At 68.9% G+C, this 222,910-nt stretch carries 212 protein-coding genes, 7 tRNA genes, 1 rRNA gene, 1 other RNA gene and 1 riboswitch; of the genes, 86 read left to right on the top strand and 135 right to left on the bottom strand.

All coding sequences use genetic code 11. The annotated features are described in order from the left end of the window. Window positions 1-58 precede the first annotated feature (58 nt). From ABE957_RS02840 to rsmI, 14 genes are all read right to left on the bottom strand, one after another. A complete protein-coding gene (locus ABE957_RS02840; RefSeq protein WP_349757158.1) occupies window positions 59-784 on the bottom strand; it encodes a cell division protein FtsQ/DivIB in 726 nt (241 codons plus the stop codon). 3 nt (window positions 785-787) lie between these two features. Then, on the bottom strand, window positions 788-1,705 hold the full coding sequence (locus ABE957_RS02835; RefSeq protein ID WP_349757157.1) for a D-alanine--D-alanine ligase: 918 nt from the start codon (window positions 1,703-1,705) through the stop codon (window positions 788-790). After that, window positions 1,702-3,114 (bottom strand): UDP-N-acetylmuramate--L-alanine ligase, encoded by a 1,413-nt coding sequence (gene murC / locus ABE957_RS02830; RefSeq protein ID WP_349757289.1) that lies wholly within the window; start codon window positions 3,112-3,114, stop codon window positions 1,702-1,704. The genes ABE957_RS02835 and murC overlap by 4 nt, the downstream gene beginning before the upstream one ends. A 58-nt stretch (window positions 3,115-3,172) precedes the next feature. After that, complete coding sequence (murG, locus tag ABE957_RS02825) at window positions 3,173-4,261, bottom strand: undecaprenyldiphospho-muramoylpentapeptide beta-N-acetylglucosaminyltransferase (RefSeq protein WP_349757156.1); 1,089 nt, start codon at window positions 4,259-4,261, stop codon at window positions 3,173-3,175. Continuing rightward, the gene (gene ftsW / locus ABE957_RS02820; protein ID WP_349757155.1) at window positions 4,258-5,481 is read right to left on the bottom strand and encodes a putative lipid II flippase FtsW; all 1,224 of its coding nucleotides are present in this window, start codon (window positions 5,479-5,481) and stop codon (window positions 4,258-4,260) included. Before ftsW ends, murG begins: the two co-directional genes overlap by 4 nt. After that, window positions 5,478-6,854, bottom strand: a complete 1,377-nt coding sequence (murD, locus tag ABE957_RS02815; RefSeq protein WP_349757154.1) for a UDP-N-acetylmuramoyl-L-alanine--D-glutamate ligase — start codon at window positions 6,852-6,854, stop codon at window positions 5,478-5,480. The genes ftsW and murD overlap by 4 nt, the downstream gene beginning before the upstream one ends. Window positions 6,855-6,894: 40 nt before the next feature. After that, window positions 6,895-7,977, bottom strand: coding sequence for a phospho-N-acetylmuramoyl-pentapeptide-transferase (mraY, locus tag ABE957_RS02810; protein WP_349757153.1), 1,083 nt, complete (start codon window positions 7,975-7,977; stop codon window positions 6,895-6,897). Between the two features lie 9 nt (window positions 7,978-7,986). Further along, window positions 7,987-9,354 (bottom strand): UDP-N-acetylmuramoyl-tripeptide--D-alanyl-D-alanine ligase, encoded by a 1,368-nt coding sequence (locus ABE957_RS02805; protein ID WP_349757152.1) that lies wholly within the window; start codon window positions 9,352-9,354, stop codon window positions 7,987-7,989. After that, window positions 9,351-10,859, bottom strand: a complete 1,509-nt coding sequence (locus ABE957_RS02800) for a UDP-N-acetylmuramoyl-L-alanyl-D-glutamate--2,6-diaminopimelate ligase (RefSeq protein ID WP_349757151.1) — start codon at window positions 10,857-10,859, stop codon at window positions 9,351-9,353. The genes ABE957_RS02805 and ABE957_RS02800 overlap by 4 nt, the downstream gene beginning before the upstream one ends. Window positions 10,860-10,894: 35 nt before the next feature. Further along, window positions 10,895-12,610, bottom strand: coding sequence for a peptidoglycan D,D-transpeptidase FtsI family protein (locus tag ABE957_RS02795; RefSeq protein ID WP_349757150.1), 1,716 nt, complete (start codon window positions 12,608-12,610; stop codon window positions 10,895-10,897). Beyond that, entirely contained in the window at window positions 12,607-12,933 is a 327-nt protein-coding gene (gene ftsL, locus ABE957_RS02790) for a cell division protein FtsL (RefSeq protein WP_349757149.1), read from the bottom strand. The genes ABE957_RS02795 and ftsL overlap by 4 nt, the downstream gene beginning before the upstream one ends. A gap of 8 nt (window positions 12,934-12,941) precedes the next feature. Beyond that, window positions 12,942-13,898, bottom strand: a complete 957-nt coding sequence (rsmH, locus tag ABE957_RS02785; RefSeq protein ID WP_349757148.1) for a 16S rRNA (cytosine(1402)-N(4))-methyltransferase RsmH — start codon at window positions 13,896-13,898, stop codon at window positions 12,942-12,944. 52 nt (window positions 13,899-13,950) lie between these two features. Beyond that, an RNA gene (gene rnpB, locus ABE957_RS02780) (RNase P RNA component class A) lies at window positions 13,951-14,316 on the bottom strand. Between the two features lie 32 nt (window positions 14,317-14,348). Then, window positions 14,349-15,206 carry a 16S rRNA (cytidine(1402)-2'-O)-methyltransferase gene (gene rsmI / locus ABE957_RS02775; RefSeq protein ID WP_349757147.1) on the bottom strand — a complete coding sequence of 286 codons (858 nt, stop codon included), beginning with the start codon at window positions 15,204-15,206 and terminating at the stop codon, window positions 14,349-14,351. A 58-nt stretch (window positions 15,207-15,264) separates the two neighbouring features. Here rsmI and ABE957_RS02770 point away from each other — a divergent pair, with 58 nt between their 5' ends. Genes ABE957_RS02770 through ABE957_RS02755 form a run of 4 tightly spaced genes read left to right on the top strand, consistent with a single transcriptional unit; the run spans window position 15,265 to window position 18,582 of the window. After that, window positions 15,265-17,016, top strand: coding sequence for a penicillin-binding protein activator (locus ABE957_RS02770; protein WP_349757146.1), 1,752 nt, complete (start codon window positions 15,265-15,267; stop codon window positions 17,014-17,016). Beyond that, complete coding sequence (locus ABE957_RS02765) at window positions 17,000-17,368, top strand: YraN family protein (protein ID WP_349757145.1); 369 nt, start codon at window positions 17,000-17,002, stop codon at window positions 17,366-17,368. The genes ABE957_RS02770 and ABE957_RS02765 overlap by 17 nt, the downstream gene beginning before the upstream one ends. A 37-nt stretch (window positions 17,369-17,405) precedes the next feature. Continuing rightward, the gene (locus ABE957_RS02760) at window positions 17,406-17,999 is read left to right on the top strand and encodes a phosphoheptose isomerase (protein WP_071941788.1); all 594 of its coding nucleotides are present in this window, start codon (window positions 17,406-17,408) and stop codon (window positions 17,997-17,999) included. A 4-nt stretch (window positions 18,000-18,003) separates the two neighbouring features. Beyond that, window positions 18,004-18,582 (top strand): BON domain-containing protein, encoded by a 579-nt coding sequence (locus tag ABE957_RS02755; RefSeq protein WP_349757144.1) that lies wholly within the window; start codon window positions 18,004-18,006, stop codon window positions 18,580-18,582. A 127-nt stretch (window positions 18,583-18,709) separates the two neighbouring features. On the opposite strand, the gene ABE957_RS02750 is transcribed toward ABE957_RS02755, so the two are convergent. The 8 genes from ABE957_RS02750 to zapE form a co-directional block, all read right to left on the bottom strand. Next, on the bottom strand, window positions 18,710-19,177 hold the full coding sequence (locus ABE957_RS02750; RefSeq protein WP_349757143.1) for a ClpXP protease specificity-enhancing factor: 468 nt from the start codon (window positions 19,175-19,177) through the stop codon (window positions 18,710-18,712). Between the two features lie 52 nt (window positions 19,178-19,229). Beyond that, on the bottom strand, window positions 19,230-19,856 hold the full coding sequence (gene sspA, locus ABE957_RS02745; protein WP_349757142.1) for a stringent starvation protein SspA: 627 nt from the start codon (window positions 19,854-19,856) through the stop codon (window positions 19,230-19,232). Window positions 19,857-20,001: 145 nt separating this feature from the next. Next, entirely contained in the window at window positions 20,002-20,772 is a 771-nt protein-coding gene (locus tag ABE957_RS02740; RefSeq protein ID WP_349757141.1) for a cytochrome c1, read from the bottom strand. Then, the gene (locus ABE957_RS02735; RefSeq protein WP_089846089.1) at window positions 20,772-22,031 is read right to left on the bottom strand and encodes a cytochrome b; all 1,260 of its coding nucleotides are present in this window, start codon (window positions 22,029-22,031) and stop codon (window positions 20,772-20,774) included. The genes ABE957_RS02740 and ABE957_RS02735 overlap by 1 nt, the downstream gene beginning before the upstream one ends. Then, window positions 22,031-22,624 carry a ubiquinol-cytochrome c reductase iron-sulfur subunit gene (gene petA / locus ABE957_RS02730; protein WP_349757140.1) on the bottom strand — a complete coding sequence of 198 codons (594 nt, stop codon included), beginning with the start codon at window positions 22,622-22,624 and terminating at the stop codon, window positions 22,031-22,033. Before petA ends, ABE957_RS02735 begins: the two co-directional genes overlap by 1 nt. 217 nt (window positions 22,625-22,841) lie before the next feature. After that, complete coding sequence (rpsI, locus tag ABE957_RS02725; RefSeq protein WP_349757139.1) at window positions 22,842-23,231, bottom strand: 30S ribosomal protein S9; 390 nt, start codon at window positions 23,229-23,231, stop codon at window positions 22,842-22,844. Window positions 23,232-23,244: 13 nt separating this feature from the next. Next, window positions 23,245-23,673, bottom strand: coding sequence for a 50S ribosomal protein L13 (rplM, locus tag ABE957_RS02720; RefSeq protein WP_071941796.1), 429 nt, complete (start codon window positions 23,671-23,673; stop codon window positions 23,245-23,247). Between the two features lie 152 nt (window positions 23,674-23,825). Further along, window positions 23,826-25,016 (bottom strand): cell division protein ZapE, encoded by a 1,191-nt coding sequence (gene zapE / locus ABE957_RS02715; RefSeq protein ID WP_349757138.1) that lies wholly within the window; start codon window positions 25,014-25,016, stop codon window positions 23,826-23,828. A gap of 197 nt (window positions 25,017-25,213) precedes the next feature. On the opposite strand from zapE, the gene ABE957_RS02710 reads away from it, so the two are divergent. Beyond that, on the top strand, window positions 25,214-25,657 hold the full coding sequence (locus ABE957_RS02710) for a Z-ring associated ZapG family protein (RefSeq protein ID WP_349757137.1): 444 nt from the start codon (window positions 25,214-25,216) through the stop codon (window positions 25,655-25,657). A 100-nt stretch (window positions 25,658-25,757) separates the two neighbouring features. On the opposite strand, the gene ABE957_RS02705 is transcribed toward ABE957_RS02710, so the two are convergent. Next, window positions 25,758-26,519 carry a Nif3-like dinuclear metal center hexameric protein gene (locus tag ABE957_RS02705; RefSeq protein ID WP_349757136.1) on the bottom strand — a complete coding sequence of 254 codons (762 nt, stop codon included), beginning with the start codon at window positions 26,517-26,519 and terminating at the stop codon, window positions 25,758-25,760. 103 nt (window positions 26,520-26,622) lie between these two features. Here ABE957_RS02705 and ABE957_RS02700 point away from each other — a divergent pair, with 103 nt between their 5' ends. Then, complete coding sequence (locus tag ABE957_RS02700) at window positions 26,623-27,846, top strand: S1C family serine protease (RefSeq protein WP_349757135.1); 1,224 nt, start codon at window positions 26,623-26,625, stop codon at window positions 27,844-27,846. Between the two features lie 187 nt (window positions 27,847-28,033). Here ABE957_RS02700 and hisD read toward each other — a convergent pair whose 3' ends face one another. The 9 genes from hisD to ABE957_RS02655 form a co-directional block, all read right to left on the bottom strand. After that, window positions 28,034-29,356 (bottom strand): histidinol dehydrogenase, encoded by a 1,323-nt coding sequence (gene hisD, locus ABE957_RS02695; protein ID WP_349757134.1) that lies wholly within the window; start codon window positions 29,354-29,356, stop codon window positions 28,034-28,036. Between the two features lie 73 nt (window positions 29,357-29,429). Continuing rightward, complete coding sequence (hisG, locus tag ABE957_RS02690; RefSeq protein ID WP_349757133.1) at window positions 29,430-30,092, bottom strand: ATP phosphoribosyltransferase; 663 nt, start codon at window positions 30,090-30,092, stop codon at window positions 29,430-29,432. 20 nt (window positions 30,093-30,112) lie between these two features. Then, window positions 30,113-31,375, bottom strand: a complete 1,263-nt coding sequence (gene murA / locus ABE957_RS02685; protein WP_349757132.1) for a UDP-N-acetylglucosamine 1-carboxyvinyltransferase — start codon at window positions 31,373-31,375, stop codon at window positions 30,113-30,115. Window positions 31,376-31,387: 12 nt separating this feature from the next. Further along, a complete protein-coding gene (locus tag ABE957_RS02680; protein ID WP_138181527.1) occupies window positions 31,388-31,642 on the bottom strand; it encodes a BolA family protein in 255 nt (84 codons plus the stop codon). A 161-nt stretch (window positions 31,643-31,803) separates the two neighbouring features. Continuing rightward, entirely contained in the window at window positions 31,804-32,142 is a 339-nt protein-coding gene (locus ABE957_RS02675) for an STAS domain-containing protein (protein WP_349757131.1), read from the bottom strand. Continuing rightward, complete coding sequence (locus ABE957_RS02670; RefSeq protein ID WP_432765386.1) at window positions 32,139-32,780, bottom strand: MlaC/ttg2D family ABC transporter substrate-binding protein; 642 nt, start codon at window positions 32,778-32,780, stop codon at window positions 32,139-32,141. The genes ABE957_RS02675 and ABE957_RS02670 overlap by 4 nt, the downstream gene beginning before the upstream one ends. 4 nt (window positions 32,781-32,784) lie before the next feature. Then, window positions 32,785-33,249: an outer membrane lipid asymmetry maintenance protein MlaD gene (mlaD, locus tag ABE957_RS02665; protein WP_349757130.1), complete on the bottom strand. Its 465-nt coding sequence runs from the start codon at window positions 33,247-33,249 to the stop codon at window positions 32,785-32,787. A 16-nt stretch (window positions 33,250-33,265) separates the two neighbouring features. Next, window positions 33,266-34,048, bottom strand: a complete 783-nt coding sequence (gene mlaE, locus ABE957_RS02660; RefSeq protein WP_349757129.1) for a lipid asymmetry maintenance ABC transporter permease subunit MlaE — start codon at window positions 34,046-34,048, stop codon at window positions 33,266-33,268. Next, on the bottom strand, window positions 34,045-34,857 hold the full coding sequence (locus ABE957_RS02655) for an ABC transporter ATP-binding protein (protein WP_315586866.1): 813 nt from the start codon (window positions 34,855-34,857) through the stop codon (window positions 34,045-34,047). Before ABE957_RS02655 ends, mlaE begins: the two co-directional genes overlap by 4 nt. Window positions 34,858-35,014: 157 nt before the next feature. Between ABE957_RS02655 and ABE957_RS02650 the strand changes: the two genes are divergently transcribed. From ABE957_RS02650 to ABE957_RS02595, 12 genes are all read left to right on the top strand, one after another. Then, a complete protein-coding gene (locus ABE957_RS02650; RefSeq protein WP_349757128.1) occupies window positions 35,015-35,965 on the top strand; it encodes a calcium/sodium antiporter in 951 nt (316 codons plus the stop codon). 40 nt (window positions 35,966-36,005) lie between these two features. Then, window positions 36,006-37,001, top strand: a complete 996-nt coding sequence (locus ABE957_RS02645) for a KpsF/GutQ family sugar-phosphate isomerase (RefSeq protein WP_349757127.1) — start codon at window positions 36,006-36,008, stop codon at window positions 36,999-37,001. Between the two features lie 47 nt (window positions 37,002-37,048). Further along, window positions 37,049-37,621 carry a KdsC family phosphatase gene (locus ABE957_RS02640; RefSeq protein ID WP_349757126.1) on the top strand — a complete coding sequence of 191 codons (573 nt, stop codon included), beginning with the start codon at window positions 37,049-37,051 and terminating at the stop codon, window positions 37,619-37,621. Window positions 37,622-37,624: 3 nt separating this feature from the next. Then, window positions 37,625-38,209 carry an LPS export ABC transporter periplasmic protein LptC gene (lptC, locus tag ABE957_RS02635; RefSeq protein ID WP_349757125.1) on the top strand — a complete coding sequence of 195 codons (585 nt, stop codon included), beginning with the start codon at window positions 37,625-37,627 and terminating at the stop codon, window positions 38,207-38,209. Next, window positions 38,209-38,736, top strand: a complete 528-nt coding sequence (gene lptA / locus ABE957_RS02630; protein WP_432765391.1) for a lipopolysaccharide transport periplasmic protein LptA — start codon at window positions 38,209-38,211, stop codon at window positions 38,734-38,736. Before lptC ends, lptA begins: the two co-directional genes overlap by 1 nt. After that, entirely contained in the window at window positions 38,736-39,461 is a 726-nt protein-coding gene (lptB, locus tag ABE957_RS02625) for an LPS export ABC transporter ATP-binding protein (protein WP_349757123.1), read from the top strand. Before lptA ends, lptB begins: the two co-directional genes overlap by 1 nt. Before the next feature lie 154 nt (window positions 39,462-39,615). Beyond that, window positions 39,616-41,034 (top strand): RNA polymerase factor sigma-54, encoded by a 1,419-nt coding sequence (locus tag ABE957_RS02620; protein WP_349757122.1) that lies wholly within the window; start codon window positions 39,616-39,618, stop codon window positions 41,032-41,034. Between the two features lie 170 nt (window positions 41,035-41,204). Continuing rightward, the gene (gene hpf / locus ABE957_RS02615; RefSeq protein ID WP_089846043.1) at window positions 41,205-41,513 is read left to right on the top strand and encodes a ribosome hibernation-promoting factor, HPF/YfiA family; all 309 of its coding nucleotides are present in this window, start codon (window positions 41,205-41,207) and stop codon (window positions 41,511-41,513) included. Window positions 41,514-41,520: 7 nt separating this feature from the next. Continuing rightward, window positions 41,521-42,006, top strand: coding sequence for a PTS sugar transporter subunit IIA (locus tag ABE957_RS02610; RefSeq protein WP_349757121.1), 486 nt, complete (start codon window positions 41,521-41,523; stop codon window positions 42,004-42,006). 46 nt (window positions 42,007-42,052) lie between these two features. Next, on the top strand, window positions 42,053-42,973 hold the full coding sequence (gene rapZ, locus ABE957_RS02605; protein ID WP_349757120.1) for an RNase adapter RapZ: 921 nt from the start codon (window positions 42,053-42,055) through the stop codon (window positions 42,971-42,973). A gap of 3 nt (window positions 42,974-42,976) precedes the next feature. Beyond that, a complete protein-coding gene (locus ABE957_RS02600) occupies window positions 42,977-43,246 on the top strand; it encodes an HPr family phosphocarrier protein (protein WP_349757119.1) in 270 nt (89 codons plus the stop codon). 46 nt (window positions 43,247-43,292) lie between these two features. Then, window positions 43,293-43,832: a BUD32 family EKC/KEOPS complex subunit gene (locus ABE957_RS02595; RefSeq protein ID WP_349757117.1), complete on the top strand. Its 540-nt coding sequence runs from the start codon at window positions 43,293-43,295 to the stop codon at window positions 43,830-43,832. Between the two features lie 22 nt (window positions 43,833-43,854). On the opposite strand, the gene pmbA is transcribed toward ABE957_RS02595, so the two are convergent. Further along, on the bottom strand, window positions 43,855-45,195 hold the full coding sequence (gene pmbA / locus ABE957_RS02590) for a metalloprotease PmbA (protein ID WP_349757116.1): 1,341 nt from the start codon (window positions 45,193-45,195) through the stop codon (window positions 43,855-43,857). 116 nt (window positions 45,196-45,311) lie between these two features. On the opposite strand from pmbA, the gene yjgA reads away from it, so the two are divergent. Then, window positions 45,312-45,818, top strand: coding sequence for a ribosome biogenesis factor YjgA (gene yjgA, locus ABE957_RS02585; RefSeq protein WP_349757115.1), 507 nt, complete (start codon window positions 45,312-45,314; stop codon window positions 45,816-45,818). A 251-nt stretch (window positions 45,819-46,069) separates the two neighbouring features. On the opposite strand, the gene tldD is transcribed toward yjgA, so the two are convergent. The 7 genes from tldD to ABE957_RS02550 all read right to left on the bottom strand — a co-directional run bounded on the left by tldD (window position 46,070) and on the right by ABE957_RS02550 (window position 55,997). Continuing rightward, window positions 46,070-47,521, bottom strand: a complete 1,452-nt coding sequence (tldD, locus tag ABE957_RS02580; RefSeq protein WP_349757114.1) for a metalloprotease TldD — start codon at window positions 47,519-47,521, stop codon at window positions 46,070-46,072. After that, complete coding sequence (locus ABE957_RS02575) at window positions 47,518-51,360, bottom strand: YhdP family phospholipid transporter (RefSeq protein WP_349757113.1); 3,843 nt, start codon at window positions 51,358-51,360, stop codon at window positions 47,518-47,520. Before ABE957_RS02575 ends, tldD begins: the two co-directional genes overlap by 4 nt. 4 nt (window positions 51,361-51,364) lie before the next feature. Beyond that, window positions 51,365-52,828 (bottom strand): ribonuclease G, encoded by a 1,464-nt coding sequence (gene rng, locus ABE957_RS02570; RefSeq protein ID WP_349757112.1) that lies wholly within the window; start codon window positions 52,826-52,828, stop codon window positions 51,365-51,367. A gap of 83 nt (window positions 52,829-52,911) precedes the next feature. Then, a complete protein-coding gene (locus tag ABE957_RS02565) occupies window positions 52,912-53,496 on the bottom strand; it encodes a Maf family protein (RefSeq protein ID WP_349757111.1) in 585 nt (194 codons plus the stop codon). A gap of 28 nt (window positions 53,497-53,524) precedes the next feature. Continuing rightward, the gene (gene mreD / locus ABE957_RS02560) at window positions 53,525-54,013 is read right to left on the bottom strand and encodes a rod shape-determining protein MreD (RefSeq protein ID WP_349757109.1); all 489 of its coding nucleotides are present in this window, start codon (window positions 54,011-54,013) and stop codon (window positions 53,525-53,527) included. Next, complete coding sequence (gene mreC, locus ABE957_RS02555; protein WP_432765385.1) at window positions 54,013-54,885, bottom strand: rod shape-determining protein MreC; 873 nt, start codon at window positions 54,883-54,885, stop codon at window positions 54,013-54,015. Before mreC ends, mreD begins: the two co-directional genes overlap by 1 nt. A 74-nt stretch (window positions 54,886-54,959) precedes the next feature. Beyond that, a complete protein-coding gene (locus ABE957_RS02550; protein WP_089846023.1) occupies window positions 54,960-55,997 on the bottom strand; it encodes a rod shape-determining protein in 1,038 nt (345 codons plus the stop codon). Between the two features lie 182 nt (window positions 55,998-56,179). Here ABE957_RS02550 and gatC point away from each other — a divergent pair, with 182 nt between their 5' ends. The 4 genes from gatC to ABE957_RS02530 are packed head-to-tail and all read left to right on the top strand — an operon-like array spanning window position 56,180 to window position 60,034. Next, window positions 56,180-56,467, top strand: a complete 288-nt coding sequence (gene gatC / locus ABE957_RS02545; protein ID WP_349757108.1) for an Asp-tRNA(Asn)/Glu-tRNA(Gln) amidotransferase subunit GatC — start codon at window positions 56,180-56,182, stop codon at window positions 56,465-56,467. Window positions 56,468-56,518: 51 nt separating this feature from the next. Next, a complete protein-coding gene (gene gatA / locus ABE957_RS02540; RefSeq protein ID WP_349757107.1) occupies window positions 56,519-57,979 on the top strand; it encodes an Asp-tRNA(Asn)/Glu-tRNA(Gln) amidotransferase subunit GatA in 1,461 nt (486 codons plus the stop codon). Continuing rightward, window positions 57,979-59,433, top strand: a complete 1,455-nt coding sequence (gatB, locus tag ABE957_RS02535) for an Asp-tRNA(Asn)/Glu-tRNA(Gln) amidotransferase subunit GatB (protein ID WP_349757106.1) — start codon at window positions 57,979-57,981, stop codon at window positions 59,431-59,433. Before gatA ends, gatB begins: the two co-directional genes overlap by 1 nt. A 49-nt stretch (window positions 59,434-59,482) precedes the next feature. Beyond that, entirely contained in the window at window positions 59,483-60,034 is a 552-nt protein-coding gene (locus tag ABE957_RS02530) for a cupin domain-containing protein (protein ID WP_349757105.1), read from the top strand. Between the two features lie 9 nt (window positions 60,035-60,043). Here the strand turns inward: ABE957_RS02530 and ABE957_RS02525 are convergent, their stop codons facing one another. Then, window positions 60,044-60,214 (bottom strand): DUF6435 family protein, encoded by a 171-nt coding sequence (locus ABE957_RS02525; protein ID WP_349757104.1) that lies wholly within the window; start codon window positions 60,212-60,214, stop codon window positions 60,044-60,046. Between the two features lie 250 nt (window positions 60,215-60,464). Here ABE957_RS02525 and ABE957_RS02520 point away from each other — a divergent pair, with 250 nt between their 5' ends. Both ABE957_RS02520 and ABE957_RS02515 read left to right on the top strand, forming a co-directional pair. Further along, window positions 60,465-60,887 carry a hypothetical protein gene (locus tag ABE957_RS02520; protein WP_349757103.1) on the top strand — a complete coding sequence of 141 codons (423 nt, stop codon included), beginning with the start codon at window positions 60,465-60,467 and terminating at the stop codon, window positions 60,885-60,887. 208 nt (window positions 60,888-61,095) lie between these two features. Next, entirely contained in the window at window positions 61,096-62,535 is a 1,440-nt protein-coding gene (locus ABE957_RS02515; RefSeq protein ID WP_349757102.1) for an FAD-binding oxidoreductase, read from the top strand. A gap of 101 nt (window positions 62,536-62,636) precedes the next feature. Here the strand turns inward: ABE957_RS02515 and ABE957_RS02510 are convergent, their stop codons facing one another. The 3 genes from ABE957_RS02510 to ABE957_RS02500 are packed head-to-tail and all read right to left on the bottom strand — an operon-like array spanning window position 62,637 to window position 66,344. Next, window positions 62,637-64,151 carry an aldehyde dehydrogenase gene (locus tag ABE957_RS02510; protein WP_349757101.1) on the bottom strand — a complete coding sequence of 505 codons (1,515 nt, stop codon included), beginning with the start codon at window positions 64,149-64,151 and terminating at the stop codon, window positions 62,637-62,639. Beyond that, the gene (locus ABE957_RS02505) at window positions 64,148-65,551 is read right to left on the bottom strand and encodes an aspartate aminotransferase family protein (RefSeq protein WP_349757100.1); all 1,404 of its coding nucleotides are present in this window, start codon (window positions 65,549-65,551) and stop codon (window positions 64,148-64,150) included. Before ABE957_RS02505 ends, ABE957_RS02510 begins: the two co-directional genes overlap by 4 nt. A 25-nt stretch (window positions 65,552-65,576) precedes the next feature. Continuing rightward, window positions 65,577-66,344 (bottom strand): gamma-glutamyl-gamma-aminobutyrate hydrolase family protein, encoded by a 768-nt coding sequence (locus ABE957_RS02500; RefSeq protein ID WP_349757099.1) that lies wholly within the window; start codon window positions 66,342-66,344, stop codon window positions 65,577-65,579. 256 nt (window positions 66,345-66,600) lie between these two features. Between ABE957_RS02500 and ABE957_RS02495 the strand changes: the two genes are divergently transcribed. Beyond that, complete coding sequence (locus tag ABE957_RS02495) at window positions 66,601-67,977, top strand: glutamine synthetase family protein (RefSeq protein WP_349757098.1); 1,377 nt, start codon at window positions 66,601-66,603, stop codon at window positions 67,975-67,977. A gap of 255 nt (window positions 67,978-68,232) precedes the next feature. Then, complete coding sequence (locus ABE957_RS02490; RefSeq protein ID WP_349757097.1) at window positions 68,233-69,717, top strand: Na+/H+ antiporter NhaC family protein; 1,485 nt, start codon at window positions 68,233-68,235, stop codon at window positions 69,715-69,717. Window positions 69,718-69,838: 121 nt separating this feature from the next. Here the strand turns inward: ABE957_RS02490 and ABE957_RS02485 are convergent, their stop codons facing one another. Both ABE957_RS02485 and ABE957_RS02480 read right to left on the bottom strand, forming a co-directional pair. Next, complete coding sequence (locus ABE957_RS02485) at window positions 69,839-70,405, bottom strand: glycine zipper 2TM domain-containing protein (protein WP_349757096.1); 567 nt, start codon at window positions 70,403-70,405, stop codon at window positions 69,839-69,841. A 344-nt stretch (window positions 70,406-70,749) separates the two neighbouring features. After that, on the bottom strand, window positions 70,750-71,946 hold the full coding sequence (locus tag ABE957_RS02480) for a glycine cleavage T C-terminal barrel domain-containing protein (RefSeq protein WP_349757095.1): 1,197 nt from the start codon (window positions 71,944-71,946) through the stop codon (window positions 70,750-70,752). Between the two features lie 291 nt (window positions 71,947-72,237). Here ABE957_RS02480 and ABE957_RS02475 point away from each other — a divergent pair, with 291 nt between their 5' ends. Beyond that, a complete protein-coding gene (locus ABE957_RS02475) occupies window positions 72,238-74,805 on the top strand; it encodes a GcvT family protein (protein ID WP_349757094.1) in 2,568 nt (855 codons plus the stop codon). A gap of 83 nt (window positions 74,806-74,888) precedes the next feature. Here the strand turns inward: ABE957_RS02475 and ABE957_RS02470 are convergent, their stop codons facing one another. Then, window positions 74,889-75,944 (bottom strand): GlxA family transcriptional regulator, encoded by a 1,056-nt coding sequence (locus tag ABE957_RS02470; protein ID WP_349757093.1) that lies wholly within the window; start codon window positions 75,942-75,944, stop codon window positions 74,889-74,891. Window positions 75,945-76,238: 294 nt separating this feature from the next. On the opposite strand from ABE957_RS02470, the gene ABE957_RS02465 reads away from it, so the two are divergent. Then, window positions 76,239-77,972, top strand: coding sequence for a formate--tetrahydrofolate ligase (locus ABE957_RS02465; RefSeq protein WP_349757092.1), 1,734 nt, complete (start codon window positions 76,239-76,241; stop codon window positions 77,970-77,972). Between the two features lie 55 nt (window positions 77,973-78,027). On the opposite strand, the gene ABE957_RS02460 is transcribed toward ABE957_RS02465, so the two are convergent. The 7 genes from ABE957_RS02460 to ABE957_RS02430 all read right to left on the bottom strand — a co-directional run bounded on the left by ABE957_RS02460 (window position 78,028) and on the right by ABE957_RS02430 (window position 85,995). Next, complete coding sequence (locus ABE957_RS02460; protein WP_349757091.1) at window positions 78,028-79,173, bottom strand: iron-containing alcohol dehydrogenase; 1,146 nt, start codon at window positions 79,171-79,173, stop codon at window positions 78,028-78,030. Between the two features lie 33 nt (window positions 79,174-79,206). Then, the gene (locus tag ABE957_RS02455; protein ID WP_349757090.1) at window positions 79,207-80,589 is read right to left on the bottom strand and encodes an aldehyde dehydrogenase family protein; all 1,383 of its coding nucleotides are present in this window, start codon (window positions 80,587-80,589) and stop codon (window positions 79,207-79,209) included. A 35-nt stretch (window positions 80,590-80,624) separates the two neighbouring features. Next, window positions 80,625-81,995 (bottom strand): glutamine synthetase family protein, encoded by a 1,371-nt coding sequence (locus ABE957_RS02450; RefSeq protein ID WP_349757089.1) that lies wholly within the window; start codon window positions 81,993-81,995, stop codon window positions 80,625-80,627. Between the two features lie 100 nt (window positions 81,996-82,095). Then, window positions 82,096-83,148: a TRAP transporter substrate-binding protein gene (locus ABE957_RS02445; protein WP_349757088.1), complete on the bottom strand. Its 1,053-nt coding sequence runs from the start codon at window positions 83,146-83,148 to the stop codon at window positions 82,096-82,098. Window positions 83,149-83,286: 138 nt separating this feature from the next. Then, entirely contained in the window at window positions 83,287-84,609 is a 1,323-nt protein-coding gene (locus ABE957_RS02440) for a TRAP transporter large permease (protein ID WP_349757087.1), read from the bottom strand. Beyond that, window positions 84,609-85,205, bottom strand: coding sequence for a TRAP transporter small permease subunit (locus ABE957_RS02435; RefSeq protein WP_349757085.1), 597 nt, complete (start codon window positions 85,203-85,205; stop codon window positions 84,609-84,611). The genes ABE957_RS02440 and ABE957_RS02435 overlap by 1 nt, the downstream gene beginning before the upstream one ends. Then, window positions 85,198-85,995, bottom strand: coding sequence for an N-formylglutamate amidohydrolase (locus ABE957_RS02430; protein WP_349757084.1), 798 nt, complete (start codon window positions 85,993-85,995; stop codon window positions 85,198-85,200). Before ABE957_RS02430 ends, ABE957_RS02435 begins: the two co-directional genes overlap by 8 nt. 148 nt (window positions 85,996-86,143) lie before the next feature. On the opposite strand from ABE957_RS02430, the gene ABE957_RS02425 reads away from it, so the two are divergent. Then, complete coding sequence (locus ABE957_RS02425) at window positions 86,144-87,022, top strand: MurR/RpiR family transcriptional regulator (RefSeq protein ID WP_349757083.1); 879 nt, start codon at window positions 86,144-86,146, stop codon at window positions 87,020-87,022. Between the two features lie 85 nt (window positions 87,023-87,107). Here the strand turns inward: ABE957_RS02425 and ABE957_RS02420 are convergent, their stop codons facing one another. The 12 genes from ABE957_RS02420 to hemA form a co-directional block, all read right to left on the bottom strand. After that, the gene (locus ABE957_RS02420) at window positions 87,108-88,400 is read right to left on the bottom strand and encodes an NAD(P)/FAD-dependent oxidoreductase (protein WP_349757082.1); all 1,293 of its coding nucleotides are present in this window, start codon (window positions 88,398-88,400) and stop codon (window positions 87,108-87,110) included. A gap of 156 nt (window positions 88,401-88,556) precedes the next feature. Further along, window positions 88,557-89,924, bottom strand: a complete 1,368-nt coding sequence (locus ABE957_RS02415) for a glutamine synthetase family protein (protein ID WP_349757081.1) — start codon at window positions 89,922-89,924, stop codon at window positions 88,557-88,559. Window positions 89,925-89,980: 56 nt separating this feature from the next. Beyond that, the gene (locus tag ABE957_RS02410; RefSeq protein WP_349757080.1) at window positions 89,981-91,045 is read right to left on the bottom strand and encodes an ABC transporter substrate-binding protein; all 1,065 of its coding nucleotides are present in this window, start codon (window positions 91,043-91,045) and stop codon (window positions 89,981-89,983) included. 38 nt (window positions 91,046-91,083) lie between these two features. Beyond that, window positions 91,084-91,881, bottom strand: coding sequence for an ABC transporter permease (locus tag ABE957_RS02405; RefSeq protein WP_349757079.1), 798 nt, complete (start codon window positions 91,879-91,881; stop codon window positions 91,084-91,086). Then, window positions 91,878-92,801: an ABC transporter permease gene (locus tag ABE957_RS02400; protein WP_349757078.1), complete on the bottom strand. Its 924-nt coding sequence runs from the start codon at window positions 92,799-92,801 to the stop codon at window positions 91,878-91,880. Before ABE957_RS02400 ends, ABE957_RS02405 begins: the two co-directional genes overlap by 4 nt. A 10-nt stretch (window positions 92,802-92,811) precedes the next feature. Further along, the gene (locus tag ABE957_RS02395; RefSeq protein ID WP_349757077.1) at window positions 92,812-93,939 is read right to left on the bottom strand and encodes an ABC transporter ATP-binding protein; all 1,128 of its coding nucleotides are present in this window, start codon (window positions 93,937-93,939) and stop codon (window positions 92,812-92,814) included. 30 nt (window positions 93,940-93,969) lie between these two features. Beyond that, on the bottom strand, window positions 93,970-95,262 hold the full coding sequence (locus ABE957_RS02390) for an NAD(P)/FAD-dependent oxidoreductase (protein ID WP_349757076.1): 1,293 nt from the start codon (window positions 95,260-95,262) through the stop codon (window positions 93,970-93,972). 459 nt (window positions 95,263-95,721) lie between these two features. Beyond that, entirely contained in the window at window positions 95,722-96,471 is a 750-nt protein-coding gene (locus ABE957_RS02385; protein WP_349757075.1) for a HesA/MoeB/ThiF family protein, read from the bottom strand. A gap of 8 nt (window positions 96,472-96,479) precedes the next feature. After that, on the bottom strand, window positions 96,480-96,980 hold the full coding sequence (locus ABE957_RS02380) for an Lrp/AsnC ligand binding domain-containing protein (RefSeq protein WP_089845959.1): 501 nt from the start codon (window positions 96,978-96,980) through the stop codon (window positions 96,480-96,482). Between the two features lie 150 nt (window positions 96,981-97,130). Next, the gene (gene prmC / locus ABE957_RS02375; RefSeq protein WP_349757074.1) at window positions 97,131-97,997 is read right to left on the bottom strand and encodes a peptide chain release factor N(5)-glutamine methyltransferase; all 867 of its coding nucleotides are present in this window, start codon (window positions 97,995-97,997) and stop codon (window positions 97,131-97,133) included. After that, window positions 97,994-99,088, bottom strand: coding sequence for a peptide chain release factor 1 (gene prfA / locus ABE957_RS02370; protein ID WP_349757073.1), 1,095 nt, complete (start codon window positions 99,086-99,088; stop codon window positions 97,994-97,996). The genes prmC and prfA overlap by 4 nt, the downstream gene beginning before the upstream one ends. 9 nt (window positions 99,089-99,097) lie before the next feature. After that, complete coding sequence (hemA, locus tag ABE957_RS02365) at window positions 99,098-100,366, bottom strand: glutamyl-tRNA reductase (RefSeq protein ID WP_349757072.1); 1,269 nt, start codon at window positions 100,364-100,366, stop codon at window positions 99,098-99,100. 202 nt (window positions 100,367-100,568) lie between these two features. Here hemA and ABE957_RS02360 point away from each other — a divergent pair, with 202 nt between their 5' ends. From ABE957_RS02360 to ABE957_RS02320, 9 genes are all read left to right on the top strand, one after another. After that, a complete protein-coding gene (locus tag ABE957_RS02360; protein ID WP_349757071.1) occupies window positions 100,569-102,374 on the top strand; it encodes a tetratricopeptide repeat protein in 1,806 nt (601 codons plus the stop codon). Between the two features lie 90 nt (window positions 102,375-102,464). Beyond that, on the top strand, window positions 102,465-103,076 hold the full coding sequence (gene lolB, locus ABE957_RS02355; protein ID WP_349757070.1) for a lipoprotein insertase outer membrane protein LolB: 612 nt from the start codon (window positions 102,465-102,467) through the stop codon (window positions 103,074-103,076). A gap of 73 nt (window positions 103,077-103,149) precedes the next feature. Further along, entirely contained in the window at window positions 103,150-103,986 is an 837-nt protein-coding gene (gene ispE, locus ABE957_RS02350; RefSeq protein WP_349757069.1) for a 4-(cytidine 5'-diphospho)-2-C-methyl-D-erythritol kinase, read from the top strand. Between the two features lie 56 nt (window positions 103,987-104,042). Then, a tRNA-Gln gene (locus ABE957_RS02345) sits at window positions 104,043-104,117 on the top strand. A 62-nt stretch (window positions 104,118-104,179) separates the two neighbouring features. Further along, complete coding sequence (locus tag ABE957_RS02340) at window positions 104,180-105,121, top strand: ribose-phosphate pyrophosphokinase (RefSeq protein ID WP_432765384.1); 942 nt, start codon at window positions 104,180-104,182, stop codon at window positions 105,119-105,121. A gap of 138 nt (window positions 105,122-105,259) precedes the next feature. Then, the gene (locus ABE957_RS02335; protein WP_349757068.1) at window positions 105,260-105,916 is read left to right on the top strand and encodes a 50S ribosomal protein L25/general stress protein Ctc; all 657 of its coding nucleotides are present in this window, start codon (window positions 105,260-105,262) and stop codon (window positions 105,914-105,916) included. A 114-nt stretch (window positions 105,917-106,030) separates the two neighbouring features. Beyond that, window positions 106,031-106,615, top strand: coding sequence for an aminoacyl-tRNA hydrolase (gene pth, locus ABE957_RS02330; RefSeq protein WP_349757067.1), 585 nt, complete (start codon window positions 106,031-106,033; stop codon window positions 106,613-106,615). 116 nt (window positions 106,616-106,731) lie between these two features. After that, entirely contained in the window at window positions 106,732-107,823 is a 1,092-nt protein-coding gene (gene ychF, locus ABE957_RS02325) for a redox-regulated ATPase YchF (RefSeq protein WP_349757066.1), read from the top strand. An 86-nt stretch (window positions 107,824-107,909) separates the two neighbouring features. Beyond that, a tRNA-Met gene (locus tag ABE957_RS02320) sits at window positions 107,910-107,986 on the top strand. A gap of 110 nt (window positions 107,987-108,096) precedes the next feature. Here ABE957_RS02320 and ABE957_RS02315 read toward each other — a convergent pair. Then, window positions 108,097-109,395, bottom strand: coding sequence for a M18 family aminopeptidase (locus tag ABE957_RS02315; RefSeq protein ID WP_349757065.1), 1,299 nt, complete (start codon window positions 109,393-109,395; stop codon window positions 108,097-108,099). A 143-nt stretch (window positions 109,396-109,538) separates the two neighbouring features. Here ABE957_RS02315 and ABE957_RS02310 point away from each other — a divergent pair, with 143 nt between their 5' ends. Then, window positions 109,539-111,605, top strand: coding sequence for a carboxy terminal-processing peptidase (locus ABE957_RS02310; protein ID WP_349757064.1), 2,067 nt, complete (start codon window positions 109,539-109,541; stop codon window positions 111,603-111,605). 300 nt (window positions 111,606-111,905) lie between these two features. Here the strand turns inward: ABE957_RS02310 and ABE957_RS02305 are convergent. From ABE957_RS02305 to ABE957_RS02285, 5 genes are all read right to left on the bottom strand, one after another. Then, window positions 111,906-111,981 (bottom strand) — tRNA-Asn (locus ABE957_RS02305). A gap of 47 nt (window positions 111,982-112,028) precedes the next feature. Continuing rightward, window positions 112,029-112,104, bottom strand: a tRNA-Asn gene (locus ABE957_RS02300). A 58-nt stretch (window positions 112,105-112,162) separates the two neighbouring features. Next, window positions 112,163-112,238: transfer RNA gene (locus ABE957_RS02295), tRNA-Asn, on the bottom strand. Window positions 112,239-112,393: 155 nt separating this feature from the next. Continuing rightward, a tRNA-Met gene (locus ABE957_RS02290) sits at window positions 112,394-112,470 on the bottom strand. Window positions 112,471-112,554: 84 nt separating this feature from the next. After that, a complete protein-coding gene (locus ABE957_RS02285) occupies window positions 112,555-113,520 on the bottom strand; it encodes a choline ABC transporter substrate-binding protein (RefSeq protein WP_349757063.1) in 966 nt (321 codons plus the stop codon). Window positions 113,521-113,699: 179 nt separating this feature from the next. Here ABE957_RS02285 and betI point away from each other — a divergent pair, with 179 nt between their 5' ends. From betI to ABE957_RS02265, 4 genes are all read left to right on the top strand, one after another. Next, the gene (gene betI, locus ABE957_RS02280) at window positions 113,700-114,305 is read left to right on the top strand and encodes a transcriptional regulator BetI (RefSeq protein WP_349757062.1); all 606 of its coding nucleotides are present in this window, start codon (window positions 113,700-113,702) and stop codon (window positions 114,303-114,305) included. Window positions 114,306-114,317: 12 nt separating this feature from the next. Then, window positions 114,318-115,787, top strand: a complete 1,470-nt coding sequence (betB, locus tag ABE957_RS02275) for a betaine-aldehyde dehydrogenase (RefSeq protein WP_349757061.1) — start codon at window positions 114,318-114,320, stop codon at window positions 115,785-115,787. A gap of 276 nt (window positions 115,788-116,063) precedes the next feature. Then, window positions 116,064-117,755, top strand: a complete 1,692-nt coding sequence (gene betA, locus ABE957_RS02270) for a choline dehydrogenase (RefSeq protein WP_349757060.1) — start codon at window positions 116,064-116,066, stop codon at window positions 117,753-117,755. Window positions 117,756-117,940: 185 nt separating this feature from the next. Then, a complete protein-coding gene (locus ABE957_RS02265; protein WP_349757059.1) occupies window positions 117,941-120,388 on the top strand; it encodes an acyl-CoA dehydrogenase in 2,448 nt (815 codons plus the stop codon). A gap of 341 nt (window positions 120,389-120,729) precedes the next feature. Here the strand turns inward: ABE957_RS02265 and ABE957_RS02260 are convergent, their stop codons facing one another. The 4 genes from ABE957_RS02260 to ABE957_RS02245 form a co-directional block, all read right to left on the bottom strand. Then, the gene (locus tag ABE957_RS02260) at window positions 120,730-122,637 is read right to left on the bottom strand and encodes an SLC13 family permease (protein WP_349757058.1); all 1,908 of its coding nucleotides are present in this window, start codon (window positions 122,635-122,637) and stop codon (window positions 120,730-120,732) included. Between the two features lie 183 nt (window positions 122,638-122,820). After that, window positions 122,821-123,627: an enoyl-CoA hydratase-related protein gene (locus ABE957_RS02255; RefSeq protein WP_349757057.1), complete on the bottom strand. Its 807-nt coding sequence runs from the start codon at window positions 123,625-123,627 to the stop codon at window positions 122,821-122,823. Between the two features lie 100 nt (window positions 123,628-123,727). Next, on the bottom strand, window positions 123,728-124,288 hold the full coding sequence (locus ABE957_RS02250) for a carboxymuconolactone decarboxylase family protein (protein WP_349757056.1): 561 nt from the start codon (window positions 124,286-124,288) through the stop codon (window positions 123,728-123,730). Between the two features lie 14 nt (window positions 124,289-124,302). Beyond that, window positions 124,303-125,631 (bottom strand): aspartate aminotransferase family protein, encoded by a 1,329-nt coding sequence (locus ABE957_RS02245; RefSeq protein WP_349757055.1) that lies wholly within the window; start codon window positions 125,629-125,631, stop codon window positions 124,303-124,305. 147 nt (window positions 125,632-125,778) lie between these two features. On the opposite strand from ABE957_RS02245, the gene ABE957_RS02240 reads away from it, so the two are divergent. Then, window positions 125,779-126,684 (top strand): MurR/RpiR family transcriptional regulator, encoded by a 906-nt coding sequence (locus ABE957_RS02240; RefSeq protein ID WP_349757054.1) that lies wholly within the window; start codon window positions 125,779-125,781, stop codon window positions 126,682-126,684. 30 nt (window positions 126,685-126,714) lie between these two features. Here ABE957_RS02240 and ABE957_RS02235 read toward each other — a convergent pair whose 3' ends face one another. Together ABE957_RS02235 and ABE957_RS02230 are read right to left on the bottom strand one after the other, a co-directional pair. Next, on the bottom strand, window positions 126,715-127,692 hold the full coding sequence (locus ABE957_RS02235) for an NADPH:quinone reductase (RefSeq protein WP_349757053.1): 978 nt from the start codon (window positions 127,690-127,692) through the stop codon (window positions 126,715-126,717). Between the two features lie 102 nt (window positions 127,693-127,794). Next, a complete protein-coding gene (locus ABE957_RS02230) occupies window positions 127,795-128,367 on the bottom strand; it encodes a hypothetical protein (RefSeq protein WP_349757052.1) in 573 nt (190 codons plus the stop codon). 175 nt (window positions 128,368-128,542) lie between these two features. Between ABE957_RS02230 and ABE957_RS02225 the strand changes: the two genes are divergently transcribed. Beyond that, the gene (locus ABE957_RS02225) at window positions 128,543-129,283 is read left to right on the top strand and encodes a glycerophosphodiester phosphodiesterase family protein (protein ID WP_349757051.1); all 741 of its coding nucleotides are present in this window, start codon (window positions 128,543-128,545) and stop codon (window positions 129,281-129,283) included. A gap of 35 nt (window positions 129,284-129,318) precedes the next feature. On the opposite strand, the gene ABE957_RS02220 is transcribed toward ABE957_RS02225, so the two are convergent. The 16 genes from ABE957_RS02220 to cobT form a co-directional block, all read right to left on the bottom strand. Next, window positions 129,319-130,548, bottom strand: a complete 1,230-nt coding sequence (locus ABE957_RS02220) for a CynX/NimT family MFS transporter (RefSeq protein ID WP_349757050.1) — start codon at window positions 130,546-130,548, stop codon at window positions 129,319-129,321. Between the two features lie 46 nt (window positions 130,549-130,594). Then, on the bottom strand, window positions 130,595-132,091 hold the full coding sequence (locus ABE957_RS02215; protein ID WP_349757049.1) for a cobyric acid synthase: 1,497 nt from the start codon (window positions 132,089-132,091) through the stop codon (window positions 130,595-130,597). Between the two features lie 10 nt (window positions 132,092-132,101). Then, complete coding sequence (gene bluB, locus ABE957_RS02210) at window positions 132,102-132,827, bottom strand: 5,6-dimethylbenzimidazole synthase (protein ID WP_349757048.1); 726 nt, start codon at window positions 132,825-132,827, stop codon at window positions 132,102-132,104. Window positions 132,828-133,008: 181 nt separating this feature from the next. Continuing rightward, window positions 133,009-133,620, bottom strand: coding sequence for a cob(I)yrinic acid a,c-diamide adenosyltransferase (gene cobO, locus ABE957_RS02205; RefSeq protein ID WP_349757047.1), 612 nt, complete (start codon window positions 133,618-133,620; stop codon window positions 133,009-133,011). 55 nt (window positions 133,621-133,675) lie between these two features. Continuing rightward, on the bottom strand, window positions 133,676-134,455 hold the full coding sequence (locus ABE957_RS02200; RefSeq protein ID WP_349757046.1) for an ABC transporter ATP-binding protein: 780 nt from the start codon (window positions 134,453-134,455) through the stop codon (window positions 133,676-133,678). Then, window positions 134,455-135,423, bottom strand: coding sequence for a FecCD family ABC transporter permease (locus tag ABE957_RS02195; protein WP_349757285.1), 969 nt, complete (start codon window positions 135,421-135,423; stop codon window positions 134,455-134,457). Before ABE957_RS02195 ends, ABE957_RS02200 begins: the two co-directional genes overlap by 1 nt. Window positions 135,424-135,427: 4 nt before the next feature. Further along, on the bottom strand, window positions 135,428-136,270 hold the full coding sequence (locus tag ABE957_RS02190; RefSeq protein ID WP_432765390.1) for a cobalamin-binding protein: 843 nt from the start codon (window positions 136,268-136,270) through the stop codon (window positions 135,428-135,430). Between the two features lie 47 nt (window positions 136,271-136,317). After that, window positions 136,318-138,129, bottom strand: coding sequence for a TonB-dependent receptor domain-containing protein (locus ABE957_RS02185; protein WP_349757044.1), 1,812 nt, complete (start codon window positions 138,127-138,129; stop codon window positions 136,318-136,320). 132 nt (window positions 138,130-138,261) lie between these two features. Beyond that, a riboswitch (cobalamin riboswitch) is annotated at window positions 138,262-138,506 on the bottom strand. 94 nt (window positions 138,507-138,600) lie between these two features. Next, on the bottom strand, window positions 138,601-139,044 hold the full coding sequence (locus ABE957_RS02180) for a bifunctional adenosylcobinamide kinase/adenosylcobinamide-phosphate guanylyltransferase (RefSeq protein ID WP_349757043.1): 444 nt from the start codon (window positions 139,042-139,044) through the stop codon (window positions 138,601-138,603). Then, a complete protein-coding gene (locus ABE957_RS02175; protein WP_349757042.1) occupies window positions 138,996-139,661 on the bottom strand; it encodes a histidine phosphatase family protein in 666 nt (221 codons plus the stop codon). Before ABE957_RS02175 ends, ABE957_RS02180 begins: the two co-directional genes overlap by 49 nt. Before the next feature lie 31 nt (window positions 139,662-139,692). Next, complete coding sequence (gene cobS, locus ABE957_RS02170; RefSeq protein ID WP_349757041.1) at window positions 139,693-140,451, bottom strand: adenosylcobinamide-GDP ribazoletransferase; 759 nt, start codon at window positions 140,449-140,451, stop codon at window positions 139,693-139,695. Further along, entirely contained in the window at window positions 140,448-141,047 is a 600-nt protein-coding gene (locus tag ABE957_RS02165; protein WP_349757040.1) for a bifunctional adenosylcobinamide kinase/adenosylcobinamide-phosphate guanylyltransferase, read from the bottom strand. The genes cobS and ABE957_RS02165 overlap by 4 nt, the downstream gene beginning before the upstream one ends. Continuing rightward, window positions 141,044-142,132, bottom strand: coding sequence for a threonine-phosphate decarboxylase CobD (gene cobD / locus ABE957_RS02160; protein WP_349757039.1), 1,089 nt, complete (start codon window positions 142,130-142,132; stop codon window positions 141,044-141,046). Before cobD ends, ABE957_RS02165 begins: the two co-directional genes overlap by 4 nt. Continuing rightward, the gene (gene cbiB / locus ABE957_RS02155; RefSeq protein ID WP_349757038.1) at window positions 142,129-143,115 is read right to left on the bottom strand and encodes an adenosylcobinamide-phosphate synthase CbiB; all 987 of its coding nucleotides are present in this window, start codon (window positions 143,113-143,115) and stop codon (window positions 142,129-142,131) included. Before cbiB ends, cobD begins: the two co-directional genes overlap by 4 nt. Beyond that, complete coding sequence (locus ABE957_RS02150) at window positions 143,112-143,837, bottom strand: adenosylcobinamide amidohydrolase (protein ID WP_349757037.1); 726 nt, start codon at window positions 143,835-143,837, stop codon at window positions 143,112-143,114. Before ABE957_RS02150 ends, cbiB begins: the two co-directional genes overlap by 4 nt. Before the next feature lie 3 nt (window positions 143,838-143,840). Beyond that, entirely contained in the window at window positions 143,841-144,890 is a 1,050-nt protein-coding gene (gene cobT, locus ABE957_RS02145) for a nicotinate-nucleotide--dimethylbenzimidazole phosphoribosyltransferase (RefSeq protein ID WP_349757036.1), read from the bottom strand. Between the two features lie 170 nt (window positions 144,891-145,060). On the opposite strand from cobT, the gene ABE957_RS02140 reads away from it, so the two are divergent. Together ABE957_RS02140 and ABE957_RS02135 are read left to right on the top strand one after the other, a co-directional pair. After that, window positions 145,061-146,392: a sulfite oxidase gene (locus ABE957_RS02140; protein ID WP_349757035.1), complete on the top strand. Its 1,332-nt coding sequence runs from the start codon at window positions 145,061-145,063 to the stop codon at window positions 146,390-146,392. 9 nt (window positions 146,393-146,401) lie between these two features. Next, complete coding sequence (locus tag ABE957_RS02135) at window positions 146,402-146,809, top strand: hypothetical protein (RefSeq protein WP_349757033.1); 408 nt, start codon at window positions 146,402-146,404, stop codon at window positions 146,807-146,809. A 185-nt stretch (window positions 146,810-146,994) separates the two neighbouring features. On the opposite strand, the gene ABE957_RS02130 is transcribed toward ABE957_RS02135, so the two are convergent. The 8 genes from ABE957_RS02130 to ABE957_RS02095 all read right to left on the bottom strand — a co-directional run bounded on the left by ABE957_RS02130 (window position 146,995) and on the right by ABE957_RS02095 (window position 153,802). Next, complete coding sequence (locus tag ABE957_RS02130) at window positions 146,995-147,990, bottom strand: zinc-dependent alcohol dehydrogenase family protein (protein ID WP_349757032.1); 996 nt, start codon at window positions 147,988-147,990, stop codon at window positions 146,995-146,997. 64 nt (window positions 147,991-148,054) lie between these two features. Beyond that, a complete protein-coding gene (locus ABE957_RS02125) occupies window positions 148,055-148,846 on the bottom strand; it encodes a DUF2797 domain-containing protein (RefSeq protein ID WP_349757284.1) in 792 nt (263 codons plus the stop codon). A gap of 49 nt (window positions 148,847-148,895) precedes the next feature. Next, window positions 148,896-149,180: a YeaC family protein gene (locus tag ABE957_RS02120; protein ID WP_349757031.1), complete on the bottom strand. Its 285-nt coding sequence runs from the start codon at window positions 149,178-149,180 to the stop codon at window positions 148,896-148,898. Window positions 149,181-149,204: 24 nt separating this feature from the next. Further along, a complete protein-coding gene (locus tag ABE957_RS02115) occupies window positions 149,205-150,056 on the bottom strand; it encodes a rhomboid family intramembrane serine protease (protein ID WP_349757030.1) in 852 nt (283 codons plus the stop codon). A gap of 223 nt (window positions 150,057-150,279) precedes the next feature. Further along, window positions 150,280-151,266, bottom strand: coding sequence for a metallophosphoesterase (locus ABE957_RS02110; RefSeq protein ID WP_349757283.1), 987 nt, complete (start codon window positions 151,264-151,266; stop codon window positions 150,280-150,282). A gap of 82 nt (window positions 151,267-151,348) precedes the next feature. Next, on the bottom strand, window positions 151,349-152,230 hold the full coding sequence (locus ABE957_RS02105) for an NAD(+) kinase (RefSeq protein WP_152484276.1): 882 nt from the start codon (window positions 152,228-152,230) through the stop codon (window positions 151,349-151,351). A gap of 63 nt (window positions 152,231-152,293) precedes the next feature. Next, complete coding sequence (locus tag ABE957_RS02100) at window positions 152,294-153,163, bottom strand: EamA/DMT transporter family protein (RefSeq protein ID WP_349757029.1); 870 nt, start codon at window positions 153,161-153,163, stop codon at window positions 152,294-152,296. A gap of 75 nt (window positions 153,164-153,238) precedes the next feature. Beyond that, window positions 153,239-153,802, bottom strand: coding sequence for a YqaE/Pmp3 family membrane protein (locus tag ABE957_RS02095; RefSeq protein WP_349757028.1), 564 nt, complete (start codon window positions 153,800-153,802; stop codon window positions 153,239-153,241). A gap of 272 nt (window positions 153,803-154,074) precedes the next feature. Here ABE957_RS02095 and ABE957_RS02090 point away from each other — a divergent pair, with 272 nt between their 5' ends. The 6 genes from ABE957_RS02090 (at window position 154,075) to putP (ending at window position 161,404) form a co-directional block, all read left to right on the top strand. Beyond that, complete coding sequence (locus ABE957_RS02090) at window positions 154,075-154,482, top strand: CBS domain-containing protein (protein ID WP_089849633.1); 408 nt, start codon at window positions 154,075-154,077, stop codon at window positions 154,480-154,482. A 435-nt stretch (window positions 154,483-154,917) separates the two neighbouring features. Beyond that, window positions 154,918-154,991, top strand: a tRNA-Gly gene (locus tag ABE957_RS02085). Between the two features lie 104 nt (window positions 154,992-155,095). Beyond that, the gene (locus ABE957_RS02080) at window positions 155,096-155,461 is read left to right on the top strand and encodes a hypothetical protein (RefSeq protein WP_349757027.1); all 366 of its coding nucleotides are present in this window, start codon (window positions 155,096-155,098) and stop codon (window positions 155,459-155,461) included. 71 nt (window positions 155,462-155,532) lie between these two features. Beyond that, window positions 155,533-156,369, top strand: a complete 837-nt coding sequence (locus ABE957_RS02075) for an AraC family transcriptional regulator (protein ID WP_349757026.1) — start codon at window positions 155,533-155,535, stop codon at window positions 156,367-156,369. 174 nt (window positions 156,370-156,543) lie between these two features. After that, window positions 156,544-159,735 carry a bifunctional proline dehydrogenase/L-glutamate gamma-semialdehyde dehydrogenase PutA gene (gene putA / locus ABE957_RS02070; protein WP_349757025.1) on the top strand — a complete coding sequence of 1,064 codons (3,192 nt, stop codon included), beginning with the start codon at window positions 156,544-156,546 and terminating at the stop codon, window positions 159,733-159,735. 178 nt (window positions 159,736-159,913) lie between these two features. Beyond that, window positions 159,914-161,404, top strand: a complete 1,491-nt coding sequence (gene putP, locus ABE957_RS02065; RefSeq protein WP_349757024.1) for a sodium/proline symporter PutP — start codon at window positions 159,914-159,916, stop codon at window positions 161,402-161,404. A 126-nt stretch (window positions 161,405-161,530) separates the two neighbouring features. On the opposite strand, the gene ABE957_RS02060 is transcribed toward putP, so the two are convergent. Further along, window positions 161,531-161,851, bottom strand: a complete 321-nt coding sequence (locus tag ABE957_RS02060) for a hypothetical protein (RefSeq protein WP_349757023.1) — start codon at window positions 161,849-161,851, stop codon at window positions 161,531-161,533. A gap of 264 nt (window positions 161,852-162,115) precedes the next feature. Between ABE957_RS02060 and ABE957_RS02055 the strand changes: the two genes are divergently transcribed. Beyond that, a complete protein-coding gene (locus ABE957_RS02055) occupies window positions 162,116-162,721 on the top strand; it encodes an OmpW/AlkL family protein (RefSeq protein ID WP_349757022.1) in 606 nt (201 codons plus the stop codon). A gap of 199 nt (window positions 162,722-162,920) precedes the next feature. Continuing rightward, the gene (locus ABE957_RS02050; protein WP_349757021.1) at window positions 162,921-163,565 is read left to right on the top strand and encodes an OmpW/AlkL family protein; all 645 of its coding nucleotides are present in this window, start codon (window positions 162,921-162,923) and stop codon (window positions 163,563-163,565) included. A gap of 81 nt (window positions 163,566-163,646) precedes the next feature. On the opposite strand, the gene ABE957_RS02045 is transcribed toward ABE957_RS02050, so the two are convergent. Both ABE957_RS02045 and ABE957_RS02040 read right to left on the bottom strand, forming a co-directional pair. Continuing rightward, window positions 163,647-164,147 (bottom strand): gamma-glutamylcyclotransferase family protein, encoded by a 501-nt coding sequence (locus ABE957_RS02045; RefSeq protein ID WP_349757020.1) that lies wholly within the window; start codon window positions 164,145-164,147, stop codon window positions 163,647-163,649. 9 nt (window positions 164,148-164,156) lie between these two features. Next, window positions 164,157-164,489: a YqcC family protein gene (locus ABE957_RS02040; protein ID WP_349757019.1), complete on the bottom strand. Its 333-nt coding sequence runs from the start codon at window positions 164,487-164,489 to the stop codon at window positions 164,157-164,159. A gap of 297 nt (window positions 164,490-164,786) precedes the next feature. Between ABE957_RS02040 and ABE957_RS02035 the strand changes: the two genes are divergently transcribed. The 4 genes from ABE957_RS02035 to ABE957_RS02020 all read left to right on the top strand — a co-directional run bounded on the left by ABE957_RS02035 (window position 164,787) and on the right by ABE957_RS02020 (window position 167,813). Continuing rightward, window positions 164,787-165,812 carry a DUF3549 family protein gene (locus ABE957_RS02035; RefSeq protein ID WP_349757017.1) on the top strand — a complete coding sequence of 342 codons (1,026 nt, stop codon included), beginning with the start codon at window positions 164,787-164,789 and terminating at the stop codon, window positions 165,810-165,812. A 24-nt stretch (window positions 165,813-165,836) separates the two neighbouring features. Beyond that, entirely contained in the window at window positions 165,837-166,274 is a 438-nt protein-coding gene (locus ABE957_RS02030) for an ATP-dependent zinc protease family protein (protein ID WP_349757015.1), read from the top strand. Between the two features lie 62 nt (window positions 166,275-166,336). Further along, complete coding sequence (gene rimK, locus ABE957_RS02025) at window positions 166,337-167,245, top strand: 30S ribosomal protein S6--L-glutamate ligase (protein ID WP_349757014.1); 909 nt, start codon at window positions 166,337-166,339, stop codon at window positions 167,243-167,245. A 121-nt stretch (window positions 167,246-167,366) separates the two neighbouring features. Beyond that, window positions 167,367-167,813 (top strand): hypothetical protein, encoded by a 447-nt coding sequence (locus tag ABE957_RS02020; protein ID WP_349757012.1) that lies wholly within the window; start codon window positions 167,367-167,369, stop codon window positions 167,811-167,813. On the opposite strand, the gene ABE957_RS02015 is transcribed toward ABE957_RS02020, so the two are convergent. The 7 genes from ABE957_RS02015 to ABE957_RS01985 form a co-directional block, all read right to left on the bottom strand. Beyond that, the gene (locus ABE957_RS02015) at window positions 167,734-168,516 is read right to left on the bottom strand and encodes a SanA/YdcF family protein (RefSeq protein ID WP_349757010.1); all 783 of its coding nucleotides are present in this window, start codon (window positions 168,514-168,516) and stop codon (window positions 167,734-167,736) included. The genes ABE957_RS02020 and ABE957_RS02015 overlap by 80 nt on opposite strands. Before the next feature lie 20 nt (window positions 168,517-168,536). Then, window positions 168,537-169,109, bottom strand: a complete 573-nt coding sequence (gene sufT, locus ABE957_RS02010) for a putative Fe-S cluster assembly protein SufT (RefSeq protein WP_349757008.1) — start codon at window positions 169,107-169,109, stop codon at window positions 168,537-168,539. Between the two features lie 18 nt (window positions 169,110-169,127). Next, on the bottom strand, window positions 169,128-170,369 hold the full coding sequence (locus ABE957_RS02005) for an aminotransferase class V-fold PLP-dependent enzyme (RefSeq protein ID WP_349757006.1): 1,242 nt from the start codon (window positions 170,367-170,369) through the stop codon (window positions 169,128-169,130). A gap of 3 nt (window positions 170,370-170,372) precedes the next feature. Continuing rightward, window positions 170,373-171,722 carry a Fe-S cluster assembly protein SufD gene (gene sufD / locus ABE957_RS02000; protein ID WP_349757005.1) on the bottom strand — a complete coding sequence of 450 codons (1,350 nt, stop codon included), beginning with the start codon at window positions 171,720-171,722 and terminating at the stop codon, window positions 170,373-170,375. Next, complete coding sequence (gene sufC, locus ABE957_RS01995) at window positions 171,719-172,471, bottom strand: Fe-S cluster assembly ATPase SufC (RefSeq protein WP_349757003.1); 753 nt, start codon at window positions 172,469-172,471, stop codon at window positions 171,719-171,721. Before sufC ends, sufD begins: the two co-directional genes overlap by 4 nt. A gap of 238 nt (window positions 172,472-172,709) precedes the next feature. Beyond that, window positions 172,710-174,152, bottom strand: coding sequence for a Fe-S cluster assembly protein SufB (gene sufB, locus ABE957_RS01990; RefSeq protein ID WP_349757002.1), 1,443 nt, complete (start codon window positions 174,150-174,152; stop codon window positions 172,710-172,712). A gap of 71 nt (window positions 174,153-174,223) precedes the next feature. Further along, window positions 174,224-174,685, bottom strand: coding sequence for an SUF system Fe-S cluster assembly regulator (locus ABE957_RS01985; RefSeq protein WP_349757000.1), 462 nt, complete (start codon window positions 174,683-174,685; stop codon window positions 174,224-174,226). 244 nt (window positions 174,686-174,929) lie between these two features. Here ABE957_RS01985 and ABE957_RS01980 point away from each other — a divergent pair, with 244 nt between their 5' ends. Both ABE957_RS01980 and ABE957_RS01975 read left to right on the top strand, forming a co-directional pair. Beyond that, on the top strand, window positions 174,930-175,070 hold the full coding sequence (locus tag ABE957_RS01980; protein WP_349756998.1) for a hypothetical protein: 141 nt from the start codon (window positions 174,930-174,932) through the stop codon (window positions 175,068-175,070). Window positions 175,071-175,115: 45 nt separating this feature from the next. Then, window positions 175,116-176,033, top strand: a complete 918-nt coding sequence (locus tag ABE957_RS01975) for a complex I NDUFA9 subunit family protein (RefSeq protein ID WP_349756997.1) — start codon at window positions 175,116-175,118, stop codon at window positions 176,031-176,033. Between the two features lie 2 nt (window positions 176,034-176,035). Here ABE957_RS01975 and ABE957_RS01970 read toward each other — a convergent pair whose 3' ends face one another. From ABE957_RS01970 to ABE957_RS01955, 4 genes are all read right to left on the bottom strand, one after another. Next, entirely contained in the window at window positions 176,036-176,374 is a 339-nt protein-coding gene (locus tag ABE957_RS01970) for a zinc ribbon domain-containing protein YjdM (protein WP_349756996.1), read from the bottom strand. A gap of 367 nt (window positions 176,375-176,741) precedes the next feature. Further along, window positions 176,742-177,287 (bottom strand): lactoylglutathione lyase, encoded by a 546-nt coding sequence (gloA, locus tag ABE957_RS01965; protein ID WP_349756995.1) that lies wholly within the window; start codon window positions 177,285-177,287, stop codon window positions 176,742-176,744. Between the two features lie 75 nt (window positions 177,288-177,362). Then, complete coding sequence (locus ABE957_RS01960) at window positions 177,363-178,946, bottom strand: GMC family oxidoreductase (RefSeq protein ID WP_349756993.1); 1,584 nt, start codon at window positions 178,944-178,946, stop codon at window positions 177,363-177,365. Window positions 178,947-178,999: 53 nt separating this feature from the next. Next, window positions 179,000-179,590, bottom strand: coding sequence for a twin-arginine translocation signal domain-containing protein (locus tag ABE957_RS01955; protein WP_349756992.1), 591 nt, complete (start codon window positions 179,588-179,590; stop codon window positions 179,000-179,002). Between the two features lie 233 nt (window positions 179,591-179,823). On the opposite strand from ABE957_RS01955, the gene ABE957_RS01950 reads away from it, so the two are divergent. Beyond that, the gene (locus ABE957_RS01950) at window positions 179,824-180,108 is read left to right on the top strand and encodes a ribbon-helix-helix domain-containing protein (protein ID WP_349756991.1); all 285 of its coding nucleotides are present in this window, start codon (window positions 179,824-179,826) and stop codon (window positions 180,106-180,108) included. Between the two features lie 99 nt (window positions 180,109-180,207). Then, window positions 180,208-180,840: a DsbA family oxidoreductase gene (locus ABE957_RS01945; RefSeq protein ID WP_349756990.1), complete on the top strand. Its 633-nt coding sequence runs from the start codon at window positions 180,208-180,210 to the stop codon at window positions 180,838-180,840. A 31-nt stretch (window positions 180,841-180,871) separates the two neighbouring features. On the opposite strand, the gene ABE957_RS01940 is transcribed toward ABE957_RS01945, so the two are convergent. The 3 genes from ABE957_RS01940 to ABE957_RS01930 all read right to left on the bottom strand — a co-directional run bounded on the left by ABE957_RS01940 (window position 180,872) and on the right by ABE957_RS01930 (window position 183,170). Then, on the bottom strand, window positions 180,872-181,375 hold the full coding sequence (locus ABE957_RS01940) for an Hsp20/alpha crystallin family protein (RefSeq protein ID WP_349756989.1): 504 nt from the start codon (window positions 181,373-181,375) through the stop codon (window positions 180,872-180,874). 164 nt (window positions 181,376-181,539) lie between these two features. Beyond that, window positions 181,540-182,445: an EamA family transporter gene (locus ABE957_RS01935; protein WP_349756988.1), complete on the bottom strand. Its 906-nt coding sequence runs from the start codon at window positions 182,443-182,445 to the stop codon at window positions 181,540-181,542. A 287-nt stretch (window positions 182,446-182,732) separates the two neighbouring features. Beyond that, entirely contained in the window at window positions 182,733-183,170 is a 438-nt protein-coding gene (locus ABE957_RS01930; protein ID WP_349756987.1) for a nucleoside deaminase, read from the bottom strand. A 178-nt stretch (window positions 183,171-183,348) separates the two neighbouring features. Between ABE957_RS01930 and ABE957_RS01925 the strand changes: the two genes are divergently transcribed. Then, on the top strand, window positions 183,349-184,467 hold the full coding sequence (locus ABE957_RS01925) for a histone deacetylase family protein (RefSeq protein WP_349756986.1): 1,119 nt from the start codon (window positions 183,349-183,351) through the stop codon (window positions 184,465-184,467). Between the two features lie 21 nt (window positions 184,468-184,488). On the opposite strand, the gene ABE957_RS01920 is transcribed toward ABE957_RS01925, so the two are convergent. Beyond that, window positions 184,489-185,247 carry a VIT1/CCC1 transporter family protein gene (locus ABE957_RS01920; protein WP_349756984.1) on the bottom strand — a complete coding sequence of 253 codons (759 nt, stop codon included), beginning with the start codon at window positions 185,245-185,247 and terminating at the stop codon, window positions 184,489-184,491. Window positions 185,248-185,382: 135 nt separating this feature from the next. On the opposite strand from ABE957_RS01920, the gene ABE957_RS01915 reads away from it, so the two are divergent. The 6 genes from ABE957_RS01915 (at window position 185,383) to ABE957_RS01890 (ending at window position 191,662) form a co-directional block, all read left to right on the top strand. Then, window positions 185,383-187,113 carry a M14 family metallopeptidase gene (locus tag ABE957_RS01915; protein WP_349756983.1) on the top strand — a complete coding sequence of 577 codons (1,731 nt, stop codon included), beginning with the start codon at window positions 185,383-185,385 and terminating at the stop codon, window positions 187,111-187,113. Window positions 187,114-187,170: 57 nt separating this feature from the next. After that, entirely contained in the window at window positions 187,171-187,617 is a 447-nt protein-coding gene (locus ABE957_RS01910; protein WP_349756982.1) for a GNAT family N-acetyltransferase, read from the top strand. A 171-nt stretch (window positions 187,618-187,788) separates the two neighbouring features. Continuing rightward, entirely contained in the window at window positions 187,789-188,379 is a 591-nt protein-coding gene (locus ABE957_RS01905; RefSeq protein WP_349756981.1) for an NADPH-dependent FMN reductase, read from the top strand. 488 nt (window positions 188,380-188,867) lie between these two features. Further along, window positions 188,868-189,080, top strand: coding sequence for a hypothetical protein (locus tag ABE957_RS01900; RefSeq protein WP_349756980.1), 213 nt, complete (start codon window positions 188,868-188,870; stop codon window positions 189,078-189,080). Between the two features lie 255 nt (window positions 189,081-189,335). Continuing rightward, the gene (locus ABE957_RS01895; RefSeq protein ID WP_349756979.1) at window positions 189,336-190,289 is read left to right on the top strand and encodes a zinc metalloprotease HtpX; all 954 of its coding nucleotides are present in this window, start codon (window positions 189,336-189,338) and stop codon (window positions 190,287-190,289) included. Between the two features lie 116 nt (window positions 190,290-190,405). Next, entirely contained in the window at window positions 190,406-191,662 is a 1,257-nt protein-coding gene (locus tag ABE957_RS01890; protein WP_349756978.1) for a M20/M25/M40 family metallo-hydrolase, read from the top strand. Between the two features lie 18 nt (window positions 191,663-191,680). Here the strand turns inward: ABE957_RS01890 and ABE957_RS01885 are convergent, their stop codons facing one another. The 3 genes from ABE957_RS01885 to ABE957_RS01875 are packed head-to-tail and all read right to left on the bottom strand — an operon-like array spanning window position 191,681 to window position 194,541. Then, the gene (locus tag ABE957_RS01885; protein ID WP_349756977.1) at window positions 191,681-192,052 is read right to left on the bottom strand and encodes a thiol-disulfide oxidoreductase DCC family protein; all 372 of its coding nucleotides are present in this window, start codon (window positions 192,050-192,052) and stop codon (window positions 191,681-191,683) included. Then, window positions 192,053-192,958, bottom strand: a complete 906-nt coding sequence (locus ABE957_RS01880; RefSeq protein WP_349756976.1) for a ribose-phosphate diphosphokinase — start codon at window positions 192,956-192,958, stop codon at window positions 192,053-192,055. After that, a complete protein-coding gene (locus ABE957_RS01875) occupies window positions 192,958-194,541 on the bottom strand; it encodes a thymidine phosphorylase family protein (RefSeq protein ID WP_349756975.1) in 1,584 nt (527 codons plus the stop codon). The genes ABE957_RS01880 and ABE957_RS01875 overlap by 1 nt, the downstream gene beginning before the upstream one ends. Before the next feature lie 284 nt (window positions 194,542-194,825). Here ABE957_RS01875 and ABE957_RS01870 point away from each other — a divergent pair, with 284 nt between their 5' ends. The 5 genes from ABE957_RS01870 (at window position 194,826) to ABE957_RS01850 (ending at window position 201,260) form a co-directional block, all read left to right on the top strand. Then, a complete protein-coding gene (locus tag ABE957_RS01870) occupies window positions 194,826-196,457 on the top strand; it encodes an arylsulfatase (protein WP_349756974.1) in 1,632 nt (543 codons plus the stop codon). Window positions 196,458-196,562: 105 nt separating this feature from the next. Beyond that, window positions 196,563-198,926 carry a tetratricopeptide repeat protein gene (locus tag ABE957_RS01865; RefSeq protein WP_349756973.1) on the top strand — a complete coding sequence of 788 codons (2,364 nt, stop codon included), beginning with the start codon at window positions 196,563-196,565 and terminating at the stop codon, window positions 198,924-198,926. Between the two features lie 109 nt (window positions 198,927-199,035). After that, complete coding sequence (locus tag ABE957_RS01860; protein ID WP_349756972.1) at window positions 199,036-199,497, top strand: potassium channel family protein; 462 nt, start codon at window positions 199,036-199,038, stop codon at window positions 199,495-199,497. 87 nt (window positions 199,498-199,584) lie between these two features. Next, complete coding sequence (locus ABE957_RS01855) at window positions 199,585-200,046, top strand: flavodoxin family protein (protein ID WP_349756971.1); 462 nt, start codon at window positions 199,585-199,587, stop codon at window positions 200,044-200,046. 236 nt (window positions 200,047-200,282) lie between these two features. After that, window positions 200,283-201,260, top strand: coding sequence for a TAXI family TRAP transporter solute-binding subunit (locus ABE957_RS01850; RefSeq protein ID WP_349756970.1), 978 nt, complete (start codon window positions 200,283-200,285; stop codon window positions 201,258-201,260). A 140-nt stretch (window positions 201,261-201,400) separates the two neighbouring features. On the opposite strand, the gene fadA is transcribed toward ABE957_RS01850, so the two are convergent. Continuing rightward, the gene (fadA, locus tag ABE957_RS01845) at window positions 201,401-202,579 is read right to left on the bottom strand and encodes an acetyl-CoA C-acyltransferase FadA (RefSeq protein WP_349756969.1); all 1,179 of its coding nucleotides are present in this window, start codon (window positions 202,577-202,579) and stop codon (window positions 201,401-201,403) included. Window positions 202,580-202,630: 51 nt separating this feature from the next. Next, window positions 202,631-204,820, bottom strand: a complete 2,190-nt coding sequence (gene fadB, locus ABE957_RS01840; RefSeq protein WP_349756968.1) for a fatty acid oxidation complex subunit alpha FadB — start codon at window positions 204,818-204,820, stop codon at window positions 202,631-202,633. 145 nt (window positions 204,821-204,965) lie between these two features. On the opposite strand from fadB, the gene ABE957_RS01835 reads away from it, so the two are divergent. Then, complete coding sequence (locus ABE957_RS01835) at window positions 204,966-206,231, top strand: DUF5924 family protein (RefSeq protein WP_349756967.1); 1,266 nt, start codon at window positions 204,966-204,968, stop codon at window positions 206,229-206,231. Between the two features lie 226 nt (window positions 206,232-206,457). After that, window positions 206,458-206,901 (top strand): transcriptional regulator SlyA, encoded by a 444-nt coding sequence (slyA, locus tag ABE957_RS01830; RefSeq protein WP_349756966.1) that lies wholly within the window; start codon window positions 206,458-206,460, stop codon window positions 206,899-206,901. Window positions 206,902-206,907: 6 nt separating this feature from the next. On the opposite strand, the gene ABE957_RS01825 is transcribed toward slyA, so the two are convergent. Beyond that, window positions 206,908-207,438 (bottom strand): preprotein translocase subunit YajC, encoded by a 531-nt coding sequence (locus ABE957_RS01825; protein WP_349756965.1) that lies wholly within the window; start codon window positions 207,436-207,438, stop codon window positions 206,908-206,910. 107 nt (window positions 207,439-207,545) lie between these two features. Here ABE957_RS01825 and ABE957_RS01820 point away from each other — a divergent pair, with 107 nt between their 5' ends. Further along, the gene (locus ABE957_RS01820) at window positions 207,546-207,992 is read left to right on the top strand and encodes a universal stress protein (RefSeq protein WP_349756964.1); all 447 of its coding nucleotides are present in this window, start codon (window positions 207,546-207,548) and stop codon (window positions 207,990-207,992) included. 106 nt (window positions 207,993-208,098) lie between these two features. Here ABE957_RS01820 and ABE957_RS01815 read toward each other — a convergent pair whose 3' ends face one another. Then, window positions 208,099-210,033, bottom strand: a complete 1,935-nt coding sequence (locus ABE957_RS01815; protein ID WP_349756963.1) for an ATP-binding cassette domain-containing protein — start codon at window positions 210,031-210,033, stop codon at window positions 208,099-208,101. 115 nt (window positions 210,034-210,148) lie between these two features. Here ABE957_RS01815 and ABE957_RS01810 point away from each other — a divergent pair, with 115 nt between their 5' ends. Then, complete coding sequence (locus ABE957_RS01810; protein WP_349756962.1) at window positions 210,149-211,036, top strand: TatD family hydrolase; 888 nt, start codon at window positions 210,149-210,151, stop codon at window positions 211,034-211,036. Between the two features lies 1 nt (window position 211,037). Continuing rightward, window positions 211,038-211,592 carry a hypothetical protein gene (locus tag ABE957_RS01805; RefSeq protein ID WP_349756961.1) on the top strand — a complete coding sequence of 185 codons (555 nt, stop codon included), beginning with the start codon at window positions 211,038-211,040 and terminating at the stop codon, window positions 211,590-211,592. A 32-nt stretch (window positions 211,593-211,624) separates the two neighbouring features. Here the strand turns inward: ABE957_RS01805 and ABE957_RS01800 are convergent, their stop codons facing one another. From ABE957_RS01800 to ABE957_RS01790, 3 genes are all read right to left on the bottom strand, one after another. Then, entirely contained in the window at window positions 211,625-213,796 is a 2,172-nt protein-coding gene (locus ABE957_RS01800) for a thiamine pyrophosphate-dependent enzyme (protein ID WP_349756960.1), read from the bottom strand. Between the two features lie 27 nt (window positions 213,797-213,823). Further along, the gene (locus ABE957_RS01795) at window positions 213,824-214,012 is read right to left on the bottom strand and encodes a hypothetical protein (protein WP_349756959.1); all 189 of its coding nucleotides are present in this window, start codon (window positions 214,010-214,012) and stop codon (window positions 213,824-213,826) included. An 81-nt stretch (window positions 214,013-214,093) separates the two neighbouring features. Further along, window positions 214,094-215,521: an FAD-binding oxidoreductase gene (locus ABE957_RS01790; protein ID WP_349756958.1), complete on the bottom strand. Its 1,428-nt coding sequence runs from the start codon at window positions 215,519-215,521 to the stop codon at window positions 214,094-214,096. 168 nt (window positions 215,522-215,689) lie between these two features. Here ABE957_RS01790 and ABE957_RS01785 point away from each other — a divergent pair, with 168 nt between their 5' ends. After that, on the top strand, window positions 215,690-216,388 hold the full coding sequence (locus tag ABE957_RS01785) for a winged helix-turn-helix transcriptional regulator (protein ID WP_349756956.1): 699 nt from the start codon (window positions 215,690-215,692) through the stop codon (window positions 216,386-216,388). A gap of 167 nt (window positions 216,389-216,555) precedes the next feature. Here the strand turns inward: ABE957_RS01785 and ABE957_RS01780 are convergent, their stop codons facing one another. Further along, window positions 216,556-217,140: an elongation factor P hydroxylase gene (locus ABE957_RS01780; protein ID WP_349756955.1), complete on the bottom strand. Its 585-nt coding sequence runs from the start codon at window positions 217,138-217,140 to the stop codon at window positions 216,556-216,558. A gap of 202 nt (window positions 217,141-217,342) precedes the next feature. Here ABE957_RS01780 and ABE957_RS01775 point away from each other — a divergent pair, with 202 nt between their 5' ends. The 3 genes from ABE957_RS01775 to ABE957_RS01765 all read left to right on the top strand — a co-directional run bounded on the left by ABE957_RS01775 (window position 217,343) and on the right by ABE957_RS01765 (window position 220,602). Further along, entirely contained in the window at window positions 217,343-218,734 is a 1,392-nt protein-coding gene (locus ABE957_RS01775; protein WP_349757282.1) for an MATE family efflux transporter, read from the top strand. Continuing rightward, a complete protein-coding gene (locus ABE957_RS01770; RefSeq protein WP_349756953.1) occupies window positions 218,706-219,788 on the top strand; it encodes a DUF3080 family protein in 1,083 nt (360 codons plus the stop codon). The genes ABE957_RS01775 and ABE957_RS01770 overlap by 29 nt, the downstream gene beginning before the upstream one ends. Window positions 219,789-219,885: 97 nt before the next feature. Next, window positions 219,886-220,602 carry a hypothetical protein gene (locus ABE957_RS01765; RefSeq protein ID WP_349756952.1) on the top strand — a complete coding sequence of 239 codons (717 nt, stop codon included), beginning with the start codon at window positions 219,886-219,888 and terminating at the stop codon, window positions 220,600-220,602. A gap of 15 nt (window positions 220,603-220,617) precedes the next feature. Here the strand turns inward: ABE957_RS01765 and tusA are convergent, their stop codons facing one another. Beyond that, window positions 220,618-220,869 carry a sulfurtransferase TusA gene (tusA, locus tag ABE957_RS01760; RefSeq protein WP_349756951.1) on the bottom strand — a complete coding sequence of 84 codons (252 nt, stop codon included), beginning with the start codon at window positions 220,867-220,869 and terminating at the stop codon, window positions 220,618-220,620. A 42-nt stretch (window positions 220,870-220,911) separates the two neighbouring features. Between tusA and ABE957_RS01755 the strand changes: the two genes are divergently transcribed. Then, window positions 220,912-221,202 (top strand): antibiotic biosynthesis monooxygenase family protein, encoded by a 291-nt coding sequence (locus ABE957_RS01755; protein ID WP_349756950.1) that lies wholly within the window; start codon window positions 220,912-220,914, stop codon window positions 221,200-221,202. 8 nt (window positions 221,203-221,210) lie between these two features. On the opposite strand, the gene rlmM is transcribed toward ABE957_RS01755, so the two are convergent. From rlmM to rrf, 3 genes are all read right to left on the bottom strand, one after another. After that, the gene (gene rlmM, locus ABE957_RS01750) at window positions 221,211-222,278 is read right to left on the bottom strand and encodes a 23S rRNA (cytidine(2498)-2'-O)-methyltransferase RlmM (protein WP_349756949.1); all 1,068 of its coding nucleotides are present in this window, start codon (window positions 222,276-222,278) and stop codon (window positions 221,211-221,213) included. Beyond that, window positions 222,262-222,705 carry a DUF2721 domain-containing protein gene (locus tag ABE957_RS01745; protein ID WP_349756948.1) on the bottom strand — a complete coding sequence of 148 codons (444 nt, stop codon included), beginning with the start codon at window positions 222,703-222,705 and terminating at the stop codon, window positions 222,262-222,264. Before ABE957_RS01745 ends, rlmM begins: the two co-directional genes overlap by 17 nt. Before the next feature lie 109 nt (window positions 222,706-222,814). Further along, window positions 222,815-222,910: ribosomal RNA gene (gene rrf, locus ABE957_RS01740) — 5S ribosomal RNA — on the bottom strand; the annotation flags it as partial.

Raw genomic sequence — 222,910 nt, 5'->3', positions numbered from 1 at the left:
TGCCGCGAAAGAAACACCCGAAATACCCCCCTCATGGGCGAGTTATTCCATCGATTGATCACCCTTCCGTTGCTGACTCACTCTCGAGCGGTTCGGTTTCACCGTGCCATGCCACGGCGACGCCATTGGGATAGCGCAGATCGATATAGCGAATATGCGTTGCCAGCGGACCCAGTTCGCGTTGCCAGGCGGCGACAAGACGTCCCAGGCGAGAGGCCCGATCGTTGCGCCCCAGCATCACCCAGACGCCGCTATCGAGCTGGAAGCGCCAGGCCCCGCGCGGCTCGAGGCGCAGCTGGCGCACCTCGAGCCCCAGGGGAGCGAACTGCGTGGCCAGTCGGGCCCGGTAGTCCAGGACCTCGGCACCGCTGTCGGGCGGCCCGGCCAGATCCGGCAGGTCGTCGGGCGGCGTCACCGGGCCGAAGGCGAACGGCTCGCCCGCGGGATTGAGCAGGCGCCCGTCGCTCCAGCGCGCCACCGGAACCTGCTCGACCAGCTCGAAGGTCAGGGCGTCGGGCCACTCGCGGCTGACGCGCACCTCCTTCAGCCAGCCGATCTCCCGGGCCTCTCGGCGCAGCGCCGACAGGTCGACGGAGAGCCAGGTCTGGCCCTGGATCAGCGGCGCCAGCCGGCTGCGCAGGTAGTCGGCACTGACATACTGAAGCTCACCGCGCACCGAGACCCGCTCGATGGGGCGATCCAGCCAGACCCACAGGGCCCGGCCCCCGGCGCCCAGCAAGAGCGCCAGCAGCAGCACCCCAACGAGGCTTCCACGTGCCGCCATGGGCTAGCGTCGCTCCCCGGCCGTGGCGAGGATGCGCAGCACCAGGGCATCGAAATCGATGCCGGCATGGGCCGCCGACTGGGGCACCAGGCTGTGATCGGTCATGCCCGGCACGGTATTGACCTCGATCAGCCAGAACCGGCCCTGGCCGTCGCGCATCACGTCGACGCGCCCCCAGCCCTCGGCGCCGATGGCCGTAAAGGCGTCGCGACAGAGCGCGGCGAGGTCGGCCTCCTCGTCGGCGCTGAGGCCGCACGGCAGGTGGTAGCGCGTATCGTCGGAGACATACTTGGCCTCGTAGTCGTAGAAGCCGCCGGGCACCTCGACGCGAATGGCCGGCAGCACCTCGTCGCCGAGCAGCGACACCGTGTACTCCGCCCCCGTGATGAAGCGCTCGGCCATCACCCGGGCATCGAAACGCGCCGCGTCGCGATAGGCCGCCTCCAGGGCGTCGCGGCTGTCGACGATGCTGATCCCCAGGGTCGAGCCCTCGTGAACCGGCTTGACGATCAGTGGCAGGCCGAGCCGCTCGACCACCGCCTGCCAGTCGGCGTCGGGGCCGAGCATCACGCTCTCCGGGGTCGGCAGCCCCAGAGCCTGCCAGACCAGCTTGGTACGCTGCTTGTCCATGCCCAGCGCCGAGGCCAGCACGCCGCTGCCGGTGTAGGGAATGTCCAGCAGCTGAAGCGCCCCCTGCAGAGTGCCGTCCTCACCGCCGCGGCCGTGCAGGGCGATGAAGACACGATCCGGCGCCAGTGCCTCGAGGCCCACCAGCCCGCCGTCGGCGGGATCGAAGCCGATGGCGTCCACACCCTGGCGCTGGAGTGCCGCCAGCACGGCGGCCCCGCTCTTCAGCGACACCTCACGCTCGGCGGACGCCCCGCCGAAGAGCACCGCCACGCGGCCCATGTCGCGACTCATAGCGTCACCTCGTCGAGATTCAGGGCGGCATCGCTCAGGCGCTGGGCGATACCGCCCACGTCACCGGCCCCCTGGGTGATCAGGATATCGTCAGGGCGCAGCACCCGCGCCAGCAGTCCCGGCAGCTCGCTCTTGTCCTGCACGAAGATCGGGTCGACCGCGCCACGCTGGCGGATCGAGCCGGCCAGGGAGCGACCATCGGCGCCGGCCAGCGGCGTCTCCCCGGCGCTGTAGACATCGAGCAGTAGCAGGGTGTCGACTCCGGCCAGCACGCGTACGAAGTCCTCATAGAGGTCACGGGTGCGCGAATAGCGGTGCGGCTGGTAGACCATCACCAGGCGCCGGTCGGGCCAGCCCGCCCGGACCGCGTCGATCACCATCTCCACCTCGCGGGGGTGGTGGCCGTAGTCGTCCACCAGCATCACCTGCCCCTCGCCCTCGGGGGCGAGATAGTGGCCATGCACCTGGAAGCGACGCCCCACGCCCTCGAAATGCCGCAGCCCGCTCAGGATGGCCTCGTCGGAGACGCCGGCATCGCTCGCCACGACGATCGCCGCCAGGGCGTTGAGCGCGTTGTGGCGGCCCGGCATGGCCAGGCGCACCTCGAGGGGCGCCAGCCCCTCGGGGCGCACCGCGGTGAAGTGCACCTCGCCGGCCCGCTGATCGAAGTCCTCGATGCGGTAGTCGGCGTCCTCGCTGAAGCCGTAGGTCACGAACCGACGGCTGACCTGATCGAGCAGGCCGCGTACGTGGGGATCGTCGATGCACAGGATCGCCAGGCCGTAGAACGGCAGGTTGTGCAGGAACTCGATGAAGGTGCCCTTGAGCCGCTCGAAGTCGCCGCCGTAGGTGGCCATGTGATCGGCGTCGATGTTGGTGACGATGGAGACCATGGGCTGCAGGTGCAAGAAGGAGGCATCCGACTCATCGGCCTCCGCCACCAGGTAGTCGCCCTCGCCCAGCCGCGCGTTGGTGCCGGCGCTGGTCAGCCGCCCACCGATCACGAAGGTGGGATCGAGCCCGCCCTCGCCGAGCAGCGTCGCCGTGAGGCTGGTGGTGGTGGTCTTGCCGTGGGTGCCGGCCACGGCGATGCCGTGGCGAAAGCGCATCAGTTCGGCGAGCATCTCGGCTCGGCGCACCACCGGCACGCGGTGCTCATGGGCCCAGCGGATCTCGGGATTGGTCTCGTCCACCGCGGTGGAGACAACCACCACGTCGGCGCCCGCGGCGTTGTCGGCGGCGTGGCCGAGGGCCACGCGGATGCCGCACTCTCGCAGGCGGGCCACCACCGGCGAGGCCTTCAGGTCGCTACCGCTGACCGCATAGCCCTGGTTGGCCAGCACCTCGGCGATGCCGCACATGCCGGCCCCGCCGATACCGACGAAGTGGATGCGCCGAATCCGACGCATGCCCAGCCCGCGGCCGGGGTGCGGGGGTGTCGCCTGGCCGGGAACCGGCCCGAGGGTCTCATCGCTCAAAACCTGTCTCCATGCAACCGGCCACCAGGCGCTCGACGGCGTCGAGATGGGCACCGGCTCGCGCCCGTGCCGCCATGGTGGCGAGAATGTCGGGGTCCAGCAGCGTCGCCAGGCACTCGGCCAGCGCCGCTGCGCTCATGTCCTGCTGGGGCATCAGTCGGGCCGCCTGCTGATCGACCAGGGCCCGAGCGTTGGCCGTCTGATGATCGTCCACCGCGTGGGGGAAGGGCACGAAGAGCGCCGGCTTGGCCGCGGCGGCGAGCTCCGCCACGGTCAGGGCACCGGCCCGGCAGACCACCAGATCGGCCCAGTCATAGGCGCCGGCCATGTCGTCGATGAAGGCCGTGACCTCGGCCTCGACGCCCTGCGCTTCAAAGGCCTCGCGGGTCGCCTGATCCTTGTCGCGCCCGGCCTGGTGGCGCACCTCGGGGCGGCGTTCCCCGGGCAGGGCGGCCAGCGCCTCGGGCAGGCGCTCATTGAGGGCCTTGGCGCCCAGCGAACCGCCCACCACCAGCAGGCGAAGGCGTCGCCCTGTCATCTCGGCGGCGCTCCTGGGCACCCGGCCCAGCGCGGCGATCTCGGCCCGCACCGGGTTGCCGATCAGCTCGGCCCGGCCGGGAAAGGCCTGGGGAAAGGCGGCGTAGACGCGGCGCGCCAGGCGCGAGAGGGCGCGATTGGTCAGGCCCGCCACGGCGTTCTGCTCGTGGATCACCAGCGGACGGCGCATCAGCCAGGCCGCTAGCCCGCCGGGGCCGCTGGCGAAGCCGCCCAGGCCGACCACCAGCTGGGGGTCGACCTCGCGGATCACCCGCCGCGCCTGCCAGACCGCGCGCGCGAGATTCAGCGGCGCCAGCAGCCAGCCGGCCAGGCCGTTGCCGCGCAGGCCGCTCACCGCGATCCGCGACAACGGAATGCCGGCCTCGGGCACCAGGCGGTTCTCGATGCCGCGCGGGCTGCCGAGCCAGGCGACCTCGACGCCCTCCTCGGCCAGCCCCCGGGCCAGCGAGAGCGCGGGAATGACGTGGCCGCCGGTACCGCCGGCCATGATCAGGACACGACGTCCTGGCTGTCGACTCATGAGGTACTTCCTTGTGTCTTGCCGGCGCGGGGCGTCTTGCCTGACGAGGCCCGCCGGGCCGTGGGACGTGCCCGCCGGCGGACCTCGCGGGTCTCGATGTCGGCGCGCAGCAGCAGGGCGACCATCGCGCTGCTCACCACCAGGCTCGAGCCCCCGTAGCTGAGCAGCGGCAGGGTCAAGCCCTTGGTGGGCAGCATGCCGGTGCTCACGGCGATATTGATGAAGGCCTGGGCGCCGATCACCAGGGCGAAGCCGTAGCTCACGTAGGCGGCGAAGGCCAGGCCGGCGAGCTCAGCGCGGCGCCCCACCGCCATGGCGCGCCAGATCAGCAGGGCGAAGAGCCCCACCACGGCGATCGCGCCAACCAGGCCGAGCTCCTCGGCGAGCACCGCGAAGACGAAGTCGGTGTGGGCCTCAGGCAGGTAGAAGAGCTTCTGCACGCTGTTGCCGAGCCCCATGCCCAGCCAGTGTCCGCGCCCGAAGGCGATCAGCGCCTGGGTCAGCTGGTAGCCGCTGGCGAACTGGTCGGCCCAGGGGTCGGCGAAGCTGGTCAGGCGCGCCATCCGGTAGGGCTCGGCGACGGCGGCCAGGGCACCCAGCGCTCCCACCAGCAGCAGCAGCACCAGGAAGCGCCCCCAGGGCGCGCCGGCCATCAGCAGCATGCCCATCACCGCCCCGGTCATCACCACCACGGCACCGTAGTCGGGCTCGAAGATCAGCAGGCCCGCCACCACGGCCATCACCGCCAGGGGGCGCAGGAACGCCCCCCACTCGCGGCGCACCTGGGGCAGGAAACGCTCCAGGTAGCCGGCCATGTAGATGATCAGGCAGAACTTGGCGACCTCCGAGGCCTGCAGGTTGAAGGGCACGCCGGGCAGCGAGAGCCAGCGACGGCTGCCGTTGACCTCCCGGCCCACCAGCAGCACCAGCGCCAGCAGCGAGAGCCCCACCAGCAGCAGCAGCGGGCCGTTGGCCTTCCACCAGGCCAGCGGCACGCGCAGGGCCAGCACCCCGACGAACAGCGCCATCAACACGAAGGAGCCGTGACGCAGGCTGAAGTACCAGGCGTTGCCGGTCAGGCTCGAGGCGACCTCGCTGGAGGCCGAGGTCACCATCACCCAGCCGATCAGCAGCAGCGAGAGCGCGGCCAGCACCAGCCAGCCATCGAAGGGCTGATCGGCGGTGCTCAGGCGCTTTCGAAGACGCGCGAGCCGGCTCATGGCGTCGCCTCCGCCCGCTCAAGCACCGCGCGGCGGAAGGCCTCGCCGCGGGCCTGATAGTCGCGGAACTGATCGAGACTCGCGCAGGCTGGCGAGAGCAGCACGCAGTCGCCCGGCTCGGCGATCTCGGCGGCACGGGCCATCGCCGCCTCCAGGTCGTCGACCCGCGTCAACGGCAGGCCACCCGCCAGCGCGGCCTCGAGGCGCGAGGCATCCTCACCGAAGAGGATCGCCTCGCGGCCATGCCGGGCCAGGGGGGCCGCCAGGGGCCGGAAATCGGCGCCCTTGCCCACCCCGCCGGCCAGCAGGATCAGCCGCCCCTCGAGGGTCGGCCCCAGGCCCGCGATGGCGGCCAGGGTCGCCCCGACGTTGGTGCCCTTGGAGTCGTTGATCCAGCGCACGCCGTCGATCTCGGCCACCAGCTCGCCACGGTGGGGCAGTCCGGGAAAGCGCCGCAGCACCGCGATCATCGCGGCAGGCGGCAGCCCGAGACGGGTGCCCATCGCCATGGCGGCGAGCGCATTGGCCTGGTTATGGCGACCGGGCAGGCGCATCTCGGCGGCGGGCATCAGCGGCGTGTCGCCGTGCATCAGCCAGTCGGCCTCTTGAGAGCGGCCGATCCCCCACTCCCCCGGCTCGGGGGCGCGGGTGGTGAAGCGCTCCTCGGCGGGCAGCGGCGTCGCTGGCCAGGTCATGGGGTCCTCGGCGTTGATCACGCCGTGTCGGGCGCCGCGGAAGATGCCTAGCTTGGCATCGCGGTAGCCGGCCATGTCGCCGTGGCGGTCGAGATGATCCTCGGAGAGATTGAGGAAGGCCGCCGTCTCGGCGCCGAGCCGCGGCGTGGTCTCGAGCTGGAAGCTCGAAAGCTCCAGCACGAAGAGCTCGGCATCGGGCGCCTCAGCCAGCAGATCCAGAGCCGGGGTGCCGAGGTTGCCGCCCACGGCGACCCGGCGTCCGGCCTCGCGGGCCATCTCGCCGACCAGGGTGGTGACCGTGGACTTGGCGTTTGAACCGGTGATGGCGGCGATGGGCGCCCGAGCCGCGCGCACGAAGAGCGCGATCTCGCCGACCAGCAGCGGCTCACCGGTGGCCTCTCGAGTCCGCCCGGCGAGCGTGCCAAGCCCCGGTGTGGCCGGATCAACCCCCGGGCTCAGCACCACCTCCTCGACCTGTGAGAGGTCGAGGTCGCTGAGCGGCCCGCCGTGGAACTCGACGTCCGGGTGGGCGGCGCGGAAGTCCTCGATCCCGGGCGGCACGGCGCGGGTGTCGGCGACCATGAAGGGCACGCCGAGCCGGCTCAGGTGGCGACAGATGGCGCGCCCGGAGAGCCCGAGCCCGACCACCAGCGTCACTCCCTTCGGCACTTTGTGCATCTTGCGCTCCTTGCGGAAGGCGGTTCGGCCCCGAGGGCGATCAGCGGACCTTGAGGGTGGCCAGGCCGATCAGCACCAGCACCACGGTGATGATCCAGAAGCGCACGATGACGCGCGGCTCCGGCCAGCCCTTGAGCTCGTAGTGGTGGTGCAGCGGCGCCATGCGGAAGATGCGCCGCCCGGTCAGCTTGTAGGAACCCACCTGCAGGATCACCGAGACGGTCTCCATGACGAAGATCCCGCCCATGATGAACAGCACCACCTCCTGGCGCACGATCACCGCCACCACGCCTAGGGCCGCGCCCAGCGCCAGCGCCCCCACGTCGCCCATGAAGACCTGGGCCGGGTAGGTGTTGAACCACAAAAAGCCGAGCCCGGCCCCGGCGATGGTGGCGCAGAACACCGCCAGCTCGCCGGCGCCGGGGATGAAGGGGATCTGCAGGTAGTCGGAGAAGACCGTGTTGCCGCTGGCATAGGCGAACACCGCGAGTCCCATGGCCACCAGCACGGTGGGCATGATCGCCAGGCCGTCGAGGCCGTCGGTGAGGTTGACCGCGTTGGAGCTGCCGACGATGACCAGGTAGGTCAGCACCACGTAGAAGACGCCCAGCGGCAGCACGAACTCCTTGAACACCGGCACGATCAGGCTGGTCTCCACCGGCGAGGCCGCCGTGACGTAGAGCAGCACCGCCGCCGACAGGCCGATCAGAGACTGCCAGAAGTACTTCCAGCGGGCCGGCAGTCCGCGGGGGTTCTTCTCCACCACCTTGCGGAAGTCGTCGACCCAGCCGATGGCGCCGAAGCCCAGCGTCACCGCCAGCACCAGCCACACGTAGTGGTTGCTCAGATCGCCCCACAGCAGGGTGCTCACGGCGATGGCCATCAGGATCATCGCGCCGCCCATGGTCGGGGTGCCGGCCTTGGAGAGGTGCGACTGGGGACCGTCGTCGCGCACCGCTTGGCCGATCTGGCGCTCCACCAGGCGGCGGATCATCACCGGACCGAGCCACAGGCAGAGCACCAGGGCGGTCAGGGTCCCCAGGATCATGCGCAGGGTCAGGTAGTCGAAAACGTTGAAGGCGCTCTGGAATTGCGCCAGGAAGTCAGCCAGAAAGAGCAGCATGTAGTGCGTTCACCTTGAAGCATCCGCGCGCAGGGCGGCCACGACGTGTTCCATGCCGGCACTGCGCGAGCCCTTGACCAGCACGCTGGCCCCGGGCGGTAGATGGTGGAGGACGTGGCGCGTCAGCGCCTCCCGATCGTCGAAGTGGGTCCCGCCTTCACCGAAGGCCTGGCTGGCCGGCCGTGCCGGCTCGCCCAGGGTACCCAGGAAGTCGATTCCCCGTTCCCGCGCGTAGTGTCCGAGCTCGGCATGCAGCCGGTCGGACTCGCCCCCCAGTTCTCCCATGGCACCCAGCAGGCACCAGTGCGGCCCGGGCAGCGTCACGAGAACATCGAGCGCCGCCTTCACCGCGCCGGGGTTGGCATTGTAAGTATCGTCCAAGAGTCGCGTGGACTTGAGGCCCTCCACGGCGCTCAGTCGGCCCGGCATCGGCGCCGCCGCCTCGAGCCCGGCCAGCACGTCGGCCTCCGCCAGGCCCATGGCCAGGGCCGCCGCTGAGGCCGCGAGGGCATTGGCCACGTTGTGGCGCCCCATCAGGGCCAGCCGCAGCCGGCCGATCTCGCGGCCGTCCCGGACAAGCGTGAAAGCATAGCGGCCAAGGGCGTCGCAGGCCAGCGCCTCGGCGCGCACGCGCGCCCGAGAATCCAGCCCGAAGTCGAGCACCTCCCGAGGCGCGGCGAGGCGCGCCCAGGTGGCGTAGAAGGCGTCGTCACGATTGAGCACCGCCACGCCGTCGTCGGGCAGGCCGGTGAGGATCTCGGCCTTGGCCTGGGCGATGCGCCCCGTGCCGCCGAACTCGCCGACGTGGGCGTCGGTGACGTTGGTGATGATCGCCACCTGGGGCGCGGCCAGGGCCGTCGTCCAGGCGATCTCGCCCAGGTGGTTGGCGCCGAGCTCCACCACCGCCTGGCGGTGGGTCGATTCGAGGGCCAGCAGCGTCAGCGGTGCGCCGATGTCGTTATTGAGGTTGCCTTGGGTGGCGAGCGTCGCGCCGCGACGACTCAGCAGGGTCGCCAGCATCTGCTTGACCGTGGTCTTGCCGCTGTTGCCGGTGACGGCGACCAGGTTCCCGCCCCAGGCCCGGCGGCGCGCCCGGGCGAGCAGCCCCAGGGCGAGTCGGGTGTCGGCCACCACCAGCTGGGGCAGCGGATCGTCCACCGGCCGCTCGACCAGCGCCGCCACGGCGCCGGCCTCGCGCGCCTGGGCCACGAAGTCGTGGGCGTCGAAGCGCTCGCCGACCAGCGCCACGAACAGCGCGCCGGAAGCGAGGCGCCGGGTGTCGGTGACGATGGCGCCGATGTCGGCATCCTCGGCGGGCGCGGGCAGCCCCAGGGCGTCCACGACCTCGCCAAGCGTGCCCAGGCCGACGCCGCTCATCGCGCGCCCTCCTCGACTCGGCGCGCTAGGCCGCGCTCGGCCTCGGCGAGATCCGAGAAGGCGTGGCGAACGCCCGCCACCTCCTGATAGTCCTCGTGGCCCTTGCCGGCGATCAGCACCACGTCGTCGGGAGCGGCCTCGGCCAGCACCCGGGCGATGGCCGCGCCGCGACCGTCGACCTCGAAGATCTCGCTGCCGGCGTTATCGTCCAGGCCCGCGAGTATCTGGGCGCGAATCGCCTCGGGTGCCTCGCCGCGGGGGTTGTCGTCGGTCACCACCAGCACGTCGGCATGGCGCGCCGCGGCCTCGGCCATCAGCGGACGCTTGCCGCTGTCGCGATCGCCGCCGCAGCCGAACAGGCACCACAGCCGCCCCTCGCCCGGCAGATGCGCGCGCAGCGCCGCCAGGGCATTGTCCAGCGCGGCCGGGGTATGGGCATAGTCGATGACCACCGTGGGGGCGCCCGGGCGCGACAGCGGCTCCATGCGTCCCGGCACCGGGGCAAGCTCGGCCGCCGCGGCGAAGAGCGCCTCGAGGGAGTGCCCCAGGCCATGCAGGGTGGCGATGGCCAGCAGCACGTTGTCCAGGGTGAAGCGGCCCATCAGCGACAGCTCGAGCTCACGCTCGCCGTCGGGGGTGGCGATCAACGCGCGCTGGCCACCGCCGTGGGCGAGCCACTCGACGACGCGCAGGGTCACCGCCTCGTCCTTGCCCACCGCGAGCACGCGCACGCCGCGGTGCACGCCGGCGAGCATCAGTCGCGCCAGGGGATCGTCGCCGTTGACCACGGCGAGCTCGAGCTCATGGCGACGGAACAGCCGCGCCTTGGCGGCGGCATAGGCCGCCATGCTGCCGTGATAGTCCAGGTGATCGCGGCTCAGGTTGGTGAATACCGCCGCCTGGACGCTTGCGCCGTCGAGACGCCCCTGCTCCAGGGCATGGGAAGAGGCCTCCATGGCGACACGCGTCACGCCCTCGGCGGCCAGCTCGCCCAGCGCCGCCTGCAGCGCCAGGGGACCGGGGGTGGTCAGGCTGCCCCCCGTCAGGGCGCCGGGGCGGCCATGGCCCAGGGTGCCGATCAGCCCGGACTCCACGCCGAGGGCCTGGCTCAGCGCGGCCAGGTAGTGCGTCACCGAGCTCTTGCCGTTGGTGCCGGTCACCCCGACCAGCGCCATCTCCTTGGGGACGCCGAAGAGCACCCGGCCCAGCTCGCCCTGCGCCTCGCGCAGCCCCGCCAGCCACAGCACGCGTTCCTGCTGCGGCCCGGGCCGGCCATCGTCGTGAGCCAGCACCAGCGCCGCCCCGGCGGCCAGCGCCTGGTCGATGAAGTCGCGACCGTCGACCGCCACCCCGGGCACCGCGACGAAGACATCGCCGGCGCCGACGCGACGACTGTCGAGCACCAGGTTAACCCTGTCGGGCAGGCGGAGGCCTGCCAGGGCGTGGCGGCAGTCGGGCCAGAGTCCGACCAGGCCCGCCTCGAGTCGCTCGGCATTCAGCTGCATCTCGTCTCTCCTAAACTTGCGACCTGAACTGGCGATCATGAATCCGGGGCCCGGGCATCCGGGGGCACGTCGAGCAGGCGCAGGGCGTTGCCGGCCACCCGCGAGAAGACCGGGGCCGCCACCGCCCCGCCGTAGTAGCTGTCGCCCCGTGGGTGGTCGATCATCACCACGGTGACGATCCGCGGATCCGAGACCGGGGCGATACCGACGAACAGGCTGCGATAGGCCTTCTCCTGATACCCGCCCGGGGCGTTCTTGCGCACGGTGCCGGTCTTGCCGGCGACCCGGTAGCCCGGCACCAGGGCCCGACGGGCGCCGGTGCCGGGCGCGACGACCCGATCCATCATCCCCAGTATCCGCCGGGCCACCTCGGGCTCGATGACCGGCTCGCCCGCCGGCGGCGCGGCGAGCTTGAGGAGCGAGGGCGGCAGACGGCTCCCCTCGTTGGCGATGGCGGTGAAGGCGCTGGCCAGCTGCAGCGCCGAGACCGACAGGCCATAGCCGTAGGAGAGGGCCGCCCACTGGCTGCTCGACCAGCGCACCGGGGCCGGGATACTGCCGGTGGCCTCGCCGGGGAAGCCGGTACCCGGGCTCTGCCCCAGGCCCAGGGCGCGATAGGTGGCGGGGATCACCGGCTCCTCCAGGCGCAGGGCCAGCTTGGACATGCCGACGTTCGAGGATTTCCGGAGGATGCCGGCCAGGTCCAGCTCACCGTAGTTGCGGATGTCCTTGATGGTGAAGCGGTCGATGACCATCCAGCCGGGCGAGGTGTCGACCACCGTGCCCGGCGAGACCGCGCCATGCTCGATCATCGACGCCATGGCCAGGGGCTTCACCACCGACCCCGGCTCGTAGGTGTCGACGATGGCTCGGTTGCGCAGCCCCTGGGGGTCGAGTCCGGCCCGGTCGTTGGGGTTGTAGGAGGGCTGGTTGGCCATGGCCAGCACCTCGCCGCTGCGGGCATCGAGCATCACCACGCTGCCGCCGTCGGCATCGTGCTCAGTGACCGCGGCCTTGAGCTCGCGATAGGCCATGTACTGCAGACGCTGATCCAGCGCCAGGGTCAGGTCGCCGCCGGGCTGCGCTTCCTGCAGAAGTTCCAGGTCGCGCACCAGGCGACCGCGACGGTCCTTGAGCACCCGGCGCTTGCCGGGAACGCCGGCGAGGTAGGGCTGGTAGGCGAGCTCGAGGCCCTCCTGGCCCAGGTCATCGATATTGGTCACGCCCAGCAGCTGGGCGCTCACCTCACCCGCCGGGTAGTAACGCTTGTACTCCTCGCGGGCGTGCACGCCGGGCACCCGCAGGGCGAGCACCCGCTGGGCCGCCTCGGGGGTCATGCGGCGCCGCAGGTACATGAACTCGCGCGTCGAGTAGCGTGCGATGCGCTCGTTGAGGGTGTCGAGCTCCAGCCCGAGGGCGTTGGCCAGCATCAGGCGCTGGATGTCGTCGTCCGGCAGGTCCTGCGGGTTGACCCAGAGGGTCACCACCGGCGTGGAGATGGCCAGCGGCTCGCCGTGGCGGTCGGTGATCATGCCACGATGGGCGGGGATGGTATCGGTGCGCAGGGTGCGGGCATCGCCCTGCCCCTGCAGGAAGGGGCGGTCGAAGACGTGCAGGTCGACGATGCGCCCGGCCAGCAGGGCCAGCCCCAGCACCACCAGGGTCATCATCACCCGATAGCGCGCCTTGCCCATGGGGGCCGTGGGCGGGGGACGACGCGGCGTCACGCCGCTGCGCGCGTCGGCGCTCATGGCTGGATGACCTCGACCTCGTCGATATCGGGCAGGCGCATCTCCAGGCGTTCCTGGGCCAGGCGCTCGATGCGCGCCGGCGAGGACCAGGCGCTCTCCTCGAGCAGCAGCTGGCCCCACTCGGTCTGCAGCTGCTGCTGCTCGCGCTCGAGCTCCTGCAGGCGGGCGTACTGATCGCGGGTCAGGTGGCTGGTGGTGATGACCGCCAGGGCCGAGACCAGGCAGACCGCCATCAGCAACGTGACCAGCAGCAGCGCCGGCGACGCGCCGAGGCGCAGGGGCCACCCGAAGGAAGAGGTTACCGCGGAGCGTCCCTGTGCCATGGCGAGCCTCAGTATCGCTTGCGCGCTACACGCATCACCGCGCTGCGCGCCCGGGGATTCTCCTGCACCTCCTCGGCGGAGGGGCGGCGCGCCTTGCCGAGCGACTCGAGGCGCCGCTTCAACTGATCGTCGCGGACCGGGATGCCCCGCGGCAGGTCAGTGTCGCCGCGCACGTGGTCGCGGATGAAACGCTTGACGCGGCGATCCTCCAGCGAATGGAAGCTGATCACCACTAGGTGCCCGCCCGGGGCGAGGGCCTCGAGGGCCGCGTCGAGGGCGGCGTCGAGTTGTTCCAGCTCGCCGTTGACCTGGATGCGCAGCGCCTGGAAGACGCGGGTCGCGGGGTGCTTGCCCTTCTCCCAGGCGGGATGGGCGGCCTTGACCACCTCGGCGAGATCCGCGGTGCGCTCGAAGGGGCGCTCGGCGCGCCGCGCCACGATGGCGCGGGCCAGGCGGCGGGCGAAGCGCTCCTCGCCGTAGCTCTTGAAGACGCGCACGATCTCGCCCTCGCCGGCGCGCGCCAGGAAGTCGGCGGCACTCTCGCCATGCTCGGGATCCATGCGCATGTCCAGCGGGCCGTCGCGCAGGAAGCTGAAGCCGCGCTCGGGGTCGTCGAGCTGGGGCGAGGAGACGCCGACGTCGAGCAGCACCCCGGAGAGCCGGCCGTGCAGGCCACGACGTTCGGCGATCTCGTCGAGGCGGGCGAACTCGCCGCGCTCGATGGCGAAGCGGGGATCGGTGATACCGCCGGCCTCGGCGATCGCCTGGGGATCGCGGTCGATGGCCAGCAGCTGCCCCGCGGGACCGAGCCGCTCGAGGATGGCGCGGGAATGGCCGCCGCGACCGAAGGTACCGTCGAGGTAGACCCCGTCGGCATCGTGGATCAGCGCCTCCACGGCGCCATCGAGCAGCACGCTGGCATGACGAAAGCCGCGGACGGGCTGTTCAGGGGCGGATGGCGGCATGCGCGTCTCGATGGTGGGGAGATGAAGGGCCGTTCGCGACGGCAATGTTCGAAGTGGGAGTCGGCCGGTAAGCCGGGTTCTGTCGTGGACAGTCATTCCTCTAGGAGCCGCGTCACCACGGCCCTCCAGCAACCTACCCGAACCCAGCGCGGGCCACGCCATGGGGTTCCTATTTGGTCTTGCTCCGAGTGGGGTTTACCGTGCCACGCACTGTTGCCAGGCGCGCGGTGCGCTCTTACCGCACCCTTTCACCCTTACCGGCCTCCCGAAGGAGACGTAGGCGGTCTGCTCTCTGCTGCACTTTCCGTCGGCTCGCGCCGCCCAGGCGTTACCTGGCACTCTGCCCTATGGAGCCCGGACTTTCCTCCCCCAGCGTCGATGCGAGATCGACGTCGGCGGCGACTGTCTGGCCAACTCCCGCGGCAAGGATACCAGCGCCCGGGCGTCGCCTCAATGACCGTCCTTGAGCGCCTGGGCCCTGGCGTACCACTCCTTCTTCACGCCGCCCAGCACCCGCGAGGCCACCGCGGCGACCTGCTTGACCCCCACCCCCTCGGCGAGCAGGGCCCTGAGCAGGACATCGGCCTCCACCGCCGACTGCTCGACATCCTCGCGGCGGGCGGCACCGGCCACCATCACCACGAATTCGCCGCGGGCCTGATCCGGGTCTGCCTCCATGCGGGCGATAAGCTCCTGGGCACTGCCGTCGAGGAAGGTCTCGAAGGTCTTGGTCAGCTCCCGAGCCAGCACCACCCGGCGCTCGCCCAGCACACTGTCCAGATCGGCCAGGGTGTCGCGGACCCGATGGGGCGACTCATAGAACACCAGGGTCTCCTCGCGGGCGGCGAGGGCCTCCAGCCTGGCGCGGCGGGTCCCGCCCTTGGCGGGGAGGAAGCCCTGGAACAGGAAACGATCGGTGGGCAGCCCCGCCGCGCTGAGCGCCGCGACCAGGGCACAGGGACCCGGGAGGGGCACGATGCGGCGCCCCCGGGCCCGGAGCTCGCGCACCAGCACGAACCCCGGATCGCTGATCAGCGGCGTGCCGGCATCCGAGACCAGCGCGATGTCCTCGCCGGCGGCGAGCCGGGCGTCCAGGGTATCGACCCGCGCGGCCTCGTTGTGCTCGTGCAGCGAGAGCATCGGGCGCGACAGGCCCAGGTGGCGCAGCAGTCGGCCGCTGTGGCGGGTGTCCTCGGCGGCGATCAGCGCCACCTCACCGAGCACCCGAGCGGCCCTCGGGCTCAGGTCGTCCAGATTCCCAATCGGAGTGGCGACCACGTACAATGAACCGGCAGGCGTATCGGACATCTCGACTCCTGGATGCTCTGGTGGGACGTTCTGGGTCATGGAAACAAGGGAAGGAATCATGAAGATCTCGTTACGCGGCCCGCTGGCCGTTGCGCTGACCGCGCTGCTCCTCGCGGGCTGCAGTTTCCAGCCGGGCATCATCGAGCGACAGCCCGACGTCGATCCCGAGCGCCTGCTCGAGCAGGCCGAACAGCAGACGCCCGAACAGGCCGCCGCGTCCCGCCTGGAAGCGGCCGATATCCTAGCACGCCGGGGCGATCGCACCCAGGCGCTGGAGGTCGCCAAGCAGGTCGACGACAGCCGCCTGGAACGCCAGGCCCGCGTGCGCTGGGCCCTGCTGCTCTCCGAGCTTGGCGAGGCCGAGGGCGATCCCTGGGCGGTCATCCAGGCCGGACAGCTGCTCGATGAGATCGAGCTGCCCCGCGAGGCCTCGCTGACCGTGCGCGAACGCCTCGGCCGGGCGCTTGCCGAGGTCGACGAACCCCTCGCCGCCGCCCGGGCGCTGATCCGGGTCCAGGCCGAGACCGAGCGCGAGGACCTCAACGATCCGATCTGGGCACAGCTCTCCCGGCTGGACCGTCGCGAACTCGGCACGCTGCGCGACGACGGCGACGACCTGACCGAAGGCTGGGTCGCCCTGACCGAGCTGGTGCGCTCCACCGGCAGCGACATCCAGCGCCTGTTCGCGCGCCTTGATGACTGGCGCGAGCGCTACCGCGGCCACCCGGCGGCCCGGCGCCTGCCCGCCGAGATCACCGCGCTGGGCGAGCTGCGCGGACAGCGCGTCGATCATATCGCCGTGCTGCTGCCCGAGTCCGGCCCCCTCGCGGGCATCGCCGAGGCGACCCGCCAGGGCATCCGCACCCACCATCTGGCGGGGGTCGACGGCGGCGCCCAGCTGAGCTTCATCGACAGCAGCAGCGGCAACATGGAGGCCCTCTATCGGGAGGCCGCCGCCCTCGGCGCCCAGGTGGTGATCGGCCCGCTGGATAAGGATGTCGTCAGCCGACTCGAGCAGGGCGACCGGGTGCCGATGCCGACCCTCGCGCTCAATTATGGCCGCGGCGAGCGCAACCGGGCCAAGGGACTCTTCCAGTACGGCCTGTCCGCCGAGGACGAGGCGCGCCAGGCCGCCCAGCGCGCCTTCAGCGACGGCCATCGCCTGGCCTCCCTGCTGGTCCCGGACAATGGCTGGGGACGCCGGGTGGGCGAGGCCTTCTGGAACACCTGGCGTGACCTGGGCGGCGAGGTCGCCAATGCGGTTCGCTACAACCCCGGGGCACCCGCCACCGAGAGCGCCAAGCGGGCGGCCACCAACCCCAAGCCCGACATGCTGTTCCTGCTGGCCCTGCCCGACTACGCTCGCCAGGTACCGCCCAACCTGGACTACGCCTACAGCGGCGACCTGCCGATCTACGCCACCTCGCACCTGTACGAGGGCCGACGCCAGCCGCGCCTGGACGCCGACCTGAACGACGTGATGTTCGCCGATATCCCCTGGCAGATTCCCGATGCGGCGGTGGGCGGCGTGGAGGCCCTGCCCTTCCTCGCCAGCTACCGTGAGCTGCGCGACGAGTCCAACTCGGCGATGTTTCGCCTGATGGCCATGGGCGTGGATGCCTATGAGCTGGCCCTGCGCATGCCGCAGCTGCGGGCGATCGGCGGTACCGAGCTGTTCGGCGCCACCGGCACGCTGAGCGCGGAAGACGACGGCCGCATCCAGCGCCGCCTGCCCTGGGCCCGCTTCGTCGACGGCGTGCCCCAGCCCGTGCTGAGCCCCGGCGTGTTCGGCGATGACCGGACCCCGTGACGCCCGCGCCCGCGGCGGCGCCATCGAGCGGCTCGCCGCCCGCTGGCTCGTCGACCGCGGGCTGACCCTCGAGGCGAGCAACCAGCATGCCAAGGGCGGCGAGATCGACCTGGTGATGCGCGATGGCGAGGTCCTGGTGTTCGTCGAGGTGCGCCACCGCGCCGACAGCCGCCACGGGCACCCGCTCGAGACCATCACCCCCACCAAGCAGCGCCGCCTGATCCAGGCGGCGCGTTTTTATCTCCAGCGCAACCGGCTATCATGTGCCTGCCGCTTCGACGTGCTGGCCGTGATCGGCACGCCACCCGACCTCGAGATCGACTGGGTCGCGAACGCCTTCGAAGCGCCCTGACCGGTCAAGCCACTCTGCCAAAGGACCCGGAACCCGCATGGATTTCCAGCAGCGCATACTCGGCCACTTCAACGCCAGCATCGACACCAAGACCTACGCCAGCGAAGTGCTCCCCCCCTTCATCGAGGTCGCCAGCCAGATGATGGTCCAGTGCCTGGTCAACGAGGGCAAGATCCTGGCCTGCGGCAACGGCGGCAGCGCCGGCGACAGCCAGCACTTCTCCTCGGAGCTGCTCAACCGCTTCGAACGCGAGCGCCCCAGCCTGCCGGCCCTGGCCCTGACCACCGACACCTCGACGCTGACCTCCATCGCCAACGACTACAGCTACAACGAGGTCTTCTCGAAGCAGATTCGCGCCCTGGGCCAGCCCGGCGACATCCTGCTGGCGATCTCCACCAGCGGCAACTCCGCCAACGTCATCCAGGCCATCCAGGCCGCCCATGACCGCGACATGACGGTGATCGCCCTGACCGGCCGTGATGGCGGCGACATGGCCTCGCTGCTGGGCCAGGACGACTGCGAGATCCGCGTGCCGGCGACCTCCACGGCGCGCATCCAGGAGGTCCACCTGCTGGCCATTCACTGCCTCTGCGATCTGATCGACGAGCAACTCTTCGGCACAAGCGAGTAACCCCATGACCAAGACGTCCCTGCTGACGCCCCTGCTGCTCAGCGTGGCCCTCGGCCTCGCCGGCTGCACCACCGTGACCGGCGTGACCAACCCCGGCACCATCGACGAGAACTACGGGGAGCGCACCTTCGGCACGCAGGTCGAGGACCAGAGCATCGAGACCAAGGTCGCCCACAACCTCGGCCGCACCGATGCCCGGCTGGCCGACGCCCGCATCAACGTCGACAGCTTCAACGGCGTGGTGCTGCTCACCGGTCAGGTGCCGAGCGACGAGCTGAAGGCCACCGCTGGGCGCGTCGCCGGCGCGGTGCGCAACGTGCGCGAGGTGCACAACGAGCTCGCGATCGCCGCCAACCTGCCGGCCAGCCAGCGCCTCGCCGACACCTGGCTGCGCACCCGCATCAACTCCCACCTGGTCGCCGACCAGGAGATCGATTCCGGACGCGTCCAGGTGATCACCGAGAACGACAGCGTCTACCTGATGGGCATCGTCACCCGCAGCGAGGCCGAGCGCATCGTGCGCTCCGTGGCGGGCCTGGGCGGCATGCAGCGCATCGTCAAGGTCTTCGACTACCTGGACTGAGCGCGCCCCTGAAACGCAAGACGGCAGGCCAAAGGCCTGCCGTCTTGCGTTGTCGCGCCGCTTTTCTGACTTGCCGACTACTGACTTATCTTGCGTTGGCGGGTCGCCCGGCGCGCGAAGGATCGGCTCACTTGACGACGCGCAGGGAGGGACGCCCCTTGCGCGGCCGGGACTCGTCCTCGCTCTCGGACGGGGCATCGCCGGCCTCTTCGCCGGCATCGACCGAGCTCTCCACCTCGCTGAGGGGGGAGGCGTCTTCCGCCTCATCGGCCTCGATCGGCATCACCGGCTCATGACCGAAGACCATGCCGACGCCGTTCTCGCGGGCGTAGATGGCGATCAGTGCCTCCATGGGCACCATCACCTGCATGGGTTGCCCGCCGAAGCGTGCCGAAAAGCTGACCGCCGCGTTCTCCATGGCGAAGTCACGGATGGCGCTCGGCGCCAGGTTCAGCACGATCTGGCCGTTCTGGACGAACTGTCGCGGCACCTCGACGCCCGCCTGCTCGGCGTCGACGACGATATAGGGCGTCAGTTCGTTATCCAGCAGCCACTGGTACAGGGCCCTGGCCATATAGGGACGGCTCGACTGCATATTTGGCCCTCCTGGGGTAGGCCCCCGGCCGTGCCGGGGGATGCAGGGTAGATCAGGAACGCATCTCGCGTTCGTTCTCGCTGAGCGCCGCCTTGAAGCCATCGCGGCCGAAGACCCGCTCCATGTAGCCGAGCAGCGGCTTGACCTGCTTCTCGGGCAGTTCGATGCCGAGCGCCGGCAGGCGCCAGAGGATCGGCGCCAGGCAGCAGTCCACCAGCGTGAACTCGTCGCTCATGAAGTAGGGCATGTCCTCGAAGATCGGCGAGATACCGACCAGGCTCTCGCGCAGCTCCTTGCGGGCCTTCTCCACGTCCTTCTTGGCACCGTTCTGAATCTGCTCGACCAGCGGGCACCATTCGCGCTCGATGCGATGCATCCACAGCCGGCTCTTGGCCCGCGCCACCGGATAGACCGGCAGCAGCGGCGGATGCGGGAAGCGCTCGTCCAGGTACTCCATCATCACCTTGGATTCATAGAGCACCAGGTCGCGATCGAGCAGCGTGGGCACGCTGTTGTAGGGATTGAGGTCGGCGAGCTCCTCGGGGCGCTGCTCGTCGCTCACCTCGACGATGTCCACGGCCACGCCCTTTTCGGCGAGCACGATGCGCACTCGATGACTGAAATGGTCATCCCCACCGGAGTAGAAGATCATCGACGACCGCTTGGCCACTACACCCATGAAACAATCCTCGCATCAGTTCGTGCCGGGATGATAACACGACCGCCCCCATCTTGAGGGCGATCGCGCCGCCCGGTATCGGGCAAAAAGCATCGGGGCGCACGGCCTATGGCCATGCGCCCCGCGGTTCACTGTCGCTGGCGGATCAGTGAATGTCGCGCCAGTACTCACGCTTGAGCAGGTAGCCGATGACACCGAAGATGAAGATGAAGATCAGCACCTTGGGCCCCAGCGACTGAGCCTGCAGCTTGGACGGCTCGCCGGCATAGGCCAGGAAGTTGGTGAGGTCGTAGATCGCCTCCTCGAACTCCTCGGGCTCCATCTGGCCGGGCTTTGTCACCTGCAGCGTCTCGCAGGACTGGTACTTGCCGGTCAGCGGATCCAGCTCGGCCCCCGGGACCGGCTTGTCGCTGGCAGCGCAGACCTTCTCCTGCACCCCCTGCAGCGGCTCCAGCACGTTGGGCATGGCGACCAGCGGGAAGACCGCGTTGTTGACGCCGGTGGGACGCTCCGGATCCTTGTAGAAGCTCAGCAGGTAGGTATAGACCCAATCCGTGCCGCGCAGACGCGCCTCGAGGGACAGGTCCGGCGGCGGCGCGCCGAACCATCCCTCGGCATCGCCGCTGTCCATGGCGATGTGCATCTGGTCATTGAACTTCAGGGCGTCGGAGAAGATCAGGTTGTCCTCGACCAGCCCCTGGGGCATGTCCAGATCCTGAGCCGCCCGCGAGAAACGCTGGTGCTCCATGGAGTGGCAGCCCATGCAGTAGTTCACGAAGAGCTTCATGCCGTTCTGCAGCGAGGCCTTGTCCTCGAGGTCCGGGTTCATCTCCTCCAGGTGGACGCCTCCGCCTCCGGCGGCGAACCCGACCATCGGCACCAGCGCGAAGAGCAGTGCGAACAGTTGCTTTTTCATTAGCCAGTCACCCTTTCCGGAACGGGTTTGGTCTTCTCCAGCCGGGTGTAGATCGGCATCAGCAGGAAGAAGGCGAAGTAGAGCGCGGTGCACAGCTGGGCGACCAGGGTCCGCGTCTCGGTGGTCGGCAGCACGCCGAGCACGCCGAGGATCACGAAGCTGATGGCGAACAGCAGCAGCATCACCTTGGAGATCCACCCCTTGTAGCGCATGGAGCGTACCGGGCTCTTGTCCAGCCAGGGCAGCACGAACAGGATGGCGATCGCCCCCCCCATCACGATGACCCCCAGGAACTTGGCGTCGAGACCGAACAGACTGAAGGTGATCGCCCGCAGCATCGCGTAGAAGGGCGTGAAGTACCACACCGGCGCGATGTGATCCGGCGTCTTCAGCGGGTTGGCCGGTTCGAAGTTCGGCTTCTCGATGAAGTAGCCGCCGCCTTCCGGGAAGTAGAAGATCACCACCGCGAAGACGAACAGGAACACCGCCACGCCGACAATATCCTTCACCGTGTAGTACGGATGGAAGGGAATGCCGTCCAGCGGCTTGCCGGTCTCGTCCTTCTTCTTCTTGATGTCGATGCCGTCGGGGTTGTTGGAGCCGACCTCGTGCAGGGCGATGATGTGCAACACCACCAGCGCCAGGATCACGATGGGCAGGGCCACCACGTGCAGGGCGAAGAAGCGGTTCAGGGTGATGCCGGAGATCAGGAAGTCACCGCGCACCCACTGCGCCAGATCCGGGCCGATGGCCGGAATGGCGGAGAACAGCGAGATGATGACCTGGGCCCCCCAGTAGGACATCTGACCCCAGGGCAGCAGGTAGCCCATGAAGGCCTCGGCCATGAGCGCCAGGTAGATGGTCATGCCGAAGATCCACACCAGCTCGCGGGGCGCCTTGTAGGAGCCATAGAGCAGGCCGCGAAACATGTGCAGATAGACCACGACGAAGAAGGCCGAGGCCCCGGTGGAGTGCATGTAGCGGATCAGCCACCCCCACTCCACGTCGCGCATGATGTACTCGACCGAGGCGAAGGCGCCCTCGGCGGAGGGGTTGTAGCTCATGGTCAGCCAGACACCGGTGAGGATCTGGTTGACCAGCACCAGCAGGGCCAGCGAGCCGAAGAAGTACCAGAAGTTGAAGTTCTTCGGCGCGTAGTACTTGGCCAGGTGCTCTTCCCACATCTGGGTCGCGGGGAAGCGGTCGTCGACCCAGCGCATGAAGCCGCGCTCCGCCTTGGCCTTGTTAGGATTACCCATCAGGCAGACTCCTCATCTTCGCCGACAGTGATCAGTACATCGCTGTCGAAGCGGTAAGGTGGCACTTCGAGGTTGGTCGGCGCCGGCACATTGGCGAACACGCGACCCGCCAGGTCGAAGCGTGAGCCGTGGCAGGGGCAGAAGAAGCCACCGGGCCAGTCTCCGACATCGACACTACCCGGCTCGGGCTTGAACAGCGGCGAGCAGCCCAGGTGGGTGCAGATGCCGATCAGCACGCCGATCTCAGGCTTGATGGAGCGCAACGTCCCCTCCACGTAGGCCGGCTGCTGCGGCACGCTGGAATCGGGATCTGCCAGCTCTGCGGGGTCGATCGCCTCGGTGCGCTCGATCATCGCCGGCGAGCGATTGAGGATCCACACCGGCTTGCCACGCCATTCGACCGTCATGCGCTGCCCGGGTTCGAGCTTCGACACGTCTGCCTGCACGGGCGCACCCGCGGCTCTCGCCCTGGCGCTCGGCTGCCAGGAAGCTACAAAGGGGACCGCAACCCCGACGGCACCCACCGCACCCACGACGGTGGTGGCACCTACGAGGAAACGGCGCCGACCCTTGTTTACGCCGTTATCTGCCATTTCAGATTTCTCCCATCGACTTACCCGCTGTTCCATCACGGGCAGTGAATCCCCCGCGACCACGGATATCAAATGCGCACTATCTTAAAAAATCGCGTCGCCCCGCACAAGGAAAGGTTCCCTGCCCGCGGAGCAATACGGCGACAAATTCTTGATCCGAAACAAGAAACGCCCAGGTCACAGGACCTGGGCGTGTTCGAGCGGCAATACGTGCGTATCAGCGCTTGGAGAACTGCGGGCGACGACGCGCCTTGCGCAGGCCGACCTTCTTACGCTCGACCTTACGGGCGTCACGCGTGACGTACCCGGCTTCGCGCAGCTGACCGCGGAAGTCCTCGTTGTACTCCATCAGGGCACGAGTGATGCCGTGACGGATAGCGCCGGCCTGGGCGCTGCCGCCGCCACCCTTGACGGTGACGTAGACGTCGAACTGGCCGAGGGTCTCGGTCAGTTCGAGGGGCTGACGGACCACCATGCGGCCGGTGACGCGACCGAAGTACTGGTCCAGATCACGGCTGTTGACGGTGATCTTGCCGGTGCCCGGCTTCAGGAAGACGCGCGCGGTAGAGGTCTTGCGGCGCCCGGTACCGTAATACTGCTGTGTCATGGCGAAGACTCCCTCAGATGTTCAGTTCTTGCGGCTGCTGGGCAGCGTGCGGATGCTCGGTGCCGGCGTAGACCTTGAGCTTCGAGTACATGGCACGACCCAGGGGACCCTTCGGCAGCATGCCCTTGACGGCGGACTCGATGACACGCTCCGGTGCGTGGGCGATCATCTTCTCGAAATTCATGGAGCGCAGGCCGCCCGGATAACCGGTGTGGCGGTAGTAGGTCTTGGCGTTGACCTTGTTGCCGGTGACCTTCACCTTCTCGGCATTGATCACGACGATGTAGTCGCCGGTATCGACATGCGGGGTGAACTCCGGCTTGTGCTTGCCACGCAGGCGGCGAGCGATCTCGGTGGCCAGGCGACCGAGTGTCTTGTCCGCAGCGTCGACGACGAACCAGTCGCGCTGGACGGACTGCGGCTTGGCAGTGAACGTCTTCATGGGTGAATCACCATTAGGATGTATTGGGTTCTGCCGCCGGATGTCCGGCATGGAACCGTCCCTATTCTTCTTGGTTGCCCGTCCCGAAGGACGCTGCAACGGTCGAGCGAGCGCGCATTCTACACGACCCGCGCCCCGGAGGGGAAGGGGCGTCAGGGCTTGTGGGGCAGCGCCAGGTAATCGTGGGACTGCATCTCCTGCAGCCGCGAGAGCGTGCGCTGAAACTCGAACTCCAGGCGTCCGTCGCGATAGAGCTCCTCGGCCGGCACTTCGGCGGACATCAGCAGCTTGACGCCGCGATCGTAGAACTCGTCGACCATGTTGATGAAGCGCCGCGTGCGATCGTCGGTGGCACCGCTCATGCGGGTGACGTTGGAGACCAGCACGCTGTGAAACTCGCGCGCCAGCTCGATGTAGTCGTTCTGGCTGCGCGGCCCGTCGCAGAGCTCACTGAACTCGAACCACACCACATCGTCGTGCAGCCGGCGTGTGTGCAGCACGCGGTGATTGATCTCGAGGGGCGCGCCCTCCTCCCCCTCGTGGCCGGCGATCTCGCGAAAGCTGCGGGCGAGTTCGACCTCGGCTTCGGCATCGAGCGGGGCGTGAAAGATCTCGGCGCGCTCCAGCACGCGCAGCCGGTAGTCGACGCCCGAGTCGACGTTGACCACCTCGCAGTGACGCTCGAGCAGGTCGATGGCCGGCAGGAAGCGCGCTCGCTGCAGGCCGTCCTTGTAGAGCTCCCCGGGAACGATGTTGGAGGTCGCCACCAGCACCACGCCGTGCTCGAAGAGCGATTCGAGCAGGTTGGCCAGGATCATCGCATCGGTGATGTCCTTGACGAAGAATTCGTCGAAGCAGATCACCCGCACCTCGGCGGCGAACTTGGCGGCGATCAGCGACAGCGGATTCTTCTCCCCCTTGTAGTGCTCGAGCTCGTTGTGCACCCGCTGCATGAAGCGGTGGAAATGGGTGCGCATCTTCTCGGGAAAGGGCAGCGTCTCGAAGAAGGTGTCCATCAGGTAGGTCTTGCCGCGCCCCACGCCGCCCCAGAAGTAGAGCCCGTTGACGGCAGGCAGCGCCGGCTCGGCGGGTGCGTCGCGCCCGCCACGCCCGAACAGGCCCGCCACCCGCGAGGCGAGCCCGCCGCCGCGCCTCGGCGGCGCCACCCGCGAGGGCGGCGTGGCCACCAGGTCATCATAGAGGCGCTGCAGATGCGCCACCGCCTGCTCCTGGGCGGCATCGTGCTGGAAGTCACGGCGTTCGAGATCGGCTCGGTAGCGGGTCATCGGCGTCTCGGGCCGACGCGACTCGCGGGAGGCCTTAGGGGGGTGCGTCTCGCTCATGGGGGATTCCTGATGGCCTGTCCTCGGGCTTTGGCGTGGGCATTATACGCATCCCATCGGTCATTGGCATGTGCGCCCTCCCGCATTGACCCGGCACACAGGCTCGCCTCTATAATGGAGCCCCGGCCATAAACGGCCTCACGAGGGCGCCGGCGGCCGGCACGCCACAGGGCCATTGCTCCAGGGAGACGTACAACGTGGATGAGACCAACATCAGCTGGGTGCTGGCCGCCGCCTGCCTGCTGGCCGGCATCGGGATCGGGGCACTGGGCTACCACCTGCTCAACGCCAGCGCCGGCAATACCCAACGCTTGCGCCAGCGCCTCGCCGAGCGCGAGCGGGCCCTGGCCGAGCTCAAGGACGGCCTGGGCGACAGCCTGGAGCGCATCGGCCAGCTGGCCGAGAGCCTGCGACGGGAAAGCCAGAGCCTCGAGCAGGAGGCCGCGACGGCCAGCACCACCCTGGGCGCCCCCTCGCTGCGCCGCCAGGCCATGGACGCCGCCACCCCCGCGCCCGCCGAGGACGCCGCCGAGCCGGCCGTGCCCCGCGACTATGCCGCGGGCAACCGCGGCACCCTCTCCGAGGACTTCGGCCTGAAGCCGGCCGGGGAAGGCGAGACTCCGCAGCCGCCGCGCTACTGAATCGACGCGCTACTGAGTCGACGGGCGCTTGTCGCGCCTACGACACCTTGCGACCTGCACGTCCGCGCCCCGGCCCACCGCCGGGGCGTCGTCGTTGTGATCAGGCCGGATTGTCGATATCGACGAAGCGGTGCTCGATATCCCACTGGGCGGCCAGCCGCTCGCCCAGCGCCTGCACCCCGTAGCGCTCGGTGGCGTGGTGGCCCGCCGCCAGGTAGTGGATGCCCATCTCGCGGGCCAGGTGGGTGGTGCGCTCCGAGATCTCCCCGGAGATGAAGGCGTCGGCGCCGGCCTCGAAGGCGGTGGCGATCATGTCCTGGGCACCGCCGGTACACCAGGCGACCCGACGGATCTCTCCGCCGCCCGGCGCCTCGATCAGCAGCGGCTCGCGCCCCAGGCACTCGCCCACGTCGCGGGCCAGCCCCGCGGCATCGAGGCCGGGCGACGGCTCGCCGAGCCACACCAGCCCCTCGCCGAGCGCCCCGTCGGCGCAACCGGTGACGCTGAAGCCCAGCCGCCGGCCAAGCTCGGCGTTGTTGCCGAGTTCGCGGTGGGCATCCAGCGGCAGGTGGTAGGCCAGCAGGTTGATGTCGTGGGCCAGCAGCGTCGCGAGGCGCCGGCGCTTCATGCCGGTGATGGCCACCGGCTCGTTCTTCCAGAAGTAGCCGTGATGGACCAGCACGAGATCCGCCTGCCAGGCCACGGCCTCGTCGAGCAGCGCCTGACAGGCCGTCACGCCGGTCATCACCCGGGCCACCCGCTCACGGCCGGCCACCTGCAGGCTGTTCAGGGTGTAGTCCTTGAAGCGCTCGGGCTCGAGCAGGCGATCACAGGTGGCGACCAGGTCGTCTCGATTCATCATGCAGCCTCCGGGCGCGGTCGGGTTGGTAATGTTACAATCCGCCCAGTGTAACCAGCGGGCGGATACCCCGCGACCCAGCATCGTCGACAAGGACTCCCGCCGCATGCGACGCACCCTGCTCCCCTACCTCTGGCCCGTGCTCATCGGCGTGCTGGGGGCCATCGTGCTGCTCAACGCCTTCCCGCAGCTGATCGGACGTCCCGCCCCAGCACCCTCTGCCGCCACGCCCTATGACATCGCCCCGCCTACCCCCGAGGAGCAGGCCGAGCCCCGCGACGCCCCCGAGGTGCGCCAGGCCGACCCGCTGACGCGACAGCAGGGACCGGTGAGCTATGCCCAGGCGGTGGCCCGTGCCGCGCCGGCCGTGGTCAACGTCTATTCGTCCCGGGTGGTCGAACGGGAAGAGCATCCGCTGATGTCCGACCCCTTCTTCCGGCAATTCTTCGGCGACGAGACGCCCCGCCGGCAGCGAATGCTCTCGAGCCTCGGCTCCGGGGTGATCGTCAGCGAGGACGGCTACGTGCTGACCAACCACCACGTGATCCGCGGGGCCGACCAGATCCAGGTCGCACTGCGCGACGGACGCGAGACCCTCGCCAAGGTGATCGGCACCGACCCGGAGAGCGATCTCGCCGTGCTGCGCATCGAGCTCGAGTCGCTGCCGGTGATCGAGCTGACCGATACCACCCAGATCGCCATCGGCGACGTGTCCCTGGCCATCGGTAACCCCTTCGGAGTCGGCCAGACGGTCACCATGGGCATCATCAGCGCCACCGGGCGCAGCCATCTGGGCCTCAACGCCTACGAGGACTTCATCCAGACCGATGCCGCCATCAACCCCGGCAACTCGGGCGGCGCCCTGGTCAATGCCGAGGGGGCGCTGATCGGCATCAACACCGCGATCTTCTCGCGCTCCGGCGGCTCTCAGGGCATCGGCTTCGCGATCCCCACCAACCTGGCCCGCAGCATTCTCGAGGAGCTGGTCGTGCGGGGGCGCGTCATCCGCGGCTGGATGGGCATCGAGGCCCAGGAGCTCAACCAGGAGCTCGCCGCCTCCTTCGGCCTGAAGAACCCCATCGGCGTGGTGATCGCCGGCGTGGTGCCGGATGGGCCCGGCGACCGGGCCGGCCTGCAGCCCGGCGACGTGCTACTGGAGGTCGACGGCGAGCCGGTGCTGGATCCCCGACAGACCATGAGCGACATCGCCGCGGTGGAGCCCGGTACCCGCCTGCCGCTGACGGTGGTGCGCGGCGGCGAACGCCGCGAGGTGACCATCGAGCTGGGCGAGCGGCCGACGCCGGCGCTGCCCCGCCCCGGGCAGCGCTAAGGGCGACAGGCACTCCATGACAGGAAAAGCCCCATCATGAGCAGCCACCCGCCCCGTGATGCGAGCGACTCCCACGCCTGACCTCAACGCCCAGCCAGAAACACGAAGGGCCCCGCCATCCGGCGGGGCCCTTCGTCGATCTCGAGCGGCCACGTTCCTGCGCCCTATACCCTGCCTGGGCTAGGGATCAGGGCTTCAGGCGATACTCCGCGGAGCGCGCGTGGGCGGTCAGCGACTCGCCCCGCGCCAGGGTCGAGGCGATCTTGCCAAGCTCGCCGGCGCCCTCGGCGGAGCAGTGGATGATCGAGGAGCGCTTCTGGAAGTCATAGACCCCGAGCGGCGAGGAGAAGCGCGCCGTGCCCGAGGTCGGCAGCACGTGGTTGGGCCCGGCACAGTAGTCGCCCAGCGCCTCGGCGGTGTAGCGCCCCATGAAGATGGCGCCGGCATGGCGCACATCACCAAGCCACCCCTCCGGATTGGCCACCGAGAGCTCCAGGTGCTCCGGGGCGATGCGATTGATCAGCGCCGCCGCCTCGTCGCGATCCCGGCAGCGGATCAGCATGCCGCGACGCGACAGCGACTCGCGCACGATTTCCGCCCGCTCCAGGGTCGGCAGCAGCCGGGCGATGGCCGCTTCCACGTCCGCCAGGTGCGCCTCATCCCAGCTCACCAGGATCGCCTGGGCATCTTCGTCATGCTCCGCCTGGGAGAAGAGATCCATGGCCAGCCAATCGGGATCGGTGCCGCCGTCGGAGACCACCAGGATCTCCGAGGGGCCGGCGATCATGTCGATGCCCACCTGGCCGAACACCGCCCGCTTGGCGGTGGCGACGTAGATGTTGCCCGGCCCGACGATCTTGTCGACCCGCGGCACCGTCTCGGTGCCGTAGGCCAGCGCCGCCACCGCCTGGGCCCCGCCGAGGGTGAAGACGTGATCGACGCCGGCCAGGTAGGCCGCCGCCAGCACCAGCTCGTTGAGCACGCCGTCGGGGGTCGGCACCACCATGACGATCTCGCGCACCCCGGCCACGTGGGCGGGAATGGCGTTCATCAGCACCGAGGAGGGATAGGCCGCCTTGCCGCCCGGCACGTAGATGCCGGCGCGATCCAGCGGTGTGACCTGCTGGCCGAGCACGGTGCCGTCCGCCTCGGTGTACTGCCAGGAGGCCGGCTTCTGATGTTCGTGATAGACCCGGATGCGCTCGGCGGCCGCGGTGAGCGCGTCGCGCTGCTGCGCCGGCAGGCCCTCGTAGGCCTCGCGCAGGCGCGGCTCGCCCAGCGTCAGCTCGGCCATGGAGACGACACTCAGGCGGTCGAAGCGATTGGAGTACTCGACCAGCGCCGCGTCGCCCCGCGCCCTCACCTCGGCGAGGATCTCGTCGACGCGCTGCTGGATCGTCGCATCGGAGACGCCCTCCCAGGACAACAGGTGATCCAGGCGGGCATCGAAGTCGTCCTGCTCGGTCGACAGCCGGGCGATGTCGACGCCGTCGGTGGGGGATTCGCTCATGGCAATGCTTCCTCTCGCATCAAGTTCGTCGCATCAAGTTCGTCGCATCAGAGGCGCCGTCGGTCACCGGGCGTTACGACGCCGACAGGGTCGCGCCGTCGCGACGCGCCGCCACGGCCTCATTGAGGCGGGCGAGCAGCGGCTTGAGCCGGGCATGCTTCATGGTCATCGCGGCCTTGTTGACCACCAGCCGGGTGCTCACCGGGGCGATCAGCTCGCGGGGCTCCATGCCGTTGGCGCGCAGAGTGTTGCCGGTATCGACGATATCGACGATCTCGTCGGCCAGGTTCATCAACGGCGCCAGCTCCATGGCGCCGTAGAGCTTGATCACCTCGGCCTGGATGCCCTGCTCGGCGTAGTAGCGGCGCGCCACGTTGACGAACTTGGTGGCCACCCGGCGCCGCGCCCGGGCCGGCTCGGCCCCGGTGATGCCGGCGGTCATCAGCTTGCAGCGGGCGATCTCCAGGTCGAGCGGCTCGTAGAGTCCCTCGACGCCATGCTCGAGCAGCACGTCCTTGCCGGCCACGCCCAGATCCGCCGCCCCGAGCTGCACGTAGGTCGGCACGTCGGTGGCCCGGATCACCACCAGCTTGACGTCCGGCAGGTTGGTGTCGAAGAGCAGCTTGCGGCTCTTGCCCAGGTCCTCGGCCGGGGTGATGCCGGCATCGGCCAGCAGCGGCAGGGTCTCGTCGAGAATGCGGCCCTTGGAGAGGGCCAGGATCAGTTGCTTGCTCATGGGTCTCGCCTGTTGTCGGCTCAGCCGGGAATGCGCCGGATGCGCGCGCCCAGCAGCTGCAGTTTTTCCTCGATGCACTCGTAGCCACGGTCGATGTGGTAGATGCGGTCGACCAGGGTCTCGCCCTCGGCCATCATCGCCGCGATCACCAGCGAGGCCGAGGCCCGCAGGTCGGTGGCCATCACCGGCGCGCCGGAGAGCGCCTCCACGCCGGTGATCATCGCCGTGTTGCCCTCCAGGGCGATGTCGGCGCCCATGCGATTGAGCTCCTGCACGTGCATGAAGCGGTTCTCGAAGATGGTCTCGACCACCCGAGAGCTGCCCTCGGCGACGGCGTTCATGGCCACGAACTGGGCCTGCATGTCGGTGGGAAAGGCCGGATAGGGCGCCGTGCGCAGGTTGACCGCCTTGGGGCGGCGGCCCTGCATGTCGAGCTCGATCCAGTCATCGCCGGTGGTGATGGTGGCGCCGGCCTCCTCGAGCTTGGCCAGCACCGCATCGAGGATGTCGGCGCGGGTCCGGCGCACCCTGACCCGCCCCCGGGAGAGCGCTGCCGCCACCAGGAAGGTGCCGGTCTCGATGCGATCCGGCATCACGTCGTGGTAGGCGCCGTGCAGGCGCTCGACGCCCTCGATGACGATGGTGTCACTGCCGTGACCGCGGATGTTCGCACCCATCTTGATCAGGCACTCGGCGAGGTCGACCACCTCGGGCTCCTTGGCCGCGTTCTCGAGCACCGTGGTGCCTTCGGCCAGTGTGGCCGCCATCAGCAGGTTCTCGGTGCCGGTCACGGTGACCGTATCGAAGAAGATGGTGGCGCCGTGCAGCCGGCCGTCGACCCGGGCACGGATGTAGCCGCCCTCGACGCTGATCTCGGCGCCCATGGCCTGCAGGCCATGGATGTGCAGGTCCACCGGGCGCGAGCCGATGGCGCAGCCGCCGGGCAGCGAGACGTCGGCGTGGCCGAAGTGGGCCAGCAGCGGCCCGAGCACAAGGATCGAGGCGCGCATCTTCTTGACCAGCTCATAGGGCGCGTGACAGTCGGTCACCTGGGAGCCGTCGAGCTGGATGCACATCTTGTCGCCCATCACCGGCTGCACGCCCATGTGGCCGAGCAGCTCCAGGGTGGTGGTGATGTCCTGCAGGTGCGGCAGGTTGCCGATGGTCACCGACTCGTCGGCCAGCAGGGTCGCGCAGAGGATCGGCAGGGCGGCGTTCTTGGCACCGCTGGCCCAGACCTCGCCGTCGACGGGGCCGTTGCCGGTAATGATCAGCTTGTCCATGAAAGGTCGCCCTCAGGCCCCCTGCTGGTCGGTGGCCGCCTGCCACTGCTGTGGCGTATAGGTCTTGATGCTCACCGCGTGCAGGGCACCTGAGGCGATCTCCTCGGTCAGCGCACCGTAGATCATCTGCTGACGCTTGACGGGCGAGAGTCCCTCGAAGACCTCGCCCACGGCGACCACCTGGAAATTGCAGCCTTCGCCCTGGATGTGAAACTCGCAGCCGTCGAGTCGGTTCTCGAGCAGCGCCTTGACGTCACTGGGTTGCATGGAACCGGCACTCCTGTGGTTCATCGATTCGTCGCGGAAACGCCCGCCGGGCCCGCCATGGCAGGCGGGGGCATTCCAACATGGCAGAACATGGTAAAGAAAAGCACCGCGCTTGGCGATGGGGAGGGGACAGGGAGGCGACAGCGAGGCGCGGGGCGCGCTCAGGCGGCCTCGGCGGCCCCCAAGGGCAGCAGGGTATCGAGCCCTGCCACCCGGGTCAGGCGCGTAAGCGGCGGCGAGAGGCGCACGCGCGCGACGTGCACACCCGCCTCACGGGCCCGGCGCGTCCACTCCAGCAGCACGCTCAGCGCGGCGCTGCTGACGCGGCCGACCCCGCTCAGGTCGAAGGTCACCTCGCTGCCCGCCGGCCGGGCCGCCAGCCAGTCGCGGCCGGCCTCGGCCAGCGCCGAGGCCACCCCGAAGCCGACCTCCCCGGTCACCGCCAGGCGCCGCTCATCGGCCTCCAGGCACGAGCCGTGCCGCTCGAACAGCACGCTCATGCGCTGCCGCCCTGCTCCAGCTCCTCGACGGCGAGGTCGGGCGACCAGCCATTGATCACCGCGTCGTAGTCGCGGTTGTTGTCGCGCATGGCCTGATCGAACTGGTTGCGGAAGGTCAGCCCGAGGTTGATGCCGTTGACGATCACGTTGACCACCTTCCATTGCCCGTCGTCCAGGCGCAGGGAGTAGCTGACCGGATAGACGGTGCCGTCGTTGGCCACCACCTCCATGGCCACGCTGGCCTGGTCATCAAAGCGCGAGGCCTGCTGATTGTCGAGCACGCGAATCTCGCGATAGTCGAAGGTCACCAGCCCCTTGGAGTAGGTGTCGATCAGCGTCTTGCGGAAGGTCTCGACGAAGCGCGAGCGCTGCTGGGGCGAGGCGTTGCCGAAGTAGCGGCCCATCACGCTGGCACCGATGTAGCGAAAGTCGGCCACGTCCTCGAGGCTGTCGTCGACGATGGCCTCGAGTTCATTGAGGTGATCGGCGAAGTACGCCTCGCGCCCCTCGATGCGCATCATCAGATCGTCGATGCTGTCACGGATCATCCGCTCGGGGCCCTGGTCGGCCATCAGCGGCAGGGCCACCAGCAGCAGGCAGAGCCCGGCAAACAGGGCACGCAGATTCATCGTCTTCATGTCGTTACTCCTTGACCATGCTGGTCACGAACTGCTGGATGAGCTCTTCCAGTACCAGGGCCGATTGGGTGTCGCGCAGCGTATCGCCATCGGCGAGGGTCTCGGGCGCGCCGCCCACCGAGAGGCCGACGTACTGCTCGCCCAAGAGGCCCGCGGTGAGGATGGCGGCGGTGCTGTCCTCGGGCAGCTGCCCCTCCAGCTCACCGTCGAGCTCCATCACGACCCGCGCATCGTACCAGTCGGTGTCCAGCTCGATGGTCTCGACCCGCCCCACGGTGACCCCGGCCATGGTGACCCGGGCACGCGGCTTCAGGCCACCGATGTTGGCGAAGTTGGCCTCGAGCCGGAAGGTCTCGCTGGGCACGCTCAGGCTGAGTCCGCTGACCCGGAGTCCCAGGAACACCAGGCCCAGGATACCGGCCAGCATGAACAGGCCGACCCCGAGTTCCATCGTCTTGCTGCGCTTCATCCGTTTGCTCCGAACATCAGGAAAGCTCTCCGAACATCAGGGCGGTGAGCAGGAAATCCAGGCCCAGTACCGCCAGAGAGGAATAGACCACCGTGCGGGTGGTGGCACGCGAGATGCCTTCCGAGGTGGGAATCAGGTCGTAGCCCTGGAAGACGGCGATCCAGGTCACCACCAGGGCGAACACCAGGCTCTTGATCAGGCCGTTGCCGACGTCCTCGAAGAACTCGACGCTGGCCTGCATGTTCCCCCAGTAGGAGCCCTCGAACACCCCCAGCCACTCGACGCCGACCAGCTGACCGCCCCAGACACCTACCGCACTGAAGCCGATGGTCAGCAGCGGCAGGGCCACGAAGCCGGCCCAGAGCCGCGGGGCGATAATGCGACGCAGCGGATCGACACCGATCATCTCCATGCTGGTCAGCTGCTCGGTGGCCTTCATCAGACCGATCTCGGCGGTCAGGGCCGAGCCGGCTCGCCCGGCGAAGAGCAAGGCCGCCACCACCGGGCCCAGCTCGCGCAACAGCGACAGCGCCACCATCTGCCCCAGCGCCTGCTCGGCGCCGAAGTCAACCAGGATGGTGTAGCCCTGCAGGGCCAGCACCATGCCGATGAACAGCCCCGAGACCAGCACGATGGCCAGCGACATCACGCCGACGAAGTGCATCTGGCGCACCCACAGGTACAGCCCCTCGCGGCTCGGCACGCCCACCGCGGACTGGCCAAGGAAGATGCCGGCCCGCCCCAGGGACTCCATTACCTCGCAGCCGCGTCGCCCCAGGAGGCGAATTCGCTCGATCATTGCGGCCCCCCGCTGCCCAGGATATCGGCGTGGAAGTCCATCGCCGGGTAGTGGAACGGCACCGGCCCGTCCGGCTCGCCGTGCATGAACTGGCTGACGCGCGGGTCGCGGTCCGCATCGAGGCTCGCCGGAGTCCCGTGGGCCATCACCTGGCCGTCGGAGATCACGTAGACATAGTCGGCGATGCTCAGGGTCTCCTTGATGTCGTGAGAGACCACGACGGCCGTCAGACCCAGCGCCTCGTTGAGGCGCTTGATCAGCTGGACGAGCACGCCCATGGAGATGGGATCCTGCCCCGCGAAGGGCTCGTCGTAGAGGATCAGCTCCGGGTCGAGCGCAATCGCGCGGGCCAGCGCCACGCGCCGCGCCATGCCGCCGGATAGCTCCGACGGCATCAGCCCGCGGGCGCCCCGCAGCCCTACCGCCTGCAGCTTCATCAGCACCAGATCGCGGATCATCGCCTCGGGCAGATCGGTGTGCACTCGCAGCGGAAAGGCCACGTTCTCGTAGACATCCAGGTCAGAGAACAGTGCCCCGCTCTGAAAGAGCATGCCCATCCGCTTGCGCAGGCCGAACAGGTCCCGGCGTGAGAGCGCATGGACGTCCTGGCCATCGATGCACACACGACCGGCATCGGGCGTGAGCTGGCCGCCGATCATCTTGAGCAGGGTGGTCTTGCCGGTGCCACTGGGGCCCATGATGGCGGTGATCCGCCCGCGCGGGATGGTCAGCTCGACGCCGCGGAAGATCTCCTTCTCACCGCGTGAGAAGTGCAGGCCCTCCACTTCGACGAAGGTGGAGTCCGTCATTGCATCAGCTTCCTTCGCAAAATCAGCGTCCTTCGCAAAATTGTCGAACATCGTATCCTAACCATCCCCTGGCGCGCCAGCGCCCCGAGGGAACCCTTGCACCGCCGGGGCCCGCCATGTTCAATGTGCGCCCTTCATTCCCCGCTCGGATCTCGCCATGCTGGTTCCCCTGCTGATCGTGTCGCTCGGTTTCATCGGCCTGCTGTGGAGTGCCGACCGCTTCGTCGGGGCCGCCGCCGCCACCGCCTGGCGGGCCGGCATGAGCACCCTGCTGGTGGGCATGACCATCGTCTCGCTGGGCACCTCGGCCCCGGAGATCGTGGTCTCGGTGATGGCCTCCCTGGATGGCGTGCCGGACCTGGCCGTCGGCAATGCGCTGGGTTCCAACATCGCTAATATCGCCCTGGTACTGGGCGTGACCGCCCTGGTGGTGCCAATCCCGGTGCGCTTCTCCATCGTGCGACGTGAACTGCCGCTGCTGCTCGGCGCCACCGGCCTGGCCGGCTACGCGCTGGCCAACGGCCATCTCGATCGCCTCGATGGGGCGCTGCTGCTGCTGGTGCTGGTGTTCAGCCTGTGGTGGCTGTTTCGGGCCGACACCCCGGACGATGAGACCGCGGGCGAGATTCCCGGCATGCCGCTGGGCCAGGCCCTGGCCTGGCTGATCGGCACCCTGGTGATCATGGTGGCAAGCTCACGGGCGCTGGTGTGGGGCGCTAGCGAACTGGCTCGCGGGCTCGGCGTCAGCGAGCTGACGATCGGCCTGACCGTGGTGGCCATTGGCACCAGCCTGCCAGAACTCGCCGCCTGCGTCGCCAGCGCGCTGAAGCGCCACCACGACCTGGCCATCGGCAACGTCATCGGCTCCAACCTCTTCAACATGCTGACCGTGCTGCCCGTTCCCGCCCTGCTGGCGCCGGGCGCCACCGACCCCGCCGCGGCCGCCCGCGACTATCCGGTGATGCTGCTGCTGACCCTGGCGCTGGGAGCGCTGCTCTTGTGGAACCGCCGTGGCCAGCTGGGCCGGCTACCCGGGGCCCTGCTGCTGCTCTGTTACCTCGCCTATCTGACCTGGCTGGGAAGCGCGGGCTTCTCCCCTGCGGCCTGACCCCTTGAGTGAAACCTCACAACGGGCAACAATCACTGCCATGACCAACGACACGCCCTCCGCGGCCGGCACCTCCCTCCTGCGCGACAGTGCCCGCCGCACCCTGGAACTGGAACAGCAGGCCGTGGCGGCCCTGTCCGAGCGCCTCGACGACGCCTTCGACCATGCCTGCCGGCTGATACTGGCCTGCCGCGGCCGCGTGGTGGTCACCGGCATGGGCAAGTCGGGACATATCGCCGGCAAGATCGCCGCGACGCTGGCGAGCACCGGCACGCCGGCCTTCTTCGTGCATCCCGGCGAGGCCAGCCACGGCGACCTGGGCATGATCACCCGCGGCGACGTGGTGCTGGCGCTCTCCAACTCCGGCGAGACCGCCGAGGTCACCGCCCTGCTGCCCCTGCTCAAGCGCATGGGCACGCCGCTGATCAGCATGACCGGTCGCCCCGACTCGACACTGGGCCGCCACGCCGACGCCCATCTGGACGCCGGGGTCGAACGCGAGGCCTGCCCGCTGGACCTGGCGCCGACCTCGTCCACCACCGCCGCCCTGGCGCTGGGCGATGCCCTAGCCGTGGCGCTGCTCGAGTCGCGCGGCTTCACCGCCGAGGACTTCGCCCTCTCCCACCCCGGCGGCAGCCTCGGCAAGCGCCTGCTGCTGCGGGTCGCCGACCTGATGCATCAGGGCCATAGGCTGCCCGCGGTGCCGCTGGGCAGCCCGCTGCGCGATGCGCTGCTGGAGATCACTCGCCAGGGCCTGGGCTTCACCTGCGTGGTGGGCGAGGATGGCCGACTGGCCGGGGTCTACACCGACGGCGACCTGCGCCGCACCCTCGACCAGCACAGCGACCTCTCGACCCTGAGCGTCGACGACGTCATGACCCGTCCCGGCAAGCGCATCGCCCCCGACACCCTGGCCGCCGAAGCGGTGCGCCTGATGGAGGACGGGCGCATCTCGGCGCTGGCCGTGGTCGACGCCGACGGCCGCCCGATCGGCGCCCTGCACATGCACGACCTGCTCGCCAGCGGCGTCATCTGACGTCTCTCGACCAACTCGCTACCGCCCGACCCTCGACCGGAGACACCATGAGCCTCGTCCCTACCCAGCCACACCGCCCCCTCAACGACGGCCAGCTGGTCGACCGCCTGCGCCATGTCCGCCTGTTGGCGATGGACGTCGACGGCGTGCTCACCGACGGGCGCCTCTACTTCCAGGCCGATGGCGTCGAGATCAAGGCCTTCCACACCCTCGACGGCCACGGCATCAAGCTTCTCCAGCGCGCCGGGATCGTGGTGGCCCTGATCACCGGACGCGACTCGCCGATGGTCAGCCGGCGCGCCGCCGCACTGGGCATCCAGCACGTCTTCCAGGGCGCCGAGAAGAAGCTGACCGTGCTGCGCGAGCTGTGCGCCCGCCTGGAGCTGGAGCTCGAGCAGGTCGCCTACTGCGGTGACGACATGCCCGACGTGGCCGCCATCCGCCGGGCCGGGGTCGGCATCAGCGTGCCCGGCGCGCCGGCCTACATCCGCGATCAGGCCGACTGGGTCACCGAGGCCGTGGGCGGCCACGGCGCGGTGCGCGAGATCTGCGACACCCTGCTGCAGGCCCAGGGGCACTGGGACGCCGTGCTCGACACCTACCTCCACGGCGCGAGCTGAGCCATGGGCCTGCCGCGTCCCGGCTTTCGTACCGGGCTTCTTCTGCTGCTGCTCGCCCTGGGTGGCGGACTGGCGCTGCTCGACCTGCAGGACGCGCCGCCCCCCGGCCCGGTGCCGGGCGACGCCTCTGGCGAGCCCGACTACTACCTGGAGGACGCCCGGCTGACGCGCTTCGATGCCAGGGGCGAGCCCCATCAGCGCCTCGACACGCCGCGCCTGACCCATACCCCCCACGACGACGTCACCCGCCTCGAGCAGCCCGATGGGCGGCTTTACGACGCCTCGGGCCGGGTATGGCTGGCCAGCGGCGAGCACGGCACCCTGGGCGCGGGGGGGAACCCGCTGACCCTGACCGGCGACGCGCGCCTGCTGGCCCCGGCCGAGCGCTGGCAGCTGGATACCGAGATCCTGCACTTCGACGCCGACAGCGGCCATGCCTGGAGCGAGACCCCGGCGCTGCTGCGCCAGCCGCCCCAGCGGATGCGCGGCGAGCGCTTCGACGCCTGGATCCATGACAACCGCGCGCGACTGACCGACAATGTGCGCGGCCACCATCCGCCCGACACCCGCGAGGTCCCCGAGTCATGATGCGAGCTTCCTTCGCCCCCCTGCTGACCCTCGGCGTCATCGGCCTGCTGCTCGGCAGCGCTCCGACCCTGGCCCTGGAGGGCGATGCCAGCGCCCCGATCCAGGTGGAGGCTGATCGCCTCGACCTCGACGACCGCGCCGGCACCGCCGTCTATACCGGCGACGTGGAGATTCAGCAGGGCAGCATGCAGCTGACCGGCGCGCGGGTGGAGATCCGCCGCAACGACCAGGGCCAGCTGACGCTCGCCACCGCCACCGGCGAGCGCGCCTACATCGAGCAGCAGCCCGCCCCGGACGAGCCCCTGGTGCGCGGCTGGGGGCGCACCGTCATCTACCATGTCGCCGAGCGTCGCATCGAGCTGATCGACCGCGCCGAGCTCCATCAGGGCGGCGACACCTTCGACGGCGGCTACCTCGAATACTTCCTCGACCGGCGCGTCGTCCAGGCGCGCTCCGAGGCGCAGGGCGTCGAGGAGCGCCAGCGCGTGCGCATGACCCTCGAACCGGAACAGCAGGACGGCACGTGATGAAGACCCTCAAGGCCGAACATCTGGCCAAGAGCTACAAGCGGCGCCGGGTGGTGCAGGACATCAGCCTCGCCATCGAGCAGGGCCGGATCGTCGGCCTGCTCGGCCCCAACGGGGCCGGCAAGACCACCTCCTTCTACATGATCGTCGGCCTGGTGCGCGCCGATGCCGGCGCCGTGCATATCGACGAGCAAGACCTGTCGACGGCGGCCATGCACGAGCGGGCCCGGGCCGGCATCGGCTACCTGCCCCAGGAGGCCTCGATCTTTCGCAAGCTGTCGGTCGCCGACAACATCATGGCGATCCTCGAGACCCGCCGCGACCTCGACCGCCGGGGCCGCGAGCGCCGGCTCGAGGAGCTGCTCGAGGACTTCCACGTGACCCACATCCGCGACAACCTGGGCATGAGCCTCTCCGGGGGCGAACGGCGGCGGGTCGAGATCGCCCGGGCACTGGCCACCGAGCCCGCCTTCATCCTGCTCGACGAGCCCTTCGCCGGGGTCGACCCGATCTCGGTGGGCGAGATCAAGGGCATCATCCGTCAGCTCAAGGCCCGCGACATCGGCGTGCTGATCACCGACCACAACGTGCGCGAGACCCTCGACATCTGCGACACCGCCTACATCGTCGGCGACGGACGGATCATCGCCGAGGGGGATGCCGAGGCGATCCTGGCCAACCAGCGCGTCCGTGACGTCTACCTGGGCCAGGACTTCCGCCTCTGACCGCCGCCTCGATCGCAATCGACTGATATAAATGTCGTTATTCGCCGACGGCATGCCGCTTGCGCATGGCACGATTGTTGCAATTTCTTCGGTTGCACCCCCCGCGCCCAGCGGCTAGGGTGGGATTTTTCGGCACGTCGAGGGAACTCCTCTCATGGCCATGAAGGCTTCCCTGCAGCTTCGCGTCGGCACCCAGCTGACCATGACCCCCCAGCTGCAGCAGGCCATCGCCCTGCTGCAGCTCTCGACCCTGGACCTGCGCCAGGAGATCCAGCAGGCGCTGGAATCCAACCCCCTGCTGGACGTCGAGGAGGAGTTCGGCGAACAGGCGGTGAGCGAGACGCCCGACGACGACTGGGCCAGCGAGATCCCCGCCGAACTCACCACCGACAGCGACTGGTCCGACACCTACCAGGATCTGGGCGGCGCGCCCGCCGGCGGCGAGGCGCCCGACTTCGAACGCCAGGCCGCGGGCCAGAGCCTTCAGGGCCACCTGGCCTGGCAACTGGCGATGACCGACCTGGACGAGCGCCAGCTGCGCATCGCCGAGAGCCTGATCGACGCCGTCAACGGCGACGGCTACCTCACCCAGCCCCTGGAGGAGATCCGTGACGGCCTCAAGGCCCAGGGCCTCGCCGGGCTCAGGAGCCGGGAGGTCGAGCAGGTACTGCTGCGCCTCCAGCAGTTCGAGCCCACCGGGGTCTTCGCCCGGGACCTGCGCGAATGCCTGCTGCTGCAGCTCGCCACGCTGCCCGACGACACCCCGCTGCTGCCACAGGCTCGCCGCCTGGTGCGCCAGTTCCTCGAGGCGCTGGCCGGCGATGACCGCCGACTGCTCAAGCGCCGCCTCGGCCTCGATGACGACACCCTCGACACGGCCATCGGCCTGGTGCGCTCGCTGGACCCACGCCCCGGCAGCGCCTTCGGCGAGGGCGACAGCGACTACGTGATTCCCGACCTCGTCGCCCGCCACACCCGCGAGGGCTGGCAGGTGGAGCTCAATCCCGAGGCCATGCCACGCCTGCGCATCCAGCCGGACTACGCCGCGCTGATTCGTCGCGCTGACAAGAGCGCGGACAACCAGTTCCTCAAGGATCACCTGCAGGAGGCGCGCTGGCTGATGAAGAGCCTCTCCAGCCGCAACGACACCCTGCTGCGGGTGGGTCGCGAGATCATGGTGCGCCAGCTCGACTTCCTGGAGCGCGGAGAGGAGGCCATGAAGCCGCTGATCCTGGCCGATATCGCCCAGGTCGTGGAGATGCACGAATCGACCATCTCGCGGGTGACCACCCAGAAGTTCATCCACACCCCGCGCGGCATGTTCGAGCTCAAGTACTTCTTCTCCAGCCAGGTGGGTGGCGGCAGCGGCGAGGGCGACGCCCACTCCAGCACCGCCATTCGCGCGCGGATCCGCAAGCTGATCCAGGACGAACCCCCGCGCAAGCCGCTCTCGGACAGCCGGCTGGTCGCCCTGCTCGACGAGGCCGGCATCGGTGTGGCGCGGCGCACGGTCGCGAAATATCGCGAGGGGATGGGCATCCCCTCCTCCAGCGAGCGCAAGCGCCTGCGTTGAACGCCGCGAATGGCCGTCTCGACACTCCCCAATGCCGGCGTCCGATGCGGGCGCAAGCACTTGAATTGACGCCGTTCGACGAGCGTCCTGCTGCCCCCGACCGAGGGGGTATGCAGGACGGCAAAAAGGGTTACAATCGACTCACACCCCGTAAGAGCAAGGAGCGTGTCATGCAAGTCAACATCACCGGCCATCATGTGGAACTGACCGACGCACTGCGTGACTATGTGCAGGAAAAACTGACCCGCGTCGAGCGTCATTACGACAACATCACCAACGTGCAGGTCACCCTCTCCGTGGAGAAGGAACGCCAGCAGGCCGCCTGCACCCTGCATGCCGCCGGTGCCGACCTCCATGCCGAGGCCATGGAGAATGACATGTACGCCGCCATCGATGCGCTGGCCGACAAGCTCGACCGTCAGCTGGTCAAGCACAAGGAAAAGGCCCAGGCCCGCGCCCAGGGCGCCGGCGCGCGCTGACTCCATCATGACACTGGACGCCATCCTGCCCCCCGAGCGCGCGCTCTTCGACGTGCCCGGGGGAAGCAAGAAGCGGGTGCTGGAGTTCTTCAGCACCTTCATCGCCCAGAACACACCCAGCCTCGACAGCCAGGAGGTATTCAGCCGCCTGATCGGCCGCGAGCGGCTGGGCAGCACCGGCATCGGCCACGGGGTCGCCATTCCGCATGCGCGAAACCCGCACTGCAAGGCGCCCATCGCCGGCTTTCTGAAGCTGGCCGAGCCGGTCGACTTCGACGCCATCGACGGGGAGCCGGTGGACCTGGTCTTCGTGCTGCTGGTGCCCGAGGAGGCCGACGAGGCGCACCTCGCCCTGCTGGGGCAGGTCGCCGGCGTGATGAACGACGCCGATACCCGCGGGCGTCTGCGTCATAGCTCAAGCCAGCGCGAGCTTCATGAGCATCTCATGGAGGCGATACGACAACAGGCCCCGAGCGGCCGCCAGGGCGGCTGATCCCTCCCGGGACACCGCCCGCCCCTTTCACGACCAGGAGACCCGCATGCAGCTCGTGATCATCAGTGGCCGGTCGGGTTCCGGCAAGTCGATCGCGCTGCAGGCGCTGGAAGACCTGGGCTACTACGCCATCGACAACCTGCCGGCCATGCTGCTCGGGCCGCTGGTCGACGAGCTCCAGCAGGGCCGCAGCGTGCGCTCCTCAATCGCCGTCAGCATCGATGCGCGCAACCTGCCCGACGCCCTCGCGCGCTTCCCGGAGCTCCTTGACGACCTGCATACCCGCGACCTCGAGTGCCAGGTGGTCTACCTGACCACCGATGCGCGGATCCTGCTGGAGCGCTACTCCCACACCCGCCGCCGCCATCCGCTCACCCGCGATAGCGACATGACCCTGGCCGAGGCCATCGATACCGAGGAGCAGGCGCTCTCGGAGATTCGCGACCTCGCCGACCTGGTGATCGACACCACCCGGCTCTCGGTGCATGAGCTGCGCGGACGCATCACCGACCAGGTGGCGGGACATCGCGCCGAGCAGATGACCCTGACCGTGGAATCCTTCGGCTTCAAGCGCGGCGTTCCCCTGGATGCGGATATCGTCTTCGACGCGCGCTGCCTGCCCAATCCCTACTGGGACCCGGCCCTGCGCGATGCCACGGGACGCGACCCCAGCATCATCGCCTTCCTCGACGGCTACCCGGTCGTCGCCGAGATGCATGACGACATCCTCGCCTGGGTGGAACGCTGGCTGCCGCGCTATCGCACCAGTCAGCGCAGCTACCTGACCGTGGCCGTCGGCTGCACCGGCGGCCAGCACCGCTCGGTCTACCTGGCCGAGCGGCTGGCCGCCCACCTGGCGGCGCGACACGCCGGCGTCAGGCTGCGCCATCGCGAGCTGGGCGTACAGATCAGCCTCCCCGACGAGCAGGCATCGATGGATATCGACGCGCCTCAGGAAGGAGCCTGAGGCGTGCCGAGCCGCAAGCTGACCCTGACCAACCGACGCGGCCTGCATGCCCGCGCCGCCACCAAGCTCGTGCAGTGCTGCCAGCCCTTCGATGCGCACGTCACCGTGCACCGCGGCGGCCAGCAGGCCGATGCCGGCAACATCATGTCGCTGTTGATCCTCGCTGCGCCCTGCGGCACCGAGCTCGAGGTGCACACCCAGGGCGAGGAGGCCGACGCGGCCCTCGAGGCCATCTCCGCGCTCTTCGAGGCCCGTTTCGACGAGGACGCCTGACCGATAGCCGCCACGACCGGTACTATTCACCCTGCCGAGCCCATTTATGGAACTGATCCAGAGCGGCAAGTACTCACTCGTCCACTACGACCCTGAGCACGACCACTTCATCAAGACCTTCCAGCCGAAGGCCGTCGATCGTCTGCGCTACGTGCTGCGCATTCGCCCCTACCCGGGCCACAACTTCGCCCTGATCGCCAAACGGTTGGATGAACTCGGCATCGCCACGCCGACCATCGTCGAGACGGCACGCTACCGCTCGGTGACCGAGAACATTCATGGCACGCCCCTGAAACAGCTCATTCTCGATTCGCCGATGCTTCAGGAGCAGTACCTCGATGCGCTGGAGGCGTTCGATCGCCACGGCATCCATTGTCGCGGCCTGCACACCAATAATTTTCTGGTCCGCGATCATCGCCTGGTTGCCATCGACCTCGATGCCTACAAGGCCCCACGCTGGGTGCGCTACTCCCGCCGCGAGTACCTGGACTGCCTGAAACGCTCCCTGAAGGGCCAGGAGGCGTTCCTGTTCACGGGCCTGCTCGAGCGATTGGGCCTGGACGAGAACTACCAACCGCGGGGTTAAACGCCTCCAGGTCCCGCCCGGCTCAGCTGCCGGCCACCATCATCTCGTCGATCAGCCAGCTGCCGGTGTGGATGCTGCCGCGGGTATCGATATCGTCGCCCAGGCCCACCAGCCCCTGGAACATCGTCTCGAGGTTGCCGGCGATGGTGAACTCCTCCACCGGATGCTGGATCTTCCCGTCCTCGACCCAGAAGCCGGCCGCCCCGCGGGAATAGTCGCCGGTCACGCCATTGACACCCTGCCCCATCAGCTCGGTGACCAGCACGCCGCGCCCCATGCGCTCGAGCAGCGCCTCGCGGCTCTGAAGCGGCGCCGTGATGCGCAGGTTGCGGGCGCCGCCGGCGTTGCCGGTCGTCTCGAGCCCGAGGCGCCGCGCGCTGTAGGCCGAGAGCATATAGCTCGCCAGGCGACCGTCGCGGATGAAGACGTTGTCGCGGGTCTGCACGCCGTCGTTGTCGAACGGCGAGCTCGCCATGGCGCCGACCTCCATGGGACGCTCGCCGAGGCTGAACCACTCGGGAAAGAGCGGATCGCCCAGGCGATCGCAGAGGAAGGAGGCCTCGCGGAACAGCGCCCCGCCGGCGATGGCGCTCATCAGGTGACCGACCAGGCCGCTGGCCAGGGTCGGGTCGAAGAGCACGGGCATGCGCCCGGTGGCCGGGCGCTGGCCGCCGAGGCGGCTCAGGGTCCGCAGCGCGGCGCTCTCGCCCACCGCCTCGGCGGCCAGCAGGTCGCGAGGGTCGCGGGCGCTGGTGTAGTCATAGTCGCGCTGCATGCCGTTCGCGTCCTCGGCGATCAGCATGCAGGAGAGCGAGTGGCGGCTGCCGCGCTGGCTACCCAGAAAGCCGTGGCTGTTGGCGTAGACGCGCACCCCCTCGCCGCTGGAGAGGCTCGCCCCGTCGGAGCTCTTGATGCCCGTCACGCCACGCCCGGCCGCCTCGCAGCGCAGGGCGAGCTCGGTGGCCTCGTCGATGGAAAGCGGCCAGGGATGGTGAACCTTCAGGTCCGGCAGCTCGGTGGCCATCAGCGCCGCCTCGGCCAGGCCCGAGGCCGGGTCCTCGCCGGTGTGGCGGGCGAAGGACAGCGCCTTCTCGACCGCGGCGCGCACCGAGGCCTCGCCGGCATCGCTGGAGGAGGCGCTGCCCTTGCGCTGCCCCACGTAGACGGTGACGGCGATCCCCTGATCCCGGGACAGCTCGACCGTTTCCACCTCGCCCTCGCGAACACTGACGCCGACGCCCTGATCGACGCTGGCCCCCACCTCGCAGGCCTCGGCCCCGAGCTGGCGGGCCAGGTCCAGGGCCATCCGGGCGCGACTCTCCAGCAGGGCCTGCTGGGCGGCGGCATCGAAAGCCTGTGTCATGTACGTCTCTCCTTACTCGGCCGGCCTGTCGCCGACCTTCAAGATGGTGCATTGTCCAGCCCCGTGCCGCGGGCTGATATACTGGCGCGATTCGACCCCGACGAAGTGGAACCGGCATGACCCAGGATGACCTCTCCCCGGCCGACGAGCGGCCCAGCAAGTCCCAGCTCAAGCGCGAGATGCAGTCCCTGCAGCAGCTCGGCGAGCAGATCATCGCCATGAGCGACGCCCAGCGTAAGCGCTTTCCGCTCTCCGACGACCTGCTGGCCGCCGTCGAGGAGACCGGGCGCATCAAGGCCCGCGAGGCCCGCCGCCGCCATATGCAGTACGTCGGCAAGCTGATGCGCGGCGAGGACCTCGAGGGCATCCAGGCGGTGTTCGACGAGATCGAGAACGAAAAGCTGCGCCGCGATCATGCCTTTCATCGCCTCGAGCAGTGGCGCGATCGGCTCATCGACGAGGGCGACGACGCCGTCGAGGCCTTCGTGGTCGAGTTCCCCGACATCGAGCGCCAGGCCCTGCGCCAGCTGATCCGCAACGCTCGCCGCGAGCGCGATCAGGGCAAGCCGCCGACCAACGCCCGCCGGTTGTTCAAGCTGATCCGTGACGGCGCAGGATTGTAAGCCTTACGCTGCTCGGGGCTGATCTGCCGGCAGGCCCCGAAGCGCCGGACCGTCAAGGAGGCGCTGTGAATACTTCCTTGTACGCTACCGACGCCCTGCTTTGCTCTCGTGTCCCGCTTCGCTCGCAGGTCCGGTGCTGGCCATCCATGGCCAGCCCTTTTGGAGCAGTGCTCCTCACCCCTGGCGTAGGTCCTCCTCGCTGATCTGCCCCTGGCACTCCTCAATGCCTGACAACAATCGCCGGGTCGGCCTCAGGACTGGGTGCCGCCCACGGTCAGCTCATCGAGCTTGAGCGTCGGCTGGCCGACGCCCACCGGCACGCCCTGCCCCTCCTTGCCACACACGCCGATGCCGGTATCGAGTTCCATGTCGTGGCCGATCATCGAGACCCGTCCCATGGCCTCGGGGCCGTTGCCGATCAGGGTCGCGCCCTTGACCGGCGCGGTGATCTTGCCGTCCTCGATCAGGTAGGCTTCGCTGGCCGAGAAGACGAACTTGCCCGAGGTGATGTCCACCTGACCGCCCCCGAAGCTCACCGCGTAGATGCCGCGGCTGACGCTCTTCAGGATGTCCGTGGGGTCATCACTGCCCGCGCGCATGTAGGTGTTGGTCATGCGCGGCATCGGCAGGTGGGCGAAGGACTCACGGCGGGCGTTGCCGGTAGGCGCCATGCCCATCAGCCGCGCGTTCAGCTTGTCCTGCATGTAGCCGGTCAGGATGCCATCCTCGATCAGCGGGGTGCACTGGCCCGGGGTGCCCTCGTCGTCGACCGACATCGAGCCGCGGCGATCGGCCAGAGTGGCATCGTCGACCACCGTGACCCCCTGCGAGGCGACCCGCTCGCCCATGCGCCCGGCGAAGGCCGAGCTGCCCTTGCGGTTGAAGTCGCCCTCCAGGCCGTGCCCCACCGCCTCGTGGAGCAGGATGCCCGGCCAGCCCGGACCCAGCACCACCGGCATCTGCCCGGCCGGGGCGTCGACGGCCTCCAGATTGACCAGCGCCTGGCGCACGGCCTCCTTGGCATAGCGCTCGGCGACGTTGTCGTCGCGCAGCCGCGCCATGGCGAAGCGGCCGCCGCCGCCGGCGCTGCCGCGCTCGCGACGGCCGTTCTTGACCGCGATCACGCTGACGTTGAAGCGCACCAAGGGGCGAATGTCCGCCGCCAGGGTGCCGTCGCTGGCGCGTACCAGCACCACCTCGTGGACACCGGTGAGCGAGGCGCTGACCTGGGCCACCGAGGGGTCCGCCGCCCGCGCCACGCGATCGGCCAGCTTGAGCATGGTGATCTTGTCCTCGGCACTGAGCCCGGAGAGCGGGTCGATGCCGGCATAACGGGCCGCGGGGGCCATGGCCACGCCCGGCGCCACGCGCTGGCGGGCCCCCGAGCGCACGATGCCGGCGGCGGTGCGCCCGGTCTCGGCCAGGGCGTCGGCGGTGATCTGGTTGGAGTAGGCGAAGCCTGTCTTCTCGCCGGCCAGGGCGCGCACGCCGACGCCGCCGTCGATGTTGTAGCTGGCCTCCTTGACCTCGCCGTCCTCCAGCACCCAGCCCTCGTGCCAGCTGCGCTGGAAGTAGAGATCGGCATAGTCGATGCCCCGGCCCATGGCATGGCCGAGTCCGGCATCCAGGGCCGCCAGGTCGAGGCCGCCCGGCGCCAGCAGCAGGTCAGAAGCGTCGTCGAGCATGTCGTGAGTCTGTGTCATTCGGCACTTTCCAGAGCGATCCGCGGCGAGGTCCAGGGACCCTGCACGCGATAGTGGATTCGGGTCACGCGGTCGATGGCATCCCCGAACAGCTTGTCGGCGATGAACAGGGCACCGCCGACCATCGGGGCACCGGCCAGTACCGCCGCCAACGGCAAGTTGTTGCTGACCGGAACAGTGACCGACAGACGCTGATCGAGTTCCCGGCGCGCCAGGTCGACGCTGCCGTTCAGGGTGAAGTGGGTCGCCGGCCCTTCGATCTCCACCGGACCACGGGTTTCCAGTACCCCACCATACAGGGTGGCGGCACCGCTGACACGATCGAAGGCGGTCCCCCGGCCGGTGACGTCGGAGAAATCCAGGCGCAGGCGACGCAGCAGGTTGTCGACGTTGAGCAGCCCGACGACTCGCGCCGAGGGCGAGTCCAGATTGACGAAACGCCCGTCGCGCAGCATCACCTCGAGGCTGCCCTGGGAGCGCGGGAGGGCGAATTGCCAGGGCGCCCCGGGCCAGGCGAGCTGGCTCTCCACCCGGGTCTCGGCACTCTCCACGGCCACCGGCTGGTCCAGCGCCGCCAGGGCGCTGCCCAAGTCACCGCCGTTCAGGTCGAGCCGGGCGCGGGTCAGGCTGTCGCCGGGCCCGCTCGCCTCCCAGATCAGCTGGCCGCGGGCATCGATCTCCCCGAGCGCAAGCGAGAGGGGATCGATCACCAGGCGATCGCGCGTCGACCGCCACTGTCCATCGAAGGGGCCGAGCCGCGCGCCCCGCCAGGCGAGGTCGGCGATGCGCAGTCGACCGGCCGGCAGCGCCGCCAGTCCCGCCGGCAGCGGCGCCGCCTCGACGGGCAGCGCCAGTTCGTCGAGCAGCTGGCCGCCCTCGGTCGCCGGAGGCACCAGGGCGTCCAGCGAGAGCCGATCCAGCGCGATGTCCAGCGGCGCCGCCAGGGCGGGCCGATAGCTGAGGCGCCCGCCGGCGAGGCTGCCATCCAAGAGAAGTCGCCAGCCGTCGGCGTCGGCGCTGCCCTCCAGGGCCAGCGAGCCCAGGCAGCGCTCATCGACCTGCAGGCAGTCGGTCTCGAGGGTGAGCGCGGACAGCGCCGAGGGAGCGCCGGCCGAGGAGGGCTCGACGGCTGCGAGCAGCGGCGACAGCGCGCGCGCCCAGGGCGCCACCGCCAGGCGCGGCAGGTAGGCCGAGACCGCCCACCCCGGACGACCGGCCCAGTCAGGTGCGGTCAGATGACCGAGCCACACCTGCCCTCGCCCAGGTCCGCCGCCGGCGGGCGCTCGCCAGCGCAGCCCCAGGCGATCGCCCAGGCGACCCTCGAGCCGCCCCTGGGTCAGGTCAACGCTCAGCCGCAGGGGCCGACGAGCCTCGCGCAGCTTGCCGAGCGGCGCCGGCAGGTCGATGGCCAAGCCCTCCAGCCGGCTGTCGAGGCGCAGCGAGGCGCCCGCGTCACCGATCGACAGGCGCCCCTGCCAGGGCAGCCGACCGTCGATCAGGGTGTCGAGGGCCGGCACGCCGCTCCAGGCGGCGAGGGCCGGCGCCTCGGCCGTGCCGGAGAGATCGATCCCGCCGGCCAGGGTATCGATCTCGGCCACCACCGGGCCGCCCAGCAGGCGAGCGCTCACTCGGCCCTCGAGGCCACCCTGCTCGCCGCGCTGGCGCCAGGCGAGCGGCCCCTCGATGCGCTCGAAGGCGAGCTGCAGGGGCTCATGGACGAGGCCTGCGAACGCCGCCTCGGTCTCGATATCCAGCATCAGGGACTCGGGCGCGTCAAGGTTCATGGCCAGGTCCAGGGTACCGGCCGCTCGGCCCTCGGCCCGCCAGTCCTCCAGCGCCTGCATGCCCTCGACGGGCAGCGCCAGCAGATAGCGGCGCAGGGCGCTCGCCGAGGTCGCAAGCTCGCCGGTGACCGCCAGGCGCTCATCCTGGAGCGTCACCTCCCCCGCCGAGGCCTCGACCCCGAGGCTCTCGGCCGCGTCGACGCGAGCCGTCAGCGTCTCGTCGACCATCGACAGCCGGCCGCTGATCCCCTCGAGGACCGGCCAGCCGGGCACGATGGGCAGGCGCCCCTCGACGACGTCGAGATCGAGCTGCAGGGCGGGGTCGATCGACTGCCCCTCGCGAGCGAGCGGCACGTGCAGGCGCAGCGCGCCCTCGGGCACGCGGCCGGCGGCGCCATCGGCCAGCCAGTCGGTCAGCGCCGGGGGGAGCACGCCCACCGGCAACCAGTCGACCAGCGGGGTCTCCAAGGCGTCCACGTCATGGAAGTCGAGCTGCAGCCCGAGGCCGCCGCGCCGCTCGCCGCCGATCGAGAGCCCGAAGCCGCCCTCGACCCGTGCCCCGTTCCACTCGACCTCGAGGTCCCGGCCGCTGACGAAGCTACGCGGGCCGTCGTAGGCCCAGTCGATCACGCCGCTGGCACGGGAGAGCGCCATCGGCGCGCCAAACACCTCCGGGAAGTGCAGCCGCGTGTCGCGACCGATGAACTCGACGTGGCCCGACAGGTCCTCTGACTCCACCCAGACGTCCAGCGGCCCGCCGCCGGGCGCCTGCTCCCAGGGCGACACGGCCACCTCGGTGGCCGCCGCCCGCGCCCGCCAGTGGCCGTCCTCGCGGCCCAGCCCCAGCGCGGTGACCTGGCCTCGCGGGTCGAGGCTGTCGATCACCCGCGCCAGGGCCTCGGGCAGCGGCAGCCGGTCGCGCCAGGCGGCCAACGCCCCCAGGTCGAACTCGCTGGTGGTGAGCCACCAGCCGTCGTCGCGGCTGCGCATCTGCCAGTAGCGCGGCACCGCCGGCCCCGCCGTGGCGGCCTCGCCCTCGGGACGGGACCAGTCGGCGCTCTGCGCATCGGCCTCGACCCAGGCCTGCCAGCCCGCCTCCTCGCGCAGTAACTGGGCGCTCGCCGCCACCTGCTTGAGCACGATCGCCTGGGGCTCCTCCGCGGCAGTCGATTCCGGCTGGCGCAGGGCCAGCAGGGGTGCCTCCAGGTCGACGCGCAGGTCCGCCAGGGCGCCCCGATGCCAGCGCCCCCAGAGCCGCGCATCGCCGCTGACGGTCGCCAGGCGCAGGGTGCTGCCGTAGCCCAGCACCTCGGAAAGCCCCAGCAGGCTCTGGAGTCGCATATCGGCCTGCAGCGCCGCGCTGAAATCGCCGAGCCCCGAGGGTCCGGGAACGAGCTCCATCACCGCCCGGATGGCATGCGCCTCCTGCCCCTCGACGAACACCTCGCCCTCGAGATGGGTGCGGCGCTCATCGCCGGTCATCACCAGGCGGGGTGCCTTGAGCACGGCGCGCTGCTTGCGGCCATGCAGCACCAGGCTGACGTCCTCGACCCAGGCGCTCTGGCGCAGCAGCATGCCGACCCAGAAGTCGAGGCGATCGAGATCGAAGGTGCTCTCGGGGATCAGCTCGGGGGGCAGCTGCGCGGGGTTTGGCCACTGCCAGCGCCCGCCCTGATTCTGGTAGAGGTGCACGGTCACGCCCTGCACCCGCGCCGCGGCCACCCGCGGCATGCCGGAGGCGAGGCTTGCGCCGCTGTCCAGGCGCAGCTTCGCCCGCTCCACCTGGAGCAGGGGAACGTGGCCGAGCCCCTCGCGGGAGCGGATAGTGAGGCCCTCGACCTCGAGGAAGGGGTCCAGCCGGGCGAGGCCCGCCGTCACGTCGTCCAGCGCCACCACCGCATTGAAGCAGGTCGAGAGCAGCCGCTCCAGGGTCACGGTCTGCTCGTCCAGCAGCAGCGGCAGCAGCCGCAGCACCACGACCAGCACCGCCAGCAGCGCCAGCGGCACCGCCACCAGGGTCAACAGCCAGCGAATGACCAGTCGCGTCGCGGACATGGGCTCACATCAGCACGATGTCGTACTGCTCCTGGGAGTAGTGGGTCTCGACCTGGAAGCGGATCGTCTTGCCGATGAACTCCTCGAGGTCGGCCACGGCGGACGACTCCTCGTCGAGCAGCCGATCGACCACCGCCTGGGAGGCCAGCACCGCATAGGTCTCGGCGTTGTAGGCCCTTTCCTCGCGCAGGATCTCACGGAAGATCTCATAGCAGACCGATTCCGGCGTCTTCAGGGTGCCCCGCCCGGCACAGGTCGGACAGGCCTCGCAGAGCGTCTGCTCCAGGCTCTCCCGGGTGCGCTTGCGGGTCAGCTGCACCAGCCCCAGCTCGGTGACGCCGGTGCACTTGGTCTTGGCGTGGTCGCGCTCCAGCGACTTCTCGAGCATGCGCAGCACCTGACGCTGATGCTCGGGCTCATCCATGTCGATGAAGTCGATGATGATGATACCACCGAGGTTCCTGAGCCGGAGCTGGCGGGCGATCGCGGTGGCGGCCTCGAGGTTGGTCTTGAAGATCGTCTCCTCGAGGTTGCGGTGCCCCACGTAGCCGCCGGTGTTGACGTCGATGGTGGTCATCGCCTCGGTGGGATCGATGACCAGATACCCGCCCGACTTGAGCTGCACCTTGCGGCCGAGCGCCTTCTGGATCTCGTCCTCGACGCTGAACAGATCGAAGATCGGGCGCTCGCCGGCGTAATGCTCGATGCGCTCCACCGCCGTCGGCATGAACTCCTGGGCGAACTCGATCAGCTTGACGTAGTTCTCCCGGGAGTCGATGCGCACCTTCTCGATATCGTCGCGCATCACGTCGCGCAGGGTGCGCATGAACAGCGGCAGGTCGTCGTAGACCACGCTGGGCGCCGACGCCGTCACCTTGCGCTCGCCGACCCGGCGCCACAGGCGCAGCAGGAAGTGCATGTCGGCGGAGAGCTCCTCCAGGGTGACGCCCTCGGCGGCGGTGCGCACGATGAAGCCGCCGGCGACCTCCAGCTGCTGCTCGGCCGCCGCCGCCTCGACCAGGCCGCGCAGCCGCTCGCGCTCGGTCTCGTCCTCGATGCGCTGGGAGACCCCGTGATGGGGCGAGTCGGGCATGTAGACCAGGTAGCGCGACGGCACCGAGAGGTGGGTGGTCAGCCGCGCGCCCTTGGAGCCGATGGGGTCCTTGGTGACCTGCACGACGAGCGCCTGGCCCTCGTGGAGCAGCTGGGCGATGGAGACCTGCTCGTCGGCCGGCGTGCCCGGCGGCATCACCTCGTGGGCGTGGATGAAGGCGGCCCGATCCAGGCCGATGTCGATGAAGGCCGCCTGCATCCCCGGCAGCACCCGCACCACGCGGCCCTTGTAGATATTGCCGACGATGCCGCGTCGCCGGGCGCGCTCGATGAAAGCCTCCTGCAGCACGCCGTTCTCGACGACGGCGACCCGGGTCTCCATCGGTGTCAGGTTGATGAGTACTTCACCGCTCATGCGGATATCCTTGTCCGGAAAGATCTGGCGCCATTATGACATAGCCCGCCACGCCGTCCTGTGCCGCGGTCAACGTCCCGGGGCTAGGCCCCGTGCCACAGCGGCACGCCCTGGCGGGCGAGCAGATTGGCGGTCTCGAAGAGCGGCAAACCCACCACCGCCGAGTGGCTGCCCTCGATATGCTCGACGAACACGGCGGCCAGCCCCTGGATGGCGTAGCCGCCGGCCTTGTCGGCGGGCTCGCCGGTGGCCCAGTAGGCGGCGAGCTCGTCCTCCTCCAGCACGCGCATGAAGACTCGGGTGGTCACGCAGACGCTCAGCAGGCCGGCGGGGCCGCTGACCGCGACCCCGGTGAGCACCTCGTGGGCCCGACCGGACAGCGAGCGCAGCATCGTCGCGGCCTGCTCACGGCCGGCCGGCTTGCCGAGGATCTCGCCGTCGCGCACCACGGCGGTATCCGAGCCCAGGGTCGGCAGTCGGGTGAGGCGTGCGCCGGCCAGGGCCTTCTCCCGCGCCAGGCGCACCACGTAGTCGGCTGCCGGCTCCGCAGGCCGTGGCGTCTCGTCGATGTCCACCGGGCGCACCTCCACCGTCACGCCGATCGAGGCGAGCAGGTCGCGACGGCGCGGAGAGGCCGAGGCCAGGCACAGCACGGGGTCGTGGGTCATGGCGGCTCCAGGGAAGATGGCGAAGGGGTCAGTCGCGGGCGTGCCGGCGGCCCAGCGCCTCGAACAGGGTGGTGAGCCAGGGCCACAGCAGCGCCCCGATCAGCGCCGGCACCAGGAAGGAGAGGTGCATCAGGAAGGGCCCGAACAGGGTGCGCAACCACTGCTCGGCCAGCTGAATCATGCCCAGCAGCACGAAGATCAGCACCGCCTGCTGGACTAGCGAGTAGGCCCGGAAGCGCGCGAAGACCAGCGCGCAGAGGAAGGCCAGCAGCGACAACAGCAGCGCGTTCTGACCCAGCGGCGCGCCCTCGATGAGATCCACCAGCAGGCCCAGCACGAAGCCATGCAGGACGCCAACCCGCAGCGGGTCGCGCATGCACCAGTAGATCAGCATCAGGCCGAGCCAGTCCGGGCGCCAGACCTGCCAGCCATCGGCCAGCGGCATCACCTGCAGGCAGAGCGCCAGCAGCAGGGTGAACCAGATCCACAGCAGGTTGGCGGGCGGGGACGTGGCCATCAGCGCGTCTCCTCGTTGGCCAGGGCCCCGCTCACGGCCCGGGCCGCCTCGAGGGCCGGGGCGGTGAGCTCACCCTCGGGCGGGGCCACGGGCGGAGCGGGGGGAAAGAGCAGCAGGAAGTGACGCGAGCGCTGCAGCTGGGCCACCGGCGCGGCGGTGACGCGGGCGAAGGGCTCGCCCGGGTCGTGGATCACCGCCGAGACCCGCGCCACCGGATAGCCTGACGGAAAGCGCCCGCCGAGCCCCGAGGTGGTCAGCAGGTCGCCCTCGCGGATATCGGCCGTGTCGGGGGCGTGCTTGACGTTGAGGGCGTCGTAACTGCCCATTCCCTGGACGACGAAGCGCAGCCCGTTGCGATTGACCTGCACCGGCAACGCATGGCTAGCATCGGCCAGCAGCAGCACCCGGCTGGAGTAGGCCGAGGTCGCGGTGACCTGGCCGACCAGCCCCGAGGCGTCCAGCACCGGCTGGCCGACGTAGGCCCCGTCGCGTCGGCCGCGATCGATCACCATCTGATGGGTGAAGGGATCGGGATCCAGCGACAGCAGCTCGGCGGTGATGTAGGGGATGTCGCGCTCGCGGGTGGCCGCCAGCAGCTCGCGCAGCCGCACGTTCTCGGCCGTCAGGCTGGCCATGCGCTGCACCCGGTGGGAGAGCGTCAGGATCTGCTCGCGCAGGCGGCGATTCTCGTCCACCAGGGCGCGCTGCTCGGAGAGCGCCAGCGCCCCCCAGTTGAGGACATCGCTGGGCAGGCTGACCACCCACTGGATCGGCGCCACCAGGGTCGACAGTTGGGCCCGCACGGGCTCCATGCGGGTAAAACGCGCGTCGGCATACATCAGCGCAGCGGCCAGCATCGCACACAGCAGCATGCGATAGCCCGGCAGCGGTCCGTGCGAGAACAGCGGTTTAATGAGCGACCCCCTGCATCAGGCCAGCGCCTCCGTCAGTCGCTGGAGAGCAGCTCGAAGGTGTGCTGGTCGATCATTTCCAGGGCCTTGCCGCCGCCCCGGGCCACGCAGGTCAGCGGGTCCTCGGCGACGATCACCGGCAGGCCGGTCTCCTCGGCGATCAGCTTGTCGAGATCGCGCAGCAGCGCGCCGCCGCCGGTCAGCACCAGGCCGCGCTCGGCGATATCGGAGGCGAGCTCGGGGGGCGACTGCTCCAGGGCGCTCTTCACCGCGGCGACGATGGAACCCAGGGTCTCCTGGAGGGCATCGAGGATCTCGTGGGAGTTCAGCGTGAAGCTGCGCGGAATGCCCTCGGCCAGGTTGCGGCCGCGCACGTCGATCTCTCGCAGCTCGCCGCCCGGATAGGCACAGCCGATCTCTTCCTTGATGCGCTCGGCGGTGGCCTCGCCGATCAGGCTGCCGTAGTGGCGACGCACGTAGGCGATGATCGCCTCGTCGAAGCGGTCGCCGCCGACGCGGATGGATTCTGAATAGACCACGCCGTTGAGCGAGATGATGGCGATCTCGCTGGTGCCGCCGCCGATGTCGACCACCATGGAGCCCTGGGCTTCCTCGACCGGCAGGCCGGCGCCGATGGCCGCGGCCATGGGCTCCTCGATCAGGAACACCTCGCGGGCCCCGGCGCCCTCGGCGGACTCCTTGATGGCGCGCCGCTCGACTTGGGTCGACATGCAGGGCACGCAGACCAGCACGCGCGGGCTTGGCGTCAGGAAGGTGCTCTGGTGCACCTTGCGGATGAAGTACTGCAACATCTGCTCGGTGACGGTGAAGTCGGCGATGACGCCGTCCTTCATCGGGCGAATGGCGGTGATGTTGCCGGGGGTCCGACCGAGCATGCGCTTGGCATCGGCACCCACCGCTGCCACGCTGCGCATGTTGCCGGACTGGCGAATCGCCACGACCGACGGTTCATCGAGCACGATGCCGCGGCCGCGGACATAAATCAGCGTATTGGCCGTCCCCAGATCGATCGATAGATCGCTGGAAAACAGCCCCCTCAAGCGTTTGAACATGGAGTCGTTACCTAGTGCAGTCCGGGAACCCTGTGCGGACGCAAACGGTATCACCGAGCCCCCCCAGCAGCAAGCAGAACACCCCCCATTACCGGGCTTTGTTGGGCCTGCCAGCCGGGCGGCGGATGTGGTACCTTCTGCGGTCATTTCCATGACCCACCCCCTCTCGAGGACATCCGATCATGGCGCTTGAACACGCAGACGTTCTCAGGGCCGCCCATCTGGCACGGCTCGGCCTGAACGACGACGAGGCCGCCCACTACCTGGACGACCTGGGCCGCATCCTGGCGATGGTCGACCAGCTCCAGGCCCTGGACACCGAGGGCGTCGCTCCCCTGGCCCACCCCCTGGAAACCACCCAGCGGCTGCGCGCCGACGAGGTCACCGAGGCCGACCAGCGCGAGGCCTTCCAGCGCTGCGCCCCCGCCGTGGAGCAGGGGCTCTACCTGGTTCCCCGGGTCGTCGAATGATCCGCGTCACCCCCATCCGTTATCGGCAAGCCTTCACGGAGCCCAGGGCCCATGCATGACAAGACACTGACGGAGCTCGCCGCCAGCCTCTCGGCCGGCGAGTGCTCCAGCCGCGAGCTCACCGAGAGCCTGCTTACGCGCATCGACCGCCTCGACGGCGAGATCAACAGCTTTATCACGGTGACGCCGGAGCAGGCGCTGGCCGCCGCCGACGCCGCCGACGCCGCCCGCGCCCGGGGCGAGGCCGGCCCGCTCACCGGCGTGCCGTTGGCGCTCAAGGACATCTTCTGCACCACCGGCGTGAAGACCAGCGCCGGGTCGAAGATGCTCGACAACTTCGTGGCCCCCTACGACGCCACCGTGGTCGAGAAGCTCAAGGCCGCCGGCACCGTGAGCCTGGGCAAGACCAATATGGACGAGTTCGCCATGGGCTCGTCCAACGAGAACAGCTTCTATGGCCCGGTGAAGAATCCCTGGGACGGCACCGCCGTGCCCGGCGGCTCCTCCGGCGGCAGCGCCGCCGCGGTGGCCGCGGGCCTGGTGCCCGCCGCCATGGGCACCGATACCGGCGGCTCGATCCGCCAGCCGGCCGCCTTCTGCGGCATCACCGGCCTGAAGCCTACCTACGGGCGCGTCTCGCGCTACGGCATCATCGCCTACGCCTCGAGCCTCGACCAGGCGGGCCCCATGGCGCGCACCGCCGCCGACTGCGCCCACCTGCTCGGCGCCATCGCCGGCCACGACCTGCGCGACTCCACCAGCGTGGCGCGCGGCGTGCCCGACTACACCGCCGAGCTCGACGCGCCGCTCTCCGGGCTCAAGATCGGCCTGCCGAAGGAGTACTTCGGCGAGGGTCTCGACGCCGACGTGGAGCAGGCCGTGCGCGAGGCGATCCGCGTCTACGAGTCGCTGGGCGCCACGGTGCGCGAGGTGAGCCTGCCGCATACCCACTACGCCATCCCGGCCTACTACGTCATCGCCCCGGCGGAGGCTTCCTCCAACCTGGCGCGCTATGACGGCGTGCGCTTCGGCCACCGCTGCGACGCGCCCGCCGACCTGACCGACCTCTACAAGCGCAGCCGCGCCGAGGGCTTCGGCGAGGAGGTCCAGCGGCGTATCCTGATGGGCACCCATACCCTCTCCGAGGGCTTCTTCGATGCCTACTACAAGAAGGCCCAGCAGGTCCGCCGGCTGATCCGCCAGGACTTCCTCCACGCCTTCGACGAGGTCGACGTGCTGATGGGCCCGGCCTCGCCGACCCCGGCCTTCGACCTGGGGGCGAAGAAGGATCCGGTCTCGATGTACCTGCAGGACATCTACACCATCGCCATCAACCTGGCGGGCATCCCCGGCATCAGCGTGCCGGCCGGCATCGTCAACGGCCGCCCAGTGGGCCTGCAGATCCTCGGCACCCACTTCGCCGAGGCGCGCCTGCTCAACGTCGCCCACCAGTTCCAGCAGGCCACCGACTGGCACCTGCGTCGTCCCGCTCTCGCCGAGGAGTCCCTGTGATGCAATGGGAAACCGTGATCGGGCTGGAGGTCCACGTCCAGCTCGCCACCCGTTCCAAGATCTTCTCCGGCGCCTCGACTGCCTTCGGCGCCGAGCCCAACAGCCAGGCCTGCGCCGTCGACCTAGGCATGCCCGGCGTGCTGCCGGTGCTCAACGAGGCCGCCGTGGCCATGGCCGTGCAGTTCGGCCTGGGCATCCACGCCGAGATCCCCGAGGTCTCGGTGTTCGACCGCAAGAACTACTTCTATCCGGACCTCCCCAAGGGCTACCAGACCAGCCAGATGTATCACCCCATCGTCGGGCCCGGCGAGGTGGAGATCACCCTGGACGACGGCAGCACCAAGGCCATTCGGGTGCATCACGCCCACCTCGAGGAGGATGCCGGCAAGTCGCTCCACGAGGACTTCCACGGCATGACCGGCATCGACCTGAACCGCGCCGGCACGCCGCTCTTGGAGATCGTCTCCGAGCCGGACATGCGCTCGGCCAAGGAGGCCGCGGCCTACCTCAAGGCGATCCACTCCATCGTCACCTACCTCGGCATCAGCGACGGCAACATGGCCGAGGGTTCGATGCGCTGCGACGTCAACGTCTCGGTGCGCCCCAAGGGCCAGGAGGCCTTCGGCACCCGCGCCGAGATCAAGAACGTCAACTCCTTCCGCTTCGTCGAGCGCGCCATCGCCTTCGAGGTCGAGCGCCAGGTCGAGCTGCTCGAGGACGGCGGCGAGGTGGTCCAGGAGACCCGGCTCTTCGACCCCGAGCGCGACGAGACCCGCAGCATGCGCACCAAGGAGCAGGCCAACGACTACCGCTACTTCCCCTGCCCCGACCTGCTGCCGGTGGTGCTCGATCAGGCCTACGTCGATCACCTGCGCGACAACCTCCCTGAGCTGCCCGCCGACAAGCGCGCCCGCTTCCAGGAGGCCCTGGGCCTCTCGGCCTATGACGCCGGCGTGCTCTCGGCGAGCCGCGAGATGGCCGAGTTCTTCGAGCAGGTCAAGGACGTCTGCGGCGATGCCAAGCAGGCTGCCAACTGGGTGCAGGGCGAGCTCTCGGGGGCGCTGAACCGCGAGGGCCTGCCGATCCAGGCAAGCCCGGTCTCGGCTCGCCAACTCGGCGAACTGGTCGCCCGGGTCATCGATGACACCATTAACGGCAAGGCCGCCAAGCAGGTCTTCCAGGCGCTGTGGAACGGCGAGGGCGAAAGCGCCGACGCGGTGATCGAGGCCAAGGGCCTCAAGCAGGTCACCGACACCGGCGCCATAGAAGCGATGATCGACCAGGTGATCAGTGACAGCCCCGCCCAGGTGGCCCAGTATCGCGACGCCGAGCCCGACAAGCGCGGCAAGATGATCGGCTACTTCGTCGGCCAGGTGATGAAGGCCTCGCGGGGCACCGCGAACCCCCAGCAGGTCAACGGCCTGCTCAAGGAAAAACTCGACGCCCTGTGCTGAGCCCCGGGGCGGGTCTTGCGCCCGCCCCCTCGATTTCAAAGGACGACCCATGGCAGACGATGTCGGCGCGCGGCTGCGTGCCCTGCGCACCCTGAGAGGGATCTCCCAACGCGAGCTGGCCAAGCGCTGCGGCGTCACCCACTCCAGCCTGTCGCTGATCGAGCAGGGCAAGGTCTCGCCCTCGGTGAGCTCTCTTAAGAAGATCCTCGACGCCATTCCCATGAGCGTCGGTGACTTCTTCACCATGGACCTGGAGAGCCGCAACCAGGTGTTCTATTCGGCCGACGAACTGGCCGACGTGGGCACCGGGGATGTCATCTACAAGCTGGTGGGCGCCAACCGCGCCAGCCGCGCCCTGGCCTTCATGATCGAGACGTATCCCCCCGACGCCGATACCGGCCGCGAGATGATCGCCCACCAGGGCGAAGAGGCCGGCGTGGTGCTGGAGGGGCAGATCGAGATCACCATCGGCGCCGAGACCCGCCTGCTCTCGGTCGGCGAGGCCTACTACTTCGACACCAACGTGCCCCATCGCTTCCGCAATCCCGGCAGCGAACCCTGCCGCCTGGTCAGCTGCGCCACCCCGGCGCGGGCCTTCTGAGTCGCCGGCTCAGGCGTCCTTCAGCTTCTCGATCTCCTCACGCAGCGCCTCCGCCTCCTCGGTCAGCGAGGCGTTGGCGCGCATGTCCCCGTTGCGGGCGGCCAGCATCGCCTGCTCGAGCTTCTGCTCATACTGCTTCTGCAGCTTCTTCTGCGGGTCGGTCTTGAAGAGTCCGAACATGTGTCTGTCTCCTGATCGCAAGATTCGCCTCTCAGCCTACGCCATTGCATGTACACATGCTATACAGAACTCCATTTCTGTATCACATTGCTGACAGACTCCTGCGACCCAGGACTTGCCCGCCCGCCTCGCGTCTCGCATCCTGAGGCAGAGCACGCATCCCCCGCGGCCCGTACCGGCACGAGCCCCGAGTCGCCGGGACGAAGATCGCCCGCCCGGGCGGTGGACGCATTCCCCAGGAGACAATGAGATGACGACACGTACGCACATGGCAGTGGCACTGCTGCTGGGGCTGCTGCCCCTGGGCGCCCTGGCTCAGGAGGCCGACGACACCGAGATCGAGGGCGTGGTGGTCGAGGAGAGCGAGCCGGACGTCCGGCAAGCCCTGGACAACCTGAACGAGGCGGCGCGAGAGAGTCGTCCCTCGGCCGCCGACTTCGGCCTCGAGACGGCTCACACCGCGGCCAGCGAGGGCGGCGTGGACGGCCAGGCCGTCAGCGAGCGGACCCGGGATCGCCGCGATGCCGAGAACGACCGCGCGAGCCGAGACGCTGCCGGCGGTCGCGGCAGCGCCGGCACTAGCGGCGGTGGCGGCGGGAATGGCGGCGGCGGCGGGAATGGCGGCGGCGGCGGAAATGGCGGCGGCGGCGGTAACGGTGGCGGCCGCGGCTGATACCCGAACGCACCCTGTGTCTCGAGGCCGGTCCTTCGGGGCCGGCCTCGTCGTGTCGGCACGGCCGATATCGCCACTTTCGACCTAGCAATTTGAGCCGCTGTACCGGCGAGCATCCTCCAGACTTAGCTCAGACCCATACGAACGATTCAGCGGCCTCTTGAGCAGCTGTGCGCCCCGGCGACCGCTCACAGAGGAGGAATGCTTCATGACTGCACTGACCTATCGCACCCTGGAGGGCGACCAGACCGCCCTGCCGGCCGAGGCCGTCGACGCCCTCGCGGCGAGTCTTCGGGGGCGCCTGATCACCCCGATCGACGATGATTACCCACCCTTGCGACGCGTCTGGAACGGTATGGTCGACCGCCATCCGGTGCTGATCGCCTGCTGCCAGGGCACCCAGGACATCGTCCAGGCCGTCGACTTCGCCCGCACCCGACGCATGTGCCTGAGCATCCGCGGCGGCGGCCACCATATCGCCGGCAATGCCATCGCCGAGGGGGGCCTCGTGATCGACCTCTCGGCCATGCGCACCGTGCATGTGGATCCTCGACAGGGCACCGCCCGGGTGGCGCCGGGAGCGCTGCTCGGCGACATCGACCGCGAGACCCAGGCCTTCGGCCTGGCCACGCCCCTGGGCATCAACTCCACCACCGGCGTGGCCGGCCTCGCCCTGGGCGGCGGCTTCGGCTGGCTGACCCGCCAGCACGGCCTGACCGCCGACAACCTGCTCTCGGCGGAGCTGATCACCGCCGATGGCCAGCGCCATCACGTCTCGGCCGAGGAGGACGCCGAGCTCTTCTGGGCGCTACGCGGCGGCGGCGGCAACTTCGGCGTGGTCTCCTCCTTCGAATTCCGCCTGCATCCGGTGGGCCCGGAGATCTACGCCGGCCTGGTGGTCTACCCCTACGACCAGGCCCGCAAGGTGCTCGAGGCCTGGCGCGACTTCACCCATGAGGCGCCGGAGGAGCTCAGCGTCTGGGTGATCCTGCGCGAGGCGCCGCCCCTGCCCTTCCTGCCCGAGGCCATCCATGGCCAGCGGGTGGTCGTGTTCGCCCTGATGCATGGCGGCGATCCGGCCAGTGCCGAGCGTGACGCGGCCCCGGTGCTGGCGTTCGGCGAGCCGGCCGGCCAGATGCTCGGCCCGCAGCCCTACACCGACTTCCAGGCGGCCTTCGACCCCCTGCTCGCGCCGGGCGCCCGCAACTACTGGAAGTCCCACGACTTTCGCGACCTCAGCGACGAGGCACTGGAGCAAACCATGACGGCGGCCGAGGCGCTGCCGGGTCCGGAGTGCGAGATCTTCCTGGCCCACCTGGGGGGCGCCATGTCGCGGGTCGACCCCACTGCCACCGCCTATGCCGGTCGCGATGCCCACTATGTGATGAACGTGCATGCCCGCTGGCAGGACGCCGCCGAGGACGATCGCTGCCGCGACTGGGCGCGCGGGGTTTTCCAGTCGCTGGCGCCCTTCGCCACCGGCGGCGGCTACGTCAACTTCCTGACCGAGGACGAGGGAGACCGTGTCGCCAGCGCCTACGGCGTCAACTTCGCGCGCCTGCAGGCGGTGAAGCGCCGCGTTGATCCGGACAACCTGTTCCGCGTGAACCTCAACATCCTGCCCGGCGCCGCCGAGGTCGCCGCCTAACGGGGTAAATCCACCCGCCCGATCTGTGCACGCCCCAACGACGACCGGCGCCCCACTGGGGCGCCGGTCGGCGAGTCGGACAGGGCCGCAAGAGACCGATCTCAGGTCGCGAGCGTCATCCATACGCTCTTCAGGTCGGAATACTCCTCCAGCGAGTGGTGGGACTTGTCGCGGCCGTTGCCGGACTGCTTGACCCCGCCGAACGGCATGGTCTGATCGCCGCCCGCCCAGTTGTTGACGAACACCTGGCCCGAGCGCAGCCGCCGGGTGACGCGCATGATGCGATCGATGTCCTGGCTCCACAGCCCGGCCGCGAGGCCATAGTCGCTGTCGTTGGCGAGCCGCACCGCCTCCTCCTCGCTGTCGAAGCCGAACACCGCGAGCACCGGGCCGAAGATCTCCTCACGGCCGATGGCCATGTGCTCGGTGACGCCATCGAACACCGTCGGCGGGATGAAGAGCCCCGGGCCCTCCAGCGCCTCGCCGCCGGCGCGCAGGGTCGCGCCCTCCTCCACGCCGCGGCGGATGAAGTCGATCACCCGCTCGTACTGGGCCCGGTCGACCATGGCGCCCATGAAGCTCGCCGGATCCAGCGGGTCGCCGGGCTGCATGGCCTCGGCGGCGGCCAGCACCTTGTCGACGAAGGCCTCGCGGATCGAGTTCTCGACCAGCAGCCGGGAGCCGGCGATGCACACCTCGCCCTGGTTGTGGAAGATCGCCGCGGCGGCGTGCTTGGCCACCCGGTCGAGATCCTTGCAGTCGGCGAAGACGATATTCGGGCTCTTGCCGCCACACTCCAGAAAGACCTTCTTGAGGTTGGACTGGCCGGCGTACTGCATCAGCTGCTTGCCGACCCCGGTGGAGCCGGTGAAGGCCAGGCAGTCGACCTCCATGGAGAGTGCCAGCGCCTTGCCCACGGTGTGGCCGAAGCCCGGCAGCACCTGGAAGACGCCGCGGGGCAGCCCGGCCTCCTGGGCCAGGCTCGCCAGGCGCAGCGCCGAGAGCGGCGACTTCTCCGAGGGCTTCAGGATGACGCTGTTGCCGGCGGCGAGCGCCGGGGCGATCTTCCAGGCGGTCATCATCAGCGGGAAGTTCCAGGGCACGATGCAGGCCACCACGCCGAGCGGCTCGCGCAGCACCAGCGCCAGGGCCTCCTCGCCGGTGGGCGCGACCTCGCCGTAGAGCTTGTCGATGCACTCGGCCTGATAGCGCAGGCAGCCGATGGCGCCGACCAGGTCACCCAGCGCGCTCGAGACCGGCTTGCCCATGTCGAGGGTGTCGAGCAGTGCCAGCTCAGCCTTGTTGGCCTCCATCAGGTCGGCGAGGCGCAGCAGCGTCTTCTTGCGCTTGCCCGGGGCCAGGCGCGACCAGTCACCGCCGTCGAAAGCGGCGCGGGCATGGCTCACCGCCACGTCGGCATCGGCGGCGTCACAGCTCGCCACCTCGGCGAGCACCTCGCCGGTGGCCGGGTTGCGGGTCTCGAGAGTCTCGCCGCTGGCCGCAGCGACGAACACGTCGTTGATGAAGGCGCGGGTCTCGAGACCCTTCTCGACGGACAGCTCGGCGGCCAGCGCCTGCCAGTCGGCGTGGGTCCTGGGGTGCGATGCGAGGCTCATGCGCGAGTCTCCTCTGCGTGAAGGGTGGCGGACGGCGCCGCGGCGCGCTGGTCAACCAGGCGGTGGGCGGTCTCGTCCAGGGCCTGGCGCGCCAGGCGCACCAGCTCGTCGATCTCGTCGCGGGTGATCACCAGCGGCGGAGAGATGATCATGGTATCGCCTACCGAGCGCATCACCAGCCCGGTGGTGAAACAGATGTCGCGACACAGGTTACCGGCCGACAGGGCCTTGTCGAAGCGCTCGCCGGTGGCCGGGTCGACCAGCTCCAGCGCGCCCATCAGGCCCAGCGAGCGCGCCTCGCCGACCAGCGGATGATCGCCAAGCTCGGCCCAGCGCTCGGCCAGGTAGGGCCCCAGGTCGTCGCGGACGCGCTCGACGATTCCCTCGGCCTCCAAGAGCTCCAGGTTCTTGAGCGCCACGGCGGCGCAGGTCGGGTGCCCCGAGTAGGTGAAGCCGTGGAAGAACTCGCCCCCCGCCTCGATCAGGGTGTCCGCCACGCGGTCGCCCACCAGCACGCCGCCGATCGGCAGATAGCCCGACGACAGTCCCTTGGCGATCGGCATCAGGTCCGGCTCGAGGCCGAAGTGCTGGCTGCCGAACCACGCACCGAGGCGCCCGAAGCCGCAGATCACCTCGTCGGCGACCAGCAGGATGTCGTACTTGGCCAGCACCGCCTTGACCGCCGGCCAGTAGCTCGCCGGCGGCATGATGGCGCCGCCGGCCCCTTGCACGGGCTCGGCGATGAAGGCCGCGACGTTGTCCTCGCCGAGCTCGAGGATCCGCTCCTCGAGGGCCGCGGCGCAGGCGCGCCCGAAGGCCTCCGGCGACTGATCCCGCCCCTCACCGAACCAGTAGGGCTGACGCACGTGGGTGATGCCGGGCACGCAGGGGCCTCCCTGGTCGTGCATCGGCGCCATGCCGCCCAGGCTCATGCCCGCCACGGTGGAGCCGTGATAGCCGTTCTCGCGACCGATGACCCACTGCTTCTCGGGCTTGCCCTGAAGCGCCCAGTAGCGACGCACCATGCGCAGCACGGTGTCGTTGGCCTCGGACCCGGAGCCGGTGAAGAAGACATGATTGACGTGATCCGGCGCCAGGTCGCAGAGCTTCTCGGCCAGCCGCGCGACCGGCGGGTGGGTCGTCTTGAAGAAGGTGTTGTAGTAGGGCAGCTCGGCCATCTGCGCCGCCGCCGCCTCGACCAGCTCGCGGCGGCCGTAGCCGAGGTTCACGCACCACAGGCCGGCCATGCCATCGAGGATGCGATGCCCCTCGCTGTCGTGGATATAGACGCCCTCGGCATGGGTGATGACGCGGCACCCCTCCTCGCCCAGCGCCTTGAAGTCGGTGAAGGGGTGCAGGTGATGGGCCCGATCCAGGGCCTGACACGCTTGAGTCTGCATGATGATTCTCCGGGGTCGCGGGCCCTCAGGCCGGCAGTGACGAGGGGCTAGCCTGGTGCTGCATGCAGGCCTGGGCGAAGGCGGTGAACAGGGCGTCGTAGAGCGAATGCTCGCGGGGACGCCACTCGGGGTGCCACTGCACCGCCAGGGTGAAGGCCGGGGCGTCGGTGACCGAGATCGCCTCGATCAGGCCATCCGGCGCCACGGCCTCGGCGGTGAGGCCCGCGCCGAGTCGCTCGATGCCCTGCTGGTGCAGGGAGTTCACCCGGGTATGGCGCTCGGGGTGCAGGGCCGCCAGCCGCCCCCCCGGGAGGATCTCCAGGTCGTGGCTGGGGGCGTACTGGGTCTCGCGGTCGCCGGCCGGCTCCCGGTGATCGAGCCTGCCGGGCTGATGCTGTACCGCCTGGTAGAGGCTGCCACCGAAGGCCACGTTGAGCTCCTGGAAGCCTCGGCAGATGCCCAGCAGCGGCACACCAAGGTCCAGGGCCACCGGCACCCAGGCCATGGCCGCGGCGTCACGGCTCGGATCGTCCCGGGTGTTCTCCGGTTCGCGTTCGGCGCCGTAGCGCTCGGGCACCACGTTGGTGTAGCTGCCGGTCAGCACCAGGCCATCCAGACGGGTCAACAGGGGCTTGATGTCCGCCCCCTCGACGGACTCCCAGACCGGCAACACCACCGGTTCGAGGCCATACTCCCGCAGGGCGGAGAGATACTTGTCGGTCACCATGTGCGCGGGGTGGCCCTCCACCTCGCGGCGACAGGCGATTACCCCCACCAGGGGTCGAGTCTGCATGGCAGCCTCCTTGAAAGGTTCAGCGTCGTGGTTGTTATGCTTTGCTCAACATAGCGCGGTTGATTAATCTTGCCAACCCGCGTGGCGCCGCACGCGAACAACATAAAAACAAACCACTGATTTTAAATGTATAATCATGATAACTCACGAAAGGGGTCCGCCAGCAACTCCGCCAATAGCGTAAATTATTTGACAACACATGACGGTTCGGCCAAAGATGACCACAACGCCAACATCCAAGAAAACAGGTGTCATCATGCCGCCCCTTCCCGTCGACGAAGCCCGTGACTTCCTGGAACGTCACCCCGACATTGCCAGCATCGACCTGCTGATCAGCGACCTCAACGGCGTGCAGCGCGGCAAGCGCATCCCGCGCGAGAACCTGGAGAAGGCCTATCGCGACGGGGTCAACCTGCCCGCCTCGGTGTTCGCCCTGGACATTCTCGGCAACACCATCGAGGAGACCGGGCTGGGACTCTCCAGCGGCGACGGCGACCGGGTCTGTCGCCCTGTCGCGGGCACGTTGATGCCGAGCCCCTGGCTGCGCAATGGCCGCCAGGCTCAGCTGCTGATGACCATGGTCGAGGTCGACGACACCCCCTTCTTCGCCGATCCTCGCCAGGTGCTGTCCCGCGTGCTCGAGCGCTTCCGCCGGGCGGGCCTCAAGCCTGTGGTCGCCGTGGAGATGGAGTTCTACCTGGTCGACCGCCAGCGCGACGACCTGGGCATGACCCAGCCGCCCTGCTCGCCGGCGAGTGGCGAGCGCGCCAGCCACAGTCAACTCTACTCGATCAGCGAGCTCGACGAATACGCGGACTTCCTTGAGGAGATCCACTCGGCCGCGCGCACCCAGCACCTGCCGCTGGATACCGCCCTCAAGGAGTGCGCCCCGGGGCAGTTCGAGATCAACCTGATCCACTGCGACGATGCCCTGGCGGCCTGCGACAGCGCCGTGCTGCTCAAGCGACTGATCAAGGGCGTGGCGCTGCGCCATGGCTTCGAGGCCACCTTCATGGCCAAGCCCTATGGCGAGGAGGCCGGCAGCGGCACCCACGTGCACATCAGCCTGCTCGACGAGGCGGGCCACAACATCTTCGCCGCCGAGGATCAGGATCCGCTGGGCACGCCTCGCCTCCAGCAGGCCGTGGCCGGGCTGCTTCAACTGATGCCGGCCTCCATGGCGCTGTTCGCCCCCAACCTCAACTCCTTCCGCCGCTTCCAGCCGGGCCTCTACGTGCCCATGGCGCCGACCTGGGGCTACGACAACCGCTCGGTGGCGGTGCGCATCCCCTCGGGCCCCAACGAGGCGCGGCGCATCGAACACCGGGTGGCCGGCGCCGACGTCAATCCCTACCTGCTGATGGCGACGCTGCTGGCCGCCATCGACCATGGCCTGCAGCATCGCGCGACCCCGCCCCCGGCGATCACCGGCAACGCCTATGACCAGGTGGCCCCCAGCCTGACCAACAGCTGGTGCCAGGCACTGGCGCTGCTGGAAGAGAGCGAGGTCCTTGCCGAAGCCCTCGGACGCGACTTCATCCACGTCTTCCTGGCCAATCGCCGCGCCGAGCGCGACCGGGCCATGCAGGCGGTGAGCAAGCTCGAGTACGACTGGTACCTGCGCCACGTCTGACCCGCGGCGCCGGGCCCGTCGGCCCCCCTGATTTCCATGAGCGCCCCCCACGATCGATGACCCTCGGTGATCCCGCCGGCGGTCGTCCGGGCCGCCCCGTGCCGGTCCGATGACACCCCTCACCCTCACAGCCACCAAGCCCAAAGCCCAAAGCCATCAAGGGAGACCCGCAATGACAATCACAATTCCCCTTGCCCCGGCTCATGCCGAGCGATCCATGCCCTCCGTCACCACAGCGCACCACGGAGGTCGCCCATGAGCCAGTCCACCCACCCCTTCGCTCCCTCGCTGCCCGCGCGGCGCGGCACGGGCCGCACCCTGCTGCTGATGCTGGCCGTGCTGGTCACGGTCGTCGGCCTGACGCTGACCCATCGGCCCGGCACGGACTTCGGCTGGATCAGCCTGGTGCCCTCGCTGATCGTGCTGGTGGTGGCCATCGCCACCCACCGCACCCTCGAGGCCCTGGCGATCGGCGCGATCTCCGGGCTGATCCTGCTCCAGCCCCAGGACTTCGTCGGCGAGCTGGCCGATATCTCGCTTGCGGTGATGATGGACGAGACGATTGCCTGGCTGATCCTGGTCTGCGGCATGATGGGCGGCTTCATCGCCATGCTGGAGAAGTCGGGCTGCACCCTGAGCTTCAGCCACTTCATGACTCGCCTGGTCAAGACGCGCCGCCAGTCGCTGCTGAGCACCGCCGCCCTGGGCGTGCTGATCTTCATCGATGACTACCTCAACGCCCTGGCGACCTCGGCGGCGATGAAACGCCTCACCGACCGCTTCGGCGTCTCCCGCGAGAAGCTCGCCTACATCGTCGACTCCACGGCGGCGCCGATCTGCATCCTGGTGCCGCTCTCCACCTGGGCGGTCTACTTCGCCGAACTGCTCGAGACCAACGGCGCGACCGAGAACTCGGGCATGTGGCTCTACATCCAGTCGATCCCCTTCATGCTCTACGGCTGGGTGGCCATGGGCCTGGTACTGCTGGTGGCGATCGGCATCATGCCGGACATCGGGCCGATGAAGGCCGCCGAGGCGCGCGCCAGGAACGGCCAGCCGATCCCCGACGACGCTCCCGATGTCGCCCTCGGCGAGGACGACGTGCCCACGACCCGGCCGTGGGTCGGCGTGATCAACTTCCTGGCGCCGATGGCGGTGCTGATCGGCGCCAGCGCCTGGTTCGAGATCGACCTGCTCAAGGGGGTGATCGTGGCGATCATGTTCACCATCCTGCTCTACCTGATCCAGCGCCTGGCCACCTTCGCCACCCTGATGGACGCCATCATGGACGGCTTTCGCACCATGATGCTGCCGCTGGCCATCGTCGCGGTGGGCTTCGTGCTGCGCGAGATCAATGACCAGCTGGGCATGACCACTTTCATGATCGATGCCCTGGCGCCCCACCTGACGGTTGCCCTGCTGCCGGCCATCGTGTTCCTCTCCATGGCCGTGGTGGTCTTTGCCACCGGCTCCTCCTGGGGGGTGTTCGTGATCTCGATCCCCATCGTGGTGCCCATCGCCCAGAGCATGGGTGCCCCGATGCCGCTGGTGGTCGGTGCGCTGCTCTCCGCCTCGAGCTTCGGCAGCCACGCCTGCTTCTTCTCGGACTCCTCGGTGCTCTCCTCCCAGGGCAGCGGCTGCCAGCCGATGCAGCACGCCCTCACCCAGTTCCCCTACGCCCTGATCGGGGCCGGCGTCACCGCGCTGGGCTTCCTGGCGCTGGGCTTCCTGCTGACCTGAGGCGGCTGAGCCGAGGAGTTGACCCGGCGTCCTCGCCCGCCCGCAACGACAGCGCCCCGGCCATCTCTGGCCGGGGCGCTGTCGTTGAGGATAGTGGCGTGGAGGTGCGCCGCGGTGGCGCTCAGCTCTCCTGGGCGACGCCCTGGGACGAGACGGCGTCCCACTGGGGACGCCCCTCCTCGAGCAGCACCCGATCGCCCTGGGGAGGATTGTCCAGACGCGTGGTCTCGACCACCTCGCCGTGACGCCAGGTGACCTCATAGCCCTCGGTCTCCTGACGGGTGTCGACCACCGTCTCGCATTGGCGCTGGGTGGTGGTCGTCGTCTGGCCGGCCTCGACGCGACGCTGGACCTCGCGGCCCGCAAAGCCCCCACCGATGGCACCCGCCACGGTGGCGATCTTCTTGCCGCTGCCGCCGCCGACCTGGTTGCCCAGAAGGCCGCCGACGATGGCACCGGCCGCCGTGCCGACCACGCTGTGCGGGTCGCGGGTCGGCGCCTGCTGCTGCACGACCACGTCCCGACACACCTCGCGGGGCGTCTCCACGGTGCGCGTCAGGGTCTCGACGTTGGTGATCTGGGCGTATTCGGGTCCGCGCTGCGTGTCCTGGACCTGCCAGGCGCCGAGGGCGATGCCGCCCAGCCCCAGCACGGCCAGGGTAGAGCCCACCACGATCGACTTGCTCATCTTTCACCTCCTGGAAGGCGCGGCTGCGCCTCTTGGTTGTCTCGGACTGTTGTCACGGACTCCGGGAGATGCGTGACGAAAAACAGGGTGCGATGGCGATGACGCCTCCTGCGCCGCTCGCTGATCGCACCCAGTATACGGCGCCGGCTCTCCGAACTTCAGCACCTCCCCGCAGGTTTCACAATCCCTCCCCTGCTGTCGGCGGATGACGACAGCGCAGGCGCCACCGCCTGGTCGGCTAAGCCCGTCGAGCAGCGGCGCCGACGCGAAGCACAACGGGGTGCCAGCGGAGTCGGCGCGCCGCGCCTTGGCCTCGAGGTCGCGCGGCACGGATCGTTCATGGATCAGCCCTTGGGAATGTCCTTGCGCGGATCGTGGAACGGCTTGGGCACCACCACCGCGTCCTGCAGGCCGGTGTTGGCCTCGATGCGCAGCGGCGTGCCGAGCTCGGCGTGGGAGATCGGCACCATGGCGTAGCCGATGTTGCGCTCCTGGCGCGGCGAGCGGGTGGCCGAGGTCACCTTGCCGATCAGCGCCCCGCTGCTGTCGTGGACGGGGAAGACATCGATCATCGAGCCGTCGGTGAAGTAGCCGATGCTCGGGCCGTCGATCTCCACGCCCACCAGCTTGCGCGAGACGCCCTCGGCCTTGATGCGCTCCAGGGCCTTGCGCCCGACGAAGTCGTCGTCGCCGCGCAGGTCGACCATCCAGTCGTAACCCATGCCCACCTCGAAGGGGTTGGTGTCGTACCAGATGTCGCAGCCGAAGGCGAGGATGCCGCCTTCGATGCGGCGGATATGGCAGGGACCGATCACCTGCATGCCGTGGGGCCGCCCCGCCTCGAAGACGCGCTGCCAGAGGGCTTCGCCGTAGCGGCTCGCCTCACGCAGGTAGATCTCGTAGCCGATCTCGCCGGAATAGCCGGTCCGCGAGATGACCACCGACATGCCGTCGAGCTCCGCCTCCATGAGATGGTAGTAAGGGATCTCCAGCACCCGCTCGCCGAACAGGTCCACCATCACCGGCTTGGCATTCGGCCCCTGGACCTGCACCGGCGCCACGTCCACCTCGCGGATGGTGACGTCGAGGCCGGAATGGTAGGCGAGCCCCTGGCACCACAGCATCACGTCGCTGTCGGCCAGCGACAGCCAGAAGCGATTCTCCTCGATGCGCAGCAGTACCGGGTCGTTGATGATGCCGCCGTCATCCGCGGTGACGAAGACGTACTTGCACTGGCCGACCTGGCAGTGGCGCATGTCCCGCGGCACCAGCCGCTGGGTGAAGGTGAAGGCGTCGGGACCTGAGATCTCGATCTGGCGCTCCACGCCCACGTCCCAGAGGGTGACGCCCTGTACCAGCGCCCAGTACTCGTCGACGGGGTCGGTGTAGAGGCGCGGATGGTAGTGATGGTTGTAGACGCTGTACTTGCGCACCCCGTGGCGCCGCGAGGCGTAGAAGAACGGCGACTTGCGGATCCGCGGATAGAGCAGGATCTCCGGTGCCGTCTGGGTGTGGTCGATGCGTTCGATGACCTGGGACATGATCGTCTCTCCTGTGCTGATGCGGGGCCCTGCCAAGCGGCCTCGAGGCGAATGCCGGAAGGCCGTTCATGCCCTCGAAGCTAGTCCCCCGCGCTCGCCCCCGTGGCACCAGCGGCGACCGCCACTTTGGTCCCAGCGACACCCGGGGGATGGCGCCCGGCTCCGCTTGCCGCGCGGCGCCCGTCACGGTCGCCGCGGGCAAAGAACCGGTCGGCCAGAGCAAACGGGCGGCGCCGGCCTGGCTTATGGTGAAGCCAGAAGCGGTGAGCGCATCGGCATCGGAGAACGGCCATGGCAACACTACCCAAGCACGCAGACGCGGTGATCATCGGCCAGGGCGGCATCGTCGGCGCCTCGGTGGCTCACCACCTGATCGAACTGGGCTGGACGAACCTGGTGGGGCTCGAGAAGTCCGCCATTCCCTCGGACATCGGCTCCACCTCCCACGCCTCGGACTTCTGCTACATGACCGCCCACGACAAGATGTCGTGCTACACCACCACCTACAGCCGCGACTTCTACGAGCGCCGGGGGCACTACCAGCGGGTGGGGGGCATCGAGATCGCCCGGGTGGGCGACGAGGCGCGCATGGCGGAGCTCAAGCGCAAGGTCGCCTCGGGCAAGGCCTTCGGTACCAACGCGCGGCTCATCGGCCCGGACGAGGTCGTCAAGCGCTTCCCGCTGGTCGAGCGCTCGCTGGTGCTGGGCGGCCTCTGGGACCCGGACGCCGGGCTGGTGGTGCCCCGCTCGCAGCAGGTCGCGGGTGAGCTCATCGAGCAAGCGGTGGCCTCGGGCCACCTCCAGGCCTTCGCCGACACCCCGGCCACCGACATCGACGTCCAGGACGGCCGGGTGTGCGGCGTCATGACCGCGCGGGGCTATATCGCCACCCCGGTGGTGATCGTCACCTCGGGGATCTGGGGACCGATCCCCGCGGCCATGGCCGGTGTCAGCCTGCCGCTGATGCCGGTGGAGCACCCGCTGATGTTCTTCGGCCCCTTCGACGCCTTCGCCGGCACGGGCAAGGAGATCGGCTATCCGCTGCTGCGGGATCAAGGCAACTCGGCCTACCTGCGCGACACCGGCGATCCCCGGAGCACCGAGGGCGGACAGCTCGAATGGGGCTACTACGAGGCCCACTCGCCGCGCCTGGTCGCCCCCACCGACATCCTCGAGCGCGAGCAGGCACGGCTCTCGCCCTCCATGCGCGACCTGGAGATCGACCAGGTGATGGAGGCCTTCGAACGGGCCATCGAGCTGACCCCGGTGCTGGGCGAGCTGGGCTGGGACGAGAAGCGCTCCTTCAACGGCCTGCTCTCGGTCACCACGGATGGTGGCTCGCTGCTCGGCGAGTCGCCGGAGACCCGCGGCCTGTGGCTGTGCGAGGCGGTCTGGGTCAAGGACGGCCCCGGCATGGGCAAGGTGCTGGCCGACTGGCTGACTCTCGGCCGACCGACGCTCGACCCCCACGGCATCGACATCGCCCGTTTCTACCCGGTGCAGAAGACGCCGCATCACGTCGTCGGTCGCTGCCTGGAGATCGCCCGGAAGATCTACGACCCGCCGGTGCATCCCCGGGAGCCCTTCGCGAGCGGCCGCAACCTGCGGCGCAGCCCCTTCTGGCCCCGGGAAGAGACCCTCGGCGGCCACTTCATGGAGGTGGTGGGCTGGGAGCGCGCCCACGGCTATACCGCCAACGAGGCGCTGCTGGAGCGCTATGGCGAGCGCGTGCCCGAGCGCCCCGACGAGTGGGACGCCCGCCACTTCTGGCGCGTCTCCAACGCCGAGCATCTCGCCCTGAGCGAGGGCGTGGGCATGATCAACCTCTCCCACTTCGCCATCTTCGACGTCACCGGCCCCGACGCCGAGGGGCTGCTGGAGTATCTCTCGGTGGCGCGGGTGGGCGGCGAGACACCGCTCGGCAAGGGGATCTACACCCACTTCCTCGACGATGCCGGCGGCGTACACTCCGACCTCACCATCGTGCGCCTCGCCGCGGACGGCTTCCGGGTGATCTGCGGCGGCGACACCGGCCACCGGGACCTCATGTGGATGACGCGGATGGCCGAGGCCCGGCAGCTGACGCGCCTGCACGTCGAGGATCGCACCGACTCCCTGGCCACCCTGGGGCTCTGGGGCCCGGAGGCGCGGCGCACCCTGCAGGCGCTCGCCGACGACCCCGCGGCGCTGGAGGACGACGCCTTCCCCTTCGCCACGGCGCGCGAGATCCGCGTGCGCGGGGTGCCGATCTGGGCCTTTCGCATCTCCTACGTCGGCGAGCTGGGGTGGGAGCTCTACCTGCCGTTCAGCTACGGGCTGACCCTCTGGGACCTGCTGTTCGAACAGGGCGTGACCCCGGTGGGCATCGAGACCTACGCCAACAGCCGGCGCCTCGAGAAGAGCCTGCGGCTGCAGAACGTCGACCTGCTGACCGAGTACAATCTGGTCGAGGCGGGCCTGGAGCGTCCCAAGGTCAAGCCGGTGGAGTTTCATGGCAAGGCCGCCTACCTGGCCCAGCGCGAGCGCCATCAGCAGCCGGCCTACCTCTGCACCCTGACCATGACGGATCACCATGACGCCCGAGGCGTGGCGCGCTACCCCGTGGGACACTCGCCGATCCTCGACCCGGAGAGCGGCGAGGTGCTGGTGGACGCCCTGGGCCGCCGCTCCTATGTGACGAGCATCGCCTACGGCCCCTCGGTGGGGAAGATCATCGCCCTGGGCTATCTGCCGGTGAGCCACGCTCGGGTCGGCCAGGCGCTGACCATGGAGTACTTCGGCGAGCGCTATCCGCTGAGGGTCGAGGCGGTCGGCTATCGCGCCCTCTACGACCCGGACAACCTGCGACCCAAGGGCTGACGACGAGCCATTAGACGAGCAATGACAAGACGGGGGGCGATGCCCCCCGGCAACGTCTCGTGCACTCGGACCCCCCGAAACCCTCAGACTTCCTCGACCCGCGGCGCGTCGGGGCGCCCCTCGCCCGGCGCCGTGCCCGCCGCGCGCTCGCTGCGCCGCGAGCGCTCCCGGCTGGGCGAGTGGCCGAAGCGGTCGTGGTAGCACTTGGTGAAGTGCGGGGGCGAGATGAAGCCGCAGGCCAGGGCCACGTCGGTGATCGGCATATGGGTCTGGCGCAGCAGCAGGCGGGCGCGCAGCAGGCGCAGGTCCATGTAGTACTTCAGCGGCGGACAGCTCACGTAGCGCTGGAAGAGCCGCTCCACCTGGCGACGCGAGAGGTCAGAATAGCGGGCCAGCTCGTCCAGGGAGAGCGGCTCCTGCAGGTTCGCCTCCATCAGCGTGGCCAGCTCCTCGAGCTTGGGATGGGTGCGACCAAGGCGCACCCGCAGCGGCGTTCGCTGGCGGTCGCCCACCTCGCGGATCCGCTCGTGGATGAACTCCTCGGCGATCGCCTCGGCCAGCGCCAGGCCCTGCTGGCGGCCGATCAGGGTCAGCATCATGTCCAGGGGCGCGATGCCGCCGGAGCAGGTATAGCGGTCGCGGTCGATGACGAACAGCTGCGGGGTGAAGGTCACGGCGGGAAACAGCAGCGCCTCGTGGATACTCGAGATGTGCTCCCAGTGCAGGGTACAGCTGTAGCCGTCGAGGACCCCGGCCTGGGCGAGCACGTAGCCCCCGGTACAGACCCCACCAAGCGGGATGCCCCGCCGGGCCAGCCGGCGCAACCAGGCGAGGGTATCGCGATCGCAGCAGTGCTGGACGTCCATGCCGGCGCAGACCAGCACCAGATCCAGCGACAGCCCGTCCTCCATGGCGCAGTCCACCGCCATCTCCAGGCCACTGCTGGCCCGCATGGGGCGGCCATCCGGGCTGATCAGGTGCCAGGTATAGAGCCGGCGGTCGGTGAGGTGGTTGGCCATGCGCAGGGGCTCCAGCGCCGAGGAGAAGGCGAGCAGGGAGAACCCCGGTAGCAGGACGAAGCCGATATCGTAGTGGTCCTTGTTCGGGGCATGCAGGTTCGGGGAATGCCGGGGTTCCATCGATTGCCCTCCTCACCATCGTCGCCTACCTGGACTCTAGTCAGAGTTTCTTCCCCGCAACAGCGCCGCGACTTGCTCATCGACGACTCGCACTTTGCTCGCGGCGCCGCGTCCCGCCCGACGGGGCCCTGCGCCCCGCCTTTAAGTGTCGCTGCGGCCAAGCCCGCCGACGCCCACGGACAAGTTCTCGGCCGGGCGGAGACGAATACTGTGGTTGACGACGACGGAGGCTATCGACGTCCCGGTGGATGACCTAGGTTTACGATCTAGATGGATGACCCAGGAGACGCGGCGATGACGAGCCAACCGCACGACCTCGGCCAGGCGCAGGCCCGGATGCCCGACAACCTCACGATCGCTCGGGAGGCGCGGCTCTGGCCCATCGAGGAGATCGCCCACCGCCTAGGCGTGCCCGGCGAGACGGTGGAGCCCTACGGACGGGGCATCGCCAAGCTGGACCTGGCCGCCGTGGACGCCCTGGCCGAGCGTCCCCGGGGTCGCTACGTGGTGGTCTCGGCGATCACCCCCACGCCGCTGGGCGAGGGCAAGACCACCACCGCCATCGGCCTCGTCCAGGGCCTCCAACAGCTCGGCCACGGCGCTACCGTCACCCTGCGCCAGCCCTCCCTGGGCCCGACGCTGGGCATCAAGGGCGGCGCCGCCGGCGGGGGCTACAGCCAGGTGGTGCCCATGGAGCGCATCAACCTGCACCTGACCGGCGACATCCATGCGGTCTCCGCCGCCCACAACCTGCTGGCGGCGATGATCGACAACCACCTCTATCACCGCCTGGGCAGCGACCTGGACCCGCAGACGATCACCTGGCCCCGGGTGATGGATATCAACGACCGCGCCCTTCGCCATATCGTCACGGGACTCGGCCCGCCCGCCGATGGCCTTCCCCGACAGGGCGGCTTCGAGATCACCGCGGCCTCCGAGGTCATGGCGATCCTCGCTTTGGCGACATCGCTTGCCGACCTGCGGCGCCGCCTGGGACGGATACGGATCGGTACGACCCACGGCGGCGAGCCGGTCACCGCCGAGGAGATCGGCGCGGCGGGGGCCATGGCCGTGCTGCTCAAGGAGGCGATCAGGCCCAACCTGCTACAGACCCTCGAGCACGCGCCGGCGCTGATCCATGCCGGGCCGTTCGGCAACATCGCCCATGGCAACTCCTCGATCGTCGCCGACCGTATCGGCCTGCACGGCGGCGACTACCTGGTCACCGAGGCGGGTTTCGGGGCCGACATGGGGGCGGAGCGCTTCTTCAACATCAAGTGCAGGGCCTCGGGGCTGGTCCCGGATGCCGCGGTGCTGGTGGTCACGGTGCGCGCCCTGAAATTTCACTCCGGGCGCTATGCCGTGACGACCGGCCGGCCGCTGCCCACGACGATGCTGGCGGAGAGCCCCGAGGACGTCATGGCGGGCGCTGCCAACCTCGTCAAGCAGATCGACAACCTGCGCGCCCACGGCGTCACCCCGGTGGTGGCGATCAACGCCTTCCCCTCCGACCATGCCAGCGAGCACGCCGCGATTCGCGACATCGCCGAGGCCGCCGGGGTCCGGGCCGCGGTCTCGACCCACGTGCGTGACGGGGGGATCGGCGCGCTGGAGCTGGCCCAGGCCGTGGAGGACGCCGCCGAACAGGGCAGCGACTTCCACCTGCTCTATCCCGACGAGATGCCCCTGGACGCCAAGATCGAGCGCATCGCCACCCGCCTCTACGGCGCCGCCGATGTCACTTTCAGTCCCGAGGCCCGCCGCCAGCTCGACCTCTATCAGCAGCAGGGCCAGGGCCATCTGCCGGTGTGCATCGCCAAGACTCACCTGTCGCTGTCGTCGGACCCGACCCTGCGCGGCGCCCCCACCGGCTGGACCCTGCCGGTGCGCGAGGTACGCCTCTCCGCCGGCGCGGGCTTCGTCTATGCGCTGTGCGGCGAGATGCGCACCATGCCGGGCCTCGGCAGCGACCCGGCCGCCGCGCATCTCGACATCGACGACCACGGCGAGATCACCGGGCTGTTCTGAGAGGGCGGATCTGAGCGTGTCGAACACGGGGCCGGGCGGCGTCCGGCCCCGACGATCACATGCAGCGCTGGAACAGCGTCCTGAGGTCCTCGACGGTCAGCGCCACCGGATTGCCGCCGCAGCTGGGGTCCTGGATGGCCATCTCGGCCAGCTCGTCGATGCTCTCGGGGCTGGCGCCGAGTTCGGCGAGGGTGCGCGGGATGCCCATGCGGTCGTTGAGGTCCTGCACGAAGGCCTGGAAGCCCTCGAAGCCGCCCTCGATGCCCAGGTAGGCGGCCACGCTGTCGAAGCGCTCGCGGATCGCCTCGGCGTTGAAGGCGAGCACCGCCGGCATGCAGATCGCGTTGGTGGTGCCGTGGTGGGCGTTGAACACCGCGCCGATGGGGTGGCTCAGCGCATGGATGGCGCCGAGCCCCTTCTGGAAGGCGGTGGAGCCCATCATCGCCGCGCTCATCATGTGGGCCCGCGCCTCGAGGTCGGCGCCGTCGGCGTAGGCGCGGGGCAGGTACTCCTTGACCAGCCGCATACCCTCAAGGGCAATGCCCTGGCTCATCGGGTGGTAGTGCGGGCTCGAGAACGCCTCGACGCAGTGGGCGAAGGCGTCGAGCCCGGTGCCGGCGGTGATCGCCCGGGGCATGCCCACCGTCAGCTCGGGATCGCAGAGCACCACCCTGGGCAGCACCTTGGGGTGGAAGATGATCTTCTTCTCGTGGGTCTCGGCGTTGGTGATGACGCTGGCCCGCCCCACCTCCGAGCCGGTGCCGGCGGTGGTGGGCACCGCGACGATGGGCGCGATCGCCTCGGCATCGGCCCGGGTCCACCAGTCGCCGATGTCCTCGAAGTCCCACACCGGGCGTGTCTGGCCCGACATGAAGGCCACCATCTTGCCCAGATCCAGCCCCGAGCCGCCGCCGAAGGCGATCACCCCGTCGTGGCCGCCTGCCCGAAAGGCCGCGACGCCCGCCGCCAGGTTCTGCTCGTTGGGGTTGGGGTCGACCTCGGCGAAGAGCGCGCGGCCCAAGCCCGCTGCCTCGAGGGTGTCCAGCGCGGCGGCGGTGATCGGCAGGTCGGCCAGGCCCCGATCGGTCACCAGCAGCGGCCGCGCGATGCCCGCCTCGGCACAGGCCTCGGGTAGCTCCTTGAGGCGTCCCGCACCGAAGCGGATGGCGGTGGGATAGGTCCAGTTGCCGGTCAGCATCATGGCGTCACCTTCTTCAGCATGTTGTTGTTTTCTTTAAGTTGTTGTTTTCTTTAAATAGTAGGACTTGGGCCGCGTGAGGTTGTGATAGCCGATCACCGAGAGGCTGCCGCCGCGCCCCGTCTCCTTGCAGCCGGTCCAGCACAGGCCCGGGTCGAGGTAATCCGCGCGGTTCATGAACACGGTGCCGGTCTCGACCCGGTCGCCGACGCGCTGGGCACGCTCGATATCGGCGGTCCAGAGGCTCGCCGTCAGGCCGAAGCGGCTATCGTTCATCAGCCGGATCGCCTCGTCGTCGCCGCTGACCCTCATGATGCCGACCACCGGCCCGAAGCTCTCGTCGCGCATCACGCGCATGTCGTGGGTCACCTCGGTCAGGATCTGCGGGGTCAGGTAGGCGCCCCCGTCATCGGCGGGCTTGCGGGCGATATGCGCCCGGGCGCCGGCGGCCAGGGCCTCATCGATCTGATCGCGCACCTCCCGAGCGAAGCGGACGTTGGCCATCGGCCCGATGTCCGTCTCGGCGTCAAGCGGGTCGCCCAGGGTGTAGGCCTCGACCACCGCCACGGCCTGCTCGACGAAGGCGTCGTAGAGGGACTCGTGGACGTAGATCCGTTCGATCCCGCAGCAGCACTGCCCCGAGTTGAACATCGCGGCGTCGATCAGGGTCGCGACGGCGGCCTCGAGATCGGCATCCTCCATGACGTAGCCCGGGTCCTTGCCGCCGAGCTCCAGGCCCAGCCCGGTGAAGGTGCCGACCGCCGCCGCCTCCATGGCGCGCCCGCCGCCCACCGAGCCGGTGAAGTTGACGAAATCGAAGGCGCGCTCGGCGATCAGGTCCGAGGTGGTGTCGTGATCCAGGAAGACGTTCTGGAACACCGCCTCGGGCACGCCGACCGAGGCGAAGGCGCGCGCCATCCGTTCGCCGACCAGCAGGGTCTGGCTGGCATGCTTGAGCAGCACGGCGTTACCCGCGATCAGCGCCGGGGCCACGCAGTTGATGGCCGTCATGTAGGGGTAGTTCCAGGGCGCCACCACCAGCACCACGCCGTGGGGAATGCGCTTGATGTAGCGCTTGACCGTGGCGTCCTCGCCCACCGCGATATCGGCCAGGGCCTCCTCGGCGATGGTCGCCATGTGGCCACCACGCTCCTCGACGCCGTCGAACTCGCCGCCGTAGCGCACCGGGCGGCCCATCATCCGCGCCAGCTCCGGTACCACCTCGTCATTCATCGCCCCCAGCGCGGCGATGCCCGCCCTCACCAGGTCGATGCGCTCCTGCAGGGGCCGGGCGGCCCAGTCGGGCTGCGCCGCGCGGGCCCGGTCGGCCGCCTGCCGGGCGGCCTCGATCGAGAGCGCGTCGCGCTCGGCGAACACCGACCCGTCGATCGGCGAGATACATCTCAAGGTGTGACCCATCGTTCTCTCCTGTTGGTGCCCAGTCGCCGCCGGCCTCATGAGCGCTCGAAGCCGCGCGCCACCTCGTAGTCGGTGACCACGCGGGCGAAGTCCTCCATCTCCACCTCGGCGGCCCGCGCGTAGTGATCGATCACTTCGTCGCCCATGGCCTCGCGCAGCATGGTCGACGCCGCGAGGGCGTCCCTGGCATCGCGCAGGCTCTGCGGGATCAGCCCCGTCTCTCCCTCGTAGGTGTCCCCCTCGGCGGGAGGAGGCAGTTCAAGCTGCTCCTCGATGCCCTTGATGCCGGCGGCCAGCTGACCGGCCATGGCGAGATAGGGGTTCAGGTCCGAGCCGCCGATGCGACACTCGATGCGCACCGCCCGGGTGTCCTCGGCGCAGAGGCGAAAGCCCGCGGTGCGGTTGTCCACCGACCAGACCGTGCGCGTGGGGGCGAAGGAGCCCTTCTGGAAACGCTTGTAGCTGTTGATGTAGGGCGCCAGGAAGTAGGTGTAGTCGGGCGCGTATTTCAAGAGCCCGGCCAGGTAGTGCTGCATCAGCGGTGACATGCCCCGCGCCTCGCCGTCGTCGAAGAAGGCGGGGGCGCCCTGCTGCCACAGCGACTGATGGATGTGGGTGGAGCTGCCAGAATGGTCGTGGTGCCACTTCGGCAGGAAGGTCACCGCCCGCCCCTGCTGCCAGGCGATCTCCTTGGTCGCGTGCTTGGCGATGGTGTGATAGTCCGCGGTATCGAGGGCCTCGGCGTAGCGGATGTTGAGCTCCTCCTGCCCCGACCCGGCCTCGCCCTTGGTGCCCTCCACGGGGATCCCCGCCGCATGGAGGTGATTGCGCAGCGGGCGCAGCACGTGCTCTTCCTTGGTGGTCTGGAAGAGGTGGTAGTCCTCGTTATAGCCGCTGATCGGCTGCAGGTCGCGAAACCCCTCCTTGCGGATCTCGTCGAGGGGCTTCTCGAACAGGAAGAACTCCAGTTCGGTGGCCATGATCGCGTCGAAGCCCATCTCCTTCAGCCGCTCCAGCTGACGCTTGAGGATGGCCCGCGGCGCGTGGGCCACCGGCTCATGGGTATGATGGTCCAGCACGTCGCAGAGCAGCATGACCGTGCCCTCTAGCCAGGGCACGGGCCGCAGCGTGGCGAGATCCGGCTTCATGATGTAGTCGCCATACCCCGCCCGCCAGGAGGTGCTGGCATAGCCGTCAGGGGTTTCCATCTCGAGATCGGTGGCCAGCAGGTAGTTACAGCAGTGCGTCTCCTCCCAGCCGTGCTCCACGAAGTGGCGCGCGTGGAGCCGCTTGCCCATCAGCCGTCCCTGCATGTCGACGAGGCACACGAGCACGGTGTCGACATCGCCACTCTCCACCTGGACCCTCAGGGCCTCGAGGGCGTCCAAAGCCTGCGCGTTGGTCATGTCTGAACTTCCTCACTGGATCACCACGACGGGGCCCGCGCTCGGTCGGGCCCCCTCCCTGAACGGCACGCCCCGACGGTCGCCGGGGCATGGGAGCGACTCACGCCTGGCCGTAGCGATAGGGTCGGCCGGCCTCGCGCATGTCGGCGTTGTACTGCTTGAAGATCTCGACCACGCGGGCCTTGGTCTCGGATTGCGCGGCGATCTCGTCCCAGAATTCCTGGGCCGCCTCCTCCACCTGATCCCACTCGGCATCGGGAATCGTGGTCAGCTCGAGCTTCTCGCCGTGTACGCGCAGCCGCGCCTCACCGCCCCAGTACCAGTGCTGGCGATAGTAGTGGGACTGCTCGCAGCACACCTCGAAGAGCAGCTTGAGGTCTTCCGGGAGCTCGTTCCAGCGCTCCATGTTGACGAAGAAGTGGCCGATCCAGGCGCCGGAGATGTTGTTGGTGAGGAAGTAGTTGGTGACGTCGGCCCAGCCCACCGTGTAGTCCTCGGTGATGCCCGACCAGGCGATGCCGTCGAGCTCGCCAGTCTGCACGGCCACCTCGATGTCCGCCCAGGGCAGGGTCACCGGCACCACGCCGTACTGCGACAGGAAGCGCCCCGCGGTGGGGAAGGTGAAGATGCGCTTGCCCTCCAGATCCTTGAGGCTGCGGATCGGCTCCTTGGTAACGAAGTGGCACGGGTCCCAAGCCCCGGCGCTGACGTGCTTGACACCGACCTTGGCGTACTCCTCCTCCCAGATCTCCTTGAGCCCGTACTGGTGGAAGAGCACCGGCACGTCGAGGCTGTAGCGCGAGCCGAAGGGGAAGTAGCCGCCGAAGACGGTGACCTCGGTGGGTGAGGCCATGGAGTCGTCGTCCGACTGCACCGCGTCGATGGTGCCGCGCTGCATCGCCCGGAAGAGCTCGCCCGTCGGCACCAGCTGATCGGCATAGTAGAGCTCGATCTGCATGCGGTCCCCGGCGATGCGGTTGAAGAGATCGATGGCCGGCTTGGCGACGTGTTCGGCCAGGGCCGCGCCGGCATAGGTCTGCATGCGCCACGTAATGGTGGGCTCGGACGACGACTGGGCCATGACCTTGGAGGCCAGCGGTGCGATGGCCGCACCGGCCGCGGCATTGATCAGAAACTTGCGTCTTGTTGTCATTGTGTCGGTCTCCTGGTGGTGATACCGGATGTTGCGTGGATGCGGCCCCTGGCGAGGCTCTTGTGGTTGTGGCTGTTGTTGTGGCTGACGTGGGTGTCGCCGACGGCGGCCGTCGACTGCCCGGCCCCCTTTCCCGTATCAGTGCCCATAAATGTAGCCCGGAAGCCAGAGGGCGATCTGCGGAAAGAGCATCACCAGGCTCAAGGCGACGGTCATCACCAGCACGAAGGGCAGGATCGACAAGTAGATGTCGCGCAGCCCGATCTGGGGCGGCGCCATGGCGCGCATCAGGAAGAGGTTGTAGCCGAACGGCGGCGTCATGTAGGCGATCTGGGTGGTGATGGTGTAGAGCACGCCGTACCAGATCAGGTCGAAGCCCAGCGCCTCGACCAGCGGCACGTAGAGCGGCGCCACGATCACCAGCATGGCGGTATCGTCGAGGAAGGTGCCCATGACGATGAAGCTGAGCTGCATCAGGATCAGGATCATCCAGGGCGAGAGCCCCAGGCGATCGGTGAACAGGTCCTCGATGGCCTTGACCGCCCCCAGGCCATCGAAGATGGCGCCGAAGGCCAGCGCCGCCAGGATGATCCACATGAACATGCAGGAGATGGCGAGCGTCTGGCGCACCGAGACCTCGAACACCCGGCGCGTCATGCGCCCCTTGAGGGTGGCGGCCAGCAGCGCGGTCATCGCCCCGACGGCCGAACTCTCGACCAGCGAGGTCCAGCCCTTGACGAAGGGCACCATCATCACCGCGAAGATCACCAGCGGCAGCAGCCCCGCCCGCAGCAGGCGCAGCTTCTCGGCCCAGGAGACATCGCGCTCCTCGACGGGCAGCGCGGGCCCTAGGGACGGCTGCAGGCGACAGCGCACGTAGATGTAGATGATGAAGAGCGTCGCCATCATCAGCCCCGGCAGCACGCCGGCCAGCCACAGCTGCCCCACCGGCTGGCGGGCGATCATCGCGTAGAGCACCAGCACCACCGAGGGCGGCACCAGGATCCCCAGGCTCGACCCCGCCTGGATGACGCCGGTGACCATGATCTTGTCGTAGCCGCGGCGCAGTAGTTCGGGCAGGGCGATGGTGGCGCCGATGGCCATGCCGGCCACCGAGAGCCCGTTCATGGCCGAGATCAGCACCATCAGCCCGATCGTGCCGATGGCGAGACCGCCCCGCACCGGCCCCATCCAGACGTGGAACATCCGGTAGAGGTCGTCGGCGATGCGGCTTTCCGAGAGCACGTAGCCCATGAAGATGAACATCGGCAGGGTCAGCAGGGGGTACCATTTCATCAGCTTCATCGCCGAGGAGAACGGAATGTCGACCCCGCCGGTGCCCCACAGCAGCACCCCCGCCAGGGCGCCGACGAAGCCGATGGCGCCGAACACGCGCTGGCCGGTGAACAGCATCAGCATCATCGATCCGAACATCACGATGGCGATCATCTCGTAGGGCATCAGTCGATCACCCCGCGCAGACGGCCGATATCGCGGAAGAACTCGGCAGAGGCTTGAAGGATCATCAGCAATACCCCGAGGCAGAGAAGGGTCTTGATCGGCCACAGCCACGGCCGCCAGGCCGTCGGGCTGCGCTCCAGGAAACCGAGCATCTCGCCCGCCGCCGACGGCCCCTGGGTCACGAAGGTACCGACGAGGTCGAGGAAGAAGCGGAAGGGTTCATCGCCGAAGTAGCCGAGGGAATAGGCCGTCGACACCAGCCCGCCATAGAGCAGCACGCCGAGGTAGAAGATCAGGAAGAACACCGTGATGGCATCGACCCAGGCCTTGGTTCGCGGGCTCCACTCGCCATAGAAGAGGTCCATGCGCACGTTGGAGCCGAGCTGGATCGAGTAGGGACCGCCCAGCACGAAATAGGCCACCATCACGAACTGTGCGGTCTCCAGGGTCCACATCGAGGGGGCCATGAACACCTTGGAGGCCGACGACCACAGCAGCACGCCGATCAGCACGAAGATCAGGTACATCGCCATGCGTCCGATGGCGCGGTTCATGGCATCGATGGCGCCGATATAGCGCAGGATGAGCTTAGGCATCGGCCGCGCCCTCCCCTGGGCTCGACGCGACGCCGAGAATGGCAAGCGCGGGGTGGATCAGACGACACAGCTCCTCAGCGATGGTCTGCTGGTCCTCGGGGGTAGTCAGCAGGTCGTTGCGCACCTCGATCATCACGTTGGCGAGGCCCTGGCCGATGCCGTGCAGCTTGAGGGAGTGGGTGACGCCGTCCTCGGACCCATAGGGATCGTTGCGGCGAATCTGTCGATGCTCCAGGCGCGAGGCGTGCGCCAGCATCGCATCGGCCAGGCGCCGATCATCATCGTGAAGGATGCCGATCTCGACCTCGCGGCGCCGGCCATGAAAGCTCGGCGTGAAGCTGTGGATGGTGATCAGTACGCTGGGAATGGCGCTGGCCCGGCGCTCGGCCAGCACCTCCGTCACGGCCTCGCAGAAGGGGCGGTAGACGGCCTCGACCCGTTCGGCGCGCTGCGCCGCGTCGAGGCCGCGATTGCCCGGCACGTCGATCACCTCCACCCGCGCCGGCATGGCGCTTTCCGCCTCGGGAGGCCGGTTGCAGTCATAGACCAGCCGCGAGATGCGACTCGCCACCAGCGGGGCATCCAGCCGCTCGGAGAGCGACACGGCCACGCCGCGGGCGCCGGGGTCCCAGGCGGCATGACTGCGCCGATGCGCGGGGGCGAGGCCGAGCTCCCGATAGCGCGCGGGGATGTGATGCGAGGCGTGCTCGCACAGGATGACTACGGGGCCGTGGCCGTGCCGATGGCGGATCTCGACGCTTGGGGACGACGGTTCGCTTGCGCTTGACATCTGGGCTCCTCCACGCTCCTGTAAAGATATAGACGCGTGAAAGTCAGTGTGTCAATATTTCTTCAGAGCCCGTGTCAACGCTGCTTCGCCGCGCGCATCGTCGCATGGGGAAGGCGAAAACGCGGGGCATACCGGGAAGGGAAGCGCCTTGACGAGCATCGATTCCAGCGCCACCGTGCGCGCCCTGATCCGCCGGCACTACCCGGCGCTGACGCCCTCGGAGCGCAAGTTCGCCGATGCGCTGCTCGACAACTATCCCGCGGCGGGTCTCGCCTCGATCACCATTGTGGCGAGCAACGCGGGGGTCTCCTCCCCCTCCGTTGCACGGATGGTCAAGAAGCTGGGGTTCAAGGGCTATCCGGAGTTTCACAAGGCGCTGCTGGGCGAGCTGGAGGCGAAGGGCGTCGGGCCCACCCAGCGACGCGACAACTGGTCGGCCGAGGCGCCGGAGACCCACCTGCTTAATCGCTTCGCCCAGGCGGTCACCACCAACCTGCAGCTGACCTTCTCGCATATCGAGACGGCGCGGTTCGATGGCGCGACTCGCCAGCTGGCCGATGCCGAGCGGCGCCTCTACATCGTCGGCGGACGCATCACCCAGGCGCTGGGCGACTATGCCTTCACGCATTTCCAGGCGGTGCGCCCCGGCGTCACCCATCTGACCTCGTCCTCGGGCACCTGGCCGCACTACGTGCTCGACATGCAACCGGGCGATACCCTGCTGATCTTCGATATACGGCGCTACGAGACCAACCTGCTGCGCCTGGCGGAGATGGTGCACAAGCGCGGGGTGGCCATCGTGCTGTTCACCGATCAATGGGGCTCGCCGATCTCGTCACTGGCCGACTTCACCTTCCACTGCTGGGTCGAGATTCCCTCGGGGTGGGATTCCAACGTCTCGACGATGATGCTGCTGGAGACCATGATCGCCGCCGTCCAGGAGCAGCGATGGCCCGAGGCTCGGGATCGCTACGAGCGCCTGGACGAGCTGTTCGACATGACCCATTTCTTCCGCAAGTTCAGCTGAGCACCCTGGCCCGCTCGCCCGTCGTCGACCGTTGAGCGGCGCCTACCGGCGCCGCTCGATCAGACATACAGGGCTCAGAGCCGACTCAGACCCCGAGGCGATCGCGCACCTGGTAGTACCAGGCGCCGACGGCCGAGAGCGGCACCCGCAGCATCCGCCCGCCGGGGAACGGCAGGTGCGGCAGGTCGGCGAAAGCGTCGAAGCGCGCCTCGCGACCGGTCATGGCCTCGGCGATCAGGCGCCCGGCCAGGTGGGTGCAGGTCACGCCGTGGCCGGAATAGCCCTGGGCGTAGTAGACGTTGTCGTTGAGCACCCCGAACTGCGGTAGCCGGTTGAGCGTCATCAGGAAGGTGCCGCTCCAGGCGTAGTCGACCCGCACGTCAGAAAGGCCCGGGAAGGTCTTCTCCATCTTGGGACGAATCACCGCCTCGATGTCGGCCGGGTCCTGGCCACCGTAGTTGACGCCGCCGCCATAGATCAGGCGGTGGTCGGCGGTCAGCCGATAGTAGTCGAGCAGGTAGTTGCAGTCCTCGACGGCGAGGTCGTTGGGCAGCAGCGCCCGGGCTCGCTCTTCACCCAGCGGCTCGGTGGTGATGATCTGGGTGCCGCAGGGCATCGACTTGCCCTCCAGCGCCGGCATGATGCCCTGATGGTAGGCGTTGCCGGCCATCACCACGCGCTCGGCCCGCACGCACCCGTGGGGCGTGGAGAGCCGGACCGGCTGGCCGTGCTCGACGGCCGTCACCGGGGTGTGCTCATAGATCACGCCCCCCAGCGACTCCACCGCGGCGGCCTGGCCCAGGACCAGGTTGAGCGGATGCAGGTGGCCGCCGGAGTGGTCGACCAGCGCACCCACGTAGCGCTCGGAGGTCACCTCGCGCTTGACCGCCTCGCCTTCCAGCAGTTCGAGCTCGCGGTGGCCGTAGCGCTCCCAGAGCGCCTTGTGCTCGCGCAGTCCCTTGAACTGTTTGTCGTTGCAGGCGGCGAAAAGGTTGCCGTCGCGCAGGTCGCAGTCGATGCCGTAGCGCGCGATGCGCTCGCGGATGATGCGATTGCCCTCGAAGGCCATGTCGCCCAGCGCCCGCGCGGTCTCGCCGCCATACCTCGCCTCGATCACGTCCATGTCGCGGCTGTAGCTGTTGACGATCTGGCCGCCGTTGCGTCCGGAGGCGCCGAAGCCGACGCGGGCCGCCTCCAGCACCACCACCCGATGGCCCTGCTCGGCCAGGTGCAGGGCCGCGGAGATGCCGGTGAAGCCGGCGCCCACCACGCACACGTCGCACGCGATCTCGCCCTCGAGGGCCGGGCGCGCCGGGGCGGGATTGGCCGAGGCGGCGTACCAGGATGCCACGTGGTCGGTGGCGGGAGTGTCGCTCATGAAAGCCTCCAGAGTGGATGTTTTATTCAACCATTTTTTCCATGATACGAGCATAAACGCCGGAAAGGCAATTTTTGTGGTATTAAATAATCAACACACAAGAACGCCGAGGAAAGCCCCGGCGTGCTCGGCGAATCCGGCGCGGAGCGCTCTCGACTAGACCCGCAGCAGCAGGTGCTCGCGCTCCCAGGAGCTGATGACCTGGAAGTAGGCGCGATGCTCGGCACGCTTGACCGCCAGGTAGCTGTTGACGAAGCGCTCGCCGAGGATGTCCGCCAGCGGCTGGCAGTCGTGGAGCATATCGAGCGCCGGGCCGATGTCGTCGGGCAGCTTGTTGCCGCCGGACCAGGCGGAGCCGACCATCGGCGGGCGCGGCTCGAGCCGTCCCAGCATGCCCAGGTAGCCGCAGGCCAGCGAGGCCGCCATCACCAGGTAGGGATTGGCGTCGGCCCCGGCCAGGCGGTTCTCCACCCGGGTCGCCTCGGGGGTGGAGACCGGCACGCGCAGCCCCACGGTGCGGTTGTCCATGCCCCACTCCACGTTGATCGGCGCCGAGCCGCTGGTCTCGGTACGCATCAGCCGGCGGTAGGAGTTGACGTTGGGCGCCAGCAGCGGCATCACCGAGGGCAGGTAGCGCTGCTGCCCGCCGATGAAGGCGTGGAAGAGGCGGCTGGGCTGGCCATCCTCGTCGGCGAAGACGTTATGCCCCTCCTTGCTGTCGAGCAGGCTCTGATGGATATGCATCGAGCTGCCCGGCTCCCCCGCCATGGGCTTGGCCATGAAGGTGGCGTACATGCCGTGGCGCAGCGCCGTCTCGCGCAGGGTGCGCTTGAACATCACCACCTGGTCGGCCAGGGCGAGCGGATCGCCGTGCTGGAAGTTGACCTCCATCTGGCCGGCGCCCTCCTCGTGGATCAGGGTATCCAGGTCCAGGTTCATGGCGTCGCAGTAGTCGTACATCTCCTCGAACAGCGGATCGAACTCGTTGACCGCATCGATGGAGAACGACTGGCGGCTGCTCTCCTGGCGTCCGGTGCGCCCGATCGGCGGCTCCAGGGGGTAGTCGGAGTCGGTGTTGGTCTTGACCAGGTAGAACTCCACCTCCGGCGCCACCACCGGCGTCCAGCCGCGGGCCGCGTAGAGGTCCAGCACGCGCTTGAGCACGTAGCGCGGCGCCAGCTCCACCGGTTCGCCGGTCAGGTAGAAGCAGTCGTGGATGATCTGCGCGGTGGGATCCTCGGCCCAGGGCACCAGGTAGATGGCGCTCGGGTCGGGCACCAGCTCCATGTCGCGCTCGGCGGGGTTCCAGAAGCGGATGTCCTCGTCATCGGGATAGCCGCCGGTGACGGTCTGGATGAAGATCGAGTCGGGCAGCCGCGGGCGACCGCCCTTGAGGTACTTGCCGGCGGGCATGATCTTGCCCTTGAGGATGCCCGTCAGGTCGGAGACCAGGCACTCGACCTCGGTGATGCCGTGCTTCTGGAACCAGTCGTTGAGGAGCGGCTGCTCCTGTCGGTTACTCATGGGATCTTCCTTGCTCGGGATGGCGAGCCCCCGGCCCGATGCCGGGGGCCCTTCGCTCAGCGCGACTGGACCTCGGACCACAGCTGCTGGAAGGTCTGCAGGGCCTCGCCCTCGAGGCTTGGGGTGAAGCGCAGTCGCTCCATGTCAGCCTCGCTCGGCTGGACGGGAGGCTTCGTCAGCACCTCGTCGAGATAGGGCGTGGCGGCGGCATTGGGGCTGGCGTAATAGTTGTAGTTGGAGAGCTGGGCACCGACCTCGGCCTCGAGGATGAAGTCGATGAACTTGTGCGCCATGTCCGGGTTGGGTGCCTCGGCGGGGATGAGCATCGAGTCCACCCACATCTCGGCGCCCTCGTCGGGAATCATGAAGTCCAGGCTGGCGAAGGTGTCGGGGTCCTCCTCCTTGAAGAACAGGTAGTCACCGTTATAGGAGAGCCCCACGTGGGTCACGCCGCGGGCCAGCTGCTGCAGGGCGGGGGTGCCGTCGGTGAAGCCGCTGAAGGTGCCGCGCCCCTTGGTCTCGATGAGCAGCCGCGCGGCCTCCTTCCAGGCGTTCATGTCGGTGCAGTCGTAGCCGTGGCCCAGGTAGGCGCAGGCGCCGCCCATGCTGACCTGGCCGTCGCCCATCAGCGCGAAGGGGTGCTCGGGATTGACCTCGGGGTCGAACATCAGCGACCAGCTCTTGGGCGCGTCGGGGAAGGTCTCGGTGTTGTAGACGACCCCGGTGGTCCCCCACTGATAGGGCGCCGTGTACTCGGCGCCGGGATCATAGGCCGGGTTCTGGAACTGCCCCATGATGTTGTCGAGATTCTCGAGCTTCGACTTGTCGAGCTTCTGCACCAAGCCGGTCTGGATCAGCCGCGGCACGTAGTAGTTGGAGGGCACGATGATGTCGTACTGGGAGACCCCGCCGGCGTTGAGCTTGGCGAACATCTCGGGCAGCGAGTTGAAGTAGTTCTGCACCACCTCGACGTCGTAGCGCGCCTCGAAGGCCTCGATGATCTCGGGGTCCATGTACTCGGTCCAGTTGAACAGATAGAGCTTGTTCTCCTGGGCCTGGGCGCTGCCGGCGAGCAGCAGGCCGCCCAGGGACAGCGCCAGGATCTTCTTGTTGTTGGTCATGTCGACTCTCCTCGTTTCCCGCGGGAAGGTGCGCCGGCTCAGGCGTGCCGGCGACGGCTGAACAGCAGGCTCATGATGGCGGCGATGGCCACCGCGCCGATCATCAGCGTGGCGATGGCGTTGATCTCGGGGGATACCCCCTTCTTGATGGCGCCCCAGATGTAGATCGGCAGGGTCGCGCTCTCGGGACCGGCGGTGAAGAAACTGATCACGAAGTCATCCACCGACAGCGTAAAGGAGAGGAAGAAGGCCGAGATCAACGCGGGCTTGATGGTCGGCAGCATGAAGTGGACGACCCGCTTGAGCGGCGAGGCGTAGAGGTCCTTGGCCGCCTCGAACAGCGTCGGATCCAGGCCCACGAAGCGTGAATAGATGATCAGCGCCACGAACGGGATCTGGAAGGTCACGTGGGCGATGATCATGGTGCCGAGCCCCGGCTGCAGCAGCCCGGTCAGGCGATGGATCTGCACGAAGAAGGCCATCTCGGAGATACCGAAGACGATATCCGGCAGCACGATGGGCAAGTAGATCAGCACGATCAGCCAGCCGAGCTTGCGATGGCGATGGCGATACATGCCGTAGCCGATCAGGCAGCCGATGACGAGGGCCGTCACCGAGGAGGTGATCGCCAGCACCAGGCTGTTGGCGAAGGCCGAGAGGATCTCCTCGTTGCCCATCAGCTGGTGGTACCAGCGCAGCGAGACGCCGGTGAAGCTGGCGGCGCTGTTGGCGGCATTGAAGGAGAACAGCACCACCACCGCCAGCGGCAGGTAGAGAAACGCCAGGGTGAACCACCAGAAGGCGGTCAGGCCGCGCTTGAGCGTGCGCTTTCTCATATCACCACCTCCTCGCCGCCACCCAGGCGCTTGCCGATGCGACGCATGGCGAACAGCCCGATGAAGGTGGCGATCAGCATCAGGATCGCGCCGGCCGCGCCGAGCGGCCAGTTGGCGCCGCCGGCGAACTGCGTGGCCACCAGGTTGCCGAGCATCATGCCCTTGCCCCCGCCCAGCAGTTCGGGGATCACGTACATGCCGAAGGCGGGGATGGCCACCAGCACGATGCCGGCCAAGAGCCCCGGCAGGGTCTGCGGGAACACCGCGTGCCAGAAGGCCCGTACCGGCGAGGCGAAGAGGTCCTGGGCGGCCTCGACCTGGGCGGTATCAAGCTTCTCGAAGGCGGCGTAGAGCGGCAGCACCATGAAGGGCAGGAAGTTGTAGACCAGGCCCAGGGTGACCGCGAAGCTGGAGGGATAGAGGCCCATGTTGGGGGCGATCAGGCCCAGCCCCTCGGCCATGCTGGAGAGCGGCGTGCCGGGGGCCAGCAGGTTCATCCAGCCGAAGGTGCGGATCACCTGGTTGGTCCAGCTCGGCACCACCACCAGCAGCAGCATGATCGGCCGCCACTTCTCACGGCAGGTGGTGATGTAGTAGGCGATCGGGTAGGCCACCAGCACCACCAGGCCGGTGGAGACGGCCGTCTGCCACAGCGAGCGCAGCAGGGTGTAGAGGTTGCCGGGGCTCCAGCCCAGGAAACCGAAGCCCGCCAGGCGCTTGAATGACTCCAGCGAGAGCGGCATCTCCGGAAGCCCATAGGGACCGTTGGTCATGAAGGCCACGCCCATCAGGTAGGCGCCGGGCAGCACCAGAAAGATCACGATCCAGACCGCCCCGGGGGCCACGGTGAACAGCAGGTGGCGTGCCTCGCGCACCATGGCGCGGCTGCGGGCGGACGGCATTACGCCGGTATAGGCCATGCTCGTCTCCTCATTCACTCAGGGTGACCAGGTCGTCCGGCGCCACCGTGACGGTGACCCGGTCGCCCACCTCGGGCAGATGCCGCCCGCGATTGTTGAGGGTCGCCTGCAGGGTGGTGTCGCCGACCTCCAGGCGATACTCGGCATGGCTGCCGCGGTAGAGCCGCTCGACGACCACGGCCGGCAGGTGGTTGTCGCCTTCCACCTCTCCGGGCAGCAGGTCCAGGGTCTCGGGACGGATCAGCAGCAGCTCGCCCTCCCCCGCCTCGGCAGTGGAAAGCTCGCCCAGCGCCGTGGTGAGCCGGCTGCCCTGCCGGCCGGTGACCGGGTAGAGGTTGTCATGGCCCATGAAGCGCGCCACGAAGGCGTTGGCCGGATGCTCGTAGACCTCGCGGGGCGGCCCGACCTGCTGGATCACGCCGCCGTTGAGCACGGCGATGCGATCCGACATCACCATCGCCTCCTGCTGGTCGTGGGTGACGAAGACGAAGGTCATGCCGAGGCGCTTCTGGACTCGCAGCAGCTCGACCTGGAGCTGGCTCCTGAGCCCCGCGTCGAGCGCCGACAGCGGCTCGTCGAGCAGCAGCACGTCGGGCTCGCAGACCAGGGCGCGGGCCAGGGCGATGCGTTGGCGCTGGCCGCCGGAGAGCTGGTCCACCCGCCGGTCGACGAGATCACCCAGCTTGATGAAGTCGGCGATCTCGTCGACCTTGGCGTGGCGCGCCGCAGCGGCCATGCCGCGCATCTTCAGGCCGAAGGCCAGGTTCTCGCGCACCGAGAGGTGCGGGAAGAGCGCGTAGGACTGGAAGACGGTATTGACGCTGCGCCGGTGGGGCGGCACCTCGGTGATGTCCTTGCCGCCGATGGCCAGGCGGCCGTCGTCGGCCTCCTCGAGGCCGGCGAGGATGCGCAGCAGGGTGGTCTTGCCGCAGCCCGAGGGGCCGAGCAGCGTGAAGAACTCGCCGGCCTCGATGGTCAGGTCGACGCCGTCCAGCGCCACGGTGGCGCGCCCGAAGCGCTTGTGCAGGCCCTGCATCTCGATGGCCGACGCCTGGCGTGACGCCTCGCCCTCTACCGCCGCCCCGGCCGGGCGGGAAGGGGAGGCGGCGATGGCGTCCGCCGTGATGGTCTCGTTCATGGGGTGCCCTCTCGGTTCTCGATGGCCCGGTTACAGCCGGTCCCGCAGTTGATAGTAGTGGGTGGCCAGCACCAGCAGCGGCTTGCGCAGCAGGCGGCCACCGGGAAAGCGGCGATGGGGCATGGCCGCGAAGGTGTCGAAGCGCTCGCCCTGCCCGGCGATGGCCTCGGCCAGCAGCTGGCCGGCGAGCCCCGCCAGCGCCATGCCGTGACCGGAATAGCCCTGGGCGTAGTAGACGTTGCGGCCCAGCCGGCCGAAGTCCGGCGCCCGGTCCAGAGTGATCGCCACGTCACCGCCCCAGCGATACTCGATGGGCACGCCCTCGAGCACCGGGAAGATGCGCGCGATCTTGTCGTCCATGCGGGTCGTGAGGTTGCGCGGCTCCCGGCCGTCGTAGCTGACCTCGCCACCGAAGATCAGGCGGCGATCGGCGGAGAGCCGGTAGTAGTCGAGCACGAAGTTGGCGTCCGACAGGGCGTCGTTCTTCGGCAGCACCTGGGCCACCTGGGCCTCGGTGAGCGGCGCGGTGGCGATCATGTAGTTGGCGGCGCGCATGATGCGCCCGGAGAGCTCGGGCACCAGGCCCGCCTGATAGGCATTGGTGCCGAGCACCACGGTATCGGCGATCACCCGCCCCTGGGCGGTGACGACGCTGGCGGGCTCGCCGTGGCGAATCTCGACGGCGGCGCTGTGCTCGTGGATGGCCACGCCGGCACGGCGCGCCGCTCGGGCCAGGCCCAGGGTGTAGTTGAGCGGGTGGAGATGGCCGCCCTCAGCGTCGAAGAGGGCCGCCGGATAGGCATCGCTCACCACGTGCTCGCGCAGGGCATCGCCCTCGAGCAGGGTCAGGGCCGAGTAGTCGTAGTCGCGGACCATGCGTTCGCGAAACGCCTCGAGCTCGCGCACGTGGCGCGGCTTCACCGCGGCGTGCAGGTAGCCCCAGGAAAGCTCGCAGGGGATGTCGTGACGCTCGATCAGCGCGGCCGTCAGGCGCACCGCCTCGCGGCTCATCTCCCAGATCTCCCGGGCACGCTCGCGGCCCAGCGCCTTCTCCACGGTGTCGATGTCGGTGCCCAGGCCCGGCAGGATCTGGCCGCCGCTGCGCCCCGAGGCGCCGTGGCCGATCTCCCCGGCCTCGAGCAGCACCACCGAGTAGCCGCGTTCGGCCAGATGCAGGGCCGCCGAACAGCCGGTGATGCCACCGCCGATCACGCAGACATCCGCGCGTTGCTCGCCCTGAAGCGGGGGGCAGTCGCCGAGCTCGACGGCGATGGACGCGCGATACCAGGACGCCGGATGCTCCGGCCGGGGCGGGATCGTCATACGAGAACCTGTCTGTTGTGCGCAGTGCGCTGATTATTGTTGGTCGAAGCGATCGTTGAAGGGCTCGCTCCGTCAGGCTCAGTGTGGCACCAGCACCACAATGGCTGTCAAGTATTTAACACCTTTAAAAATGACAAATCAAACGCTGCGCCTTCTCGAATATTCATCAATACACGCCAATATACTGTTTAAAAAGGAAAAATAATGCGACTTCGGGACGACAGCGTTCGGCGAATCGATCGAAACGGTGGACGATAATCGTCAAGTAATCACCATCACGCACCCTAATCTTCGGCACAGTAAAGCGCCGCGCCGGGGCGACACCCTGCCCCGGCTGTCGACCCGGGCGGTGACATGGGCTCGGGCAGACAGGAAAGAGCAAGCAGGCAAGCAAGGACGGGGGCAATGAGCGGCATCGATGACCGGCACCGATGGCCGGCATCGACGAGCAGGTGTCGGTCAGGTCGCAGCGCAGACCGGGCAGGCGGGGTCGCGCGGCACCCCGAAGTGGCGCCACTGGCCGGTGAGGCCGTCGAAGGTGGAGAGGCCGCGATGGGGCGTGCCGGCGCCGCTGACGAGCTTGATCGCCTCCAACGCCTGGAAGCTGCCGATCAGCCCCACCAGCGGCGCGATCACGCCGTTCTCGGCGCAGCGCAGCTCCTCGTCGCCCTCCTCCCCCGGGGGGTAGAGGCAGGCATAGCAGGGGGCGTCCGGGTCGCGCGGGTCGAAGACGGCGAGCTGGCCGGAGAAGCGGATCGCCGCCCCGGAGACCAGCGGCACGCCGGCCGCCCGGCAGGCGGCGTTGATGGCGTAGCGGCTGGAAAAGCGGTCGGTGCAGTCGAGCACCACGTCCACCTCGGCGGCCAGTCGGGCCAGGGCCTCGCCGTCCAGGTAGTCGTCGATCGCCTGGATCACGCAGCCGGGATTGAGGGCGAGCGCCGCCTCGCGGGCCGACTCGGCCTTGTTGCGCCCGATGTCCGCGGTGGCGTGGGCGATCTGGCGCTGCAGGTTGGAGAGCTCCACCGCGTCGGCGTCGGCCAGGGTCAGCCGACCCAGCCCCGCGGCCGCCAGGTAGAGGGCCACCGGCGACCCCAGCCCGCCGGCGCCGATCACCAGAGCGTGACCGGCCAGCAGGCGCTCCTGGCCGTCGATATCGACCTGTTCGAGCATGATCTGCCGGCTGTAGCGCAGCAGGGACTGATCATCCATGGCGGAGGTCACTTTTCCTCGAACTCCTCGATGTCGGGCACATGGAGACTGAAGCTCTCCTTGACCTCCTCCATCACCACGTAGCTCTTGGACTCCTTCACCCCGGGCAGGGTCAGGACCACGTCGCCGAGCAGCTGGCGATAGGCGGACATCTCCGGAATCCGGCACTTGAGGATGTAATCGAACTGCCCCGAGACCAGGTGGCACTCCTGGATCTGCGGCAGCTTGGCCACGGCGCGGCGAAACTCGTCGAACACCGCCGGGGACTGGGTCTCCAGGCTGATCTCGACGAACACCAGCAGGTTCGCCTTGAGCGCCCGAGGATCGAGCAGCGCCTTGTAGCCGCGGATGATGCCGGCACGCTCGAGGCGCTTGACGCGCTCAAGGCAGGGCGTGGTGGAGAGTCCGACCTGGGAGGCCAGGTCGACGTAGGAGATGCGGGCGTTGTCCTGCAGGCAGCGCAGGATCTTGAGGTCGATGCGGTCAAGCGAGCGGGTCTTGGCTTTCATTGTCGTTGGCATGCCGGTCTGGATGGGTCTTTCACGCCGTCGCGACAGTACGATCACCTGTAAAACACCCCTCCTCGGGGGCCTCGGTGGGCTTCACGCATGCAAAGGCGACGAGACGTGGCGTTTTTTTCTGCTGAAACATGTACCACATCACGGCCGTTCGGCTCCAGTCCCGTCGTCAACTCGTCGCCCCTGGCTGACCCGCGGATGACCGCCCAGATCGACGCGGCTCGCGACCTCGACGTAGCCCGCGGCCTCGAGCACCGCGCGCACCGCCTCGGCCTGATCATGGCCGTGCTCGAGCAGCAGCCAGCCGCCGGGGAGCAGGTGCCGGCCGGCCTCGTACACCAGGTGGCGCAGGTCGGAAAGGCCCCCGTCGGCTGCCACCAGGGCGCTGTGCGGCTCGAAACGCACGTCGCCCTGGGCCAGGTGCGGGTCGTCCACGGCGATGTAGGGCGGGTTGGAGACGACCAGATCGAAGCGTTCGCCGTCGATCAGGGCAGCGAACCAGTCGCTCTCGCGAAAGGCGGCGTTGGCGATGCCGAGCCGCGCGGCGTTGTGCCGGGCCAGGTCCACGGCCTCGGGGCGGATATCGACCCCGAGCGCCGACCAGCCGGGCCGCTCGCTGGCGAACGCCAGGGCGATGGCCCCGGTACCGGTACCCAGATCCAGCAGCCGCCCTTCCGGGCGCACGGCACGGGCCAGGGCCGCCTCCACCAGGCACTCGGTGTCCGGCCGGGGGATCAGCGTATGCGGCGAGGTGGCAAGCGCCAGGCCCCAGAACTCCCGCTCGCCGGTCAGGTAGGCCACCGGCTGGCCCTGGGCGCGGGCCGCCACCAGCGCCTCGAAGCGCGCCCGCTCGACGGTCGGCGCCTGGCGATCGCCCCAGGTAAAGAGCCAGGTGCGATCCACCCCCAGCGCGTGGCAAAGCAGCACCTCGGCGTCGAGGCGCGCGCTCGGCGAACCGGCGGCCGCGAGCCTGGCGACGGCCCGGGCCAGCAGGTGATCGAGGATCATCCGGCGTCCTGCTGCAGGGCCGCCAGCTGCTCGGCCTGGTACTCGTGGATCAGCGGCTCGACCACGTCGTCGAGCCGCTCGCCGCTGACCACTTCGTTGAGCTTATAGAGCGTCAGGTTGATGCGGTGATCGGTGATCCGCCCCTGGGGAAAGTTGTAGGTGCGGATGCGCTCGCTGCGATCGCCGGAGCCGACCAGGGAGCGCCGGGCGTCGGCCTGCTGCTGGCGCTGGCTGGCCACGGCCGACTGCTTGAGCCGGGCGGCGAGCAGCGACATCGCCTTGGCGCGGTTCTTGTGCTGGCTGCGCTCCTCCTGACACTCGACCACCACGCCGCTGGGCAGGTGGGTGATGCGGATGGCGGAGTCGGTGGTGTTGACGTGCTGGCCGCCGGCGCCGCTGGAGCGGAAGGTATCCACCCGCAGATCGCCCGAGTCGATGTCGATGTCGCCGACCTCGTCGGCCTCGGGCATCACGGCGACGGTGCAGGCCGAGGTGTGAATGCGGCCCTGGGACTCGGTGGCCGGCACGCGCTGCACCCGGTGGGCGCCGGACTCGAACTTGAGGCGCGCATAGACGCCCTCGCCCTTGACCCGCGAGATGATCTCCTTGTAGCCGCCCATGTCACCGTGGCTGGCGCTGACCACCTCGACCTTCCAGCCGTGCTGCTCGGCGTAGCGGGAGTACATGCGGAAGAGATCGCCGGCGAACAGCGCCGCCTCGTCGCCGCCGGTGCCGGCGCGGATCTCGAGGAAGACGTTGCGGCGGTCGTCGGGGTCCTTGGGCACCAGCAGCTGCTTGAGCCGCACCTCGAGGGCCTCGAGCCGCTCGCGACCCTCGTCGCGCTCGAGCTCGGCCAGCTCGCGCATCTCGGCGTCGGCATCGCCCAGCAGCGTCTCGGCGGAAGCGATGTCGGCCTCCACGGCGAGGTACTCGCCCCAGGCCTCGACCAGGGGCTCGAGCTCGGCATATTCCCGCGAGTAGTCGCGAAAGCGGGTCTGGTCGCTGATCACCTCGGGCTCGGCCAGCAGGGCAGCAAGCTCCTCGAAGCGCTCGATGAAGGCATCGAGGCGCTGGCGCAGGGTGGCTTTCATCGGCGCATCCTATCGGGAGTGGTCAGTGGATTCATCCAGCAACAGGGTGGTGGCGGCCTGGAGCAGGTCGTGCTGCTCCTGGGAGGCCGCGTCGCGCATCGCCACGGTCGGGCGGTGCAGCAGGCGGTTGGTGAGCTGGTGGGCCAGCCGGCGGATCACCGCCTCGGGGTCCTCGCCGCGGGCCAGGCGCGCCAGCGCCTGCTGCTCGGAGAGCTCACGCAGGGTCTGGCCGTGAGCACGCACGTCGCGAATCAGCTCACCGCCGCTGCGGATGCGTCGCTCATGCTGCCAGTTGCCCACGCCGTGCTCGATCAGCGACTCGGCCTGGTCGGCGGCCACCTGGCGATGGCGGCGATTCTCCTCGATGACCTCCTGAAGGTCATCGACGGTATAGAGGAAGACGTCGGCGAGCTCCCCCACCTCGGGCTCGATGTCCCGGGGCACGGCAATGTCGACCATGAAGACGGGACGGTGACGCCGCTTCTTGAGGGCCCGCTCGACCATGCCCTTGCCGAGGATCGGCAGCGGCGCGGCGGTGGAGGAGATCACGATGTCGGCCTCGACCAGGGCGTCGGGGATCGCATCGAGGGTGATCGCCTGGCCGCCCAGCGGCCCGGAGACCACCTCGGCCCGCTCGCGAGTGCGGTTGGCGACGGTGAGCTGGCGCACGCCGGCCTCGTGGAGATGGCGCGCCACCAGCTCGATGGTCTCGCCGGCGCCGATCAGTAGCGCCCGGGAGCGGGTAAAGTCGCCGAAGATACGGCTGGCCAGGTTCACGGCCGCATAGGCCACCGACACCGGATTGCGGCCGATGCCGGTCTCGGTGCGCACCTGCTTGGCCACGGCGAAGGTATTCTGGAACAGGCACTCGAGCTCACCGCCCAGGCTGCGCGCCTGGCGGGCCGACTGGTAGGCGTCCTTGAGCTGACCCAGGATCTGCGGTTCGCCGAGCACCATGGAGTCCAGGCCGACGGCCACCCGCATCAGGTGGCGCGCCGCCTCGTTCTCGCGATAATGATAGGCGCAGCGGGTGAGATCCTCGACCTCGAGACCGTGGAAACGCCCCAGCCACTCGAGAATCTCGCCTTCGCCGCCGGAACCGGTGGCGCAGTAGAGCTCGGTGCGGTTGCAGGTGGACAGCACTGCCGCCTCGTGCACCTCCGGCAGGGCACGCAGCTCGGCCAGCGCCGACTCCAGCTGGGTGGGCGAGAAGGCGACCTGCTCGCGCACCTCGATGCTGGCGGTCCGGTGGTTGATTCCCAGGGCAAGAAGCGTCATGCGTTCGGCATCTTCGCGAGTCGTGGTTCCGGCAAGGGCGACATGGTGATATCCGGCGGCGCGGACCGCCCATCCTCGAAGCGCCGCATTCTAACACAGGCCTGCCGCCGGAGGCGCCCCGACATGCCATGACGGGGATCACGCTTTGCCCGGGCGGGTCGAGCCGTTATGCTGGCGGCTCGGCCTCCAGCACGAGACGCGCATGCCCCGCGGAACGCTCCTCCGACTCTCTCGCCAGGCGCCCCTGGCCCCCCTGACGCTGGCCTTCCTGCTCGCCGGCTGCCAGGGGCTGCCGGGGGCCTCGTCGGCCGCCGAACCCATGCGCGACCCGCTGACCGGGGCGCCCCCGGTCACTCGCGGCCTGGACGCCGAGGGCCTCGCCGGCCTGCTGCAGGCCGAGATGGCCGGCCAGCGCAGCGACTACACCCGTGCCGCCCGGGGCTTCCTCGAGGCCGCCGAGCGCTACGATTCCGTCGCCCTCGCCGAGCGCGCCACCCTGGCCGCGCGCTTCAGCGAGGATCCCGCGCTGCTCGAGGAGGCGGCGCAGCGCTGGCAGGGCCTGGCCCCCGGCAGCGCCGCCCCCTCGCGGCTGCTGGCGAGCCTCGCCATCCAGCGCGGCGACTGGTCCGCCGCCCTGGCGCACCGCCTCGACGTGATTGAACAAGCCGCGATCGAGCAAGGCACCGACGAGCAGGAGGCGAGCAACGCGCTGCTCGGGCTCGTCGAGGGCGCGCTGGACGCCGGCGCCGACCCGGCCCCGCTGCTCGACCGCCTGCGGGCCCACCTGGCGCGCCCCGCGGCCGCGAGCCGCGTCGACGCCGAGCTCGCCACCGCCCTGCTGGAGGCCGCCGCGGCTCAGCCGGCGGCGGCCGAGCGTCGCCTGACGCGACTCGCCCGACAGGCCCCCGAGCGGCCGGAGCTGTGGCTCCTGCGCGCACGCCTCGCGCTCCAGGCCGACGCCCCCGCGGCGGCGCGCGAGCACGCCCGCCGAGGCCTTCAGGTGTCGCCCGGCGATCCCCGCCTGATGCTGCTGCTTGCCCGGGCCGAGCTTGCGCTGGGCAGCGTCGAGGCCGCCGAGGACGCCATCGAGGCGCTGCTCGCCGAGCACGGCGACGATCCCTCGCTGCGCCTGGGCCTGGCCCGCCTGTTTCTGGAGCGCGAACACCTGGCGCCGGCGCGCCGCCTGCTGCTGCCGCTGGTCGGCGACGACGAGGCCCCGCCGATGGCCTTCCTGCTGCTCGGCGCCATCGCCGAGGAGCGCGGCGAGATCGGCAACGCCCTCCTCTATTACCGCCAGGTTCCGGAGGGCGAGCAGTTCCTGCCGGCGCGGGTGAGCGCGGCCACGATGCTGATGGCGGCCGATCGGCGCCTCGATGCACGAAGCTTCCTGCGCCTGGAGCGTCTGCGCCACGAGGCCTACGAAAGCGAACTGGCCTCCGTGGAGGTCGAGCTGCTGGACGAGGCGGGCCTCGCCGAGCAGGCCGAGGCCCTGCTCGACAGCGAGCTCGCGCGACGCCCGGACGACGAGCGGCTGCGCTACCAGCGCGCCATGCGCGCCTTCGCCGACGGCGATCTCGCCGCCATGGAAGCCGACCTGCGCCACCTCATCGAGCACGACCCGGACAACGCCACCGCCCTCAACGCGCTGGGCTATACCCTCGCCGATGCCGATATCGAGGGTCGCCTGGACGAGGCGCGCGCACTGATCGAACGCGCCTATGAACTCGCGCCGGACAACCCGGCGATCCTCGATAGCCTCGGCTGGGTGCACTATCGCCAGGGCGAGCCCGCCCGCGCCCTGCCCTGGCTCCGACGCGCCTGGGCGGCGATGCCCGACCAGGAGATCGCCGCCCACCTGATCGAGGTGCTCTGGGCACTCGGCGAGAAGGCCCAGGCCCGCGCCCTGCTCGAGGAGGCGCGAGAGCGCTTCGAGGCGCGCCCGCTGATCGATGACCTGCTGCGGCGCCGGCCCGAACTCGACGCTGCCGGCGCGACGACCTCCCCCTGACGGACGGAACCTTCCATCACAGAACCTTCCATCACGGCTCTTTCCATCACGGAAGGTTCCATGACGGAACTCTTTATAACGGAACTCCCCATGACGCACCTCACGCGACTGCTGATTCCCCTGCTCGCCCTCGCCCTGCTGGCCGGCTGTGCGAGCCGCCCCACGCCGCCAGAGGGCGAACGCGCCGCCGGACAGTGGACGGCACAGCAAGCGCGCCTCAAGGAGCTCGACACCTGGTTGCTGGCCGGCAAGGTCGGCCTGCGCACCCCGGAGGACTCCACCAGCGCCAACCTGGACTGGAGCCAGCACCCCCACTACTACCGCCTGTTGATCAGCGGCCCCTTCGGCAGCGGCCGCAGCACCCTGGAGGGGCGCGAGGGGCGCTTCTCGCTGACCACCGCCGAGGGGCGCTTCGAGGCCGAAACCCCTGAGGCGCTGATGACCCAGCAGCTGGGCTGGTCGCTGCCGGTCAGCGCGCTCTCCGACTGGGTGCGCGGCCTCCCCTCCCCGCGGAGCGCCCATCGGCTGGAGCGCGACGAGCTGGGTTTCCCCCAGCAACTCGAGCAGGACGGCTGGGAGATCGCCTACCGCGACTGGACCCGCGTCGACGGCCTGTGGCTGCCGCGGAGGATGGTGATGACCTACGCCACGCTGCGGGCGACCCTGGTGGTCACCGACTGGCGCCCCACCCTCGATGAGTGACGCCATGCCCCCAAGCGCCCCCCTCACTGCGACACGTTCTGCGCCTTGCTCTCCACCCCGGGCCGAGCCGCTGGTGCTGCCCGCCCCGGCCAAGCTGAATCGCCTGCTGCACATCACCGGCCGCCGGCCGGACGGCTATCACGAGCTGCAGACGCTGTTCCAGTTCCTCGACGCCGGCGATACCCTCACCCTGCGCCGCCGCACGGATGGCGAGCTGCGCCTCTCGCCGAGCCTCGACGGCGTCGCGCCCGCGGACAACCTGATTCTGCGCGCCGCGCGCCTGCTGCTGGCCGAGACCGGGCGGCGCCTGGGCGCCGACATCCACCTCGACAAGCGCCTGCCCATGGGCGGGGGGCTTGGCGGCGGCAGCTCGGATGCTGCCACCGCCCTGCTCGGCCTCGATGCCCTCTGGGGGCTCGGCCTGGAACTGACCGAGCTCGCCCGTCTGGGCCTCAGCCTCGGCGCCGACGTCCCGGTGTTCGTGCACGGCCACGCCGCCTGGGCTGAAGGCATCGGCGAACGCCTGACGCCGGTGGCCCTCGACACCCCCTGGTTTCTGGTCATCCATCCCGGCGTGACGGTCTCCACCCCGGCGGTGTTCGGGGCGCCTGAATTGACACGCCATACCCCCCCGATTACCATGGCGCGCGCACTGCAGGGGGGAGCGGGGAGCTGGCGGAACGACTGTCAGGACACCGTCCGGAGACACTATCCCGAAGTGGCGCGTGCGCTCGACTGGCTGGCCCTCCGGGCACCGGCCATGCTGACCGGCACCGGCGCCTGCGTCTTTGCCCGTCTCGAGAGCGAGTCACAGGCAAACCGTCTCCTGGCCGAGGTTCCCGACGGCTGGCACGCCATCAAGGCGCGCGGGCTGAACCGCTCACCTCTACATGTTGCGCTGGGTCGATGACCCTCGCCGCCTGCAAGCGTCGAGAGCATTCCGACAGCCCGGTACGGCGCTGATCCTGGGGCATAGCCAAGCGGTAAGGCAGCGGTTTTTGGTATCGCCATGCGCAGGTTCGAATCCTGCTGCCCCAGCCATCCCGACCGGACCCCCGTCGACCCCAACCCCTGAAGACCCAACACAGCAAAGGTGGCTGCGCGTGTCAAAATTGATGGTTTTCGCCGGGAATGCCAATCCCGACCTCGCCCGTAAAGTCGCCGAGAGCCTGGATACCCGCCAGGGCAACGCCACGGTCGGCCAGTTCAGCGACGGCGAAGTCGCGGTCGAGATCAACGAGAACGTGCGCGGCAAGGATGTCTTCGTCCTGCAGCCCACCTGTGCACCGACCAACGACAACCTGATGGAACTGATCCTGATGGTGGACGCGCTGCGCCGCGCCTCCGCCACCCGGATCACCGCCGTGGTCCCCTACTTCGGCTATGCCCGTCAGGACCGCCGCGTGCGCTCCGCCCGCGTGCCGATCTCCGCCAAGATCGTCGCCGACATGATGGTCAAGGCCGGCGTCGACCGGGTCATGACCATGGACCTGCACGCCGACCAGATCCAGGGCTTCTTCGACGTGCCGGTGGACAACGTCTACGGCTCGCCGATCCTGCTCGACGACATCGAGCGCCAGAACTACGACGATCTCGTCGTCGTCTCGCCCGACGTCGGCGGCGTGGTCCGCGCCCGCGCCATCGCCAAGCAGCTCAACGCCGACCTGGCGATCATCGACAAGCGCCGCCCCTCGGCCAACCAGGCCCAGGTGATGCACATCATCGGCGAGATCGAGAACCGCACCTGCGTGGTGGTGGACGACATGATCGATACCGCCGGCACCCTGTGCAAGGCCGGCGAGGCCCTCAAGGAGCGCGGAGCCCGTCGCGTGGTAGCCTACGCCACCCACCCGATCCTGTCCGGCCCCGCCGTCGACAACATCTCGGGCTCGGTGCTCGACGAGGTGGTGGTGACCGACACCATCCCGCTCGGCGAGGCCGCGCGTCGCAGCGGCAACATCCGCCAGCTCAGCGTGGCCGGGCTGATCGCTGAGGCGATCCGCCGGGTCAGCAACGAAGAATCCGTCAGCGCCATGTTCCACTGAGGCCGAATCGCCGGGCAGCGCTCGGCGGACGGCACGGCGGGACGAGGCGTCGGAGCAGCGCCCTACGGGGCTCCCGGAAACGCCGCGGTCTGGTCGCGGGCCACGGCGTCTTCCTTACCTTCAGAAAGAGGCAATTTCATGTCCGATTACACACTCAATGCCAGCGTTCGAAACGACCTGGGGAAAGGTGCGAGCCGCCGCCTGCGTCGTGCGAACGCCCAGGTGCCGGCCATCATCTATGGTGGTGAGCAGGCGCCGCAGCCGATCTCCGTCGACAAGACCAGCTTCTACAAGGCGCTGGAAGACGAGGCGTTCTTCTCCTCCATCATCAACCTGCAGGTGGACGGCAAGGCCCAGCAGGTCGTGGTGCGTGACCTGCAGCGTCACCCCTTCAAGCCGCTGGTGACTCACGCCGACTTCCTGCGCGTCGACGCCACCCACGAGCTGACCCTGAACGTGCCGCTGCACGTGACCGGTGAAGACGCCTGTGTGGCCATCAAGGACCACGACGGCGAGCTGCACCAGCTGGCCTCCGAGGTCGAGATCAGCTGCCTGCCGAAGGACCTGCCGGAGTACCTGGAAGTCGACATCAGCGCCGTCGAGATGGGTACCACCCTGCACCTGTCCGACCTCAGCGTGCCGGCCGGCGTGACCCTGGTCGCCCTGACCCACGGTGAGGATCATGACAACGCCATCCTGAGCGTCACCAAGGCCAAGGTCCGTGGTAGCGAAGAGGAAGAGGGCGAAGAAGAAGCCGGTGGCGAAGAAGCCGCGGGCGAGGGCGACGCCGAGTAATCGGTCTTGCCCGGCGGGCATGTCGGAGCCTCGACATGCCCGCCTCGTCGTCAGGAATCAAGCGCCTCGGCGCTTGATTTTTTTTGCCATCACGCCGCACGCGAGGAGACCGGCATGAGCCAGTTGAAAGCGATCATCGGTCTGGGCAACCCCGGCGCCGACTACGAGGCCACCCGCCACAACGCCGGCGCCTGGCTGGTGCACGCCGTGGCGAGGGCGGCGGGCGGGGAGCTGCGCCCCGAGCGCAAGTTCCTGGGCCGGCATGCGCGGGTCCGGCTCGACGGCCGGGAGCTGCATCTGCTCGAGCCCACCACCTTCATGAACCGCAGCGGCGGGTCCGTGGCGGCACTCTGCCAGTTCTTCAAGCTCGCCCCCGACGAGCTGCTGGTGGCCCATGACGAACTGGACATGCCGCCGGGCACGGCTCGCTACAAGACCGGCGGCGGCCACGGCGGTCACAACGGCCTGCGCGACATCATCCGCGCCCTGGGCAACGACAAGTCGTTTCACCGCCTGCGCATCGGCATCGGCCACCCCGGCGAGGCTCGCCAGGTGACCCACTACGTGCTGGGTCGCCCCGGCAAGGCGGAGCGTGGCGCCATCGACGCCGCCATCGACGAGTGCCTGGCCACCCTCCCCCAGGCCGTCGATGGCGACTGGGCGAAGGCCATGAACCGGCTGCACAGCTTCAAGGGGTGAGCGCCCCCGGCGGCGCCAGCATCGCCGATCCCGCCAAGGCGCTGTCGGCACGACGTGCTTTTCGCGTAGAATGCCGGCCATTCTCCATTCCCGAACTCGCTTTCCAGGAAGATCCCATGGGTTTCAACTGCGGTATCGTCGGCCTGCCCAACGTCGGCAAGTCCACCCTCTTCAATGCCCTGACCAAGTCGGGCATCGACGCCGAAAACTTCCCCTTCTGCACCATCGAGCCCAACGTCGGCATCGTGCCGATGCCGGACCCGCGCCTCGACAAGCTGGCCGAGATCGTCAAGCCCCAGAAGGTGCTGCCTACCACCATGGAGTTCGTCGACATCGCAGGCCTGGTGGCGGGTGCCTCCAAGGGCGAGGGGCTCGGCAACAAGTTCCTGGCCAACATCCGTGAGACGGAGGCCATCGCCCACGTGGTGCGCTGCTTCGATAACGACAACGTCATCCACGTGGCCAACCAGGTCGATCCCGAGGCGGACATCGAGATCATCAACATGGAGCTGGCACTGGCCGATCTGGACACCGTCGAGCGCGCTATCCAGCGCCTGGTCCGCGTGGCCAAGGGCGGCGACAAGGAGGCCATCGCCACCAAGGCGATCCTCGAGCGCATCCAGCCCCACCTGGCCGAAGGCCAGCCGCTGAGAAGCTTCGGCCTCGATGACGACGATAAGCAGCAGCTCAAGGGCTTCGGCTTCCTGACGCTCAAGCCCACCATGTACATCGCCAACGTCAACGACGACGGCTTCGAGGACAACCCCTACCTCGACACGGTGCGCAGGATCGCCGCCGCCGAGGATGCCGTCGTGGTGCCGGTCTGCAACCAGATCGAGGCCGAGATTGCCGAGCTCGAGGACGAGGAGCGCGCCATGTTCCTCGACGAGCTGGGCATGGAAGAGCCCGGCCTCGACCGGGTGATTCGCGCCGGCTACGCGCTGCTGGGCCTGCAGACCTACTTCACCGCCGGCGTGAAGGAGGTCCGCGCCTGGACGGTGAAGGTCGGCGCCACCGCCCCCGAGGCCGCCGGGGTGATCCACACCGACTTCCAGAAGGGCTTCATCCGCGCCGAGGTCATCGCCTATGACGACTTCGTCAGCCTGGGCGGCGAGCAGGGCGCCAAGGATGCCGGCAAGTGGCGCCTGGAGGGCAAGGAGTACATCGTCAAGGATGGCGACGTCATCCACTTCCGCTTCAACGTCTGAGCCGCCGGGGCGCCCCGAAGGCGCTCATGGCGCCGCTGGGGCTTGACGGGGGCACGGCAGATGCGTAGACTTCGCCCCCGTTGTTCGGCTACGTAGCTCAGCTGGTTAGAGCACATCACTCATAATGATGGGGTCCCCTGTTCGAATCAGGGCGTAGCCACCAGATACTAAAAAGCCCGCCTGGTTCGCCAGGCGGGCTTTTTGCGTTGTATGGCGTCAGGCGCTGTGACAGCGGCGAGATGACCCCCGGCGTCCCGCCGGGGATCAAGACGCTCAGGGCAGCTCGGCGCGATTGACGAAGGCGGTCAGCGCCCGCACTAGGTAGTCCACGTCCCGGGCGCCCGCGGTCTCGCGGATCGAGTGCATGGCCCACTGGGGCGCCCCCACGTCCAGGGTCGGCACCCCGAGCCCGGTGGCGGTGATCGGGCCGATGGTGCTTCCGCACCCCATGTCGGCCCGGGTCACGAAGGTCTGCACCGGCACGTCGGCCTCGCGACACAGGTCCCGGAACAGCGCCGCGGTCGCGCTGTTGGTGGCATAGCGCTGGCTGGCGTTGACCTTGATCACCGGCCCGCCGTTGAGCGCCGGGCCGTGGGCGGCGTCGTGCTTGTCCTGGAAGTTGGGATGCAGGGCGTGGGCGTTGTCGCAGGAGATCAGCCGCGAGGCCTGGATCAGGCGGATGAAGCCCTCCTCCCCCGCCTCGCCGAGCTGGGCGTTCACCCGCCGCAGCACGTCGCCGAGGAAGGGCCCCTGGGCGCCGCAGGCGCTGGCGCTGCCGACCTCCTCGTGGTCGTTGGCCACCAGCACCGCCCCCTGGCGGCCGTCGCTCTCGAGCAGCGCCTCCAGGCCGGCGAAGCAGGAGAGCAGGTTGTCGAGCCTGGCGCTCGCGACCAGCTCGCCCTCGATGCCGACCCGCGCCGGCGCCTGCATGTCGCGAAACGCCAGCTCGAAATCGAGCACCTCGACCTCGGTCAGGCCGTGCTGCTCCTCGAGCCACTGCGCAAGCAGCCGTTCGAGATCGGGTCGGCCGCCATCCTGCAGCAACACCGGAGCCATCTCGGTCTGGGCATTGATGGCCCGCCCGTTATTCGCCTCGCGATCCAGATGGATGGCCAGGCTCGGGATGATCGCCACCGCCCGCTCGACGTCGAGCAGCACGCCCTCGATGCGGCCATCGCCGTGGCGCACGTGCACCCGCCCGGCCAGCCCCAGGTCGCGATCGAACCAGGGCGCCAAGAGCGCCCCGCCGTAGACCTCGACGCCCAGCTGCAGCCAGCCCGCCGCACACTGGGCGGCGTTGGGCTTGAGGCGCAGGCCGGGGCTGTCGGTATGGGCACCGATCAGGCGCAGGGCCGCGAGCGGCTCGCGGGGCAGCTGCAGGGCGATGATCGAGGAGTCGTTGCGGGTCACGTAGACCCGCTCGCCGGGCGAGAGCTGCCAGGAAGCGGTCTCATCGAGGCGTATGAAACCGGCGGCCTCGAGACGCGCGGCCATGTTGGCCGTGGCATGCCAGGGCGTGGGGGATCGATGCAGGAAGTCGAGCAGACGCTCGAGGCGGGCATCCTCGGACATGGAATTCCTCTATCGCGGGACGTTTCGGGGGTCTTGACGACACGGCCAAGCTGATACAATGGCAAGTCTGTCCATGCAACTCGACGGCCGGGTCGGGGTCTGGATGAAGAGTGAGTGTACACGAATCGGGGAGTGCTTCATCGATGAGCCTGTTAGTCACCCTTGGGCGAGCGGCGGTGCTGGGTCTGCTGCTGGCCACACCGCCGGCCCTGGCCAGTCTCGAGCCGAACGATGATCAGCGTCAGGCGGCCGCGGAAGTGGCCGAGTCGCTGCGCTACGGCCACTACGCCGACGTGAGCCTCGACGACACCTGGTCGCGGCGGGCCTTCCAGCGCCTGCTGGACATCCTCGATGGCCAGCGCGCCTACCTGCTGGACCGCGACGTGGCCGCCTTCAGCGACCTGCGAACCGGCATGGACGAGGCACTGCTCGACGCCGAACTGGCCCGCCCCTTCGCCCTCTACCAGCGCTATCACGAACGCGCCGAGCAGCGCCTCGAGTGGATGCTGGCGCGGCTCGACGAGGGCATCGACTTCGCCTTCGACAGCAACCAGCGCCTGGAGCTGGAGCGCGAGGACAGCCCCTGGGCCGCCAGCGAGGCGGCACTTGATGAGCTGTGGATGAAGCGCCTCAACAACGCCGCCCTGAGCCTGACCATCAGCGACCAGGATGCCGACCAGGTGACCGACACCCTGCGCCAGCGTTACGAGGGGCAACTCTCGCGGCTGCGCCAGACCAACGCGGCCGACGTCTTCGGGCTCTTCATGGCCGCGGTGACCGGCAGCGTCGACCCGCACAGCGAGTACCTCTCGCCGCGACAGGGCGAATCCTTCGACATCCAGATGCGACTCTCGCTGGAGGGCATCGGCGCCCTGCTGCAGGCCGACGGCGAGTTCGTCAAGGTCTCGAGCCTGGTGGCCGGCGGCCCGGCCGAGCGCGACGGCGCCCTGCACCCCGCCGACCGCATCGTCGGCGTGGGTCAGGAGGACGGCGAGATCGTCAACGTGGTGGGCATGCGGCTCGACGACGTGGTCGACCTGATCCGCGGCCCCAAGGGTTCGGTGGTCCGCCTGGACGTGGTGCCCGCCCAGGCCGTCGACATGACCCGCTCCACGGTGATCGACATCACCCGCGACACCGTGGACCTCGAGGACCAGGCCGCCCAGGGCGAAGTGATCGAGGTCGAGCGCGAGGACGGCACGCATCGTCTCGGTGTGATCGAGGTGCCGACCTTCTACGTCGACTTCGATGCCTGGCAGGCCGGTGAGGAGGACTTCCGCAGCACTACCCGCGACGTCGCCCGCGAGGTCGAGCGCCTCCAGGCCGAGGGCGTCGAGGGCATCGTGCTCGACCTGCGCAACAACGGCGGCGGCGCCCTGCAGGAGGCCAACTCGCTAATCGGACTGTTCATCGATCGCGGCCCCACCGTCCAGGTCCGTGACGCCCGCGGGCGCATCAGCCTCTATGGCGACACCGAGAGCGGCGCCCTCTACGACGGCCCCCTGGCCGTGCTGGTCAATCGCCTCTCGGCCTCAGCCTCGGAGATCTTCGCCGGCGCCATTCAGGACTATGGCCGCGGCCTGGTGGTCGGCAACGACACCTTCGGCAAGGGCACGGTGCAGACCCTCAACGAGCTCAGCCACGGCGAGATCAAGCTGACCCGCGCCAAGTTCTACCGCATCTCCGGCGAGAGCACCCAGCACCGCGGCGTGGAGCCGGACATCGCCTTCCCGAGCCTGATCGACCCCGAGCTGATCGGCGAGAGCAGCCTCGACAACGCCCTGCCCTGGGACACCGTGCGCGAGGTGCAGTACCGCACCTACGGCGAACCCCGCCGCTACCTGGAGACGCTGCGCGCCCGCCACCTCGAGCGCGCCGAAGAGCAGCCGAACTTCCACTACCTCGAGCGGCGCTCCGAGCTCGCCCGCCAGCTTCGCGCGCAGCACACCAGCGTCAGCCTCAACCGAGAACAGCGCAAGCGCGAGGTCGAGGCGCAGGAAGCGGAGCAGCTGGCGCTGGAGAACGAGCGCCGCCGGGCCCTGGGCCTGGAGCCGCTGGAGGACTGGACCGACACCCGCGACGAGGACGAGACCGCTGACGCTGACGCCGAGGATGAGCCGATCGACCGCGCCCAGATCCTCGAGACCGCCCAGATCCTGCTGGACTATCGCCAGCTGGAAGACGGCTGGCACTATGCGGAACTCAATTGACGCGCTGAACTCAATCGCCCGCCCATGACGACGACGCCGGACCCCAGGGTCCGGCGTCTTGCTGTCCGCCCGGGCTTGAGTGGCAGCCCAGCGCTCACGTCGCGGCGACGCTACGGCGTGGCGAGAACCTTGCCGATGCCAGACTGCATCGAAGACGGTACGCGGCCTGGAGTGCGGCAACGCGAGACATCGCGGCACACATGGACGCGACCGGCTGGCGAAAACAGCGCTGAGGGGAAACGACGGACGGGAAAGGAGAAACGACTAGCTAGAAAGACGACAAACAGCACCGAGAAGGATTGGCTCCCCGAACAGGACTCGAACCTGTGACCCAATGATTAACAGTCATTTGCTCTACCAACTGAGCTATCGGGGAACGATGCTGGATATTGCGAGGTAATGCGACAGGCAGCTAGGAGCGGTTGGCTCCCCGAACAGGACTCGAACCTGTGACCCAATGATTAACAGTCATTTGCTCTACCAACTGAGCTATCGGGGAATGACCGCATGCCGCAAAGTGTTCGTCGCTGCATACGCGGTGGCATGCTGAGCGAAGCTGGCTCCCCGAACAGGACTCGAACCTGTGACCCAATGATTAACAGTCATTTGCTCTACCAACTGAGCTATCGGGGAATGACCTCGAACACGGGGCGTAGTATACGGATCGGGCTCGCAAGGTCAAGCCGCGATGGGCAATTTGGTACCCGCAAGGCCCGGCGGAACTCAACGAAAAGACCCAACGAAAAACGCCCGACGGGCCGGAGCCTGACGGGCGTTTTTGCGTGTTCTGGTGGCTACGCCCTGATTCGAACAGGGGACCCCATCATTATGAGTGATGTGCTCTAACCAGCTGAGCTACGTAGCCTTATCAACAGGTTGCCCGACCAGGGCCGGGCAACGGGGATGAATTATGCACGCGAGCTCGCGCCATGGCAAGCCCGCGAGGCACTCAGCTCTCGATATCGAGCGCGTCCTTCACCACCGCCAGTCCCGGCTCGCCCTCGCGGGTCGTGACGCCTTCGAGCCAGGTCTCGAGCACCGCGGGATTGGCCTGCAGGTAGGCGCGGGCCGCCTCGCGGGGATCCTCGCCCTGATCCGAGATCTGCCCCATCAGCTGGTTCTCCATGGTGAGGGTGAACTCGAGGTTCTCGAGCAGCGTCCCGACGTTGCCACACTCCTCGGCGTAGCCGCCGCGGGTGTTGGTATAGACGGTCGCCCCGCCCAGGTTGGGGCCGAAGTAGTCATCGGCCCCCGACAGGTAGGCCATGTCATAGTTGGTGTTCATGGGGTGCGGCTCCCAGCCGAGGAACACCATCCACGTCTCCTCGGGCGTCCTGGCGGTCAGTTCGGCCAGCATGCCGGCCTCGCTGGAGTCGACCAGCGACCAGTCGCCGAGGCCGAAGGCATCGTCGTCGATCATTTGCTGGATCAGCTGGTTACCGTCGTTGCCGGCCTCGATGCCATGGATATTGCTGTCGAACTTCTCGGCATGCTCGGCGAGATCGGCCACCGAGGTGACGCCGGCATCGTGCACGTACTGCGGCACCGCCAGGGTGTACTTGGCGCCCTCGAGGTTGGCCCCCAGTCGATCGACGCTGCCATCCTCGACGTAGGGATCGCTGATCGAGGCCATGGAGGGCATCCAGTTGCCCAGGAAGACGTCGAAGTCGTCGTTCTTCATGCCGGAATAGGCGATCGGCACCGAGACGGTATCGATGCGGGTCTCGTAGCCCAGCGCCTCGAGCACCTCGGTGGTCAGGGCGGTGGTGGCCGTGATGTCGGTCCAGCCGACCTCGGCGAAGCGCACCTTCTCGCAGCTCTCGGGCTCGGCGGCCTGCAGCGGCGCGACGGCGAATCCGAGAGCGGCGGCGCCGACACCAAGGGCCGTGCGACGATTCAGGAGAGTCATGTTCATGGGAGCGTTCCTCTTGTTGGACATCAAGTATAGCCGCGGCGGCAGCGCCGCCGACCGACAAAGGGGATCCGACCAGACCTTTATTGATTGAACGTTCAATAAAGAAATGGCATGCTACATGGTAACCACGCCTCGTACGTTGGGTGCAACATCAATTCTCGGGACAGGAGCCAGCAACGGTGCCAAAGGTCGGAATGGAACCCATCCGCCGCCAGCAGCTGATCAAGGCGACCATGGCGGCCATCGATGAAGTCGGCCTGGCCGACGCGACGGTGATGCGCATCGCCCGCCATGCGGGAGTCTCCGCCGGCATCATCAGTCACTACTTCGGCGGCAAGGACGGCCTGCTGGAGGGCACCATGCGACAGATCCTGAGCGACCTGGGCGCGGCGGTGGCCGCACGGCGCAACGCGCTCAAGACCACGAGCCCGCGGGCGCACATCGGCGCCATCATCGATGGCAACTTCGATAGCAGCCAGGTCACCGGCCCGGTCGCCAAGACCTGGCTGGCCTTCTGGGCCAGCAGCATGCATCGACCGACGCTGGCGCGCCTTCAGAACGTCAACGACCGGCGCCTCTACGCCAATCTCTGTCACCAGTTCCGCCGGCTGATGCCCCGTCACGAGGCGCGCGCCTGCGCCAGGGCCCTGGCCGCCCTGATTGACGGCCTGTGGCTGCGCGGCGCGCTGACGCCCGAGGGCCTGGACAGCGACGAAGCGCGTCGTCTGGCCCACGATTACCTGGACCGTCTGCTCGATACCCACGACACCCTTTCCGCTACCTGAACGGAGGTCAGCATGGCATCTTCCGCCCCCCAGACCCTCTACATCGACGGCCGTCACACGGCCGCCACCTCGGGCGAGACCTTCCCCGTGGTCAACCCCTTCGACGGCTCGCTGCTCGCCGAGGTGCCCCAGGCCGCCGCGGCCGACGTGGACGCCGCCGTGGCCGCGGCTCGCCGTGGCCAGCAGGCCTGGGGCGCGATGAGCGGCATGGAGCGTGGCCGCATCCTCTATCGCGCCGTCGCGCTGCTGCGCGAGCGCAATGACGAGATCGCCGAGCTCGAGACCCGCAACACCGGCAAGCCGATCAGCGAGACCGCGGCGGTGGATGTCGTCACCGGCGCCGACGTGCTCGAGTACTACGCCGGCCTGGCCCCGGCGCTGGAGGGCGCCCAGATCCCGCTACGCGAGGATTCCTTCGTCTACACCCGGCGCGAGCCGCTGGGCGTGATCGGCGCCATCGGCGCCTGGAACTACCCGATCCAGATCGCCTGCTGGAAGAGCGCCCCGGCGCTGGCCGCCGGCAACGCCGTGGTCTTCAAGCCCAGCGAAGTCACCCCGCTGACCACCATGATCCTGGCCGAGATCTTCAGCGAGGCCGGCCTGCCCGACGGCGTCTTCAACGTGGTCCAAGGCGATGCCCGAGTCGGGGAGATGCTCACCGGCCACCGCGGTATCGACAAGATCTCGTTCACCGGCGAGGCGGGCACCGGCCGCAAGGTGATGGCCGCGGCCGGCGGCTCGACCCTCAAGGACGTGACCATGGAGCTCGGCGGCAAGTCGCCGCTGATCGTTTTCGCCGATGCCGACCTGGACCGCGCCGCCGATGCCGCGATGATGGCCAACTTCTACTCCAGCGGGCAGATCTGCACCAACGGCACCCGGGTCTTCGTCGATCGCGCCGTCAAGGCGGCCTTCGAGGAGAAGCTGGTCGAGCGGGTGGCGCGCATCCGCGCCGGCGATCCCATGGACCCGAACGTCAACTTCGGCCCGCTGGTGAGCTTCGAGCACCAGGAGAAGGTGCTCGCCTACATCACGCTGGGCCAGCAGGAAGGCGCCCGGGTGCTGGCCGGCGGTGAGGCCTGGTCCCAGGGTGACTATGCCAACGGCGCCTGGGCCGCCCCGACCATCTTCACCGACTGCACCGACGAGATGCGCATCGTGCGCGAGGAGATCTTCGGCCCGGTGATGTCCGTGCTGGCCTTCGACGACGAGGAGGAGGTGATCCGCCGCGCCAACGACACCGAATACGGCCTGGCCGCAGGCATCTTCACCGAGGGGCTCAATTGTGCCCACCGCGTGATCCGGCGCCTGGAGGCCGGCATCTGCTGGATTAACACCTGGGGCGAGTCCCCGGCCGAGATGCCCGTGGGCGGCTACAAGCAGTCCGGCGTGGGCCGCGAGAACGGCATCGAGACCCTGGCCCACTACACCCAGACCAAGTCGGTGCAGGTCGAGATGGGGCCCTTCGAATCGGTGTTCTGAGGCCGAGCTGAGGCCCTGGGAAGCAAGGCGCTTCTCCGGGGACCGCCCTGCGAGGAGGCGCTGTGAACCCATCCATGGGCGCTACCGACGCCATCCCTGGCGTCGGACCTCCTCTCCGAGCGATCCCCGGGGCGCCTCCCGACCGGCACCGGAGACGTCCCCTCCGGCATTCTTAACAGCGCACGAAAGGAACGCGGGGCCACTGGCGTTTCTGACCGGCAAGCGATCACTGCGCCGCTTGCCACCTGACCCTTTTGACTGTTTCAGGGAGGCTCCATGTCACCGTCCCGTGAATTCGATTACGTCATCATCGGCGCCGGCTCCGCCGGCAACGTCCTGGCCACCCGCCTGACCGAGGACCCGGACGTCAGCGTGCTGCTGCTCGAGGCCGGCGGCCCCGATCACCGTTTCGACTTCCGCACCCAGATGCCCGCCGCCCTGGCCTATCCGCTGCAGGGCAAGCGCTACAACTGGGCCTTCGAGACCGACCCGGAGCCCCACATGGACGGCCGGCGCATGGAGTGCGGCCGCGGCAAGGGCCTCGGCGGCTCCTCGCTGATCAACGGCATGTGTTACATCCGCGGCAACGCTCTGGACTATGACGGCTGGGCCAAGCAGCCGGGCCTGGCGGACTGGACCTACGCCGACTGCCTGCCCTACTTCAGGAAGGCCGAGACCCGCGACATCGGGCCCAACGCCTACCATGGCGGCGACGGCCCGGTCAGCGTGACCACCCCGAAGGAAGGCAACAACCCGCTTTATCACGCCTTCATCGAGGCGGGCCAGCAGGCCGGCTACCCGGCTACCGAGGACGTCAACGGCTACCAGCAGGAGGGCTTCGGCCCCATGGACCGCTTCGTCACCCCCAACGGGCGACGCGCCTCCACCGCCCGGGGCTACCTCGACCAGGCCAAGGGCCGGGCGAACCTGACCATCGAGACCCGCGCGATCACCGACGTCATCACCTTCGAGGGCACGCGCGCCACTGGCGTGCGCTACGCGCGTCACGGCAAGCCCCAGACGGTCAAGGCGCGCCGCGAGGTGCTGCTGTGCGCCGGCGCCATCGCCTCGCCGCAGATCCTGCAGCGCTCCGGCGTGGGCCCCAGGGAGGTGCTCGACGAGTTCGGCATCGAGGCGGTCAAGGTCAACGAGAACGTCGGCGCGCACCTGCAGGATCACCTGGAGATGTACATCCAGTACGAGTGCACCCAGCCGATCTCGCTCTACCCGGCGCTGAAGTGGTACAACCAGCCGAAGATCGGCGCCGAGTGGCTCTTCCTCGGCACCGGCGTGGGCGCCAGCAACCAGTTCGAGGCGGCGGGCTTCATCCGCTCGAGCGACGAGGAGGCGTGGCCCAACCTGCAGTACCACTTCCTGCCCATCGCCATCAGCTACAACGGCAAGAGCGCGGTGCAGGCCCACGGCTTCCAGGCCCACGTCGGCTCCATGCGCTCGGAGAGCCGCGGCCGCGTGCGCCTGACCTCCCGCGATCCCGAGGCTGCACCCTCGATACTGTTCAACTACATGTCCACCGACAAGGACTGGCAGGAGTTCCGCGACGCCATCCGCCTGACCCGCGAGATCATCGCCCAGCCGGCCTTCGACGACTACCGCGGCCGGGAGGTCTCCCCGGGACCGGACGTGCAGTCCGATGACGCGCTCGACGCTTTCGTCAAGGCGCATGCCGAGACCGCCTATCACCCCTGCGGCAGCTGCCGCATGGGCGAGGGGGACGATGCCGTGGTCGACGGCGCCGGCCGAGTCCACGGCCTGGAAGGCCTGCGGGTGGTCGACGCCTCGCTGTTCCCGGTGATCCCCACCGGCAACCTCAACGCGCCGACGATCATGCTCGCCGAAAAGATGGCCGACAAGATCCGCGGCCGCGAACCGCTGCCGAAAAGCGATGCCCCCTACTACGTGGCGGGCGACGCCCCCGCCCAGCAGGAACCGATGCGCCGAACTGCCTGATCGGTTCGCCGAGCAACACCGAACCGCCCCGCCCCCGTGCGGGGCGGCTTGCGTTGAACGATCCGCCACATGAAGCGAATGGAGGAAGGTCGAAGGAAAACCGCATCGAAGGGATTGGCTGAGGGGCTCAGGATGCGCTAGGCTGAGGGCATTCAAACAAGTGTTCGAATCCGTCGGAGCCCACCATGCTGACCCTGATCCTGCTCGTGCTGGCCGTCACCGGCCTGCTCATCGTGATGCGCCGGGAGGCCGGCGCCCTGCCCGCCCTGGCCGTGACCGCGGGGCTCGGCCTCGTCGGCCTGGTCGCCGGCGCGTCGATCCTCAGCGTACTGCTGCTGGTCGCCGCCGCGGCTATCGCCGCCTGCGGCCTGCCCACCCTGCGCAGCCGCTGGCTGACGCCACGGCTCTTCGCGATGTTCAAGAAGGTCGCCCCCCGGGTCTCGGACACCGAGCGTACCGCGCTCGAGGCAGGCAGCGTGGCCTGGGACGGCGAGCTCTTCACCGGTCGCCCCGACTGGAACAAGCTGCTCGACTATCGCGACGAGGGGCTCTCCGATGAGGAGCGCGCCTTCCTCGATCACCAGTGCAGCGTGGCCGCCGGCATGTGCAACGCCTGGGAGATCGCCCGGGAACGCGCCGACCTGCCCCAGGAGCTCTGGGACTACCTGAAGCAGGAAGGCTTCTTCGGCATGATCATCCCCAAGGCCTACGGCGGCCTGGGCTTCTCGGCCAAGGCGCAGTCCCTGGTGCTGCAGAAGCTCTCGATCAGCGAGACGCTGATGGTCACCGTGGGCGTGCCCAACTCCCTGGGGCCGGGCGAGCTGCTGCTCAAGTACGGCACCGAGCAGCAGAAGGACCACTACCTGCCGCGCCTGGCCGACGGCCGCGAGATCCCCTGCTTCGGCCTGACCGGCCCGCGGGCCGGCAGCGATGCCACGGCCCTCCCCGACACAGGCGTGGTGTGCAAGCAGCTGGTCGACGGCGAGGAGGTCCTCGGCCTCCGGCTGAACTTCGAGAAGCGCTGGATCACCCTGGCGCCCATCGCCAGCGTCGTGGGCCTGGCCTTCCGGCTTTTCGATCCCGACCACCTGCTCGGCGACGAGGAGGATCGCGGCATCACCCTGGCGCTGATCCCCCGTGAGACCGACGGCATGGAGATCGGACGTCGCCACCACCCCATCGGCAGCCCCTTCCTGAACGGCCCGATCAAGGGCCACGACGTCTTCGTACCGCTCGATACCATCATCGGCGGGCCGGAGATGATCGGCCAGGGCTGGCGGATGCTGGTCGAGTGCCTCTCCATCGGCCGCTGCATCACCCTGCCCTCCGGCGCCACCGGCACCGCCCGCTACGCCCTGGGCTGGAGCGGCGGCTTCGCCCGGATCCGCCGCCAGTTCAACGTGCCGGTGGCCGAGATGGAGGGCGTCCAGGAGCCCCTGGCGCGCATGGCCGCACTGGCCTACGTCTCCCGGGCCGCGGTCTACCAGACCGCCAACACCATCGACCACGGCGAGAAGCCAGCGGTGCCCTCGGCGATCCTCAAGAGCCAGCTCACCGAGTTCCAGCGGGTAATCCTCGGCGACGCCATGGACATCCACGGCGGCAAGGCGGTGACCCTGGGGCCGCGCAACTACCTCGGCATCGGCTACAGCGCCAACCCGGTGGCGATCACCGTCGAGGGCGCCAACATCATGACCCGCAACCTGATGATCTTCGGCCAGGGTGCCATCCGCTGCCACCCCTTCGTGCTCGAGGAGCTGGCCGCCAAGGACGCCGACGACCTCGCGGCCTTCGACCGGGCCTTCTTCGGGCACGCCGGACTGATCTTCGGCAACGCCGCCCGCGCCCTCACCCAGGGCCTGGGGCTCGGCCGGCCGAGCGTGCCCTTCGACGAGATCGCCGCCCCCTACGCCCGGGACATCGCGCGGCTCTCCGCCGGCTTCGGGCTCTGCGCCGACGCTGCCATGGCGAGCCTCGGCTCGCAGCTCAAGCAGCGCGAGATGCTCTCGGCGCGCCTCGGCGACGTGCTCTCCAACCTCTACCTCGCCTCGATGACGCTCAAGCAGTGGCACGAGGGCCAGAAGGTCGAGGGCGAGGCGGCACTACTGCACTATGGCTGCCGCTTCTTGCTGGGCCGCGCCGAACAGGCCCTGGATGAGCTCTTCGACAACCTGCCGAGCCGCGCCCTGGGCCGCGCGCTGCGCGTCATCGTGATGCCGACGGGCCGGCGCTGGAAGCGCCCCGAGGACACGCTGACCCACGAGATCGCCCAGGCCGTCTCACGGGATACGCCCCTGCGCCGCCACCTTCTCGACGCCACCTGGCAGGAGAACGATGGCAGCCGGGACAACCCGCTGGCCCGCTACAACGCCCTGCTGGCGAGCCAGGAACGCGCCGAGGCGCTCTATCGCCTAGTCAACAAGGCCTACGCCAAGGGCCAGCTGCCGGCCGAGGCGCTGCATCCGGAACAGCGGGTCGAGGCCGCCCTGGCGGAAGAGCTGATCAGCGAGGAGGACGCCACCTTCATGCAGGAGCGCGAGGCCGCGGTGCTGGAGCTGCTCACCGTCGACGACTTCGCCTACGACGCCTTCGTCACCGACAAGACCAAGGTGCTGCGCCACCAGCCGGCCTGAGCCGTTGCCACCGAAGACTAGCGAGCGCCGGGATACGCCAAAGAGGGGGTCCGATGCCATGGATGGCATCGGTAGCGTACAGGGAAGTATTCACAGCGCCCCCTCGCAGGCGTATCCCGGTGGACGTGGAACCACGCCCGTGCGGCGGAATAGATCAAAGAGGAGCCCTATGCCCGGGATGAGGAGCACTGCTTCGAACGGGCTGGCCAGGGATGATCAGCACCGGCCCTGCAAGCGGAGAGGGACGCGGGAGCGCCGCAGGGCATCGGTAGCGTACAGGGAAGTATTTACAGCGCCCTCTCGTCGACCTATACCTGCGCGGGATGCGTTCTTGCTCAAGGCTACAGCGGCCAGACGATCAGGATCAGCGGTATCGCCACCGCCATCACCACCAGGGTCAGCGGCAGCCCCAGTTTCCAGTAGTCACCAAAGCGATAGCCGCCCGGGCCCATCACCAGGGTGTTGGACTGGTGGCCGATGGGGGTGAGGAAGGCGCAGGAGGCGCTGATCGCCACCACCATCAGGAAGGGATCCAGGGAGACGCCGAAGCCCTTGGCGAGGCTCGCCGCTATGGGCGCCATCAGCAGCGCCGCCGCGGCGTTGTTGACCACGTTGGAGAGCAGCGTGCAGATCAGAAACAGTCCCACCAGGATCGCCACCACCGGCCACTCGCGGCCCATGGCCAGCAGGGTATCGGCGATCAGGGCGGCCCCGCCGCTGGTCTCCAGCGCCTGCCCCACCGGGATCATCGCCCCCAGCAGCACGATCACCGGACCGTCGATGGCCTGGTAGGCCTCGCGCAGCGACAGCACGCCCACCATCAGCGAGGCCAGGGCGGCGCCGGTCAGGGCCACCGACGAGGGCAGCAGGTCCAGCACCATGGCGATCACCGCCACCGCGAAGATGGCCACCGAGACCGCCAGCATGCGCGGCCGGCCCAGGGTCAGGTTGCGGCTGGCCAGCGGCAGGCAGCCCAGGGTGGTGAGGCTCTCGCCGATCTCGCCCTCGCCGCCCTGCAGCAGCAGCACGTCCCCGGCCCGGAAGCGGATGTCGCGCAGGCGCTGGTTGAGGCGGCCGCCATCCCGGGCCACCGCCACCAGGTGCAGGCCGAACTGGTTGTGCAGGCGCAGCTGGGTGACGGTGCGGTGGATCATCATGGAGTCGTTGCGCACCACCGCCTCGACCAGCTGCAGGCCCTCGGTATCCACCGAGGCCCCCTGTGCCTCCTTCTCCTTGTCCTGCGACTCCTCGTCCTGATTCTCCTCGCCCTGCGACTCAGCTTCCTGTTGGGGGGCCTCGCGCGACGCGGCGGGCGCCTCGCTCTCCTGTGACTCGCCCTCCTGTGCCTCGTCCTCCGGCGGCGGCTCGGGGCCGACCACCAGGCCCGCCTTGTCCTCGATCAGCGTCATCTCCTCGGGCCCGGCCTCCACCAGCAGGATGTCGCCCTCATCGAGGGTGCCGTGGAAGGCGTGGCCGGCATGGCGCTTGTCGCCGCGCACCACCGCCAGCACCGGGATGCTCTCCTCCAGGGCCTGATGCAGGTCGCGCAGCGACCAGCCCACCGCCTTGCCGTCCTCGGGCACGCGCAGCTCCACCAGGTAGTGGGCGGTGTCGAACATCTCCTCCGTGGAGGCCTTGCCGGCTCGCTGGGGCACCAGGCGCCAGCCGACCAGCACGATGAAGGCCAGGCCGACCAGGGCCACGCTGGCACCGACGGGAAAGAAGGAGAACATGCCGAAGCTCTCCCCCACCGCCTCATGACGGTAGCTGGAGATGATTATATTGGGCGGGGTGCCGATCAGGGTGGTAAGGCCGCCGAGCAAGGAGCCGAAGGCCAGCGGCATCAGCAGCAGCGAGGGCGGGCTATCATGCTCCCGCGCCATGCGGATCGCCACCGGCAGCATCAGCGCCAGGGCGCCGACGTTGTTCATCACCCCGGAGAGCACCAGTACGGTGCCGGAGAGCACCAGCATCTGCAGGATCAGGCGGTCGCCGACCTTGAGGGCCTGCTCGGCGATCAGGTCGACGAGCCCGGATCGCTCGAAGCCGCGGCTGAGCACCAGCACCGCGGCGACGGTAATCACGGCGGGATGGCCGAAGCCGTAGAAGGCCTCGTCGGTGGGCACCAGACCCAGCAGCACGGAGGCCAGCAGCGCACCCAGCGCCACAAGGTCGTAGCGGAAGCGGCCCCATACGAAGGCCGCCAGCGTCGCGCCGAGAACCAGGAACACCTGGGTGCTGTCGCTCATCTCCGATCACCTCCCTGTGCCGTCAGGATGATATCAGCACAACAGCCGAGGCCGGGAAAAGCCAGCGTTTCCCGCCTGCCCAGGCCAACGACGCGACACCCGGCGCCTGGTTGGCTATCGAGAGCCCGGGGGCCGCGAGATCGGACGCCGCAGGCTGGTCTCGCGAGGCGATGCCCCCAGGGCTCACTTCCTGGCCATCGTCTCCAGCATGGCGTGGACGGCGTCCAGGTGCTCAGGCTCGTTGTGGCACATCCCCTGGAAGGTTGCGCAGAGGTCGAGAAAGTCGGGCAGCGCCATGCGATCAGCGCGCTTCATCAGCCGCTTGGTCAGGCGGGTGGCCCTGGGCGGCTGGGCAGCGATCTGTCCGGCGAGCGCCTGGGCCCTGTCCATCAGCGCCTCGGGCTCGGTCACCTCCAGCACGATGCCGTAGTCGCGAGCCTGCTCGGCGTCGATCACTCGCCCGGTGAGCGTCAGCTCGAAGGCCCGCTGGTAGCCGATGAGCCGCTGCAGGAACCAGGCGCCGCCGTCGCCGGGGATGATCCCCAGGTTGAGGAAGGTCTCGCCGAACCTGGCCATGCGGGAGGCGAGGCGAAGGTCCGCCATGTTGGCCAGGTCGAAGCCGGCGCCGATCGCCGGGCCATTGACCGCGGCGATGATCGGCACCTCCACGCCCTGCAGGGCGAGCGGCAGGCGCTGGATGCCCCGGCGGTAGCGGTCGGCCACCTCGGCGACACTACCTTCGAAGTCGCCGCCACGCTCGGCCATGTCCTTGACGTTGCCGCCGGCACAGAAGGCGCTGCCCGCCCCGGTGATCACCAGCACCGAGACCGCCTCGCAGGCGTTCACCCAGTCGGCCACGGCGAGGATGTCGTCGACCAGGGCCGTGCCGGTCAGGGCATTGCGAACGTCGTGGCGGTCCAGGGTCAGAGTGGCCACCCGCCCCTCCAGGGAGAGACGGGCGTCGGTCAGTGCGGGCAGGGTCGGGCTCATCGGTCGGGTCCTTGTGCTCGAGATGGGTAACGTCCTCAAGGATGACGACCGCCTGGCCATCGATCCAGACCGAACCGCGATTTCCCTGCGCGACCGCCCGTCAAGGCTCGGCGAACGGCAGGGGTTCCGTGCCCCGGCGCACCTCGAAGACGTTGAGGGTCATGGCCACCAGGGCGTAGTAGCCGAACACCCCCACCAGCTCAACCACCGCCGGTTCGCCGAAGGCCGCCACTGCCTCGGCGTAGAGCGCCTCGTCGACGCGGCGGGTGGTGTAGAGCGTCTTGCCCAGGCGATAGATCAGCGCCTCGTCGTCGCGCTCGAACTCGGGCTCGCGCCCCGCCTGGAGCGCCTCGATCACCGCCTCGCTGACCCCGGCCTCGCGGGCGATGGGCGCGTGGATCTGCCACTCGGCCTGGGACTGCCACCAGGACGCGGTGAAGAGGATTGCCAGCTCGGTGAGCCGCAGCTCCAGACGCGTGTCATAGCGGCAGAAGGCGCCGAGGCGCTGGGCGTGATCGGCCAGTGCCGGGCTGTGGATCCAGGCCAAGAAGGGGCCGTCCAGGTTGCCGCGGGGGCCGCTCAGGATGGCGTCCAGCACGCGGCGCTGGTCGGGCGCCATGCTGGCCTCGTCCAGGGGAGAGAGGCGGGAGTCGATCGACATCGGGCGGGGCTCCATTACGAGTGGGTGAGGACGCGCGCAAGGGCGGCGTCGAGCTTGTCGACGATCTCGTCCAGCTGGGCGTCGTCGAGGATGAAGGGCGGGGCCAGCAGGATGTGGTCGCCGCGGCGGCCGTCCAGGGTGCCGCCCATCGGGTAGCACATCAGGCCCTCGTCCATGGCGGCACGCTTGACCGCCGCGTGCAGCTTGCGCTCGGGGTCGAAGGGCGTCTTGGCGTCGCGCTCGGCGACCAGCTCGAGCCCGCGGAAGAGCCCCCGGCCGCGAATGTCGCCGACGTGGGGATGGTCGCCGAAGCGCACCTCGAGGCGCTGCTGGAGCCCCTCGCCCAGGCGCACGACACGATCCAGCAGCCCGCGCTCCTCGACGGCGCGCTGCACGGCCAGGGCGGCGGCGCAGGCGGTGGCGTGGCCGATGTAGGTGTGGCCGTGCTGGAAGAAGCCCGAGCCCTCGGCGATGGCCGCGCGAATCCGCTCGCTGACCAGGGTCGCGCCGATCGGCTGGTAGCCGGCCCCGAGGCCCTTGGCGATGGTCACCAGGTCGGCGGTCACGCCCTCCTGCTCAGCGGCGAGGAGGGTACCGGTGCGCCCCATGCCACACATCACCTCGTCGAGGATCAACAGGATGCCGTGGCGATCGCAGATCTCGCGCACCCGCCTGAAGTAGCCCGGCACCGCGGGCACCGCGCCGAGGGTAGCGCCGACCACCGGCTCGGCGACGAAGGCCATCACGTTCTCCGGCCCCAGGCGCTGGATCTCGGCCTCGAGCTCCGCGGCCAGGCGCTCGCCGTAGGCCTCCGGGGTCTCGCCGGGGGCCTGGTCGCGATAGGCGTAGCAGGGGCTGACGTGGCTCACCTCGACCAGTAGCGGCTCGAACTGCTGCCGGCGCCAGGCGTTACCGCCGGTGGCAAGCGCCCCCAGGGTGTTGCCGTGATAGCTCTGGCGCCGGGCGATCAGGTGCCGGCGCTGGGGCTCGCCGCGCTCGATGTAGTATTGGCGCGCCAGCTTCAGCGCCGCCTCCACCGCCTCGGAGCCGCCCGAGACGAAATAGACCGACGAGAGCCCCTCCGGCGCGCGCTCGACCAGGAAATCGGCCAGCGCCTCCATCGGTTCGGTGGTGAAGAAGGAGCTGTGGGCATAGGCGAGCCGGCCCACCTGGTCACGCACCGCCTCGATCACGTCGGCATCGCTGTGGCCCAGGCAGGAGACGGCGGCACCGCCGCAGGCGTCCAGGTAGCGCTTGCCCTGGGCATCGATCAGGTAGGGCCCCTCGCCGCCCACGGCGGTCGGGTACGAGTGCTTCAGATGACGGTGGAATACGTGGCTCATGCGACCCTCTCACGGGATATGCAAATTCAATAGCCATTCTGCAAAAGCGCAAATATATTTGCAAATTTATTCGGCAGCGGCCTGACGCCGCGCTCGACGAGCGCTACAATGCCCCACCTTCATCCCCCAGGCCGCGCCGATACCCCCATGACGCTCCCCACGCCCCAGCGACCGGACACCCTCAGCGACCTCGAGCATCTGCTCGCCACCATCGAGCAGGGCGAGGGGACGGTGCGACTGGGCAAGCGCTCGCGCCGGGTGCTATCGGCGATGGTCACCGCGCCCCAGCAGGCCGCGGTGTCGTCGATCAGCGAGCTGGCCGAGCGCCTGGGCGTCAGCCCCTCGACCCTGTCGCGCCTGGCCCAGCGGCTGGGCTTCGAGGGCTTCGCCGGCCTGCAGGCGGTGTTTCGCCGCAACGTCACCGAGGGGAAGAGCTTCTACAGCGATCAGGTCTCGCGCCTGCTGGACAGCGACGGGGATGACGATGCCCTCGCCCGGCTGGCCCGGCTGGGCCGCCAGGAGAGCGCCAACATCGCCGACACGGTGGCGGGGATCGATGGTGAGGCCTTCACGGAGGCGGCGCGACTACTGGTGGAGGCGCGTCGCGTGCGGGTCCACGGAATGCGCCAGTTCGCCTCGCTGGCCTCCTTCCTGGCCTATGGCCTGGGCATGCTGCGCGCCGATGCGGCGCCGCTGGACGCCGTCCGCCACGGGGTGGCGGACGCCCTGGCCCAGCTCGAGGCGGGGGACGTGCTGGTGGTAGCGAGCTGCTTTCCCTACACCCCCAGCGTGCTGGCCACGGCCGAGGTCGCGGCGCGCCAGGGCATCCGCGTGATCGCGCTGACCGACTCCCGGGGATCGCCGCTCGCCCGGGTATCGCACCTCGCCTTCCCGGTGCCCGACCACAGCCTCTTCTTCAGCAACAGCATGTGCGCCTTCATGCTGCTGGCCGAGGGGCTGCTCTGCGAGGCGGCGAACCGGCTCGGCGACGAGGGACTCACCGCGCTCAAGCGGCGCGAGCAGCTGATCGGCGAGCTCAACGAGTCGCTGTAGCCGCCGCCCGCGCCTCAGGCTGGGATCAGATCAGGGCAGCAGGATGGTCGAGCCGGTGGTCTTCCGGGCGGCCAAGGCCGCCTGAGCCTCGCCCGCCTCGGCGAGCGGATAGCGATTCGAGATATCGATGGTGACCTCTCCGCTCTCGAGCATCGCGAAGAGCTCACCGGCCATCCATTCCAGCCGCTCGCGGGTGTCGGCGTAGCCGTTGAGGCTCGGGCGCGTGACGAAGAGCGACCCCTTCTGGTTGAGGATGCCGATGTTGACCCCCTCCACCGCGCCGGAGGCGTTGCCGAAGCTGACCATCAGGCCGCGCTTCTTCACGCAGTCAAGCGACGTCTCCCAGGTATCCTTGCCCACCGAGTCATAGACCACGTCGCACATCGCGCCGTCGGTCAGCTCGCGCACCCGCTCGACCACGTCCTCCTTGGTGTAGTCGATGGTCGCCCAGGCACCGTTCTTGGTGGCCAGCGCGGCCTTCTCCGGGGAGCTGACGGTGCCGATGAGCTTAACGCCGAGCGCCTTCGCCCACTGGCAGGCGATGGAGCCGACCCCGCCGGCGGCGGCGTGCCAGAGGATGGTCTCGCCGCCCTTGAGGGGGTAGGTCTGGCGCAGCAGGTACTGCACCGTGAGGCCCTTGAGCATGGCGGCCGCGGCGGTCTCGACGTCGATCGCCTCGGGCAGCGCCACCACCTTGTCGGCCGGCAGCACGTGCTGCTCGGCGTAGGCGCCGAGCGGCCCCTGGGCGTAGGCCACGCGATCGCCGACCGCCAGGTGGGTGACGCCCTCGCCCAGCGCATCGACCACGCCGGCGCCCTCGGTGCCGAGCCCCGAGGGCAGGCCGGGCGCCGGATAGAGGCCGGTGCGAAAGTAGATGTCGATGAAGTTGAGGCCGACCGCCTGGTTGCGGACGCGTACCTCACCGGCGGCCGGCTCGGCCGGCGTGACATCGACGAGCTCGAGGACTTCGGGGCCGCCGGTGCGGGCGAACTGGATACGCTGGGCCATGGGGTATTGTCCTTGTGACGTTGACGGATTAGCCCAACAGTCAAGCGTCCGGACACCCCCGGGGTCAAGAAGTGGACGATGCATGTCGCCCGACAACGCGACTTAGAGCGTCGCGGGGAAGGACTCCAGGCCGCGGACGAAGCGCGCCTTGTAGTCGTCGAAGAGCGCGCGGTCGCGCTTGAACGACTGGATCACCGAGGCCTCGTCGAAGGTCAGCGCCCGGGGCAGCTCCTCAACGGAGGCGGCGGGATGCTTGGGGCCGAGGCCGATGCGCACGCCGGCCTTGCCGTCGAGCCAGCGGGTGATGCCCGCCTCGCGGAAGCGCGCCTCCTGCTCGGGGCCCACGGCATCGACGCGCAGCGGCGCCTTGAGGGCCAGCTCGGCGACCAGCCGCTCGGCCGGCCGGGTCACGGCCTCGCCATCGAGATCGGCCAGCAGCATCACGGTCATGCTGCTGCCGACCTCATCGAGCACCAGCAGGGCCAGCGCCACCGGGCGCGACTGATCGTCGACCAGGGCCAGCACTCGGGCCGCCTCCTGCTTGACCAGCACGCCCAGGGTGCCGGCGAAGGTCGCCAGCGGCGTGAGGCCGGCGTCCTGGCCGTAGGCCTCGGCACACAGCCGGGCCAGGCAGGCATCGCGCTGCTCGGGATTCTTGATGTGCACGACTCTCATCTCGGGGTCCTCGCATCGTCGTGTGTCTGGCGCCAGCGCCAGGATCGAAAGCGCGCAGCCTACCACATCCTGGCCCGATCGCGCCGCGCCCGGCGTCCGGCGCGCGGGGGCGTTTCCCGTCGCCGCTCGATGGCGCTAGGCTGTCCCTTCCGCCCCGCCGACCAGGAATCGCCCCATGCCCGACGCCGCGCTCGCCCTGCCCCGTCTGATCGCCCATCGCGGCCTCTCCGCCCAGGCCCCGGAGAACACCCTCGCGGCCGTGCGCGCCGCCCATGCCGCGGGCGTCGGCTGGGTGGAGCTCGACGTCCAGCTGCTCGGCGACGGCACCCCGGTGATCTGGCACGACGCCGGCCTTCGGCGCTGCTCCGATCGTCGCGGCCGGCTGGCCGACCTGGATCTCGCCGCGGCGCGACGCCTCGATGCCGGCGGCTGGTTCGGCGAGGCCTTCAAGGGCGAACCCATGGCCACCCTCGAGGCGATGCTGGCCCTGCTCGACGAGCTCGACATGGGGGTCAACCTCGAGCTCAAGGTCAATCGCGGCCGCGATCCTCGCGCCCTGGTGGCGGCCGCCCTGCCCGCCGTGATGGAGGCGCTGCCGCCAGCGCGCCGGCTTCTCTCCTCCTTCAATGATGCGGCCCTCGCCCATACCCGCGCCCTCGCCGGGCCCGAGGCGCTGTCGCTGGGGGTACTCTTCGAGGGGGTCGGTCGCGCCTGGCGGAGTCGCTGCGAGGCGGTAGAGGCCTGCAGCGTGCATGCCGACTGGAAGCGGCTCAAGGCGCCGCGCGCCCGGGAAGTGAGCGAGGCCGGCTACCGACTGCTCTGCTACACCGCCAACGATCCGGCCGCCTTCGCCCCGCGCTGGGCCTGGGGGGTCGACGCGGTGATCAGCGACGACCCGCCGCGCTTCATGGGCTAGCCCGGCACACGGCCGGGGCGAGCGCCCAGGAGCAGTTAGGCGCGCTCGACGGCGCCCGCCATCACCCGCGGGTAGTCGCGCGGGTTGAAGCGCAGGGTGACCAGCAGCATCGCCGCCGCGCCGAGGGCCAGCAGCACCCAGGCGGCCAGGAAGCCACCGGTGGCCTCGCGCAGGGCGCCGCTGATCCAGGGCGAGAGCGCATTGAGCATGAAGCCGAAGCCCTGCATGAAGGCGGCCAGGCGCCCAGCCGCGCGGGGATCGGGCAGGTGATCCAGGGCCAGGATCAGGCCCATGGAAAAGCTGGAGCCCAGGCCGAAGCCGGCGATGGCCACCCAGACGAGCGCCCCCTGGCCGGGCAGCAGGATCAGCCCCAGGTAACCGGTCAGCTGGGCCAGCAGGCTGACGGCCAGCAGCCAGCGACGATCCGCATGGGACTGGCGCTGGGCCAGGGCCGGCATCGCCAGGGCGGCGATCACCTGGAAGATGGTCATCCAGGCCAGCAGCAGACCGCTGGACGAGGCGCTCCAGCCAAGCTCGCGGTAGTAGACCGGCAGCCAGGTGACCACGCTGGAGTAGCCGGCGTTGATCACCCCGAAATAGAGCGCCAGCAGCCAGGCGCGGGGCAGCCGCCAGGGACGCGGACCGGCCAGGGCCACCCAGGCCGGCTCCGGCGCGCGGGGACGCCGCGACAACCACCACCAGGCCAGCAGGGTGATCAGCGCCGGCACCCACCACAGGCCCACGCCCAGCTGCCAGCCGCCGAGGCTCGCCAGCCAGGGGCTCGCCCAGGCGGCCAGGCCGCCGCCGGACATCAGCGCCGCGGAGTAGACGCCCATGGCGAGCGGCATGTGCCGGCCGAAGCGGCGCTTGGCAAGCCCCGGCACCAGCGCCTGGATCAGCGCGATGCCGGCGCCGCCCAGCAGCGCCGTAGCGAGCAGGGTCGCGCCGCTGCCGTTGACCTGGCGCAGCGCGCAGGCGACCGCGATGGCCATCAGGGCCAGGGAGATGCCTCGCTGCTCGCCCAGCCAGGCCTGCAGGCGACCGCTAGCGAGGGCCACGGCCCCCATGCAGAGGAACGGCAGGGTGGTCAGCCAGGCCAGCACCGTGTAGCTGAGCCCGGTGGCCAGGCGGATCTCCTCCATCAGCGGGCTGGCGGCCGCCAGCAGCGGTCGCAGGTTCAGGCCCAGCGCCACCAGCAGCGCCAGCCCTCCGATGAACTGCCAGGTCGTGGAATCGCCCCGGGAAGTGCCGCTCTGTGCCGTCATTACCGCCTCGCGTCGTCACATTGTGAGGACGCTATTGTATATAAAACTAACGATAACGGGATACAGGATCGTCGCCGCCTACCAGCGACAAGATGGCCTCCATGTCCAGACTCGCCTCCAGGCCGTCGGCCAGGCGGTCGAGTTCGCGTTCGCGATGGGCGGCGAAGTCCACGGCGGCGTCCTCCCCTGCCCCGCCGGTCAGGCCGAGCCTGGCGAGCAGCGCCGCACGGGCACCCGCCTCCTCGAAGAGGCCATGCAGGTAGGTGCCCAACACCCGGCCGTCCTCGCTGATGGCGCCGTCCGGTCGACCCTCGAGCTCCATCAGCGGCCGGGCCAGGGCCGGCCCCTCGCTCACGCCGTTGTGGATCTCGTAACCGCTCACCGGCGTGCCCTCCCCGGCTGGGGTGTCCAAGAGGGTGCCGGCGACGTTGCGCAGCTGCTTGCCCGCCACCATCCGGGTGCGCATCGGCAGTAGCCCCAGCCCCGGAACGGTGCCGGCGGGGCCTTCCAGGCCGTCCGGGTCGTCGATGGCCTCGCCGAGCATCTGGAAGCCGCCGCAGATGCCGAGCACCCGGCCGCCGTAGCGCAGGTGGCGGCGGATCGCCATCTCCCAGTCCTGAGCGCGCAGCCAGGCGAGGTCGCTGGCCGTCGCCTTGCTGCCCGGCAGCAGGATCACGTCGGCGGGGGGAATCGGCCGGTCCGGGCCGACGATGCTCAGCGACACCCGCGGATGCAGGCGCAGCGGATCCAGGTCGGTGTGGTTGCTGATCCGCGGCAGCGCCGGCACCACGACGCGCAGGTCGGGCGTGCCCGCTTCGTGACCGGCCAGCCCCACCCCATCCTCGGCGTCCAGCAGCAGACCCTGCAGATAGGGCAGCACGCCATGCACCGGCTTGCCGGTATGGGCGGTGAGCCAGTCGAGACCGGGCTCGAGCAGGGCGATGTCGCCGCGGAAGCGGTTGATCACGAAGCCTTTGGTGCGCGCCTGCTCGGTCTCTGAAAGCAGCGCGAGCGTGCCCACCAGCTGGGCGAAGACGCCGCCGCGGTCGATGTCGCCGACCAGCAGCACCGGGCAGTCGACGGCCTCGGCGAAGCCCATGTTGGCGATGTCGCCCTCGCGCAGGTTGACCTCGGCGGGGCTGCCCGCCCCCTCGGCGATGATCACGTCGAATCGCGCCGACAGTCGTTCCCAGGCTGCCAGCACGCTCTCCCGCGCCTGGCGCTTGAAGGCGTGATAGTCGATCGCGTCCATGTGGCCGTAGACGTGACCGTCGAGGATCACCTGGGCGCCCCGGTCGCTCTCGGGCTTGAGCAGCACCGGGTTCATGTCGGTGTGGGGCGCGATGCCCGCGGCTCGGGCCTGCAGCGCCGTGGAGCGGCCGATCTCGCCGCCCTCAGGCGTCACGGCGCTGTTGAGCGCCATGTTCTGGGGCTTGAAGGGCGCCACCGAGATGCCCCGCCGGGAGAGTGCCCGGCAGAGCCCCGCGACCACGGTGCTCTTGCCGGCATCGGAGGTGGTGCCCTGGATCATCAGCGTCGGCATGGCAGCGACCTCACTGTCGGGGGGCCAGGGCATCGACGGCGCGTGTGAGCGCCGCGTCCGCCGGTGGGGCCTGCCAGCCGTTGCCGTGCACCCGATCGGCCAGCGGCAGGCGCTGCCGCCAGCCCGCCCGGGCGAGCTCCGGCCCGTCGAGGAAGTCGTCGACGTAGCCCAAGCACAGGTAGGCGAGCGGATAAACATGCGCCGGCAGGCCCAGCACCTCGGCCAGGTCCTGCTGGTCGAGAATGCTGACCCAGCCCACACCGATGCCCTCGGCGCGGGCTGCCAGCCACAGGTTCTGGACCGCCAGGCAGGTGCTGAAGAGATCCATCTCGACGATGCTCTGGCGGCCCAGCACGTGCTCGCCGCCACGCTCCCGGTCGCAGGTGATGCAGAGGTTGAGCGGGCTCTCGAGGATGCCCTCGAGCTTGAGGCGCCGATAAAGCGCGCCGCGCTCGCCCGAGTGGGCCTCGGCCGCCCGGGCGTTCTCGCGCTCGAAGATGTCGTGCACCCGCTCGCGCACCTCGCGACTATCGATCAGCAGGAAGTCCCAGGGCTGCATGAAGCCCACCGAAGGCGCATGGTGGGCGGCCTCCAGCAGCCGCGCCAGCACCTCGGGCGGAATCGGGTCCGGACGGAACTGGCTGCGCACGTCGCGGCGCTCGAAGATGGCCCGATAGAGGCCCTCGCGCTGCGCCTCGGGGAAGGCGTGATCGGATCGCCCGTTCGGGTCTGACATGCCGCTCTCTCCTGACAATCTCATGGGGGCCTGAGCTCCGCCGGGGCCGAGCCCCGGGGTGCCGGACCATCGCGAGGGCGCTGTGAACCCATCCCTGGTCGCTACCGACGCCATCCCTGGCGTAGGACCCTCGCTACGACTCGCTCCCGGCGTACACCTCGAGGCGCATCGGGAAGACGCGTTACAGCTCTACGCCCTTCTGAGCCTTGATGCCCTGATCCTTGAAGGCGTGCTTGACCACCTTCATCTCGGTGACGGTGTCGGCCAGCTCGATCAGCGCATCCGGCGCGTGGCGACCGGTGACCACCGCGTGCTGCATGGGCGGGCGCGCCTGCAGGTCGTCGAGCACGGCATCGAGCTCCAGGTAGCCGTGGCGCAGGGCGATATTGAGCTCGTCGAGCAGCACCAGCGCATAGTCCGGATCCGCGAGCATGCGTCGCGCCTCGGCCCAGGCCGCCTCGGCGGCGCGCACGTCGCGCTCGCGGTCCTGGGTATCCCAGGTGTAGCCCTCGCCCATGACGTGGTAGTCCACCCCCGGCAGGTCGCGGAAGAAGGCCTCCTCGCCGGTGCTGAAAGCGCCCTTGATGAACTGCACCACGCCCACCTTCATGCCGTGGCCCAAGGCGCGGGCGACCATGCCGAAGCCGGAGCTGCTCTTGCCCTTGCCGGGGCCGGTGAGCACCAGCAGCACGCCCTGCTCCTTGTCGGCGGCGGCAATCCGCTCGTTCATGATCTTCTGCTTGGCGGCCATGCGCTCGGCATGCCGCTGGGGATCGATCGAGGGTCGGCTCATGTCGAGACTCCTGTTGATAAAAAGAAAAGGGAGGAACGCCTCAGCGTCTCTCACCTCAACGCCTGGGCACGAAGACCGGCGCGCCCTCGACCTCGACGCGGGTCAGCGCCTGGTCGTAGAGCCGCTCCAGGGCCGCGGGCACCAGCATGGCCTCGGCGGGGCCCCAGCAGGCCTCGCCGTCGGGATAGAGCAGCAGCAGGTGGCTGCACCAGCGGGCCGCCATGTTGAGGTCGTGCAGGCACATCATCACCGCGCCGCCGCGCTCGGCCTGTTCGGCCAGCAGGCCCATGACCGCCACCTGATGATGCAGGTCGAGATGGTTGGTGGGCTCGTCGGCGAGCCAGATCGCCGGCGCCTGGGTCAGCACCGTGGCCAGGCTGACCCGCTGGCGCTCGCCGCCGGAGAGGGTCGCGAGCTCGCGCTCGGCCAGATGGGACAGATCCAGGCGCGCCAGGGCCGCCGCGGCGAGGGCGTGGTCCTCGGGGCCCTCCTGCTGCCAGGGCGAGAGGAAGGGATGGCGGCCGATCAGCGCGGTCTCCCGCACCGTGGCCGGGAAATCGTCGTGGCGCTCCTGGAAGACCAGCCCCAGCCGCCGGGCCAGCGCACGACGCCGCCAGCCGAATAGCGGCCGGCCTTCGAGGCACACCTCCCCCGCGCGCGACGGCCGCAGCCCGGCCAGGGTGTGCAGCAGGGTCGTCTTGCCGGCGCCGTTGGGGCCCAGCACGCCCCACACCTGGCCCGACGCGATGCCCAGCGTGAGCGCCCGCCCGTCCTGGCGTCCCGGCACGTCGACCACCAGGTCTCGCGCCTCCAACGTCGGGGTCGGCGTGGCCATCAGCGGCTCCGATGCAGCAGGTAGAGAAAGCTCGGCACGCCGAGCAGCGCGGTAATCACCCCCACCGGCAGCTGCTGGGGCGCGATCAGGGTGCGCGCCAGGGTATCGGCGAGCGTCAGCAGGGTGCCGCCGGCCAGCAGGCTCGCCGGCAGGATCCGCCGCTGGTCGCTGCCGAGTCGCAGGCGCAGCATGTGCGGCACCATCAGGCCCACGAAGCCGATACTGCCGGCGGTGGTGACCGCCACGGCGGTGAGCAGGCTGGCCAGCAGGTAGAGGGTCCACTCCAGCGGGCGCACTGCCACGCCCAGCGCGGCGGCCTGCAGCCCGCCCCGGGCCAGCACGTTGAGGGTGCGCCCAAGGGGCAGCACGACGATCAGGGCCAGCACGGCCACCGAGAGCACCGGCCAGGGCGTGCCCGCGTAGGCGAGATCGCCCATCAGCCAGTAGAGCATGCCGGGAAGCCGCTCCACCGGGCTCACCGCCAGCAGGAAGGTGATCACGGCGCCCCAGCCGGCGGCCATCACCACCCCGGTCAACAGCAGACGGGTCGGCGTCCAGCTGCCGGTGCCGTGGGCCAGGCCGAAGACGATCAGCGTCGAGACGAGCGCCCCGGCGAAGGCCGCGCCGCCCACCAGGGCGGCGCCGAGGCCCGCCAGCATGGCGGCCAGCGCCGCCACCGAGGCGCCGCCGGAGAGCCCCAGCACATAGGGGTCGGCCAACGGATTGCGCAGCAGCACCTGCATCAGCGCCCCGGCGAGCGCCAGCAGCGCGCCGGTGCCGAAGGCGGCCAGCGAGCGGGGCAGGCGCAGCTCGAGCACCAGGGTACGATGCAGCGCCTCGCCGCCGCCGGTCAGCACCCGCAGCAACTCATCCACACCGATCGATACGCTGCCAAGCGCCAGGGCCAGGCCCTGGGCCAGCAGCGCGGCCAGCGCCAGCCAGACCAGCGGCCCGGGGCGCGCCAGCATGGCTCTAGCGCCGCTCACGAACGGTCTCCAGCCGATCGCAGAGCGCCCTGGTGCCCTCCAGCAACCGCGGCGTGGCGCGCTGCACCAGGTCCGGGTCGACGAAGAAGAGGTTGTCGCGGCGCACCGCGGTCATCTCCGGGTAGCCGCGCCAGGCCTCGAGCCAGGTGGAGTCGGGCTCGCCCATGCCGCCGGTGATGATCGCCTCCGGGTCGCGGGCCAGCACCGCCTCGACGCCAATACGCGGCACCAGCGGCGCCTCATCGGCGAAGAGGTTCTCGCCCCCGCACAGCGACAGCGCCTGGCTGATCCAATGCTCGCCATTGACGGTCATCAGCGGCTGCTCCCACACCTGGTAGAAGACCGGGACCGGCTCGGCGTTGGCGTGCTGAGCGCGCAGCGCAGCCACTTGCTGGCGCAGCGAACGGGCCGCCTCGTCGGCCACCGCCTCGCTGCCGGCAAGTGCCCCGAAGCGCTCGAGGCTCGAGGCGATGCCGGCGAAGTCGTTGACGTCGGAGAAGAAGACGGGAAGGCCAAACCGAGGCAGTCGATCGACCTGCTCACGGGGATTGCCGCCGGCCCAGGCCACTACAAGATCGGGTTCCAGGGCCAGCAGCGCCTCCATATCGAGGCGATCGTAGCTGCCCACCCGGGGCAGCTTGGCCGCCTCGGGCGGGTAGTCGCTGAAGCTGACCGCCCCGACCACCCGCTCCCCGGCCCCAGCGGCGTAAAGCAGCTCGGTAACTCCCGGCGAGAGCGCGACGATGCGCCTCGCCGGAGCGTCCAGGCAGACCTCGCGCCCGGCGTCGTCAACGACGCAGACTTCCTTTCCAGCCTCGGCGGCCGCCATCGGCAGCACCAGACCGCTCAGAAGCACGCGAGAGAGCCGACGCAAGATCACTGGCCGAAGTTCACGCTGAGGAAGGCTGCGCGACCTGGTGCGCGATAGTCACGACCATCGAAACGGCGATCCGTGGCATAGCTCTTGTCGAGCACGTTCTCCAAGGTCAACCGAGTCGACCAACCCGGTGCGAAGGTCCAGCCGGCCCGCAGATTGACGAGACCGAAGCCAGACAGACGCTTATCGTTATCGGCATCGTCGTACCGATGGTTCTGGGCGATTAATGAGCCGCCCAGGGTCCAATCACCCAGTACGCGATCGGCGTCAAAGCGCAGGCTACGCGAGGCCCTATTCCGAAGACGATTGCCATTGGCGCGATTCTCAGGATCGCTATAGGTCAAGGCGGCACGCAGCGACCAGTTGTTGACGTCGGCGCCGGTCGCGACTTCCGCGCCGCGAATACGAGCCTTTCGAATGTTTGAGGGTGACCGCTGGCCGGCGATGAAGTTATCGATATCGCTTTGATAGAAAGCCAGGTCCCAGAAGCCATGGTCAAATTGGCCCCGAATACCCAGTTCAACACTCTCCGACTCTTCCGACTCTAGGTCGGGGTTGCCATAGCCGGGATAATAGAGGTCGTTGAAGGTCGGCGCACGAAACGCAGTTCCATAGCTAGCGCGCAGGGTATGGATCTCGTCAAGCGCATAGCCCAGCGCTAGGCTACCGGTCACCTCTTCACCGTAGGCCTCGTTATCGTCGTGGCGCAAAGAGGCCAGAACGGTGACCGGAGAGAAATCCAGCAGCGCCTGGGTGAAGAAAGCCAGATTATTACGGCTGTCTTCATCGTAGTCGACGGTGGCATCGACGTTGTCGCGGGCGTACTCCGCACCTGCGACCAACTCGTGGGGACCGAAGACTAGAGTATTCTCCCAGCGGGTCGTGCGCGTTCGGGTATTAATCACCGAATCGCCGAAGACATCGATGTTGTCACTCTCGTCTCGCGCCTCGCTGAGCGTCAGGCGGCTTTTCCAGGCGTCGGTCATCGGCAGCTCGCCATAGACTCCAGCCACCTGCTGAACGTAATCGGTATTGCCTCCCACGAACTCCGTATTGCCGCGCGCCCGCAGGGCCAATACGCCCACCTCGGCGCCGTTATCGAAACCGTGGGAGAGCCTAACCAGGCCGGTGGTGTTGTCGTAGCCCTTGTCGCCCTCGCCTTCGATGATCTCGTAGCCGTCGGTATCCAGGCGGCTGGCGGCAACGTGATAGCGGGTGCCACCCTCGCTGCCGGAGAGCGAGGCACTGGCGCGCCGGGTATCGAAGCTGCCTCCGCCCAGCGAGATGCGCGGCGTGGGCTCCCCTTCCCCTCGCGGGGTGAACAGCTGCACCACGCCTCCCACGGCATCGGCACCGTAGAGGCTGCCCCGTGGGCCGCGTACGATCTCGGCGCGGTCAAACATGCGCGGATCGAGAAACTGCCAGGCTGCGCCGCCGAGGGTCGCCGAACGGAGCCGAATGCCGTCGATCAATAACGGCGTAGATTCGCTGCCTGTACCACGAATATAGATGCTGGTTGCCTTGCCGAAGCCGCCATTGGAATTGACGTCGACCCCAGGCTGGCCGCGCAGCAGGTCGGTGATGTCGGTGGGGTCCTGGCGGCGCAGAGCTGCCTCGTCGATCACGGTGACCGAGGCCAGCGTCTCGTCGGCGGTACGCGGCGCGCGGGTGGCGGTCACCGTCAGCGGATTGAGGGTCTCGGTGGCGACCTCATCGTCGGAGGCGCTCGACGGGGTCTGGGCCAGGACGGCCAGCGGCAGCGCGGCCAGGGCGAAGGCCGCCAGGCCACGGGAAGCGTGAGTGGTATTCATGTGGGTCCCTTGCTGCCGTGCTCACCCGCACGGCACCTTGCGTTTTTTTCTGATGGGCCGGCAGAAGGGAACGAGAACACGGGCGCAGGCGGCAAGATGCCGGCATGCCCGACTCGTGATCGCCCTCCGCGATCCGGCATGTGCTCTCAGGCCGGTCTCCGGGCTGACGAACGAAGGGCTTGGCCGAACCAGAGAGGCACCTTACGGACCGCCGCCTTCCCATGCCGCGGGGGCACAGTGGCCTACCAATGAAGGTAGTGGCGGACCTTGATTCGATCACCGTTGCGGGGGCAGCGTCGGACTCGCCCTGGGGCGCACCGACTTCCCGTTTATCCGATGAAGCGAGCTCCACCGGCACCTGAGAGTGCGGGTAAGCTAGCAATCGGCCCCGGGGGCGTCAACGCGAATCGCCGGCGACGTTGACGCGGCTCATGCCCAGAGCAGGCAAAGTTCAGGCGGCTCGCGCAAAGATCAGCCAAGAGTCAGGCACCGAGCCAATCCGTGGCGCACGTACCACACCGCCTCGGCGCGCGCCGCCGCGTCCTGGGCCAGCCAGCCGGCGAGATCGCGCAGGCGACGATCCGCCGGGTCGATCGGCACGATGCCGCGGCCCACCTCCGACAGGATCAGCACGATCTCGCCCTGCCCCCGCCGCTCGGCCTCGACCATCGCCGCCAACTCCGCATCGAGTCGGGCGCGCAGCCGATCGTCGTCGGACTCGTCGGCATCATCTGCCAGGGCGCCGGCGAGCCAGTCGAGCCAGCCGCTGATCACCAGGCACTGCCCCGGGGCCAGCCGATCACGCCAGCCGGAAAGGTCCGCGCCCTCCCCCATCTTCAGCCAAGTCGCCTCGGGGAAGCGGCTCGCTATGAGGTCGCGCTTTCCGGCGCAGGTACCGCCGATGAACAGCTGCATTGCCAGCCCTCCTCGCCATGGGTGAAGACGAACCGCCGGCCCTGGGCCTGGCCCACTACGCCGGCCCAGAAGTCGGCGCCCTCCAGGCGCCGGGAGAGCTCGCGGATGGCGCCGCCGTGGCTGACCGCCAGCACCCGCCGGTGGCCGTGCGTATTGGCCTGCGCCAGCACCTCGTCGAGCCAGGCGGAGAGACGCGCCCAGAGGTCGTCGGCGGATTCGCCGCCGGGCGTCGCCCGCATTCCTCGGCTGTCGACCCAGGCCCGGTAGTCCGGGTCGTCCTTGAGCGCCTCCCAGGTGCGCCCCTCGTAGTCGCCGAAGTCCAGCTCGCGCAGTCGGCGATCGAAGCACGGCGTCTCGGGATGGGCCGCCCATGCGCTGCCTTCCCGAATGTGGGCGAGCGTCTGGCGACAGCGGGTGAGATCGCTCGCATGCACGGCATCGAAGCCGCTCTCGGCCAGCGCCTCGCGCAGCCGGTCCAGATCGGGCAGCGCCTCGGGCAGCAGCAGCGGAATGTCGCGCTGGCCCTGGTAGCGGCGCTCTCGGTTCCAGCTCGTCAGGCCGTGACGAACGACCACCAGTTCAAGGCAGCAGGCACCGTCCAGGCGAACATCGCTCATCGGCGCTCTTCCTCTTCACAAGACCAGCTCGTCAGGCGGTGACGAACGACCACCAGCTCCAGGCGATCAGCAGCAGCCATAGTTCTCCTCCTTCGATGGCGGCCCCGACGATATCGCCGTTGATGCCGCCGAAGGCCCGGCGCATCGCCAGGCCATATCCCATGATAAAGACGACGAGGCCGGCCACCAGCCAGGCGCCGCCGGGCCACCAGATCGAGAGTGCCAGCGGCAGCGCGGCGGCCAGCGCCAGATCGCCGCGGGTCAGGCTCTGCTGCCAGGCGTGGGCCAGCCCCTCAGCGCGGGCCGCCGGCACCATGACCAGCAGGCCGACGCCACCGAGCCGCCCCAGGGCCAGCAGCGCCACCAGCCCCCAGGGGCTCGCGCCGGCGTCGAGCAGCGCCCACAGCAGGGCGAGCTTCCAGGCCAGCAGGAAGACCAGCGCCAGCACGGCGAAGCTGCCCACCTGGGGGTCCTTCATGATCGCCCAGCGCTTCTCGAGGGGCGCATTGCTGCCCAGTGCATCGGCGAGGTCCATCACGCCGTCCAGGTGCAGGCCGCCGGTCAGCGCCACCCACAGGCTGAGCAGCGCCAGGGCCAGCAGCGGCGTGGGCAGCAGCGGCTCCAGCAGCGTGCCCACAACCGCCACCAGGGCCCCCAGCAGCGCGCCCACCAGCGGATAGGCCCGGGCCGCCCAGCGCCGAGTGATCGGCGTCCAGGGGCAGGCCAGCGGCACCGGCAGCCGGCTCAGGAACTGGATCGCAAGAAGGACGCCGAAGACCGCGCTTCTCATGAACTCGCTCCTTGCACACGCTTGTCGTTTCCGTTGATGCCCTTTCCCTCGCTGGCCTTCCCCTCGATGCCTTTCCACTCAATGACCTGGCCGGCCACCACTTCGATCACTCGATCCGCCTCCTCGGCCAGGTCGCGATGCAGCCGCTGCAGGAAGGCCAAGTAGCGCCACACCATCTCGTCCCGGGGCGGCAGGTCCTCGTTGAGATCGTTGGAGACCACCACCAGGGCGATGTCGCGACGCCGGGCCGAGGCGATCAGCCGCTCGAGCATCGCTCGGCCGGCGGCCTCGCCGCGCTCGGCCTCGAAGAGCCACTGGCCGGCCCACAGGGTCAGGCAGTCGAGCAGCACGCTGCTGCCCGCCTCGAGCCCCTCCAGCGCGCCGGCGATCTCCAAGGGCGCCTCGCGGGTCAGCCAGCCCTCACCCCGCTCGCGGCGATGCCGGGCGACCCGCGCCGCCATCTCGCCATCGCCGACGCGGGCCGTGGCGAGATAGACCAGCGCGGCTCCCCCCTGCTCCCGCAGGCTCTGGCGGGCCAGGGCCTCGGCCGCCGCGCTCTTGCCCGAACGCGCCCCGCCGGCGACGAAGGCGATCATGGGCACCTCCCCGCCGCCAAGGCCGCGAGCAGGCGGGCATTGTCGGGCCCCTCGCGCAGGGCGAGGCGCAGCCAGCGGCCGTCGAGGCCGGGGAAGTTGTGAGTATGGCGCGCCAGCAGGCCACGGCGCAGCAGCGAGGCGAACAGCGCCTCGGTCTCTGCGGCGTCCCCGCCGCGCAGCAGCAGGAAGTTGGCCGCGGCCGGCGCCACCGCATAGCCCAGCTCACGCACCTTGCGGGGCAGGTCGCGCTGGTCGACCAGCCACGCCCGAGTGCGCGCGAGGTAGTCGGCATCGGCGACCAGCGGCTCCACCAGCTCGAGCGCCAGGGCGTTGACGCTCCAGGGCAGCTGGCACGCGGCGAGTCGCGCCACCGTCTCGGGCGCGCCCAGCAGGTAGCCGAGCCGGAGGCCCGGCAGATCGTAGAGCTTGGTCAACGAGCGCAGCAGCAGCAGGTTTGGCGATTCAGCCAGCAAGGGCGTCAGCCGCTCGTCGTCCTCGGTGAAGTCGACGAAGGCCTCGTCCACCACCAGGGTGGTGCGGGCCTCGTCGCACCGGGCCAGCAGGCGCGCGATGTCCTCGCGGGGGATCAGCGTGCCGGTGGGGTTGTTGGGGCGGCAGAGAAAGAGCACTTCGGCATCGGCCATGGCCCGCTCGGCCGCGTCGACGTCGAGCCGGAAGGCCTCGCCGCTAAGCGTAAGGGCCTCGACCCTGAGGCCGTAATGGGCGCAGGCGCGGGCGTATTCGCTGAAGGTGGGCTGCACGATCAGCGCGCGACCGCCGCGATGCAGCGCCGCGGCAAGATAGATCGCCTCGGCCCCGCCGCCGGTCACCAGCACCCGGTCGGGGCTCACGCCCTCGTGCTCGGCGATGGCCCGACGGGCGCGGTCGTCGTCCGGGTCCGGGTAGCGGGTCAGGTGCTCGGCGGCGCCGGCCAGCCAGTCGCCGAGCCAGGGCGGCGGCCCCAGAGGATTGAGGTTGACGCTGAAGTCGATCAGCGGATGTTCGGGCGGCAAGCCATAGCGCTCGAGCAGCGGTGCACTTCGCCCGCCGTGGCCGGGCCAGGCCGATGCGGCACCAACACTCATGAGAAGACCTCCCACGCCAGGATCGGCAGGCTCATCAGCAGCAGGAGTGCCAGCCAACCGCCGTGCATGTGGCGGATGGCGCGCCCGATATGCGCAACGCCCAGCGGCTCGAGGGGCGTGCCCAGAGTGGCCCGGTGCGAGGGGCGCCCGGCGTATTGGTTGAGGCCGCCCAGCCGCACCCCCAGCAGATTCGCCACCATGGCCTCCGGCCAGCCGGCATTGGGGCTGGGATGGCGGGGCGCCTCACGGCGCGTGGCGGCGAGCGCCCCGGCCCGGCGACTGCCGGGTATCGCCCAGGCGGCCAGCCACAGTGCCAGCGCGGTGAGCCGGGCCGGCAGCCAGTTGACGGCGTCGTCGAACCTCGCCGAGGCACGACCGAAGTCCAGGTAGCGGGGGCTGCGGTAGCCGACCATGGAGTCCAGGGTGTTGGCCGCCTTGTAGGCCATCGCCAGGGGCGCGCCACCGAGCAGCGCCCAGAAGAGCGGCGCGGTGATGCCGTCCACGGTGTTCTCGGCCACGGTCTCCACCGCGCCCCGGGCCAGCTCCGCCTCGTCGAGCGCGGCGGTGTCGCGCCCGACGATCATCGAGAGCGCCCGTCGCGCTTCGGCCAGCTCACCGCGGGCCAGCGGTCCGGCCACCGCCCGGCCTGCCTCGGCGAGCCCCCGGGCGGCCAGGGTGGTGGCGAGCAGGCCGAGTTCCGCGGCGAGCGCCAGCCAGGGGCTGAGCCAGGCGAGGACCGCCAGCAGGCCCCAGCCGAGCGCCCAGCTGCCGCCCACCACCACCAGCACCAGCCAGCGGCCGCGCCGCCGGCGCGCGGCGGCGGACCCGTGATTCCAGGCTCGCTCGAGCCGGGCGATCACCCGCCCCATGCCCACCACCGGATGCGGCAGCCAAGGCGGATCGCCGAGCGCCAGGTCAAGCAGCATGGCGGCGACGACCAGGCCCAGCAGTGAAAAGGAGAGGGGCTCGACGAGCGGGCTCATCGCGCGCCCTCCGTCATCTCCAAAGAGGCCAGGACGGCCCGATACACGGCGTCGCCGATGGCGCGCCCGAGCCGCGTGCCCGAGCCCGCATAGGGCGTCGAGTCGCCGCGCTGGGTAGCGGCGATGGCCAGGCAGTCGGTGGAGGTGCCGGTGGCCGGGGTGCCGGTATGCGGATCGCGTACGCCACGGCCCCCCAGGGCCTGCATCTTGGCCTCGGTGACCGACTGGACGGCATTGACCATCGCGCCGTCGTCGAGGTGGCCGTCGATGAAGACCAGGATATTGATCGTGCCGACCACCGGGCGCGGATCGCCCAGGGCCGGCGCGGTGATGTCCACGGCATTGCCGACCCCGGCGGTGACCGCGGCCAGCACCGAGCGCTCGCCGGCGTCCACCGCCTCCAGCGCCAGGTGGGCGGGCGAGACGGCGGTCATCATCGCCACGCTCTGCTCACCATCGAGGCCGCGGCGGGCGAGCCAGTCGAGCAGATCGGCCCGGGGCGCGTGGCCGGCATAGCCCTTGTCGACGTGGAAGTTGCAGAAGTGTCGCGATCGCCCGAACCCTTCGCCGATCAGGGCGCTGCTCAGGGTGCGCAGCGGGGTGGCGTGGCGAAAATGCACGCAGCCAGCGTCGACGCTCAGCGCCAGGCCGTCGCCGAAGGCCAGGTCGCGCCGGTAAGTATGCATGGCGGGGCGCAGGGACAAAGACAGCGGGATCGTCACGGCTCAGCGCGCCTCGCGGTCATACACGCCGGCGGTGGCGAAGGTCGCCATCTCGGCCAGCATGGCCGTCGCCGCCTCGAGCAGCGGGAAGGCCAGCACGGCCCCGCTGCCCTCGCCCAGGCGCAGCTCCAGATCGAGCAGCGGCTCGGCGCCGAGCGCCTCGAGGGCCAGGCGGTGGCCAGGCTCATGGGAGCGATGGCCGAAGATCAGGTAGGGGCGCAGGGCCGGCGCGAGCCGACAGGCGGTGAGGGCCGCTACGCTGGCGATGAAGCCATCCACCAGGATCGGCAGGCGATGCGCAGCGGCCTCCAGGTAGGCCCCCACCATGGCGGCGATCTCCAGCCCGCCGAGCGCGGCGAGGATCGCCAGCGGATCGTCGGGATCGGGGGCACGCTCGACCAGCGCCGCCTCGATCACCGCGCGCTTGTGAGCCAGGCCATCCGCCGCCACGCCAGTGCCCGGCCCGACCAGCTCGGCCACCGGGGCGCCGGTCAGGGCCGCCAGCATGGCGCTGCTGGCCGTGGTGTTGGCGATGCCCATCTCGCCGGCGATCAGGCAGCGACAGCCGGCCGCCTGGGCACGCCGGGCGGCGCGCCGCCCCACCGCGATGGCGGCCAGCGCCTCGTCGCGGCTCATGGCATCCTCGCGGGCCAGGTTGGCGGTGCCGGGGCGGACCCGGTCGCGCACGATGCCGTGTGCCGGCAGCTCGCTGGCCACCCCCACGTCGATCACCTCCAGGCGCGCGCCGATGCGCCGTGAGAAGACGTTGATCGCCGCGCCGCCGGCGACGAAGTTGGCCACCATCTGCGCCGTGACGGCCTGGGGAAAGGCCGAGACGCCCTCCTCGGCCACGCCGTGATCGGCGGCGAACACCACCACCGCGGGCGGCGTTACGCCCGGGAACTCCTCGCCGGTCAGGCCGGCCAGGGTCACCGCCAGGTCCTCGAGACGCCCCAGGCTGCCGGGCGGCTTGGTGAGGGTATCGAGATAGCGACCAACCCGTTCGGCACAGGCCGCATCGGGCGCGGCGATCGACGGTGCGGGATCATTCACGGGGCGCTCTCCAGGCATCTTGATAAGGCCGCACATGCTACCAGAGCCGCGGCCTTCGCACCGCCGTCCGCCCGTGCAGGGAGTGCTACGCTTGGGGGTGGCAGCACAATCACAACAAGGCCCGGCCGGCAGCCTGCCAGCCGCCCGCCGGGCATGCCAGGAGTGTCGTCATGACCAGACAGCCCCCCGATACCAGGACGCGTGGCATTCATGAGCTCTACGCCGAGGACCCCGAGGCCGCAGACCGCAAGCTCTGGGATCGCGAAGTCGATCCCGTCACCCGTCGCGGTTTCCTGAAACGCTCGAGCCTGCTCGCCATGGCCGCCGCGGTGGGGGGATCGATCCCCTTCGCCGATCGCATGCCCGGCGGCCTGATTCCCGCCGCCCTGGCGCAGAGCGATGCCCCCTTTACCCTCAAGGGCAAGGAGGGCCTGACCGTCCTCAACGACCGGCCGATCAACGCCGAGACGCCGCCCCATCTGCTCGACGACGACATCACCCCCGGCCGGGTCATGTTCGTGCGCAACAACGGCATCCCGCCGGCTTTCGACAATATCGATGCCGACGCCTGGCAGCTGGAGATCGGCGGAGAGTCCTGCGAGAACCCCCAGAGCTTTTCGATCGCCGAGCTGAAGGAGCGCTTCGAGCACCACACTTACCAGCTGCAGGTGGAGTGCGGCGGCAACGGCCGCAGCGAGTACGTGCCCTCGGCCAGCGGCAACCAGTGGACCACCGGCGCGGTGGCCTGCCCGACCTTCACCGGAGTGCGCCTGCGCGACGTGCTCGAGGCCTGCGGCATCAAGGACGACGCCGTCTATACCGGCTACTACGGCGCCGATGCTCATGCCAGCGGAGACCCCAACAAGGATCCGATCTCCCGCGGCGTGCCCATGGAGAAGGCCCTGGAGGACGAGTCGCTGATCGCCTGGGCGATGAACGGCGAGGACATCCCCTACCTCAACGGCTATCCCCTGCGCGTGGTCTGCGGCGGCTGGCCGGGGTCGGTCTCCGGCAAGTGGCTGCAGCGCATCGTGATCCGCAACCAGAAGCACGACGGCACCAAGATGGGCGCGCCCTCCTACAGCGTGCCCAGGCACCCGGTCGCGCCGGGCAGCAACGTACCCAAGGAGGACTTCGTCACCATCCAGTCGATGCCGGTGAAGTCGCTGGTGACCTACCCCCGCTCAGGGATCGATCACGCGCTCGGCGAGGCCATGACGGTGCGCGGCCATGCCTGGGCCGGCGACCTGTCCGTCAAGGAGGTGCACGTCTCGATCGACTTCGGGGCGACCTGGCAGAAGGCCGAGCTGAAGGACCCGCCCAACCGGCTGGCGTGGCAGCGCTGGACGACCAAGGTGGATTTCCCCGAGCCCGGCTATTTCGAGGTCTGGGCCCGCGCCACCGACGAGAACGGACGCGCCCAGCCAATGGTCGTGCCGGGCTGGAACCCCAAGGGATACCTCAACAACGCCTGCCATCGCATTGCGGTCCAGGTGGCCTAGGAGGCAGCCATGAAACGCTTTGATGTGCTGGCCATGCCCGCCCTGGGTGTCGTGCTGGGGGTCGCCCTGGCCTGGCTGCCGCTGACGGCCGCCGCGCAGGACGCAGAGGCCCCGCAAAAGGACCCGGACAGCGGCCTGATCATGGCAGACGGTTGGGAGACGGTGCGCAGCAACTGCACGGCCTGCCACTCGGCCAAGCTGGTCACCCAGAACAGCGGCTCGCGCAACCACTGGCAATACCTGATCCGCTGGATGCAGGATACCCAGGGGCTCTGGGAGTTCGATGCCGAGACCGAGTCGACCATCCTCGACTACCTGGCGGAGCACTACGGGCCCAAGGAGGGCGCGCGTCGCCCGCCGATCCCCCGGGCGATGATGCCGGACAACCCCTACTCGACGGTGGCCGAGTCGAACTGAAGCGACGCGCTGTTCGCCATCACAGGCCCCTCGCGAGGGGCCTGTTCTCTGTTGGGGAGCGGCTCGCTTTAGCAGGTTAGATTCAGGGTCTGAGTCAGGTTCGAGATCAGCGTCAGACTCGGGGTCGGACGAGGCGCCAGGTTCGAGATCGGATGAAGCGCCAGGCTCGACCTCAGACCCTCGGCTCAGGGAATCAGCACCGCCGCGCCGGAGAGTCGCCCTTCGCGCAGGTCCTCGAGCGCCCGATTCGCCTCTTCCAGGGGATAAGCGTGCGTCTCGGTGCGAATCGGCACCTCGGGCGCCAGCGCCAGGAACTCTTCGCCGTCCTGGCGGGTGAGGTTGGCCACCGACTTCAGGCTGCGCTCCTCCCAGAGCAGGCGATAGGGAAAGGCGGGGATGTCGGACATGTGGATGCCCCCGGAGACCACCGCCCCGCCGGGGCGCACCGCAGCCAGCGCTGTGGGGATGAGCTCGCCCACCGGGGCGAAGAGCAGTGCGGCATCCAGAGGCTCGGGCGGGGCCTCGTCGCTGCCACCGGCCCAGACGGCGCCGAGCCGACGCGCGAACGCCTGGGCCTGGGTATCGCCGGGCCGGGTGAAGGCGTAGACCGACTGCCCCCGAGCCACGGCGAGCTGGGCCAGGATATGTGCCGCGGCACCGAAGCCGTAGAGGCCGAGTCGTTGGTTCGCCTCGCCACCGGCCAGCCGCCAGGTGCGATAGCCGATCAGCCCGGCGCAGAGCAGGGGCGCGGCGGCCTGGGCATCCTCGGCCGGCAGGGGAAAGCAGTAGCGGGCATCGGCCACGCAGTACTCCGCGTAGCCGCCGTCCCGGGTGTAGCCGGTGAACTCGGCGCGTTCGCAGAGGTTCTCGCGACCGGCGCGGCAGGGATCGCACTCGCCGCAGGTCCAGCCCAGCCACGGCACGCCGACCCGCTGTCCGGTCGCCAGGTCGGTCACGCCCTCCCCCAGCGCCGTCACCTCGCCGACGATCTCGTGACCGGGGATCAGCGGCAGCCGGGGCTCGCTGAGTTCGCCGTCGAGCACGTGGAGGTCGGTGCGACACACCCCGCAGGCCAGCACCCTGACTTGCACCTCGCCGGGACCCGGCTCGGGCAGCGGCAGGCGTTCCAGGTGCAGCGGCTGGCCGGCGGCGTGCAGCCGCATGGCGCGCATCTCGCTCATCGGGCTCTCCTCCTCGGGCGAAGGGATGGCACAGGGATTCGCTGCCCGCAGGATAGCCCAGGGCTCAGGCGGAGACCCTGACCTCGTACCCGGTGAACTTGCGCAGGTTGATCACGCCGCTGTCGAGGATCAGATACTGTCCCTTGATACCCAGCAGGGTGCCCTCGACGTGGGGGTTCTTGTCGAGGTTGTGGGAGACCACCTTGGTGGGGAACTCCAGCACCGGGTAGTCGAAGCTCAGCGGCGAGGCGTCGAGAACCCGAATGGCGTCGGCGCCGAAGCGCTCGCGCAGGTTGTCGAGGCCGCTGCCCAGGCGCTCCAGCAGGCGATCGCGCTCGGCGGCGAGATCGAGACGCTCGGTGCTGCCCTTGAGCATGGCCCGCCAGTTGGTACGGTCCGAGACCTGCTCCTTGAACAGCACCTCGACGAAGCCCGATTGCTGGCGGGTATCGACCTCGAGGATCGGCAGGGCCTGCACCGCGCCCTGGTCGAGCCAGCGCGTCGGCATCTGGCTGGCCCGGGTGATGCCGACCTTGAGCCCCGAGGCGTTGGCCAGGTAGACCACGTGGGGCTGGAAGCAGTGGCGCTCGCCCCAGTCGGGCTCGCGGCAGGTGCCCTCGAAGAAGTGGCAGAGCTCCGGCTTCATGATGCAGGTATCGCACTGGGCGAGCTTCTTGAAGCAGGGATAGCAGTGCCCCTGGGCGAAGCTCTTCCTGGTGGCCCGGCCGCAGTGGGTACAGGCGATGGCCCCGGTCCACTCGAGGCTCAGAGGCTTGCCGAGGCAGGCATTGAGCGCGAGGCGCTCCTCGCCGGTGCGCAGCACGTAGCGCGCCGGCGAGCCGGGCTCGATGGCCATCTTGGTCAGGCAGCCCTGCCGCGTCTGGGCGGCATCGATCCGGCGCGACTCAGTCACTGCCGACGTCCCGGCCGAGGCCGGCCAGTTCGGGTGGCACGTCGGCGCCGCTGCTGGCGCTGCCGCAGGTGCGACGCTGCAGGTAGCCGACCCGCTGCTCCTCGGACACCCGGTTCTCCACCTCGTAGCGCATCACCGCCTCGAGGCAGAGCTCGGTCTGCTCGGCGGTGAGCATCCGGCCGTCGGGCCATTTTCGCAGCGACACGGCCTGCTTGAGGCTCTCGTAGATGGACGGGGTCATCTGTTGGATCATGCGATCGAAGGACATTTCGCTCATGTCGGGTTCTCTCAGGATGGGGCCTCAGGAGGGGCGGCGGGCACGGCCGGAATGATACCAGCCCAGCGCCAGCCCCACGACCAGCCCGCCCAGGTGGGCCTCGTTGGCCACGTTGCCGAACCCTACCGCGGCGGCCATGTCGGTCATGGCGAAGACCAGCCAGCCGAGCATGAAGACCACCAGCATCTGGGGCACGAAGAAGCCGCTGCGCGGCGCGCGCCGGGACATCAGCCAGACATAGCCCAGCAGCGCGAAATCGACGCCGGACATGCCGCCGAACAGCACGGTGCCGGCGGCGTACTGAGCCAGGTTGGCGCCGATGCCAGCGACCAGCAGCAGCGTTAGCATGCGCCGACTGCCCTGCAGCGCCTCGACCTGGCGGCCGAAGTACCAGAGCCAGAGCATGTTGAAGATCAAGTGCATCCAGCCGAAGTGCAGGAAGGCCGGCGACAGCAGCCGCCACACCTGCCCCGAGGCGAGGGCCTCGCCAAGATCGCCGAAGGCCAGCCCACCCTTGACCACGATCACCGGCACGATGGTCAGCGCCGCGACCACGCGATCATCCAGCACGCCCATGAGGGCGAAAACCACCAGGCAGAGCGCCAGGGTCAGCGAGGTCACCGGCACCTTCCTGAACGGCGCCAGCCACTGGTCGGTCGACGCGCGCCTGACCCGCGCCGCCTCGGGCATCAGCGGCTCGCCCCGTCGCCAGCGCTCGATCAGCCCGAGCATCGCCTCGTGCTGTGCCGGGTCGACCAGCCACAGCACCTGCCCCTCGCCCTCCTCGGTGATCCGATGCCCGATGCGGTGGGCCCATAGCGCCTGTCGCAGCGAGCGGGTATCGACATCGTGGGGCAGCAGGATTACCCGGTACATGGTGTCTCCAGCGGTACGATTTTCAGAGGCGCGCGCTGCGACGGTGCGCTCATCAGGCGCTGAACGGTCGGCCGTGACGGCGCCGGCCGGTCAGGCAAAGAAAAAGTCCGGCGGAGGGGGCCGCCGGACAAGAGCAAGGGATCATTCAAGGGAACACCTACTCTGATGGCGTCGGTCAACAAGAGTTCATCCCGATGACGCGCTTTTTGCGTAAAGAATTGTATCAATCGAAATCGATCTCCCAGGGCTGCGGACGGGCCTCTTCCTCGCGGGGCACGCGGATCCACACGAAGTGGTTGGCATCGAGCCGCGACTCGCCGCTCCAGCGGTAGGCCACCAGGCGGCCGAACTTGACGGCGCTGTAGTCCAGGCAGGCGATATTGCCCGCCGGCAGGGCCGGAATCCCCTCGCACCAGTAGTGGCCGATGAACAGCGGCGGCTCGTCGGGACCATAGTAGCTGAGCCGCGCGCGCTCCTCCTCGGTGAGCACACGCCGCTCCAGGTCGCCCGGCAGGTTGTCGGGCTGGAACACCACGTCGCCCCAGGTGCGCGGATGGTGCGCCCAGAAGTGGGCGCGGAAGCTGCGCCGGGTGAAGCCATCCCCCGAGTGGATCGCCACACCCTCGGGCAGCGGCACGTGGGTGCCGCGGGTCAGGCGATCGAGGATCCGGAACTCGCGGGTGCCGGGCACCACCGAGGCGGCCAGGAAGTCCTCGTCGATGCGCCCGTCCGGATGCTCACGGCGCAGCTCATCGATCAACGCAGGATCCCAGCAGGCGTGCACCACCCTCAGGCCATCGAGCTCGAGGAACAGGGGGATGTCCATGAACCAGGCCAGCGCCTCCTCCCACTCCTGGGGGTGGTCGCGATACTGCTCCAGGGTCTCCTTGATGATGCGGTTGTGCCGCGGCGTGTGCTCGCGCAGCCAGTCACGGCCCATGTCGGCAGGCGCGCGGTGACAGTAGGCCAGGGCGTTGTACTCATGGTTGCCCATGACGATATGCGCCTCCCCCGCCTCGACCATGCGCCGGGCGATGGTGACGGCCAGACGAATGCGCGGCCCCCGATCGATCAGGTCGCCGAGGAAGATCACCTTGCGGCGAGGATGACGATAGACCCCGCCGCGCTGATGGTAGCCGAGGCGTTCGAGCAGCGAGGCCAGGGTCGCCCCGCAGCCGTGCACGTCACCGATCAGGTCGTAGCCTTCCAGCGACCCCCGCAGGGTTCCCGGGAGAGCCCGCTGGCCCGGGGCAGACCGTCGGGTCTGTTGGAGAGTGCCTTGCATGCTCACCTCAGTCGCCCAGGCGATTGCTCCAGCCCAGCTTGCTGCGCAGGACCTCGAAGAAGTTGTGGCCCAGCGGATGGACCAGCTGGACCCGCCGCGGCTTGCGGCGGATCACCAGCACGTCGTCGGGCTTGGCCACCGCCCGCGTCTGGCCGTCGCAGCTGATGTGCGGGTAGGTCTGGTTGGTCTCGCCGATATGGATGCGAATCTCGCTGGCGGCGTCGATGACGATGGGGCGACTCGACAGGGTATGCGGGAACATCGGCACTAGCGTGATGACGTCGAGCTTGGGGTGCATGATCGGCCCGCCGCCGGAGAGCGCATAGGCCGTGGAGCCGGTGGGCGTGGCGATGATCAGGCCGTCGCTGCGCTGGCTGTAGACGAACTGGCCGTCGAGGAACAGCTCGAACTCGATCATGCGCACCGCCTTGCCCGGGTGCAGCACCACCTCGTTCAGGGCATCGCCGTTGCCGACCTGGACGCCGTCGCGGTAGAGCTCGGCATCCAGCAGGAAGCGCTCCTCCAGCTCATAGCGGCCCGCGAGGACCTCGCCGACCCGCGCCTCCAGCTCATCCGGGGAGATATCGGTGAGAAAGCCCAGCCGCCCACGATTGACCCCCAGCACCAGGGTGCCGCTGTGGCAGAGGGTTCGCGCGGCGCCCAGCAGGCTGCCGTCGCCGCCGACCACGATCACCAGGTCGCAGAGTTCGCCCAGCAGCCGACGGCTGGCCTCGGGGTGGCCATGGTCGAGCAGCACCGTGGCGGTCCGGTCCTCGATGATGACGTGATAGCCACCGTCTTCGAGGAAGCGGATCAGCCGCTTGAGGGTATCGACCACCTTGGCGCTGCCCAGACGACCGATCAGACCGATGTTCTTGAAGGTTGTCATGCACGGGCCTCTCGCTTCGCGGCCGGCCATTATGGCGATTGGCCACGGGGCGAGCAAACGCCCTCAGGCCGCGCTCAGGCGGCGGCGCTTCAGCCACCACTCGTTGAGCCACAGCGAGCCCACGATGATCGCTCCGCCCACGACCAGGCGCGTGAGGTCGGCATCGCGATTCCAGATCACCAGGTTGACCAGCAGCCCTGCGGGGATCAGCAGGTTGTTCATGATGGCGAGCGCCCCGGCATCGACGCGGGTGGCCCCGAGGTTCCACAGGAAGTAGCCGAGGCCCGAGGCCGCCAGGCCCAGCCACAGCAGCACGCCCCACTGCACCCCGGTGGTGGGCAGGCCCGCGGCGTCGCCCAGCAGCGAGAAGGCCGGCACGGCCACCGCCAGGGCGCCGAGGTAGAACCAGGCGAAGACGCTGTGGCGGGGCAGCGAGTCCGGCAGGCTCGCCGACAGCCGGCGATAGCCCACCTGACCCAGGGCGAAGCAGAGGTTGGCCCCCTGGACGACCAGGAAGCCGGACCAGAATCCGCTGTCGAGTCCCTGGTAGCGGATCACGGCCGCGCCCAGCACCGCCAGCGACGCGGTCACCAGATAGAAGGGGGTGAAGCGGCCGAACAGGGCGTCATCGAGCAGCGCGATATAGAGCGGCGTGAAGATGGTAAAGAGCAGCACCTCCGGCACGGAGAGCAGCAGGAAGGACTGATAGAAGAAGATGTACATCACGCCGAGCTGCACCGCCCCCAGCCCCATGAGAGCCAGCCGCTGGCCGCCGCGCAGCAGCGCAGGGCGCAGGAACGGCAGGAAGACCAGCGTCGCCAGGCCAATGCGCATCAGCACGGAGAAGTAGCTGTCCACCTGACCGGCCAGATAGACGCCGATCAGCGAGAACGAGAATGCCCAGAGGACGGTGACGCCGACGAGAAGGCCCAAGGTAAACTCCTGGAGGATGAGTGGTTGACGGCGATTATACGCGCCCCGCTCACCGAGCCAAGGCCTCACGCCACCTCAAGGAGACGGTCGACGCAACCACCAGAGCGCATAGACCATGCCGGGCAGCCAGCCGAGCAGGGTCAGCGCCAGGCTGAGCACCACCCGTGTCGCTCCGCCTCCCGTTAGCCCGACGGCCAGCGGCGGCAGCAGCACGGCCAGGGCGACCAGGGCCACCCTGGGCCCGGCGGTGGGCGGCAGGTCCTGGGGCAGGGGCGCGGCGTGATCCTGATTCTCGCTCGCTCCCTGGTCCACGCGCAGCGACCCGGTCGCGCGTCCCTCGTCGACCTTGACGCGCTCGCCAGCGGCCGGCGTGAAGTGCCCGACGGCCGAACTCGCGTCATGGTCGAGCGCGCGACGATGGGCCTCGTGATCGATCTTCTGCTCCAGCGACTCGGCGCCCTCGGCGAGCGTATCGTGATGGCGCTCCCAGTCCTCCCAGTCGAAGGGCGTGCCGGCGCGAGGTGGTTGCTCCCCCGCCTCTATGGCACGCGACCAGGCCTTCTCCTCCAGGGTGTTGGGACGCTCCTGATCACGCCCCGTGTCCAGCCCCTTGCGGGCCATGTATTCCCGAGCATCCATGATGCGGCTCCCTCGGTCGGTCCACGCCGGCAACGCCGACGCTTGGTGTGCGTGAGTGTGCCATATTGGAGCCGCCAAGCGCGGCCGGGTTCCTGGCAGAGGGTCAGACGCGGCGACTCGCGCCGCCAGCGTTAACAGGCCCCTTCGCCGCGCCTGGGAGGCGTCGACTATGCTGGAAGCGAGATGAGGCAGCGCCGCGAGCCACCCTCGCCGTCACCCCGGGAGTCGCGGCGCCGCCCCGATCATCATTGCCCGGCACAAGGAGCTATGCCATGCCCAACAAGGCCCCCACCATCGTGCGTGAGATCATGTCCCGCGACTGCTACCGGGTCACCGGCCAGACCTCGGTCGCCACCCTGGCCGAGGGCCTCGCGCTGCACCGCCTGCCCGGCGTACCCGTGGTCGATGAGCGGGACCACCTGATCGGCTTCATCTCCGAGCAGGACGTGATGGGCAAGGTGCTGGAGAGCTCCTATCTCGGCGACGAGCCGCCGCTGGTTCGGGAGATGATGCGCAACGAGGTGCTGTCGGTGTCGCCCACCAAGAGCATCACCGATCTGGCCCAGGAGATGCTGGGCGCCAAGCCCAAGGTCTATCCGGTGGTCGAGCAGGGCCGGCTGGTAGGGATCGTCACCCGCCGCGACGTGCTGAGCGCCCTGATCCGCATGCGCCACTCCTGATCCTCGACGACTGGCCACGGCACCCAGTCTCGACACTCGCCCCCGACACCCGGCTCATGCCGAGTGTCGAGTGTCGGCTCTCTGGTGTCTCGCGCCGCCACGCGACGGGCCAGGCCGGCCCAGGACAAGGCCCCAGCCCCCTGAAACGCCCACAAAGAAAGGCCGCCCCATGAGTCATGGGGCGGCAAAGATCGATAGTGCAAGCTAAGGCAACAGTGTTAGCGACTGCTATCGCGTTGTTGCCTACGCACCATCTGACAGCGGTGGTGGGAAAAGTTCGCCAGCGCGCCAAAAATTTCGCCTTCGTCTCGCACGGCAACCTCACCGGCGTGCGGCAAGGCACCGCGGAACAGTCACTTAGCGCGGATCCCACAGAAAAAGCCCGCGACGCCCTTGCAAAGGCTAACCACTTGGTTTTACTATCCAAATCCCTTCGCGGGTGTAGCTCAATGGTAGAGCAGAAGCTTCCCAAGCTTAAGACGAGGGTTCGATTCCCTTCACCCGCTCCACGCCCCGGCGTGCCGCCTCAGCTTTTCAAGACATCCATCTCCTGGATCCGCCGCACCTGCCGCTGAGCGATCGGTACCAGCTCGATTGCACGGAGCCGCGAACCATGACCCTTTTCCTGCTGGTCCTCACCGTCTGCCTGGTCATCTTCGGCGGCATGATCGCCCTGATGATGCTCTCCGGCACCCCCCGCTATCGCACGGAGCCCGAGCAGCTGATGGCGCTGTTCGACAAGGCGCTGGCGAGCAGCGTCAGCGAGACCGAGTGGAACACCATCATCGGCTATCCGATCCGCCACGACGACTACCTGGAGGGGATTCGCCACCGGGCCCAGCGACTGATGGACGAGCATGGGCGGCATGGGCGCATGGCGCGCGGCAAGCCGCTGCTCGACGACGAAGGCCAGCAGGAGCTGGCGGCACTGCGTGACCACCTGGCGGCCCACACCGCCCTGCGCCGCCGCGAGGATTGACGCCAAGCGTTGAAGCCTCGCCTGGTATACTGTGGTGTCATGCTGCTGACATGCCCAGCCGGAGGCCTCTCGTGACCAGTGCCATCCGTCAGATCCCCCTCGACACCGCGATCCACCACCACGCCCACGACTTCCACCAGATCGTGATCGGCCTGCGTGGCGAAGCCGAGTTCGAGATCGAGGGACTGGGCGGTTCCATCTCGGCCTTTTCCGGCTGCATCGTGCCGGCCAACCACCTGCACTACTATGCCGGCCACGGCGACAACCACCAGCTGATTCTCGACCTGCCCCACGACGCCTTCGCCGTGACGGGCCACCAGCGCGACCTGATCCAGCTGTTCGATGCGCCGCGCTTCTTCTCCCTCGATGCCGCGCTTCGCCACTACCTGGATTTCCTGCTCCAGGAGCTGGCCCTGCTGGCCCGAGAAGGGACTCTTGCGCCGCTGCACAGCGAGCGACTGGCCGGCACCCTGCTGGGCTCCCTGCATGCGCGCCTGGCCAACGAGCCAGCCACGCCGGCCCGCCGCCTCGACCTGGTGGCCCTGGATCGCTTCATCGATCATCACCTGGGCGAGCGACTCCGCGTGGCCGACCTGGCCGCCCAGGCCTGCCTGAGCGAGGCACACTTCAGCGACCGCTTCCGCCAGAGCACGGGGATGTCACCCTGGCAGTACGTGATGCGCCGCCGACTGGAGAGCGCCCGTCAGCTGGTGCAGCAGAGCGGGCTGCCGCTGTCGGAGATTGCCGCGCGCACCGGCTTCACCAGCCAGAGTGCCCTGTCGCGGGCCTGCCGGCAGGCCTTCGGACGGCCCCCCAGCCAGCTGCGTCGCGATCCGCGCGGCCAACTCGCCTCACCCGTCACCTCACCGGCCCAAGGCGCAGCGGCCAAGACCCTTAGACGAAAGTAGAAATTTCAACCATTTCACGGCAATAAACCGTGAAACCGTTAAATTCTACCGAGAATTCGCCAAGCAGGACGACACTCACGCTCCTACCCTCAACGCATCTCCCGCGCCGCCCGTGACAGCTCTCTGGCGGCCGGGCATCGCCCTCTGACGACGGCTTACACTCTGGGGAGTTAGATGCTAAACGCCAACAACATGCTGGCAGGTGAGACCTGGCAGCAGGACCTCGACACCCTCTTCGCACGCATCAGTGATCACTATGCGATCGACGAGGAAGCGTTCGTTCGCGAGCTGGTCGACCTGCTGTCCGCCGACGAGGCCGATTTCAAGCGCACCGCCCACCAGGCGGCCGAGCTGGTGCGGGAAGTCCGCGAGATGGATACCGCCGTGGACTCCATCGACGAGTTACTTCAGCAGTACAGCCTGGACACCCACGAGGGCCTGATGCTGATGTGCCTGGCCGAGGCCATGCTGCGCATCCCTGACAAGGCCACCGCCGATGCCCTGATCGAGGACAAGCTGGGCCCGTCGGACTGGAAGTCACATCTGGGCCAGAGCGAGTCGTGGTTCGTCAACGCCTCGACCTGGGGTCTGCTGATGACCGGCCGCGTCATCAATCTGGACAAGCCCAAGGAAGGCAAGCCCGCCCACTTCATCAACAAGCTCGTCAATCGCATGGGCGAGCCGGTGATCCGTCGCGCCATGTACGAGGCGATGAAGATCATGGGCAAGCAGTTCGTGCTGGGTCGCGACATCGATGAGGCGCTCAAGCGCTCCAAGCCGCTGTTCGACAAAGGCTACACCTACTCCTACGACATGCTCGGCGAGGCCGCCCGCACCCGCGCGGACGCCAAGCGCTATTTCGAGTCCTACGCCGCCGCCATCAAGAGCGTCGGCAAGACCAGCAAGGCCCTGTCGGCCAGCACGCCGTCGCCGTCGATCTCCATCAAGCTCTCGGCCCTGCACCCCCGCTACGAGTTCGGCCGTCGCGAGCAGGTCCTCGAGGAGCTGGTCGGCACCGTCCGCGAACTGGCCGCCATGGCCCGCGAGCTCGACGTCGCCATGACCATCGATGCCGAGGAGGTCGATCGCCTGGAGCTGTCGCTGGAGGTCTTCCGCGCCGTCTACGAGAGCGATACCTGCCGCGGCTGGGGGCACTTCGGCCTGGTCGTGCAGGCCTATGCCAAGCGCGCCCTGCCGGTGCTGCACTACCTCAACCGCCTGGCCGACCGCCAGGGCGACGAGATCCCCATGCGCCTGGTCAAGGGCGCCTACTGGGACACCGAGGTGAAGGAGTCCCAGCAAATCGGCGCCGACGGCTACCCGGTCTTCACCCGCAAGGCCAATACCGACGTCGCCTATCTGGCCTGCGTCAGCTTCCTGCTCTCGGACAACACCCGCGGGCGCATCTTCCCGCAGTTCGCGACGCACAACGCGCACACCATCAGCACCATCCTGGAGCTCGCCAACGAGGCCAGGCGTCCCTTCGAGTTCCAGCGCCTGCACGGCATGGGCGAGGCGCTCTACGACGCCGCCCTCAAGCGCGCACCGAAGGGCACCTACTGCCGCATCTATGCGCCGGTGGGGGCTCACAAGGACCTGCTGCCTTACCTGGTGCGCCGGCTGCTCGAGAACGGCGCCAACTCCTCCTTCGTGCACCAGCTGGTCGACCCGCGAGTGCCGGTCGAGTCGCTGTGCGTGCATCCGGTCGAGACGCTCAAGCAGTACACGACCTATGCCAACCACCGGATCCCGCTGCCCAAGGACATCTACGGCCCGGCGCGGCGCAACTCCCGCGGCGTCAACCTGAACATCAACAGCCAGTATCGGCCGCTGATGGACGAGATGGCGACCTTCATGGACCGGGAGTACCACACCCGGCCGCTGCTGGCCTTCGACGTCGCCGAGGACGCGAGTGCGCGCCACGACGTGCTCTGCCCCTTCGATCGTCGGGTCAGGGTCGGCAGCGTGCAGTGGACCTCCAAGGACCAGGCCGCCAAGGCCGTCGACGCCGCCTGGGCGGCCTTCCCGAGCTGGGATGCCACGCCGGTCGCCGAGCGCGCCGCCATCGTCAGCCGCCTGGGCGACTTGATGGAGGAGAACCTCGCCGAGCTGATGACGCTGTGCTCCCGCGAGGGCGGCAAGCTGTTGACCGACGGGGTCGACGAGATCCGCGAGGCGGTCGACTTCTGCCGCTACTACGCCGTGCGCGCCGAAGAGCTCTTCGGCAGCACGACCCGCCTGCCGGGACCCACCGGCGAGTCCAACGAGCTGATGATGGGCGGCAAGGGCGTGTTCGCGGCGATCAGCCCCTGGAACTTCCCGATCGCGATCTTCTGCGGCCAGGTCGTGGCCGCCGCCGTCGCCGGCAACCCGGTGCTGGCCAAGCCCGCCGAGCAGACCTCGCTGGCCGCCAACCGCATCATCGAGCTGCTCCATGAAGCCGGCATGCCGCGCGACGTGGTGCAGCTGCTGCCCGGCGACGGCCCCACCGTGGGCAGCGTGCTGAGCGGCGACCCGCGCATCACCGGCGTGGTCTTCACCGGCGGCACCGATACCGCCCAGATCATCAACCGGGCGCTGGCGGCCCGCGAGAACGCGCCCCTGCCGACGCTGATCGCCGAGACTGGCGGCATGAACGCCATGATCGTCGATTCCACGGCCCTGCCCGAGCAGGTGGTGGCCGACGTCATCCAGTCGGCCTTCCAGAGTGCCGGTCAGCGCTGCTCCGCGCTGCGCGTGCTCTACGTGCAGGACGACGTAGCCGATCGCGTCATCGAGATCCTCAAGGGCGCCATGGACGAGCTGCACGTGGGCGACCCGCGCCACCTGGGCACCGACGTGGGCCCGGTGATCGACGAGGACGCCCGCCAGGGCCTGATGGCGCATATCGACCGGCTCAAGAGCGAGGATCGCCTGGTCGCCGAGACGCGACTCGACCCGGCCCACACCGCCAACGGCACCTTCGTCGCCCCGGTGGCGTTCGAGATCGATGGCATCGAGGCGCTGGAACGCGAGCAGTTCGGTCCCGTTCTGCACATCGTGCGCTATCGCGCCAGCGAGATCGATCGGGTGATCGACTCCATCAATGGCAGGGGCTATGGTCTGACCTTCGGCGTTCACAGCCGTAACCAGAGCTTCGCCGACGAGATCGCGCAGAAGATCCGTGCCGGCAACATCTATATCAACCGCAATATCATCGGTGCGGTGGTGGGAGTTCAGCCCTTCGGCGGACAAGGGCTATCGGGTACCGGTCCCAAGGCCGGCGGTCCGCACTACCTGCTGCGTTTCGCCACCGAAAAGACCGTGACGGAAAACACTGCCGCCCTGGGTGGCAACGCGTCGCTGCTGGCGCTAGGCGACGAGTGACCCCCCACTCGTCATCACAACAAGACGGAAGGAACCCCTGATGATCAAATGCAATGCCGCTACTGGCTTCATCTCCGCGCCCCGCCCGATCGCGATGCTCGTCATCGACGCTCCGGTCTGAAGGCGCACTAACAACGTGTCGGCGCTACATCCGACCCAATAATTTGGAGAAATTCTTATGGCTATTGGCGTGTGGATCAGTCTATTTGCCTACTTTGCGCTCATGATCGCCATCGGCTTTTATGCCATGCGCAAGTCCACTTCCACGTCCGAGGATTACATGCTGGGCGGCCGGGCTCTCAGTCCCCAGGTCGCCGCCCTGTCGGCCGGCGCTTCGGACATGAGCGGCTGGTTGCTGCTGGGTCTGCCCGGGGCCATGTTTGTCTCCGGCCTGGGGTCGGCCTGGATCGGCATCGGCCTGCTCGTGGGGGCGTTCTTCAACTGGACGCTGGTCGCCCCCCGTCTTCGCGAACAGACGCTTCACTATAACGATGCGATCACCATCCCGGAATTCCTGGGCAACCGGTTCCCGACTCAGGCCATTCCGCTGAGAACGGTATCAGCCATCGTCATCGTGGTCTTTTTCGCGGTCTATACCGCCTCGGGCCTGGTGGCAGGCGGCAAGCTGTTCGAAAGCGCCTTCGCCGGCGTCATCAACATTGGTGGCATGAGCGACTACGCGGCGGGCGTCGCCATCACCCTGGTCGTGGTCCTCGCCTACACGGTGGTGGGCGGCTTCCTGGCCGTGAGCATGACGGACTTCGTGCAGGGCTGCATCATGATGCTGGCACTGGTGATCATGCCGGCGGTGGTGCTCTTCGGCGAAGGTGGCGGCGGTTTCGCCCAGGCCTCCCAGACCCTGAATGAGGTCGATCCCACGCTGCTCTCCTGGACGGAAGGGCTGACCATCGTCGGCTGGCTGTCGGCGGTGACCTGGGGTCTTGGTTACTTTGGCCAACCGCACATCATCGTGCGCTTCATGGCCATCCGGTCTCAGAAAGACGTTCCTATTGCCCGCAACATCGGCATGAGCTGGATGCTCATCTCCCTGATCGGCGCGGTCTCGCTGGGCATCTTTGGCCGGGCCTATGCCGTCCGCAATGGCATGAACGTGGAAGATCCGGAAACGATCTTCATCATCCTCGCGGATCTGCTGTTCCATCCGCTGGTCACCGGTTTCCTCTTTGCCGCCCTGCTCGCCGCGATCATGAGTACCATTTCCAGCCAGCTCCTGGTGTCGTCTTCGTCGCTCACCGAGGACTTCTATCGCCTGTTCCTGCGCAAGGAAGCGAAAGAGAAGGAAGTCGTCGCCATCGGCCGGCTGTGTGTCGTGCTGGTGGGTGTAGTGGCCGCCGTCATCGCGTCCGATCCGACCTCCAAGGTGCTGGGGCTGGTCAGTAACGCCTGGGCAGGCTTCGGTTCGGCCTTCGGCCCGCTGATCATCCTCTCGCTGATGTGGCCGCGCACCAACGGTGCCGGCGCCCTCGCGGGCATGGTGGTGGGTGCCCTCACCGTCATGCTCTGGATCAACCTGGGCTGGAACGCATCGTTCATGGGCGGTCCCGGCGTGTACGAGATCATCCCCGGCTTCATCGCGGCCTTCATTGCCATCCTGGTGGTGAGCAGCGTGACGGCCGATGCCGGTGAGTATCAGCACATCACTCGCTAACGGTGCGGGAATAACGCACTCCACGTAGTACGTAGTAAAAGGGCTCCTGCGGGAGCCCTTTCCATTTGTGCGTCAGGTATGGGTCACATGAGAAAGCCGCCTTCGGGCGGCTTTCTTCGTCTCGTGCTAGCGCCAGACCTCCAGCAACATGACCACAGCGGCGAACCCCCACAGGGCCCATCGACTGAGGGGCGCGCCCGCCAGGCGCCGAAGCGTGCCCTCACCCACCTCGAGGGCCAGCGGCCGCACGAAGGCCGCCCCCAGCGCCCAGGCGCCGATCAGGATCAGCGGCAGGCGCCACGCCATCGGCAGCGTCTGGATGGGCTCGGGGCGAAGCAGCAGCCAGATGGCCAGAACCGCCGCCAGCAGGAGCGTCAGCAGCGGTTGGTCGAAACGGCCGGGGCGGCGCCCGGTAAAACCGGTGGTAAAGAGAGGTCGGCCGGCCATGAGCGACTCCGGTGGCATCATCCACCTTGAGTGAAGCCGAATTTCGGCGTGCTTTCGAGGCGCCGTGAAGGAAAACCCAAAAAGTTATACAAGAGCTGTAATTCGAAGCTATGCTGAATACACAAACCCACAAGAAAATCCACATGACGCCTATCTTGCCCATAGAAAAATGCGACAAGACATTAACAAACCTCCTTCGCTGGGCTAATAAATGCCCCTTTCCCACCTCTCGCCCGAACGATGGATGACACGAGGAACCTTCCCATGAACTCCAGGCTTCTGATCGCGACGGTCGCCCTCGCCACGGCCGGCCTCGCCACCGCCCCGGTCGCCATGGCCTACCAGGCCGGCGACATCGTCTTGCGTGGCGGTATCGCCAAGGCCGAGGTCACCGACGATATCGGCTCCCTTGACGTAGTCGGGGAGCTGGAGGTCTCCGATGAGCGCGGCATGGCCTACAGCGTGGGCTACCTGTTCAGCGACAGGCTGGGGGTCGAGCTCAACGGCACCGAAGCCGTCGAGCACCGGCTCAGCACCGCGGCCCTCGGCGGCGTGGATCGCCTGCCCGTCAACCTGATGATCAACTACTATCCGATGGGCGGCAGCGTCTCGCGCATACAGCCCTATGTGGGCGCCGGCCTCAACTACACCCACTTCTCCGAGGAAGAGCTCGAGGGGCTGGACGTCGACAAATCCTATGGACTGGCCGGCCAGGTCGGTCTCGAAATGGCGGTGACGCACTACCTGCTGGTCGGGGCCTTCGCGCGGTATGCCAACGTCGATGCCGATGTGAGCATCGGGGGCACGGCGCTCGGCGAGGCCGACATCGATCCGATGACCCTCGGCGGCGGCGCCACCTTCCGCTTCTGATCCGTTACCGAGCAAAGGACGACTGAGCCGCACATGGCAATGCCGGGCCCATGGCCCGGCCTTACTTTGGTTGTACCTTCAGCCCCATGCCGTCCCATCCTTGCGCTGGATCAATATTCTCAAAAAATGACGCCGATAGACTGTTGGCAGATTCCGACGCGGCAAGGCCGCCGCCCTCTCGTCAATCAGGAGATGACCCATGCGCAAGAAAGCTATTTCTTCCCTGCTCGTAGCCGGCGTTGCCGCCGCTGCCTTCACCACCAGCACCCAGGCCTTCGCCTATGGCGCCGGGGACTTCTTCACCCGCGTGGGCGTCGCCAAGGTCGATCCCAAGAGCGATAATGGTGATCTTGACCTGACGTCTCTTGGCGCATCAGTGCACGATGTCGAGGTCGACGACGATAGCGCCTTCGCCTTTACCCTGGGCTATCGCTTCACCGACAAGCTGGGCGTCGAGCTGCTGGCCGCCGAGCCCTTCGACCACGACTTCCAGGTCGAGGGCGTGACCGGCGGCTCCGTCGATCACCTGCCGCCGACCCTGACCGTGCAGTACTATCCGCTGGGCGGCACTGACGCCCGCGTCCAGCCCTACGCCGGCATCGGCGTCAACTACACCACCTTCTCCGATGAAGAGCTTGAAGTTGGGCTTCCTGTCGAATTCGATGACTCCTGGGGCGCGGCCGGCCAGGTGGGCGTCGACCTGCTGATCGACGATAGCTGGGCGCTTAACGCCGCCGCCTGGTACCTGGATATCGACACCGATGTCACTGTCGCCGGCAACGATGTCGGCGAGGTCGAGATCGACCCGGTGGTGGTGATGGCCGGCGTCAGCTACCGCTTCTGATCGCCCCGCCCGACACGACAAGGCCCGCCAACCGGCGGGCCTTGTTGCGTCTGGGCCTGGTGCCTGGCGCTGGCGAGATAGCTAGCGCGGGGTCTCGCGCGAGAGCCCGAGCGCGGCCAGGGTCGTCGCATCGAGCCCGGCCACCGCCTCCACAGCGGCCAGGCGGGCATGATAGTCGGGCGTCAGGAAGGGCTCCCCGGCCAGCAGATGCTCGAGATACTCCCGAGCCGGTCGCAGGGCGTTCGCGGTGGTGCCCGGCGCGGCGATATAGACCCAGGCCTCGATCGCGCCCTCGCGGGTCACGATGGGCAGCCGACGGCGGTCGTAGTCGTGGGGATAACCCTCGAAGGGGTCCATTTCGTGGATCTGGTCGGGGTGCTCGAGCTCGAACAGCGCGCCCTCCACCCGCTCGCCGGCCGACGCCGCCACATTGGCATGGGCGATGCCCGCCACCCTCGAGGCCTTGTCGAAGCGAAGGCCGTGGTCGTGCAGTACGCCGGCCAGCGCCCGGCGGGTGCGCCCGATGCGGGCGGCGACCCGGGCGGCGTTCATGTTGCTGCCGTAGGCGAAATAGAAGGGCATCGGGCGACCTCAGTTCTCGGTGACCAGGCGGTCGATCTCCTCGACCACGCGGCACATCAGCAGCCGGTCGCTGGCGCGCGCGCCTTCCTGCTTCAACCAGGCCTCCACCGCCGGTGCCACCTCACACTGGGCCGGCATCGGCGCGCGCGCCTCGACCAGCACCTCCAGGCGCACGATGAAGACGAAGCGCAGCCACTGGGGCAGCGTCATGGTGTCAACGCAGAACGGCTGCACGCTGTCGAAGGCATGCGACTCGGGGCGCTCCATGCGCCACAGGCTGGCGGCCTTCATGGTGGCCTCGAGCTCGCGCAGGGCGGCGCCGAGTTCGTCGTGAACGGTCATGGTCAATCTCTCCGGTACGTTTACCGTCATTATCCCCGCTAGCCCCCGTCGCTGGCCACCCCAGCGGGTTGTCCACCGCTCGCAAGGCGACGCACGCCAGTCTTGTGCACAATGCACAGATATCCTGAATGGCCCTGTGGATAAACACTGGAAAGGTGTCGCCTGGCCAGGTCTCATGGGCCCTGGCGCCGACTGATCAGGAAATGACCAGCGCGGCGACACCGCTACGACGCCCCGGGACGGCTGACAGCATCCCGGCACCGCGGTAGAGTGCACGGTTCGTGACCCGGAGACAGCATGCAACCGATCAACAGCCTTCACGACTTCTTCCAGCGCAGCGGTGCCGAGGTGAGGCTCTATCACCTGGGGCGACGCGTCGAGCCCTGCCCGCTCGATACCCTGGCCGCCTTCGAGGCCGGCGAGCAGGCATGGCCGGCGCCGTGGCAGGGCGCCGCGCGCCTGGCCATGGTCTTCCGTCTGGGTGAGATGGACGACCCGCTGATCTGGTTCCTGGCCCTGCCGCTGGACGAGCAGGGCCACCTCAACCCGGCCCCGCGCGACGCCTTCGTGCAGCGCCTGCTGGAGACCCTGGGCCGCAGCGTGCAGGGCCTGGGCCGGGCCGAGGGCGAGCGGATCGATAACCTGATGAAGGACAATCCGCTGGCCTTCACGCCCTCGCTGCCCTTCCGCGCCGTGCTGCATGCGCGCGCCAGCCGGGATGCCGGCCTGCCGGCCAGCGAGCACCTGGAACCCGCCGAGGCCTACCTGACCGGACAGCAGACGATCGACTGGCGCGCCCTGGGACTGCAGGGGCTGGCCGACGCCGTGGTGCGCCTGGATGCCGCCATGAGCCAGGCCGTCGCCGCCCGCCTCGATGCCCTGCCCGGCGAGGTGCTGACCTCGCTGTGCTACTGCCTGGAGCACGTGGCCATCGACGACGCCCTGGCAGGCGCGCTGCGTCATCGGGGCGAGGCGGCCGGCGCCAGCGGCGACATCGAGACCTTCTGCGCCTGCGTGCGCGCCATGGGCGGCGCCTCGACGGCGCAGGCGGGCGCCTGGTTTGATGCCCTGCTCGACGATCCGGATGCCTGCGGCCCCGACCTGCTGGCGGCCATGGCCGGGCGCGGCTGGCACCACCTGGAGGATGCCGAGCGCCTGCCCCGCTTCCTCACGCGCCTGGCCGAAGCGCCCGGCACCGACTTCAAGGCGGTGGCCCGCGACCTGGCCCTGATCCCGCGGCTGCGCCTGCCGCTGCTGATGACGCTGCGCGAGGCCGAGGCGGATTCCGCCATTGGCCGGCGCCTGGCCGACCTGTCACGCTGAGCGCAGAGACCTGGGAGCGAGATGATGAAAGAACTGCCCTATACGCCCAAGGCGGTGATCGGTCGCCGCGAGATGGTGACCCTGCCGGAGCTGCACCTGACCCTGTGCGCCAAGGCCGATACCGGCGCCCGGACCTCGGCGCTGCACGCCGAGGACATCGAGTCCTACGAAGAGGAGGGTCACCTCTGGGTCGGCTTCACCACGCGCAGCGGCGGCCCCGGCACGCCGGCCCACGTGCATCGCATGCACCTGCACGACCGGCGCCGGGTGACCAGCTCCAACGGCCAGGCCGAATGGCGCTACGTGATCCGCACGACCATGCAGCTGGGCACCCTCTCCTTCCCGGTGGAGCTCAGCCTGACCGACCGCCGCGACATGCGCCACCCCATGCTGCTGGGGCGGCGCGCGCTGCGTCGCCTGCTGGTGGCTCCAGGCGTCGCCTTCCTGCACGGCGAGCCCTGAGCACTCTGTCCTGTATCGCCCACGTCCTACACCGCCCCAGTCCCGATCCGGAGTCCCGCTGAATGCATATCGCGCTGCTGTCCCGCAATCGTAACCTCTACTCCACGCGGCGCCTGATCGAGGCCGCCGAGCAGCGCGGCCACAGCGCGCGCGTGGTCGACACCCTGCGCTGCTACATGAGCATCGCCTCGCACCACCCCTCGATCCACTACAAGGGGGAGGAGCTCGAGCCGTTCGATGCGGTGATCCCGCGCATCGGCTCCTCGATCACCTTCTACGGCTGCGCGGTGCTGCGCCAATTCGAGATGATGGGCACCTACGTGCTCAACGACAACGTCTCCATCACGCGCTCCCGGGACAAGCTGCGCTCGCTCCAGCTGCTGTCGCGCAAGGGGCTGGGACTGCCGATCACCGGCTTCGCCCACTCCCCGGACGACATCCCCGACCTGATCACCATGGTCAGGGGCGCTCCGCTGGTCATCAAGCTGCTGGAGGGCACCCAGGGCATCGGCGTGGTGCTGGCCGAGACCAACCAGGCCGCCGAAAGCGTGATCCAGGCCTTCATGGGCATGAAGGCCAACATCATGGTGCAGGAGTACATCAAGGAGGCGAAGGGCGCCGATATCCGCTGCTTCGTGATCGGCGACAAGGTGGTGGCCTCGATGAAGCGCCAGGCCGCCGAGGGTGAGTTCCGTTCCAACCTGCACCGCGGCGGCAGCGCCAGCTCGATCCGCATCACGCCGGAGGAGCGCTCCACGGCCATCCGTGCGGCCAAGGCGATGGGGCTGCGGGTGGCCGGCGTCGATCTGCTGCGCTCCAACCATGGCCCGGTGATCATGGAGGTCAACTCCTCGCCGGGCCTGCAGGGCATCGAGAAGGCCACCGGCAAGGACATCGCCTCGCTGGTCATCGAGCACCTGGAGCGCAACGCCGCCCCGCGCCGCAAGGTCCCGCCTCGCCCCAAGGGCTGAGGGACAGGGATGAGGCCTGCGTCCAAAGGCTAACGGCGAACCCGGGATTTATTGATCCGCGGGGGTGGCAAATGCACGTCGACAGCCCCACAATCTGCGTCACCGGAGGAGGTGACCGCTCATGTTTCTCGACAATCGCCAGGTGGCGATGGACAGTGCCCTCGAGGCAATGGCCGACAGCATCGATTATTTCCAGGACAATCTCGAGCGCCTGCATCCGGCGCTGCGCGATAGCCTGAAGCCCCACTATGAGGCGCGCAGCCGATCGATGCAGAAGCTGCAGGAGCTGTCGCGCAAGCACCTCAAGCTGCTGCCCCGCGACGCCGATGTCGAGCGCGACGACTACATGTGGCTGTGGAGCCGCCTGAAGAGCTTCGTCGGCAACGAGAGCCTGGTGGTGATCGGTGAGCTGCTCGAGCAGGAGCGGGTGCTGATGCAGGCGCTCTCCACCCTCTTCACCCATCCCCTGCCCGAGCCGCTGGAACCAGTCATCGAGGAGTGCTGGAAAGGCTGCCGGGCGCTGATTCGGGAGCTGTATCGCCTGCAGAAGCAGCGCCAGAAGCGCTGAACAACCCCGGCGGCATCAGCAGACGCTCACGCTCATCCGGCGTGATGTCCAGCGGCTCGAGCGGCCCAAGAAAGTGCGGCTCGCGCTCCCACACGTATAGATCCCCCAAGGTGGCCACCCGCGCCACCCACTCGCGCAGCTTGAGCCGCCAGAGCCCGGACACCGCGCGCTCCGGCGCCGCACAGCCGCGAACCTCCAGGCCCAGCGCCTCACCGATGAACAGCGCCCGCGGCAGGTGCCAGTCCTGGGTGATCAGCAGCGCGCGCTTCACGCCGAACACGTCCCTTGCCCGCGACAGGGTGTCGAAAGTGCTGAAGCCGGCATAGTCCAGGGTCATGTCCACGTCGCGCACGTCGCGGCTTCGCAGGTCGCGCCACATGGTCACCGGCTCGTTGTAGTAGCGGGTGCTGTTATCACCGGAGATCAGCAGGTGATCGACCCGTCCCTGGTGGATCAGCTTGGCGGCGGCCTCCATGCGCCCCTCGAAGTGCGGGTTGCGACTCCCGCTGCGCGTCCAGTGGGACGTGCCGAAGACGATGCCTACCGGTTCGCTGACGCACTGCGAGGAGACCGACTCGATGCGCCCCACGGTGCGACCCAGGACGTAGACGTTGGCCAGCACGAACAGCAACACCGCCAGGAGCGCAAGCGCTCCCAGCGTCATCAGTACTCCCTTGCAGAGCGTCCAGAATGGCAGGCGCATGGATCTCCCCGGCGCAACCGCTAGAACATTCCCAGTTCCAGCTTCGCTTCGTCGCTCATCATCTCACGACTCCAGGGGGGATCGAACACGATCTCGGTGTGCACCTTGCTGATCTGGGGGGCGCCGAGGATCTTGTTGCGCGCATCGGCGGCGATCACATCGCCCATGCCGCAGCCCGGGGCGGTCAGGGTCATGCGGATGGTGACGATGCGCTCGCCACTGATCAGCCGCTCGATGCGACAGCCGTAGACCAGGCCGAGGTCGACGATGTTGACCGGGATCTCAGGGTCGAAGCAGGTGCGCAGCTGGTCCCACACGAACTGCTCTATCTCCTCCTCCGAGGCGTCCTCGGGTAGCGTCGGACGCGGCAGCGCCTCCAGGCCCAGCGCGTCCAGATTGGCGCCCTCGACCAGGAAGAGGCGCCCCTCATAGCCCACGCTGACCGTGCTGCCCTTGGCCTGCATGACGCTGACGATGCTGTCCTCGGGCAGGGTCACGGTCTTGCCGAAGGGAATGGAAATCGCCGCCACGTCACGCTGCAGGGGCAGCTCCTGCCCCTTGTGCAGGGTGGCTATCTGCTCGATATCGCTCATGTCGCTCCTTGATAAGCCTCAGCGCAGCATGCCGACGACGCGCTCGAGCCCCTCGACGAAGACGTCGATCTCCTCGGGCGTGTTGTAGGCGGCGAAGGAGGCGCGGCAGGTCGCGTCCACGCCGAACTGCGACAGCAGCGGCTGGGCGCAGTGGTGGCCGGTGCGGATCGCGACGCCGAGCTGATCGATCAAGAGCCCGATGTCCTGGGAGTGGGCGCCGTCGACCACGAAGGAGAGCACGCCGGCCTTGTCCGGTGCGGTGCCGAGGATGCGCAGCCCCTCGATGCCGGCCACCCCCTCGGTGGCATGCTCGAGCAGGCGCGCCTCCCAGGCGCCGATCAGCGGCAGGCCGATGTCGCCGACCCACCTGAGGGCCCGCCCGAGGGCGATCACCTCGGCGATGGCCGGCGTGCCGGCCTCGAACTTGTGCGGGATGTCGGCGAAGGTGGTCGGCACCTCGAGAGAGACCGTCTTGATCATCTCGCCGCCGCCCTGCCAGGGCGGCATCGCCTCGAGCAGCTCGGCACGGCCATAGAGCACGCCCACCCCCGTGGGCCCGTAGACCTTGTGGCCAGAGAAGGCGTAGAAGTCGGCGTCGATGGCCTGGACGTCGATGGCCTGATGGGGCGCGGCCTGGGCGCCATCGATCAGGATGCGGGCGCCGTGCTCATGGGCCACGCGGGCCATCTCGGCCACCGGGTTGACGGTGCCGAAGGCGTTGGAGACGTGGTTCACGGCGACCAGGCGGGTGCGCTCGGTGAAGAGATCGCAGTAGGCCGCGAGGTCCAGCACGCCGCGCTCGTCGACTGGAATCACCTTGATGGTGAAGCCGAGCTCGCCGGCCAGCAGCTGCCACGGCACGATGTTGGAGTGGTGCTCGAGGCGCGAGATCAGCACCTCGTCGCCGGCCTTCAAGTTGGCCCGGCCCCAGGCGTTGGCCACCAGGTTGATCGCCTCGGTGGTGCCGCGGGTGAAGACGATCTCGCGATGGTCCGCGGCGTTCAGGAAGGCGCGCACCGTCTCCCGAGTGCCCTCGAAGGCCGCGGTGGCCTCGTCGGACAGGGTGTGCAGGCCGCGGTGGATGTTGGCGTTGTAACGACCGTAGTAGTCGTCGAACACCTCGATCACCTGGCGCGGCGTCTGGCTGGTGGCGGCATTGTCCAGATAGATGAGTGGCTTGCCGTGGACCTCCCGATCGAGGATCGGGAAGTCGCGTCGAAGCTTCGCCACGTCCAGGGTCAGGTCGCTGAAATCGGCCATGGCTTACTCCTCGTTCAGGGCCACGGCGGCTTCCACCAGGCCGGCCAGGTTGAAGCGCTCGGGCAGCTTGCCGGCGACCGCCAGCTCGACCCGTTCGGCCACCACATCGAGATTCACCTGCTCCATCACCTCGCCGGCGAAGGCCAGGGTCAGCAGGCCGCGGGCGGTCTGCTCGTCGAGGCCGCGGGTGCGCAGGGCGAACACCGCCTCCTCGTCGAGCTGGCCGGTGGTGGCGCCGTGGGCGCACTTCACGTCGTCGGCGTAGATCTCGAGCTCGGGCTTGGTGTCGATCTCCGCGCGGTCGGAGAGCAGCAGGTTGGCGTTGCTCTGCTCCGCCTCGATCTTCTGGCTGTCGCGCTTGACGATCACCTTGCCGTTGAAGACGCCATGGGCGCGGTCGTCGAGGATGCCCTTGTAGTTCTCGCGGGACACGGTGTGCGGCGCGTTGTGGTTGACCAGGGTGTGGTTGTCCACGTGCTGGCGACCCTGGCCGTAGAAGAGGCCGTTGAACTGCGTCTCCGCGCCCTGGCCGTTGAGTTCGGCCACCAGGTCATTGCGCACCAGCGCGCCGCCCAGGTTGAGATTGCACGAGGCGTAGCGGCTGTCGCGGGCCTGCTCCACGTGAATGCTGGCCACGTGCAGGTCCTTGAGCGAGGCCTCCTGCAGCTTGTAGTGGGTAAGCATCGCGCCGCGCTCGAGGATGATCTCCTCGACCAGGTTGGTGAAGTTGGCGGCCTCCTCCTGACCCACATGATGCTCGATCACCGTGGCCTCGCTGCGCCCGGCCATCTGGATCAGGATGCGCGGATGGCTCATCACCGCCTGCTCGCCGGCCCGGGAGAGGAACTGCAGCACGATGGGCTTCTCGACCACGGTGCCCGGCGCCAGGCGCAGCACGGCGCCCTCCTCCATGAAGGCGGTGTTGAGCGCGGCGAAGGATGAAAACTCGACGCCGGTCAGCCGGCCCAGCGGCCCGCCCACGGCCTCGTGGTTCTCCTCGAGGGCCGCCGAGAGCGGCATCAGCGCAACGCCCTCGGGCAGCTCATCGAGCCGCGACAGCGCCGGGGCGAAGACGCCGTCGACGAAGGTCAGGCGGTGCGCCTCGATCGGCAGCGTCAGCGCCGCCGCGCTGGCGGGCGAGAACTCGGCGTCGCTGGCCAGGGCGAAGTCGCCCCGGGCGATGGCGCGCACGTCGGTGTACTTCCACTCCTCGACCCGGCGATGGGGAAAGCCCATGGCCTCGAAGCGTGCCGCACCCGCCTGGCGCCGCGCGGCGATCCAGGTGGGTTCCGGCCCGCGGGCGGCGTTGCGCTCGGCCAGGCGGTCGAGGAAGGTCTTCACGTCTTCACTCATGCGGCGGACTCCTCCTGCACCCAGTCATAACCACGGCTCTCGAGCTCGAGGGCCAGCGCGGCATCGCCGCTCTTGACGATGCGGCCGTCGACCAGCACGTGGACCCGGTCCGGCACGATGTAGTCGAGCAGGCGCTGGTAGTGGGTCACCAGCAGGATGGCCCGGTCCTCGGCGCGCAGGGAGTTGACGCCATCGGCCACCACCTTCATGGCATCGATGTCGAGGCCGGAGTCGATCTCGTCGAGCATGGCGAGGCGCGGCTCGAGCACCAGCATCTGCAGGATCTCGTTGCGCTTCTTCTCGCCCCCGGAGAAGCCCTCGTTCACGGCCCGCTGCAGGAAGCTGGTGTCCATCTTCATGGAGGCCACCTTCTCCTTGATCAACTTCATGAACTCCGGCGCGGGGATCTCGCCCAGCCCCTCGGCCTCGCGCTTGGCGTTCAGCGCCGCCTTGAGCAGGTAGATATTCTTCACCCCCGGGATCTCCACCGGGTACTGGAAGCCCAGCAGCAGGCCGGCACGGGCGCGCTCCTCGATCTCCATCTCCAGCACGTCCTGGCCCTCGAAGGTGATCGAGCCCTGCGTTACCTCATAGCCGTCCTTGCCGGCGATCACCGCCGAGAGGGTCGACTTGCCGGCCCCATTGGGACCCATGATGGCGTGGACCTCACCGGCGTTGATGGTCAGCGTGAGGCCCTTGAGGATCTCGGAACCCTCGACCGTTACGTGCAGATCCTTGACTTCGAGCATGTTGACTACCTTTTGAGCTATCAGCCGCCGCGGCGACTTGCATAAGTTGATTCTTTTCCCGCCCGCAGGGACGCTCCCTGGTGCCTTGTCTCTGACAAGGATGAGCTGTTCCGGCGCCGGACCACCGCGAGGGCGCTGTGAGCCCCTCCCTGGGCGCTACCTTTGCCATCCATGGCAAAGGACCCTCGCTTAGGCCCGACCCCGGCGCTCATATCGCCGGGCCCTCGAGTGACGTTCGTTAACCCACGGCGCCTTCCAGAGTGACGTTCAGCAGCGCCTCGGCCTCCACGGCGAACTCCATCGGCAGCTCCTGGAAGACGTCCTTGCAGAAGCCGTTGACGATCATGCTGACCGCGTCCTCCTCGGAGATGCCCCGGCTCTGGCAGTAGAAGAGCTGATCCTCGCCGATCTTGGAGGTGGTGGCCTCGTGCTCCACCGTGGCGGTGCTGTTGCCGATCTCCTGGTAGGGGAAGGTGTGGGCGCCGCACTGATCGCCGATCAGCAGCGAGTCGCACTGGGTGAAGTTGCGCGCGCCCTTGGCCCGTGGGCCCACCTTCACCAGGCCGCGGTAGGACTGGTTGCTGCGTCCGGCGGAGATGCCCTTGGAGATGATGCTCGAGCGGGTGCCCTCGCCGATATGGATCATCTTGGTGCCGGTGTCGGCCTGCTGGCGACCGTTGGTCACCGCCACGGAGTAGAACTCGCCGATGCTGTCCTTGCCGCGCAGCACGCAGGAGGGGTACTTCCAGGTGATGGCGGAGCCGGTCTCGACCTGAGTCCAGCTGATCCGCGAGCGATCGCCGCGGCAGTCGCCGCGCTTGGTGACGAAGTTGTAGATGCCGCCCTTGCCGTCCTCGTCGCCGGGGTACCAGTTCTGCACCGTGGAGTACTTGATGTAGGCGTCTTCCAGGGCCACCAGTTCGACCACCGCGGCGTGCAGCTGGTTCTCGTCGCGCTGGGGCGCGGTGCAGCCTTCCAGATACGACACCTGGGCGCGGCTCTCGCAGACGATCAGCGTGCGCTCGAACTGCCCGGTGTTGGCGGCGTTGATGCGGAAGTAGGTGGAGAGCTCCATCGGGCAGGTCACGCCCTCGGGCACGAAGACGAAGGAGCCGTCGGTGAACACCGCCGAGTTGAGCGCCGCGAAGTAGTTGTCGCCCTGGGGCACCACGCTGCCCAGGTACTGCCGGACCAGCTCCGGGTAGTCGCGGACCGCCTCGGAGATGGAGCAGAAGATTACCCCCGCCTCGTGCAGCTTCTCCTTGAAGGTGGTGGTCACCGAGACGGAGTCGAAGACCGCGTCCACCGCCACGCCCGCCAGGGCCGCCCGCTCGTGCAGAGGAATGCCAAGCTTTTCATAGGTCTCGAGCAGCTTGGGATCGACCTCGTCGAGGCTCTGGGGCTTGTCCTCGTCGCGCTTGGGGGCGCTGAAGTAGGAGATCGCCTGATAGTCGATGGGTGGATAGTCGAGATGCGCCCAGGAGGGCGGCGTCATCTTGAGCCACTGTTGGTAGGCCTTGAGGCGCCACTCCAGCATCCATTCCGGCTCGCCCTTCTTGTTCGAGATGAAGGCGATGGTGCTCTCGTCCAGGCCGGGCGGTATCGTGTCGCTCTCGATGTCGGTCACGAAACCTTCTTTATATTCGCGACGGACAAGCTGTTCCATTTCCTGACTTGCCATGATGTTTCCCCTCCCGGGCGGTTGGGTCGGCGAGCACTGGCTCGCCTCGGGTAGTGAAATACTCGAGTGGATCAGGCTTCGGTGGCCAGACTCACGCTTTGAATGGGCAGCTGCACCGGCAGCTTGATCGGATGGGTATCGGCCAGGTGGGCCAGGGTCACGCCGTCCAGCAGGGTGCGGATGGCCAGTGAGACGCGCTGCCAGTTATCCGCGACGCCGCAGGTGGCGGCCAGGTCACAGTCGCCGCCAGCCTGACTGCACTCGGTCATGGCCACGGGGCCCTCGATGGCCGAGATGATGTCGCTGGCGGTGATCCGGGACGCAGGCCGCGCCAGCGAGTAGCCCCCCTGGGCGCCGCGTCGCGACTCCAGCAGCCCGGCACGCACCAGCATCTTCAGCGTCTTGCTGACCGTAGGGTGCGGCAGCTGGACCGCCTCGGCGAGTTCCGCCGCGGCGTGGGGCTGCTCGGGGTGCCGGGCGATCTGCGCCATCACCACCGCCGCGTAGTCGGTCAGTCTGGAAAGCTTCAGCAAGGCCTGACTCCCCGGGGTTTGACCCCCTCATATTCGATTGGGGACCAGTTTAGTCCTGTATGAATTTGATGTGAAGCCCCGCCGCCCGGGAAGCGTCAGAACCGACAGGATCGCGGCACGTTCGCCGCCATTCGCACAATAATGCCAATCATTCTCATTTGATATGCTACCGATCTTTCCAGCGACGCGACGCCTCGGTAGCATGTCGTTAATCCCTTCCGTCGTTTCCCGCGAGGCCGACACCATGACGACGACCTTCATGCTGCTGATCGGCGCGGCGCTGGCCGCGCTCGCCGCCCTGCACTGGCTGGTGTTTCGCCTGGTCAAGCGGGCGATCACCCGCTCGGAAACGAACCGGCAGCACGATGACCCGCGCCGGGACTGAGCGACGCCGCCCCGCAGCAGAGGCTGCACGGCGACAGGAGAGACGATGATGCGCGAGGCCCCGGTCGTGGTCTTCGGCGGCACCGGCTTTCTCGGTGACGCCATCGTTCGAGAGCTGGTGGAAACCGGCCGCGCGGTGCGCATCGCCGCCCGCCACCCGGCGCTGCCCGCCTGGGCCGAGGAGGGCGACGTCATCGAGCTCGCCACCGCCGACCTGCGTGACGAGGCGAGCGTGAGCGCGGCACTGGCGGGCGCCGGCGCCGTGGTGAATGCCGTCAGCCTCTATGTGGAGACCCGCGAGGCGAGCTTCGAGGCGATCCATGTCGACGGGGCCGGTCGACTGGCCCGCCTGGCGCGGGCGGCGGGCATCGCGCGGCTGGTGCAGGTCTCGGGCATCGGCGTCTCCCCCGACTCGCCCTCGGCCTATGTGCAGGCCCGGGCCCGCGGCGAGGCGGCAGTACTGGACGCCATGCCCAAGGCGATCATCGTGCGCCCCAGCGTGCTGTTCGGCCCCGACGACGCCTTCCTCTCGGGCCTTGCAGGCCTCACCCGGCTGCCGCTGATTCCTCTGTTCGGCCGCGGCGCGACCCGGCTGCAGCCGGTGCATGTGAATGACGTGGCCCGGGCCATCGCCCAGCTGACCGGCCGCCCCGCGACCCCGCGGCGCCTCTTCGAGCTCGGCGGCCCCGAGGTGCTGCGCTACCGCGAGATCCTCGAACTGCTGCTCGACCACCTCGGGCGAGAACGGCCTCTGGTGCCGCTGCCCTTCCTGGCGTGGCGGTTCGTCGCCGCCCTGGCCAGCCGGCTGCCCGTGCCGCCGCTGACCCGCGACCAGGTGATCCTGATGCAGACCGACAACGTCGCCGAAGAGGATGTCGGCGGCTTCCGTGACCTGAAGATCCTGCCCCACACGCTGTGCGAGAGCCTGCCGAGCTGCCTGCCGACACCGCCCGCCCGGGGCTGATCTCAGGCCTTCTTGACGAACTCCGACTTGAGCTTCATCGGCCCGATACCGTCGATCTTGCAGTCGATGTCGTGATCTCCCTCGACCAGGCGGATGTTCTTGACCTTGGTACCGACCTTCACCACCGAGGAGGAGCCCTTGATCTTGAGGTCCTTGATCACGGTCACGCTGTCGCCGTCGGCCAGCGGGTTGCCATTGGCATCGCGGATCACCGCCTCATCCTCGCTCGCCGCCGCGGCGTCCTTCGACCACTCGTGGCCGCACTCCGGGCAGACGTACTGCATGCCGTCGTCGTAGGTGAACTCGGAGCCGCACTCGGGGCAGTTGGGCAGATCGCTCATCGCAGAGGTCCTGTGCATGGGGAGAAAGGCGGCAAGCCTACACCCCGCGCCCGCGATGCTCCAGTTGACCATCGCGCTGATGCGACCGCAGCGGTGAGCCTCCGGGAGCAGCGGCCACAAGACAACCCAGCCATCGGATGAAGCATTCGGTCATGGGTCGCGAAGGTTAAGCTGCTGCGTCACAGGGCGGCGTGACCATGGCCCGGGCTGTCACGAGCGATGCCCCGTGCCGGAGAGCGCGATCGAGGCAGCAGGTCGATGGTGGGTGAGGCCGCCGACCGTCTGGCCGAGCCTGTCGACGTGACCGCCATGCACGGCGGCCTTTGCGGCCTCCCCGCCCATCACGGGGAGACGGACGTCCCCTCCTTTAGCCCGGTGCTCCGTCTCCCAGGGCGGAGAGTCGGTCGGCCTGCACGACCTCGATCCAGTAGCCGTCGACATCCTTGACGAACACCACGTCCTTCATCTTGCCCTGGTCGGAGCGCTTGACGAACTCCACCTCGTTGGCATCGAACCAGGCCTCGGCCGCCTCCAGGTCCGGCACCGAGAAGCAGATGTGGCCGAAGCCCTGCGGTTCGGCATTGCCGTCGTGGTAGATCCGCCCCTCCTGGCCCTCGGTTCCCCAATTGTGGGTCAACTCCAGCACGCCGCGCTGACTGAAGGTCCAGACGGTGCGCTCGCCTGTCTCCTCGGGAACGGTCTCGCCGGCTTCCGGACGGGCCAGGAAGTAGAGCGAGAACTGCATCGCCTCGAAGTCGAGCCTGCGCAGCACCCTCATGCCGAACACCCGAGTATAGAAGCTCAGCGACGCCTCGGGGTCCTTGATCCTGAGCATGGTGTGGTTGAGGCGAAAGCCGTCGGCCTCGGGAGGCGGCACCTGTACGCCGGGATACTGCTCACCTGCAAAGCTCATATCGCAACTCCTTGATCGATAACCTATGAGGGACGAGAGACGCGCCCGCTCCTCCGGGCGCGTCCCGTGACCGCATCAGACCACGCCTTGCTGCATCAGCCGGCCGATATGCTCGGCCTGGCGGATGGCCAACGACACGATCGTCAGTGTGGGGTTCTCCGCGGCGGAGGTCGTGAACTGGCTGCCGTCCGAGATGAAGAGGTTGGGAATCTCGTGGGCCTGGCCGTAGCCGTTGCAGACGCCATCCTCGGGCCGCTCGCTCATCCGGCAGGTGCCCAGGTTATGGGTCGAGGGATACGGCGGCACCTCGTAGATATCCCTGGCCCCCACCGAGCGATAGAGCTCGGTGCCCTGGCGGTAGCCGTGCTCGCGCATGGCGATGTCATTGGGATGGTCGTCGTAATGGACGTTGGCCACCGGTAGCCCGTAGCGGTCGGTGACCTCGGGGTTGAGGGTCACGCGGTTGCTCTCCTGGGGCAGGTCCTCGCCCACCAGCCACATGCCGGCCATGTTCTCGTACTGGCCGAGGGCACCGGTGAAGCGCGGCCCCCAGGCGCCGGGGTCGAGGAAGGCCGCCATGAACGGCAGGCCCAGCGACAGGGTCTCCATCTCGTAGCCGCCGACGAAGCCCCGCTCGGGATCATGGTGCGCCTCGTCGGAGACGATGCCGGCCATGGTGGTGCCGCGATACATGTGCACGGGCTCATCGAAGGTGGCGTAGACCGAGCCGGTCATGTGGCGCATGTAGTTGCGGCCCACCTGGCCCGAGCCATTAGCAAGCCCCTCCGGAAACATCGTGCTGGCCGAGTTGAGCAGCAGTCGCGGCGTCTCCAGGGAGTTGCCTGCTACCGCCACGAGTCGCGCCTTTTGACGCTGCTCCTTGCCGGCGGCATCGAAATAGACCACCGCCGTGACCTTGCCACTGCCATCGTGCTCGATGCGTGCCACATGGGACTCGGGACGCAGCTCCAGATGACCGGTGGCGATCCCCGCCGGCAGCTCGGTGTAGAGCGTCGACCACTTGGCGCCGGTCTTGCAGCCCTGGAAGCAGAAGCCGCGCTGCTGACAGGCGGCGCGTCCGTCGCGAGGCGCGCTGTTGATGGCCATGTGTCCCGTGTTGCAGGAATAACCGAGGTTCTTCGCCCCGTTGTACATCACCTTGAAGTTGTTGTTGCCAGGCAACCCCTTGATGTCATTGGTCCGTGTTACCCCCATGCGCCGTTCGGCGAGGTCGTAATAGGGGGCAAGATCGTCATAGCTGAGCGGCCAGTCGAGCAGGTTGGCCCCCTCCACCTCGCCGTAGGTCGACAGCGCGGCGAATTCGTGGGGCTGGAGGCGCAGGCTGGCGCCAGCCCAGTGAACGGTGGTGCCGCCCACCGACTTGACGATCCATGCCGGCAGGTTGGGGAAGTCCTTGGCGAGGCGGAAACTGCCCGAGGTGGTCCGGGGATCCAGCCAGGCGAGCTGAGCAAAGGAGGCCCACTCGTCGGCCAGGAAGTCGCCGGTGGTGTGCAAGGCACCGGCCTCCAACACCACCACATCGATACCCTGCTGAGCGAGCTCGTTGGCCAGGGTTCCGCCTCCGGCCCCCGATCCGATCACCACCACGACGCTATCGTCATCATGGTCAAACGTCTTCTGATTATCGGTAATTGCCATCTTGGCCTCTCCAGTTGCGTTTTTGTTCTCTCGTTGGTCGCCCGGCGGCGCGGTCAGGCCGTCGGTTCCTCGAAGGGCAGGTAACCACCCTGAGGCTGGGGAGGGTCGGGCAGCCAGGTGAGGTCGTTGAAGCCTTTCGTCAGGTAGCCGCCATCACCCTCGGCGCCCTGGTAGCCGAAATGGGCAAAGGCCAGAGGGTTGTCGTAGAGCGATACCACGGCATCGCCACGGATGGCCTCGAAGAAGGGAGTCCCGCCCATGGGGGTGAGGATCTCGAGCCGCCTGGCATCGTCGATGGTCAGGAAGTCGCCCCCGGCGGCGGCATCCAGCTCGGCAATGCCCTCGTCGAGCAGGTGGCCCAGTGCGCTCACCTGATCCAGGTTATCCGCCGCCCGAGTCTTGCGATCCAGACTCTTCACGACATGGGCGTAGACGGCGTCCTCGAGGTCGGGATGGGGGAAGATTTGACGGGTGACGGCCAGCAGGACCTCGCCCTGGCGACTGGTCAAGTTATCGAGCGGCATGGCCCAGCTCCGCGAGGGCGCCAGCAGAGCAATGGAGCCGCTGGCAAAGGCCAGGGTACCGGCCAGAACGCCGCCACTCGCCTTGAGAAAGACACGGCGGGACATCGTTGGTGAACTCATCGCTGAACTCTCCGGGGTGAGCGGCGCTGCGCCCTCTGGGCCGCGCCTGGTTTCTTGTTGTTGGGATACACCGGCGTACCGGCCACCTGATATTGAGAGTAGTGACAAGCATGGCCGGAGGGGTAACAGCGGGTTACTACATCGACGATGGTCTAATGCTCAAGCCAAGCGGCAGCAGGCAAGGTCGAAGGTGCCGGGGTGGTTCCGGCGCCCTGATCCTGCGGAGTGATGCCATGTGCCACGTCTACGCCTCCACCGATCCCCGACGCTACGAATGCGTCACCCGCTCGCTGCGCGTCCAGGGCAGCGTGACCAGCGTTCGCCTTGAACAGGAGTTTTGGGAGATCCTCGACCAGATGGCCCAAGACCAGCAGCTCTCCACCAGCCGGTTCATCAGCGAGCTCTACATGGAAGTCCTGGCGACCAAGGGAGCCGTGCCCAACCTCACGTCGATGCTGCGGGTCGCCTGCGCGGTACACCTGCATATCCGCGCCGAACCCGCCTCACGCAGCGCCTGACACCACACCACGCAACGTTCCACGTTCGCTCCGAGTCATTTTCCTCCGAAGTACCTGCTGCTACGCTGCCGGGCCATGCCGCGACACTCAGGAGCCCCGATGACCCGGCCGCGCATCACCCTCGACGTCTTCAGCGACTTCGTCTGTCCCTTCTGTTACCTGGAGGCGCCGGAGCTCGATGCCCTGGCCGAGCGCTTCACGGGCGAGATCATGATCCGCTGGCGCGCCTTCGAGCTGCGCCCCGCGCCGGAACCGACCCTCGACCCCGACGGCGACTACCTCCACGACGTCTGGGCGCGGGCCGTCTACCCCATGGCGGCGGAGCGCGGCATGACCCTGCGCCTGCCCCGCCTGCAGCCGCGCTCGCGACTGGCCCACGAGGCCAGCGCCTGGGCCGAAGATCAGCACAACACGGGTACCGCTGCGACGATGCGCACGGCGCTCTTTCGCGGCTTCTTCGAGGAGAGCCTGGACCTGGCCGACCCCGAGGCCCTCGCCCGGGTGGCCGATGCCCTCGCGCTCGACGGCGCGGCCCTGCACCGAGCGCTCATGGCGGGTGACTACCGCGAGCAGGTGCTGGCCGATCAGCGCCTCGCCAGCGAGCTCGGCATCGGCGGCGTGCCGGGTCTGCGCTTCTCGTTGGACGGCGAACACGCCGGAGTACTCGAAGGCGCCCAGCCGCGCCGGCAGCTATTCCTTGCCGTCGAGCGACTGCGCGATCTGATGGGCTGACCTGATGGGTTAGGGCACGCTAGCGCCCGAGCTACTTCACCTCGACCTTGCGGCGATTGGCCCGCTTGAGCTTCGGCAGCGTCAGCTCCAGGACGCCGTTGGTGAAGCGTGCCTTGGCCTGGTCGGTGTCGACCTCGCCGGGCAGGGCCACGGTGCGCGTGAAGGAGCCGTGAGAGATCTCGGAGCGAAAGTACTCGCCCTCCTCCTTCTTGCTCTCCTCGCGGTGGTCGCCCTTGATGGTCACCGCACCGTCGGTCACCGAGACATCGAGCTCCTCGCGCTCGAAGCCCGGGGCCTCGGCCCGCACTACGACCTCGGCGTCCCGGTCGATGATATCGACCTTGGGCATGCCCTTCTCGAAGGCGGCAAAGCGCTCCCAGAGGGGGTTCTCCCAGCGGGAGGGCATCCGGCCGCGATCGAAGAAGCTCTCTAACATGCGGTCGAACTCGCGGAACGGGCTCATCGCCCGGGACTCCGTCGGCTGGGCAGACGACTCGGTGGAGACCGGGACATCCTTAGCGGTTTTCTTGGCCATGACGCTACCTCCTTTTGATCGGATCGTAAGGGGAGCGAGCGGGGAAGCCCGGGAGAACACGCCGGGGAGGGCTCGCCCAAGGTAAATATAGTCTCGCCCCGCTCCCCCGCATTGATCCATATCAAGGGCGTATCGCCATCGGCCGGGACCGCGACGCCTCGGGCTCAGTCCATTTGCGCCTTGAGCACCGACCCTGCCGAGAACGCCAGCAGCAGGAAGGCGCCGCTGAAGAAGAGCGTTTCGGGCGAGATCGGCTGTCGCAGCCAGAGCGCCGCCGCGATGATCGCCGTGATCGGCTCGAAACCGTAGAGGAGGCCCGCCACCCCGGGGCTCAGGGGGTCGTCCCCAGCGCCTCGGGCCACGCCGAGCTGGAGCAGCGTGTACCCGAGGCCGGTGCCCACCACGCCCGCGAGGATGACATCGCCGTTGCCGGCGGCCTCGAGCAGGGCCGAGAGCGTCGTGTCGGTGGTCAGCAGCGCCAGCGCCGCGGCGATGATGCACCCGTAGGCGAGGTACCAGCCGACGGACGCCAGGTCGTCGGCGGCATGCCGGCTACGCAGCAGCACGGGCAGCAGACCGTAGATCGCACCACTCACCACGGCCGCCCAGAGCGACCAGGAGACCTGTGCACGGGCGTTGTGCGCCGAGAGCACCGTGGCGATCAACGCCACCAGAACGGAGGTGAGGATGAAGACATGCTCGAGGCGCAGACGCCCTGAGGTCTCGACCAGGAACCCGACGACGGCCGACGTGCCGACCAGCGTGATGATCACCGGGGTCACGTCGTTGGTCTCGAGCGCCAGGCTGTAGAGAAAGATGGTCGCCCACCCGATGAGCAGGCCGTTACGCAGTAGCGAGAGATGGTCCCGCGGGAGTCGCCGGCCGGGCGCCCTTGCGCGCTGCAGGCAACAGGCCCCCATCACGGCCACGGCCCCCCAGAAGAGGCGCCCCGTGACGAGCTCGGAGGTACTGAGACCTCGGTCGAATGCCGCCTCGGTCGGCACGACCACGAGCCCGATCATCGCCGCGCCCAACGCGAAGCACACGGCACGCGGCAGGGGGAGGATCATGGGGCACGGAGGGCGCGGAGAAACGGCCCGGAAAGGCGGAGAGTCGGCAAGATGAAGGTCCTGGCAGCGTCTGTCTCCAAAGACAGAGAAGAACATCATGCCGGGCGCACGCGCCCTGGCGGCTGGAGACCATCTGCCAGGCTAGCCCGAACGAGCGGCTGCGATGTCACTCGCATCCTGCTCCAAGGCGACGAGGCGTCATCCCGGAGCAGATGCTCTCAAGGTAGCAGTACTCGGCCGGCTTGACCCGGATCAAGGGCGTCTCGCCAAGCCCCGACGGCTAAGCGCTACTCGCCGATGTCCTCGTGCCACAGCTCGGGCGAGGCCGCGATGAAGGACGCCATCAGCGCAATGCACTCGGGATCCTGCCACACCTCTACCTCGACGCCGCGTTCCTTGAGCAGCGCCTCCTCGCCCAGGAAGGTCTGGTTCTCGCCGATCACCACCCGGGGGATGCCGTAGAGCAGGATGGCGCCGCTGCACATCGCGCAGGGCGAAAGCGTGGTATAGAGCGTGCTCTCCCGGTAGACCTCGGCCGGATGGCGCCCGGCGTTCTCCAGGGCATCCATCTCGCCATGCAGCACCGCGCTGCCCAGCTGCACGCGACGGTTCCGGCCGCGGCCGAGGATGACGCCGCGGTGCACCAGCACCGAGCCGATGGGGATGCCGCCCTCATCGAGCCCCTGACGGGCCTCCTCGAGTGCGGCCTGCATGAAGTGTTCCATTGGCGGACTCCTGCCGGGTGACGATGCGCCCCAGCCTACGTTGCTCGGCCACAAGCGCGCCAGCCCCGTGCCGGTCGACAAGGCGCCCTGCGTTGAATGCAGGCCGCCACGCAACCCGGCTATGGTGTAGCCAGGCATCCGCTCCCGGGTGCCGTCCTACCCTTCGGGAGTCGCCATCGTGGTTAGCCAGACCCGTGTGATCACCTTCTATGACGAGCGAATGCTGGACCACCAGCCCAACATCGAGGTGCCCTTCCTGCCCGACCGCATGGACAAGCGGATCCGTCAGCTGCTCGCCGGGCTCGGCACCCCCTGGAAATATCCGGAGCACCCTGGACGCCTGACGGCCATTCACCATCTGCTGGAGCGCGAACCGATTCCAGGGCTTGTCTTCGAACCAGGGAGAGCCGCCACCCGCGAGCAGCTTGGCCGGGTCCATACCACCTCCTACCTGAACGAGATCTTCGACCTGCGCGGTCAGAATGCCTGGCTGGACGTGGATACCACGGCGGTCTCACCGGGCAGCATCGAGGCCGCCGAGGTCGCCGCCGGCACCTCCATCGCCGCCGTGGAGGCCGTCATGAAGGGCCGGTCCGAGAGTGCCTTCGCCCTGGTGCGCCCTCCCGGCCATCATGCGGAGCCGGTTCGAGCGAGGGGGTTCTGCCTGTTCAACAACGTCGCGGTGGCCGCCGCCCACGCCCGAGAAGCTCTGGGCTGCCGGCGGGTGATGATCATCGATTGGGACGCCCATCACGGCAACGGCACCCAGGAGATCTTCTGGGCCGATCCCGATGTGCTGTTCTTCGACATCCACCGCGCCAGCCCCTTCTACCCCGGTTCGGGTCAGCTCGACGAGATCGGCGCCGGCCGCGGCGAGGGCACCATCATCAACGTTCCGGTTCCCGCGGGCACCGGGGATGAGGCCTACCTCAAGGCCTTTCGCGACATCCTGTTCCCCGCCGCGGACTGGTTCCGCCCCGATCTGATCCTGGTCTCGGCGGGCTTCGACCCGCACTGGCACGACCTGGCGCTGAACGTCTCCTACGAGGGCTTCGGGGCCATGACCGGCCTGCTGCGGTCACTCGCCGAGCGACACTGCGACGGCCGCCTGGTCTTCGTGCTGGAGGGCGGCTACAACCTCGAGTCGCTCTCCCGGGGCACCCGGGCAGTGCTCTCGGTGCTGGCCGGCGAGCCGCCCCCCGAGCCTGGCAGCTGTGGGATGGCCGAGGTGGAAGCGGCCGCCGCCTACCATCGCAGCGCCTTCGTCGACCCGAGCGGCGACACTTCCGCCTCCTGAGCATCGCGAGCCGCACCCCCGTCACGGCCCCACGCCGAACATCGCCTGTGCCAAGTAGCCGGTGAAGAAGGCCAGTCCCGCCGCGGCCCCGCCGATCAGCAGGGTTCGCAGCCCCGACGTCAGCAGCGGCTGGTGATAGACGAGGCTCTTGCCCATGCCGATCAGGAAGAACATCAGCCCGGCCACCGCCAGGCTCGTCAGGAACTGCCGTGTGGGATCGAGCCAAGGCATCGCATAGGGCACGAGCGGCATGGCGCCGACGACCATGAAGGCCAGAAAGGTCGCCCACGCCGAGCGCATCGGGCTGAGTCCGACCGTTTGCAGGCCATGCTCCTCGGACACCATGGTCTCTACCCATGTCTCGCGATTGCTGCAGATGGTCTCCACCACCCGTTCCAGGGTTTCCCCCGCGAACCCCTTGCGCTGGAAGATCTGGCGGATCTCCTCGCGCTCCCCCTCCGGCACCACGTCGATATGGTGATGCTCGGCGCGACGCACCCCGTCGACATGCTCGCGCTGGGCATGGACCGCCTCGTAGTTGCTGATCGCCATGCTGAAGCCGTCCGCGAGCAGGTTGGCGACCCCCAGCACCAGCGCGACCGTGGAGGAGAACCCTGCACCGAAGGCTCCGGTGACCACGGCGAAGGTGGTCACGCAGCCGTCGATACCGCCGAGGATGGCGTCGGGCAGGTGCCGGTGACGGGAGGGGGCTCGAAGCCGCCGCTCGATCATCTCCGGCCGATGCTCCTGCTCCAGCGCGTCCCGCCGCCGATCGTTCATATGGCCTCGCATCGTCGCGTTGCTCATCCCGCTGTCAGCTTGGCACAGCGGGCCCGGGAGGGATAAGCCGCCCTGCCGAGGCCCGCTTCCCCACGGATGCGCCATACTGACAGCACGACACGGCGAGGCATCGGCATGACCCAGGACACCTTCAATGGCCTCTTCCGCCGCCGCTACCTCAGCCACGAGGCGCTGACCCGCCAGCTCGAGACCTGGGCACAGGACCATCCCCGACTGGCCCGCCTGGACAGCATTGGCGTAAGCCCCGAGGGGCGCGACATCTGGGTGCTGACCCTCGGCCCCGAACCGGATCGCCGGCGTCCCGCCGTCTGGGTGGACGGCAACATGCACGGCACCGAACTGGCCGGCTCCAGCGCCGCCCTGGCGGTGGCAGAGATGGTCCTGGCGCTGCACCTCGCCCCGGACCGACTGCCGGTCGACTGGCCCGAGCACCAGTGCCGGCATCTGCGGGAGGTAGTGTTCCATGTCTGCCCGCGCATCTCGCCGGACGGCGCCGAGCAGGTGCTGCGCCAGGGCGGCTTCGTGCGCTCCGCCCCTCGGCGAACCCCCGGCAGCCCAGTTCGCCCGAGTTGGCGCAGCGAGGACCTGGATGGCGACGATCGCTGCCGCTACCTGCGTTGCCAGGACGAGGCGGGCGACTTCGTCGCCTCACCTGACCACCCGGGCCTGATGCTGCCTCGCCAGGTGGAGGACCCACCTCCCTACTGGCGGCTCTATCCCGAGGGGATGATCGATCACTGGGATGGGGTGACGGTTCCCGAGCCCGACTGGCTGGCCGACACCCCGGACTTCAACCGCAACTTTCCCTGGGGCTGGCGGCCCGAGCCGGATCAGGTCGGCGCCGGCCACTACCCCGGCGACGCACCCGAGACCCGGGCCATCATCGACTTCGCCCTCGCCCACCCAAACCTCTACGCCTGGCTCAACCTCCACACCTTCGGGGGGGTCTTCATACGTCCGCTGGTCGATGCCCCGGACCGTGACATGGACCCCCAGGACCTCGCGGTCTACCGACAGCTCGCCGCCTGGGGCGCCTCGTTCACCGGCTACCCCACCGTGAGCAGCTTCGAGGAGTTCAGCTACCAGCCGGAGACCCCGCTGCATGGCGACCTCATCGAATTCGCCTATCACCAGCGCGGCTGCCTGGCCCAGGTCTGCGAGCTCTGGGACCTCTTCCAGCGCCTCGACCTGCCCCGTCCCGAACGCTTCATCGACCATTACACCGCGCTGGACCGCGAGCAGATGGCGCGGCTCGCCCGGTGGGATCGAGTCAGCAACGGCGGACGGCTGTTCGTCGACTGGCATCCCATAACGCACCCTCAGCTGGGCGAGGTGGAGGTCGGCGGGCTGGACCCGTGCCTCGGCATCTGGAACCCGCCGCCTGAAGAGCTGCCGGCGATCTGCGACGGCCTGGGCAGCTACTGGCTGCGGGTCGCCTCGATGATGCCGCGCCTCGTCATCGAGGCGGTGCACTGCACGCCCCTGGGCGAGGGGTTCCATGCCCTGGACGTGACGGTCGCCAACCATGGCTACCTGCCGAGCTACGGCGTCCAGGCGGCCCGACAGCGTCCCTGGAACAGTGGACTGGAAGCCGAGGCCAGCACCACGGGCTGTCGACTCCACGACCCCGCCCAGGCACGCCAGCGGCTGGGCCACCTGGAAGGCTGGGGCCGGGGCCTCGGCGACGGCGCCCAGATGCCCTGGTACCAGCGCTCCCGCGGCAACAGCCACCAGGCCCATACCGGATGGGTGATCCAGGGTGAGGGCGAGGTGACTATCCACATCACCAGCCCCCGGCTGGGCAGGGTGTCCCGCAGCATACGGATACCCCCGACCCACGAATGACCGCTCCGCGAGCCCCTGCCCGGGCCGCCCCTGACACTCCGCGAAGATGAGCACCCCATGGACGTCGTACTGAAGCAGGTCACCCGCGAGAACTTCGAGGCCGTCATCGCGCTGGAGGTGGCGACTTCCCAGCGCGGCTATGTGGCCAGCAACCTCTACTCCCTTGCCGAATCGTCCTTCCAGCCCACCCTCCGACCCCGCGCCATTCACTGCGACGGCGAGGTAGCGGGCTTTCTCATGTACGAGTCGTTCGAGCAGGAGGGACGGCCTCCCGCCTACAGCATCTTTCGCCTGATGGTCGACCGACACCACCAGGGACGAGGCATCGGGCACCGGGCCCTGCGGTGTGTGCTGGACGAGATCAGGGCGCAGGGGCCCTTCGAGCGCATCTTGATCTGCTATGTGCCCACCAACCAGGTCGCCCGGGACTTCTATGCCGGCCTCGGCTTCCAGGAGATAGGGCTGAGCGAGGCCACCGGCGAGGTGATCGCCGAGATCCGGTGATGACAGGGGACTTTGGCCGACGCGACTTCGCCGACGCATACGGTGCACGACAGGCTTGACCACCGGGTGGCCGACGGCCCCAGAATACGGCATGACCCCGAGGATGGTATGGCAGGCCCCGCCTCCCTCTTCGGGAGGCGCGCCACATCGACGGAACGACGAGGAGCTCCCATGACCGATCGCCAGCCCCACCCCCGCATCCTGGTCTTCGCCGGCAGCACCCGCGCCGGCTCGTACAACAAGGCCCTGGCCCGCCAGGCCGCCGAGAGCATCGAGCGGGCGGGCGGTCGCCCCACCTTCATCGACCTGCGTGACCACCCGATGCCCCTCTACGACGGCGACCTGGAGGCCGAGCAGGGCCTGCCCGAGAACGCCCTGGTGCTGCGGCGCGGCCTGGCCGAGCACGACGGCCTGCTGATCGCCTCGCCGGAGTACAACGGCTTCATCACCCCGCTACTCAAGAACACCATCGACTGGCTGAGCCGCCCCCACCAGGGCGAGAGCGGCCTTGCGCTCTTCGCGGGCAAGCTGGCCGGGGTGGTCTCCGCCTCCCCGGGAGGGCTCGGCGGCCTGCGCAGCCTGACGCTGACCCGCCAGCTGCTCACCAACATCGGCGTGACAGTGCTGCCCGACCAGCTCGCCGTGGCCCGCGCCGCCGAGGCCTTCGACGACCGGGGCCGGCTCATCGACGATGGGCAGCAGCAGACCCTCGACGCCCTGTGCCAGCGGCTGGTCGACACCCTGCACCGGCTGAAGGCCTGAAGACAGGGGCTGAACGCAGGGCCCGAAGCAAAAGCCGGGACGAGGCGCCGCGGGGCCTCGCGGGTCGCCGCCCCGGGGCCCGGGTCCAGCGCCCTACCTTTGTCATCTCAGGGGCCGATGGGGCCGCGGCGACGCCCAGTCGAACACCTGATTTTCGCCGGCCAGGCGGCGCTTTCGGGCGCCAGCGTCCCGCGCCGCGAGCGCCGGGCACTATACTATTAGAGCCAGCGCCAAGGTGCCCGCAGCGGCGACCGGAAGGCCAGCGCAAAGAACCACGGCGGTCATGTGAATTCCAGCCACCTCCTTCTTCACGCGACCCTCTTCTTGCTCAGCACGCCTTGACGACCGGCACCCCGAGTGTCCGCCAGGGCACGCCCGCACCCGACCGGCGATCCCTGCGAAGTTGGACACTTGCGGATCGGTTCGATGGTTGGCGCCGGACCGACCCCACAGCGTCAGCGCCACGACACGACACGACGAGGCGTCCCATGAAACTCACAACCCTGACGGCCATCCTGGTGATCAGTCTGTTCTCCGTGAGTGCCTCCCTGGCTGGCGATTCCACCTTTCTGGAAGAGCGCAGTGCTCGCCTGCATCAGGAACTGAGCCAACCGGAGAGCCAACAGATGATGGGAACCGAGCGTATCCAGCGCCGGGAAACACGGGGCTTCCAGCAGGATCAGGATCGCTGGTGGAAGTGACATCGACGGTAATGCAACGCCTGTCTCGCTAGCTCCAAGACCATGCGCGAAGGCCACGGAGGCTCGAGCCGGTCACGACATCCCGTTCGATACGGCGACTGACGAGACACCCTGCATATTCCCTGAAGGCCAGGCCCCGCGAGGGGCCTGGCCTGCCTGCATCACCGTCCGCCGGGGCCGTCGCCGGCCATGACAGCCTCGCCTCGACGAGGGATACTGGGTGTATCGCCCACCCTCCTCAGGTCACCGCGCCTCATGACGACCGAGACCGCGCGTCGCGAGCAAAGCCGCCTGAAGAACGGCCTGCAGACCCTGCTGATCATGGGCGGGCTGGCGCTGGTGCTGGCGGTCCCCGGCTACCTGCTGGCCGGCGGCCTCGGCCTGCTGATGAGCCTCGGCGCGGCAGTGGTCGGGGCGCTGGCCGGCAGCTGGGTGCCGGCCCGGGTCATCCTCGCCGAGGCCGGCGCCGGCCTGGTCGAGCGCCATCAGGCGCCGACCCTCTATCGCCTGCTCGACGCCCTCTATCGACGCGCCGGACTCGCCGGGCCGCCCCAGCTCTTCTACACGCCGTCCCCCGACCTCAACGCCTTCGCCGTGGGCACTCGCCACGACGGCGGCATCGCCGTCACCGCCGGCCTGCTGCGCACCCTGACCATGCGCGAACTGGCCGGGGTGCTCGCCCACGAGGTCAGCCACCTGCGCCATGGCGACACCCGAGTGATGTCGATGGCCGCGGCCATGACGCGCCTGACGCTCTTCCTCACCACCGTGCTGCAGGTCAGCCTGCTGCTGATGCTGCCCATGATACTGGCCGGCGAGCTGCGACTGCCCTGGGGGGTGCTGCTGATCGTGGCGTTCTCGCCCACCCTCAGCACCCTGCTGCAGCTGGCCCTCTCCCGACACCGCGAATACGCCGCCGACCTGGAGGCCGCGAGTCTGACCGGCGACCCCCAGGGCCTGGCCTCGGCCCTGGCCGTGCTGGAGCGCCGTCACGGCCGCTGGCTCTTGGCGCTCTTCGGCCGCCATCCGCCCGCCGGCCCCGAGTGGCTGCGCACCCATCCCTCGACCCGCGAACGCATCCGTCGGCTGCTGGCGGCCGAGGCGCCCGCGGGTCACGCCCCGCCCTGGCCCGTCGGCGACCCAGCTCACTCCCCGATGATCGACGAGCCGCCGGGCCCCCTGGGCCGAGGTTACTGGCTGCGTCGCTGATTTGCGCGCCTGCGGCGCGAGGCCGCATCCTGTGGAACACGGCCCGGCGCCATGACCCGATCCATGACAAGAACCATGACCCGATCCCTTACCAGAACCATCGAGAGAGAAGCCCCATGAGCGATCCCCAAGCCCCCTGGACCCAGGCCATGCCCGAGGCGCAGTTCGACCTGATGCGGCGCATCCTCGCCGCCCCGAGCCCCGTGGGACTCGAGGGCGCGATGACCTACGGCGTGCTGAAGCCCCGCTTCGAGGCCACCACCCCCGCCCACTGGCAGCTTCAGCAGTTCAAGGGCCACGCGGGCGTGGTGCTCGACACCCACCCGGGTCGCGACGACCTGTTCAAGGTGATGATCATCGGCCACGCCGACAAGATCCGCATGCAGGTACGCTCCATCGGCGAGGACGGCAAGATCTGGATCAACACCGACTCCTTCCTGCCGGGCGTGCTGATCGGCCACGAGGTCACGCTGTTCAGCGAGGATCCCGCGGCGCCGGGCCGCTATCGGCGCCTCGAGGGCGGTACCGTGGAGGCGCTGGGCGCCATCCACTTCTCCGACCCGGCACAGCGCTCCGGAGAGAAGGGCATCAAGAAGGAGCAGATCTACCTCGACCTGCAGATCCACGGCGAGAACAAGAAGCAGCAGGTGGAGAATCTCGGCGTGCGCCCCGGCGATGCCATCCTGCTGAACCGGCCGATCCGTGAAGGCTTCAGCCCGGACACCTTCTACGGCGCCTACCTGGACAACGGCCTGGGCTGCTTCGTCACCGCCGAGGTGGCGCGGCTGATCGCCGAGGCGGGCGGCACCGAGCAGGTGCGCGTGCTGTTCGCCATCGCCAGCTACGAGGAGATCGGCCGCTTCGGCAGTCGGGTGCTGGCCGGAGAGCTACGCCCCGACGCCATCATCGCCGTGGACGTGAACCACGACTACGTGGCCGCCCCGGGCATCGGCGATCGTCGCATGCAACCGCTGGAGATGGGCAAGGGCTTCACCATGTCGGTGGGCGCCATCGCCAGCGAGCAGCTCAACCGGATCGTCGAGACCACCGCCCGGCAGCGGGGCATCCCCATGCAGCGCGATATCGTGGGGCCCGACACCGGCACCGACGGCATGGCCGGGGTGCTCGCCGCCGTGGACTGCGTGGCCACTTCGATCGGCTTCCCGATCCGCAACATGCACACCATCTCCGAGACCGGCTACACCAAGGACGTGCTGGCGGCGATCCACGCCATCACCCACACCGTCCAGGCCCTGGACGCCCTGCCGGACCCGCATCGCGAGTTCCTCGACCACCATCCGCGCCTGGATCAGGCCGGGGCATTAGGGCACCAGGGAAGTGACAAGCCCGAAGCGGGGCAGGACAAACAGTAGGCCACCGGCGGGGGCGGCTCATGGCAATCGCCCCTGCCGCGCCAGGCGCCGCCTGACCCAGCGCCGATAGGCCCTCGCCAGTAGCGGCCTCACGACCGGCAGTCCGATCAGCCATGCCAGCGGCCGCAGTCGTGGCACGCGGCGCATCAGCAGGATATAGGCATCGATACCGTCGACGATGCGACCCTGGGCATCCTCCACGTGCAGCGACAGCAGCGCGGCCTTGGGCTCCACGCCGCGTCGTCGCAGCCGTTCATCGTGGCGGTTGACATCGATCCACGCCACCGAGGCGGACGCCTCCCCGGCCCAGCGCTCGTAGCGCGCCCTGTCGCGCCGGCAGATGGGGCAGTCGGCGTCATAGTAGACCTTGAGCATGGAGCGGTCGGACATCTATCCCCCTGCCGTCGCGAGCCCTTTCAACGCCTCCCCCAGCACCGGCGCCATGGCGATGGCGTTGCTCTCGTGGGCGATGCAGTCGGTGCTCCAGACCTCCCCCACCCCGGCGGCGCGAATCACCGCCAGGGCATCCCCGGCGAAGAGCGCATGGGTGACGGCCACGTCCACCGAGGCCGCTCCGGCGGCCAGCAGCGCCTCGGCGGCACGGGCCAGGGTGTGGCCGGAACTCGCCACGTCGTCCATCAGCACCACCTCGCGGCCCTTGATCTCGAGGTCAGGCAGCCTGATCGCCACGTTACGGTCGCCGTTGCGCGTCTTGTGGCAGACGCCGACCTCGAACCCGGTCACGGCGGCCGCACTCTGCACCCACTGGCGCGCCTCGGCGTCGGGGCCGACCAGCAGGGGGTTCGCGCGCTTCTCGGCGATCAGCTCGGCGAGTCGCGGGGCGCCGGAGAGCGCGATGGCGTGCTCGAGGGGGATGGCCTGGTCGAGGCGATCGATGCGGTGCAGGTGGGGGTCGACGGTGATCACCGCGTCGAACAGCTCGGCGAGGAAGTGGCCGATCAGCGGCTGGCTGACTACCTCGCCGGGGTGGAAGGCGATGTCCTGGCGCATGTAGGCGAGATAGGGCGCCACCAGCACCAGCCGGCGCACGCCCCGGGCCCGGGCGTGGCGGGCGATCAGCAGCAGCTCGACGAGCTTGTCGTTGGGCCGGTCGAGGCTGCGATAGATCACCAGGGTCTCGGGGAAGGCCGGGGCGTCATGGAGGGGCAGCGTCAGGCGCAGCTCCGCGTCGGGGAAGCGGTGGCGCTCGATGGCGGCGGCAGAAAGCCCCGCGGCCTCGGCCAGGCGGCAGGCGGCGGCGGCCTCGTCGTCGCAGTAGAGCAGCACGGGGGTCATCAGCACTCCACGTTGAGTCGGGTGATCTGGTCGGGCCGGCCGATGGCGAAGCCGCTGTCGCGCTCGCTGGCCTGGCGGGAGAAGGTCAGCTCGTTGGGGTAGGCGGCATAGACGCGATACAGCGGCTGGCCGGCCTCGACCGCATCGCCGATTCGCGCCAGCACGTCGACCCCGGCACCGATCGCCCGCGGCGCTCCGGCGAGCCGGGCGATTCGCGCCAGCTGCAGGTTGTCGATGGCGGTCACCACGCCGCCGGAGCGAGCGGTCACTTCCACGCAGTGCGGCGCCAGCGGCGGTTGCTCGGGATCGAAGGGCTTGGCGCCCTGGGCCGCGATGATGGCCTGCATCTTCTCAAAAGCCCGGCCGGAGTCGAGGATCTCCCGCGCCAGGCCGAAGCCGTCGCCGCCGCGCACGTCCGGATCGAACTCCAGCATTCGCCCGGCCAGGCGCAGGGCCTTCAGGCGCAGGTCCATGGGCGCCTCGGGGTGGTTGGTGAGCACTCGCATCACGTCCCGGGCCTCCAGTACGGGACCGATGCCCCGCCCTACCGGCTGGCTGCCGTCGGTGATCACCACGTCCAGGGTCAGGCCCATGCGCCCGGCCACGAACTCGAAGAGCCGGCGTAGCCGGCGCGCCTCGGGCATCGAGCGCACCTTGGCGTGAGGGCCGATGGGGATGTCGAGCAGCAGGTGGGTGGAGCCGGCGGCGACCTTCTTGGAGAGGATCGAGGCGACCATCTGTCCCGGCGAGTCGATGGAGAGCGGGCGCTCCACCGAGATCAGCACGTCGTCGGCCGGCGAGAGTTGGCTGGTGCCGCCCCAGGCCAGGCACCCCCGGTGAGTACGCACTAGCTGACCCAGCTCCTCGAAGGGCAGGTCGACGTTGGCCAGCACTTCCATGGTGTCGGCGGTGCCCGAGGGCGAGGTGATGGCGCGGGAGGAGGTCTTGGGGCACAGCAGGCCGTGGGCGGCGACGATCGGCACCACCAGCATCGAGGTGCGGTTGCCGGGGATGCCGCCGATGCAGTGCTTGTCGACCACCGGATGCTCGTGCCAGTCGAGCCGGCGCCCCACCCGGCTCATGGCATCGCTCAGGTAGAACACCTCCTCGCGGTCGAGCTCGTTGCGATCGCAGGCCACCACGAAGGCGGTCAGCTCGATCTTAGAGTAGCGCCGCTCGGCGATGTCCTGAACGATATGCAGGAAGTCGTCGCGGGTCAGCCGCTCGCCGGCGATCTTGCGATGCAGGGCGGGAATCGATGGCGGCGGTTCGGCCTGCAGGATGCTCACCGGATGGCCCTCGGCCACCCCCAACGTGGCGAAGGCGTCCTCGGATAACCCCAGCTCCCCGCAGGAGACGATCGAGGCATCGTCGACCACGTTGAGCGAGGCGAGGATGCGCTGGCCGTTGGCCCGCACCTCCACCTTGGCCAGCGCCTGGAAGCCCTCGGCCCGGTAGCGGTCGCACTCCCGGTGCATGTAGGCCACGTTCTCCCGGTAGGTATCGATGCCGACGCGCGTCAGCTTGAGCGGCGAGAGGTGATCCTGAGCGGGTGCCGCCTCGGCGACGGGGGAGCGGGTCATCGTGTCGTCCTTGCGGGGGTGACCGGCCCGCGCCCGGGGCGCGCGGGCCGGTCACCCGAATGAGGAATGGCTTCATCCTAGCAGCGCCCCGAGACAGCGTCATCGCGCCTCGGCGCACGCACCGGGGTTCCCCTGCCGGGGCCACGCCCTTTCTTGCCAACGCCGCGCCGTGGGCTAGCTTGAGGGAGTGGGCGTGCGGCCCGACGTCGAGGTGACTCCCCAGCGAGCCCGTTCATGCCCAGGATCGACGGACGTATCACGAGTACTCGGAGGTCAGGATGAGGATGAACAAAACAACGGTGGGGATAGCGGCGGTGATGGCGCTCTCCCTGGGCGGCTCGGCATGGGCTGGCGAACACGAGGAGGAGTCCGGCGCAACGACGCCGAGCGCGGCCGGCGGAGGCGATGGTCCCCCCAATATCCTGGTGATCTGGGGCGACGACATCGGCTGGACGAACCTGTCGAGCTACGAGCATTCGGTGATGGGCTATGCCACGCCCAATATCGACCGGATCGCCGACGAGGGGGTGCTGTTCACGGACCACTACGCCCAGCCCTCCTGCACCGCGGGACGCGCCGCCTTCCTGACCGGGCAGTACCCGATCCGCTCGGGCATGACCACGGTGGGACAGCCCGGCTCGCCCCTGGGCCTGCAGGCCGAGTCGCCGACCATCGCCGAGCTCTTGAAGGCGGAGGGCTACCGCACGGGCCAGTTCGGCAAGAACCACCTGGGCGACCGCAATGAGCACCTGCCCACCGTGCACGGCTTCGACGAGTTCTTCGGCAACCTCTACCACCTCAACACCCAGGAAGAGGCGGAGCAGCGCGACTACCAGCGCTTCGGCGAGGCGTTCTCCGGCTCGCTGGAGGCCTACGAGGAGCGGTTCGGCACCCGCGGCGTGCTGCACACCTTCGCCACCGAGGAGTTCGACGATACCGAGATGCCGCGTTTCGGGGTGATCGGCGCCCAGACCATCGAGGACACCGGTCCGCTGACCCGCGAGCGCATGGAGAACTTCGATGCTGAGGAGGTCATTCCTCTGGCCCTGGACTTCATGGAAAGGGCCAAGGAGGCGGGCGACCCCTTCTTCGTGTGGCTGAACACCAGCCGCATGCATCTCTACACCCGTCTCGGCGACGAGTGGCGCTACGCTGCGGAGGAGCACACCTCCGAGGCCGATATCCACGGCTCGGGGATGCTGCAGCACGACCACGACATCGGCAACGTGCTGGACTGGCTGGAGGATCAGGGCCTGGCCGACAACACCATCGTCTGGTACTCCACCGACAACGGCCCCGAGCACAGCTCCTGGCCCCACGGCGGCACGACGCCCTTCCGCGGCGAGAAGATGACCACCTATGAGGGCGGCGTGCGGGTGCCCTCGGTGCTGCGCTGGCCCGGGGAAATCCCCTCCGGCAGCGTGCGCAACGGCATCCAGGCCCATCAGGACATGTTCACCAGCCTGGCGGTGGCGGCCGGCATCGAGGATCCGGTCGAGCGCGTGAAGACGGAGATGGATCAGTACATCGACGGCGTCAACAACCTGCCCTACTGGCGCGGCGACAGCGACCACTCCGCCCGCGATCACATCTTCCACTACTACGAGAGCAAGCTGACCGCGGTGCGCATGGGCCCCTGGAAGTTCCACTTCTCCACCAAGGAGGACTATTACGCCAATGTGGTGCCGAGGACCGTACCGCTGGTGTTCAACATCCGCATGGATCCCTACGAGAGCTACGACTCGACGGACAGCTACGGCCACCTGATGCAGAAGGTCTCCTGGCTCATCCAACCGATGTCGGTGCTGATGGAGCAGCACCTGACCTCGCTGGCCGAATATCCGCCGGTGCAGGGCGGCGCCTCCTTCGACATGTCCAACATCATCGAGGACTTCGCCTCGAAGGCCATGCAGTAAGCGGCCGATCGTCTCCGCCATGGCCACCCCGGGTGGCCATGGCGGGGTCACGTCTGGACGCCATGCACCGACACGACACAGCACGACACAGGGAGCGCCATCGCAGTGGACGCCAACGCCTCACCCGTCACCACCCCCGGCTTTCCCCTCACTCGCCGCCCGATGCGGCGCCTGGCGATCGCGGCACTGCTGACGCTGCTGTTCGTCGGCAGCGTCCAGGCCGCCTCGCCGCGCCTGGCCAGCGAGGCCGAGGGCTATGCCCCGGAAGGCAGCTGCGCGGGCTGTCATCAGGAACAGACGGCCGCTTGGCAGGACTCCGACCACGGCTGGGCCATGCGCGAGGCGACCCCGGACAACGTGCTCGGCGACTTTGCCGATGCCCGCTTCGCGGAGGGAGACGTCAAGGCGCACTTTCACCGGGAGGACGAACGCTTCCTCGTCACCCTCGAGGGCCCCGGCGAGCCCGAGGCCACCCGAGAGATCGCCTACACCTTCGGCTATTTTCCGCTTCAGCAGTACCTGATCGAGATGCCGGGCGGCCGGCTGCAGAGCCTGACCATCGCCTGGGACTCACGCGAGGCGGAGGACGGCGGGCAACGCTGGTTCTCCCTCTACCCGGGGCAGGCGTTCACGCCGGATGACCCGCTGCACTGGCAGGGGCGCTACCAGAACTGGAACGCCATGTGCGCCGATTGCCACTCCACCAACCTGCAGAAACACTACGACCCGACCACGGATAGCTTCGCCACCACCTGGCATGAGCAGAGCGTGGGCTGCCAGAGCTGTCACGGTCCGAGCCGGCAACACCTCGAGTGGGCCGAGACATGGTCACCCCGCTCTGATGATCCCTCGCCGCCCCGCGATGAGATGAGCGCCACCGACAAGGGGCTGGGCGTGGATCTCGACGCCATATCGGGCCAGCAACTCGTTGGCCAGTGCGCCCGCTGCCACAGCCGCCGCCAGCCCCTCGGCATGGGCCCGGCACATGGCCAGCCGCTGCTCGACAGCGCCCTGCCCAGCCTTCTGACGGAGAGGCTCTACCACGCCGACGGCCAGATCCAGGGCGAGGTCTACGTCTACGGCTCCTTCGCCCAGAGCAGGATGTACCAGGAAGGCGTGACCTGCACGAACTGCCATGATCCCCACACGAACCGCCTGCGCCTGGAGGGAAATGCGGTCTGCACCCAGTGCCACAATGCCGCTCCCCCCTCACGGTTTCCCGGCATCACACCGACAGACTACGACAGCGTCGAGCATCACCATCACCCTCCCGGCAGCGAGGGAGCACAGTGCGTGAGCTGCCACATGCCCGAGACCACCTACATGGTGGTCGATCCCCGGCGAGACCACAGCTTTCGCGTGCCGCGCCCCGATCTCAACGAGGCCACGGGCAGCCCGGATGCCTGTACCAGCTGCCACGACGACATGGCCCCCGAACGGGCGGCCACGAGCATCGCCACATGGTTCGGCGATCTCGCCCGTGCCGAGGGCGGCGCCACCCACTACGGCGAGATCTTCGCCGCCGCCCGTCAGGGGCGCGATGACGCCCTGCCCCACCTGCAGCGGCTGGCGGCCGACGAGGGCACGCCGGCGATCGTCAGAGCCACGGCGGTCGATGCGCTGGCCGACTTCGGCGTGCCGGCGCTGCCCACCCTGGAGGCCGCCCTGGTCGACGAGGCCGGTCTGGTACGCGCCGCCGGCGTCCCTGCCTTCGCCCGCGCGCCCGACGCGGCCAGGGTGGCGCTGCTGCTGCCGCTGCTCGATGATCCGCTGCTGGCCGTGCGCGACGAGGTGGTGAAGGCGCTGGCCGGCGTCTCGCTGATGCGACTGCCCGAGGCGCGGCGCGATGACCTCCTGCGCGCGCGACGCGACTACGAGCGTCGCCTGAGAGAGAACGCCGATCTGCCGGGCAATCGTCTCAACCTGGCCGTGCTGCTCAGCCGGAGTGGCCGGGCGGACGAGGCGATCACCCACTACCGGGCGGCGCTGGCGATGGATCCGTACTTCCTGCCCGCCCGGAGCAACCTGATCACGCTGCTCTCGCAGCGGGGCAAGGCGCAGGAGGCGCAGCGGGTGCTGGAGGATGGCCTGGCGCTGGAGGACATGCCGCCGACCGACCGCGCCCACCTGGCCTACCTGCTCGCCCTGTCGCTTGCCGAAGCGCAACGCTTCGACGAGGCCCTGAGCTGGCTGGACCGCGCCGCCGAATGGCGCCCCGAGCACGTGCGCACCCATTACAATCGCGCCCTGCTGCTCGATCGCCTGGGTCGCAAGCCGCAGGCGCTGGCGGCCCTGGAACGCGGGCTCAGCCTGGCGCCAGAGGCGCCGGACCTGCTCTATGCCGCGGTCTACCTGAATGCCGCCGCGGGCAATATCCCCCAGGCGCTGTCGCATCTGGAGCGGCTGCGCCGACTGCAGCCCGACGATCCTCGACTGCAACGCCTGGAGCGCCAGCTGCAACGGCAATAGCCGCGATCACGATCGCCACGAAGTGAGCTCACGCGCCCCGCCGCGCCCGTGACGGCGGGGTCGGGATCGCGCTAGTCTTGCTCTCTATCCGCTCAAGGGAATGCCCATCGTGCTCGTTGCCACCCTCTACAACGGCCATCTCTGGGCGGTGGCGATCACCATGGTCACCGTCCTGATCTGCATCCTGATGCACTACGAGGTATCACTGCGCCTCTGGCAGCACCTGGAGACGTCGCGGCGCTCGCTGCGCGCGCGCTTCCTGATGCTGAGCTTCGTGCTGTTCGGCACCCATGTCGCCCAGATCTGGCTCTTCGCCGTGGCCCTCGCGCTGCTCGGCGCGCACCCCCTGACCGGCGACCTGGTCGGCATGGCGAGCCTCAACTTCCTCGACTACGTCTACTTCTCGGCGATCACCTACACCACCCTGGGCTTCGGTGACCTGGTGCCGACGGGACCGATCCGCTTCACTACCGGCACCGAGGCGCTGATCGGCCTGATGCTGATCACCTGGTCGGCCTCGATCACCTTCCTGGAGATGCAGCGCCACTGGTCGGCTCGCCGCGAGCGCTGACGAGGCATGACGAGAGCGACGCGCCCCCTGTCGACGCGCCCGCCAGCGGCCATGATGGCGGGCGACCCTCAACCCCCGGAGATCGCCATGCCCCGCCTGCTGATCGTCGCCCATGCGCCCTCGCCTAATACACAACGACTACGCGAGGCCGCCGCGCGCGGCGCGCGCCATCCGGACATCGAGGCCGTGGAGGTGGTGATCAAGCCGCCGCTGGAGGCGGGCCCCGAGGACGTGCGGGCCTGCGATGCCATCCTGCTCGGCACGCCCGAGAACCTCGGGTACATGAGCGGCGCGCTCAAGGACTTCTTCGACCGCAGCTACTATCCGGTGCTCGAGGAGCAGCAGGGGCTGCCCTGCGCGCTCTACGTTCGCGCCGGCCATGACGGCACCGGCACCAAGCGCGCCGTGGAGAGCATCGTCACCGGCCTGCGCTGGAAGTGGGTGCAGGCACCGCTGCTCCTGCGCGGCGAGTGGCAAGAGGGCTTCGTCGACCAGGTAGAGGAGCTGGGCATGGCGATGGCGGCGGGACTGGACGCCGGCATCCTGTGACGGGCCTCATTCGAAAGAGTGACTTCTATTCCTAAAGCATGACGAACACCACCTCTCCCCTCGAGCGCGTCATGCTATACCTCAAGGGTGTCTTGGCAAGATCGCGAAGCAGAAAGAAAAACAGTCCAATAGTACCCCGTCGACCAGGCCAGGTCAGGTGGTACCTGGCTCTTCCATGCCCAGGTTCCGCCTCCGCCACAGTGGACCCTCGCCGACGATCTCGCATGAGGTGAATCATGAAAGTATCCACCAGACTCCTGGCCGCCTTCCTGGGCGGCCTGCTGCTCTCGGGTCCGGTAGCGGCACAGGACGAGGAGCCCCTGGTCATCGCGACCGCCAGCCCCTCGGGGGTCTACCATGTGGTCGGGCGCGCGCTGTGCCGCACCCTCGAGATGCCCTGCCGGGCACAGCCCACCGACGGCTCCAGCGCCAACCTGAGGGCCCTGCGACGGGGCGAGCTGAAGCTCGCCTTCGCCCAGTCCGATCTCCACCTCTATGCCACCCTGGGCACGGAGGGATTCCAGAAGGATGGGCCGGACGAGAGCCTGCGCTCGGTCTTCTCGCTGCACAACGAACCCTTCACCCTGGTGGCGCGACGGGACGCCGGCATCCATCGCCTGGAGGACATCACCGGGCACAACGTGAACATCGGCAACCCAGGCTCGGGCCAGCGGGGCACCATGCTGCGGCTGATGGACGCGGAGGGCTGGAGCCGCAGCGACTTCAGCTCGATCCACCACCTGCCGGCCGATCAGCAGGCGCTGGAGCTGTGTCACGGCAACATCGATGCCATGGTCTATACGGTGGGCCATCCCAACGCGTCGGTGGCCAAGGCCATCCGGCTGTGCGATGCCGTCCTGGTCGACGTGGAGGGTGACATCGTCGACTTGCTGGTGGATGCCTACCCCTACTTCACCCGCGCCTGGATCCCCGCCGACCTCTACGGCCCCGACCAGCCGGCCGTGCACACCTTCGGGGTCAAGGCCACCCTGGTCGCCTCGGCGGATACCGATCCGGACGTGGTCTACCGGCTGGTGGCCGCGGTCTTCGACGACTTCGAGCGCTTCAAGGCCTCGCATCCGGCGCTGGGGGTGCTGACCCCCGAGGAGATGATTCGGGACGGACTCACCGCGCCCCTGCACAAGGGCGCCCTGCGCTACTACCGCGAGCGGGGGTGGATTGAGGAGGACGGCATGGTACCCGAGACCGACTGATCGCCATCCCACGAGGCAGCGAGCCGAGCACAAGGGCCGAAACGCCCCGCCACAACGCCCCTTCACAACGTACGACGGCACCCCTGGGGGTGCCGTCGTACGTTCTGCGTCGTGGCTTGGCCTGGCCCGAGAGCTCTAGGCTACCTCAGCCGCTCGAACACCGTGGCCACGCCCTGCCCCATGCCGATGCACATGGTGGCCAGGCCCAGGGTGGTGTCACGCTCCTGCATCACGTTGAGCAGGGTGGTGCTGATGCGGGCACCGGAGCAGCCCAGCGGATGGCCCAGGGCAATGGCACCGCCGTGGAGGTTGACCTTCTCCTCCATGGCATCGCGCAGTCCCAGGTCCTTGAGCACCGGCAGCGCCTGGGCGGCGAAGGCCTCGTTGAGCTCTACGGTCTGGATCTCGTCGATGGTCAGGCCGGCGGCCTTCAGCGCCTGCTTCGAGGCCGGCACCGGCCCGTAGCCCATGATCGAGGCATCACAGCCGGCCACGCCGGTGGAGAGGATGCGGGCGATAGGCGTAAGGCCCAGGGCCCGGGCGCGCTCGCCGCTCATCACCACCAGGCCGGCGGCGCCCACCGAGAGCGCCGAGGAGGTGCCGGCGGTGACGGTGCCCCCGCGCGGGTCGAAGGCAGGCTTGAGCTCGGCCATCTTCGCGAGGCTGGCGTCGGCGCGGATCACCTCATCCCGATCGACCCGCACCCGGAAGCCCCGGGCGTCGTGGCCCTCGATGCCGACGATCTCACGATCGAAGCCGCCGTTCTCCATGGCCGCCTGGGCGCGCTGGTGGGAGCGCACGCCGAAGGCGTCCTGCTCCTCGCGGGAGATGCCGTGCATCTTGCCTAGCAACTCCGCAGTCAGGCCCATCATCATGGCCGCCTTGGCCACGTGCCGGCTGGCCGCCGGATTGACGTCGACGCCATGGGTCATGCCGACGTGCTCCATGTGCTCGACGCCGCCGATCAGGTAGACATCGCCCATGCCGGCGCGGATGTTGGCCGTGGCGATATGCAGCGCACTCATGGAGGAGCCGCACAGGCGGTTGACCGTCTGGGCCGGCACGCTGCGCGGGATGCCGGTCAGGATCGCCGCGTTGCGGGCGATGTTCATGCCCTGCTCCAGGGTCTGGTTGACGCAGCCCCAGATCACGTCGTCGACCTCGGCCGGGTCAAGCCCCGGGTTGCGGTCCAGCAGCGCCTGCATCACCGCGGCGGAAAGGTTCTCGGCCCGCACGTGGCGAAAGGCCCCCTGCTTGGCCTTGGCCATGGCGGAACGGGCACAGTCGACCACCACCACGTCTCTCGGATTCACGCTCATCGATTACTCCTTGGAATTCTGTCCGACACTTGCCGATCGTGGGTCGTGGCCTCAGGCCAGGGACGGGGCGGGATAGAACCGCTCGCCGGCGCGGGCCATCTCGCGCAGCCGCTCGGTGGGCGCATACAGCGGCCCCAGCTCCTCGGCCAGGCGGTCGGCCTGCTCGACGAAGGCCGAAAGGCCCATGGCGTCGATGTAGCGCAGCGCGCCGCCGCGAAACGGCGGGAAGCCAATGCCGTAGATCAGCGCCATGTCGGCCTCGGCCGGGCTTGCCACGATGTCGTCCTCGAGGCAGCGCACGGCCTCCAGGCACAGCGGCACCATCATGCGGGCGATGATCTCCTCGTCGGAGAACTCGCGGCTCTCCTTCGCCACGCCCTTGACCAGGTCGATGGCCGCCGCGTCCTCGACCTTTCTCGGCTTGCCCTTCCGGTCTTCCTCGTAGGCGTAGAAGCCCTTGGCGTTCTTCTGGCCCAGGCGGTCGTGGTCGACCATGACCTGGATGGCGCTCCGGTCGCCATCGCCGCCCATGCCGGCCATGCGCTCCGGGAAGCCCTCGGCCATCACCTCGCCGGCATGCACCGCGGTATCCATGCCCACCACGTCGAGCAGGTAGGCGGGGCCCATCGGCCAGCCGAAGCGCTCCATCACCTTGTCGATGCGCTGGAAGTCGGCGCCCTGCGCCACCAGCTGGCTGAAGCCGCCGAAGTAGGGGAAGAGCACCCGGTTGACCAGGAACCCGGGGCAGTCGTTGACCACGATGGGGGTCTTGCCCATGGCACGGGCGTAGGCCACGGTCGCCGCCACGGCGGCATCCGAGGTCTTCTCGCCGCGGATGACCTCGACCAGCGGCATGCGGTGCACCGGGTTGAAGAAGTGCATGCCGCAGAAGTTCTCGGGACGCTTGAGGTTCTCGGCCAGACGCGTGATAGAGATGGTCGAGGTGTTGGAGGTGAGGATGGTCTCCTCGCCGACCTGTCCTTCCACCTCGGTGAGCACGGCATCCTTCACCTTGGGGTTCTCGACCACCGCCTCGACCACCAGGTCGACATGATCGAAATCGCCGTAGGAGAGCGTCGGGCGGATGTTGGTCAGCTTCTCGGCCATCTGGCCGGTGGTCAGCTTCTTGCGCTCGACCTGCTTGGCGAACAGCTTGCGTGCCTCCTTGAGGCCGAGCTCGATGGCGTCGTCCTTGATGTCCTTCATCAGGATCGGCGTGCCCTTCGAGGCGCTCTGGTAGGCGATGCCGCCGCCCATGATGCCCGCGCCCAGCACCGCGGCCTGCTCGATCGGGCGGGCCTGGCGCTCGTAGCGGCTGCCCTTCTTCTTGACCACCTGGTCGTTCAGGAACAGCCCCACCAGGTTGAAGGCCACATCGGAGAGCGCCAGCTTGGCGAAGGCCTTGCCCTCGATGGCCTGGGCGCGCTCGCGGGTCTCGCCGGCCCCCTTCTGGATGACCTTGATAGCCTCCACCGGGGCCGGGTAGTGCGGGCCCGCCTTGCCGGCCACATAGCCCTTGGCGGTCTCGAAGGCCATCATCTGCTCGATGGGACCGAGGTTAAGCGGGGCCTGCTTCTGCGCCCGGCGCCCGCGGTAGTCGAACTCGCCGTTGTTGGCGCGGGCCAGGATGTCCAGCGCCGCCGCCTCGAGCTCCGCCTGGGGCACCACCGCATCCACGGCACCCATCGAGAGGGCTGCCTCGGCGCGATTCTCCTTGCCGCCGGCGATCCACTCCACGGCGTTGTCGGCGCCGATCAGCCGCGGCAGGCGCACGCAGCCGCCCCAGCCCGGCAGGATGCCGAGCTGAGTCTCGGGCAGGCCGATCTTCGCCGACTCGGCCATGACGCGAAAATCGGTGGTCAGGGTCAGCTCGCAGCCACCGCCCAGCGCCAGGCCGTTGATCGCGGTGACGGTGGGAAACGGCAGGTCCTCGATGGCGTTGAAGATGCCGTGCACGCGCTCGAGCATGGCCGCAAGCGACTCACTGCCCTGCTCGAACATGCCGTGAAACTCGGTGATGTCGGCACCGACGATGAAGACCTCCTTGGCGCTGCCGATCAGAAGCCCCGTGAGGCCCCGCTCGGCACGGATCGCCTCGACCGCCTGACCAAGCTCCTCGATCACGGCGCTGGAGAGCTTGTTGATGGACTCGTCCTTCAGATCGAGAGTGAGCCTGGCGATGTCATCGCCGCCACCCTCGGGACCCCGCGCCACCGTGATGGCATTGCCTTGATAGATCATCCACGCATCTCCCTACAGGAATTCATACGGCCGTTTGATTTTCGACAGCTTGGGACAGTCCTGCGTCCACGTCAAGCCCGTCCCTCCAGCATGGCACGTGGCGGGCGGCTCACCCCGTGAGAGGCCATGCTGGTAAGATGCGGCCATGACGCCAGCGCCCGATACCGATCCCCGCTCTCGCTCCGCCGAGCCGCCTGCCGACGGGCCACCCTCGCGGCTGGCGGCCTGGCAGGCACGACTCGAGCGCCTGATGGCGCGCCTGCGTCCCTGGCGCTGGCTGTGGCCACCGATGGCCCTGGCGGCGGGGCTGGCCAGCTTCTTTTTGGTGGAGCGCCAGCAGTGGCTGGGGGCCATGCTCGCCCTGGGCATGCTGATGGCCTGGATCCTGCTGCTCTCCGAGAGCCTGATCGGCCGCCTGCTGGTGCGGCGCGGCTACCCGGCGCTGCCCCGCGGGGTGACCGCCTTCATCGCCCAGCTGATTCACCAGGAGACCCTGTTCTTCACCCTCCCATTTCTGCTGGCCACCACGGTATGGCAGAGCGGCCAGGCGCTGTTCACCCTGCTGATCCTCTCCATGGCGCTGCTGTCGATCCTCGATCCGCTCTACTACCGGATGGCCGAACGCCATCGCTGGCTCTACTTCGCCTTCCACGCCCAGTGCGTGTTCGTGGTGGTACTGGTCACCCTGCCGACCCTGCTGCACCTGACCACCGGCCAGAGCCTGGTGCTGGCCATCGGCGCCATGCTGCTGTTCAGCCTGCCGAGCCTCATACACCTGCTGCGCCCGCTGAGCACGCCCCGCGTGCTGGCGATGCTGGCCCTGCTGCCGCTGCTGGCGGGCGCCGCCTGGGCCGGCCGGGCCTGGGTGCCACCGGCCAGCCTGTGGATCTCGGGCAGCGCGCTCTCCCCGGCCTTCGCGCGACAGGCGCGGCACCCGCTGGGCAGCACGCCGCTGACCCCGGCTGCCCTGAGCGGCCAGGGGCTCTATGCCTACACGGCGATCCATGCGCCCCGCGGGCTGAATGAGGAGATCGTGCACGTCTGGCGGCACGAGGGGGTGGAGGTCGACCGCATCCCACTGGCGATCCGGGGCGGTCGAGCGGCGGGCTACCGGGCCTGGAGCCACAAGCAGAACTTCCCCGAGGATTCGAGCGGTGCCTGGCGCATCGACGTGATGACCGACAGCGACCAGCGCATCGGGGTGCTGCGCTTCACCGTCAGCGACGACAGGGAGGCGGCCACCCTGGCCGACGGCACGATCCAGGCGCCCTCCGGCATTCCCGGCCTGGACATCCGCCGCCTGCTGCCACAGCCCGCGTCGCCCGACGACGCTCCGGCGTCGACGGGGAAGGCAAGCGCCACGCAGCAGGCGTCGCCACCGGCCGATGGAGCGAGCGACGAAGAGAAGTAAGCGGGTCGCCATGAGCGCGTCGGCCCGCGTCGGCGACCGCTGCCGGGAGAGTGATCGTCGCAGGGAGCGTTGACGAAGGGCCGGTCGGCGAAGGGCGAGATACGACAGGAGTCACGGAAGAAGGGGCACGCGATGCGGGGTGCCGCCAGTGAAATGGTAAGCCTGCTTGCATTTCACGCCAGTGGTTCCGACAATCCCGTCAGACTTCCCGCGGATGCACAGACCCATGCCCCAGAACATCGGCTTCCAGCTGTCTCGCGTGCCGCGCCTGTGGCGCGCCGTCCTCGACCGCCGTCTGGCCCCTCTGGGCCTGACCCAGACGCGCTGGATCACCCTCTATCACCTGTGGCGCCTTGGCGACGGCCAGCCTCAGTGCGACCTGGCCCGCGCCATCGGTGTCGAGGCGCCGTCGCTGGTGCGCACTCTCGACCAGCTCTCCGAGCAGGGGCTGATCGAGCGGCGCGGCTGCGACCAGGACCGGCGCACCAAGCGGATCTTCCTGACCGACGAGGCCACCCCCCTGCTCCAGCAGATCGATGCGGTGGTCAACCAGGCCCGCGCCGAGATGCTGGCCGGCCTCGACGCCGATGACGTGGCTCACCTGACGAGTCTTTTGTCGCGCATCGAGGAGAACGGCCTGGCGATCCAGGCCCGCGAAGCCCAGGAGTGATCGGCCTCAGCGCGGCATCGAAGGCGTGCGCGCCTGACGGCGTGGCCGGTCGGGCCGCCCCGAGAGGGCATCGCGCAGCGCCGTGAGCCGTGCCAGCAGCGGCGACAGGGCCTCGACCGCCAGGGATTCCTCCCACCACAGGGTCAGGGCAAGGCTGCCGGACTCCAGCACCAGCGCATCCCCGGGCAGCGCCGCCAGGGCGTCCTCCAGTCGTTCCAGGGCCTCGGCCGGCAGCGGGCGCAGCGGCTCGACGCGCCAGCGCCAGCCCTCCCGGAAGGGCTTGAGCGAGGCGCTGGCCGCCTCGTCGCGCACCAGCACGAAGTCCGGCCCCGGGTGCTGCTGGGGATAGGCCCAGCGGTAGGCCGCCATGGTCCCGCCCGCCCCATGAAGCGGTGGCGACTCGAGCCGCACCGTCACGTCCGCCTGGCGAGCCGCCGTGCGTAGCCTGCCCATGCGCCGCTGGCTGGGCGATGGCTTGAGCCACATCACCGGGGCGAAGACCAGGCCGACGATGACGATGATGAGTAACCAGACCATGGGGGTCTCCTCGGTGAATATTGACGCAAGTCGTTGTCTTGTCTTACAAGGGGTCATAGAGTTGAGACACCAACAGACACGCTGGACGCGGTACGGAGAGTCACACCATGAGCAATGAATATCGTCATGTCCTGGTCGCCGTCGACCTGACCAAGGACTCCCACAAGGTCCTCGAGCGCGCGATGCAGATCGCCGATCGCAACGAGGCCAAGCTGTCCATCATGCACACCCTGGAGCCGCTGGGCTTCGCCTATGGCGGCGACATCCCCATGGACCTGACCAGCATCCAGGACCAGCTCGACGAGCACGCCAAGCAGCGCCTCGCCGAGATCGCCGACGGCCACGTCGACCGCGACAACCAGCACGTGGTGGTCGGCATGCCGGACACCGAGATCCATCGCTTCGCCGAGGAGCAGGACGTCGATCTGATCGTGGTCGGCTCCCACGGCCGGCACGGCTTCGCCCTGCTGCTGGGCTCCACCTCCACCGGCGTGCTGCATGGCGCCCAGTGCGACGTGCTGGCCGTGCGGGTCGGTGCCAAGAGCGAGGAGTAACCCGCTTAGACGACCCCGCGATGCCCCATCGGAAAGGCGCCCCCCGGGCGCCTTTCTCGTGTCCGCCCCCGGCTCATCGGGCCGTGGGCGATACCGGCCGACACCGTCACTCGCCGGCGGCCATCGCCTCCAGCTCCATCCAACGCTCCATCGCCGCGTCCAGCGCGGCCTGGGTGTCATTGAGCGACTGCAGGGTGGCGGCGACGGTCTCGGCCTCCTGCTGATAGAAGGACGGCGCTCCCACCTGCTCCTCGAAGGCCACGACGTCCGCCTCGAGGCGCTCGATCTCGGCGGGCAGGCCGTCGAGCTCGCGCTGCAGCTTGTAGGAGAGCTTGACCCGCTTGGGGGCCGTCGGCGACGGGGCCGCCTCGCTCTGTGCCCTGGCGGGCTCGGCGGCGGCCGCCGCGGCCGTCGGCTCGACGCCCTGGCGGGCCGCCCCTTCCCAGGGCGCCGGCGGCAGCGTGCCGCCCTGGCGCACCCAGTCGGTGTAGCCACCCACGTACTCGCGCACCCGGCCCTCACCCTCGAAGGCCAGCACGCTGGTCACCACGTTGTCCATGAAGGCCCGGTCGTGGGAGACCAGCAGCAGGGTGCCGTCGAAGTCGAGCAGCAGCTCCTCGAGCAGCTCCAGGGTCTCGACGTCCAGGTCGTTGGTCGGCTCGTCGAGCACCAGCACGTTGGCCGGCTGGGTAAACAGCTTGGCCAGCAGCAGGCGGTTGGATTCGCCGCCGGAGAGCGCCTTGACCGGCTGGCGCACGCGGTCCGGGGTGAACAGGAAGTCCTGCAGGTAACTCATCACGTGGCGGTCGCGGCCCCCCACGCTGATGCGATCGCTGCCCTGGGCGACGTTGTCGTAGACGGTCTTCTCCGGCTCCAGGCCGGCGCGCAGCTGGTCGAAGTAGGCCACCTGCAGCTTGGTACCCAGCAGCACCTGGCCCTCGCTTGGCTCGAGCTCGCCGAGCAGGATCTTGAGCAGCGTCGTCTTGCCGGCGCCGTTGCGGCCGATGAAGCCGAGCCGATCGCCGCGCTGGATCTCCAGGCTGAGATCGTCGATCACCACCTCGTCGCCGAAGCGATGGGTGACGTGGGAGAGCTCCACCACCCGCTTGCCGCTGCGCGCGCCGCTGTCCACGGAGAGCGCGGCCTTGCCCTGGCGCTCGCGGCGCTCGCTGCGCTCGTGGCGCAGCTGCTGCAGCGCCCGCACCCGACCCTCGTTGCGGGTCCGCCGCGCCTTGATGCCCTGGCGGATCCACGCCTCCTCGCGGGCGAGCTTCTTGTCGAACTCGGCGTTCTCGCGGGCCTCGACCTCCAGCTCGTGCTGTTTCTGCTCCTGGTAGGCGGCGTAGTCACCCGGGTAGCGGCCGAGGCGCCCGCGATCGAGCTCGAGGATCGCCGTGGCGAGCTTCGACAGGAAGGCCCGGTCGTGGGTGATGAAGAGCACCGCGCCGTTGAAGTCGGCGAGCTGCTCCTCCAGCCAGGCGATGGTGTCCAGGTCCAGGTGGTTGGTGGGCTCGTCGAGCAGCAGCAGGTCGGGCTCGGCGACCAGCGCTCGGGCCAGCGCCACGCGCCGGCGCCAGCCGCCGGAGAGATCGGCCATGGCGGCGTCTTCGGGCAGCCCCAGCCGGGTCAGCACCACGTCGATGCGCTGGTGGAAGGACCAGCCGTCGATGGCCTCGATGCGGGTCTGCAGCCTGGCCATGCGATCCATGTCCGGATCGTCGTCGTGGATCAGGTGATGGTACTCGGAGAGCAGCTCACCGGCCTCGGGCAGGCCTTGGGCCACCACGTCGAAGATCGTCTGCCCGCAGGCGTCCGGCAGTTCCTGGGCGAGCACGCCGATCTTCAGCCCCGGCGCGCGCCAGATATGGCCGCCGTCGGCCTGGATCTCCCCCGCCACGATCTTCAGCAGGGTCGACTTGCCGGTGCCGTTGCGCCCCACCAGGGCCAGGCGTTCGCCCCTCTCCAGCACCAGGTCGGCGCCGTCGAGCAGTACGTGGGTACCGTAAGCCAGTTGCAGCTGTTCCAGTCGTAGCAGGGTCACGCGTTCACCTCGTCGTTCATCAAGGGCGCTAGTGTAACGCATGGTCGGGCCGGCGTGGCCCCACCCCCGTCCTCCCGGGTACAATGCGCGCCCGCTTTCACAGGAGTGTTCCGCCGTGGCCGACGCGACGCCCCCCTTCGATGACGTGCTGCCCGAGGCGCTGAGGTTCCGCTCACCGGCCCCGCTGGTCGACATCGGCGCCAACCTGACCCACGAGAGCTTCGCCCGCGACCTCGAGGCGACGATCCGGCGCGCCCGGGCCGCCAACGTGACCACCCTGATCCTCACCGGCACCGACCGGGAGCACGCCGAGCAGGCCGTGGCGCTGGCGCAACGCTACCCGGGGCTCTACGCCACCGCCGGCGTGCATCCCCACGATGCCAGCCGGTGGTCGCCGAGCCTCGCCGCGGCCATGGGCGAGCTCCACCGCGCCCCGGAGGTGGTCGCGGTGGGCGAATGCGGCCTGGACTTCAATCGCAACTTCTCGAGCCCCGCCGATCAGGAGCGCGCCTTCGAGGCCCAGCTCGGCCTGGCGGCCCAGAGCGGCAAGCCGCTGTTCCTCCACGAGCGCGATGCCGGACGGCGCATGCGCGAGATGCTTTACGCCTGGCGTGACGACATCGCTGACGCCGTGATCCACTGCTTCACCGCCGATCGCGAGACACTCTACGGCTACCAGGACCTCGACCTGCACATCGGCCTGACCGGCTGGCTGTGCGACGAGCGCCGCGGTCACCACCTGCGTGAGCTGGTCGGCGAGATCCCCCTGGATCGGCTGATGGTGGAAACCGACTGCCCCTACCTGCTGCCGCGCAATTTACCTGCCAAACTCAAGGGCAGGCGCCACGAGCCGGCCCTGCTGCCCTGGATCGTGCGCGAGATCGCCCACTGGCGGGGCCTGGACGAGGCCGAGCTGGCACGGACCACCACGGCCACCGCCCGCGCCTTCTTCCGCCTGCCGACGGGCGAGACGCCCCCCGACACCGAACACGAGGACTCCTGACATGGCCGGTTCCGGCACGAACGAGACGCCCGGCTTCATCGCCGTGGAGACCGGCGACGACGACGGCCTGCCGCTGGCGATCGCCTGGACGCTCACCGACGGGCGCATCAAGCACACGCTGATCCAGCCCGACGACGACTGGCTCGACAGCGAGATGCACTCGCTGGGCGGCTACAGCATGGAAGAGCTCAACAGCATCGGGGTGAGCCCGCTGGACGTGATCCGCGAGCTGGAGAACGACCACTTCAACCAGACCCTCTACACGGCGGGCGTCGGCGACGACGAGGCGGCCATCTCGCGCCTCTTCGACACCTACGGCCTCGACCCCTTCGTGGAACTGGCCCCGGCCGAGAGCCTCTATGGCGACCTGGAACCCGGCGACTGGCCGCGCGCCCGCGGCGACCTGTTCGGCGAACTGGGCCTCGAGCCGCTGCGCCCGGAGCACGAGGTGGAGGTCATGCTGCACCTGCACCAGCGCCTCTCCCCGGACGCCGAAGCCCGCGAAGCCATGCCCTTCGATGGCCGGCTGATGGATGGCGACGACGTCGACGACTGAGCGGGGCGCTCGCGAAGCGCCAGCATCAGCCGCTAGCGACCGCCCCGCCCCACCAGGCCGAGGGCCCGCTCGACGATGCCCTCCACCGAGGGCAGGGTGAGCGTGGCGGCGGGCCCCAGGGCGATGAAGCTGTCCTCGGCGGTCAGCCGCGCCAGCCGCTCGCCCGCCATGCCGCCCTCGACCAGGCCGGTGATCAGCTCCTCGCTGAGCGAGCCGCTGCGGCGGCACTCGTCCACCACCAGCACCCGTGCGCACTCGGCCACCCGGTCATGCAGGGCCGCGTGGTCGATGGTGGTGAGCCAGCGCAGGTCGATGATGCGCACGGCGATGCCCTCGGCCTCGAGGCGCACGGCGGCCCGTCGCGACAGGTGCACCCCGTTGCCGTAGCTGACGATGGCCAGGTCGCGCCCCTCGCCCCACTGGCCGAACTCCCCCACGGCCAGGCGATAGTCCGGGCCCGGATCGACGCCACAGGCGCGCTCATCGCCCTCCTCCAGCAGGTCGCGGCCGTGGTAGCGGGCGATCGGCTCGAGGATCACCACCACCCGCTGCTCCTCGTCGGCCAGGCGCACCGCCTCCTGCAGGAGCCCCACCGCCTCGACCCCGCCGGACGGACAGGCCACCAGCAGCCCCGGGATATCGCGCAGCACGGCGATGGCGTTGTCGTTGTGGAAGTGGCCGCCGAAGCCCTTCTGGTAGCCGAGCCCCGCGATACGCACCACCAGGGGATTGGTGTACTGGCCACAGGAGAAGAAGCTCAGGGTCGCCGCCTCGCCGCGCAGCTGATCCTCGGCGTTGTGCAGGTAGGCGAGGAACTGGATCTCGAGGATCGGCACCAGCCCGCTCTGGGCGAGGCCGATGCCGAGCCCGAGGATGCTCTGCTCGTCGAGCAGGGTGTCGATCACCCGATGCGGCCCGAAGCGTGCCTGCAGCCGCTGGGTGACGCCGTAGACCCCGCCCTTGCGGCCGATGTCCTCCCCGGCCATCACCAGGTGCGGATAGCGTGCCATCAGCCGCGCCAGCGCCTGGTTGATCAGCCTGGCCATGGGCGCCGGGGTGGCGTCGACCTCGCCCTGCCAAGCCTGCCGGCGACCGGCACGCGGCGGCGGCACGATGCTCGCCATGACCTGCGCCGCGCGCTCGAGCTTCGGCTGGCCCACCGCCCACTCGGCCTCGCGGGCCACTCGATCACCGATCGCCCGGTAGCGCTCGGCGATCTCGTCGGCCGAGAGCAGGCCGTGGCGGCGCAGCAGCCCGGCGCTGACCAGCAGCGGGTCGCGGGCCTCGTCGGCCGCGATGCGCGCCGCCGAGCGATAGGCCTGCTCGGCATCCGAGCCGGCGTGGCCGAAGAGCCGCACGCAGCGCAGGTGCAGGAACACCGGCTGGCGGCGGATACGGGCGATGTGCGCCGCCTCGCGGGCCGCCCGCCAGGTGTCCAGCAGATCGAGGCCGTCGCCGGCGAGGTAGTGGATGCCGGGGCGGGCACGCATGCTGGCGGCGATCCAGCCGGGCGGCGTGGGCATGGAGACGCCGAGGCCGTTGTCCTCGCAGACCATCACCAGCGGCATGGGCGCGCCCTGGAAGGCGGCCCAGCCCGCGGCATTGAGGGCCCCCTGGGCGGTGGAGTGGTTGAAGGAAGCATCGCCGAAGCTGCAGATCACCACGCTGTCCGCCGACCACTCGCCGCCGCCCCCCAGACGCCGCCACAGGCCGAGGCCATGCGCCGCCCCGACCGCCTTGGGCAGGTGGGAGGCGATGGTGCTGGTCTGGGGCGGAATGTGCAGGGCCCTCGAGCCCAGCACCTTGTGGCGCCCTCCGGAGATCGGATCCGCGGCCGAGGCGACGAAGCTCAACAGCAGGTCGCGGATCGGCGTCTGATCCGCCACGGCACGGCTGCGCTGGATCAGGAAGGCGGCGTCGCGATAGTGCAGGAAGGCGGGATCATCGGGACGAAAGGCGCGGGCGATGGCCGCATTGCCCTCGTGGCCGGCGCTGCCGATGGTGTAGAACCCCTGGCCCCGGGCCTGCAGGCGGCGGGCCTCAAGATCGAGGTGGCGGCTGATCAGCTGGGACTCGAACAGCTCGATGAGCGCCGCTGCGTCGAGACCGACCTCATCGAGCCCGTGATCCTGGTCGGGCGCGGGCCAGTCATCGCGCTGCAGGGCATCGAGGAAGCGCTGCTCCTGGGAAACGGCGTCGGCCACGGGCGGCCTCCGGTCGGCGGCGGGTGCTTACAGCCTAGTCGACCGTCTCGCGCCGCCGCGACCCGGCCGAGTCTGGAAGGTCGGCTGGAAGAGGCCGGCGAACAGGGCGATGACGCCGTCGTGGCGATGGGGCACTGGGGCACCCGGCCGAGTCTGGAAGGTCGGCTGGAAGAGGCCGGCGAACAGGGCGATGACGCCGTCGTGGCGATGGGGCACTGGGGCACCCGGGCGTGGGAAATGGGCGCCCCAGGGTAGCGAGCCCGGCGTGGGGGCGGGAAACCCCGGCCCCCCGGGGGGTCAGGCGCTCGGGATGATGTTCTGGTTGAGGTGGAAGACGTTGTCGGGATCCCAGCGCCGCTTCAGCGCCACCAGCCGCGCATGGACGTCCTCCCCGTAGGCGGCCCGCACCCGAGCCTCACCCTCGTCGCCGCTGATGAAGTTGACGTATACCCCACCGGTGGTGAAGGGCACCATGGCCTCGAAGGTGTCCCGGGCCCAGGCGATCTGGCGCTCGTCATCCTCGGGTTCGCGCCAGCGGGCCTGAATGTTGAGGACCCAGGCGGCCTGCCGGTGTGGATAGGGGGTCGAGTCCGCGGGCCGCCGGGCGGTCTCGCCGCCCAGCGAGAGCATGCCGATGGACGACTCCTGGCCGGGCATGAGCCGGGCCCGGTCGCACAGCACGTCGATGGCCTCCCCCTCCAGCGTGTCGAGGTAGTGGCCCTTCCAGTAGTTGCGCGCCCCGGCGCTGGCGGTGGCATCGAACATCGACTGGAAGGTGACATAGGGCCGCCGCGCCACGACATCGGCGATGGGACGGCCGATCCGGCGCAGCGGCGCCAGCGCGGCCTCGCTGTGGGCAGGGTCACCGCTGTGGATCATCGCCAGCAGCAGGATCATCTCGCCATGGAAGGCCTCGGGGATGAAGGGCTTGGGCGGGGCATGCCGCAACACCGGCAGGCAGGCCACCTCGTCGGGGGCCTCGCGCATGACCTCCGCGACCCGTCGCAGCACCGCCGGCGCATCGGCCGCATCATGTACCACCGGTCCGGCCATGACCTCGGGCGGCTGGTCATGCAGGTCGAATTCGAAGGCCGTGGCGACACCGAAGTTGCCTCCGCCGCCGCGCAGCCCCCAGAACAGCTCCGGGTGCTCTTCCTTGCTGGCCTGCACGGGCTCGGCCCCGGCGGTGACCAGTTCGACCGACCTCAGATTGTCGACGGTCAGCCCGAAGCGCCGCGACAGGTAGCCGAAGCCGCCGCCCAGGGTGAGACCCGCCACTCCGGTGGAAGAGATGAAACCACCCGGGGTGACCAGCCCATGGGCCTGGGTCTCCTTGTCGAGGTCCGCCAGCAGGGCGCCGGGCTCGACTCGGACGACACGCCGCCGCGGGTCGACCTGGGCCGCAGGCATGGTCGAGAGGTCGAGCATCAGCCCCCCCTCACAGACCGCATGGCCGGCCACGTTGTGCCCACCGCCGCGAATGGCGAGCTCCAGCCCCTGCTCCCGGGCGAAACGGACCGCCGCCATGACGTCGGCCGTCCCCCGCGCCCGGACGATCAGCGCCGGATGGCGGTCGATCATGGCGTTCCAGATCGCTCGCGCCTGGTCATAGCCCGACTCACCAGGCAATAGGGCGGGGCCTCGCAGCATGCCGCGCAGCGGCGCGATGTCCTGCTCCGCCAGGCAGGTCGCGGAGCTGTCAGGATGGGAAGTGAAAGGATTCATGGTCGGACTCCCGGGATAACACCGTTATCCCTGCTCGAGAGGCCGGCCGTCTGGTGCGTCACGACCGGCTCGTGAAAGGAGATGGCGTAGCTTGAGCTTGGGTCCTCCCCCTCGCCCCGACCAGTTCGATATTTGTACCCTCGGCGGCACTGGACTAGCGTCAGGGACATGACCAAGGGCTATGGCCAGTTCTGCCCGGTGGCCAAGGCCGCCGAAATCGTCGCCGAGCGCTGGACGCCGCTGGTGATTCGCGAGCTGCTGTGCGGCAGTCGCCACTTCAATGACCTGCGCCGGGGCGTGCCGTTGATGTCGCCCTCGCTGCTGTCCCAGCGCCTCAAGCGGCTCGAGGACGAGGGCCTGGTCGTCCGACGAGCGATCCCGGGGGGCGGCAGCGAGTATCGGCTCAGCGAGGCCGGCGAGGCCCTGCGCCCGGTCATCGAATCGCTGGGCGCCTGGGGGAAGCGCTGGGTGCGCCGGAAAGCCGATGACAGCGCCGACGACCTCGACCCGGGGCTCTTGATGTGGGATATCCATCGCCGCCTGCATATCGACCGCTTCCCCGCGGGACGCTCGGTGCTGCGCTTCGAGCTCACCGACGTCCCCGCCAAGCGACGCTTCTATTGGCTGGTCGTCGAGCGTGACCAGGTGGATATCTGCCTTAAGGACCCGGGCTTCGCCGTCGACCTTTACATCGCCGTGCCCCTGCCTGTCCTGACGGCGATCTGGCTCGGCGACCGCTCGCTCCAGGCCGCCCGTCACAATGGCGAGCTCGACCTGCGTGGTCCCGCCGACCTTCGCCGCCGCTTTATCGGCTGGTTGCGGCTCAGCCCGTTCGCCGGGGTCGAGCGAGCCGCCCCCGACGCCTGAGCCTATCTCGGGCGCCGGGGAGCCGGTCGCATCGCCTCAGTCGGCCTCGCCGGGTTCGATGTTCTGGTTGACGTGGAAGACAGTGGCGGGGTCGTGCTCGCACACGAAATCGCCCATTAGTACCACTGGTTAGTACCACTAATCGCCCGGCGGCGGGTGCTTACAGCCTAGTCGACCGTCTCGCGCCGCCGCGACCCGGCCACAGCCTGCGGCTCGAGCAGGGCACGCCCGGCGGCAACGGCGGCCTCCCGACTCGCGCCCTCGCGATAGAAGGCCGCCAGGGCACGACGGAAGGCCGCCGCTCGCCCGGGCAGGCCCTCGTGCAGGTAGCGCTCGGCACGCGCCTCGACCCGCGCCCGGAAGCCCTCGCGATCGACCTGGACCTCGCCCAGGTTGTCGACGCTGACGTTGAACGGCAGCGCACAGGCCTCGGCGAAGAGCCGCTCCAGCGCCTGGGGCGCCACCTCGACCGACTCGAACTGGCGCTGCTGGTCGGCATCGCGGCCGTCGGGCAGGTACCAGTAGCCGTAGTCCTCGAGCTCGCGGCGCCGCGCCCCGGCGATGCACCAGTGGCTGATCTCGTGCAGGGCGCTGGCGAAGAAGCCCCGGGCGAAGATCACCCGATGCCAGGGGCTCTGCGCGTCCGCCGGCAGGTAGAGCGGCTCGTCGCCGCCTCGCACCAGCCGAGTCTGGAAGGTCGGCTGGAAGAGGCCGTCGAACAGGGCGATGACATCCTCGAGTCGGTGGCTCACGCGCTCTCCCGGGCAATGGCAAAGGGCGCCATTATAGGCGCTGGATGGGCGGAGCGAAAATCGCTGGCCCCTGATAGACTGAGCGCCTTCCCGGCGCGCGTCGCGGATCGACGTTGCCTTCCCTTCTGCTGCATGGAGCCGCGCCTTGGTGCCGTTTTCCTCACGCCTGCTGGCCAGTAGCCGCAGGGAAACCTCCTCCCTGATGCGCCTGGCCCTGCCGATTTGCGGGGCCCAGCTGGCCCAGGCCGGCATGAGTGTCGTCGACGTGATGATGACCGGGCGGCTCAGCGCCACGGACCTGGCGGCGGTCTCAGTGGGCGCCAGCCTGTGGATGCCGCTGATGCTGTTCATGACCGGCACCCTGATGGGGCTGACGCCCATCGTCGCCCAGCTGCTCGGCGGCGGGCGCACCGCAGGCATCAGGCCCAGCGTCCACCAGGCGCTGTGGGTGGCCCTGTCGCTGGGCATCGTCGCCGCGCTGCTGCTGTGGAGCGTAGTGATGCCGATCTTCCGGCTGATGGCGGTGCCCGAAGAGGTCGCCAGCCGCGCCACGGCCTATCTGGCAGCGCTGGCCTTCGGCATGCCGGGGGTGGCGCTGTTCCAGGCGCTGCGCGCCTTCTCGGACGGCATGAACCACACCCGCCCTTCGCTGTGGATCAGCCTAGTGGGGCTCGCCGTCAACATCCCCTGCAACTTCGTGCTGATCTACGGCGGCGACGGCCTCACAGGCCTGTTCGGCGCCGGGCTTCCCACCTGGCTGCAGGGTCTGCCCGCCCTCGGCGCGCTGGGCTGCGGCATCGCCACGGCGATCTCCATGTGGGTAATGTGCCTGGCCATGGTCGCCTATACCCGACGCTCCAGGGCCTATGGCGACGTCGACCTCTGGCAGGCGCCCTCCAAGCCCCGCTGGCCGCTGATCGCCGAACTGCTGCGCGTGGGGGTACCGATCGGGGTGGCGATCTTCGTCGAAGTGACGCTGTTCACGCTGATCGCGCTGTTCGTGGCCAGCCTCGGCGAGATCACCGTGGCGGCTCACCAGGTCGCGCTCAACTACACCTCGATCCTCTTCATGCTGCCGCTGTCGCTCGGCATGGCGCTGACCGTGCGGGTGGGCAACACCCTCGGCCAGGGCCGCCCCGACCAGGCGCGCCTGGTGGCCTGGAACGGCATCCTGGTGTCCGTCGGCGTGGCGGGGCTCAACAGCCTGCTGCTGTGGCTCACGGCCGAGCCGGTGATCGCGCTCTACACTCACAACAGCGAGGTGGCGCGTCTGACCCTGTCACTGGTCGGCCTGGCCATGCTCTACCAGGTCTCGGACGCCCTGCAGGTCAACCTGGCCGGGGCGCTGCGCGGCTACAAGGACACCCGCATCATCATGCTGATCACCCTGCTGGCCTACTGGCTGGTGGGGCTGGGGGGCGGTCACTGGCTCGGCCAGGTCGGCCTCGCCGGCTGGATCGAGCCGCTGGGCGTACACGGCTACTGGATCGGCCTGGTGGCCGGCCTGACCACCGCCGCGGTACTGTTGGGCGAGCGACTCAGGCGCATCAGCAAGGCGAGGGCCCATGACACGTTCGAGACTTCCCGCCACTAAGCATCGGCAAACGAGCCGCCGCGGCGGGCGGCGCCTGCTGCTGGCCGCGGCGGTGACGCTGCTGGCCGGCTGCGGCGAGGGCGCGAGCGAGACACTGTTGGGCGACTACCAGCGGCATTTGGCCGACACCCTGGCCCTCGAGGCACCGACTCAGGCCGACCCGGACAATATCGGCGCCTTCCCCGAGCAGGATGAGCGGCTCTTCGAGGTCGCCGAGACCCGAGAGGGGATGCTCGATATCTACGCCCTGCGCGACTGCCACCTCCCCTCTCTGGTGGCGGGACGCAACAATCAGCTGGGGCGAGTGGCACCGCCCAGCCAGCGCTGGCTCTACGAGCTCGAGCTCTGGCGACGGCTCAGCCAGTGCTGGAACACCGAGGTGCCGGCGACGCTTTCCGAGACCAGCCGCGAACGTCTCTCGCGGCTCACCGACATCAAGACCGAGCAGCTGCCGCGGGTGAGCTGGAATGCCCTGTTCGCCTCCGAGGAGTGGGTCAAGAACTTCTCCCGAGCCAGCGCGCCCCTCGCACCCGAGGCGCTCGTCGAGGCACGGCCGCGCAGCGCGGCCCTGGCCTACCTGCGCGAAACGACCCTGCGCCAGTTCGACCCCGACTGGGCCGCCGATTCCGCCACCCTGGAAGGCCATTTCAAGACCCTGCAGGAGCGCCCGTTCTCTGCCGAGCTGCTGCGCACCCTGCTGCTGGCCGAGCAGCGCCTGAGGGAGGCCTCGGCGCTGGTCGAGCAGGCGCTGGACCGCCCCGAAGGTCAGGCCTGCCCCGTCGAGTTCGCGCGACTGAGCGACGCCCCCGAGGCCACACGCCTGAGCGAGTGGCTGGCGAGCCTGGAGCGCTCGGCCCGCCACTGGCTCGAGGCCATCGATGCCCTGCTCGACGCTCAGGTGGCGCCGCCCCCGGCGGTCGCCGAGTATCGCCGCGACTGGCTGTCGCTGAGCCATCCCGAGGCGCCCCTGCCGGCCTTCGCCGAGACCCGTGACCACCATCGGGCGCTGCTGTCTCGCCTCAGCCGTCGCTGCCAATCGATCACCGGGACTTAACCTCGGCAATCACTCTGTGCTATTGATGAAGCTACAGTGACGCAGTGCGCTGCTAACCAGGCCGATGCCGCGACCATGCAGCACTTGGAGGGACATCATGGGAATCCCGCAGTCACACCGCAGCGCTCGAGTCATCGATCTCGAGACCATGCGCCAACGCCAGCTGGCACGCCGCCGGCTCGTTCGGCTGTCACCCGAGCTGGATAACCTGGAGATGGTCTATCGCCTCTCCTCGGATGGCGACACCCTCTACGGCATGCCCCTGCTGGCGTGGGGGCTCCAGGAAGATGGTGAGGTGGTGGGCCTGGTGCCCTGGATGGAGGCCCTGACGCCCTGCCACCGCCTCGATGACGCCGAGCACGGCCATTTCGTCGGCTATCGCGACCCGGAGACCGAAGAGCTCTTCGAGCAGGCGCCGGAGCACAAGGTGCTGGAGCTCGAGCACGCCGCGGCCTACTTCGACTACGAGGAGACCGACGAGATCACGTTGATCCAGCAGCTCCCGGAGACTCAGGGGACCCATGCCCTGTGCATGGACGAGGGTGATGCGCCCTGGCAGCTCAAGCAGGTCTTCGGCTGGCGCCTCTACAGCGACGGCGCGGTGGAGGCCCTGCTCGCCGACGAACGCCTCGTAAAGACGACGCCGATCCTGCCCGGCGACCCCTGTCTCTATCCCGGCCATAGCCAGCACCGGGTGGTCTACTTCTTCCAGCGTCAGATCGCCAGCCGTATCCGCGAGGAAGATCCCACGACCCTCGAGGCCCTAGCCCTGATGGTCATGCCCGACAGCGACACGGCCCCCTCAGCGGGGTGATGGGCCGGGCGCGCCTCAGCCGAGCCGGATCAGGTAGCGGTAGCGGCCGTCGTCCTCGTGCTGGTAGATAAGCTCGTGGCCGAGAAAGCTGCAGAACTTGGGAATATCACGCGTCGTGGCCGGATCGCTGGCCACCACCTCAAGCACCTCTCCGGGGCGCATGTCGCGCACCCGGTTGTGCATCAGCATGATCGGTTCGGGACAGTAGAGCCCGGTGGTGTCGAGCTGTGCATCAGTGGGCGGCAAGGAATCCGCGGAATCAACCATCGATGACCTCGTTGCAGGACAGGAAAGTAGGAGAGTTACCGGATGATCAAGATCATTATCGAACGTCGTATCATGCCCGGCCTGGAGGAAGAATACGAGGCGGCCGCCCGGGACGCCATGCGCCATTCCCTCGGCGCGCCGGGCTTCGTCGGGGGCGAGAGCCTCGTCGAGTTCGGCCACAGCGATCGACGCCTGATGATCACCAAGTGGCGCGACCTGCGCGCCTGGAAGGAGTGGTACCAGAGCGAGACCCGCGCCCGGGTCATGCAGGGCCTGCTGCCGCTGCTGACCGAGGATGAGCGCATCCGGATCTACGAGGCGACCAGCGGCTGATGGTCGCCTCAGTCCCGCAGCCGCACGTGCACCGTCACCTCTTCACGGTCGTGGTAGAGGTGGCGACACGCCACCTCCGCCCGCACACCGGCCTCGGCGAGAGCTGACTCGAGGCGTGACAGGCAGCTCTCGACCTCCTGCCAGCGCCGCTTCATCGGCAGCTTGAGGTTGAACACCGCCTCGCGGCACCAGCGGCGTACCAGCCAGCGCTGCACCATCGACATGACCCGCGACGGCTGGTCGACGATATCGCAGACCAGCCAGTCGAGCCGCCCCGGAGGCGCCCAGACGAAGCCGTCCTCGCGCAGATGCTCCACCATGCCGGTGGCCATCAGCCCCTTGTCCATCGGGCCATTGTCGATGGCATAGACATGCATGCCGCGCTGCACCAGCTGCCAGGTCCAGCCGCCGGGCGCCGCGCCCAGGTCGGCCGCCTGCATGCCCTCGCCCAGCCGTTCTTCCCATTCGTCGCGCGGCACGAACTCGTGCCAGGCCTCCTCCAGCTTGAGCGTGGACCGGCTGGGGGCCGCGTGGGGAAAGCGCAACCGTCGGATGCCCCCCACCAGCTCGCTGCGGTTGCCGGGAAAGCTCATGCCCAGCTGGACCCGATCCCCGTCGCTCCACAGCAGGTGCAGCCTGCGACCACCCGCCTTTCGGCGCAGGGCGCCTCGCTTCTTCAGCATCGATTCCAGCGGACGCTTCAGCGCCTTGATCAGGCCGGCCAGAGCCTTGGCCTCGTTGGTATCGGGGGTCTCCTGCCACAGCGACTCGAAACTCCAGCCGCTGGCCTTCACCTGGTCGAGGATGGGCGACAGCCGATCCTCCCGGGAGAGCGACAGCGGTGGCAGGGCCACCAGGCTCTGGCGCGCAAACACCAGGCCAGAAAGCGGCAGGTCCCGATGCAGCCCGTTGGCCGGCTCGCCCCCCTCGACCAGGAAGCGCACGAAGCCGCCATCGGGTCGATACTCGGTGGTCCCGGGTCGGCCCAGGGTAGAGGCCTTGTCGGTGATCTCGGCGGCCAGGTCCGGCTCGAAGCCCGGACGGCAGTAGAGCAGCAGTTCACTCGGTGTGGTCATGGTGTTCCTTGCTCGACGGTGTCCGCCGGGAACCGGAGGCCACCAGCGCCTCGATATCCTGGAGCTGGACGTTGAGGGCATTGGTGGATATCTGGATTTCCCAGCAGGAGTAGATCAGTGAGACGGACAGCAGCACCAGGCTGGCACCGAACAGCACCAGCCCCGGCAGATCCAGCGACAGGAAGAGCGCAAACATCGACAGAGTGCAGAACAGAAAGCTCAGCACGCCGGCCAGCTGCATCCGCTTGGTCAGGGAGATGCGCCGGCGCAGCAGCACGATCTGCTTGGCATTGCCCTCGTGGTGCTGGGTCCTCTCCTCGTCGGCCAGCTTGCGAATCAGCTGCGCCAGGGTGAGAAAACGGTTGGTATAGGCCAGCAGCAACAGCGAGATGGCGGGAAACAGCAGGGCGGGAGTGGTCAGCGTCACGGGCGATCTCCGGGAGCATGGCTACGCTCATGGTGACAGGCACTGCTGTCACGGACTGAACATGAAAAAACCCCGAGCTCAATGAGCTCGGGGTTTTCTCGGAATAGGTGCCTGACGATGACCTACTCTCGCATGGGGAGACCCCACACTACCATCGGCGCTGATCGGTTTCACTGCTGAGTTCGGCAAGGGATCAGGTGGTTCC

The sequence above is a fragment of the Halomonas pelophila genome (assembly GCF_040196315.1).
Taxonomy (GTDB): Bacteria; Pseudomonadota; Gammaproteobacteria; order Pseudomonadales; family Halomonadaceae; genus Halomonas; species Halomonas pelophila.
The sequence above is the reverse complement of the archived record's forward strand: the minus strand, read 5'-3'. Positions and strand labels throughout refer to the sequence as shown.

What these genes read in the sequence shown, in the direction of transcription:
- ABE957_RS02095 (WP_349757028.1), bottom strand. Translation starts at nt 153,802, where the DNA reads ATGGATGCTCGGGAATACATGGCCCGCAAGGGGCTGGACACGGGGCGT.
- ABE957_RS02335 (WP_349757068.1), top strand. Translation starts at nt 105,260, where the DNA reads ATGTCCGATTACACACTCAATGCCAGCGTTCGAAACGACCTGGGGAAA.
- gatB (WP_349757106.1), top strand. Translation starts at nt 57,979, where the DNA reads ATGCAATGGGAAACCGTGATCGGGCTGGAGGTCCACGTCCAGCTCGCC.
- ABE957_RS02840 (WP_349757158.1), bottom strand. Translation starts at nt 784, where the DNA reads ATGGCGGCACGTGGAAGCCTCGTTGGGGTGCTGCTGCTGGCGCTCTTG.
- mreD (WP_349757109.1), bottom strand. Translation starts at nt 54,013, where the DNA reads ATGGCCACGTCCCCGCCCGCCAACCTGCTGTGGATCTGGTTCACCCTG.
- sufB (WP_349757002.1), bottom strand. Translation starts at nt 174,152, where the DNA reads ATGGCAAGTCAGGAAATGGAACAGCTTGTCCGTCGCGAATATAAAGAA.
- ABE957_RS02385 (WP_349757075.1), bottom strand. Translation starts at nt 96,471, where the DNA reads ATGGATGATCAGTCCCTGCTGCGCTACAGCCGGCAGATCATGCTCGAA.
- ABE957_RS02650 (WP_349757128.1), top strand. Translation starts at nt 35,015, where the DNA reads ATGCTGGTTCCCCTGCTGATCGTGTCGCTCGGTTTCATCGGCCTGCTG.
- ABE957_RS01775 (WP_349757282.1), top strand. Translation starts at nt 217,343, where the DNA reads ATGCGCCTGGCCCTGCCGATTTGCGGGGCCCAGCTGGCCCAGGCCGGC.
- ABE957_RS02380 (WP_089845959.1), bottom strand. Translation starts at nt 96,980, where the DNA reads ATGAAAGCCAAGACCCGCTCGCTTGACCGCATCGACCTCAAGATCCTG.
- ABE957_RS02620 (WP_349757122.1), top strand. Translation starts at nt 39,616, where the DNA reads ATGGCCATGAAGGCTTCCCTGCAGCTTCGCGTCGGCACCCAGCTGACC.
- ABE957_RS02060 (WP_349757023.1), bottom strand. Translation starts at nt 161,851, where the DNA reads ATGGCCGGCCGACCTCTCTTTACCACCGGTTTTACCGGGCGCCGCCCC.
- ABE957_RS02835 (WP_349757157.1), bottom strand. Translation starts at nt 1,705, where the DNA reads ATGAGTCGCGACATGGGCCGCGTGGCGGTGCTCTTCGGCGGGGCGTCC.
- ABE957_RS02510 (WP_349757101.1), bottom strand. Translation starts at nt 64,151, where the DNA reads ATGAGCCTCGCATCGCACCCCAGGACCCACGCCGACTGGCAGGCGCTG.
- ABE957_RS01900 (WP_349756980.1), top strand. Translation starts at nt 188,868, where the DNA reads ATGAAACTCACAACCCTGACGGCCATCCTGGTGATCAGTCTGTTCTCC.
- lptA (WP_432765391.1), top strand. Translation starts at nt 38,209, where the DNA reads ATGCGAGCTTCCTTCGCCCCCCTGCTGACCCTCGGCGTCATCGGCCTG.
- ABE957_RS02595 (WP_349757117.1), top strand. Translation starts at nt 43,293, where the DNA reads ATGGAACTGATCCAGAGCGGCAAGTACTCACTCGTCCACTACGACCCT.
- ABE957_RS02515 (WP_349757102.1), top strand. Translation starts at nt 61,096, where the DNA reads ATGACTGCACTGACCTATCGCACCCTGGAGGGCGACCAGACCGCCCTG.
- ABE957_RS01820 (WP_349756964.1), top strand. Translation starts at nt 207,546, where the DNA reads ATGAGCAATGAATATCGTCATGTCCTGGTCGCCGTCGACCTGACCAAG.
- ABE957_RS02135 (WP_349757033.1), top strand. Translation starts at nt 146,402, where the DNA reads ATGAAACGCTTTGATGTGCTGGCCATGCCCGCCCTGGGTGTCGTGCTG.
- prfA (WP_349757073.1), bottom strand. Translation starts at nt 99,088, where the DNA reads ATGAAAGCCACCCTGCGCCAGCGCCTCGATGCCTTCATCGAGCGCTTC.
- ABE957_RS02795 (WP_349757150.1), bottom strand. Translation starts at nt 12,610, where the DNA reads ATGAGCGCCGACGCGCGCAGCGGCGTGACGCCGCGTCGTCCCCCGCCC.
- ABE957_RS01955 (WP_349756992.1), bottom strand. Translation starts at nt 179,590, where the DNA reads ATGAGTTCACCAACGATGTCCCGCCGTGTCTTTCTCAAGGCGAGTGGC.
- ABE957_RS02245 (WP_349757055.1), bottom strand. Translation starts at nt 125,631, where the DNA reads ATGAGCCACGTATTCCACCGTCATCTGAAGCACTCGTACCCGACCGCC.
- ABE957_RS02230 (WP_349757052.1), bottom strand. Translation starts at nt 128,367, where the DNA reads ATGAGAGTCGTGCACATCAAGAATCCCGAGCAGCGCGATGCCTGCCTG.
- ABE957_RS02005 (WP_349757006.1), bottom strand. Translation starts at nt 170,369, where the DNA reads ATGGCCGATTTCAGCGACCTGACCCTGGACGTGGCGAAGCTTCGACGC.
- ftsL (WP_349757149.1), bottom strand. Translation starts at nt 12,933, where the DNA reads ATGGCACAGGGACGCTCCGCGGTAACCTCTTCCTTCGGGTGGCCCCTG.
- ABE957_RS02435 (WP_349757085.1), bottom strand. Translation starts at nt 85,205, where the DNA reads ATGCCTAAGCTCATCCTGCGCTATATCGGCGCCATCGATGCCATGAAC.
- ABE957_RS02250 (WP_349757056.1), bottom strand. Translation starts at nt 124,288, where the DNA reads ATGTCGATCGACTCCCGCCTCTCTCCCCTGGACGAGGCCAGCATGGCG.
- ABE957_RS02015 (WP_349757010.1), bottom strand. Translation starts at nt 168,516, where the DNA reads ATGCGCCTGCCATTCTGGACGCTCTGCAAGGGAGTACTGATGACGCTG.
- ABE957_RS01875 (WP_349756975.1), bottom strand. Translation starts at nt 194,541, where the DNA reads ATGACCCGCTCCCCCGTCGCCGAGGCGGCACCCGCTCAGGATCACCTC.
- rplM (WP_071941796.1), bottom strand. Translation starts at nt 23,673, where the DNA reads ATGAAGACGTTCACTGCCAAGCCGCAGTCCGTCCAGCGCGACTGGTTC.
- putA (WP_349757025.1), top strand. Translation starts at nt 156,544, where the DNA reads ATGCTAAACGCCAACAACATGCTGGCAGGTGAGACCTGGCAGCAGGAC.
- ABE957_RS02445 (WP_349757088.1), bottom strand. Translation starts at nt 83,148, where the DNA reads ATGACAACAAGACGCAAGTTTCTGATCAATGCCGCGGCCGGTGCGGCC.
- ABE957_RS01905 (WP_349756981.1), top strand. Translation starts at nt 187,789, where the DNA reads ATGACCGATCGCCAGCCCCACCCCCGCATCCTGGTCTTCGCCGGCAGC.
- ABE957_RS02655 (WP_315586866.1), bottom strand. Translation starts at nt 34,857, where the DNA reads ATGACGGACTCCACCTTCGTCGAAGTGGAGGGCCTGCACTTCTCACGC.
- ABE957_RS02735 (WP_089846089.1), bottom strand. Translation starts at nt 22,031, where the DNA reads ATGGGTAATCCTAACAAGGCCAAGGCGGAGCGCGGCTTCATGCGCTGG.
- ABE957_RS02040 (WP_349757019.1), bottom strand. Translation starts at nt 164,489, where the DNA reads ATGACCGTTCACGACGAACTCGGCGCCGCCCTGCGCGAGCTCGAGGCC.
- ABE957_RS02115 (WP_349757030.1), bottom strand. Translation starts at nt 150,056, where the DNA reads ATGTACCGGGTAATCCTGCTGCCCCACGATGTCGATACCCGCTCGCTG.
- ABE957_RS02030 (WP_349757015.1), top strand. Translation starts at nt 165,837, where the DNA reads ATGAAAGAACTGCCCTATACGCCCAAGGCGGTGATCGGTCGCCGCGAG.
- slyA (WP_349756966.1), top strand. Translation starts at nt 206,458, where the DNA reads ATGCCCCAGAACATCGGCTTCCAGCTGTCTCGCGTGCCGCGCCTGTGG.
- ABE957_RS02760 (WP_071941788.1), top strand. Translation starts at nt 17,406, where the DNA reads ATGGATTTCCAGCAGCGCATACTCGGCCACTTCAACGCCAGCATCGAC.
- ychF (WP_349757066.1), top strand. Translation starts at nt 106,732, where the DNA reads ATGGGTTTCAACTGCGGTATCGTCGGCCTGCCCAACGTCGGCAAGTCC.
- ABE957_RS01880 (WP_349756976.1), bottom strand. Translation starts at nt 192,958, where the DNA reads ATGACCCCCGTGCTGCTCTACTGCGACGACGAGGCCGCCGCCGCCTGC.
- ABE957_RS02700 (WP_349757135.1), top strand. Translation starts at nt 26,623, where the DNA reads ATGCGACGCACCCTGCTCCCCTACCTCTGGCCCGTGCTCATCGGCGTG.
- ABE957_RS02480 (WP_349757095.1), bottom strand. Translation starts at nt 71,946, where the DNA reads ATGTCCCAGGTCATCGAACGCATCGACCACACCCAGACGGCACCGGAG.
- ABE957_RS02165 (WP_349757040.1), bottom strand. Translation starts at nt 141,047, where the DNA reads ATGATCGCCTTCGTCGCCGGCGGGGCGCGTTCGGGCAAGAGCGCGGCG.
- zapE (WP_349757138.1), bottom strand. Translation starts at nt 25,016, where the DNA reads ATGAGCGAGACGCACCCCCCTAAGGCCTCCCGCGAGTCGCGTCGGCCC.
- ABE957_RS02430 (WP_349757084.1), bottom strand. Translation starts at nt 85,995, where the DNA reads ATGTCAAGCGCAAGCGAACCGTCGTCCCCAAGCGTCGAGATCCGCCAT.
- petA (WP_349757140.1), bottom strand. Translation starts at nt 22,624, where the DNA reads ATGGCAGATAACGGCGTAAACAAGGGTCGGCGCCGTTTCCTCGTAGGT.
- ABE957_RS02055 (WP_349757022.1), top strand. Translation starts at nt 162,116, where the DNA reads ATGAACTCCAGGCTTCTGATCGCGACGGTCGCCCTCGCCACGGCCGGC.
- hpf (WP_089846043.1), top strand. Translation starts at nt 41,205, where the DNA reads ATGCAAGTCAACATCACCGGCCATCATGTGGAACTGACCGACGCACTG.
- ABE957_RS02770 (WP_349757146.1), top strand. Translation starts at nt 15,265, where the DNA reads ATGAAGATCTCGTTACGCGGCCCGCTGGCCGTTGCGCTGACCGCGCTG.
- ABE957_RS01885 (WP_349756977.1), bottom strand. Translation starts at nt 192,052, where the DNA reads ATGTCCGACCGCTCCATGCTCAAGGTCTACTATGACGCCGACTGCCCC.
- ABE957_RS02185 (WP_349757044.1), bottom strand. Translation starts at nt 138,129, where the DNA reads ATGAATACCACTCACGCTTCCCGTGGCCTGGCGGCCTTCGCCCTGGCC.
- ABE957_RS02200 (WP_349757046.1), bottom strand. Translation starts at nt 134,455, where the DNA reads ATGGCCACGCCGACCCCGACGTTGGAGGCGCGAGACCTGGTGGTCGAC.
- rsmH (WP_349757148.1), bottom strand. Translation starts at nt 13,898, where the DNA reads ATGCCGCCATCCGCCCCTGAACAGCCCGTCCGCGGCTTTCGTCATGCC.
- fadB (WP_349756968.1), bottom strand. Translation starts at nt 204,820, where the DNA reads ATGATCTATCAAGGCAATGCCATCACGGTGGCGCGGGGTCCCGAGGGT.
- ABE957_RS02765 (WP_349757145.1), top strand. Translation starts at nt 17,000, where the DNA reads ATGACCGGACCCCGTGACGCCCGCGCCCGCGGCGGCGCCATCGAGCGG.
- ABE957_RS02640 (WP_349757126.1), top strand. Translation starts at nt 37,049, where the DNA reads ATGAGCCTCGTCCCTACCCAGCCACACCGCCCCCTCAACGACGGCCAG.
- gatC (WP_349757108.1), top strand. Translation starts at nt 56,180, where the DNA reads ATGGCGCTTGAACACGCAGACGTTCTCAGGGCCGCCCATCTGGCACGG.
- ftsW (WP_349757155.1), bottom strand. Translation starts at nt 5,481, where the DNA reads ATGAGCCGGCTCGCGCGTCTTCGAAAGCGCCTGAGCACCGCCGATCAG.
- ABE957_RS02610 (WP_349757121.1), top strand. Translation starts at nt 41,521, where the DNA reads ATGACACTGGACGCCATCCTGCCCCCCGAGCGCGCGCTCTTCGACGTG.
- cbiB (WP_349757038.1), bottom strand. Translation starts at nt 143,115, where the DNA reads ATGAGCCCGCTCGTCGAGCCCCTCTCCTTTTCACTGCTGGGCCTGGTC.
- putP (WP_349757024.1), top strand. Translation starts at nt 159,914, where the DNA reads ATGGCTATTGGCGTGTGGATCAGTCTATTTGCCTACTTTGCGCTCATG.
- ABE957_RS02120 (WP_349757031.1), bottom strand. Translation starts at nt 149,180, where the DNA reads ATGAGCGAAATGTCCTTCGATCGCATGATCCAACAGATGACCCCGTCC.
- murC (WP_349757289.1), bottom strand. Translation starts at nt 3,114, where the DNA reads ATGCGTCGGATTCGGCGCATCCACTTCGTCGGTATCGGCGGGGCCGGC.
- ABE957_RS02440 (WP_349757087.1), bottom strand. Translation starts at nt 84,609, where the DNA reads ATGCCCTACGAGATGATCGCCATCGTGATGTTCGGATCGATGATGCTG.
- rimK (WP_349757014.1), top strand. Translation starts at nt 166,337, where the DNA reads ATGCATATCGCGCTGCTGTCCCGCAATCGTAACCTCTACTCCACGCGG.
- ABE957_RS01825 (WP_349756965.1), bottom strand. Translation starts at nt 207,438, where the DNA reads ATGGTCTGGTTACTCATCATCGTCATCGTCGGCCTGGTCTTCGCCCCG.
- ABE957_RS01850 (WP_349756970.1), top strand. Translation starts at nt 200,283, where the DNA reads ATGAAAGTATCCACCAGACTCCTGGCCGCCTTCCTGGGCGGCCTGCTG.
- ABE957_RS02175 (WP_349757042.1), bottom strand. Translation starts at nt 139,661, where the DNA reads ATGAGCGATGTTCGCCTGGACGGTGCCTGCTGCCTTGAACTGGTGGTC.
- ABE957_RS01945 (WP_349756990.1), top strand. Translation starts at nt 180,208, where the DNA reads ATGACCCGGCCGCGCATCACCCTCGACGTCTTCAGCGACTTCGTCTGT.
- ABE957_RS01805 (WP_349756961.1), top strand. Translation starts at nt 211,038, where the DNA reads ATGGCCGGTTCCGGCACGAACGAGACGCCCGGCTTCATCGCCGTGGAG.
- ABE957_RS02645 (WP_349757127.1), top strand. Translation starts at nt 36,006, where the DNA reads ATGACCAACGACACGCCCTCCGCGGCCGGCACCTCCCTCCTGCGCGAC.
- ABE957_RS02800 (WP_349757151.1), bottom strand. Translation starts at nt 10,859, where the DNA reads ATGCAGCTGAATGCCGAGCGACTCGAGGCGGGCCTGGTCGGACTCTGG.
- mlaE (WP_349757129.1), bottom strand. Translation starts at nt 34,048, where the DNA reads ATGATCGAGCGAATTCGCCTCCTGGGGCGACGCGGCTGCGAGGTAATG.
- ABE957_RS02530 (WP_349757105.1), top strand. Translation starts at nt 59,483, where the DNA reads ATGGCAGACGATGTCGGCGCGCGGCTGCGTGCCCTGCGCACCCTGAGA.
- ABE957_RS02360 (WP_349757071.1), top strand. Translation starts at nt 100,569, where the DNA reads ATGCCCCGCGGAACGCTCCTCCGACTCTCTCGCCAGGCGCCCCTGGCC.
- ABE957_RS02180 (WP_349757043.1), bottom strand. Translation starts at nt 139,044, where the DNA reads ATGCAGCTGTTCATCGGCGGTACCTGCGCCGGAAAGCGCGACCTCATA.
- ABE957_RS02220 (WP_349757050.1), bottom strand. Translation starts at nt 130,548, where the DNA reads ATGACGGCACAGAGCGGCACTTCCCGGGGCGATTCCACGACCTGGCAG.
- ABE957_RS02265 (WP_349757059.1), top strand. Translation starts at nt 117,941, where the DNA reads ATGCTGACCCTGATCCTGCTCGTGCTGGCCGTCACCGGCCTGCTCATC.
- ABE957_RS01930 (WP_349756987.1), bottom strand. Translation starts at nt 183,170, where the DNA reads ATGGAACACTTCATGCAGGCCGCACTCGAGGAGGCCCGTCAGGGGCTC.
- lptC (WP_349757125.1), top strand. Translation starts at nt 37,625, where the DNA reads ATGGGCCTGCCGCGTCCCGGCTTTCGTACCGGGCTTCTTCTGCTGCTG.
- ABE957_RS02680 (WP_138181527.1), bottom strand. Translation starts at nt 31,642, where the DNA reads ATGCAACCCAGTGACGTCAAGGCGCTGCTCGAGAACCGACTCGACGGC.
- pmbA (WP_349757116.1), bottom strand. Translation starts at nt 45,195, where the DNA reads ATGACACAGGCTTTCGATGCCGCCGCCCAGCAGGCCCTGCTGGAGAGT.
- ABE957_RS02520 (WP_349757103.1), top strand. Translation starts at nt 60,465, where the DNA reads ATGACGACACGTACGCACATGGCAGTGGCACTGCTGCTGGGGCTGCTG.
- betA (WP_349757060.1), top strand. Translation starts at nt 116,064, where the DNA reads ATGTCACCGTCCCGTGAATTCGATTACGTCATCATCGGCGCCGGCTCC.
- ABE957_RS02525 (WP_349757104.1), bottom strand. Translation starts at nt 60,214, where the DNA reads ATGTTCGGACTCTTCAAGACCGACCCGCAGAAGAAGCTGCAGAAGCAG.
- ABE957_RS02315 (WP_349757065.1), bottom strand. Translation starts at nt 109,395, where the DNA reads ATGTCCGAGGATGCCCGCCTCGAGCGTCTGCTCGACTTCCTGCATCGA.
- tusA (WP_349756951.1), bottom strand. Translation starts at nt 220,869, where the DNA reads ATGGTTGATTCCGCGGATTCCTTGCCGCCCACTGATGCACAGCTCGAC.
- mlaD (WP_349757130.1), bottom strand. Translation starts at nt 33,249, where the DNA reads ATGAAGCGCAGCAAGACGATGGAACTCGGGGTCGGCCTGTTCATGCTG.
- ABE957_RS02035 (WP_349757017.1), top strand. Translation starts at nt 164,787, where the DNA reads ATGCAACCGATCAACAGCCTTCACGACTTCTTCCAGCGCAGCGGTGCC.
- sspA (WP_349757142.1), bottom strand. Translation starts at nt 19,856, where the DNA reads ATGGGTGTAGTGGCCAAGCGGTCGTCGATGATCTTCTACTCCGGTGGG.
- ABE957_RS02405 (WP_349757079.1), bottom strand. Translation starts at nt 91,881, where the DNA reads ATGAGAAAGCGCACGCTCAAGCGCGGCCTGACCGCCTTCTGGTGGTTC.
- ABE957_RS01960 (WP_349756993.1), bottom strand. Translation starts at nt 178,946, where the DNA reads ATGGCAATTACCGATAATCAGAAGACGTTTGACCATGATGACGATAGC.
- ABE957_RS02020 (WP_349757012.1), top strand. Translation starts at nt 167,367, where the DNA reads ATGTTTCTCGACAATCGCCAGGTGGCGATGGACAGTGCCCTCGAGGCA.
- cobO (WP_349757047.1), bottom strand. Translation starts at nt 133,620, where the DNA reads ATGAGCCGACCCTCGATCGATCCCCAGCGGCATGCCGAGCGCATGGCC.
- ABE957_RS02240 (WP_349757054.1), top strand. Translation starts at nt 125,779, where the DNA reads ATGACGCTCCCCACGCCCCAGCGACCGGACACCCTCAGCGACCTCGAG.
- ABE957_RS02750 (WP_349757143.1), bottom strand. Translation starts at nt 19,177, where the DNA reads ATGCAGTCGAGCCGTCCCTATATGGCCAGGGCCCTGTACCAGTGGCTG.
- ABE957_RS02705 (WP_349757136.1), bottom strand. Translation starts at nt 26,519, where the DNA reads ATGATGAATCGAGACGACCTGGTCGCCACCTGTGATCGCCTGCTCGAG.
- ABE957_RS01935 (WP_349756988.1), bottom strand. Translation starts at nt 182,445, where the DNA reads ATGATCCTCCCCCTGCCGCGTGCCGTGTGCTTCGCGTTGGGCGCGGCG.
- ABE957_RS02140 (WP_349757035.1), top strand. Translation starts at nt 145,061, where the DNA reads ATGACCAGACAGCCCCCCGATACCAGGACGCGTGGCATTCATGAGCTC.
- ABE957_RS02505 (WP_349757100.1), bottom strand. Translation starts at nt 65,551, where the DNA reads ATGCAGACTCAAGCGTGTCAGGCCCTGGATCGGGCCCATCACCTGCAC.
- ABE957_RS01870 (WP_349756974.1), top strand. Translation starts at nt 194,826, where the DNA reads ATGAACAAAACAACGGTGGGGATAGCGGCGGTGATGGCGCTCTCCCTG.
- ABE957_RS02455 (WP_349757090.1), bottom strand. Translation starts at nt 80,589, where the DNA reads ATGGGTCACACCTTGAGATGTATCTCGCCGATCGACGGGTCGGTGTTC.
- pth (WP_349757067.1), top strand. Translation starts at nt 106,031, where the DNA reads ATGAGCCAGTTGAAAGCGATCATCGGTCTGGGCAACCCCGGCGCCGAC.
- ABE957_RS02565 (WP_349757111.1), bottom strand. Translation starts at nt 53,496, where the DNA reads ATGACCCACGACCCCGTGCTGTGCCTGGCCTCGGCCTCTCCGCGCCGT.
- rng (WP_349757112.1), bottom strand. Translation starts at nt 52,828, where the DNA reads ATGAGCGGTGAAGTACTCATCAACCTGACACCGATGGAGACCCGGGTC.
- murD (WP_349757154.1), bottom strand. Translation starts at nt 6,854, where the DNA reads ATGCACAAAGTGCCGAAGGGAGTGACGCTGGTGGTCGGGCTCGGGCTC.
- ABE957_RS01765 (WP_349756952.1), top strand. Translation starts at nt 219,886, where the DNA reads ATGGGAATCCCGCAGTCACACCGCAGCGCTCGAGTCATCGATCTCGAG.
- ABE957_RS02285 (WP_349757063.1), bottom strand. Translation starts at nt 113,520, where the DNA reads ATGAACATGACTCTCCTGAATCGTCGCACGGCCCTTGGTGTCGGCGCC.
- ABE957_RS02575 (WP_349757113.1), bottom strand. Translation starts at nt 51,360, where the DNA reads ATGTCCGCGACGCGACTGGTCATTCGCTGGCTGTTGACCCTGGTGGCG.
- ABE957_RS01980 (WP_349756998.1), top strand. Translation starts at nt 174,930, where the DNA reads ATGACGACGACCTTCATGCTGCTGATCGGCGCGGCGCTGGCCGCGCTC.
- ABE957_RS01890 (WP_349756978.1), top strand. Translation starts at nt 190,406, where the DNA reads ATGAGCGATCCCCAAGCCCCCTGGACCCAGGCCATGCCCGAGGCGCAG.
- bluB (WP_349757048.1), bottom strand. Translation starts at nt 132,827, where the DNA reads ATGTCAGACCCGAACGGGCGATCCGATCACGCCTTCCCCGAGGCGCAG.
- ABE957_RS02310 (WP_349757064.1), top strand. Translation starts at nt 109,539, where the DNA reads ATGAGCCTGTTAGTCACCCTTGGGCGAGCGGCGGTGCTGGGTCTGCTG.
- gloA (WP_349756995.1), bottom strand. Translation starts at nt 177,287, where the DNA reads ATGAGCTTTGCAGGTGAGCAGTATCCCGGCGTACAGGTGCCGCCTCCC.
- ABE957_RS02450 (WP_349757089.1), bottom strand. Translation starts at nt 81,995, where the DNA reads ATGACCAACGCGCAGGCTTTGGACGCCCTCGAGGCCCTGAGGGTCCAG.
- sufC (WP_349757003.1), bottom strand. Translation starts at nt 172,471, where the DNA reads ATGCTCGAAGTCAAGGATCTGCACGTAACGGTCGAGGGTTCCGAGATC.
- ABE957_RS01950 (WP_349756991.1), top strand. Translation starts at nt 179,824, where the DNA reads ATGTGCCACGTCTACGCCTCCACCGATCCCCGACGCTACGAATGCGTC.
- ABE957_RS02105 (WP_152484276.1), bottom strand. Translation starts at nt 152,230, where the DNA reads ATGACAACCTTCAAGAACATCGGTCTGATCGGTCGTCTGGGCAGCGCC.
- ABE957_RS01895 (WP_349756979.1), top strand. Translation starts at nt 189,336, where the DNA reads ATGACGACCGAGACCGCGCGTCGCGAGCAAAGCCGCCTGAAGAACGGC.
- ABE957_RS01770 (WP_349756953.1), top strand. Translation starts at nt 218,706, where the DNA reads ATGACACGTTCGAGACTTCCCGCCACTAAGCATCGGCAAACGAGCCGC.
- yjgA (WP_349757115.1), top strand. Translation starts at nt 45,312, where the DNA reads ATGACCCAGGATGACCTCTCCCCGGCCGACGAGCGGCCCAGCAAGTCC.
- ABE957_RS02805 (WP_349757152.1), bottom strand. Translation starts at nt 9,354, where the DNA reads ATGAGCGGCGTCGGCCTGGGCACGCTTGGCGAGGTCGTGGACGCCCTG.
- ABE957_RS01790 (WP_349756958.1), bottom strand. Translation starts at nt 215,521, where the DNA reads ATGAATCCTTTCACTTCCCATCCTGACAGCTCCGCGACCTGCCTGGCG.
- ABE957_RS02485 (WP_349757096.1), bottom strand. Translation starts at nt 70,405, where the DNA reads ATGAGCAAGTCGATCGTGGTGGGCTCTACCCTGGCCGTGCTGGGGCTG.
- rlmM (WP_349756949.1), bottom strand. Translation starts at nt 222,278, where the DNA reads ATGACCACACCGAGTGAACTGCTGCTCTACTGCCGTCCGGGCTTCGAG.
- rsmI (WP_349757147.1), bottom strand. Translation starts at nt 15,206, where the DNA reads ATGTCCGATACGCCTGCCGGTTCATTGTACGTGGTCGCCACTCCGATT.
- fadA (WP_349756969.1), bottom strand. Translation starts at nt 202,579, where the DNA reads ATGAGCGTGAATCCGAGAGACGTGGTGGTGGTCGACTGTGCCCGTTCC.
- gatA (WP_349757107.1), top strand. Translation starts at nt 56,519, where the DNA reads ATGCATGACAAGACACTGACGGAGCTCGCCGCCAGCCTCTCGGCCGGC.
- ABE957_RS01970 (WP_349756996.1), bottom strand. Translation starts at nt 176,374, where the DNA reads ATGAGCGATCTGCCCAACTGCCCCGAGTGCGGCTCCGAGTTCACCTAC.
- ABE957_RS01835 (WP_349756967.1), top strand. Translation starts at nt 204,966, where the DNA reads ATGACGCCAGCGCCCGATACCGATCCCCGCTCTCGCTCCGCCGAGCCG.
- ABE957_RS02125 (WP_349757284.1), bottom strand. Translation starts at nt 148,846, where the DNA reads ATGGCCATCGAGCCCGGCTCGCCGGCGCGCTACGTGCTGCGCACCGGC.
- ABE957_RS02050 (WP_349757021.1), top strand. Translation starts at nt 162,921, where the DNA reads ATGCGCAAGAAAGCTATTTCTTCCCTGCTCGTAGCCGGCGTTGCCGCC.
- ABE957_RS02045 (WP_349757020.1), bottom strand. Translation starts at nt 164,147, where the DNA reads ATGCCCTTCTATTTCGCCTACGGCAGCAACATGAACGCCGCCCGGGTC.
- ABE957_RS01940 (WP_349756989.1), bottom strand. Translation starts at nt 181,375, where the DNA reads ATGGCCAAGAAAACCGCTAAGGATGTCCCGGTCTCCACCGAGTCGTCT.
- rapZ (WP_349757120.1), top strand. Translation starts at nt 42,053, where the DNA reads ATGCAGCTCGTGATCATCAGTGGCCGGTCGGGTTCCGGCAAGTCGATC.
- ABE957_RS02755 (WP_349757144.1), top strand. Translation starts at nt 18,004, where the DNA reads ATGACCAAGACGTCCCTGCTGACGCCCCTGCTGCTCAGCGTGGCCCTC.
- ABE957_RS02460 (WP_349757091.1), bottom strand. Translation starts at nt 79,173, where the DNA reads ATGATGCTGACCGGCAACTGGACCTATCCCACCGCCATCCGCTTCGGT.
- ABE957_RS02490 (WP_349757097.1), top strand. Translation starts at nt 68,233, where the DNA reads ATGAGCCAGTCCACCCACCCCTTCGCTCCCTCGCTGCCCGCGCGGCGC.
- ABE957_RS02215 (WP_349757049.1), bottom strand. Translation starts at nt 132,091, where the DNA reads ATGCCGACGCTGATGATCCAGGGCACCACCTCCGATGCCGGCAAGAGC.
- mraY (WP_349757153.1), bottom strand. Translation starts at nt 7,977, where the DNA reads ATGCTGCTCTTTCTGGCTGACTTCCTGGCGCAATTCCAGAGCGCCTTC.
- ABE957_RS02415 (WP_349757081.1), bottom strand. Translation starts at nt 89,924, where the DNA reads ATGAGTAACCGACAGGAGCAGCCGCTCCTCAACGACTGGTTCCAGAAG.
- cobD (WP_349757039.1), bottom strand. Translation starts at nt 142,132, where the DNA reads ATGAGTGTTGGTGCCGCATCGGCCTGGCCCGGCCACGGCGGGCGAAGT.
- ABE957_RS02470 (WP_349757093.1), bottom strand. Translation starts at nt 75,944, where the DNA reads ATGGAACCCCGGCATTCCCCGAACCTGCATGCCCCGAACAAGGACCAC.
- ABE957_RS02255 (WP_349757057.1), bottom strand. Translation starts at nt 123,627, where the DNA reads ATGAGCCCGACCCTGCCCGCACTGACCGACGCCCGTCTCTCCCTGGAG.
- mreC (WP_432765385.1), bottom strand. Translation starts at nt 54,885, where the DNA reads ATGCTGCTGTGTGCGATGCTGGCCGCTGCGCTGATGTATGCCGACGCG.
- ABE957_RS01915 (WP_349756983.1), top strand. Translation starts at nt 185,383, where the DNA reads ATGACCCAGGACACCTTCAATGGCCTCTTCCGCCGCCGCTACCTCAGC.
- ABE957_RS02495 (WP_349757098.1), top strand. Translation starts at nt 66,601, where the DNA reads ATGCCGCCCCTTCCCGTCGACGAAGCCCGTGACTTCCTGGAACGTCAC.
- rpsI (WP_349757139.1), bottom strand. Translation starts at nt 23,231, where the DNA reads ATGACACAGCAGTATTACGGTACCGGGCGCCGCAAGACCTCTACCGCG.
- ABE957_RS01975 (WP_349756997.1), top strand. Translation starts at nt 175,116, where the DNA reads ATGATGCGCGAGGCCCCGGTCGTGGTCTTCGGCGGCACCGGCTTTCTC.
- hemA (WP_349757072.1), bottom strand. Translation starts at nt 100,366, where the DNA reads ATGACGCTTCTTGCCCTGGGAATCAACCACCGGACCGCCAGCATCGAG.
- sufT (WP_349757008.1), bottom strand. Translation starts at nt 169,109, where the DNA reads ATGAGCGATATCGAGCAGATAGCCACCCTGCACAAGGGGCAGGAGCTG.
- lolB (WP_349757070.1), top strand. Translation starts at nt 102,465, where the DNA reads ATGACGCACCTCACGCGACTGCTGATTCCCCTGCTCGCCCTCGCCCTG.
- ABE957_RS02550 (WP_089846023.1), bottom strand. Translation starts at nt 55,997, where the DNA reads ATGTTCAAACGCTTGAGGGGGCTGTTTTCCAGCGATCTATCGATCGAT.
- tldD (WP_349757114.1), bottom strand. Translation starts at nt 47,521, where the DNA reads ATGACACAGACTCACGACATGCTCGACGACGCTTCTGACCTGCTGCTG.
- lptB (WP_349757123.1), top strand. Translation starts at nt 38,736, where the DNA reads ATGAAGACCCTCAAGGCCGAACATCTGGCCAAGAGCTACAAGCGGCGC.
- ABE957_RS02130 (WP_349757032.1), bottom strand. Translation starts at nt 147,990, where the DNA reads ATGAGCGAGATGCGCGCCATGCGGCTGCACGCCGCCGGCCAGCCGCTG.
- hisD (WP_349757134.1), bottom strand. Translation starts at nt 29,356, where the DNA reads ATGAGCGAATCCCCCACCGACGGCGTCGACATCGCCCGGCTGTCGACC.
- ABE957_RS02225 (WP_349757051.1), top strand. Translation starts at nt 128,543, where the DNA reads ATGCCCGACGCCGCGCTCGCCCTGCCCCGTCTGATCGCCCATCGCGGC.
- sufD (WP_349757005.1), bottom strand. Translation starts at nt 171,722, where the DNA reads ATGAGTGAAGACGTGAAGACCTTCCTCGACCGCCTGGCCGAGCGCAAC.
- ABE957_RS02260 (WP_349757058.1), bottom strand. Translation starts at nt 122,637, where the DNA reads ATGAGCGACAGCACCCAGGTGTTCCTGGTTCTCGGCGCGACGCTGGCG.
- ABE957_RS01920 (WP_349756984.1), bottom strand. Translation starts at nt 185,247, where the DNA reads ATGAACGATCGGCGGCGGGACGCGCTGGAGCAGGAGCATCGGCCGGAG.
- ABE957_RS02395 (WP_349757077.1), bottom strand. Translation starts at nt 93,939, where the DNA reads ATGAACGAGACCATCACGGCGGACGCCATCGCCGCCTCCCCTTCCCGC.
- ABE957_RS01785 (WP_349756956.1), top strand. Translation starts at nt 215,690, where the DNA reads ATGACCAAGGGCTATGGCCAGTTCTGCCCGGTGGCCAAGGCCGCCGAA.
- ABE957_RS02390 (WP_349757076.1), bottom strand. Translation starts at nt 95,262, where the DNA reads ATGACGATCCCGCCCCGGCCGGAGCATCCGGCGTCCTGGTATCGCGCG.
- ABE957_RS02475 (WP_349757094.1), top strand. Translation starts at nt 72,238, where the DNA reads ATGGCAACACTACCCAAGCACGCAGACGCGGTGATCATCGGCCAGGGC.
- hisG (WP_349757133.1), bottom strand. Translation starts at nt 30,092, where the DNA reads ATGAGCAAGCAACTGATCCTGGCCCTCTCCAAGGGCCGCATTCTCGAC.
- cobS (WP_349757041.1), bottom strand. Translation starts at nt 140,451, where the DNA reads ATGAGAAGCGCGGTCTTCGGCGTCCTTCTTGCGATCCAGTTCCTGAGC.
- ABE957_RS01855 (WP_349756971.1), top strand. Translation starts at nt 199,585, where the DNA reads ATGCCCCGCCTGCTGATCGTCGCCCATGCGCCCTCGCCTAATACACAA.
- ABE957_RS02420 (WP_349757082.1), bottom strand. Translation starts at nt 88,400, where the DNA reads ATGAGCGACACTCCCGCCACCGACCACGTGGCATCCTGGTACGCCGCC.
- murG (WP_349757156.1), bottom strand. Translation starts at nt 4,261, where the DNA reads ATGAGTCGACAGCCAGGACGTCGTGTCCTGATCATGGCCGGCGGTACC.
- ABE957_RS02195 (WP_349757285.1), bottom strand. Translation starts at nt 135,423, where the DNA reads ATGCTGGCGCGCCCCGGGCCGCTGGTCTGGCTGGCGCTGGCCGCGCTG.
- ABE957_RS01755 (WP_349756950.1), top strand. Translation starts at nt 220,912, where the DNA reads ATGATCAAGATCATTATCGAACGTCGTATCATGCCCGGCCTGGAGGAA.
- murA (WP_349757132.1), bottom strand. Translation starts at nt 31,375, where the DNA reads ATGGACAAGCTGATCATTACCGGCAACGGCCCCGTCGACGGCGAGGTC.
- ABE957_RS02500 (WP_349757099.1), bottom strand. Translation starts at nt 66,344, where the DNA reads ATGCAGACTCGACCCCTGGTGGGGGTAATCGCCTGTCGCCGCGAGGTG.
- ABE957_RS02400 (WP_349757078.1), bottom strand. Translation starts at nt 92,801, where the DNA reads ATGGCCTATACCGGCGTAATGCCGTCCGCCCGCAGCCGCGCCATGGTG.
- ABE957_RS02410 (WP_349757080.1), bottom strand. Translation starts at nt 91,045, where the DNA reads ATGACCAACAACAAGAAGATCCTGGCGCTGTCCCTGGGCGGCCTGCTG.
- ABE957_RS02090 (WP_089849633.1), top strand. Translation starts at nt 154,075, where the DNA reads ATGCCCAACAAGGCCCCCACCATCGTGCGTGAGATCATGTCCCGCGAC.
- ABE957_RS02675 (WP_349757131.1), bottom strand. Translation starts at nt 32,142, where the DNA reads ATGAGCGTGCTGTTCGAGCGGCACGGCTCGTGCCTGGAGGCCGATGAG.
- ABE957_RS02235 (WP_349757053.1), bottom strand. Translation starts at nt 127,692, where the DNA reads ATGGCCCAGCGTATCCAGTTCGCCCGCACCGGCGGCCCCGAAGTCCTC.
- ABE957_RS01910 (WP_349756982.1), top strand. Translation starts at nt 187,171, where the DNA reads ATGGACGTCGTACTGAAGCAGGTCACCCGCGAGAACTTCGAGGCCGTC.
- prmC (WP_349757074.1), bottom strand. Translation starts at nt 97,997, where the DNA reads ATGATCCTCGATCACCTGCTGGCCCGGGCCGTCGCCAGGCTCGCGGCC.
- ABE957_RS02080 (WP_349757027.1), top strand. Translation starts at nt 155,096, where the DNA reads ATGACCCTTTTCCTGCTGGTCCTCACCGTCTGCCTGGTCATCTTCGGC.
- ABE957_RS02670 (WP_432765386.1), bottom strand. Translation starts at nt 32,780, where the DNA reads ATGAAGACGATGAATCTGCGTGCCCTGTTTGCCGGGCTCTGCCTGCTG.
- ABE957_RS02740 (WP_349757141.1), bottom strand. Translation starts at nt 20,772, where the DNA reads ATGAAAAAGCAACTGTTCGCACTGCTCTTCGCGCTGGTGCCGATGGTC.
- ABE957_RS02190 (WP_432765390.1), bottom strand. Translation starts at nt 136,270, where the DNA reads ATGGCGGCCGCCGAGGCTGGAAAGGAAGTCTGCGTCGTTGACGACGCC.
- betB (WP_349757061.1), top strand. Translation starts at nt 114,318, where the DNA reads ATGGCATCTTCCGCCCCCCAGACCCTCTACATCGACGGCCGTCACACG.
- ABE957_RS02465 (WP_349757092.1), top strand. Translation starts at nt 76,239, where the DNA reads ATGACGAGCCAACCGCACGACCTCGGCCAGGCGCAGGCCCGGATGCCC.